General features: G+C 59.5%; 209 protein-coding genes, 7 tRNA genes and 3 pseudogenes (1 of these 219 cut by a window edge). 72 read left to right on the forward strand and 147 right to left on the reverse strand.

What is annotated here, in order from left to right; genetic code table 11:
* Positions 1 to 1194: the 3' portion of a PFL family protein gene (locus tag HMPREF1287_RS02845; RefSeq protein WP_023017471.1), read on the forward strand. It extends 171 nt beyond the left edge of the window; 1194 of the gene's 1365 nt are visible here — the last part of the coding sequence; the start codon falls outside the window, past its left edge; the stop codon is at positions 1192 to 1194.
* A gap of 61 nt (positions 1195 to 1255) precedes the next feature.
* On the opposite strand, the gene HMPREF1287_RS02850 is transcribed toward HMPREF1287_RS02845, so the two are convergent.
* From HMPREF1287_RS02850 to HMPREF1287_RS02890, 9 genes are all read right to left on the reverse strand, one after another.
* Complete coding sequence (locus tag HMPREF1287_RS02850) at positions 1256 to 2584, reverse strand: DUF2254 domain-containing protein (protein ID WP_005279149.1); 1329 nt, start codon at positions 2582 to 2584, stop codon at positions 1256 to 1258.
* Positions 2585 to 2589: 5 nt separating this feature from the next.
* Positions 2590 to 4221, reverse strand: a complete 1632-nt coding sequence (locus HMPREF1287_RS02855; protein WP_023017470.1) for an ABC-F family ATP-binding cassette domain-containing protein — start codon at positions 4219 to 4221, stop codon at positions 2590 to 2592.
* Positions 4222 to 4314: 93 nt separating this feature from the next.
* On the reverse strand, positions 4315 to 4722 hold the full coding sequence (locus HMPREF1287_RS02860) for a metal-sulfur cluster assembly factor (RefSeq protein ID WP_005279145.1): 408 nt from the start codon (positions 4720 to 4722) through the stop codon (positions 4315 to 4317).
* Positions 4723 to 5175: a Fe-S cluster assembly sulfur transfer protein SufU gene (gene sufU, locus HMPREF1287_RS02865; protein ID WP_005279143.1), complete on the reverse strand. Its 453-nt coding sequence runs from the start codon at positions 5173 to 5175 to the stop codon at positions 4723 to 4725.
* Complete coding sequence (locus tag HMPREF1287_RS02870; protein ID WP_023017469.1) at positions 5175 to 6419, reverse strand: cysteine desulfurase; 1245 nt, start codon at positions 6417 to 6419, stop codon at positions 5175 to 5177. The genes sufU and HMPREF1287_RS02870 overlap by 1 nt, the downstream gene beginning before the upstream one ends.
* Before the next feature lie 46 nt (positions 6420 to 6465).
* Positions 6466 to 7224 (reverse strand): Fe-S cluster assembly ATPase SufC, encoded by a 759-nt coding sequence (sufC, locus tag HMPREF1287_RS02875; RefSeq protein WP_005279139.1) that lies wholly within the window; start codon positions 7222 to 7224, stop codon positions 6466 to 6468.
* Between the two features lie 29 nt (positions 7225 to 7253).
* Positions 7254 to 8408, reverse strand: a complete 1155-nt coding sequence (gene sufD / locus HMPREF1287_RS02880) for a Fe-S cluster assembly protein SufD (protein ID WP_005279137.1) — start codon at positions 8406 to 8408, stop codon at positions 7254 to 7256.
* 4 nt (positions 8409 to 8412) lie between these two features.
* Complete coding sequence (gene sufB / locus HMPREF1287_RS02885) at positions 8413 to 9852, reverse strand: Fe-S cluster assembly protein SufB (RefSeq protein ID WP_005279136.1); 1440 nt, start codon at positions 9850 to 9852, stop codon at positions 8413 to 8415.
* Positions 9849 to 10586, reverse strand: a complete 738-nt coding sequence (locus HMPREF1287_RS02890; protein WP_005279134.1) for a metalloregulator ArsR/SmtB family transcription factor — start codon at positions 10584 to 10586, stop codon at positions 9849 to 9851. Before HMPREF1287_RS02890 ends, sufB begins: the two co-directional genes overlap by 4 nt.
* 215 nt (positions 10587 to 10801) lie before the next feature.
* On the opposite strand from HMPREF1287_RS02890, the gene mptB reads away from it, so the two are divergent.
* The 5 genes from mptB (at position 10802) to HMPREF1287_RS02915 (ending at position 16436) form a co-directional block, all read left to right on the forward strand.
* On the forward strand, positions 10802 to 12526 hold the full coding sequence (gene mptB / locus HMPREF1287_RS02895; protein ID WP_023017468.1) for a polyprenol phosphomannose-dependent alpha 1,6 mannosyltransferase MptB: 1725 nt from the start codon (positions 10802 to 10804) through the stop codon (positions 12524 to 12526).
* Positions 12527 to 12532: 6 nt separating this feature from the next.
* On the forward strand, positions 12533 to 13462 hold the full coding sequence (locus HMPREF1287_RS02900) for an ABC transporter ATP-binding protein (RefSeq protein WP_023017467.1): 930 nt from the start codon (positions 12533 to 12535) through the stop codon (positions 13460 to 13462).
* An 84-nt stretch (positions 13463 to 13546) separates the two neighbouring features.
* A complete protein-coding gene (locus HMPREF1287_RS02905) occupies positions 13547 to 14311 on the forward strand; it encodes an ABC transporter permease (protein ID WP_005279129.1) in 765 nt (254 codons plus the stop codon).
* 70 nt (positions 14312 to 14381) lie between these two features.
* On the forward strand, positions 14382 to 15410 hold the full coding sequence (locus HMPREF1287_RS02910; protein WP_023017466.1) for a heme A synthase: 1029 nt from the start codon (positions 14382 to 14384) through the stop codon (positions 15408 to 15410).
* Between the two features lie 57 nt (positions 15411 to 15467).
* Positions 15468 to 16436 (forward strand): quinone oxidoreductase, encoded by a 969-nt coding sequence (locus HMPREF1287_RS02915; protein WP_023017465.1) that lies wholly within the window; start codon positions 15468 to 15470, stop codon positions 16434 to 16436.
* Between the two features lie 53 nt (positions 16437 to 16489).
* Here the strand turns inward: HMPREF1287_RS02915 and HMPREF1287_RS02920 are convergent, their stop codons facing one another.
* Complete coding sequence (locus HMPREF1287_RS02920) at positions 16490 to 17434, reverse strand: heme o synthase (protein ID WP_005279123.1); 945 nt, start codon at positions 17432 to 17434, stop codon at positions 16490 to 16492.
* Between the two features lie 364 nt (positions 17435 to 17798).
* Here HMPREF1287_RS02920 and tkt point away from each other — a divergent pair, with 364 nt between their 5' ends.
* The 5 genes from tkt to pgl all read left to right on the forward strand — a co-directional run bounded on the left by tkt (position 17799) and on the right by pgl (position 24380).
* Positions 17799 to 19871, forward strand: coding sequence for a transketolase (tkt, locus tag HMPREF1287_RS02925; RefSeq protein WP_198010379.1), 2073 nt, complete (start codon positions 17799 to 17801; stop codon positions 19869 to 19871).
* A 32-nt stretch (positions 19872 to 19903) separates the two neighbouring features.
* The gene (gene tal / locus HMPREF1287_RS02930; RefSeq protein ID WP_023017463.1) at positions 19904 to 20989 is read left to right on the forward strand and encodes a transaldolase; all 1086 of its coding nucleotides are present in this window, start codon (positions 19904 to 19906) and stop codon (positions 20987 to 20989) included.
* Positions 20990 to 21088: 99 nt separating this feature from the next.
* Positions 21089 to 22621 carry a glucose-6-phosphate dehydrogenase gene (zwf, locus tag HMPREF1287_RS02935; protein WP_005279119.1) on the forward strand — a complete coding sequence of 511 codons (1533 nt, stop codon included), beginning with the start codon at positions 21089 to 21091 and terminating at the stop codon, positions 22619 to 22621.
* Positions 22622 to 22635: 14 nt separating this feature from the next.
* Positions 22636 to 23571 (forward strand): glucose-6-phosphate dehydrogenase assembly protein OpcA, encoded by a 936-nt coding sequence (locus HMPREF1287_RS02940; protein ID WP_023017462.1) that lies wholly within the window; start codon positions 22636 to 22638, stop codon positions 23569 to 23571.
* Between the two features lie 47 nt (positions 23572 to 23618).
* A complete protein-coding gene (gene pgl, locus HMPREF1287_RS02945) occupies positions 23619 to 24380 on the forward strand; it encodes a 6-phosphogluconolactonase (RefSeq protein ID WP_023017461.1) in 762 nt (253 codons plus the stop codon).
* Between the two features lie 123 nt (positions 24381 to 24503).
* On the opposite strand, the gene secG is transcribed toward pgl, so the two are convergent.
* The 4 genes from secG to gap form a co-directional block, all read right to left on the reverse strand.
* Complete coding sequence (secG, locus tag HMPREF1287_RS02950) at positions 24504 to 24740, reverse strand: preprotein translocase subunit SecG (protein WP_005279116.1); 237 nt, start codon at positions 24738 to 24740, stop codon at positions 24504 to 24506.
* Between the two features lie 198 nt (positions 24741 to 24938).
* The gene (tpiA, locus tag HMPREF1287_RS02955; RefSeq protein WP_005283078.1) at positions 24939 to 25721 is read right to left on the reverse strand and encodes a triose-phosphate isomerase; all 783 of its coding nucleotides are present in this window, start codon (positions 25719 to 25721) and stop codon (positions 24939 to 24941) included.
* 46 nt (positions 25722 to 25767) lie between these two features.
* A complete protein-coding gene (gene pgk, locus HMPREF1287_RS02960; RefSeq protein ID WP_023017460.1) occupies positions 25768 to 26985 on the reverse strand; it encodes a phosphoglycerate kinase in 1218 nt (405 codons plus the stop codon).
* Positions 26986 to 27114: 129 nt separating this feature from the next.
* Entirely contained in the window at positions 27115 to 28122 is a 1008-nt protein-coding gene (gap, locus tag HMPREF1287_RS02965; RefSeq protein WP_023017459.1) for a type I glyceraldehyde-3-phosphate dehydrogenase, read from the reverse strand.
* Between the two features lie 545 nt (positions 28123 to 28667).
* Between gap and HMPREF1287_RS02970 the strand changes: the two genes are divergently transcribed.
* On the forward strand, positions 28668 to 30314 hold the full coding sequence (locus HMPREF1287_RS02970) for an L-lactate permease (RefSeq protein WP_005279111.1): 1647 nt from the start codon (positions 28668 to 28670) through the stop codon (positions 30312 to 30314).
* 175 nt (positions 30315 to 30489) lie between these two features.
* On the opposite strand, the gene whiA is transcribed toward HMPREF1287_RS02970, so the two are convergent.
* The 25 genes from whiA to pyrR all read right to left on the reverse strand — a co-directional run bounded on the left by whiA (position 30490) and on the right by pyrR (position 58170).
* The gene (gene whiA / locus HMPREF1287_RS02975; RefSeq protein WP_005279109.1) at positions 30490 to 31467 is read right to left on the reverse strand and encodes a DNA-binding protein WhiA; all 978 of its coding nucleotides are present in this window, start codon (positions 31465 to 31467) and stop codon (positions 30490 to 30492) included.
* Between the two features lie 155 nt (positions 31468 to 31622).
* Positions 31623 to 32600: a uridine diphosphate-N-acetylglucosamine-binding protein YvcK gene (gene yvcK / locus HMPREF1287_RS02980; protein ID WP_023017457.1), complete on the reverse strand. Its 978-nt coding sequence runs from the start codon at positions 32598 to 32600 to the stop codon at positions 31623 to 31625.
* 23 nt (positions 32601 to 32623) lie between these two features.
* A complete protein-coding gene (rapZ, locus tag HMPREF1287_RS02985) occupies positions 32624 to 33505 on the reverse strand; it encodes an RNase adapter RapZ (RefSeq protein WP_198010380.1) in 882 nt (293 codons plus the stop codon).
* 44 nt (positions 33506 to 33549) lie between these two features.
* Positions 33550 to 35619: an excinuclease ABC subunit UvrC gene (gene uvrC, locus HMPREF1287_RS02990; RefSeq protein ID WP_005283100.1), complete on the reverse strand. Its 2070-nt coding sequence runs from the start codon at positions 35617 to 35619 to the stop codon at positions 33550 to 33552.
* A 3-nt stretch (positions 35620 to 35622) separates the two neighbouring features.
* Complete coding sequence (locus tag HMPREF1287_RS02995) at positions 35623 to 36171, reverse strand: PH domain-containing protein (protein ID WP_023017455.1); 549 nt, start codon at positions 36169 to 36171, stop codon at positions 35623 to 35625.
* A gap of 63 nt (positions 36172 to 36234) precedes the next feature.
* The gene (gene ribH, locus HMPREF1287_RS03000; RefSeq protein ID WP_023017454.1) at positions 36235 to 36711 is read right to left on the reverse strand and encodes a 6,7-dimethyl-8-ribityllumazine synthase; all 477 of its coding nucleotides are present in this window, start codon (positions 36709 to 36711) and stop codon (positions 36235 to 36237) included.
* Positions 36708 to 37985 carry a bifunctional 3,4-dihydroxy-2-butanone-4-phosphate synthase/GTP cyclohydrolase II gene (locus HMPREF1287_RS03005; protein WP_023017453.1) on the reverse strand — a complete coding sequence of 426 codons (1278 nt, stop codon included), beginning with the start codon at positions 37983 to 37985 and terminating at the stop codon, positions 36708 to 36710. Before HMPREF1287_RS03005 ends, ribH begins: the two co-directional genes overlap by 4 nt.
* Positions 37986 to 38008: 23 nt before the next feature.
* The gene (locus HMPREF1287_RS03010; RefSeq protein WP_023017452.1) at positions 38009 to 38611 is read right to left on the reverse strand and encodes a riboflavin synthase; all 603 of its coding nucleotides are present in this window, start codon (positions 38609 to 38611) and stop codon (positions 38009 to 38011) included.
* A gap of 38 nt (positions 38612 to 38649) precedes the next feature.
* Entirely contained in the window at positions 38650 to 39672 is a 1023-nt protein-coding gene (ribD, locus tag HMPREF1287_RS03015; RefSeq protein WP_369707512.1) for a bifunctional diaminohydroxyphosphoribosylaminopyrimidine deaminase/5-amino-6-(5-phosphoribosylamino)uracil reductase RibD, read from the reverse strand.
* Between the two features lie 11 nt (positions 39673 to 39683).
* Entirely contained in the window at positions 39684 to 40352 is a 669-nt protein-coding gene (rpe, locus tag HMPREF1287_RS03020) for a ribulose-phosphate 3-epimerase (protein ID WP_023017450.1), read from the reverse strand.
* A gap of 10 nt (positions 40353 to 40362) precedes the next feature.
* Complete coding sequence (locus HMPREF1287_RS03025; protein WP_084519562.1) at positions 40363 to 41817, reverse strand: transcription antitermination factor NusB; 1455 nt, start codon at positions 41815 to 41817, stop codon at positions 40363 to 40365.
* Positions 41818 to 41984: 167 nt separating this feature from the next.
* On the reverse strand, positions 41985 to 42926 hold the full coding sequence (gene fmt / locus HMPREF1287_RS03030; RefSeq protein ID WP_023017448.1) for a methionyl-tRNA formyltransferase: 942 nt from the start codon (positions 42924 to 42926) through the stop codon (positions 41985 to 41987).
* A 75-nt stretch (positions 42927 to 43001) separates the two neighbouring features.
* The gene (gene def / locus HMPREF1287_RS03035; RefSeq protein WP_023017447.1) at positions 43002 to 43517 is read right to left on the reverse strand and encodes a peptide deformylase; all 516 of its coding nucleotides are present in this window, start codon (positions 43515 to 43517) and stop codon (positions 43002 to 43004) included.
* 52 nt (positions 43518 to 43569) lie between these two features.
* On the reverse strand, positions 43570 to 45600 hold the full coding sequence (locus HMPREF1287_RS03040; RefSeq protein ID WP_023017446.1) for a primosomal protein N': 2031 nt from the start codon (positions 45598 to 45600) through the stop codon (positions 43570 to 43572).
* 11 nt (positions 45601 to 45611) lie between these two features.
* Positions 45612 to 46844 carry a methionine adenosyltransferase gene (gene metK / locus HMPREF1287_RS03045; protein WP_023017445.1) on the reverse strand — a complete coding sequence of 411 codons (1233 nt, stop codon included), beginning with the start codon at positions 46842 to 46844 and terminating at the stop codon, positions 45612 to 45614.
* Positions 46845 to 46942: 98 nt separating this feature from the next.
* Entirely contained in the window at positions 46943 to 48196 is a 1254-nt protein-coding gene (coaBC, locus tag HMPREF1287_RS03050) for a bifunctional phosphopantothenoylcysteine decarboxylase/phosphopantothenate--cysteine ligase CoaBC (RefSeq protein ID WP_034654056.1), read from the reverse strand.
* Between the two features lie 138 nt (positions 48197 to 48334).
* Positions 48335 to 48637: a DNA-directed RNA polymerase subunit omega gene (gene rpoZ / locus HMPREF1287_RS03055; RefSeq protein ID WP_005279075.1), complete on the reverse strand. Its 303-nt coding sequence runs from the start codon at positions 48635 to 48637 to the stop codon at positions 48335 to 48337.
* 40 nt (positions 48638 to 48677) lie between these two features.
* Positions 48678 to 49247: a guanylate kinase gene (gene gmk / locus HMPREF1287_RS03060; RefSeq protein ID WP_005283138.1), complete on the reverse strand. Its 570-nt coding sequence runs from the start codon at positions 49245 to 49247 to the stop codon at positions 48678 to 48680.
* An 8-nt stretch (positions 49248 to 49255) separates the two neighbouring features.
* Positions 49256 to 49579: an integration host factor, actinobacterial type gene (mihF, locus tag HMPREF1287_RS03065; RefSeq protein ID WP_023017443.1), complete on the reverse strand. Its 324-nt coding sequence runs from the start codon at positions 49577 to 49579 to the stop codon at positions 49256 to 49258.
* 259 nt (positions 49580 to 49838) lie between these two features.
* Positions 49839 to 50678, reverse strand: coding sequence for an orotidine-5'-phosphate decarboxylase (gene pyrF / locus HMPREF1287_RS03070; RefSeq protein ID WP_023017442.1), 840 nt, complete (start codon positions 50676 to 50678; stop codon positions 49839 to 49841).
* Complete coding sequence (gene carB, locus HMPREF1287_RS03075) at positions 50662 to 54003, reverse strand: carbamoyl-phosphate synthase large subunit (RefSeq protein ID WP_023017441.1); 3342 nt, start codon at positions 54001 to 54003, stop codon at positions 50662 to 50664. Before carB ends, pyrF begins: the two co-directional genes overlap by 17 nt.
* Before the next feature lie 25 nt (positions 54004 to 54028).
* A complete protein-coding gene (gene carA, locus HMPREF1287_RS03080; RefSeq protein ID WP_023017440.1) occupies positions 54029 to 55189 on the reverse strand; it encodes a glutamine-hydrolyzing carbamoyl-phosphate synthase small subunit in 1161 nt (386 codons plus the stop codon).
* Positions 55190 to 55231: 42 nt separating this feature from the next.
* Positions 55232 to 56572 (reverse strand): dihydroorotase, encoded by a 1341-nt coding sequence (locus HMPREF1287_RS03085; RefSeq protein WP_023017439.1) that lies wholly within the window; start codon positions 56570 to 56572, stop codon positions 55232 to 55234.
* A 36-nt stretch (positions 56573 to 56608) separates the two neighbouring features.
* Positions 56609 to 57565, reverse strand: coding sequence for an aspartate carbamoyltransferase catalytic subunit (locus HMPREF1287_RS03090; RefSeq protein ID WP_023017438.1), 957 nt, complete (start codon positions 57563 to 57565; stop codon positions 56609 to 56611).
* Positions 57562 to 58170, reverse strand: coding sequence for a bifunctional pyr operon transcriptional regulator/uracil phosphoribosyltransferase PyrR (pyrR, locus tag HMPREF1287_RS03095; RefSeq protein ID WP_023017437.1), 609 nt, complete (start codon positions 58168 to 58170; stop codon positions 57562 to 57564). The genes HMPREF1287_RS03090 and pyrR overlap by 4 nt, the downstream gene beginning before the upstream one ends.
* 144 nt (positions 58171 to 58314) lie before the next feature.
* Here pyrR and HMPREF1287_RS03100 point away from each other — a divergent pair, with 144 nt between their 5' ends.
* The 3 genes from HMPREF1287_RS03100 (at position 58315) to HMPREF1287_RS03110 (ending at position 60747) form a co-directional block, all read left to right on the forward strand.
* Positions 58315 to 59667 (forward strand): TIGR01777 family oxidoreductase, encoded by a 1353-nt coding sequence (locus tag HMPREF1287_RS03100; protein ID WP_023017436.1) that lies wholly within the window; start codon positions 58315 to 58317, stop codon positions 59665 to 59667.
* A 74-nt stretch (positions 59668 to 59741) separates the two neighbouring features.
* A complete protein-coding gene (locus HMPREF1287_RS03105; RefSeq protein ID WP_005283185.1) occupies positions 59742 to 60233 on the forward strand; it encodes a YbjN domain-containing protein in 492 nt (163 codons plus the stop codon).
* Complete coding sequence (locus HMPREF1287_RS03110) at positions 60226 to 60747, forward strand: YbjN domain-containing protein (protein WP_005283188.1); 522 nt, start codon at positions 60226 to 60228, stop codon at positions 60745 to 60747. The genes HMPREF1287_RS03105 and HMPREF1287_RS03110 overlap by 8 nt, the downstream gene beginning before the upstream one ends.
* 100 nt (positions 60748 to 60847) lie before the next feature.
* On the opposite strand, the gene HMPREF1287_RS03115 is transcribed toward HMPREF1287_RS03110, so the two are convergent.
* From HMPREF1287_RS03115 to aspS, 16 genes are all read right to left on the reverse strand, one after another.
* A complete protein-coding gene (locus HMPREF1287_RS03115; RefSeq protein WP_023017435.1) occupies positions 60848 to 61702 on the reverse strand; it encodes a PPK2 family polyphosphate--nucleotide phosphotransferase in 855 nt (284 codons plus the stop codon).
* 92 nt (positions 61703 to 61794) lie between these two features.
* Positions 61795 to 62433 (reverse strand): transcription antitermination factor NusB, encoded by a 639-nt coding sequence (gene nusB, locus HMPREF1287_RS03120; protein WP_023017434.1) that lies wholly within the window; start codon positions 62431 to 62433, stop codon positions 61795 to 61797.
* Positions 62434 to 62442: 9 nt separating this feature from the next.
* Complete coding sequence (efp, locus tag HMPREF1287_RS03125) at positions 62443 to 63006, reverse strand: elongation factor P (RefSeq protein ID WP_023017433.1); 564 nt, start codon at positions 63004 to 63006, stop codon at positions 62443 to 62445.
* A 140-nt stretch (positions 63007 to 63146) separates the two neighbouring features.
* The gene (locus HMPREF1287_RS03130; RefSeq protein WP_023017432.1) at positions 63147 to 64253 is read right to left on the reverse strand and encodes a Xaa-Pro peptidase family protein; all 1107 of its coding nucleotides are present in this window, start codon (positions 64251 to 64253) and stop codon (positions 63147 to 63149) included.
* Positions 64254 to 64388: 135 nt separating this feature from the next.
* Positions 64389 to 64817: a type II 3-dehydroquinate dehydratase gene (aroQ, locus tag HMPREF1287_RS03135; RefSeq protein ID WP_023017431.1), complete on the reverse strand. Its 429-nt coding sequence runs from the start codon at positions 64815 to 64817 to the stop codon at positions 64389 to 64391.
* Positions 64818 to 64819: 2 nt separating this feature from the next.
* Entirely contained in the window at positions 64820 to 65890 is a 1071-nt protein-coding gene (gene aroB / locus HMPREF1287_RS03140) for a 3-dehydroquinate synthase (RefSeq protein ID WP_023017430.1), read from the reverse strand.
* Positions 65891 to 65953: 63 nt separating this feature from the next.
* Positions 65954 to 66493, reverse strand: a complete 540-nt coding sequence (locus tag HMPREF1287_RS03145) for a shikimate kinase (RefSeq protein WP_084519549.1) — start codon at positions 66491 to 66493, stop codon at positions 65954 to 65956.
* A complete protein-coding gene (gene aroC, locus HMPREF1287_RS03150; RefSeq protein ID WP_034654237.1) occupies positions 66494 to 67705 on the reverse strand; it encodes a chorismate synthase in 1212 nt (403 codons plus the stop codon).
* Between the two features lie 61 nt (positions 67706 to 67766).
* Positions 67767 to 68168, reverse strand: a complete 402-nt coding sequence (locus HMPREF1287_RS03155; RefSeq protein ID WP_023017427.1) for an A24 family peptidase — start codon at positions 68166 to 68168, stop codon at positions 67767 to 67769.
* Positions 68169 to 68239: 71 nt separating this feature from the next.
* Entirely contained in the window at positions 68240 to 69058 is an 819-nt protein-coding gene (locus HMPREF1287_RS03160) for a shikimate dehydrogenase (protein WP_023017426.1), read from the reverse strand.
* Positions 69059 to 69094: 36 nt separating this feature from the next.
* Positions 69095 to 70288: an endolytic transglycosylase MltG gene (gene mltG / locus HMPREF1287_RS03165; protein WP_005283219.1), complete on the reverse strand. Its 1194-nt coding sequence runs from the start codon at positions 70286 to 70288 to the stop codon at positions 69095 to 69097.
* Between the two features lie 37 nt (positions 70289 to 70325).
* The gene (gene ruvX / locus HMPREF1287_RS03170; RefSeq protein ID WP_023017424.1) at positions 70326 to 70877 is read right to left on the reverse strand and encodes a Holliday junction resolvase RuvX; all 552 of its coding nucleotides are present in this window, start codon (positions 70875 to 70877) and stop codon (positions 70326 to 70328) included.
* 9 nt (positions 70878 to 70886) lie between these two features.
* Entirely contained in the window at positions 70887 to 73571 is a 2685-nt protein-coding gene (alaS, locus tag HMPREF1287_RS03175) for an alanine--tRNA ligase (protein ID WP_023017423.1), read from the reverse strand.
* A 127-nt stretch (positions 73572 to 73698) separates the two neighbouring features.
* Positions 73699 to 75084 carry a replication-associated recombination protein A gene (locus HMPREF1287_RS03180; protein ID WP_023017422.1) on the reverse strand — a complete coding sequence of 462 codons (1386 nt, stop codon included), beginning with the start codon at positions 75082 to 75084 and terminating at the stop codon, positions 73699 to 73701.
* Between the two features lie 31 nt (positions 75085 to 75115).
* Positions 75116 to 76330 carry a phosphotransferase family protein gene (locus HMPREF1287_RS03185; RefSeq protein ID WP_023017421.1) on the reverse strand — a complete coding sequence of 405 codons (1215 nt, stop codon included), beginning with the start codon at positions 76328 to 76330 and terminating at the stop codon, positions 75116 to 75118.
* Between the two features lie 125 nt (positions 76331 to 76455).
* The gene (gene aspS, locus HMPREF1287_RS03190) at positions 76456 to 78282 is read right to left on the reverse strand and encodes an aspartate--tRNA ligase (protein WP_023017420.1); all 1827 of its coding nucleotides are present in this window, start codon (positions 78280 to 78282) and stop codon (positions 76456 to 76458) included.
* Between the two features lie 241 nt (positions 78283 to 78523).
* Here aspS and HMPREF1287_RS03195 point away from each other — a divergent pair, with 241 nt between their 5' ends.
* The 4 genes from HMPREF1287_RS03195 to HMPREF1287_RS03210 all read left to right on the forward strand — a co-directional run bounded on the left by HMPREF1287_RS03195 (position 78524) and on the right by HMPREF1287_RS03210 (position 82873).
* Complete coding sequence (locus HMPREF1287_RS03195; RefSeq protein WP_023017419.1) at positions 78524 to 79405, forward strand: neutral zinc metallopeptidase; 882 nt, start codon at positions 78524 to 78526, stop codon at positions 79403 to 79405.
* 105 nt (positions 79406 to 79510) lie between these two features.
* Entirely contained in the window at positions 79511 to 80623 is a 1113-nt protein-coding gene (locus tag HMPREF1287_RS03200) for an LLM class flavin-dependent oxidoreductase (RefSeq protein ID WP_023017418.1), read from the forward strand.
* A 3-nt stretch (positions 80624 to 80626) separates the two neighbouring features.
* Positions 80627 to 81295: an FMN reductase gene (locus tag HMPREF1287_RS03205; protein WP_005279023.1), complete on the forward strand. Its 669-nt coding sequence runs from the start codon at positions 80627 to 80629 to the stop codon at positions 81293 to 81295.
* Between the two features lie 168 nt (positions 81296 to 81463).
* Entirely contained in the window at positions 81464 to 82873 is a 1410-nt protein-coding gene (locus HMPREF1287_RS03210) for an L-serine ammonia-lyase (protein ID WP_023017417.1), read from the forward strand.
* 64 nt (positions 82874 to 82937) lie between these two features.
* On the opposite strand, the gene hisS is transcribed toward HMPREF1287_RS03210, so the two are convergent.
* From hisS to tpx, 3 genes are all read right to left on the reverse strand, one after another.
* On the reverse strand, positions 82938 to 84221 hold the full coding sequence (gene hisS / locus HMPREF1287_RS03215; protein WP_023017416.1) for a histidine--tRNA ligase: 1284 nt from the start codon (positions 84219 to 84221) through the stop codon (positions 82938 to 82940).
* Between the two features lie 5 nt (positions 84222 to 84226).
* Positions 84227 to 84868, reverse strand: coding sequence for an MBL fold metallo-hydrolase (locus HMPREF1287_RS03220; protein ID WP_023017415.1), 642 nt, complete (start codon positions 84866 to 84868; stop codon positions 84227 to 84229).
* 166 nt (positions 84869 to 85034) lie between these two features.
* A complete protein-coding gene (tpx, locus tag HMPREF1287_RS03225) occupies positions 85035 to 85532 on the reverse strand; it encodes a thiol peroxidase (protein WP_005279015.1) in 498 nt (165 codons plus the stop codon).
* Between the two features lie 156 nt (positions 85533 to 85688).
* On the opposite strand from tpx, the gene HMPREF1287_RS03230 reads away from it, so the two are divergent.
* From HMPREF1287_RS03230 to HMPREF1287_RS03235, 3 genes and pseudogenes are all read left to right on the forward strand, one after another.
* Positions 85689 to 86570 carry a peptidylprolyl isomerase gene (locus HMPREF1287_RS03230; RefSeq protein ID WP_023017413.1) on the forward strand — a complete coding sequence of 294 codons (882 nt, stop codon included), beginning with the start codon at positions 85689 to 85691 and terminating at the stop codon, positions 86568 to 86570.
* 412 nt (positions 86571 to 86982) lie between these two features.
* Positions 86983 to 87234 (forward strand): annotated as a pseudogene (locus HMPREF1287_RS12050) (integrase core domain-containing protein); the annotation flags it as partial.
* Positions 87235 to 87254: 20 nt separating this feature from the next.
* A pseudogene (locus HMPREF1287_RS03235) lies at positions 87255 to 87638 on the forward strand (superoxide dismutase); the annotation flags it as partial.
* Between the two features lie 114 nt (positions 87639 to 87752).
* On the opposite strand, the gene HMPREF1287_RS03240 reads toward HMPREF1287_RS03235, so the two are convergent.
* Entirely contained in the window at positions 87753 to 88154 is a 402-nt protein-coding gene (locus tag HMPREF1287_RS03240) for a hypothetical protein (RefSeq protein ID WP_023018212.1), read from the reverse strand.
* Between the two features lie 65 nt (positions 88155 to 88219).
* Positions 88220 to 89385: pseudogene (locus tag HMPREF1287_RS12400) on the reverse strand (IS3 family transposase).
* A 455-nt stretch (positions 89386 to 89840) separates the two neighbouring features.
* On the opposite strand from HMPREF1287_RS12400, the gene HMPREF1287_RS03250 reads away from it, so the two are divergent.
* Positions 89841 to 90191, forward strand: coding sequence for a hypothetical protein (locus HMPREF1287_RS03250; protein ID WP_023017410.1), 351 nt, complete (start codon positions 89841 to 89843; stop codon positions 90189 to 90191).
* Between the two features lie 134 nt (positions 90192 to 90325).
* Here the strand turns inward: HMPREF1287_RS03250 and HMPREF1287_RS03255 are convergent, their stop codons facing one another.
* The 13 genes from HMPREF1287_RS03255 to HMPREF1287_RS03315 form a co-directional block, all read right to left on the reverse strand.
* A complete protein-coding gene (locus HMPREF1287_RS03255) occupies positions 90326 to 90823 on the reverse strand; it encodes a DUF421 domain-containing protein (RefSeq protein WP_023017409.1) in 498 nt (165 codons plus the stop codon).
* A 186-nt stretch (positions 90824 to 91009) separates the two neighbouring features.
* On the reverse strand, positions 91010 to 93094 hold the full coding sequence (locus HMPREF1287_RS03260) for a bifunctional UDP-sugar hydrolase/5'-nucleotidase (RefSeq protein WP_023017408.1): 2085 nt from the start codon (positions 93092 to 93094) through the stop codon (positions 91010 to 91012).
* 193 nt (positions 93095 to 93287) lie between these two features.
* Positions 93288 to 95582, reverse strand: a complete 2295-nt coding sequence (locus tag HMPREF1287_RS03265; RefSeq protein WP_034654063.1) for a bifunctional (p)ppGpp synthetase/guanosine-3',5'-bis(diphosphate) 3'-pyrophosphohydrolase — start codon at positions 95580 to 95582, stop codon at positions 93288 to 93290.
* 85 nt (positions 95583 to 95667) lie between these two features.
* Positions 95668 to 96213 carry an adenine phosphoribosyltransferase gene (locus HMPREF1287_RS03270; RefSeq protein WP_023017406.1) on the reverse strand — a complete coding sequence of 182 codons (546 nt, stop codon included), beginning with the start codon at positions 96211 to 96213 and terminating at the stop codon, positions 95668 to 95670.
* Between the two features lie 50 nt (positions 96214 to 96263).
* A complete protein-coding gene (locus HMPREF1287_RS03275; RefSeq protein WP_023017405.1) occupies positions 96264 to 98015 on the reverse strand; it encodes an ABC transporter substrate-binding protein in 1752 nt (583 codons plus the stop codon).
* Between the two features lie 65 nt (positions 98016 to 98080).
* Positions 98081 to 99253, reverse strand: coding sequence for a protein translocase subunit SecF (gene secF / locus HMPREF1287_RS03280; protein WP_023017404.1), 1173 nt, complete (start codon positions 99251 to 99253; stop codon positions 98081 to 98083).
* Between the two features lie 2 nt (positions 99254 to 99255).
* Entirely contained in the window at positions 99256 to 101139 is a 1884-nt protein-coding gene (gene secD / locus HMPREF1287_RS03285) for a protein translocase subunit SecD (RefSeq protein ID WP_023017403.1), read from the reverse strand.
* Positions 101140 to 101417: 278 nt separating this feature from the next.
* Complete coding sequence (gene yajC, locus HMPREF1287_RS03290) at positions 101418 to 101792, reverse strand: preprotein translocase subunit YajC (protein WP_005283298.1); 375 nt, start codon at positions 101790 to 101792, stop codon at positions 101418 to 101420.
* An 89-nt stretch (positions 101793 to 101881) separates the two neighbouring features.
* Positions 101882 to 102961, reverse strand: coding sequence for a Holliday junction branch migration DNA helicase RuvB (ruvB, locus tag HMPREF1287_RS03295; protein WP_005278995.1), 1080 nt, complete (start codon positions 102959 to 102961; stop codon positions 101882 to 101884).
* Positions 102962 to 102997: 36 nt separating this feature from the next.
* Entirely contained in the window at positions 102998 to 103606 is a 609-nt protein-coding gene (ruvA, locus tag HMPREF1287_RS03300) for a Holliday junction branch migration protein RuvA (RefSeq protein WP_023017402.1), read from the reverse strand.
* A gap of 81 nt (positions 103607 to 103687) precedes the next feature.
* The gene (gene ruvC / locus HMPREF1287_RS03305; protein ID WP_005283305.1) at positions 103688 to 104260 is read right to left on the reverse strand and encodes a crossover junction endodeoxyribonuclease RuvC; all 573 of its coding nucleotides are present in this window, start codon (positions 104258 to 104260) and stop codon (positions 103688 to 103690) included.
* 189 nt (positions 104261 to 104449) lie between these two features.
* On the reverse strand, positions 104450 to 105205 hold the full coding sequence (locus tag HMPREF1287_RS03310; RefSeq protein WP_023017401.1) for a YebC/PmpR family DNA-binding transcriptional regulator: 756 nt from the start codon (positions 105203 to 105205) through the stop codon (positions 104450 to 104452).
* A gap of 92 nt (positions 105206 to 105297) precedes the next feature.
* Positions 105298 to 106176 carry an acyl-CoA thioesterase II gene (locus HMPREF1287_RS03315; RefSeq protein ID WP_084519546.1) on the reverse strand — a complete coding sequence of 293 codons (879 nt, stop codon included), beginning with the start codon at positions 106174 to 106176 and terminating at the stop codon, positions 105298 to 105300.
* A gap of 142 nt (positions 106177 to 106318) precedes the next feature.
* On the opposite strand from HMPREF1287_RS03315, the gene HMPREF1287_RS03320 reads away from it, so the two are divergent.
* The gene (locus tag HMPREF1287_RS03320; RefSeq protein ID WP_034654064.1) at positions 106319 to 107719 is read left to right on the forward strand and encodes a DUF2029 domain-containing protein; all 1401 of its coding nucleotides are present in this window, start codon (positions 106319 to 106321) and stop codon (positions 107717 to 107719) included.
* A gap of 3 nt (positions 107720 to 107722) precedes the next feature.
* Here HMPREF1287_RS03320 and HMPREF1287_RS03325 read toward each other — a convergent pair whose 3' ends face one another.
* The 15 genes from HMPREF1287_RS03325 to HMPREF1287_RS03395 form a co-directional block, all read right to left on the reverse strand.
* Positions 107723 to 108184: a hypothetical protein gene (locus HMPREF1287_RS03325; RefSeq protein WP_023017398.1), complete on the reverse strand. Its 462-nt coding sequence runs from the start codon at positions 108182 to 108184 to the stop codon at positions 107723 to 107725.
* Positions 108184 to 109287, reverse strand: coding sequence for a glycosyltransferase family 4 protein (locus tag HMPREF1287_RS03330; protein WP_023017397.1), 1104 nt, complete (start codon positions 109285 to 109287; stop codon positions 108184 to 108186). Before HMPREF1287_RS03330 ends, HMPREF1287_RS03325 begins: the two co-directional genes overlap by 1 nt.
* Entirely contained in the window at positions 109287 to 110189 is a 903-nt protein-coding gene (locus HMPREF1287_RS03335) for a phosphatidylinositol mannoside acyltransferase (protein WP_023017396.1), read from the reverse strand. The genes HMPREF1287_RS03330 and HMPREF1287_RS03335 overlap by 1 nt, the downstream gene beginning before the upstream one ends.
* A gap of 86 nt (positions 110190 to 110275) precedes the next feature.
* Entirely contained in the window at positions 110276 to 110884 is a 609-nt protein-coding gene (pgsA, locus tag HMPREF1287_RS03340) for a phosphatidylinositol phosphate synthase (RefSeq protein ID WP_005278979.1), read from the reverse strand.
* On the reverse strand, positions 110877 to 111446 hold the full coding sequence (locus HMPREF1287_RS03345; protein WP_005283324.1) for an HIT domain-containing protein: 570 nt from the start codon (positions 111444 to 111446) through the stop codon (positions 110877 to 110879). Before HMPREF1287_RS03345 ends, pgsA (HMPREF1287_RS03340) begins: the two co-directional genes overlap by 8 nt.
* On the reverse strand, positions 111433 to 113496 hold the full coding sequence (gene thrS, locus HMPREF1287_RS03350; RefSeq protein ID WP_023017395.1) for a threonine--tRNA ligase: 2064 nt from the start codon (positions 113494 to 113496) through the stop codon (positions 111433 to 111435). Before thrS ends, HMPREF1287_RS03345 begins: the two co-directional genes overlap by 14 nt.
* 77 nt (positions 113497 to 113573) lie before the next feature.
* The gene (locus tag HMPREF1287_RS03355; protein WP_023017394.1) at positions 113574 to 114800 is read right to left on the reverse strand and encodes a Dyp-type peroxidase; all 1227 of its coding nucleotides are present in this window, start codon (positions 114798 to 114800) and stop codon (positions 113574 to 113576) included.
* A gap of 2 nt (positions 114801 to 114802) precedes the next feature.
* Complete coding sequence (locus tag HMPREF1287_RS03360) at positions 114803 to 115489, reverse strand: copper chaperone PCu(A)C (protein ID WP_023017393.1); 687 nt, start codon at positions 115487 to 115489, stop codon at positions 114803 to 114805.
* Positions 115489 to 116097: a copper resistance protein CopC gene (locus tag HMPREF1287_RS03365; protein ID WP_023017392.1), complete on the reverse strand. Its 609-nt coding sequence runs from the start codon at positions 116095 to 116097 to the stop codon at positions 115489 to 115491. Before HMPREF1287_RS03365 ends, HMPREF1287_RS03360 begins: the two co-directional genes overlap by 1 nt.
* A 187-nt stretch (positions 116098 to 116284) precedes the next feature.
* Positions 116285 to 116360 (reverse strand) — tRNA-Gly (locus HMPREF1287_RS03370).
* A 43-nt stretch (positions 116361 to 116403) separates the two neighbouring features.
* Positions 116404 to 116475, reverse strand: a tRNA-Val gene (locus HMPREF1287_RS03375).
* 27 nt (positions 116476 to 116502) lie between these two features.
* Positions 116503 to 116573 (reverse strand) — tRNA-Cys (locus HMPREF1287_RS03380).
* 30 nt (positions 116574 to 116603) lie between these two features.
* Positions 116604 to 116679: transfer RNA gene (locus HMPREF1287_RS03385), tRNA-Gly, on the reverse strand.
* Between the two features lie 38 nt (positions 116680 to 116717).
* Positions 116718 to 116789: transfer RNA gene (locus tag HMPREF1287_RS03390), tRNA-Val, on the reverse strand.
* A gap of 53 nt (positions 116790 to 116842) precedes the next feature.
* Positions 116843 to 116918, reverse strand: a tRNA-Gly gene (locus HMPREF1287_RS03395).
* Between the two features lie 256 nt (positions 116919 to 117174).
* Here HMPREF1287_RS03395 and HMPREF1287_RS03400 point away from each other — a divergent pair.
* From HMPREF1287_RS03400 to msrB, 5 genes are all read left to right on the forward strand, one after another.
* Positions 117175 to 117249 (forward strand) — tRNA-Val (locus HMPREF1287_RS03400).
* Positions 117250 to 117337: 88 nt separating this feature from the next.
* The gene (locus tag HMPREF1287_RS03405) at positions 117338 to 118240 is read left to right on the forward strand and encodes a DMT family transporter (RefSeq protein ID WP_023017391.1); all 903 of its coding nucleotides are present in this window, start codon (positions 117338 to 117340) and stop codon (positions 118238 to 118240) included.
* Positions 118241 to 118285: 45 nt separating this feature from the next.
* Entirely contained in the window at positions 118286 to 118984 is a 699-nt protein-coding gene (locus HMPREF1287_RS03410) for a pyrimidine reductase family protein (protein WP_023017390.1), read from the forward strand.
* A gap of 6 nt (positions 118985 to 118990) precedes the next feature.
* Positions 118991 to 120142 carry a glycosyltransferase family 87 protein gene (locus HMPREF1287_RS03415; RefSeq protein ID WP_023017389.1) on the forward strand — a complete coding sequence of 384 codons (1152 nt, stop codon included), beginning with the start codon at positions 118991 to 118993 and terminating at the stop codon, positions 120140 to 120142.
* A 10-nt stretch (positions 120143 to 120152) separates the two neighbouring features.
* Entirely contained in the window at positions 120153 to 120569 is a 417-nt protein-coding gene (gene msrB, locus HMPREF1287_RS03420; RefSeq protein ID WP_005283348.1) for a peptide-methionine (R)-S-oxide reductase MsrB, read from the forward strand.
* Between the two features lie 91 nt (positions 120570 to 120660).
* Here the strand turns inward: msrB and hemQ are convergent, their stop codons facing one another.
* The gene (hemQ, locus tag HMPREF1287_RS03425; RefSeq protein ID WP_023017388.1) at positions 120661 to 121362 is read right to left on the reverse strand and encodes a hydrogen peroxide-dependent heme synthase; all 702 of its coding nucleotides are present in this window, start codon (positions 121360 to 121362) and stop codon (positions 120661 to 120663) included.
* 150 nt (positions 121363 to 121512) lie between these two features.
* On the opposite strand from hemQ, the gene HMPREF1287_RS03430 reads away from it, so the two are divergent.
* Both HMPREF1287_RS03430 and HMPREF1287_RS03435 read left to right on the forward strand, forming a co-directional pair.
* Positions 121513 to 122187 (forward strand): DUF3000 domain-containing protein, encoded by a 675-nt coding sequence (locus HMPREF1287_RS03430; protein ID WP_023017387.1) that lies wholly within the window; start codon positions 121513 to 121515, stop codon positions 122185 to 122187.
* A gap of 1 nt (position 122188) precedes the next feature.
* Positions 122189 to 123409 (forward strand): HRDC domain-containing protein, encoded by a 1221-nt coding sequence (locus HMPREF1287_RS03435; protein ID WP_023017386.1) that lies wholly within the window; start codon positions 122189 to 122191, stop codon positions 123407 to 123409.
* Here HMPREF1287_RS03435 and dxs read toward each other — a convergent pair.
* The 5 genes from dxs to dut all read right to left on the reverse strand — a co-directional run bounded on the left by dxs (position 123406) and on the right by dut (position 128856).
* On the reverse strand, positions 123406 to 125304 hold the full coding sequence (dxs, locus tag HMPREF1287_RS03440) for a 1-deoxy-D-xylulose-5-phosphate synthase (protein WP_023017385.1): 1899 nt from the start codon (positions 125302 to 125304) through the stop codon (positions 123406 to 123408). The genes HMPREF1287_RS03435 and dxs overlap by 4 nt on opposite strands.
* Before the next feature lie 106 nt (positions 125305 to 125410).
* Complete coding sequence (locus HMPREF1287_RS03445) at positions 125411 to 126667, reverse strand: class I SAM-dependent RNA methyltransferase (RefSeq protein WP_023017384.1); 1257 nt, start codon at positions 126665 to 126667, stop codon at positions 125411 to 125413.
* Positions 126660 to 127367 (reverse strand): DUF3159 domain-containing protein, encoded by a 708-nt coding sequence (locus HMPREF1287_RS03450; protein ID WP_034654245.1) that lies wholly within the window; start codon positions 127365 to 127367, stop codon positions 126660 to 126662. Before HMPREF1287_RS03450 ends, HMPREF1287_RS03445 begins: the two co-directional genes overlap by 8 nt.
* Positions 127368 to 127396: 29 nt before the next feature.
* Positions 127397 to 128368, reverse strand: a complete 972-nt coding sequence (locus HMPREF1287_RS03455) for a DUF3710 domain-containing protein (RefSeq protein WP_023017382.1) — start codon at positions 128366 to 128368, stop codon at positions 127397 to 127399.
* 14 nt (positions 128369 to 128382) lie between these two features.
* Positions 128383 to 128856 (reverse strand): dUTP diphosphatase, encoded by a 474-nt coding sequence (dut, locus tag HMPREF1287_RS03460; protein ID WP_023017381.1) that lies wholly within the window; start codon positions 128854 to 128856, stop codon positions 128383 to 128385.
* Between the two features lie 103 nt (positions 128857 to 128959).
* Here dut and HMPREF1287_RS03465 point away from each other — a divergent pair, with 103 nt between their 5' ends.
* From HMPREF1287_RS03465 to HMPREF1287_RS03475, 3 genes are all read left to right on the forward strand, one after another.
* On the forward strand, positions 128960 to 129421 hold the full coding sequence (locus HMPREF1287_RS03465) for a DUF3093 domain-containing protein (protein WP_005278947.1): 462 nt from the start codon (positions 128960 to 128962) through the stop codon (positions 129419 to 129421).
* A gap of 276 nt (positions 129422 to 129697) precedes the next feature.
* Positions 129698 to 129940 (forward strand): hypothetical protein, encoded by a 243-nt coding sequence (locus HMPREF1287_RS03470; protein WP_034654247.1) that lies wholly within the window; start codon positions 129698 to 129700, stop codon positions 129938 to 129940.
* Positions 129941 to 130309: 369 nt separating this feature from the next.
* Positions 130310 to 131518, forward strand: a complete 1209-nt coding sequence (locus tag HMPREF1287_RS03475; protein ID WP_023018187.1) for an IS110 family transposase — start codon at positions 130310 to 130312, stop codon at positions 131516 to 131518.
* A 312-nt stretch (positions 131519 to 131830) separates the two neighbouring features.
* Here HMPREF1287_RS03475 and HMPREF1287_RS03480 read toward each other — a convergent pair whose 3' ends face one another.
* Together HMPREF1287_RS03480 and HMPREF1287_RS03485 are read right to left on the reverse strand one after the other, a co-directional pair.
* A complete protein-coding gene (locus HMPREF1287_RS03480; RefSeq protein ID WP_005278945.1) occupies positions 131831 to 132121 on the reverse strand; it encodes a DUF4193 domain-containing protein in 291 nt (96 codons plus the stop codon).
* A 91-nt stretch (positions 132122 to 132212) separates the two neighbouring features.
* Positions 132213 to 133121, reverse strand: a complete 909-nt coding sequence (locus tag HMPREF1287_RS03485; RefSeq protein WP_034654073.1) for an inositol monophosphatase family protein — start codon at positions 133119 to 133121, stop codon at positions 132213 to 132215.
* Here HMPREF1287_RS03485 and ppgK point away from each other — a divergent pair.
* Together ppgK and HMPREF1287_RS03495 are read left to right on the forward strand one after the other, a co-directional pair.
* Positions 133120 to 133878: a polyphosphate--glucose phosphotransferase gene (gene ppgK / locus HMPREF1287_RS03490; protein ID WP_023017377.1), complete on the forward strand. Its 759-nt coding sequence runs from the start codon at positions 133120 to 133122 to the stop codon at positions 133876 to 133878. The two genes, HMPREF1287_RS03485 and ppgK, sit on opposite strands and share 2 nt — an antisense overlap.
* Positions 133879 to 134075: 197 nt before the next feature.
* Complete coding sequence (locus tag HMPREF1287_RS03495) at positions 134076 to 135560, forward strand: RNA polymerase sigma factor (RefSeq protein ID WP_023017376.1); 1485 nt, start codon at positions 134076 to 134078, stop codon at positions 135558 to 135560.
* A gap of 145 nt (positions 135561 to 135705) precedes the next feature.
* On the opposite strand, the gene HMPREF1287_RS03500 is transcribed toward HMPREF1287_RS03495, so the two are convergent.
* Both HMPREF1287_RS03500 and HMPREF1287_RS03505 read right to left on the reverse strand, forming a co-directional pair.
* Positions 135706 to 137469: a DEAD/DEAH box helicase gene (locus tag HMPREF1287_RS03500; RefSeq protein WP_005278941.1), complete on the reverse strand. Its 1764-nt coding sequence runs from the start codon at positions 137467 to 137469 to the stop codon at positions 135706 to 135708.
* The gene (locus tag HMPREF1287_RS03505; RefSeq protein ID WP_005278940.1) at positions 137466 to 137717 is read right to left on the reverse strand and encodes a DUF3039 domain-containing protein; all 252 of its coding nucleotides are present in this window, start codon (positions 137715 to 137717) and stop codon (positions 137466 to 137468) included. The genes HMPREF1287_RS03500 and HMPREF1287_RS03505 overlap by 4 nt, the downstream gene beginning before the upstream one ends.
* A 138-nt stretch (positions 137718 to 137855) precedes the next feature.
* Between HMPREF1287_RS03505 and HMPREF1287_RS03510 the strand changes: the two genes are divergently transcribed.
* From HMPREF1287_RS03510 to galE, 9 genes are all read left to right on the forward strand, one after another.
* Positions 137856 to 138239 carry a DUF3099 domain-containing protein gene (locus HMPREF1287_RS03510; RefSeq protein ID WP_023017374.1) on the forward strand — a complete coding sequence of 128 codons (384 nt, stop codon included), beginning with the start codon at positions 137856 to 137858 and terminating at the stop codon, positions 138237 to 138239.
* 39 nt (positions 138240 to 138278) lie between these two features.
* Positions 138279 to 139856 carry a methyltransferase gene (locus HMPREF1287_RS03515; protein ID WP_023017373.1) on the forward strand — a complete coding sequence of 526 codons (1578 nt, stop codon included), beginning with the start codon at positions 138279 to 138281 and terminating at the stop codon, positions 139854 to 139856.
* Positions 139857 to 139917: 61 nt separating this feature from the next.
* Positions 139918 to 140361, forward strand: coding sequence for a D-aminoacyl-tRNA deacylase (gene dtd / locus HMPREF1287_RS03520; RefSeq protein ID WP_023017372.1), 444 nt, complete (start codon positions 139918 to 139920; stop codon positions 140359 to 140361).
* A gap of 360 nt (positions 140362 to 140721) precedes the next feature.
* Positions 140722 to 142116, forward strand: a complete 1395-nt coding sequence (locus HMPREF1287_RS03525) for an HAAAP family serine/threonine permease (RefSeq protein ID WP_005278931.1) — start codon at positions 140722 to 140724, stop codon at positions 142114 to 142116.
* Positions 142117 to 142154: 38 nt separating this feature from the next.
* On the forward strand, positions 142155 to 143528 hold the full coding sequence (locus HMPREF1287_RS03530; RefSeq protein WP_023017371.1) for an L-serine ammonia-lyase: 1374 nt from the start codon (positions 142155 to 142157) through the stop codon (positions 143526 to 143528).
* Positions 143529 to 143668: 140 nt separating this feature from the next.
* Entirely contained in the window at positions 143669 to 144421 is a 753-nt protein-coding gene (locus HMPREF1287_RS03535) for a transcriptional regulator (RefSeq protein WP_232018220.1), read from the forward strand.
* Between the two features lie 193 nt (positions 144422 to 144614).
* Positions 144615 to 145628 (forward strand): sigma-70 family RNA polymerase sigma factor, encoded by a 1014-nt coding sequence (locus HMPREF1287_RS03540; RefSeq protein ID WP_005278926.1) that lies wholly within the window; start codon positions 144615 to 144617, stop codon positions 145626 to 145628.
* 234 nt (positions 145629 to 145862) lie between these two features.
* Positions 145863 to 146540: a metal-dependent transcriptional regulator gene (locus HMPREF1287_RS03545; RefSeq protein WP_023017369.1), complete on the forward strand. Its 678-nt coding sequence runs from the start codon at positions 145863 to 145865 to the stop codon at positions 146538 to 146540.
* A 3-nt stretch (positions 146541 to 146543) separates the two neighbouring features.
* Positions 146544 to 147527, forward strand: coding sequence for a UDP-glucose 4-epimerase GalE (galE, locus tag HMPREF1287_RS03550; RefSeq protein WP_005278922.1), 984 nt, complete (start codon positions 146544 to 146546; stop codon positions 147525 to 147527).
* A 9-nt stretch (positions 147528 to 147536) separates the two neighbouring features.
* On the opposite strand, the gene HMPREF1287_RS03555 is transcribed toward galE, so the two are convergent.
* Entirely contained in the window at positions 147537 to 148622 is a 1086-nt protein-coding gene (locus HMPREF1287_RS03555; RefSeq protein WP_232215126.1) for a DUF4192 domain-containing protein, read from the reverse strand.
* A gap of 260 nt (positions 148623 to 148882) precedes the next feature.
* On the opposite strand from HMPREF1287_RS03555, the gene HMPREF1287_RS03560 reads away from it, so the two are divergent.
* Both HMPREF1287_RS03560 and HMPREF1287_RS03565 read left to right on the forward strand, forming a co-directional pair.
* Complete coding sequence (locus tag HMPREF1287_RS03560; RefSeq protein ID WP_005278919.1) at positions 148883 to 149899, forward strand: PAC2 family protein; 1017 nt, start codon at positions 148883 to 148885, stop codon at positions 149897 to 149899.
* A gap of 34 nt (positions 149900 to 149933) precedes the next feature.
* The gene (locus HMPREF1287_RS03565) at positions 149934 to 152477 is read left to right on the forward strand and encodes an RNA helicase (RefSeq protein WP_023017368.1); all 2544 of its coding nucleotides are present in this window, start codon (positions 149934 to 149936) and stop codon (positions 152475 to 152477) included.
* A 124-nt stretch (positions 152478 to 152601) separates the two neighbouring features.
* On the opposite strand, the gene HMPREF1287_RS03570 is transcribed toward HMPREF1287_RS03565, so the two are convergent.
* Positions 152602 to 153126, reverse strand: coding sequence for a carboxymuconolactone decarboxylase family protein (locus HMPREF1287_RS03570; RefSeq protein WP_023017367.1), 525 nt, complete (start codon positions 153124 to 153126; stop codon positions 152602 to 152604).
* Between the two features lie 105 nt (positions 153127 to 153231).
* Positions 153232 to 153825: a peroxiredoxin gene (locus tag HMPREF1287_RS03575; RefSeq protein ID WP_023017366.1), complete on the reverse strand. Its 594-nt coding sequence runs from the start codon at positions 153823 to 153825 to the stop codon at positions 153232 to 153234.
* A 162-nt stretch (positions 153826 to 153987) separates the two neighbouring features.
* Between HMPREF1287_RS03575 and HMPREF1287_RS03580 the strand changes: the two genes are divergently transcribed.
* Positions 153988 to 154935, forward strand: a complete 948-nt coding sequence (locus HMPREF1287_RS03580) for a LysR substrate-binding domain-containing protein (protein ID WP_023017365.1) — start codon at positions 153988 to 153990, stop codon at positions 154933 to 154935.
* A 109-nt stretch (positions 154936 to 155044) separates the two neighbouring features.
* Here HMPREF1287_RS03580 and HMPREF1287_RS03585 read toward each other — a convergent pair whose 3' ends face one another.
* Positions 155045 to 156031, reverse strand: coding sequence for a hypothetical protein (locus HMPREF1287_RS03585; protein WP_232215127.1), 987 nt, complete (start codon positions 156029 to 156031; stop codon positions 155045 to 155047).
* Between the two features lie 51 nt (positions 156032 to 156082).
* On the opposite strand from HMPREF1287_RS03585, the gene hrpA reads away from it, so the two are divergent.
* Positions 156083 to 159985 carry an ATP-dependent RNA helicase HrpA gene (gene hrpA, locus HMPREF1287_RS03590; protein WP_023017364.1) on the forward strand — a complete coding sequence of 1301 codons (3903 nt, stop codon included), beginning with the start codon at positions 156083 to 156085 and terminating at the stop codon, positions 159983 to 159985.
* A gap of 192 nt (positions 159986 to 160177) precedes the next feature.
* Here hrpA and nrdR read toward each other — a convergent pair whose 3' ends face one another.
* Together nrdR and HMPREF1287_RS03600 are read right to left on the reverse strand one after the other, a co-directional pair.
* Positions 160178 to 160636: a transcriptional regulator NrdR gene (gene nrdR / locus HMPREF1287_RS03595; protein WP_023017363.1), complete on the reverse strand. Its 459-nt coding sequence runs from the start codon at positions 160634 to 160636 to the stop codon at positions 160178 to 160180.
* A 207-nt stretch (positions 160637 to 160843) separates the two neighbouring features.
* Positions 160844 to 161248 (reverse strand): hypothetical protein, encoded by a 405-nt coding sequence (locus HMPREF1287_RS03600; RefSeq protein WP_023017362.1) that lies wholly within the window; start codon positions 161246 to 161248, stop codon positions 160844 to 160846.
* 253 nt (positions 161249 to 161501) lie between these two features.
* On the opposite strand from HMPREF1287_RS03600, the gene lexA reads away from it, so the two are divergent.
* Entirely contained in the window at positions 161502 to 162212 is a 711-nt protein-coding gene (lexA, locus tag HMPREF1287_RS03605; RefSeq protein WP_005278903.1) for a transcriptional repressor LexA, read from the forward strand.
* Positions 162213 to 162694: 482 nt separating this feature from the next.
* On the forward strand, positions 162695 to 163477 hold the full coding sequence (locus HMPREF1287_RS03610; protein WP_005278900.1) for a DeoR/GlpR family DNA-binding transcription regulator: 783 nt from the start codon (positions 162695 to 162697) through the stop codon (positions 163475 to 163477).
* Between the two features lie 79 nt (positions 163478 to 163556).
* On the opposite strand, the gene ptsP is transcribed toward HMPREF1287_RS03610, so the two are convergent.
* On the reverse strand, positions 163557 to 165245 hold the full coding sequence (gene ptsP, locus HMPREF1287_RS03615) for a phosphoenolpyruvate--protein phosphotransferase (RefSeq protein WP_023017361.1): 1689 nt from the start codon (positions 165243 to 165245) through the stop codon (positions 163557 to 163559).
* A 209-nt stretch (positions 165246 to 165454) separates the two neighbouring features.
* On the opposite strand from ptsP, the gene HMPREF1287_RS03620 reads away from it, so the two are divergent.
* The 3 genes from HMPREF1287_RS03620 to HMPREF1287_RS03630 are packed head-to-tail and all read left to right on the forward strand — an operon-like array spanning position 165455 to position 168860.
* On the forward strand, positions 165455 to 166417 hold the full coding sequence (locus tag HMPREF1287_RS03620) for a 1-phosphofructokinase family hexose kinase (RefSeq protein ID WP_023017360.1): 963 nt from the start codon (positions 165455 to 165457) through the stop codon (positions 166415 to 166417).
* An 18-nt stretch (positions 166418 to 166435) separates the two neighbouring features.
* Positions 166436 to 168532, forward strand: a complete 2097-nt coding sequence (locus tag HMPREF1287_RS03625; protein WP_023017359.1) for a fructose-specific PTS transporter subunit EIIC — start codon at positions 166436 to 166438, stop codon at positions 168530 to 168532.
* Positions 168533 to 168587: 55 nt separating this feature from the next.
* Positions 168588 to 168860, forward strand: a complete 273-nt coding sequence (locus tag HMPREF1287_RS03630; protein ID WP_005278890.1) for an HPr family phosphocarrier protein — start codon at positions 168588 to 168590, stop codon at positions 168858 to 168860.
* Between the two features lie 218 nt (positions 168861 to 169078).
* Here the strand turns inward: HMPREF1287_RS03630 and HMPREF1287_RS03635 are convergent, their stop codons facing one another.
* From HMPREF1287_RS03635 to hflX, 3 genes are all read right to left on the reverse strand, one after another.
* On the reverse strand, positions 169079 to 170110 hold the full coding sequence (locus HMPREF1287_RS03635) for an HNH endonuclease signature motif containing protein (RefSeq protein WP_005278888.1): 1032 nt from the start codon (positions 170108 to 170110) through the stop codon (positions 169079 to 169081).
* 126 nt (positions 170111 to 170236) lie between these two features.
* Positions 170237 to 171517: a uracil-xanthine permease family protein gene (locus tag HMPREF1287_RS03640; RefSeq protein WP_023017358.1), complete on the reverse strand. Its 1281-nt coding sequence runs from the start codon at positions 171515 to 171517 to the stop codon at positions 170237 to 170239.
* A gap of 32 nt (positions 171518 to 171549) precedes the next feature.
* Positions 171550 to 173058: a GTPase HflX gene (gene hflX, locus HMPREF1287_RS03645; RefSeq protein ID WP_023017357.1), complete on the reverse strand. Its 1509-nt coding sequence runs from the start codon at positions 173056 to 173058 to the stop codon at positions 171550 to 171552.
* Between the two features lie 75 nt (positions 173059 to 173133).
* Between hflX and HMPREF1287_RS03650 the strand changes: the two genes are divergently transcribed.
* Positions 173134 to 173943 carry a hypothetical protein gene (locus HMPREF1287_RS03650; protein ID WP_005278883.1) on the forward strand — a complete coding sequence of 270 codons (810 nt, stop codon included), beginning with the start codon at positions 173134 to 173136 and terminating at the stop codon, positions 173941 to 173943.
* A 12-nt stretch (positions 173944 to 173955) separates the two neighbouring features.
* A complete protein-coding gene (locus HMPREF1287_RS03655; protein ID WP_023017356.1) occupies positions 173956 to 174504 on the forward strand; it encodes a hypothetical protein in 549 nt (182 codons plus the stop codon).
* 5 nt (positions 174505 to 174509) lie between these two features.
* Here HMPREF1287_RS03655 and dapF read toward each other — a convergent pair whose 3' ends face one another.
* Genes dapF through HMPREF1287_RS03670 form a run of 3 tightly spaced genes read right to left on the reverse strand, consistent with a single transcriptional unit; the run spans position 174510 to position 176867 of the window.
* The gene (dapF, locus tag HMPREF1287_RS03660) at positions 174510 to 175355 is read right to left on the reverse strand and encodes a diaminopimelate epimerase (RefSeq protein ID WP_023017355.1); all 846 of its coding nucleotides are present in this window, start codon (positions 175353 to 175355) and stop codon (positions 174510 to 174512) included.
* Between the two features lie 10 nt (positions 175356 to 175365).
* Positions 175366 to 176265 carry a tRNA (adenosine(37)-N6)-dimethylallyltransferase MiaA gene (gene miaA, locus HMPREF1287_RS03665; protein WP_023017354.1) on the reverse strand — a complete coding sequence of 300 codons (900 nt, stop codon included), beginning with the start codon at positions 176263 to 176265 and terminating at the stop codon, positions 175366 to 175368.
* Positions 176247 to 176867 carry a hypothetical protein gene (locus HMPREF1287_RS03670; RefSeq protein ID WP_023017353.1) on the reverse strand — a complete coding sequence of 207 codons (621 nt, stop codon included), beginning with the start codon at positions 176865 to 176867 and terminating at the stop codon, positions 176247 to 176249. The genes miaA and HMPREF1287_RS03670 overlap by 19 nt, the downstream gene beginning before the upstream one ends.
* Positions 176868 to 177003: 136 nt before the next feature.
* Between HMPREF1287_RS03670 and HMPREF1287_RS03675 the strand changes: the two genes are divergently transcribed.
* Both HMPREF1287_RS03675 and HMPREF1287_RS03680 read left to right on the forward strand, forming a co-directional pair.
* Positions 177004 to 178308 (forward strand): DUF349 domain-containing protein, encoded by a 1305-nt coding sequence (locus tag HMPREF1287_RS03675; protein ID WP_023017352.1) that lies wholly within the window; start codon positions 177004 to 177006, stop codon positions 178306 to 178308.
* Positions 178308 to 179408: a GNAT family N-acetyltransferase gene (locus HMPREF1287_RS03680; RefSeq protein WP_023017351.1), complete on the forward strand. Its 1101-nt coding sequence runs from the start codon at positions 178308 to 178310 to the stop codon at positions 179406 to 179408. Before HMPREF1287_RS03675 ends, HMPREF1287_RS03680 begins: the two co-directional genes overlap by 1 nt.
* On the opposite strand, the gene HMPREF1287_RS03685 is transcribed toward HMPREF1287_RS03680, so the two are convergent.
* From HMPREF1287_RS03685 to HMPREF1287_RS12070, 5 genes are all read right to left on the reverse strand, one after another.
* Positions 179405 to 180031 (reverse strand): hypothetical protein, encoded by a 627-nt coding sequence (locus tag HMPREF1287_RS03685; RefSeq protein ID WP_023017350.1) that lies wholly within the window; start codon positions 180029 to 180031, stop codon positions 179405 to 179407. The two genes, HMPREF1287_RS03680 and HMPREF1287_RS03685, sit on opposite strands and share 4 nt — an antisense overlap.
* Before the next feature lie 22 nt (positions 180032 to 180053).
* Complete coding sequence (gene miaB, locus HMPREF1287_RS03690) at positions 180054 to 181580, reverse strand: tRNA (N6-isopentenyl adenosine(37)-C2)-methylthiotransferase MiaB (protein ID WP_023017349.1); 1527 nt, start codon at positions 181578 to 181580, stop codon at positions 180054 to 180056.
* 183 nt (positions 181581 to 181763) lie between these two features.
* Positions 181764 to 182363, reverse strand: coding sequence for a recombination regulator RecX (recX, locus tag HMPREF1287_RS03695; RefSeq protein ID WP_023017348.1), 600 nt, complete (start codon positions 182361 to 182363; stop codon positions 181764 to 181766).
* Positions 182364 to 182402: 39 nt separating this feature from the next.
* Complete coding sequence (gene recA / locus HMPREF1287_RS03700) at positions 182403 to 183539, reverse strand: recombinase RecA (RefSeq protein WP_005283473.1); 1137 nt, start codon at positions 183537 to 183539, stop codon at positions 182403 to 182405.
* A gap of 180 nt (positions 183540 to 183719) precedes the next feature.
* Positions 183720 to 183935 (reverse strand): DUF3046 domain-containing protein, encoded by a 216-nt coding sequence (locus HMPREF1287_RS12070; protein ID WP_023017347.1) that lies wholly within the window; start codon positions 183933 to 183935, stop codon positions 183720 to 183722.
* 130 nt (positions 183936 to 184065) lie between these two features.
* Between HMPREF1287_RS12070 and HMPREF1287_RS03705 the strand changes: the two genes are divergently transcribed.
* From HMPREF1287_RS03705 to HMPREF1287_RS03715, 3 genes are read left to right on the forward strand one after another with little or no spacing between them, the layout of a single operon-like run.
* Positions 184066 to 184629: a biotin transporter BioY gene (locus HMPREF1287_RS03705; RefSeq protein ID WP_023017346.1), complete on the forward strand. Its 564-nt coding sequence runs from the start codon at positions 184066 to 184068 to the stop codon at positions 184627 to 184629.
* Positions 184629 to 185321: an energy-coupling factor ABC transporter ATP-binding protein gene (locus tag HMPREF1287_RS03710; protein WP_023017345.1), complete on the forward strand. Its 693-nt coding sequence runs from the start codon at positions 184629 to 184631 to the stop codon at positions 185319 to 185321. The genes HMPREF1287_RS03705 and HMPREF1287_RS03710 overlap by 1 nt, the downstream gene beginning before the upstream one ends.
* A 13-nt stretch (positions 185322 to 185334) precedes the next feature.
* Entirely contained in the window at positions 185335 to 185958 is a 624-nt protein-coding gene (locus HMPREF1287_RS03715) for an energy-coupling factor transporter transmembrane protein EcfT (protein ID WP_023017344.1), read from the forward strand.
* A 125-nt stretch (positions 185959 to 186083) separates the two neighbouring features.
* On the opposite strand, the gene HMPREF1287_RS03720 is transcribed toward HMPREF1287_RS03715, so the two are convergent.
* The 4 genes from HMPREF1287_RS03720 to pgsA (HMPREF1287_RS03735) form a co-directional block, all read right to left on the reverse strand.
* Complete coding sequence (locus tag HMPREF1287_RS03720) at positions 186084 to 186941, reverse strand: PspA/IM30 family protein (RefSeq protein WP_023017343.1); 858 nt, start codon at positions 186939 to 186941, stop codon at positions 186084 to 186086.
* A 133-nt stretch (positions 186942 to 187074) separates the two neighbouring features.
* Complete coding sequence (locus HMPREF1287_RS03725; protein ID WP_023017342.1) at positions 187075 to 187452, reverse strand: helix-turn-helix domain-containing protein; 378 nt, start codon at positions 187450 to 187452, stop codon at positions 187075 to 187077.
* Between the two features lie 8 nt (positions 187453 to 187460).
* Positions 187461 to 187976, reverse strand: coding sequence for a nicotinamide-nucleotide amidohydrolase family protein (locus HMPREF1287_RS03730; protein ID WP_023017341.1), 516 nt, complete (start codon positions 187974 to 187976; stop codon positions 187461 to 187463).
* Positions 187977 to 187981: 5 nt separating this feature from the next.
* Positions 187982 to 188566 (reverse strand): CDP-diacylglycerol--glycerol-3-phosphate 3-phosphatidyltransferase, encoded by a 585-nt coding sequence (gene pgsA, locus HMPREF1287_RS03735; protein WP_023017340.1) that lies wholly within the window; start codon positions 188564 to 188566, stop codon positions 187982 to 187984.
* 59 nt (positions 188567 to 188625) lie between these two features.
* Between pgsA (HMPREF1287_RS03735) and HMPREF1287_RS03740 the strand changes: the two genes are divergently transcribed.
* Positions 188626 to 188916 carry a YciI family protein gene (locus HMPREF1287_RS03740; protein ID WP_023017339.1) on the forward strand — a complete coding sequence of 97 codons (291 nt, stop codon included), beginning with the start codon at positions 188626 to 188628 and terminating at the stop codon, positions 188914 to 188916.
* Between the two features lie 10 nt (positions 188917 to 188926).
* Here the strand turns inward: HMPREF1287_RS03740 and HMPREF1287_RS03745 are convergent, their stop codons facing one another.
* From HMPREF1287_RS03745 to dapB, 7 genes are all read right to left on the reverse strand, one after another.
* On the reverse strand, positions 188927 to 190048 hold the full coding sequence (locus tag HMPREF1287_RS03745; RefSeq protein ID WP_023017338.1) for a TerC family protein: 1122 nt from the start codon (positions 190046 to 190048) through the stop codon (positions 188927 to 188929).
* A gap of 169 nt (positions 190049 to 190217) precedes the next feature.
* Entirely contained in the window at positions 190218 to 193586 is a 3369-nt protein-coding gene (locus HMPREF1287_RS03750) for a DNA translocase FtsK (RefSeq protein ID WP_023017337.1), read from the reverse strand.
* A 131-nt stretch (positions 193587 to 193717) separates the two neighbouring features.
* Positions 193718 to 194356, reverse strand: a complete 639-nt coding sequence (locus HMPREF1287_RS03755) for a TIGR03085 family metal-binding protein (RefSeq protein WP_005278818.1) — start codon at positions 194354 to 194356, stop codon at positions 193718 to 193720.
* A 65-nt stretch (positions 194357 to 194421) separates the two neighbouring features.
* Positions 194422 to 196602 carry a ribonuclease J gene (locus tag HMPREF1287_RS03760; protein WP_023017335.1) on the reverse strand — a complete coding sequence of 727 codons (2181 nt, stop codon included), beginning with the start codon at positions 196600 to 196602 and terminating at the stop codon, positions 194422 to 194424.
* Between the two features lie 2 nt (positions 196603 to 196604).
* Positions 196605 to 197513 carry a 4-hydroxy-tetrahydrodipicolinate synthase gene (gene dapA / locus HMPREF1287_RS03765; RefSeq protein ID WP_034654087.1) on the reverse strand — a complete coding sequence of 303 codons (909 nt, stop codon included), beginning with the start codon at positions 197511 to 197513 and terminating at the stop codon, positions 196605 to 196607.
* Between the two features lie 54 nt (positions 197514 to 197567).
* Positions 197568 to 198314, reverse strand: a complete 747-nt coding sequence (gene thyX, locus HMPREF1287_RS03770) for an FAD-dependent thymidylate synthase (RefSeq protein WP_023017334.1) — start codon at positions 198312 to 198314, stop codon at positions 197568 to 197570.
* A 4-nt stretch (positions 198315 to 198318) separates the two neighbouring features.
* The gene (gene dapB, locus HMPREF1287_RS03775) at positions 198319 to 199065 is read right to left on the reverse strand and encodes a 4-hydroxy-tetrahydrodipicolinate reductase (RefSeq protein ID WP_023017333.1); all 747 of its coding nucleotides are present in this window, start codon (positions 199063 to 199065) and stop codon (positions 198319 to 198321) included.
* A gap of 124 nt (positions 199066 to 199189) precedes the next feature.
* On the opposite strand from dapB, the gene HMPREF1287_RS03780 reads away from it, so the two are divergent.
* On the forward strand, positions 199190 to 199579 hold the full coding sequence (locus HMPREF1287_RS03780) for a VOC family protein (RefSeq protein ID WP_005278808.1): 390 nt from the start codon (positions 199190 to 199192) through the stop codon (positions 199577 to 199579).
* A gap of 118 nt (positions 199580 to 199697) precedes the next feature.
* Positions 199698 to 200429: an AMIN domain-containing protein gene (locus HMPREF1287_RS03785; protein WP_023017332.1), complete on the forward strand. Its 732-nt coding sequence runs from the start codon at positions 199698 to 199700 to the stop codon at positions 200427 to 200429.
* Positions 200430 to 200515: 86 nt separating this feature from the next.
* Here HMPREF1287_RS03785 and HMPREF1287_RS03790 read toward each other — a convergent pair whose 3' ends face one another.
* The 4 genes from HMPREF1287_RS03790 to HMPREF1287_RS03805 form a co-directional block, all read right to left on the reverse strand.
* Positions 200516 to 202762: a polyribonucleotide nucleotidyltransferase gene (locus HMPREF1287_RS03790; protein ID WP_005278804.1), complete on the reverse strand. Its 2247-nt coding sequence runs from the start codon at positions 202760 to 202762 to the stop codon at positions 200516 to 200518.
* Positions 202763 to 202975: 213 nt separating this feature from the next.
* Positions 202976 to 203245, reverse strand: a complete 270-nt coding sequence (gene rpsO, locus HMPREF1287_RS03795; protein ID WP_005278802.1) for a 30S ribosomal protein S15 — start codon at positions 203243 to 203245, stop codon at positions 202976 to 202978.
* 149 nt (positions 203246 to 203394) lie between these two features.
* Positions 203395 to 204336 (reverse strand): nucleoside hydrolase, encoded by a 942-nt coding sequence (locus HMPREF1287_RS03800; RefSeq protein WP_023017331.1) that lies wholly within the window; start codon positions 204334 to 204336, stop codon positions 203395 to 203397.
* Positions 204337 to 205359 carry a bifunctional riboflavin kinase/FAD synthetase gene (locus HMPREF1287_RS03805; protein WP_023017330.1) on the reverse strand — a complete coding sequence of 341 codons (1023 nt, stop codon included), beginning with the start codon at positions 205357 to 205359 and terminating at the stop codon, positions 204337 to 204339.
* A 23-nt stretch (positions 205360 to 205382) separates the two neighbouring features.
* On the opposite strand from HMPREF1287_RS03805, the gene truB reads away from it, so the two are divergent.
* Positions 205383 to 206276, forward strand: coding sequence for a tRNA pseudouridine(55) synthase TruB (truB, locus tag HMPREF1287_RS03810; protein ID WP_023017329.1), 894 nt, complete (start codon positions 205383 to 205385; stop codon positions 206274 to 206276).
* Positions 206277 to 206322: 46 nt separating this feature from the next.
* Here the strand turns inward: truB and HMPREF1287_RS03815 are convergent, their stop codons facing one another.
* From HMPREF1287_RS03815 to rimP, 9 genes are all read right to left on the reverse strand, one after another.
* Positions 206323 to 206997 (reverse strand): 4'-phosphopantetheinyl transferase, encoded by a 675-nt coding sequence (locus tag HMPREF1287_RS03815; protein ID WP_023017328.1) that lies wholly within the window; start codon positions 206995 to 206997, stop codon positions 206323 to 206325.
* Positions 206997 to 207803 carry a metallophosphoesterase gene (locus tag HMPREF1287_RS03820; RefSeq protein WP_023017327.1) on the reverse strand — a complete coding sequence of 269 codons (807 nt, stop codon included), beginning with the start codon at positions 207801 to 207803 and terminating at the stop codon, positions 206997 to 206999. Before HMPREF1287_RS03820 ends, HMPREF1287_RS03815 begins: the two co-directional genes overlap by 1 nt.
* 76 nt (positions 207804 to 207879) lie before the next feature.
* Positions 207880 to 209190, reverse strand: a complete 1311-nt coding sequence (locus HMPREF1287_RS03825) for an MATE family efflux transporter (protein ID WP_023017326.1) — start codon at positions 209188 to 209190, stop codon at positions 207880 to 207882.
* Entirely contained in the window at positions 209180 to 210148 is a 969-nt protein-coding gene (locus tag HMPREF1287_RS03830; RefSeq protein WP_005283546.1) for a bifunctional oligoribonuclease/PAP phosphatase NrnA, read from the reverse strand. Before HMPREF1287_RS03830 ends, HMPREF1287_RS03825 begins: the two co-directional genes overlap by 11 nt.
* Complete coding sequence (gene rbfA, locus HMPREF1287_RS03835; RefSeq protein WP_005278773.1) at positions 210149 to 210592, reverse strand: 30S ribosome-binding factor RbfA; 444 nt, start codon at positions 210590 to 210592, stop codon at positions 210149 to 210151.
* A gap of 221 nt (positions 210593 to 210813) precedes the next feature.
* On the reverse strand, positions 210814 to 213687 hold the full coding sequence (gene infB, locus HMPREF1287_RS03840; RefSeq protein WP_023017325.1) for a translation initiation factor IF-2: 2874 nt from the start codon (positions 213685 to 213687) through the stop codon (positions 210814 to 210816).
* Positions 213688 to 213794: 107 nt separating this feature from the next.
* A complete protein-coding gene (locus HMPREF1287_RS03845) occupies positions 213795 to 214157 on the reverse strand; it encodes a YlxR family protein (RefSeq protein ID WP_005278765.1) in 363 nt (120 codons plus the stop codon).
* Between the two features lie 84 nt (positions 214158 to 214241).
* Positions 214242 to 215258, reverse strand: coding sequence for a transcription termination factor NusA (gene nusA, locus HMPREF1287_RS03850; RefSeq protein ID WP_005278763.1), 1017 nt, complete (start codon positions 215256 to 215258; stop codon positions 214242 to 214244).
* Between the two features lie 23 nt (positions 215259 to 215281).
* Entirely contained in the window at positions 215282 to 215821 is a 540-nt protein-coding gene (gene rimP, locus HMPREF1287_RS03855) for a ribosome maturation factor RimP (protein WP_005278760.1), read from the reverse strand.
* A gap of 38 nt (positions 215822 to 215859) precedes the next feature.
* Between rimP and HMPREF1287_RS03860 the strand changes: the two genes are divergently transcribed.
* Entirely contained in the window at positions 215860 to 216708 is an 849-nt protein-coding gene (locus HMPREF1287_RS03860) for a DUF4439 domain-containing protein (protein WP_023017323.1), read from the forward strand.
* Positions 216709 to 216885: 177 nt separating this feature from the next.
* On the forward strand, positions 216886 to 217215 hold the full coding sequence (locus HMPREF1287_RS03865) for a transglycosylase family protein (protein ID WP_005278755.1): 330 nt from the start codon (positions 216886 to 216888) through the stop codon (positions 217213 to 217215).
* A 127-nt stretch (positions 217216 to 217342) separates the two neighbouring features.
* On the opposite strand, the gene HMPREF1287_RS03870 is transcribed toward HMPREF1287_RS03865, so the two are convergent.
* Positions 217343 to 217705, reverse strand: coding sequence for a hypothetical protein (locus HMPREF1287_RS03870; protein WP_005283569.1), 363 nt, complete (start codon positions 217703 to 217705; stop codon positions 217343 to 217345).
* A 59-nt stretch (positions 217706 to 217764) separates the two neighbouring features.
* Positions 217765 to 219534 (reverse strand): proline--tRNA ligase, encoded by a 1770-nt coding sequence (locus tag HMPREF1287_RS03875; protein WP_034654255.1) that lies wholly within the window; start codon positions 219532 to 219534, stop codon positions 217765 to 217767.
* Positions 219535 to 219564: 30 nt separating this feature from the next.
* On the opposite strand from HMPREF1287_RS03875, the gene yaaA reads away from it, so the two are divergent.
* Positions 219565 to 220287 (forward strand): peroxide stress protein YaaA, encoded by a 723-nt coding sequence (yaaA, locus tag HMPREF1287_RS03880; RefSeq protein ID WP_023017321.1) that lies wholly within the window; start codon positions 219565 to 219567, stop codon positions 220285 to 220287.
* 22 nt (positions 220288 to 220309) lie between these two features.
* Here the strand turns inward: yaaA and HMPREF1287_RS03885 are convergent, their stop codons facing one another.
* The 4 genes from HMPREF1287_RS03885 to HMPREF1287_RS03900 are packed head-to-tail and all read right to left on the reverse strand — an operon-like array spanning position 220310 to position 223979.
* On the reverse strand, positions 220310 to 221047 hold the full coding sequence (locus HMPREF1287_RS03885; protein ID WP_023017320.1) for an ABC transporter permease: 738 nt from the start codon (positions 221045 to 221047) through the stop codon (positions 220310 to 220312).
* Positions 221048 to 221084: 37 nt separating this feature from the next.
* Entirely contained in the window at positions 221085 to 221984 is a 900-nt protein-coding gene (locus HMPREF1287_RS03890; protein WP_023017319.1) for an ABC transporter ATP-binding protein, read from the reverse strand.
* Between the two features lie 59 nt (positions 221985 to 222043).
* Entirely contained in the window at positions 222044 to 222805 is a 762-nt protein-coding gene (locus HMPREF1287_RS03895; protein WP_023017318.1) for a response regulator transcription factor, read from the reverse strand.
* On the reverse strand, positions 222798 to 223979 hold the full coding sequence (locus HMPREF1287_RS03900; RefSeq protein ID WP_023017317.1) for a sensor histidine kinase: 1182 nt from the start codon (positions 223977 to 223979) through the stop codon (positions 222798 to 222800). Before HMPREF1287_RS03900 ends, HMPREF1287_RS03895 begins: the two co-directional genes overlap by 8 nt.
* 66 nt (positions 223980 to 224045) lie before the next feature.
* Here HMPREF1287_RS03900 and HMPREF1287_RS03905 point away from each other — a divergent pair, with 66 nt between their 5' ends.
* Together HMPREF1287_RS03905 and HMPREF1287_RS03910 are read left to right on the forward strand one after the other, a co-directional pair.
* Entirely contained in the window at positions 224046 to 224870 is an 825-nt protein-coding gene (locus HMPREF1287_RS03905) for a PhzF family phenazine biosynthesis protein (protein ID WP_023017316.1), read from the forward strand.
* A 1-nt stretch (position 224871) separates the two neighbouring features.
* Positions 224872 to 226227, forward strand: coding sequence for a YdiU family protein (locus tag HMPREF1287_RS03910; protein WP_005278734.1), 1356 nt, complete (start codon positions 224872 to 224874; stop codon positions 226225 to 226227).
* A 90-nt stretch (positions 226228 to 226317) separates the two neighbouring features.
* Here HMPREF1287_RS03910 and mqo read toward each other — a convergent pair whose 3' ends face one another.
* On the reverse strand, positions 226318 to 227814 hold the full coding sequence (mqo, locus tag HMPREF1287_RS03915) for a malate dehydrogenase (quinone) (RefSeq protein WP_005278731.1): 1497 nt from the start codon (positions 227812 to 227814) through the stop codon (positions 226318 to 226320).
* A gap of 285 nt (positions 227815 to 228099) precedes the next feature.
* Between mqo and HMPREF1287_RS03920 the strand changes: the two genes are divergently transcribed.
* Together HMPREF1287_RS03920 and mtr are read left to right on the forward strand one after the other, a co-directional pair.
* Positions 228100 to 229146 (forward strand): alpha/beta hydrolase, encoded by a 1047-nt coding sequence (locus tag HMPREF1287_RS03920; RefSeq protein ID WP_023017315.1) that lies wholly within the window; start codon positions 228100 to 228102, stop codon positions 229144 to 229146.
* Between the two features lie 35 nt (positions 229147 to 229181).
* Entirely contained in the window at positions 229182 to 230582 is a 1401-nt protein-coding gene (mtr, locus tag HMPREF1287_RS03925) for a mycothione reductase (protein WP_005278725.1), read from the forward strand.
* The last annotated feature ends 104 nt before the right edge of the window (positions 230583 to 230686 follow it).

A 230686-nucleotide genomic window follows, 5' to 3' on the forward strand; every position in this document is an offset into this window, starting at 1 on the left:
CGCTTGGTTGAGGTATGCGAGGGCATCGAAGGTGAGCTCGGCATCCCGATCGTCAACAAGCGCATCTCCGTCACCCCCATTTCCCTCGTTGTCGCAGGCTTGGACGGCAACCCCGTCGATGCCGCGCGGGCGCTGGATAAGGCCGCGAAGGAAGTGGGCGTTAACTTCGTCGGCGGCTACTCCGCGCTGGTAGAAAAGGGTGCGACGAGCGCAGAGCAAAAGCTCATTTCCTCCATCCCCGAAGCCTTGGCCGAGACGGACGTAGTGTGCTCCTCGGTCAATATCGCCAGCTCTCGCGCCGGCATCAACATGGATGCGACGAAGCAGATGGGCGAGGTCATCAAGGAAGCCGCTGAGCTGACCAAGGATAATTCCGCGATTGCCTGCGCCAAGCTCGTCGTCTTTGCCAACTCCGTGGGCGATAATCCGTTTATGGCCGGCGCCTTCCACGGCATCGAGGAGCCTGACTGCGTCGTCTCCGTTGGCGTCTCCGGCCCCGGCGTGGTGGACCGCGCCCTCGGCTCCTTGGAAGGCGCAAGCCTGGATCAGGTGGCTGAGGAAGTAAAGAAGGCGGCCTTCAAGATCACCCGCGCCGGGCAGCTCGTGGGCAATATGGCCTCCGAGCGCCTCGGCGTTCCCTTCGGCATCATTGACCTTTCCTTGGCCCCCACGGCAGAACTCGGCGACTCCGTGGCACATATCCTCGAGCACATGGGCCTCGATCAGGTGGGCACGCACGGCACGACGGCGGCATTGGCGCTGCTTAACGATGCCGTCAAGAAGGGCGGCATGATGGCATGCTCGCGCGTGGGCGGATTGTCCGGTTCCTTCATTCCGGTCTCTGAGGACAGGGGCATGATCGATGCCGTAAAGTCCGGCTCCATTTCCATGGACAAGTTGGAGGCCATGACCTCCATCTGCTCGGTCGGGTTCGACATGATCGCACTGCCTGGCGATACCTCTGCGGCCACGATTTCCGGCATGATTGCGGATGAAGCCGCGATCGGCGTGATGAATCATAAGACCACCGCCGTGCGCGTCATTCCGGTACCTGGCGCCAAGGTGGGCGACGAGGTCAGCTTCGGTGGGCTTTTGGGCTACGCACCGATCATCCCGGTCAATCAGGTGGGCAATTCGCAGTTCATCAACCGCGGTGGCTTTATCCCCGCACCGGTGCACGGATTCCGCAACTAGGCGCGGAGTAATCCACACCTAGGGGGAGAAGCGCGCCTAGGACAAGCGCAACAAGCTCCCCTTAGGACTCGGAGTCTTCATTCTCCTCGCCCGGCTTTTCGGATTCTTCCCACCGGGCGAGGTTTGCTTTGAAGTGCTGAAAAGAATCTTCTAGCTGGCGCAATTCCACCTCGCCGCCGACCTGGCGGCCCGCATCGGAGTAGATGGCCTCCGCTGCTTCATCTAGGACATTGCGGCGTTCCACGGTGCGAAGCAGCGCGACCACCTTGGCTAGGTTGTTGAGCAGGCTGAGGTAGATTTCGGCGTTATCGGCCGCATCGCGGCGGATTTGGGTGAACATCGCCTCAATGATCTGTTCGTAGCTAAAGGTTTGATAGTCCAAGCGGAACTCGCCATCGATATGCATAATCCCCTGCGGCAAGCGCTTGTCCCCAATGACCACCAAGATTTGCGTGAAGCGGTCAATGATGTCGATGACCGTATAAGGATCATTGACGCCGGTACTGAGAGCGCGAGCAGCAATCTCTGCGAGGTGCCGGGCAGTAAACCGAGGGTCGTGCGCAGAGGCATCCTCGCGGTGCTGCGTGACCACGATGTGCTTTTCAATGTTTTCCGGCATGTGCGGCACGCCGTGAGCAATGACCTCGCCTTCTAGCACGAGATCGCCCGGGGCAACACCCAGGTGAACCGCGCACTCTTCTTCGGCGGCCGCTTGGGCAATAGACTCGTAGTCCACGAATTTCAGGTAGCCCGTTTGGGAGCTGCGGGTTGCATCGGCGGATTCATAGAAATCCGAACCTGGTGCCTTGGCAACCTTTTCTTCTTCGCCGCGCTCAATGAGGCGCCGCATGTGCTCTTCCACATCCTGGGCCACCACGTGCACTACATGAGACATGCTAATGGACTGCGCGATATGGACGATGAAATAAATCAAAAAGACCACGCATATCAGCGCCAAGGCGATGTCGACAGCGACATTCAGCGAGGGAACGTGTTCTTGCTTGCCCTCGCCGCCGGCGCGCACGGCACGCAGAGAGAGCAGCGAGTAGGTAAAAGTCGCCAGGTAGATCCCCAGCGTGGACTGGATGGAACGGTCCTTTAAAAACTCGTGCAATAGGCGCGGGCCCATCACCGTCACCACGCCGGAAAGCGCGGTCAGGGTGATAAAGAACAGGGTGCCGGCCAGAGACAGCGTGGCGGTTGCTACGGCGGTGAGCAGGCCCTGGGCACTTTCCGCACTACCGTCGTAGAGTCGAGAGAACGCCAGATCGAAGTTGCGGTCGAGCGCCAACATGCCTTCGGCCGCCACGACGGCCACCGCTACCGCTACCGCGGGAATGACCCAAAACTTATCCCGCCAGGCGGGCATCCTCTCGATCAGCGTCTTCATCAGGCTTAAGCCAGCTCGACGATTTCCATGTACTCATCGGACCACAGGTCTTCATCGCCATCCGGCATGATGATCACCCGCTCAGGGTCGAGCGCCTTCACCGCTCCCGGATCGTGGGTTACCAAGACCACCGCGCCCGTGTACGTATTGAGCGCGTCAAGCACCTGCTCGCGAGAGATGGGGTCGAGGTTATTGGTCGGCTCATCCAGAAGCAGCACGTTCGCGCGGCTGGAGACCAACGTAGCCAGCGACAGGCGGGTTTTCTCACCGCCGGACAGCGTTCCGGCGGGCTGTTGCAGTTTATCGCCGGAAAACATGAACGCTCCCAGCAGCCCGCGCAGCTCTTGCTGGTCCGCATCGGGGCAGGCCTCGATGGTGTTTTCCCATACGCTCTTATCCGGGTGGATATTGTCGTGCTCCTGCGCAAAGTAGCCAATGCGCAAACCATGGCCACTGACGATGCCACCTTCGCCATCGGTGCGCTCCTCCCCCGCCAAAAGCTTGAGCAAGGTGGTCTTACCGGCACCGTTATACCCCAGGACAACGACGCGGGAGCCCTTATCAATGGCCAGGTCCACGCCCGCGAACACCTCCAACGAACCGTACATCTTAGTCAAGCCTTTGGCGTTCATGGGCGTCTTGCCGCACGGGGCGGGCTCGGGGAATTTAATATTGGCTACCTTATCCGCAACGCGCACCTCATCGAGGTCATTCATCATGCGCTCGGCGCGGTTTAGCATCTGCTTCGCCGCTGCGGCCTTGGTGGCCTTGGCACCCAATTTCGCGGCCTGTTTTTGCAGCGCGGAGGCCTTCTTTTCCGCATTCGCGCGCTCGCGGCGCCGGCGCGCCTCATCAGTGGCGCGGGCATCGAGGTACTTCTTATAGCCCATGTTGTAGACATCCGCCTCGCCGCGCACCGCGTCGAGGAACCAGACCTTATTGCACACGGCCTCGAGCAACTCGACATCGTGGGAAATCATGACCAGTCCGCCCTCGTGCTTGGACAGGAACTGGCGGAGCCAAACGATGGAATCCGCATCTAGGTGGTTAGTGGGCTCATCCAGGAGCAACGTGGTCTGGGATTTACCCGAGCCTTCGCTGGCTGCAAAAAGGATCTGCGCCAGCTCCACGCGGCGGCGTTGGCCACCCGATAGTGTCTTGAGCTTTTGATCTAAAACGCGCTGAGGCAGGCCTAGGTTATCGCAGATTTGGGCGCATTCGGAGTCGGCCTCATAGCCGCCCAAGGAGTCAAATTGTTCTTCCAAGCGGGAGTATTTACGGATGGCCTTATCGCGGAACTTCTCATCCGTGGCCGTTTCCATCAGCTCTTGCTGCTTGGCCATGCGCCGCTTAATATCGTCCAACCCGCGGGCAGAAAGCACGCGCTCGCGCGCTGTTTGCTCGATATTGCCTTCGCGAGAATCCTGCGGAAGGTAACCAATCAGACCCGAACGAGAGACAGTACCGCCATAAGGCTCGGTCTCGCCTGCCAGGATGCGCATGGTCGTGGTCTTTCCCGCACCATTGCGGCCCACTAGCCCGATGCGGTCGCCGGGCTGGACGCGGAGGTGCTGTCCGGGGGCATCGAGAAGCGTGCGGGCGCCTACGCGTACCTCAAAATCATTGGTCACAATCACGACAAGCCAGTCTAGCAATCAAAGCCCAAGGCACTAATTCACGCAAAAAAGCGGCGGTAATACTACCGCCGCTTTCCCACTATTCCGTGGTGATTAAACCGCAAAGCCCAGAGCTTGGAGCTGCTCGCGGCCTTCTTCGGAAATCATGTGTGGGCCCCAAGGCGGCATCCACACCCAGTTGATACGCACGCCATCGGCAAGCTTCTTGCCGGTAACGATGTCTTCGACCTGCTCCGCAATGACGTCGGTCAAAGGGCAGGCCGGCGAGGTAAGCGTCATGTTGATCATGGCTAGCTCTTTGCCGTCCTCTTCTTCCAGCCACAGGTCATAGACCAAGCCCAAGTCAACGACGTTGATGCCGAGCTCCGGGTCGATGACATCGCGCATGAACTCGGTGATGTCAAAGGCCTTCGACAGCTGTTCTTCCGTCTGCTCTGGCCGCTCACCGCCTGCGCTGAAGGACGAATTCTCGTTCTGGTAAGGATCTACGGGATCGGTCATTTACTTCTCCACTTCATTGAGCGCATCTGCGGTGGCGGCCTGAAAAGCCTTCCACCCTAGCAGCGCGCATTTAACTCGTGCCGGGTATTGAGAAACACCTGCAAAGGCAACACCATCGCCGATGATGTCCTCATCGCCTTCATCCTGGCCACGCGAGGTGACCATCTTTTCAAACTCGGCAAGCTTCTTATTGGCTTCCTCCAAGGGCAAGCCGACGATCTCTTCCGCCATGACGGACGTCGATGCCTGCGAGATGGAACAACCTTCGGCGTCGTAGGACACATCTTCAACGGTCTTGCCGTCCGCGGAAAGGTTGACGCGCAAGGTGAGCTCATCGCCGCACGAGGGGTTCACGTGGTGAACCTCCGCTTGGAACGGCTCGCGCAGCCCCGCGTGTTGCGGATTTTTATAGTGATCCAAGATCACGTCTTGGTACATCGAATCTAGATTCATTAGGCAACTCCAAAGAAATCGCGGGCGGCCTTAATGGCTTCTACCAGCTTATCTACTTCGGCTTCCGTGTTGTACAGGTAAAAGCTAGCGCGCGCGGTCGATTGCGCACCGCAGGCGCGGTGCAGCGGCCACGCGCAGTGGTGGCCTACGCGAATGGATACGCCTTGGTCATCAAGAACCTGTCCCAAATCGTGCGGGTGCACGCCCTCCACGGTAAAGGAGATGGCCGCGCCGCGGTCTTCAGCGGTTTCTGGGCCGATGATGCGCAGGCCTGGAATCTGGCGGAGCTGTTCCAAGGCATAAGCAGTGAGCTTTTGCTCGTGGGCATGGATATTATCCATCCCCACCTCCTCGAGAAACTTCACCGCGGCACCGAGGCCGACGACCTGGCTGGTCATCTGGGTTCCCGCCTCAAATCGCGTGGGTGGTTCCGCGAAGGTGGTTCCTTCCATCTTCACTACCTCGATCATGGAGCCACCCGTGAGGAACGGGGGAAGCTTGCGCAGCAATTCGTCCTTGCCGTAGAGCACTCCCACGCCATTGGGGCCACACATCTTGTGACCCGAGAATGCGGCGAAATCCACATCCAAGGCATGGAAATCTACCGGCATATGCGGGACGGACTGGCAGGCATCGAGCACCACCATGGCGCCGACCTCGCGAGCACGGCGCACCATTTCCTCGACATCGGAAACCGCGCCAGTGACGTTGGACTGATGGGTAAACGCAACGACCTTGACGGATTCATCGAGCTCGAGCGAATCCAAGTCGATGCGGCCATCGTCGGTCAACGAGTACCACTTCAAGGTGGCACCGGTTCGCTCACAGAGCTCTTGCCACGGCACGAGGTTGGCGTGGTGCTCGAGCTCCGTGATGACGACGGTATCGCCCTCTCCTACGTACAGCTCGCCCGCGCGCTCATCGGAAAGCGTATAGGCAACCTCATTGAGCGCCTCGGTGGCGTTTTTCGCAAAGGCAATCTCATCGCGGTCGGCGCCAACAAAGGCGGCAATGGCCTGCCGGGCCGACTCATAGGCGTTATCCGCCTCCTCAGCCAGCTGGTACGAGCCGCGGTGGACGGGGGCGTTGGTATGGAGAACGAACTCCTCCTCTGCCTTCCACACCGGCAGCGGGCGCTGGGAGGTAGCCCCCGAGTCCAAGTACACCAACGGCTTATCGCCGCGCACGGTGCGCTGCAGGATCGGGAACTGCTCCCTAATTGCGTTTACATCAAATCCAGACATAAAACTTCTTCGATTCATCGAGGATGAACCAGCGCTGGGCTGGTCTTTACTGCAGGAACTGGTCGTAGCCGTCAGACTCAAGCTGGTCTGCCAGCTCGGCCCCGCCGGTCTTCACAACCTGGCCGTTAGCGAATACGTGCACGAAATCAGGCTGCACGTAGTTCAGGATGCGCTTGTAGTGGGTAATCATCAGGATGCCGCCATTGGTGTCATCCTGGTAGCGGTTGATGCCATCAGAGACAATGCGCAGCGCGTCAACGTCCAAGCCGGAGTCGGTCTCATCCATGACCGCGAACTTGGGCTTTAGGATGTCCAACTGCATGACCTCGTGGCGCTTCTTCTCGCCACCGGAAAAGCCCTCGTTGACGGAGCGGGAGATGAAGGACTTATCAATCTTCAGGTTCTCGCGAGCCTCAGTAAGTTCCTTATTCCACTCGCGCAGCTTGGGGGCCTCGCCGCGGATAGAGGTCACGGCGGAGCGCATGAACTGCGATACCTTTACGCCCGGCACCTCGGTGGGGTACTGCATGGCCAAAAACAGGCCGGCGCGAGCGCGCTCGTCAACGGGCATGTCGAGGAGGTTCTCGCCATCGAGAAGCACCTCGCCCTCGGTGACCTCGTACTTCGGGTGACCAGCAATGGTGTAGGACAAGGTGGACTTGCCGGAGCCGTTCGGGCCCATGATGGCGTGGATCTCGCCGGAGTTGATGGTGAGGTTGACGCCCTTGAGGATTTCCTTGGGCTCGCCGTTTTCTTCATTCGGCAGAACCTGGGCGTGGAGATTCTTAATTTCCAGAGTAGACATAGTTTTGTGGGTTTCCTTCTGTAAGTGCGTTAAGCGGAGATCTTTTCCAGTTCTTCAGAAATGCGGTTTTCCAGTTCCTCGGACAGGGATTGCACCGGAATGCGGTGGATGACCTCGTTGAAGAAGCCACGAATGATGAGGCGACGAGCCTCTGCCTCCGGAATACCGCGCGACATCAGGTAGAACAGTTCGATATCGTCAAAGCGGCCAACCGTTGCGGCGTGGCCGGCGCCGGTGATTTCACCGGTCTCAATCTCCAGGTTCGGAATGGCGTCTGCGCGCGCACCGTCCGTGAGGATGAGGTTATTATTCGTCTCATAGGTATCGGTGCCCTGTGCGTTGGAGCGGATAAGCACGTCTCCTACCCAGCAGGTACGAGCCTCGTTCTTCTTCTCACCCTGCAATGCGCCCTTGTACAGGACATTGGAGCGACAATTCGGAACCGAGTGATCCACGAGCATGCGGTTTTCGAAGTACTGACCAGAATCGGCGAAGTACACGCCCAGCAGCTCGGCGTCGCCGCCGGGAGCGGTGAAGTTCACGCGCGGGACAATGCGCACGACCTCGCCGCCGAAGATGGCGGAGTTGTGGCGCAGCACGGCATCGCGTCCCACCTGGGCCACCTGGTTAGACAGGTGCACCGCGTCGTTTTCCCAGTCGACGTCCACGATGACGGTCAGGTGTGCGCCATCGCCAAGGATGAATTCCACGTTATCCGCGTGGGTGCCAGAGCCGACGTACTTCAGCACAACGGTGGCCTCCGCATGGTGGCCAACCTCGATGGAGGTGGCGCCGAAAGAGGTCACGTCTTCGCCCTTGCCCGTAAAGGTAATGGTGATGGGATCTTCCACCTGCACCTCAGGGTCAACGGTTACCACTTGACCTTCCGGCATGGAGGTCCATGCCTGGGCGGCCACGCGGTCAGAAGGCTTGCCCACGCGGCCAAGGCGCTCATCGTCGCGGTCTACAGTCTCCGCAGAAACGCCTGGGTGCTTGCTTACCTTGACGTCCTGGGCAACCGCTTGAGCAAATTCCCCGTTGTGCAGGCCCCGCAGCTTGCGCAGGGAAACAAAGCGCCATACCTCGTCGCGGCCATGCGGTACCGGGAAATCCTCCACGTTGGTAGAGGTAAAGACGTCACCCTTGGTGATCTTATCCGGATTGAATTCGTTCGAAGCGACCATTTCTTTAGCCGACCGATCCTTCCATTTGCAGTTCGATGAGGCGGTTGAGCTCGAGGGCGTACTCCATCGGCAGCTCCTTAGCAATCGGCTCAACGAAGCCACGCACGATCATTGCCATTGCTTCTTCTTCCGCAATGCCGCGGGACATGAGGTAGAACAGCTGCTCTTCAGAAACCTGCGACACGGTTGCCTCGTGGCCCAACGTGACGTACTCGTTGCGGATGTCGTTATACGGGTATGTGTCCGAACGCGAGATATTGTCCACGAGCAGGGCGTCGCATTCCACGTTGGACGTGGAGTGGTGCGCATTCTGGTTGACCTGCACCAAGCCGCGGTAAGCAGCGCGGCCGCCGGCGCGGGCAACGGACTTGGAGACGATATTGGAGGAGGTGTAGGGCGCCATGTGCGTCATCTTCGCACCGGTGTCCTGGAACTGTCCCTCGCCAGCGAAGGCGACGGAGAGTACCTCACCCTTAGCGTGCGGACCGGTCATCCACACGGCCGGGTACTTCATGGTGACCTTGGAGCCGATGTTGCCATCGACCCATTCCATGGTGCCGCCCTCTTCCACCTTGGTGCGCTTGGTCACCAGGTTGTAGACGTTGCTGGACCAGTTCTGAATCGTCGTATAGCGGCAGCGGCCGCCCTTCTTCACGATGATCTCAACTACTGCGGAGTGCAGGGAGTCCGACTTGTAGATGGGCGCGGTGCAGCCTTCCACGTAGTGAACGTAGGCATCTTCATCCACGATGATAAGGGTGCGCTCGAACTGGCCCATGTTCTCGGTATTAATACGGAAGTAGGCCTGCAGCGGGATGTCAACGTGCACGCCCTTCGGGACGTAAATGAAGGAGCCGCCGGACCACACTGCAGAGTTAAGCGCGGAGAACTTATTGTCACCGGCAGGAATAACGGTGCCGAAGTGTTCCTTAAAAAGCTCTGGGTAATCGCGCAGCGCGGTATCGGTATCGACGAAGATAACGCCCTGGCTTTCCAGGTCTTCGCGAATCTGGTGGTAGACAACCTCAGACTCGTACTGTGCGGCCACGCCGGCAACCAAACGCTGCTTTTCTGCCTCAGGGATGCCCAGCTTATCGTAGGTGGCCTTAATATCATCCGGGAGATCGTCCCAGGTCTGCGCCTGCTCTTCGGTGGACTTGACGTAGTACTTGATCTGGTCAAAGTCGATGCCGGAGAGATCCGCGCCCCAGGTAGGGATGGGCTTCTTATCAAAGATATTCAGGGCCTTGAGACGCTGGTTCAGCATCCACTCGGGCTCGCCCTTCTTTGCGGAAATATCGCGGACAACGTCCTCGTTCAGGCCACGGGCGGCAGAAGCGCCGGCCGAGTCAGAGTCGTGCCAGCCGTACTCATACGCACCAATAGAATCGATGATCTCATCATCGGTCATCTTGTTATCAGGTGCCGATTGTGCCTGGGTCATGACTCGCTCCTTTCAGTATTAGTTTTGACAGGTGTCAAGGGGATATTCGTGGTACAAATTCCGTGGCCATCTGCGATAGAAGCCAAAGGTTGTACGTGTTTGCCTAAGAGGGCGGAAAAGACTTCCTGCTCTGCCTCGCACAGTTCAGGGTGCTCGGCCGCCACATGGGCAACCGGGCAGTGGTGTTGACAGATTTGCACGCCCTGGCCCGCACGGTCCACGGTTGCGGCGTACCCGTGCTTATCCAGGGTTTCAGCCAGTTTGCGCGCTACTTCCTCGACCGATTCTTCCGCGTCCACGAAGGGACGCACATCGGCGATGATGCGCTCAAAACGAGCCTTAGCGAAGTTCTTCACAGCCTCTGAACCGCCCGCAGAGCGCAGCGCGGTCAACGCTTCAGAAGCCAATTCATCATAGGCGTGGCCAAATTGCGCACGCCCACGATCCGTCAGGCGGAAGTGTTTTGCCGGTCGCCCACGACCCGCTCCGGAGTGCATCCGCGAACGAGAAGCTGGACGGCGCTCGACAACTTCCGTTAGTTCTTCTTCCACCAGAATGTCTAAATGCCGGCGGATCCCGGCGGTCGAAAGACCAAGGCGCTCACCCAGGTAAGAGGCGGTTACAGGGCCGTCCTTAAGCAATAGCAGCAGTACCTGGCGGCGGGTATCACCATCCGTGGACCGTGATTCTTTCACCGCCACATGCGCCGCTGCCGCGCGCTGTGAGTTAGCCATGCCCTAAAACCTCCCTTCCTTAGGTCAGTTGCCTGCAGTCACCGTGCTCCGTCGCGCCGGAAATGCCGTCGCTACGCAAGCGCCATAACTGCGCTTTCATCATTAGACAACACTAGTGTTCCTTAATTCATTCCGGAATGCCACCATTGCAGTCACCGGGCGTGGCGGCGGGGGTGAATTTCCCACCCCACGGTCCTCGCGTAAGGTCTTAAGCCATGAAAGGGAAACTACGGGGGGTGCTCGAGAGCGTAAAGGCGGAATTGCCACGCTTAGGCACCGCAGGTTCTCGTTCCGCGCAGCTGCACGCCGAAGGCACCGGCGCGCAAGCCGGGGATACTCGCTACGATTTCATCACCCAGGCGCCAGAGGAACTGCAGCACACCACGGTCTCCCAAAAGCGCACCTTTTTCATCTTGCGGTGGGCCGGAACCGTCGGTTCCCTCCTCATTGCCTTTGGCGCTTTGGGAGCAGGCGCACTGCCTGTAGTGGGCAACCCCTATGACAATGTGCCCTTTGGTTCGCTTATGTCGCGCATGCTGCAGACCTCGTCTGCGCTTGTCATGGTGGGCGTGGGGCTTTTAGTAACGGCCTGGATTTTCCTCGCCCCCTTCGTGGGCACCCCGCTGCGCCAGGCGCGACCCGGCGAGCCCGCCAGCGATCGCTCCCGCCGGCTGGTCTCCCCGCGCCAGCTGTGGATCACGTGGGCTGGGTGGATCATTCCCCTCATCTTTACCGCACCCTTATTTACCCAAGACATCTATTCTTATTTGGCCAATGGCTCCATCGTGGCCCAAGGGATGGATCCCTATTCCGCCGGCCCGGTGCAGCTCTTGGGCGCTGGCAACGAGCTCGCGCGCTCCGTTCCGTTTATCTGGGCAAATTCACCGTCACCATATGGGCCCGTTGCCTTGGGGCTGGCGGCCATCGTCAGCATCATCACCGGAAATTCCATTGTTTTAGGTGTGATCGCCCACCGCCTACTTTCCATCGTGGGCATCATCGTGGCCGGCTGGGCCATCACACAGCTTGCTCAGCGATGCCGCGTCTCCCCTGCCTCCGCACTATGGCTCGGCATCTTGAACCCGCTGACCATCCTTCACCTCGTCGGCGGTATCCATAATGAATCCATCATGCTTGGATTGTCGTTGCTGGGCATGGAGCTTGGATTAAGGGGCATCGATAAGCTGGGCCGCGATAATAAAGGAGCATATGTAGCGCTCATAGCCTCTGGATTTTTCCTATCCTGCGCCGGAATGGTCAAGGTCACCGGCTTTATTGGGCTCGGCTTTATCGGCATGGCGTATGCCCGCCACCTGCACGTGCAGGCACGCGTACCGCGCTGGCGGGCTTTATTTATAGCCATTGCCGTGCAGGGCGCGGTGCTCGTAGTCACCATTGCGGTCATCAGCCTCATCACGGGCATTAACCTCGGTTGGATTACCGGGCAAGGCGGCGCCGCCACGATTCGCTCCTGGCTTTCCCTATCCACGGCGGTGGGAGTGGGCGCCGGTTTCCTCGGCATGTTTTTAGGCCTTGGGGACCACACCGATGCCATATTGACCATCACGCGCAGTTTCGGCGTCTTGGTCGCCGTCGCCTTCATGTCCCGCATGCTCTTTGCCACGCTGCGCGGATATATCCACCCCGTGGGCGGGCTGGGAATCTCTACCCTCGTGCTCGTTATCTTCTTCCCAGTGGTCCACCCGTGGTACATCCTCTGGGCCGTTTTGCCGTTGGCGGCGTGGGCGAACCGGCACATCTTCCGGTTTAGCGTCGTTGCCTATACCGGCGCGATGAGCTTTTTCGTCCTTCCGCGCGGCTTGGGCCTGCCCGCTGGGACGGTGCTTTCCATCTATATCGCCGCTGCCTGCGCATTCGCCGTGGTAGTCGGAGTGTGGTGGGGTGCAATGCGCCGACACGGAATCCGTGTCTTAAACTAGGCACCCGTGAATGCAATTCCAGCTGAAAGCCCCGCCCTGTCCTTGGATGGTGTGGTAAAGAAATTTGGCCCCACGGCAGCCGTCAATGGGCTCAGCCTGAGCGTTGCACACGGCGAAATATTTTGCCTGCTCGGCCCCAATGGTGCTGGTAAATCCACCACCATCGAAATGTCTGAAGGCTTTATCCACCCCACCGCCGGATCCATTAAGGTCTTAGGCCTTGATCCCAGCACCGAGCCCGATAGGGTGCGCGAAAAGGTGGGAATCATGCTGCAAGGCGGCGGTTCTTATTCCGGCATCCGCGTGCTAGAGATGTTGGAATTGACCGCGCGCTATAACGCCAATCCTCTACCGCCGGAATGGCTGCTCGAAACGTTGGGCCTGCAAGGTGTTGCGCGCACGCCTTATCGGCGGCTTTCCGGCGGGCAGCAGCAGCGGCTATCGCTCGCGCTCGCGGTCATCGGCAGGCCAGAGCTAGTTTTCCTCGATGAACCCACCGCGGGCATGGACGCCCAATCCCGGCTCGCCGTGTGGGATTTGATCCGCGCCCTGAAGCGCGACGGGGTCACAGTGATATTGACCACCCACCTGATGGATGAGGCCGAATCGCTGGCAGATCACATCGCCATCATGGATCACGGCGCGCTCGTGGCACAGGGAACGCCGGCAGAACTTACCTCCCAGGGCGAGGGCGCCGGGTTTAGTTTTAGCGCCAACTCCGCAGTTGACCTGGACGCCTTGCAGCGAATTGGCATCCCCACGACCGCCTCGCGGCCGCTGCACTACAGGGTGAGCCAGCCCAGTTCGCCGGAACTGATTTCCGCCCTCGCCGCCGAGCTCGCCCGCCAAGGCGTGCTTTTGCGAAGCCTGGAATCCCACCACCGGAACCTCGAGGAAGTATTCCTCGACCTCACAGGCAGGCACTTGCGCAGTTGATAAAACCCTGTGTCCTGTCTTCATCTTAGAATCACCAGTACCTAAAATCGCCACTTCAAATTTTTCAAGGAATAGGCCCCGATTATGAGCGCAACGTTTTCCCCCGGCACCTTCAGCCCGGCACCCAAACGAGCGAGTGCGGGCGCCATCATCTTTGCCCAAGGCGGCATGGAGGCCAAGCTCATGCTGCGCCACGGGGAGCAACAATTGCTCAGCATCATTATCCCGCTCGCCATCCTGATTGGGACCGCCCGCCTGGAATCATCTACCGGGCATGGGCTGCACGAGGTCTTTCCCATGGTGCTCGCGGTGGCGGCAACCTCGGCTGGTTTTACCGGGCAAGCCATTTCCCTGGCCTTTGACCGCCGCTACGGGGCCTTAAAGCGCACCGGCGCCTCCGGCGTGCCGGCGTGGGCGATCATTGGCGGCAAGATTATTGGCGTGCTGACGATGGTGGTATTCCAGATTCTCGTGCTCGGTGCCACGGCCTTTGCCTTGGGCCTGCGCATCAGTGCGCCCGGCATCCTGCTCATGATCGTCTCGCTCATTTTCGGCGTCGCCGCCTTTACCGCCATGGGTTTGGTGCTTGGCGGCACCCTTAGCTCTGAGGCCGTACTCGCGCTGGCGAACCTCATTTGGTTTATCCTGCTGGCGATCGTCGGCTGGGCCCTGTACTCCCAGGGCTTGGGCGATAATGGCCTGCTCAACATCGTGCCCACCGTGGCACTAGCGGGCGCGCTTGCCGATGCCTCCAATTCCACCTTTCCTGGCATCGAACTCATTTCCTTGACCGCGTGGCTGGCAGTCGCGTCGTATGCGGCCGTTCGTTGGTTCCGTTTCGACGGCTAAATGTGAGTTATACCCAGTTCCCCGCGAAACAGAGCCAAAGGTTTCGGCTCGCTACACACCCCCTAGTAAGATGCACCTTGTGAATTACTGGACCAGAACTAAACGCTTTTTTAAAGAAGCCGTCCCTACCGTGGAACAACAGCGCCTCATCGCGCTGATCCTGATCTTCTGCCAAGGCGGCATCACCGTATCTGGTTCCATCGTCCGCGTCACCGGTTCCGGCCTGGGTTGCCCCACCTGGCCCCAATGCCAGCCTGGTTCCTTGGTGCCGGTAGAGGGCGCAGCACCGGCAATCCACCAGGTCATTGAGTTTGGCAACCGCCTGCTCACCTTTGTTGATTCCGCCGCCGCCGGCGCGGCAGTCATCGCCATGTATATGGCGTGCCGCCGCCCTGAGCTCAGGATCTATGCATGGCTGAACGTGGCCGGCATCGTCCTGCAGGCCGTCATCGGCGGCATCTCCGTGCACCTGGATCTGCGCTGGTGGTCCGTGGCGCTTCACTTCCTGCCCTCCATGGTGCTGGTGTGGCTTGCCTGCATGCTGTATGCCCGCATCAAAGAACCCGATGATGGCACCGCCCAGCCGCGGTTCCCGCAGGCAATTCGCATTATCGCCGTCATCGCGACCATCGCCCTATCGGTTGTCCTGATTACCGGCACCATGGTGACCGGTTCCGGCGTGCATTCCGGCGACTCCGGAGTGGGAATGGAAGGCCGCTTGGATGTGGATACCGAGTCCATGGCCATCGCCCACGCCATGTGCATGTACGTCTACCTCATCTTTACCGCCATCACCGTCTTCCTGCTGTACAAGCACCGCACCCCGCAGGAGACCAAGAAGGCCGGGTGGGTCCTTATCGTCTGCATCCTCATCCAGTGGGCCGTGGGCGTCTTGCAGTTCTACCTGGGCGTGCCGCGGTGGACGGTCCCCTTCCACATCGGTATGTCCGCCGTGGTCACCGGCTTTACCGCCCTGCTCTGGGCACACGGGCGCCACCGCGTCGGCGGCACGCCAGACCTCATCTCGGGCTCTCCCGCCGGCGACGATAAATACGCCGTTCGCCAGCAATCATTAAATGAGGAACGCGCCGCCGTCTAGGACCTAGGCAGCACCATTTTCCTGCAGCTACTGGGCTTTGTGGGATAGCATGGCCTTATGCATGCTATCCAGATCACAGAAACGGGCGGGCCGGAAGTCCTGCGCTACGCCGAGGTTCCTGCGCCCACGCCCACTGAGGACGAAGTCTTAGTCGATGTCACTGTGGCGGGTGTGAACTATATCGATACCTACTACCGTGAGGGTATCTATAACGCCCAGACGCCCTTTATCCCTGGCTTTGAGGGAACCGGGCGCGTCGTCCACGATCCCAAGGGAGAAATTGCGGAAGGCTCCCTGGTGGCATGGCACCACGCCTTTGGTTCCTATGCCGAGCAGGTCTGCGTCCCCCGGAACGGCCTTGTCGCCGTACCGGATGATTTCCCCACCGAGATCGCTGCCTCCATGCTGCTACAAGGCATGACCGCCCACTTCCTTTCCCACGGCGTGTATGAGCTTGGTAAAGGCGCCACGTGCCTCATCACCGCTGGTGCGGGCGGTGTGGGCCAACTGTTGACCCAAATGGCTTCCTCTTTGGGCGCAACTGTTTATACGGTCGTTTCCACCGATGAAAAGGAAGAGATCTCGTACAAGTGCGGCGCCGACCACGTCTTCCGTTACAGCGATGGTCTGGGCGAGCAGGTTCGCCGGTTTAATGGCGGACGGGGCGTCGATGTGGTCTATGACGGCGTGGGCCAATCCACCTTCTTCGAATCGCTCGAGGCCGTTCGCCCGCGCGGCACTGTTGCACTCTTTGGCGCCGCTTCTGGCCCTGTTGAGCCCATCGATCCCCAGCTGCTTAATAAGCATGGCTCCATCTTCTTGACCCGGCCTTCGCTCGGCGCGTGGACGGCGCAAGAGGGCGAATTCCAGATGCGCGCGCAAGCGGTCGTCCAGGCCGTGATGGACGGAGACCTCAAGTTCAACGTATCGGCCTCCTATCCCTTGGAAGAAGCAGAGCAGGCCCACCGCGACCTACAATCGCGCAGCACCACCGGTTCTATTGTTCTGCGGGTAAAGCAGGATTAAGACAAAAAGAAGCGCGAGCCACGAAGGCTCGCGCTTCAGCGTGCTACCGGGATTTAGAACAGGGTGGCGGACCAACCAAGCATCCGGCCGATTGGCTCCCAACCTATGACGGCATCGATGGACAGGCCAATAAAGAGTACCGACAGGTAGTTATTTGAATAGATAAACAGGCGCATGGGTTTTACCTTTGCGCCTTTCTTTACGCCTTGGTGCAGGCGGATAGCTAGCCATAAGAAGACCGCGCCAGAAGTTACGGCGGCAATGAGGTAAATCCACGATGCCGCAGGAACGATAAGCAGCGTGACGATGACCGTGCCAACGGAATACCACACGATTTGGCGGGTTACTTCTTGTTCCGTCGCCACGACCGGCAACATCGGCACCCCGGCCTTGCGGTAATCTTCCTTGTATTTCATGGCCAAGGCCCAGGTATGTGGCGGGGTCCAGAAAAAGATAATGAGGAATAGGACTATTGCCTGCCACCAGCGGTCGGGCTCTCCCGCCGGCGCGTTATCGCGGATGACTGCCCAACCCACCATGGCCGGCATGCACCCCGCTAAACCGCCCCACACGATGTTTTGGGCATTGCGCATCTTCAAAAACTTGGTGTAGACGAATACATAGAAAAAGTTCGTGAGGATGACGAAGAACGCCGCCAACCAAGAATTTGCCAGGATGCCCAGCCACAGCACCGACACCACGAGCATGATCCAAGCAAAGATCGCCGCGTTCCGCTTCGAAATCGTGGCGCGCACAAGTGGGCGCGCGCGGGTGCGTTGCATCTTCTGGTCAATTTCATAATCGACCACGTTATTAAAGGTATGGGCGGCCGCAGCGCCCATCCATCCGCCGAAAATGGTGGAAATGATGAGCCAGATATTCTCAGAAACCGCCTCAACGCCCCGTTGCGCTTGGAGCATCGCCGGAATTGCGGCCACGAGGAGGAGTTCAATAATCCTCGGCTTCGTTAGCGCAAAATAGGCCTTGATGGTCTCCAAGGAATTCCTCCACTATCTGAACAGACGTTGATCTACAGCACACACGCTACACAGTGCGCTATGCCCACGGTGTAGTGGTCGCACACTCCGGCGCAAAAGTTCCGGAGAATTAATTCACACTATGGCTTACATATAAAATGCGCTACACATGGATCGTAGCAATGCAGCGGAAACGCAGAGAGTAACTAATGCTGTGCCGTACACCGCTTAGCCATGCCAGCTTACCGGTTCCCCGCGGCTTTCAATAATTCCGCACCGCCGTCAAAAAAGTAACTAGACTGTGTGGAGTTCAGTAATTAACGCCTAGATTTAAGCGAGGCCTTATACCGTGTCGAAAGATAATTTGTCCCCAGACCTGCAAGCTATGGTCGAGCGCCGTTATCCGGACGACTGGACAGACACCGATACTCGCGCGGTCGACACTGTGCGCGTGCTTGCTGCCGATGCCGTCCAAAACTGCGGCTCCGGGCACCCCGGCACGGCGATGTCACTGGCTCCCCTCGCCTATACGCTCTACCAGCGCGTCCTCAATCACGACCCCAATGACGTGAATTGGGCCGGCCGCGACCGCTTCGTGTTGTCTGTCGGCCACTCTTCCCTGACCCTGTACATCCAGCTTTTCTTGGGTGGGTTCGGCTTGGAGATGAAAGATCTCCAGCAGCTGCGCACCTGGGGCTCTCTCACCCCGGGCCACCCTGAGGTGCACCACACCGATGGCGTGGAGATCACCACCGGCCCGCTCGGCCAGGGTCTGGCATCTTCGGTAGGTATGGCGATGGCTGCCCGCAAGGAGCGCGGCCTCTTCGATCCTGAGGCACCGGTCGGCCAATCCCCCTTTGATCACTACGTCTACACCATTGCCTCCGACGGCGACCTGCAGGAAGGCGTTACCGCTGAGGCATCGTCTTTGGCTGGCACCCAGAAGCTGGGTAACCTGATTGTCTTCTGGGATGACAACCGGATTTCCATTGAGGATGACACCAATATCGCCTTCAATGAGGACGTCGCTGCGCGCTATGAGGCATACGGCTGGCACGTCCAGACCGTTGAATCCGGCGAGGACGTCGTTGCCATTGAAGAGGCAGTGCGCAATGCCCAGCAGGAAACGGAGCGCCCCTCCTTCATCCGCGTGAAGACGGTCATTGGCTACCCTGCCCCGACCAAGATGAACACCGGGGGCGTGCACGGCGCGGCGCTTGGCGATGACGAAGTTGCCGCCACCAAGGAAGTGCTCGGCTTCGACCCGGAAAAGACCTTCCACATCGATGATGAGGTCTTGGCGCACACCCGCAAGCTGCGCGAGCGCGGCGCCAAAAAGCACGCGCAGTGGCAAGAAGAGTTCGACGCGTGGGCGGCGGACAACGCCGAGAATAAGGCGCTGTTTGACCGCATGAGCGCCCGCGAATTGCCGGAGAACTTCGATGCCGAGCTCCCCGTATGGGAGCCAGGTGATGCGATCGCCACCCGTAAGGCCTCTGAGGCGACCATCCAGGCGCTGGCCGCCGCCTTGCCGGAAATGTGGGGCGGATCGGCCGACCTGGCGGGGTCCAATAACACCGTGATTAAGGGCGCGGATTCCTTCGGCCCTGAAAACATCACCACCAATAAGTGGTCCGCGCAGCCTTATGGCCGCAACCTTCACTTTGGCATCCGCGAGCACGCGATGTCCGCCATCATGAACGGCATCGCCCTCCACGGAAATACCCGCGTGTATGGCGGTACCTTCCTGATCTTCTCCGAGTATCAGTACCCGGCGGTGCGCCTCGGCTCGCTGATGTCTACCGATACTTACTACGTGTGGACGCACGACTCTATTGGCTTGGGCGAAGACGGCCCTACCCACCAGCCGGTAGAAACCCTGTCGGCCTTGCGCGCCATTCCGAACCTGTCTGTAATCCGGCCTGCCGATGCCAATGAAACCGCGCAGGCTTGGGCCGCAGCGATGGAATACAAGGCAGCCCCGAAGGGACTTGCGCTTAGCCGCCAGAACCTCCCTATTTTGGAAGGCACCAAGGAAAAGGCACGCGATGGCGTTCGCCGCGGCGCCTACACCTTGGTCGAAGGCTCCAAGGACGAGCCCGATGTTATCTTGCTGGCCACCGGCTCGGAGGTACAGCTCGCCGTGGAGGCCGCCCAGCAGCTCGAAAGCGAGGGCACGGCCGCTCGCGTGGTATCCGCGCCGTGCCTGGAGTGGTTCGACGAGCAGGACGCAGAGTACCGCGAATCGGTCCTGCCCAGCAGCGTGAGGGCCCGCGTTTCCGTCGAAGCGGGCCTCGCTCAGTCCTGGCACAAGTACACCGGTACTTTCGGCCGAAACGTCTCCCTAGAGCACTACGGGGCCTCTGCGCCCGGCGATGAGCTCTTCGAAAAGTTTGGCTTTACCTCTGCTGCGGTTGCCGATGCCGCACGCGAGAGCATCGCCGAAGCCCAAAGCTAAGCCCCACCTCACCGACGCTAAAAGGAATGACTATGAACAACATTTCTGAACTTGCCCAATTGGGCACCTCCACGTGGCTCGATGATCTTTCGCGCCAGCGCTTGGAATCCGGAAACTTGAAGGAGATTATTTCCTCCAAGTCCATCGTGGGCGTAACCACCAACCCGGCTATCTTTGCCACCGCCATGACCAGCGGCACGGCCTATGACGAAGACCTGGCAGCCTTGAAGGAGAAGAACGCTTCGGCCGATGAAGCCGTCTACTCCCTGGCCATTACGGACGTGCAAAACGCCTGTGATCTTTTTGCCGATATTTATGCCGAGACCGACGGCCAGGATGGCCGCGTATCCATCGAGGTGGATCCGCGCATCTCCGACGATGCCGCGGCAACACTCAAGCAGGCCCGCGAACTGTGGGACCAAGTGGACCGCCCCAATGCGATGATCAAGATCCCGGCTACCAAGGGCTCCCTCCCCGCTATCGAGGATGCCTTGGCAGAGGGAATCAGCGTCAACGTCACCCTGATCTTCTCGGTCTCCCGCTACCGCGAGGTCATCGCCGCATTCCGGGCCGGGCTCAAGCGCGCGGCTGGTAACGGCAAGGACGTCACCAAGATTCACTCGGTCGCATCGTTCTTCGTCTCCCGCCTGGATACGGAAGTGGATAAGCGCTTGGAAGCTATCGGTTCCGATGAGGCCCTGTCCCTCCGCGGCAAGGCCGGCGTTGCCAACGCGCAGCGTGCCTACGCCCTCTTCCAAGAGGAATTGCTCGGTGATAACGGCCTCCCCGAAGGCGCACCTGTACAGCGTCCACTGTGGGCTTCCACCGGCGTGAAAAACCCCGACTACCCAGCAACGCTGTACGTGACCGAGCTGGCTGGCCCGCACACGGTCAATACCATGCCGGAAAAGACCATTGATGCGGTCCTGCAGGAGGGTGGATTCCACGGCGATACCCTCCCCACTGCCGGCGAAGAAGCCGAGAAGGTCTTCTCCCAGCTCGAATCGGTGGGCATCGACCTAGAAGATGTCTTTGCGGTCCTCGAGCGCGAGGGCGTCGATAAGTTCGTCGCCGCGTGGAATGACCTCCTTGATTCCCTCAAACAACAACTCGCGTAAACTACGACCGTGGTCCTAGCCCCGCCGGATAGCCGGCGGGGCATTATGCCGCCACTAGTTGAAAGACTACTTAGCTTTTCCCTCTAGGAAGGATAATCCGTGACGGACTCAGCCGCTTGGGTCAATCCCTTGCGTAATGCCGCCGATAAACGATTGCCACGCATCGCGGGCCCCGCGGGCATGGTCATCTTTGGTGTGACCGGCGATTTAGCTTTCAAAAAGCTCCTGCCGGCCATCTATGACCTTGCTAGCCGCGGTCTCTTGCCCGCTGGCTTCACGCTCGTCGGCTATGGCCGCAGGGACTGGGATAACGCGGACTTCTGCGATTATTTCCGCAGCGCGGTAGAAGCCGGTGCCCGCACTGACTTTAACCACGACGTGTGGGAGCACTTATCCCAAGGAATCGAGTTCGTGCAAGGCTCCTTCGATGATGAGGGCTTCGACAAGCTTTCTGCGCGGTTGGCCGAGCTGGATAAGGCCCGCGGCACGGGAAGCAACTGGGCATACTACCTTTCGGTGCCGCCAGAGTTTTTCTCCGATATCTGCCACCAATTGGAACGCGTGGGCATGGCCAATTCCATGGAGGACTCGTGGCGCCGAGTGATCATCGAAAAGCCGTTTGGCCACGACCAGGAATCTGCGCGCGAGCTCAATGAGATCGTCAACGCGGTCTTCCCAGAATCTGCTGTCTTCCGCATCGATCACTACCTGGGTAAAGAGACCGTGCAAAACATCATGGCGCTGCGGTTTGCTAACCAGATTTTTGAGCCGATGTGGAACGCGCACTATATCGATCACGTGCAAATCACCATGGCCGAAGATATCGGCCTTGGCGGGCGCGCTGGCTATTATGACGGAATCGGTGCCGCGCGGGACGTCATTCAAAACCACCTCCTGCAGCTGCTCGCCCTCGTGGCAATGGAGGAGCCTTCCTCCTTCGAGCCGGAGGCGCTGCGCGCTGAAAAGGTCAAGGTGCTGCGCGCTACGCAGCCGGTCCATCCGCTCAATAAAACCACCGCCCGTGGCCAGTACACCGCCGGTTGGCAGGGCTCGGAATACGTGAAGGGCTTGCGCGAGGAGGAGGGCTTCGATCCCGCCTCCACCACAGAGACCTATGCGGCGTGCACGTTGGAGGTCAATTCGCGGCGTTGGGGAGGCGTGCCTTTCTACCTGCGCACGGGCAAGCGGCTGGGGCGTCGCGTCACCGAGATCGCCTTAGTCTTCAAGGCCGCGCCGAACCAGCCTTTTGTCGATGGCGAAACCGATGCCCTTGGCCAAAACGCCGTGGTTATCCGCGTTCAGCCCGATGAGGGCGTGACCATGCGCTTTGGCTCAAAGGTGCCTGGTTCCACCATGGAAGTCCGCGATGTAAACATGGACTTCGCCTACGCCGAGGCATTCACCGAGGAATCTCCCGAGGCCTATGAGCGCCTCATCTTGGATGCCCTCCTCGATGAATCATCGCTGTTCCCCACCAATGAAGAAGTCGAACTTTCGTGGTCGATTTTGGATCCGATCATCGATTACTGGTCCAAGCATGGCGAGCCCGAAGATTATAAGGCGGGCACATGGGGGCCCACCACAGCCGATAAGATGCTGCGCCGCCGGGGTCATTCCTGGCGTCGCCCGTAGAAGGGACGTAGTCAATGATTATTCCATTGCCTAATACCACCACCGGTGAAATTGCCAAGAAGCTTGTCGATGCCCAGGAGCACTACACCCGCACCACCGGCCGGGTGCTCACCCTGATCGTGGAGGCACAAGAAGGCGACGATCTGGAACAGATCCTTGCCTCTGTGCGCGATGCCTCTCATGAGCATCCCTCCCGCGTGCTCGTCGTGGTTCCGGGCGACCCGAAGTCCGAGACCCAGCTCGATGCCCAGCTCCGCGTCGGTGGTGAGGCCGGTGCGTCCGAAACCGTAGTCATGCAATTGCACGGGGCACTCGCGGATCAAGCCGAGTCCGTGCTGACCCCGCTCCTGCTGCCGGATACCCCGCTGGTTGCGTGGTGGCCCAACGTGTGCCCGCAGGTGCCCTCGGAAAGCCCCGTGGGCAAGTTGGCGCAGCGTCGCATCACGAATGTGGCCCATAAAGGCACCGTGGGTGAGCAGGATCTGCGCGCGCTTTCTCATGGCTACTCCCCCGGCGATTCCGATATGTCCTGGGCCTCCATCACCTTGTGGCGCGGCGTCGTCGCATCGGCGCTCGACCATCATCCCCATGAAAAGGTGCAATCGGTAGAGGTCGCCGGCCCCGCCGGGCATCCGGCACCTAACTTCGCTGCGGGGTGGCTGCTTGACCGCCTGAGCGTCCCAGTACAGCGCATGGCCGAGGAAACCAATAGTGACTATTTCCCGGTTACCCACCTGCGCTTTAACCGGGAGACGACCCACGTGGATGTGGATGTCGTGGACGAGCGCACCGTGCGGGTGCGCGTGCCTGGCACGCCAGACTCACTGGTCAGCTTGAGCCCGCGCACGCAAACCGAAATCCTCTCGGAGGAATTGCGGCACCTCGACGCCGATAAAACTTATGCTCAGGCGCTGCGTGCTCTGGGAGAAGTAGACTACAGTAAGCTTTAATAGCGCACTTGCTCATACCGATTCTTTGCAAAGGATTCTGATACCGAATGGTAACGCTTCACCGCGTCAGCGATGTAGATGACCTTATATCCCAAGCCGCACTCAAATTCATTGAAACCATCGCCGGTATTCAGGCCGGCAATGGTGGCCTCCATGGTGACGGCGTGGCAAGAGTCGTACTAACTGGCGGGGGCGCAGGAATTGGGCTGCTGCACGAGCTCGCGCGCTTGGACTTCGCCGCACAGCAGCAAGGCGAGAACTACCCCGCCTTGCGCATCGATTGGTCCCGCGTGCACATCTTCTTTGGCGATGAGCGCAATGTTCCGGTCAGCGACCCAGATTCCAATGAAGGCCAAGCGCGTTCCGCGCTGCTCGATCACGTGGATATCCCAGATCAGAATATCCACGGTTTCGACCTCGGTGCGGTCTCCATGGAGGCGGCCGCCAATGCCTACGAGCCAGAGTTAAAGGACTTCGCGCCTTTAGGCTTCGACCTCCACCTTTTGGGTATGGGCGCAGAAGGCCACATTAACTCCATGTTCCCCCACTCTCCTGCCGTCCGTGAGCAGAAAGAACTAGCGGTACCGGTACACGATTCGCCGAAGCCACCCAGCGAGCGCATCACCCTGACGTTACCTGCGGTCAATAGGTCTGAGCGCGTCTGGCTCTTGGTCGCCGGGGAGGAAAAGGCCGCTGCCGCAAAAAGCATCGTGGGCGGCGTCGACGCTGAAGAGTGCCCGGCCGCTGGTGCACAAGGGACGAAGGAAACGATCCTCTTCCTTGCAGACGATGCCGCCCAGGAGCTGTAAAGCCAGCAGCGCCGGTACCTCGGTCCTTTCCCTTCTCTACGAAGGGTTATGGGACTGAAGTACCGGCGCTGTTTTGCGCGGTTGGCCGCCGCTAGTGGTTAGCGGGGGCCTGCTGCGTGCTTCCTAGGAAGCGTAGGCCTGGATAAGGTTAAGGCCAACGATGCAGGCCAACCAGATAATCACCATGACGACGGTATAGCGGTCCAGGTTCTTTTCCACCACGGTCGAACCGGACAGGTTCGATTGCACACCGCCGCCGAAAAGGCTAGACAGGCCGCCGCCTTTGCCCTTGTGTAAAAGCACAAAGATGGACATCAAAATAGCTGAAATTAGCAAAATGATTTCCAGTGCTAAGACCATGAGGTTCTTCCTTTTCTCAACGTGCGCCCAGTGGCACCTTCGATGAACTACCGAAAGTCACGCTAGCCACCGGCGCGAAGTACTTACCTGCTTTGCCTACGCAAAGCAATCACAAGGGCCTACTGTACACCATGCCGCGGGCGGGGCTCACCCCAACCCGCGGCACACAAGTCACCTTGTGATGGTTGTTAACGCATGTTAACTAACGGCATTAGCGGCATTGGCAGCCAACTTGGCAAAGTCCTCTCCTACCAAGGAAGCACCACCGATAAGGCCGCCGTCTACGTCGGGCTTGCTGACGATATCAGCAACGGAATCGACCTTCACGGAACCGCCGTACAGGATGCGGATGCCCTCGGCGACCTCGTCGCCCGCGAGTTCCTTGACCAGGCCGCGGATGGCGGCGCACACTTCCTGCGCGTCATCGGCGGAGGCAACCTTGCCGGTGCCGATGGCCCACACGGGCTCGTAGGCGATAACCGTCTTGGATAGCTGCTCGGCGCTAAGTCCCTGCAGGGAATCGCGGGTTTGGTTCACCACGTAGTCAACGTGGGTGCCGGCTTCGCGCACATCGAGTGGCTCGCCCACGCAGACGATGGGGCTGATGCCATTCTCCAGGGCCGCTGCGGCCTTCTCAGCGACCAGCTGGTCAGTTTCGCCGTGGTATTCGCGGCGCTCGGAGTGGCCGACGACTGCCCAGCTGCAGCCCAGTTTGCTCAGCATCTGACCGGATACCTCACCGGTGTAGGCGCCGGATTCGTGCTTGGAGATATCCTGCGCACCGTAGGTGATCTTCAGCTTATCGCCCTCAACGAGGGTCTGAATGGTGCGGATATCGGTAAATGGAACCATGTAGGCTACATCGACCTTGTCGTAGTAATCCTCCGGCAGGGAGAAGGCAAACTTTTGAACGGAACCGATGGCCTCGATGTGATCGAGGTTCATCTTCCAGTTGCCAGCAATAAGTGGTGTACGTGCCATAATTAATCCTTTCTGTGTACGCCTGTATTTAGCTGTTTTAGGCGGTTTATGCCTCGAGCACGGAAACGCCCGGCAGCTCCTTGCCCTCGAGGTATTCAAGGGATGCGCCGCCGCCGGTGGAGATGTGGCTGAAGCCATCCTCGTCGAGGCCCAAGGTGCGCACGGAGGCTGCGGAGTCGCCGCCGCCGACGACGGAGAAGGAACCGTTGGAGGAGGTGGCATCGATAATCGCCTGCGCCACCCCAGCGGTGCCCTTGGAGAAGGCTTCCATTTCGAATACGCCCATGGGGCCGTTCCAGAATACGGTCTTGGAATCTGCCAGTACGTCGGCGAATTCCTCGATGGACTTGGGTCCGATGTCCAGGGACATCCAGCCCTCAGGGATGCCATCGAGCTCAACAACCTTGGTCTCAGCGTCTGCGGCGAACTCGCTGGCGGCGGTGAGGTCTACCGGAAGGACGATCTTGTCGCCGAAGCGCTCCAGCAGGCTCTTGCAGTTTTCGATCTGGTCCTCTTGCAGCAAAGACTCCTGAACGTTGTAGCCCTTAGCGGCCAGAAGGGTGTAGCACATGCCACCGCCGATGATGATCTTGTCGGCCTTTCCGGCAAGGGCTTCGATAACGCCGAGCTTGTCGGAAACCTTTGCGCCGCCCAGAACGACGACGTAAGGGAGCGCTGGATCCTTGGCCACAGTGGACAATACGTCCAATTCCTTTTCCACCAGCTTGCCGGCGTAGGCGGGCAGGCGCTTGGCGACGTCATACACAGACGTCTGTGCGCGGTGAACAACGCCGAAGCCGTCGGAGACGAAGGCGCCGTTATCGGCAGCCAGGGCGACGAGCTCGTCGGCGAATTCGCCGCGCCCTGCCTCATCCTTAGAGGTCTCGCGTGGGTCAAAGCGGACATTTTCTACCAGCATGACATCGCCGCTGTTTAGTCCGTTGGCGCGCTCGTGGGCGTCTTCGCCGGTGACGTCGTTGGCCAAGGCAACGTACTGGCCTAGGGCCTCAGACAGCGCTTCTGCGACCGGAGCCAGGGAGTACTTGGAATTTACCTCACCCTTGGGGCGGCCGAGGTGTGCGGAAAGGATGACCTTCGCGCCGCCATCGACAAGAGCCTTGATGGTGGGAAGAGATGCGGTAATGCGGCCGGGATCGGTGATATTTCCATCATCATCCAGCGGCACGTTGAAGTCAGAACGAACCAGAATGTGGCGGTCCTCTACGCCTTCTTCTAGCAGGTTATCTAGGGTCTTAAAAGCCATGTGTTACTCCTTTTAAAGTGAACTCTGCAGTTGAGGTTCCTACATAAAAGGATACCGGCCACAACGTCGTGCCGTCAGGGGCGTTCGTTGTGGCCGGTATCGCATTAAGGGCTGCTCTGTATTAGAACTTTAGAGCTTTTCTGCAACCAGGTTGGTCATACGGACGAGCTGGGAGGTGTAGCCCCACTCGTTGTCGTACCAACCCAGCACCTTGACCAGGTTGCCGTTGGAGACCTTGGTCATGCCGGCATCGAAGATGCAGCCGTGCGGGGAGGTGACGATGTCGGTGGAAACCAGGGGATACTCGGTGTATGCGAGGGTGTCCTTCAGCTCGCCTTCAGCTGCTTCCTTGAGTGCGGCGTTGATCTCCTCAACGGTGACGTCGCGGGAAGCGGTGAAGGTCAGGTCCGTTGCGGAACCGGTGATGACCGGAACGCGCATTGCGTAGCCGTCCAGCTTGCCTTCCAGCTCAGGCAGGACCAAGGAGACGGCCTTAGCTGCACCGGTGGAGGTAGGAACCAGGTTGACCGCTGCGGCGCGGGCGCGGCGCAGGTCCTTGTGAGGAGCGTCCTGCAGGCGCTGGTCACCGGTATAAGCGTGAACGGTGGTCATCAGGCCCTTTTCCACACCGAACTTATCATTCAAAACCTTGGCCATAGGAGCCAGGCAGTTGGTGGTGCAGGAAGCTGCGGAAATAACGTCGTGGTTAGCTGGGTCGTAAGTGTCGGAGTTAACACCGTAGACGAAGGTTGCGTCGACTTCCTTACCAGGAGCAGAGATGATGACCTTCTTGGCGCCGGCCTCAATGTGAGCCTTTGCGTCGTTGCCGTTGGTGAACAGGCCGGTGGACTCGATAACGAGGTCCACGTCCAGCTCGCCCCACTTCAGGTTCTTCGGGTCCTTCTCGTTGAAGACCTGGATGCGGTTGCCGTTGACGGTGATAGAGTCATCGTCGTAGGTAATCTCGCCGTCGAAGCGACCCAGTACAGAGTCGTACTTCAACAGGTTAGAGAGAGTCTGGTTATCGGTCAGGTCGTTGACGGCAACGATCTCAAGGTCGTTGTCGGTCCGGTTAACTGCGTGGAAGAAGTTACGACCAATGCGGCCAAAGCCGTTAATGCCTACGCGGGTAGTCACTGTAAATCTCCTCAAAAAGTCGAGTAATAATTTCTATGGGCCTACCGCGGGTCCTTCGAGTACTTTACTGCTCTGGGTGAGTAAGGTGCCCGAGGCTTTGCCCAACAACCGCAATACTACAGAGCCTTTATAACGCGTGCAGTGGGCTGCAAGGCTGCCAGAAAAGTATCTGAAAGTTTTCCGATCTAGGCGTACAATCTTCCCGAGTAGTTTTGTTTCTCCCAAATTATCCGGCAGTTCAAGCCCGTTTAAGTTGGTTCTTGTGGACTTTACACCGTTAATGTGTGATATATCACTGTACGGAGTATTCCGCTGCCTGCTCGCACACTGACTCCCCACAGAGACGGTGACATAAATTAACTTGGGCCAAATCACACGACCGCGTTTATGACGCGATATGCTTACGCTAACTCACTGTGTTCCAGGTAGCACTCGGGCATTCGCTCGGCGCTAGCTCTCGCCTGAAACGCGTGGGCAACTAATTTAAGTCCCCCGCAGACCGAATGCGCCTGCGATAGTACCCCCGTTAGAATCGAGGATACTCAATGTTTGAGATAAATACCTCTGTTGTGGGAGACAGTCTTGGGCTCACCGCGCTCGTGGCAATTCTCCCCCTCGTGGCTTTCTTCATTATGTTGATGGGCTTTAAAGCCCGTGCACATACTTCAGGAGCCGTTGCCCTTGCGACCTCCATCATCCTGGCCATAGTTGCCTTTTCGATGCCCGTGGATATGGCACTGTCCTCCGCGGTCCGCGGTGGGCTCTTCGGCCTCCTGCCCATTGTTTGGGTCATTATTACGGCGATTTGGTTTTACGAAATCACGGTCGCCTCGGGCCGCTTCGAAGATTTGCGTAAGACCTTCGACCTCTTAGGCGATGGCGATATCCGCATCCAGTCGATGCTCATCGCCTTCTGTTTCGGTGGCCTCCTTGAAGCCCTTGCGGGTTTCGGCGCCCCGGTGGCCATCACCGCCACCATGATTATGGCGCTCGGCGTCAAGCCGCTGCGCGCTGCGACGGTCGTTCTTATTGCCAATACCGCTCCGGTGGCATTCGGCGCGGTTGGTATTCCGGTCACCACCGCCGGTGAGGTTGGCGGACGTACCGCCGAGCAAACCCAAGATATCGCCGGCCTTATCGCCCTGCAGGTCTTGGTCATTGCCGCGATTGTTCCGTTCCTCATCGCATTCATCCTGGACGGCATGCGCGGCGTGAAGGAAACGGCGCCCGCCGCCGCGGTCATCGGCATTTCCTTTGCCGCCGCACAGTGGCTGACCGCCACCTTCTTTGCTTACCAGCTCACCAACGTTATTGCCTGCATCGTCTCCCTGGGTGCCGCCTTCATCTTCCTCCGCGTATGGAAGCCACGCGGCGTCGCGCAGCTGCGCGAGCGCATGGAGCTGCCCGCCGCAGAAACGTCGACCGACCTCAATGGCCGCCGCATCTGGATGGCCCTGCTGCCCTACGCCGTCGTTACCGCCGTATTTGCCATCGCGACCGCAGCACCGGCGATCTTCGGCTTCTGGAAGCTGAAGTTCGCGTGGCCGCTGCTGGATGGCACCGTCATCGGCACCAACGGCGAGGCCATGGACACCAGCTTTAGCTTCAATGTCTTTGGCAACCCCGGTACCTTGCTCTTACTCTCCGGCATTATCGTGGCCATTGTTTATCACTTCTGCAACGAAAACGGCCGCTACAAGCTCAGCTTCGCCCAACCCGTGCAAGCTTTTGGTGAAGTTGCCAACCGCATGAAGTTCTCCGGACTGACCATTGTCTTGGTCCTCGCTTTGGCCTACACGATGAACTACTCGGGTCAGACCATCGCCATCGGTGAATTCGTATCTTCCGCCGGTTCCATCTTCGCTCTCTTCGCTCCCGTGCTGGGCTGGATCGGTACCGCGGTGACCGGCTCCGATACCTCCGCGAACGCGCTCTTTGGCAACCTCCAGGTCGCCGCCGCTGACCGCATTGGCGTCAACCCTGACCTCATGCTAGCCGCCAATACCGCCGGTGGTGTTGTGGGTAAGATGATTTCGCCACAGTCCCTGGCCATTGCGGCAACCGCCGTATCCATGGAGGGCAAGGAATCCGTCATCTTGAAGAACGTCGTGGGCTACTCCATCGCGTTCTTGGCCGTTGTCTGTGTCATCGTCTTCTTGATGACCAACGTCTTGGGCTTCTTGGTCCCATAAGGCGGTCCCATAAAGCTTAGGCCGCCACCGGCTTTAAGCCCCTGCCCCGCCTAGCACCAAATCATCCTCGGTGCTGGGCCGCGGCACAACACAAGGCGGGAAGGACAAGCACCTCAGTGCTGTCTCCTTCCCGCCTTTCGTAGTTCAAAGAGCCGGAGCCAATCGTGCCCAGCGCCTAAGAGTCACCAAAAAGATCGTCCGAGATGGACTCGTTAGTATCGGGGATATCCAGTTCTTCGGCCCGCTTATCCGCCATGGACAATAGGCGCCGAATGCGCCCGGCTACCGCATCCTTGGTCATGGGCGGATCCGCCAGCCGGCCGAGCTCCTCCAACGAGGCCTCGCGGTGCTGCACGCGCAGGCGGCCGGCATCGGCCAGGTGCTCAGGAACGTCATCGCCCAAGATTTCCATCGCCCGATCCACGCGCGCCGCAGCGGTCACGGCGGCCCGCGCCGAGCGGCGCAGGTTGGCATCATCAAAGTTATCCAACCGGCGCGATGTATCGTGCGCTTCGCGCTTTACCCGCTTCTTTTCCCAAGACAAGCGGGTCACCTGAGCGCCCATGCGGGTCAGCAGCGCGCCAATGGCATCGCCGTCGCGGACAACCACCCGATCCTCGCCGCGGGTCTCTTTAGTCTTCGCGGATATCCCCAGGCGCCGCGCGCAGCCCACGAGTGCCAACGCGGCCTCTTGGCAGGGGCAGGTTACTTCCAGCGCCGAAGAACGCCCTGGTTCCGTCAGGCTGCCGTGGGCAAGGAAGGCACCCCTCCACGCGGCCTCGCTATCTGCCACCGTGCCGGAAATGACCTGCGGGGGAAGCCCCACCACGGCGTGACCGGAACGGGTGATCAGGCCCAAGCGGCGGGTAAGCTCCTTCGCCCCTGTGGTGATGCGCACGATGACGCGGGATTTCTTCGCCGTCCCCGCAGGGCCAACAACATGGCTTTCCGCTTCGATCCCGTAGAGCTCGTCCAAAGCCACAAGGATGCGTTGCGCAATAGCCTGGTTATCGAGCTCGAGCTCATAGGCCATGCTGTCCCCAGAGACGTCTACCTCTCCGGCAAAGCGCAGAATCGATGCGAGCTCCGCTGCGCGCGCGGACTGACGGGTTACGCCTACCGCCGCTAGTTCTTCTTTGACCTGTTCGGTCAACGGTGTGGTCACCTAGTTCGCCCCATTTCTCTGTCACAGTCACGAATGACGCTTGTGCAATGCACGGCCCCACGCACACCAACTACTGCGTGGGAAACTGAATTTTCTTATTTTACCGTGCCCCGCGCATTGAGGACTGGCTGGCCTGATTTTAATTAGGCCCGCCGGTACTCGTTATAAAGATCCACGATGACAGAAGAAAGTTTGTCTGGATCGTGTTTCATCAATCGCTGTCCATTGTCATCCTGAATGCTGACATCCGCAAATACCGCGCGCGCCCCCAAGGCTTGCGCGGCGCGCTGCACATAAACCCGTTCGCTCTCATTCGGCAGCGCTGCCGCATCCACCACGATGCGATCGATGCGCAAATTCGGTGCGTGACGGGCAAGAACGTGCACGTGGCGCTCCGCAGAAAAGCCTTGGGTTTCTCCCGGTTCGGCCGACAGGTTGAGCATGACGACGCGCAAGGCATTGGATTCAGAAATGGCCTGGACGATCTCTGGCACCAACGTATGTGGCAGCACGGAGCTAAACCAGGATCCCGGACCGATGGTAATAAGATCAGCTTGTCTAATGGCCTCCAGCGCGGCGGGATTGGCTTGTGGGGCTTCAGGCAGGATTCGCACGCGCCGCACATGCCCCGGCGTCGATGCCACCGCGACCTGGCCGCGGACCTGGCGCATGACCCGGGGGTCATCGTCAAGCCCTGAGACATCGGCCTCAATTTCTAGGGGATGCGGGACCACGGGGATGACCCGCCCGTGCGAGTGGGTAAGCTCCGCCACCGCGTCCAAGGCGGCCTGGTAATCGCCCAAAACCCCGGTCAAACCGGCGATCATGAGGTTGCCCACGGCATGGCCTGCCATAGCGCCATTGCCGCCAAAGCGATGCTGGAGGGTCTTGCCCCACAGCTCGCCTATCCGGTTGTCATCGGCTAGCGCCGCCAAAGCCATGCGCAGGTCACCGGGTGGAATGATATCCAATTCCCGGCGCAGGCGCCCCGAAGATCCGCCATCATCGGCAACCGTCACGATGGCAGAAATATCCGCTGCATTGCTACGCCTGGCGGATAAAAGGGTTTGATAAAGACCATGGCCGCCGCCAAGGCAGACCATATGAGAAGGGTGTTCCATACAGTTTTTAATGCTCCTCAGCCCTAATTGCGGGCGATATCCCGGTGCAAAATGCTGACGTCAAGGGTGTCATTGGCGCGCAGGCGCTTGGCGATGTCCTCAGCTACCGCCACCGAGCGGTGATGCCCGCCGGTACAGCCGACGCCCACGGTGATGAAGTTCTTGCCCTCGTGCCGGTATCCCTCGAGCATGGTGGAAAACATGGCGACAAAATTATCCACAAATTTCTGGGCGGCCGGTTGCGACAGGACATAATCGGCCACAGGCGCATCGGTACCGCGACAGCCGCGCAGCTCCGGAATCCAGTAGGGATTGGGCAAAAAGCGTACGTCGACAACGATGTCGGCATCGCGCGGGGAACCGTTTTTAAATCCGAAGGATTCCACCGTGACGTGCTGGTTCGTATTCTGAAATTCGCCAAATGCAGCTTCGATAGCCCGGCGCAAGTCATGAATCGAGAGGTTCGTGGAATCAATGATGATATCGGAGCGATCCCGAATCTCGGCCACCGCTTGGCGTTCGCGTTGAATGCCCACCTTCAAGGTATCGTCGCCCTGCAAGGGGTGGGTGCGCCGCACAGAGTCGAAGCGGCGAATGAGCACATCATCGCGGGCATCGAGGAAGAGCACGGTGGGCTTCATGCCCAGCGCCGTTAACTCATCGATGGTTTCCATGAGGGAACCCGGAAACATGCGGGAACGCACGTCCGTTACCGCCGCAACCTTTTCAACGGGCGTTTCTTCCTGGTTGCACAATTTCCACAGGTCCACGATGGCGCGCGGCGGGATATTATGCGCCACGTAGTAGCCCTTATCCTCAAAAACCTTGGCGGCGGAACTCAACCCGCCGCCGGACATGCCGGTAATCAAGATGGGCGGAGTCTCGAAGTGCGTCATGCACACCAGTCTAGCGTTTTCGCGCTCTACACTTCTGCCGGAAGGCTGCTTATTTACTGTGCGTCGTGCAACTTATCGTAGACGGTCTGGGCCAGCTTCGGCCCGAAGCCGTTGACCTCGCAGATCTCATCCACCGAAGCAGCCTTGAGCTTTTTGACGGAGCCAAAGTGCTTGACCAAATCCGTCCGGCGCTGCGGACCGAGACCAGGAATTGCATCAAGCGCCGAAGAGCGCATGCGCTTAGACCGTTGTTGCCGGTGGTAGGTAATGGCAAAGCGGTGCGCCTCATCGCGAATCTGCTGCAGCAAGAACAGGGCCTGGGAATTGCGCGGCAAAATCACCGGTTCATTATCGCCTGGAACCCAAATTTCTTCCAAGCGCTTGGCCAGCCCCACGAGGGTGACATCGACAATGCCCAGTTCATCAAATACCTCTTGCGCCGCAGCCACCTGGGGCGCGCCGCCGTCCACGATGAACAACTGAGGAGGATAGGCAAAGCGGCGGCCTGCCTCGGCGGATTCTTCCGCCACCTTCTCTTCCGCGAAGGAGGATTCTTCCTTTTCCTCGTCCGGGTTCGCCAACTTATCTTGGTTGTGGCGCTTAAACCGGCGCCGCGTGATTTCTGCAATGGAGCCGACGTCATTGGAATGCCCGTCGCCGGCGGCTTCCTTGATGCGGTAGCGCCGGTAATCGGATTTCTTCGGGATGCCGTCTTCAAAAACCACCAGCGAGGCGACGACATCGGTGCCTTGGATATGCGAAATATCGGTGCACTCAATGCGCAGCGGTGCTTGGTCCATGCCCAAGGCATCCTGGATATCCTGCAGCGCCGCAGACCGCGCGGTGAGGTCGCCCACGCGCTTCAGCTTGTGCTGACGCAGCTGCTCCTTGGCGTTCTTCTCCACGGTATCCATAAGGGAGCGTTTATCGCCGCGTTGGGGAACGCGCAGATCGACGCGCGCACCACGCAGGTCTTCCAAGAGGGACACCACTTGTTCGGACTCCTCCGGCATGGCCTGGACCAGAATCTCGCGCGGGATGACGTGGACGTGGCGCTGTTCCATGTGCGATTCCTGGTCCACCCCGCGCCGCGGCACATCCGCAGCTAAAGCCGCGTCCTCACGGGCTTCTTGTTCTTCGCGCTCCACGGCATCCGAGTAAAACTGGATGAGGAAGTTTTGCACCAAGGCGGGCAAGGCGGGATCGGGTTGGCCCTCCTCAATGGGCTCAGAGGTTGCCTGGTCGCCGGCGCGTTCAACGACCCAGCCGCGCTGGCCGCGGATCCTGCCGCCGCGCACGTGAAAAATTTGGACGGCGGCTTCCAATTCATCGGAATTAAACGCAATCAGATCGGCATCGGTGCCATCGGCGAAGACAACCGCTTGTTGCTCCATAATCTTATCGATGGCCCCAAGGTCATCGCGCAGCCGCGCCGCGCGCTCAAATTCCAGGTTTTCGGCGGCAGCCTCCATGTCCTTGACCAGCTTGCGCCTAACTCCCGCCGTGTTGCCGTTCATGAACGAGACCAACTCATTGACGGTCTCGCGGTGTTCTTCCTTGCTTACCCGCCCGATGCAGGGCGCATCGCACTTGCCGATGTAGCCCAAAAGGCACGGCCGCCCCAGCCGCTCATGCCGGTTATATACACCCTTTGAACAGGTGCGCATGGGAAAGACGCGGGTGAGCAGATCCAGGCTTTCGCGCACCGCCCATGCATGGGAATAGGGCCCGAAGTAGCGCACCCCCTTACGCCGGGGGCCGCGGTAAAAAAAGGCGCGCGGGACAACCTCTCCCACCGAGACGGCAAGCATGGGATACGTCTTGTCATCGCGGTACATGACGTTGAAGTGCGGGTCGAACCGCTTAATCCAGGTATATTCCAGCTGCAGGGCTTCAACTTCGCTGGCAACAACCGTCCACTCCACGGAGCTGGCGGTCAACACCATTTGCCGCGTGCGCGGGTGCAGCTGCGTGATGTCTTGGAAATAATTGGACAGGCGCGCCCGCAGGTTTTTGGCCTTGCCTACGTAGATGACGCGCTTGTTTTCATCGCGGAACTTATAAACGCCCGGCTCCGTCGGAATGGTTCCTGGGGCGGGGCGATAGGTGGTTGGATCTGCCAATGCTTAATCCTGCGGCATGTATTTGGCTTCCAGATCGCGGAAGTCACGGACTTTTGTGATCACGGTATCTTTATCGCCGGACTGCAGCGCCCACACGGGCACGGCCTCAAATTCGGGCAGCTCGAGGCGGGCCATGCGCTGGCCGACGGGGAAGGATAGCCCGTAGACCACCTGCCACGGGTAAAAGCGCGTGCCGATGATATTGCGGACCTCTACCCCATCCTCATTGGCCTGCAGCCGCGGCCGGTTCAGCGCAATCCAGGACAAGATGGAAATGACTACGCCCACACCGGGGAAAGCAAATTTATCGATGGTGGTCACGTGCGCGCCGGTAAAAGAGATATCGAGAGTGACACCCATGAAAATATGGATGGCCATGACTAGGATGACCCAGCCGATGGCAATCTTGCGCAAAAACGGGGACTTGGCGGTATACTCCCACGGCTTCGACGTGGTCCGTGCGAAGGGATCCGCGCTGGTATAGGCCAATACTTCCGCATCGCTAAGGGTGCGGCGCGGTTGGGATTCATTCGAGGCTGCGGACTCATTCATGTGTTTACTCCTCTGGAAGTCCTGCCTGCCGGTCAATGGTCAGGATTTCGATTGGCCTTGTTATTAATATTCTGCGTTTAGTCTACGCAATTGCAACGCGGTGTCTAAAGCCGCAATCATGGATTCTGCGCCCTTATTTTCCGCAGAGTCTGGGAAACCTGCGCGATCGATGGCCTGCTGCTGGTCATTAACCGTCAAGACACCATTGCCAATCGGCGTCGATTCATCCAAGGAGATGCGCGTTAGGGCTTGGGTGACGGAATCGCAGACGTAATCGAAGTGCGGAGTGCCGCCGCGGATGACGCAGCCCAAGGCAACGACGGCATCGAATTTCCGCGCTGCTGCTTGGACAACCACACCCAATTCCAAGGAACCAACGACGCGGAATTCTGCGACCTCTGCCCCATTTGCCCGGGCAGTCTCCACCGCCTGCTGATGCAGCTGATCGCAGACCTCCTCATTCCAGGTCGCGGTCACCACCGCGACGCGGAGGCCGCGCGCATCTACCTGCGCGATAGCGGGTAATCCTTCTTTACTCATTTGCCTAATTCTCCTTCGTGCTGCGCGTCCCACTGTGCCACCTGCGGAAGATCGTGGCCCATGCGGTCGCGTTTGGTCCGCAGATACCGAATATTATCGGCGTTGGCGGCGATGGTAAGCGGGGTATGTTGGCTGACTTCAATGCCGAATCCGGCGAGCCCTTCTCCCTTGTGCGGGTTATTGGTCAACAGTTGTGCCGATTCCACCCCAAGGTCCTTCAGGATCTGGCCGGCCACGGAATACTCCCGGGCATCTTCTGGCAGCCCTTGTTCCAAGTTCGCGTCGACCGTATCCCAGCCCTCGTCCTGGAGCCGGTACGCCTGGAGCTTGTGCACCAATCCGATCCCGCGGCCTTCGTGGCCGCGCAGGTAAATTACTACCCCGCTGCCGGCTTCTTGCACCTTGCGCAGGGATTCCTGCAATTGGGGGCCACAATCGCACCGGCGCGAGCCAAAAACATCCCCAGTAAGGCACTCGGAGTGCACGCGCACCACGACATCGCGGGCACCGCGAAGCTGCGCCGGATCGCCGGCGATTAAAGCAATGTGTTCTTGACCGTCAAGGTCGTGGCGGTAACCAATCGCGGTGAATTCGCCATACTCGGTGGGCAGGCGGGTTTCCACCGCCCGCTGGGTTTGCACCTCGTGGTGGCGGCGCCACTCGATGAGCTGCGCGATAGAAATCAGGGCGAGGCCGTGCTTATCGGCAAAGCGGCGCAGCTCCGGCCCGCGGGCCATATCCGTCGGGTCTTCTTCTGATACGACTTCACACAGCACGCCCGCAGGACGAAGGCCAGCAAGGCGCGCCAAATCGACGGCGGCTTCCGTGTGCCCATCGCGCTCCAGCACCCCACCGGGCCGTGCGCGCAGGGGAACGACGTGTCCTGGCCGAGTAAAGTCGCTGGACCGGGTCGAAGGATCCGCCAAGCGGCGGATGGTTTCCGCGCGGGAGGCCGCAGAAATTCCGGTAGAGCCTGTCGCCGCATCCACGGTGACCGTATAGGCGGTCTGGCGCACATCCTGGTTCTGCGCCATCATCGGCGGCAAATCGAGCCGCTGGCAATCTTCCGGCAATAGCGAGGCGCACACGTATCCGGAGGAATACCGCACCATAAACGCGACCAGTTCCGGGGTTGCCAGCTCCGCGGCAAAGATCAGATCCCCTTCGTTTTCCCGTCCTTCATCATCCATGACGATGACCGGCTTGCCGGCGGCAATCTCCGCAATGGCGTGGTCGATGGCATCAAAATGGATGCTCTCTTCAGTCGCGAACATAACCTAGCAGTCTAGTCCTTTGCTTAAGCAATCCCGGATTCGGGGTGAAGCATCTTTTCTACATACTTCGCCAGCACATCCACCTCGAGGTTTACGATATCGCCAACCTTGGATTCACCGTGCGTCGTCTCCCGCAAGGTGGTTGGGATGAGGGAGACCTCGAACCAATCTTCGCCTACGGCGCTGACGGTCAAGGACGTGCCGTTGACCGCGATGGAGCCCTTTTCCACGACGTACCGAGCAAGATCGCGGGGCAAGCTAAAGCGCAGCACGTCCCAGTGCTCCGAGTGCTCGCGCGAGACCAAGCGCGCCGTGCCATCGACATGGCCCTGCATCATGTGTCCACCCAGCCGCGTGGTCGGCAGCAATGCCGGCTCAACGTTCACCCGCGCGCCCTCTTTCAGCTGACCGAGTCCCGTCCGGTCCAATGACTCTTGCATCACATCAGCGCAGAAAATATCCCCATCCAATTCCGCGATGGTAAGGCACACGCCATTGATGGCGATGGAATCCCCTAGGCGCGCGTCACTCACCGTCTGCGGCGCGCGAATGCTCAGCCGCAGCGCATCCGCCTGTTGCTCGAGCGCGGCTACCGTGCCGAGTTCTTGTACTAGCCCTGTAAACAATTAATCCCCTTGTGTTTATCTCTTAAGTATCTAATCTCTTAACGCTCGTTCCGCGCCTCGTATTCTACGAGGACATCGGGCCCGAGGCTGGTGGTGCGCACGGTGGTAAAACGTGGGGCATCGGCAAGCGTGTGCGCCACCGTATTCGCCAGAACCCCGCGCCCCTGGCCGAGCAGGATGGGGGCAATATACGCCGCCAGCGCATCCACGGCGCCAGCCTCGATAAAGCCCTGGGCCAGGCCAGCCCCGCCTTCCACCAAGACGTCGCGGGCGCCGCTAGCATATAGCTCCTTCAGCGCGCCCTCGATGCTGTCATATTGCTCAAACCCCAGCCGCTGCAGGTGAGAGGCCTTCTCACCCGCGACACGAAGATCGCGCTTGCCGATGACCACGCGGCGCGGCTGGTGCTCCCGCAGACTCCCATCGCTAAAGCGCGCGGTAAGCGAGGGGTTATCGGCAAGCGCGGTGCCGGTGCCGATAATGATGGCATCGCGCCGCGCTCTATCGGCGTGGACCCACTCGCGGGCCTTAGGCCCAGTGATCCACTGGCTCGTGCCATCGGCGGCAGCGGTAAACCCATCTAAGGTCTGCGCAAATTTCAGGGTGACGTGCGGGCGCTGCAGCTTTACCGCGCGCAACCAGGCACGCACCGCGTCTTCGACGCCATCCGGTGCGGTGAGCTGGCCCACCTCAACCCCGGCGGCGGCCAGGGCCTGCGCACCCCCGCCCGCTTGGGGCGTGGGATCGGGATGCAGGTAGAACACGCGGGCAATTCCGGCATCGATAAGCGCCGTGGCGCAGGGACCCGTCCTGCCCGTATGCGCGCAGGGCTCCAGGGTAACCACGGCCGTGCCGCCGCGGGCCTTCTCGCCGGCCGCGCGCAGCGCCATGACTTCCGCGTGGGCACCGCCCACCGGCTGGGTCGCACCAATGCCCACAACGGCGCCGGTAGCAGACAAAATCACCGCGCCTACAGGAGGATTGGGGCTTGTGGTACCGCGCACCGCCGCGCCGGCCTGCATGGCCTGAAGCAATGCTCCGGGAATATTGGTTTCATCCATCGCGCCGGCCATTATGACCGCGCCGCAAGCGCGCGCAGTTCTTCCACCGCCTGCGCTGGATCGTCGCTTTTGAATACGGCCGATCCTGCCACGAAGGAATCGCACCCGGCCTCCGCGGCCAAGGCAATCGTATCCGGGTCGATGCCGCCATCGATTTCGATGACGGTATCGAGGTTCTGCTGGTCAATGCTTTCGCGCAGGGCGCGGACTTTATCCAGCATGGCGGGCATGAATTTCTGCCCGCCAAAACCTGGTTCTACGGACATGACCAGCACCTCATCAAAATGGCGCAGCTTATCCAGCCACGGCTCAATGGGCGTATCCGGCTTGATGGAAAAGGCGGCACGCGCGCCCAAGTCCCGAATCTTTTCTGCCAATTCCACCGCGGCTGCTTCACCCTCAACCGCTTCCACGTGAAAAATGATCGTGGTAGCACCGGCTTTGATATAGGTCTCCACCCATTTCGCCGGTGACTCAATCATCAGGTGCACGTCAAGCGGCTTATCCGTGGACCTTTTCACCGTGGCCGTAATATCCGGACCGAAGGAAAGGTTGGGGACAAAGTGCCCGTCCATGATGTCTACATGGATCCAATCGGCATTCGAGATGGCCTCTAGTTGTTCACCTAGCCGCGCGAAGTCAGCAGCCAAAATTGACGGAGAAATAAGTGGTGCAGGCATACCGTTAATCCTAGCGCCCTTCCTCATCGCCGCGCCGCAATACCGCCATGAACATGGCATCGGTGCCGTGGCGGTGCGGCCACATTTGGACGGATTTTTCTTTTCCTACATTGCCCATATCCGGGATAAAATCCCGCGCATCCAGCTCCTGCGCGCCCAGCTTTTCTACCGCTTGGTCGACGATGTCACGGGTTTCGCGCAGGTCCGGCGAACAGGTGGAATACACCACGACCCCGCCCGGGCGCACGAGCTTTAAAGCAGAGGACAAGAGCTCGAATTGAAGTGTCGAAAGCTCGGCAATATCGTCCTCCGATTTCCGCCACCGCGCCTCTGGTCGGCGCCGCAATGCGCCCAGGCCCGAACACGGCGCGTCCACCAAGATGCGATCGAATCCCGAGCCGACCTGCGGGTTGCGGCCATCGGCCACATGAACGGTCACCGGCAGCCCTTGCACGGTCTTTTCAATCAGTTTCGCGCGGTGCGGTGATACTTCCACGGCATCGACCTGCGCGGACTCGATGCGCGCCAAGGCCCCCATCAAGGCCGCCTTGCCACCTGGGCCCGCACATAGGTCGAGCCAACGTCCCTGGTCGGTACCGCTGACAGGAACCTCGCACACCGCGCGGGCGATAAGCTGCGAGCCTTCATCTTGTACCGCGGCCATGCCCTGCTGGACCGGTTCCAATTGGCCTGGGTCCCCAGAATCCATATACACCGCGTAGGGCGAGTAGGTACCTTCTTCGTTTCCGGTAATCAGCGCCAGTTCCTCGGCGGAAATTTCGCCCGGCCGCGCCACCAGGTGCACGCTCGGTCGCTCGGAATCCGCCGCTAAGGCAGCCGGCAATTCCTCGGGGTCGACAACGCGGGCAAAAGACTCCGCGATCCACGTTGGGTGCGCATGCCTAAAGGCCAGGCCCGCAACCTCACCTTCTGGGGCAAGGCGCTTGAGCCACTCATTCGGCGGGGTCCGGGTAATGGTGCGCAAGATGCCATTGGCAAACCCTTTGGCTTTTTCTTCCCCGCCCGCCACGACGAGCCGGACGGAGGTATCTACCGCAGCGTGGGGTTCCACGCGCGTATAGAGCACCTGGTAGGTGCCCAGACGCAGGGCATCGATGACCACCGGCGAGATTGCCTCCAACTCGCGCGAGGAGCACTGCGCGATTACCGCATCGAGCACGCCCAAGGTGCGCAGGGTGCCATAGGTAATCTCCGTGGCAAACGCGGCATCGCGGCCAGAAAGTTTCTGCTTGCGCAGCGCCTTGGGCAGGACGAGGTTGGCAAACGCATCCTCTTCACTTACCCGGCGCACCACATCGAAGGCAACGGCGCGGGCCGGATCCACGCCCTGGTCGATGGCGGCCTGCACCAGTGTTTTCCCCGCGCCCGTGTTCTTTGTGCCCGCATTCCGATTACCTCGGTTTCCTCGGTTATCCCGGTGGTCGCGGTTGCGCTGATCCTGCATGCCGCGACCACGCTGTGCGGATCCACGCTGAGCTTGGCCGCGATTGTCTTGGCCACGCTGCGCATTGCCTCGCTGCCCACCGCCGCGCTGGGGCGCGCCGTTCTTGCCGTGTTGTGTAGCCTCCGGCGCCTTGTCGCCGGACTTACTGCGGGAGCGGAATCCACCAGTCACTGGAACCTCACCTCTGCGTTCTTTCCTAATCCACGCGCCCAATCGGCCGCATTCATCATCTTTTTGCCCGGCGGCTGAATCCTATCCAGCTGCACCGGTTGCGTCGCGGTCCCGATGTACACCGCGTCCTTGCTAATCAGCGCCTCGCCCGGATGCAGCTGCTTGCCGATGCCCTCGGTGAGACTCACCGGGCCGAGCTTGAGGCGGGCATCGTCAAGCAGCGTCCACGCGCCCGGGCCTGGGGTGTGGGCGCGGATATGCCGGTCGATGGCGAAGGCAGGCTGCGCCCAGTCAATGCGGGCTGCCGCGGTAGAGATCTTCGGCGCATAGGTGGCTTCGCCGCTTTGGGCCTGCGGCTCCAGCGTGCCGGCCTCCAGCCCATCCATGGTGGCGACCAGGAGATCCGCCCCGGAATACGCCAGCCGTGTGAGCAGATCGTCCGCGGTATCGGTTCCGGTGATGTCTTCTGTAACCGTGCCGAATACCGGGCCCGTATCCAGGCCTTCTTCAATCCGGAAGGTGGACGCACCGGTAATATCATCGCCCGCCGCGATAGCCGCCTGCACCGGCGCCGCGCCGCGCCAGGCGGGAAGAAGGGAAAAGTGCAGGTTGACCCAGCCATGGCGCGCGACATCCAAGAGATCCTTGCTAATGAGATTGCCATAGGCCACCACCGGAATGGCCTCGGGCTGCAGCTCCGCCAGGCGCTCACGCAGGTTATCGCCATCCTCCGTGCCAGGCCGCAGCGTGGTCGGGGTCAACACCTCGATGCCGTGTTCTTGCGCCAGCGCCTTTACCGGGCTCGGGTGAAGGCTGCGGCCCCTGCCCTTCTTCGCATCGGGCCGGGTAATGACCGCTACCACTTCGTGGCTGGAGGCAAGCAATTTCTCCAATGCCACCACCGCCGGCTCTGGGGTGCCGGCAAAAATAATCCGCATACTGGATGAGTCTCCTCGAGGTCTCGGGTGAAAATTCTAGGGTACAACGAGCCTGCCTGCGTTGCCGAAGCTCGCCTACCCCGCGCTATTAAACCAATCGGCTTCGCGGATGGTACGCATGGCGGCCTTGCGGTCGGCATCGCCAAGCCGGCGCAGGAATAACACTCCATCAAGGTGATCGGTTTCATGCTGAATGCACCGAGCCAAAAGCCCCGAGGCGACCATCCCCACCGGCCTGCCTTCTACATCGCGCCCAGAGACAAATACCCGGTTGTGCCGCGGTGTATCGGCGCTAATCCCCGGGATGGATAGGCATCCTTCCGGGCCAACCTGCATGTCTTCTCCCAGCGGCGTCCACACGGGGTTGATGAGAACCCCGCGCAATCCGGCCTGGATAGGCGAACAATCATAGACAAAGATGCGCTTGAGAATGCCCACTTGGTTCGCCGCGAGTCCCACCCCGCCGGCGGCATCCATGGTCTCCAACATGTTCTGCGCCAGCGTGCGCAGGCTGGAGTCAAAGGTCGTAATCTCTTCGGCCCGCGTGCTCAGTACGGGATCCCCGTAGAGCCTGATGTCTAATTCCGCCACTGATTTGTCCCTTTCTCATGTACTGCCTATTCGCCTAAGTTTATGCGCACTTCTAACCCACGTGAATGGGATCGACCATGATGCGTAGTGGCAATTCATCCTTGCGCGCGCTGCGCGCCGCATTTGCCTTGCGCAAGGCGCGCCCGAGCTGCGATCGCGGCCCCAGCGGGGCGCGCACCACTAGGCGTTGGGGTGGGCCAAAGCGGTCCGCATCGTATTCCCCGGGGAGGCTGTCCCCTGGCGGGAGCGGAACCGGGCCTAAGACCTCGGCGTGCTCTGGCAGGTCCACCAACTGTTCGAAGGAATCCAGAGCCGCGTCCGCCCCATCGATGGCGGCGAAGTGCACGGCCGGCGGAAAGCGCACCTCGCGCCGGGCCCGCAATTCCTCTACCGCGGCCGCGACCATGTCCCAGCTCATGAAGTGGCGGACGACGGGAAGTTCCGGATCCGCGGCGATGATGACGCGCCCGCCCTTAAAATGCGGCCTGACCATGGTGGCCGCCTGCGCCCATTTGGCCAGGCAGTCCTCGGTGGCGCGCAAGTCTTGCCGGTTTAATAAGGTGCCCGCGTCCAATAGCAGCGCCGCGCCATAGGCGCCGCCATTCACCCGCGGCTCGGCGCCAGGGGTAGCAATCACTAATGCCGGGGCATTTTCAATTGAGCCCACGACCTTATTGCCGCCAGAAACCACGACGGACGTATTGGGAAAGGCGCGCCCCAATTCCTCCGCGGTGCGTTCAGAGCCTAAAACGATGGCGCGCAGGCGCGGCGAACCGCACTCGGTACAGCGATGATTGGTGGCAATGCGCCCGCACCAACGGCAGGTAGGCATGACGGCTTCCTCGCTTGAGCGCTCCGAGCTCGGAGGCAACCCCAATGGCCCGTTACAGTGGCGGCACCGCGCGGGAGAATGGCACTTTCCACAGGCCAAAATAGGCGCATACCCCTTGCGCGGGGCCTGCACTAGCACTGGTTCGCCGCGGTCGAGGGCCTGCTGCGCCGCCTGAAAGGCCGGCGCCTGCACAGAGGTCGTACCGCCCTCCAAGTCCCTAGAAATGGATAGCCCGTAGGCACCAATGGCCAAAATATCGGGCCGGCGCGCCTCTATGGTTGAGGCGCTCGGGATGAGGTTGTGTGCCCACCCAGAGTCCACCAATAATTGGGTTTCCGCCGTGCGCGAGTGGTTCGCCGCAATGAAGCTGCAATTTTCAAAGGCAGAGCGGGTGGTAAGCACCTCCCGGGCGTGGACGTAGGGCTTAATATTATCCACCAAGTTATCGTTACCATCATCAAAAATGACGGCCAGCTGCAGGTTGTCCACGGGGGTAAAAGCCGCCGAGCGCGTTCCAATGACGATTCGCGCCTGCCCCACCAAGGCCGAAAGATAGCGGCGATAGCGCGCTTGCGGGCCCATGCTATTGGTGAGCACCGTGATTTGTTTCGGCCCCACAACACCGCGCAGGGCGTTTTCAAGGGCGTCCACTACCTTTTGGTCTGGGACCACGATAAGGACGCCTCCCCCACCCAGGGCAACCTTGACCGCTAAGGCCGCGAGTGCATCTTCCCATTCATCGCCGGGAGCGATTTGCCACGCGGCACGTGCTAATTTCCCGCCCAGGATGGAATCAACAAAGGTTTCCCCATGTTGATAGGCAGACCACCCGGATAAATCGGGCTCGCTGGCGGCGCCGAGTTCTTCCCACGGCGTATCCAAATCCGCTTCTTCTGCCTTTGCGTGCCGCGGCGGAATGGCGGAGCGAATGATATCGGAGCAAATTCCGCCATAGCGATCCGCAAGGGCTTCCACCAGCCGGGACAGCTGCGGTGGATAAACGTGGAATGGGGAGATGACCCGCTCGATAAAGCGCAGCTGCCCGCCAAAATCGGACTCATGCTTGCGCTCGACGATGATCGCATCCACCAAGCGCCCATTGAACCGAATGCGCACCTTCACCCCGGCTTGGGCGCTATCAGATTCGGCCTCATCTACCAGGTAATCAAAGCCCCGATCGAGGTGGGCAACCCCTAGAAGAGGCAACACCCGCGCGACCGGTTTCCGGGCGGCGGGTGTTTTCTTAGGCATAAGCCCACATTCTACAGACCAGCGGCAGCGCGCAATTCCTCCACTCGGTCCAACTGCTCCCACGGCAGGTCAACGTCGGTACGTCCAAAGTGGCCGTAGGCGGCGGTCTGGCCGTAGATAGGACGCAGCAGATCCAATTCGCGGATGATGGCGGCCGGGCGAAGGTCAAAGACCTTATTGACGGCAGCCTGGATCTGCTCATCGGTCAAGTTCTGCTTCGCGGTTCCGAAGGTCTCGACGTAGAGGCCAACCGGCTTGGCGCGACCGATGGCGTAGGCCACCTGCACCTCTGCGCGATCCGCCAGGCCCGCGGCGACGATATTCTTGGCCACCCAGCGCATGGCGTAGGCCGCAGAGCGGTCCACCTTGCTGGGGTCCTTGCCGGAGAAGGCACCGCCGCCGTGGCGGGCCATGCCACCGTAGGTATCCACGATGATCTTGCGGCCGGTAAGGCCTGCATCGCCCATTGGGCCGCCCAAGATGAAGGAGCCGGAAGGATTGACCAAGAGGTTGGTCTCATCGGTGTAGTACTTATCAAGGCCGGCATCCTTAATGACCCAGTCCAGCACCTCGCTGCGCAGGTGGGTTTCTAGCCACTGGCTATCAACCTCAGGATCGTGCTGGGTAGAAATAACGACCGTATCCAGGTGAGAAGGCTCATTATTCTCGTTATATGCAAAGGTCACCTGGGTCTTGCCGTCCGGGCGCAGGTGGTCCACAATGCCCTCTTTGCGCACCTGGGTCAGGCGGCGGGACAGGCGGTGCGCCAAGGCGATTGGCAACGGCATGTACTCCGCGGTTTCATTCGACGCGTAGCCAAACATCAGGCCCTGGTCGCCGGCGCCGGCGGTGTCATTTTCCTCGTCATAATCCGCGCCCTGGTCGCGCGCCTCGGTGGAGGTATCCACGCCGGCACCGATTTCCTGCGACTGCTCGCCGATGGCGATGTTGACGCCACAGGTATTGCCATCAAAGCCCACATCGGAAGAGGTAAAGCCGATGGACTTTAGGGTCTCGCGCACAAGGGCCGGGATTTCCACGTAGGCGTTGGTGCGGACCTCGCCCACGACGTGTACCTGGCCGGTGGTAACCAGCGTTTCCACGGCGACGCGAGACTCCGGATCCTTTTCTAAAAGTGCATCCAAGATGGCATCCGAGATGGCGTCACAGATTTTATCCGGGTGCCCCTCAGTAACGGACTCGCTTGTAAAAAGACGAGCTTCCACTGCAGCGTTATCAGTCACAAAAACTTCCTTAGATTATTTACGTATTCGATACCGAGGCATTCTGCCCCTACCCATCATATGGCAACCCTAGACCAAGCGGTCTATAAACGCAATATTTAATTTCCCGGTTCAATCATTTCATTCACGGCGTCCAGAATCTGCGCCGCGACGACCTGCTTAGATCCATGCTCTACGCGCTGTGGTTCCTCGTTTCGCCGCAGGATCCACCCCTCGCTGCTTTCCCGGCCAAAGGTCACGCCGCGGCCGACCTCATTGGCCATCAGTACGTCGCACCCCTTACGCGCAAACTTTTCTTTCGCGTAATCCAGCGCCGAAGAATCGGCATCTCCCGTCTCGGCCGCGAAACCGACGATGACGCACTTCTGCGGCACCTCGCCTTCCTCGCGGGCTGCCACGAGAGACTTCAAAATATCTGGGTTTTCCACCATCTCTAGCGTCGCGAGCGCATCATCGGCCTTGCCCTTTTTCATCTTGGACTCGGCCACGTTCGCGGGCCGGTAATCCGCGACCGCCGCGGCCATGATGACGATATCGGCATCGCGGGATTCCTCGCGCATCGCGGCCTCCAAGTCTTGGGCAGAAACGATATTCCGGATCGTAGCCCCGCTCGGCACCGGCAACTCCGCGGTATTGCCGGCCACAATCGTGACATCCGCGCCCTTGTGTGCGGCCACCTCTGCCAGCGCATACCCCTGCCTGCCGGAGGAACGGTTTCCTAAATAGCGAACCGGATCCAATTCCTCTTGGGTGCCGCCAGCAGAAATGACCACCTTCAGCCCCGCCCAGCTGTGATCGATATGAAAGCCAGCGAGCTCGGTGCGCGCGATGGCCGCAATCTGTTCTGGATCCGGCAGCCTGCCCGCGCCCGTATCCTTACCCGTAAGGCGCCCGTGCGCTGGTTCCATGACGGTAATTCCGCGCCGGCGCAGGGTCTTTACGTTGTCTTGTGTCGCTGGGTTATTCCACATCTCGGTGTGCATGGCGGGCGCCACGATGATGGGACACGTTGCCACCAGCACGGTCGCGGTCAAGAGATCATCGGCGCGTCCCGCAGCCAAACGGGCAATAAGGTCAGCCGTGGCAGGGGCGATGACCACCGCATCGGCCTCCTGGCCTACCGCTACATGTTGCACGTCCTCTACGGCCTCAAAAACACTGGTGGAAACGGGATTTCCGGATAATGCCTCAAAAGTGGCGGCACCTACGAAGTTCAATGCGCTTTCTGTAGGAACGACGCGGACATTATCGCCATGTTCTTTGAAATTGCGCACCAAGTGGCAGGCCTTATACGCGGCGATGCCACCGGCAACGCCAAGCACGATATTGCGAGGAGATTTTGAAACAGTCACATCGCACAATCGTACCGTGCAGGCATGACAAGAGCCCCGCCCGGCCACCACATTAGTTCCACAGAAGTGAAACCAAGTGGGCTTGGCCGGACGGGGCTGAAATGAGGCACAAGGTGCGCACGCGAAAGCGAGCGCTACTTACTTGCCTTCCTCGTGGTCCAACAGACCTGCGTCGATTTCGCGCAGCGCGATGGACAGTGGCTTCTCGCCGGGCTCTGGGTTAACCAGTGGGCCGACGAACTCAAAGACGCCTTCATCTTGCTCTTGGTAGTAGCTATTGATCTGGCGCGCACGCTTGGCAGCGAAAATTACCAAGGCGTACTTGGAAGAAACCTTGTCCAACAGCTCATCGATTGGCGGGTCCGTAATGCCAATCGGGTCATCAAATACCGGTTCCGACTTCGCGGATTCAGTGTTAGAAGGGGTGGTCACGTTAGTCACATGCACCTTTACATTGGTTGAAGATGGTCAAAAGAAGAGTCTATCCACGCAGGATATCACTAATGGCGGCCACTGCCTCATCTAGGTTTTCATTGACCACAACGTGATCAAACTCATCCTGTGCAGCTAGTTCCTCGTACGCAGTGTGCAACCTACGATCAATGACGTCTTGCGGTTCGGTACCGCGACCGGTCAGGCGCTCTACCAACACCTCCCACGAAGGCGGTGCCAAGAAGACCAAATCCGCTTCCGGCAAGGCCTTGCGAACGCTGCGCGCACCGGCCAAATCGACCTCGACGAGAACCGGGCGACCGGCGTCCAAGGCCTCTTCTACGGGCCGGGCGGGTGTTCCGGAACGCTGCAATCCGCCGTGAATATCTGCCCATTCGAGCATCTCACCGGCATCAATGCGTTCCTGAAAGGCCTCAGGGGTGACGAAGAAATAATCCACGCCATCTTGCTCCCCGGGGCGGGGCTGGCGCGTTGTCATAGACACGCTGAAATACAGCCCCTCGACGTCATGCCGTAGACGCGAGACTACGGTGGATTTCCCCACTGCGGAAGGACCCGCCAACACGACGAGGCGACCGCGAGCAGTTGCGTCAGCCATAGACGTGATTATTCGTCGTCGTAACCGAAGCGCTCAAGCAGAGCACGACGCTGGCGCTCACCCAGACCGCGCAGGCGACGGGTCTGCGCAATCTCCAGATCTTCCATGATTTCCTTGGCCTTGACCTTGCCAACCTTAGGCAGAGCCTCGAGGAGTGCGGAAACCTTGGTCTTGCCGATGATCTCATCGGTCTCAGCCTTTTCCAGCACGTCCTTCAGGTCGGTCTCGCCGCGCTTAAGCGCAGCCTTGAGCTCAGCGCGAGCCTTGCGGGCCTCAGCGGCCTTTGCGAGAGCTTCCTTACGCTGCTCATCAGTCAACTTTGGAAGGGCCACGAGTTTCCTCCGATTCATTAGATTGCTTCTATTACTTCTGATACTTGGTACCAGATTCCGGTTGCCAAACGCGATGGAAATACCGCGGAAAGTTACCCTGAACCTTCGAGCACACCGACTTCTGATTATCCTAGCACCGCTAGTGACACGATGACGATAGGCGACCCAGATGGGTCACTCATTTTAGCACGTCAACGCACATGCCTAGACCAAAATACCAGGTAAACGGCGCGGCCGTTAATTGGCCCCGCCGCGTGTCCTAATCCCGGAATTGGTCTGCGGTATCGATCACCGCTTTGCGCAGGTCATCGACCTGGGGGCCGCGTTGCAAGACGGCACGGGAGACGTTGGCGAACCCAAGCTGCGGGCACGCAGACACAATGGAGTGCACCTGCGCGGGACCTGCCCCTTGGGCGCCGACGCCGGGAAGCAGCACCGGCCCATTAAGCGCGTCCAAGCGGGGTGGGTCCTCGACGGTCGCACCCACCACAACGCCGACGCTTCCAGCAACACCAGCCTCACGCGCTGAGGCATTAAAGGCGGCGCACTCATCGATGACCGCCTGGGCAATCGAGTCCGCAGTCCCCGCGGGCACCGCCTGAATGGCGCGCGCTTCTGGATTAGAGGTTGCCGCCAAGACGAAGACGCCCCGGTTGTTTTCTTGCGCCGTGGCAATGGCCGCGCCCAGCGCCCCTACGCCGAGATACGGCGATAAGGTCACCGAGTCGGCCCGCAGGGGCGAGGTCTCCCCTAGCCAGGCATCGCCATAGCCTTCCATGGTGGAGCCGATATCGCCGCGCTTGGCATCGGCTACCGTGAGGCACCCTGCCTCGCGCAGGCCGGCCAGCGTTTCTTCCAAGACCGCAAAGCCTGCGGCACCGAAGCGTTCGAAGAAGGCCACCTGCGGCTTTACCAAAGCGGCGGAATCCGCAAAGGCCTCGACGCAGCGCAAGCTGAAAGTACGCAGGCCCTCCGGGGAATTATCCAGCCCCCACTTCTCTAAAAGGTACGGGTGCGGATCGATGCCTACGCAGAGCCGCCCGCGCTCGCGGCCGGCGTCTTCCAAGCGCTGGCCAAAGGGTTTAGTTACATGGTCCATGCTCAAGCTCCTGAAGTGCGCGGACCTGCAAATCACCCTGGCGCAGCGCCTCGATGCCCTGCACCGCCGCCGTAATGCCCTGGACCACCGTGACGAGCGGCAGGCCCATGTGCACCGCTGCGGCGCGGATATCGTAGCCATCGTGGCGCGCACCGGCAGAGCCGGCTGGCGTATTAAGAATCCAGTCAATCTCGCCGTTGAAAATCTTGTCCACGATGGACTCTTCGCCCTCCTTGGCCTCAGAGACCTTGACGGCAACCTCGCACTCGATGCCGTTGCGGCGCAGCATCTGCGCGGTACCGGCGGTGGCGACGATGTTGTATCCCATGCGCGCCAAGCGCTGGATGGGGAAAATCAGGGTGCGCTTATCCCGGTTGGCCACGGAGACGAAGATGGTTCCTTCCGTGGGCGGCACGGCGAAGGCGGCGATTTCGCCCTTGGCATAGGCCGCACCAAAGTTGGTGGCCAGCCCCATAACCTCGCCGGTGGACTTCATCTCTGGCGACAACAGGGTATCCAGCAAGCTACCGTCTGGCCGGCGGAAGCGCTCGAATGGCAAGACCGCTTCCTTGACCGCAATCGGGTGATCGAGCGGCAAGGAACCACCATCGTAGACCGATGGGATAAGTCCTTCTTCCCGCAGTTCCGCGATGGTGGATCCCATCATGATGCGGGCGGCAGCCTTAGCCAGCGGCACACCGGTCGCCTTGGACACGAACGGAACGGTGCGCGAGGCGCGCGGATTGGCCTCGATGACATAAAGGATATCGTCCTTCAAGGCGAACTGGACGTTCATCAGGCCCTTCACGCCAATGCCTTCGGCCAAGCGGCGCGTGGATTCGCGCACCTTATCGATGTCCTCTGGCCCCAGCGTCATCGGCGGCAGGGCGCACGAGGAGTCGCCGGAGTGAACGCCGGCTTCCTCGATGTGCTCCATCACGCCGCCCAAGTAGACCACGTTGCCGTCGCACAGGGCGTCGACATCGATCTCGATGGCCGAGTCCAAGAAGCGGTCCACCAAGACCGGGTGGTCTGGGGAGAGCTCGGTGGCGCGCTCGATATAGTTCTCCAGCGACTGCTCATCGTAGACGATTTCCATGCCGCTGCCGCCCAACACGTAGGAAGGGCGAACCAGAACCGGGTAGCCGATGGAGGCCGCGACCTTCCGAGCCTCCTCGAAGGAGGTTGCGGTGCCATACGATGGCGCTGCCAGCTCTGCCTCATCGAGGACCTTGCCGAATTCGCCGCGGTCCTCGGCGGAGTCAATGGCCGCAGGGCTGGTGCCCACCACCGGTACGCCGGCGGCGTCGAGGCGCTCTGCCAGGCCCAGCGGGGTTTGGCCGCCCAGCTGCACCAGCACGCCGGCAACCTCGCCGGAGGCTGCCTCTGCGTGGTAGACCTCCATGACGTCTTCGAAGGTCAGCGGCTCGAAGTACAGGCGGTCAGCGGTGTCATAGTCGGTCGATACCGTCTCTGGGTTGCAGTTGACCATCACGGTCTCATATCCCTTGCGGGAAAGCTCAAGGGCGGCGTGCACGCAGGAGTAGTCGAATTCGATGCCCTGGCCAATGCGGTTCGGGCCAGAGCCTAAGATGATGACCTTGCCCTTCGAGCCTTCCGGCGCTGGATGCACCTCGGTTTCGGCATCAGGATCCAGCTCATAGGAGCTGTAGTGGTACGGCGTTTGCGCCTCGAACTCGCCGGCGCACGTATCGACGGTCTTGAAGACGGGGCGAATGCCCATGCGCCAGCGCAGGCTGCGCACGCCGTCTTCGCCGTTGAACTCGGGGCGCAGGGCGGCAATTTGGGCATCGGAAAGCCCAAAGACTTTGGCCTCGCGCAGGAGCTGCTCGGTGAGCACGGGGGCATCGACAAGCTCCTGGCGGAATTCCACCAGGCCCTCGAGCTCCGCGATGAACCATGGGTCCACGCCGGAGGCTTCGTGGACCTCGTCGACCGTAGCGCCGAGGCGCAGCGCCAGCTCGATATCGTACATACGGCCCTCGGTGGGGCGCTCGAGATCCTTGAGCACCGCCTGCACGTCGGTGGCGCGCTCGCCCGCAAAGTACTCATCCGGCTTGGTCCAGAACCCGTTGGGCTTGTTTTCCAGCGAGCGCATGACCTTATTCAGGCCGGAGATGTAGTTGCGGCCGATGCCCATGGCCTCGCCCACCGATTTCATCGTGGTGGTCAAGGTGTCATCGGCGCCGGGGAACTTCTCGAAGGCAAAGCGGGGCGCCTTGACGATGACATAGTCCAAGGTCGGCTCGAACGCCGCCTGGGTTTCGCCGGTGATGTCATTTTGCACCTCATCCAAGGTGTAGCCGATGGCCAATTTCGCGGCCAGCTTGGCAATGGGGAAACCCGTGGCCTTGGAGGCCAGCGCCGAGGAGCGGGATACGCGCGGGTTCATCTCGATGACGATGATGCGGCCATCATCCGGGTTCAAGGCGAACTGGATATTGCAGCCGCCGGTATCAACACCCACCTCGCGGATGATGTCGATGCCCAGATCGCGCATCTTCTGGAACTCGCGGTCCGTCAGCGTCAGCGCCGGTGCCACCGTCACGGAGTCACCGGTGTGCACGCCCAGGGCATCGACGTTTTCGATGGAGGCGACGACGACCACGTTGTCATCGCCATCGCGCATGAGCTCGAGCTCGAATTCTTTCCAGCCGAGGATGGATTCCTCGATGAGCACATTAGCCTCAGGCGAGGCCGCAAGCCCGCCGCCGGCGATGCGATCTAGGTCCTCGTTATTAAAGGCCAGGCCGGAACCCAGGCCACCCATGGTAAAGGACGGGCGCACCACGACGGGCAGGCCGAGCTTGTCGACGGTCTCGTGGACCTCATCCATGTTGTGGCACACCGCCGAGCGGGCGGATTCCCCGCCTACCGAGGCCACGATGTCTTTAAACTTCTGGCGGTCCTCGCCGCGCTCGATGGCATCGATATCGGCACCGATGAGCTCGATATCGTACTTATCCAAAATGCCCTGGCGGTCCAGCTGCACCGCGGCGTTCAGCGCGGTCTGTCCACCCAAGGTAGCCAGCACGGCGTCGATGGGGTGGCCTTCCTCGCTCTCCTTGACCAGGATCTTTTCAATGTATTCCGGCTCGATGGGCTCGACGTAGGTGTGGTCGGCGAACTCGGGGTCGGTCATGATGGTGGCCGGGTTCGAGTTCACCAGGGTCACGCGTAGGCCCTCGTCCTTGAGGACGCGGCAGGCCTGGGTTCCGGAGTAGTCGAACTCGCAGGCCTGACCGATGACGATGGGCCCGGAGCCGATGACCAGGACGTGATTAATGTCAGTGCGCTTTGGCATAATATTTCTTCCTTTTCCTGGGTGACTACTTTTTCGGGGTGTGGTTGGCCATGAGCTCTAAGAATTGATCAAAAAGCGGGTTGGCATCGTGCGGGCCGGCGGCGGATTCCGGGTGGTACTGCACCGAAAAGGCCATGCCATTGCGCAGGGCGACGCCCTCGACCGTGTCATCGTTCAAGCAGATATGCGTGATGTGGGCCGGGCCGAAATCGGAGGCGAATTCGGCGTCCTTATCGGTCAGGTCGTAATTATCTGGGGCTTGCAGCGCGAAGCCGTGGTTTTGGGAGGTGATATCGATCTTGCCGGTCAGCAGGTTGCGTACCGGGACGTTGATGCCGCGGTGGCCAAACTTCATCTTGTAGGTGGATAGGCCAAGCGCCCGCCCGAGCAGCTGGTTGCCAAAGCAGATGCCAAAGAACGGGATTTTCGCCTCGAGTACCTTTTTGATGGTCGCAACGGTGTCATCGGCGGTAGCCGGGTCACCCGGACCGTTGGAGACGAAGACGCCGTCCGGGTTATAGGACTGGACTTCTGCAAAGGTGGTGGTAGACGGCACCACGATGGTCTCGATGCCGCGCTGGGAAAGGTAGCGCGGCGTTGCGGATTTCACGCCCATGTCAAAGGCGACGATGGTGTGCTTCTTTTCTCCTTGGGCCTCAACAACATAGGGCTTATCGGTGGATACCTCGGCGGCAAGATCCGCGCCCTCCATGGAGGATTGGCTCTTTACCTCCTCGAGGAGTTCCTCGACGGGCCGGGTGGCGGCCTCTCCGGAGAAGAGGCCCGCGGAGATGGAACCGTAGTTGCGCAGGTGGCGCACCAAGGTGCGGGTATCGATGCCGCGGATGCCGATGACGCCTTGGGCCTGCATTTCTTCGCTCAAGCTGCGCTCGGCGCGCCAGCTGGATACGCGGCGGGACAGATCGCGGATAACCAGGCCTGCGACCCAAATATTATTGCCGTGGGACTCGTTGTCCTCATCATTCCAGCCAGTATTGCCAATGTGCGGGGCGGCGGAGACGACGATCTGGCGGTGGTAGGACGGATCCGTCATCGTTTCCTGGTACCCGGTCATCGCGGTGGTAAATACGGCCTCACCGAGGGTGGTGCCGGTAGCGCCGAAGCCGTAGCCACGGAAGGTACGCCCATCCGCAAGGACGAGGATTGCTGGGGTTTTATCAGTCACGTCGTGGCCTTTCTGTGCCTTGATTGGGTGCTGTGTGCAAGGTTAGTCATGGGTAGCGGCGTTCAGATCGAACGTTACCGAGCCGCGCAAGATGGTGTGGGTAACTCGCGCACCAAATTCCTCGCCCGCATAGGGGTTGTTTTGGGACTTGGATGCGAGCTGCGCGGAATCGGATACCCAGTGGTGTTGTGGGTCAACGATGGTTAAGTTGGCAGGCTCCCCCACTTCCAAGGGGCGACCGTGGCCTGGCAGGCGCGTGATTTCGGCGGGGCGCTCGGACATGACGCGGGCGATAAAGCGCCAGTCCGCCAGGCCAGTTTCCACAAAGAGCTTGGTGATGACCGCCAGCGAGGACTCCAGCCCCAGCATGCCGGGGCGCGCGTTTTCGAATTCCACGCACTTGTCTTCGGAGCCATGCGGCGCGTGGTCGGTGGCGACGCAGTCAATGGTGCCATCAAGAAGCGCCTGGCGCAGCGCCTCCGTATCGCGCTGTTCGCGCAGCGGCGGGTTCACGCGGAAGAGGCCGTCATAGGTGCGCAGTTTGTCATCGGTCATCAGCAGGTGGTGCGGGGTGACCTCTGCGGTAAGCGGAATATCGTGTTCCTTCGCCCACTGCAGCAGTTCCACCGTGCCCTGCGTGGAGGCGTGGCAGATGTGAACGCGGTTGCCGTAATCGCGGGCCAGCAAGGCGTCGCGGGCAACGATGGATTCCTCCGCCACGCGCGGCCAGCCGCGCAGGCCCAACCGAGCAGCGTTTTCACCCTCGTGGGCAGACGATCCACCGGTCATGCGGTCATCCTCGGCGTGCTGGGCCAGTAGCACGTCCATGCCCTTGGCGTATTCCAGCGCGCGGCGCATCAGCTGTGGGTTCTGCACGCACTTGCCGTCATCAGAGAACATGCGCACCTTGGCATCGCTGCGCGCCATCATGCCGAACTCCGTTAAGGACTTGCCTTCTAGGCCCTTGGTGATGGAGCCGACCGGGTGGACATCGCAAAGCCCCAGTGCCTGGGACTTTGCCCATACGGATTCGGCGATAATGGGCTGATCCGTGACCGGAGTGGTATTGGCCATGGTAAACACCGCGGTAAACCCGCCCTTGGCCGCGGCCTTGGAACCGGACTCGATGGTCTCGGTATCCTCGCGGCCTGGCTCGCGCAGGTGCACGTGCATATCAACCAGGCCAGGCAGCAGCACGTTGCCGCCGCCGTCAATGGTCTCGGCAGCACCGTCTGCCTGCACCTCGGGCCCGATGGAGTCAATAACCCCACCGCGAATGAGAACGTTGGTGGGTTCGCCTTCCCCGTACAGGCGAATATTTTTAATCAGTAGTGGGTTCTCGGCCGGTGCGGACAGCCGGCCGGTAGCTGGGTACGTAGTCATTTTCTCTCCCTTTACGTGGCTTATGCTCTGCCCGGTTTAAATCCCGGCGTTATCGCCATTAGTCAGCAGCGTAAAAAGCACTGCCATGCGCATGTGGACACCGTTGTTGACCTGCTGCAATACCGTGGTTTTATCCATATCGGCCACGGCGTAGTTAATCTCCATGCCGCGCAACATGGGACCTGGGTGCATGACGATGGCGTCCTTGTGCAGCGCCGCGGCGCGCTGCTGCGATAGCCCGAATAGCTGCGCGTACTCGCGGTGGGACGGGAAGAAGCCGCCGTCCATGCGCTCTTGCTGCACGCGCAGCATCATCACGACATCGGCATCTGAAAGCTCTGCATCAAAGTCATAGGACACGCGCACCGGCCACTTGTCCACGCCCCACGGCATCAAGGTCGCAGGTCCCACGAGGGTGACCTCCGCGCCCAAGGTGTGCAGGAGATCCACGTTGGAGCGCACGACGCGCGAGTGCAGGCAATCGCCCACAATCTTTACCTTCAGGCCCTCGAAGCCATTATCGCCGCGCAGACCTAGGCGCTGGCGCATCGTGACGGCATCGAGCAAGGCCTGCGTCGGGTGCTGGTGCGCACCGTCACCGGCGTTGATAACGGCGGGGCCATGCCCATCTGGGTCCACCCACTGGGCCAGCTGTTGCGGCGCGCCGGAAGACGGGTGGCGCATGATGATGGCATCGGCGCCGATGGCCGCCAGCGTCAGGCCCGTATCCTTCAAGGATTCGCCCTTTTTCACGGACGAGGTCGACGCCGAGAGGTTGATCACGTCAGCGGACATCCACTTGCCGGCCGTTTCAAAGGACGAGCGCGTGCGCGTGGAGTTTTCATAGAAAAGTGTATAAATCGTGCGCCCGCGCAGCGTCGGCAGTTTCTTGACCTCGCGGCCATCGAGCGCCTCGCGGAAGCGATCGGCCTCATCCAGCAGGCCGATGATCTCTGCGCGGGATAGTTCCGCGCTATCGATGAGGTGTTTCATGAGTGCGTTCCCCTTATCTGCGCGGTATCGCCCGCGGACGTAGAGCGGGTGAGAACAACGGCATCGCGGCCATCAATGTCTTGGATATATACGGAGACATCTTCTTCCCGCGCCGTGGGCAGGTTCTTGCCCACATAATCGGCGCGGATGGGGACTTCGCGGTGCCCGCGGTCAACTAATACGGCCAACTGGATAATCGAAGGCCGGCCGACATCACCCAATGCATCGAGGGCGGCGCGGATGGTGCGGCCGGAATAAAGGACATCATCGACCAAGATGACCGTGGCATTATCGATGCCGCCGTCTGGGATGGAGGTCGGTTGCAGGGCACGGTGCGGGAAATTGCGCAAATCGTCCCTGTACAACGTGATGTCGAGCGAGCCCCACGGAACGGGAACCCCGGAAAACTCGTGTATTTTCTGCGCGAGGCGCTGCGCTAGGGGCACTCCGCCTGAGGGGATGCCCAGCAAAATGACCCGCGGGGCCTCCGCGGAATCGAGCGCCGTCTTTTCAATAATCTGGTGCGCGATGCGTGCAACGGTACGCGAGACATCATCGGCGCTTAAAAGCTCCAATTCGTTCGCGTTCACGTCAGTTCCACTCATCGTGACCTCCTTCCCCGCCTCACGGTGCGGTCATTAAAGGATGCCTGTCAATGAACTTGTAGACGTCTATGCTGATAGACACGTATTACTCTAGCACCTTACCCACCCGTGGGTGAGGCTTAGCCGAAAGAGGTGCATCACGCAGTGAGTTTCTCCGCGCAGCACGTAGTCCCAGCCTCCCGCGAACACGTCTGGCAGTGGCATTCCCGGCCAGGGTCGCTCGCACGCCTAAACCCACCTTTCGCATTCATGAAGCCCGTGCAACAGGCCACCGATCTGGGCGATGGCACCTCCCTACTTTCCCTGCCGGGCGGTTTGCAGTGGACGGCCCAGCACGATCTATCGCGCTACCAGGCCGGCTATAGCTTCAGCGATGTCTGCATCAACGCGCCGATCCGCAAATTTGCCAAGTGGCGTCATACGCACCGGTTTGCCGATCACCCAGGCGGCACGCTGATTACAGACGAGGTCGATACCCGCATTCCCGCTGCGGCCCTCAACTCGCTATTCGCCTACCGGCAGCACCAGCTCATCCAGGATATTGCCTTTGAAAACCGCCTGCGCGAAGGCCAGCTCGGCCACAAGCCGTTGACCATCGCCATCACCGGCTCGCGCGGCAGCGTGGGCAGCGCGCTGACCGCACAGCTACAAACTTTGGGCCACACCGTGATCCAGCTCGTACGCGGCAGCGCCGAACCCGGCCAGCGCGAGTGGCGCCCGCACCACCCGCGGCCCGATCTCCTCGAGGGCATCGACGTGCTGGTGCACCTAGCCGGCGAGCCCATCTTTGGGCGCTTTAATGACAGCCACAAGTCCGATATCCGCGACTCCCGCGTGGGCCCCACCGAAAACCTCGCCCGCCTAGTGGCCGCCACCGATTCCGTGCAGGCCATGGTGTGTGCCTCTGCCATCGGCTTCTACGGGTCTGAGCGCGGCGATGAGCTGCTAACCGAGGAAGCCGAGCGCGGCGAGGGCTTTCTTGCCGATGTCGCAGCGGACTGGGAGAAAGCCTGCGACCCCGCCCGCGAGGCCGGGAAGCGCGTGGTCAATATCCGCACCGGCATCGTGATGTCCGGCAATTCCGGCCTGCTACCGCTGTTGCGCGCGCTGTTTTCCACAGGGCTTGGCGGCGCCTTTGGTGACGGCAACTTTTGGTACAGCTGGGTCGCCTTAGACGATCTCACCGACTCCTATATACGCGCCATCGTGGATGAGAACCTTAAGGGTCCGGTCAATGGGGTATCACCAAACCCGGTGCTCAATAAGGACTTCGTATCCGCCTTGGGATCCGAATTGCACCGACCCACCATCCTGCCGATCCCCCAATTCGGACCCGCTTTGCTCCTGGGCAAGCAAGGCGCGCAAGAACTCGCCTTGGCCGACCAGCGGGTGAAGCCACAGGTGCTCGAGGACATAAGCCATACCTTCCGCTACCCCACCATCGACGCCGCCTTGGCGCACGAACTCGGCGGCGAAAGCCTGTGGGAGTCGCCGTAGGAGCGCTATGAGTTAGGTAAACTAGGCAGGGTTGACCATTATCCCCGATTAGTACATGGATTGAGACTACTTACGTGTCTGAAGAACCAACCCTGTATCCCGATACGCCCATTGAGGATGTCACCCTAGAGCGCATCGGTGAAATTTTTGACTCCGAAAAGCTCGAGTACCGCGTAGAAGAACAGACCGTCGGCGAAGGCGAGACGGTAAAGATCCTGCGCACCGGCTTTTCCAATATCGCCATTGCCTTGCAGGTGCGTGACGATGTCCTCGTCGCAGACTCCGTCTGGCGCGGCAACGCCCCAGCCTCGGAAGGCCCGCAACTGCTCATGGTCCTCAATAAGTGGAACCAGCAGCACTTCGCGCCCACCCTGCGCTTTTTTGAATCGTCCGAAAACAATCTGGCCGTCTCCGGCGTGCGCGAAATCAACATTTCCCATGGCCTGTCCCGCAACCAGATCGGTGCCTTCGTGATGTCCACCTTGGACTCCATGCTGCAGTCCATGGCTTTTGTTGAAGAGCACTACCCACAGCTTGTCACCTGGGAGGAGCATAACCATGACTAATGCATCCACCGCATCTACCGAAAACAATTTGCCCGAGGTCGATCTAGACCGCGTCGTAGCTGCCATGGGCACCTTCGACATTGAGCTGACCAAGGTGGAAGGCGAAATTGACGCCGCCACCGCCAACCTCAATGGCCTGCCCACCATGTTTGCGGTCCTGGATTCCGTTGTCATCGTGCGCTGCGATGTGCCAACCGATGCCTCGTTCTCCAAGGCCGATGCCGGACTCTTCCTCGCCGCCAACCAGATCAACTCTGTAGCATTCGGCGCGCGAGCAGTTATTTCTGAGCACGACGATATGCTCGTCGTCCGCACCGAGCGCGATATTCCCGCCGCCGCCGGAATGACCGATGAGCAACTCACCACCGCTTTGAAGAAGGCCGTCGATGCCGTCATCAACGGCCAGGACGCCATGGTTTCTGCCGCCGAAGAAATGGCCAAGCTCGGTTCTGAAACCGCGGCGAAGGCTGGCAATAACGGCGAGGACAACTCCACGCCGTCCGGAAACGCCTAGCCTGCCTTTTCTCTAAGCGCCTCCCCGCACTTGTTTCGCCCGCCTCGCGCACTCGCGTGCTATGGCGCGGCGACGGTGCGGGTTTTTGGGCGGCTAGTGCCTAGTCCGCATCTAGAATGCGCTGCTTTTCTGCCTCCGGATCGAATTCGGGCGCGGGCCACGACAGGTTCAGGTGCCGCAGTGCATCGACGATGAGATATTTCAAGGCCATGCGCGCGTACTTCTTATTATCCGTGGGGATAACAAACCACGGTGCCCAGAGCTCATCCGTCCGGCGGATGGCATCTTCATAAGCCGCCATGTATTTATCCCAATAGCCGCGCTCTTCAAGATCTGAAGGATCGTACTTCCAGAACTTATCCTCGCGCTCGGTGCGCTCGATGAGGTTTTCCTTTTGGAACTCCGGCGAGATATGCAAAAAGACCTTCAAGATCTTTACCCGCTTTCCGGCGAGCTCTTGCTCATACTCACGAATCGCCTCGAAGCGGCGGTCGATCTCTTCCTCATCCACCCACTCGTGTACGCGCTGAATCAAGACGTCCTCATAGTGGGAACGGTCAAAGGCCACGACTTGGCCAGGAACCGGATCGTGTTTGCGGATGCGCCACAGGAAATCGTGGTGCATTTCCTCTTCCGTGGGCTTGCCAAAACCGACGGTCTTCGTGCCCTGCGGATCGAAGACGGAAAAGACATGGCGAATCGCCCCGCCTTTGCCGGAGGTATCCATTCCTTGCAGGACCACTAAAAGCGAGGGTGCGTCATCGGCATGGGCCCTACCATTGGCAAAAAGGCGCTCCTGCAAGTCATAGAGCTCATCGTCATAGCGTTTGAAGCGGTCTTCTAAATCAGACTTTGAGCCATCGAAACCTGGAGTTCCCGTGGGATCGACATCGACAAGCCGAAAGGTTTTTCCGGCGCGCAGGTCGAGCGCATCTTTGATCTTAAATTTACCCATGGCAATTATTGTACAAACGCCACGGTATGGGCCCCGTGCGAACCGGCTGTCTCCCGCGGCACAGTGCAGCGGGAGACGGGGAACGGCTTGATTTAAGAGTTTTCCTCTTCCGCGTCTGCTTCCGGTTCAGTAGCCGGGGCTGACTCCTCGGGCTCCTCTGACTCTCTTGGCGCCTCTGCGGGCGTCGAGACTGCAGAGTCCTCTTGGGAGTCTTCGGATTCCGCGGCGTCGCTTTCTTCCTCATCGCCGTCGTTATTCATCGGGCTTAGCTCAGAACGAGATTGCGCAACGTCATCCAAGACCGCGTGGATATACGGTGCGGCTTGATCGTGGGAATACTGCGAGGCCAGCTCCACGCCTTCGACGACGGCCGTCGCGGTGGGAACGTCCGGATTAAACAACAGCTCCCAGACCGAAAGGCGCAAGATTGCGCGATCGACGGCGGGGATCCGGTGCAGCTCCCAGTTCTGGGAAAGGTACCGCGAGATCGTGTCATCGATAGCGTCTAGCTCTTCTGCGACACCTTGGACGATGACCTTGGTGTAATCCGCGATCGGCGCTACCGCGTGGCGATCCTCGCGCGCCAAGGCAACGCGGTCCTCAACGATGGCAACGGGATCAACGTCTCTGTTCTCCGCTTCATAGAGGATATCCGCTGCGCGCCGGCGCGCCCGGTAGCGCGCGGTATGCCGTTTATGATTGATATCCCGCTTAGCAGTATTATCAGACAAGATAAGGCCCTAGTTGTTGACGCGGGACAGGTACTCGCCGGTGCGGGTATCGATCTTTAGTACATTGCCGATTTCAATGAACAGCGGCACCTGGATCTCGGCGCCGGTCTCCAGCGTGGCGGGCTTGGTGCCGCCGGAGGAACGGTCACCCTGCAGGCCTGGCTCGGTGTGCTCTACCTTGAGGTCGACGGAGATAGGAAGTTCCGCGAACAATGCCTCATCCTCGTAGAAGGAGACCTGCACGCGCATGTTTTCCAGCAGGAAACGTGCGGCATCGCCAAACTTATCTGGCGAAAGCTCAAACTGCTCGAAGGTCTTTTCATCCATGACGACGTAGCTGGTGCCGTCGTTGTACAGGTAGGTCATATCGCGACGGTCCACCGTAGCGGTTTCTACCTTGACGCCCGAGTTCCAGGTCTTGTCCACGGTCTTTCCGGAGACAACGTCCTTGAGCTTGGTGCGCACGAATGCTGGGCCCTTGCCCGGCTTCACATGCTGAAACTCGGTAATCTGCATCAGCTTGTTGTCAATCTTGAGAACGAGTCCGTTCTTGAAATCAGTAGTATCAGCCATTGCGGTTAAACTCCCGAATATTGTGGTTGAAAGGTTGAAAGCAAAGTATAAGCCTACCGGATAGCCCGCACCCGCTGGGCCACCGGTACCCCCTAAAATCTCCTCCCCGGAAAGGGAGGAGTCGCAGGGGCCAAGCCTACCTATGCGGGCAGCTCAGTAAAGTCCTTGGAGGCGGCGGTAATGATCTTCGGGGCTCCATCGGTGATAATCAGCGTATCTTCGATGCGCACGCCGCCCTTGCCCGGCACATACACGCCCGGTTCGATGGTCAGCGTCATCCCTGGCGCCAGCTCGCCCTTACCGGTCGTGGCGGCAAAGGGTGCTTCGTGCACGTCCAAGCCCACGCCGTGCCCGGTGGAGTGGACGAAGTAGTCGCCGTATCCGGCGTCGGCGATAACGTTGCGGCAGGCGGCGTCGACATCGGAAAGCGACGTGCCCGCTACCGCAGCCTCCACGCCAGCCTGCTGGGCGCGCAGCACCAGATCGTAGATCTCCTTGGCAAAGTCATTTGCCGTGCCCACGACATAGGTGCGGGTGCAGTCGGAGTTAAATCCGCGCAGGTGAGCGCCGAAGTCGATGGTGACCAAGTCCCCGTCCTCGATCACGCGGTCATCCGCGCCGTGGTGCGGCATGGCGGAGTTCGGGCCAGAGGCCACGATGGTATCGAAGCTCACTCGCTCCGAGCCTAGGATGCGCATGCGGAATTCCAGGTCGGCGGCAACTTCGCGCTCCGTGCGGCCCGCACGCAACTCACCGGCGGCAAGAAGATCTTCCAATGCCTGGTTAGCAAGCGCCGCGATTTCCTCGAGCTTTTCCAGTTCTACAGCATCCTTCGTGATGCGGATGTCCTCGATGATTCCAGAAATCGGCACCAAGGTGACCCCATCCGGTGCGGAATCCTTCAGATCTTCCAGTTCCGATACGGACATGTAGTCGGCTTCGAAGCCGACGCGAACCGGGGTCTCATCCTTGTCGAATTGCTGCAGGAGCACCTTGCCCACAGAACGGCCTTCGACCGCCTCAAGATCCGGAACTTCCTGCGCAATCTGGGTGGTATAGCGGCCATCGGTAGCCATCAGCGCGGAGAGATCCTTGCGCAGCAAAAGCCCACCATTGGAGCCTGAGAATCCGGACAGGTACCGGACGTGGATCAAGTGGGTTACCAATACCGCATCAATGCGCTGACCGGCTAATTCCGCGGCTAGCTTCCGGCGGCGATCGCTGAAACGGGTATCTGCAAGTGCCATAAAATCATCCTTTGCGGGAACGTAGTGAAGCTTAAAAAAATTTATTCTTCCACTATAACTATTTCCGCGGCGCAGGTGGCTAGGTTCGAAGCCTTCTTTCCATCCGCGCCCGAGGGGCATGGATCTGGCCGGTGCTTATTGGCACAGATAGTCCACCGCGGCGCAGTATCCAAAGACCCCCAAGCCGGCGATGACACCGCGGGCAATGGGGCTTAGATAAGAATGATGGCGGAATTCTTCCCGGGCGTGCACGTTGGAGATATGCACCTCCACGAAACCGGCGCCATCGGCAATCTCTGCCAGGGCGTCGCTCAAGGCAACGGAGGTATGCGTCAGCCCACCTGGGTTTATGATGACCGCGCTGCCGGCATCGGCGGCCGCATGGACCTTCTCAATGAGCTCGCCTTCAAAATTAGACTGGAAAAACTCGACCTCTGCCCCGTGCTTCGCCGCACGCTCGGACACGAGCTTTTCAACATCGCTTAACGTCGTAGAACCGTATACGTCTGGTTGGCGCTTGCCCAACCTATTGAGGTTCGGGCCATTGAGAACAACGATTTTCATATCTACTCCGTGATAGCGGCATATGCCGCTTCTAGTTCTTCGCGCGTCGGACCCTCTATCCGCGTCGTCGCGCCGATTCCGGTTAGCGCCACGAAGCGGATCTTGCCGTCGCGGTTTTTCTTATCGTGGGTCATCGCCTCATATAGTTCCGCGAATTTCCCGAATTGATACGTCGTAGGCAGGCCGATATTGGTCAGGATGCTGCGGTGCAATTCCACGAGTTCCGCATCTATCAGGCCCCGCTGGTGGGAAAGGTTCGCAATGAACATCATGCCTACGGCTACCGCATTGCCGTGGCGCCACGCATAGTTTTCCTGCCTTTCTATGGCGTGGCCAAAGGTATGCCCATAATTGAGGGTCTCGCGCAGCCCGGCTTCCTTGAGGTCTTCTCCCACCACCGCTGCTTTCACCGCGATGGACCGCTCAATCAGTTCGGGCAGGACACCGCGTGGGTCAAGGCAAGCACCTGGATTTTCCACATAGCGTTCCACGATGACCGGATCATGAATGAACCCGGTCTTAATGATCTCAGCGGAACCAGCCACGATCTCCGCCTGTGGCAGGGTCTCTAGGCGCTCCAGATCGACGAATACAGAGTCCGGCTCGTGGAAGGCGCCGACGAGGTTCTTCCCGGCCTTCGTATTGATTCCGGTTTTCCCGCCCACCGCGGCATCAACCATGGCGAGAAGGGTCGTAGGAACCTGAATGACCTTAATGCCGCGCATCCATCCGGCGGCGACAAAGCCTGCCATGTCCGTGGTTGCCCCGCCGCCTACACCAATGACGACATCGCTGCGGCTAAAGCCGGCCTCACCAAGGCGGTCCCATACGCCTCCCACCACGCTCAGTTGCTTGGCCGCTTCTGCATCCGGCACCTCGCACAAGACGGGGGTAACGCCCTGTGCTTCAACGGATGCTGCGAGTTCTTCTGCGGCGGTGCGCAGGGCAGGCTGGAAGATCACCGCCGCCTTATCGGCACCTGTGTCCGCGCAGCGCCGCGCGATATCTTCGCTGAGACCCGCTCCAATGCGGACCTCATACGGGCTCGGTCCGTTAACGGCGATGGTAGGCATGATGGTGTCCTTTCTACGGAGCTTCAGCCTGCAGGATTGCGCGGATAGGTGTAACTGCCCCGCCTAGAGGGTTTCTAAAAAGCCCAGAATATCGCCCACGACCTGCTGCGGGGAGCGAGTATCCGTGCGCACGCGGAAATCGGCTACCTCCAGGTAAAAGGGCCTACGCGTTTCCACGATGGAACGATAATGTTCAACCGGATTATCCGCCGCTAATACCGGACGGTTGCGATCGTCGGCCGTGCGGCGCGCGCCTTCTTCTGCGGAAATATCGAGGAAGACGACGGTGTGGCGCTCCAGAAGCTCGCGCGTAGAGGCCGTCATCACCGCGCCCCCACCAAGGCTTACTACCCCACCCTTCTGCAGGGCTTCAGCGACATGTTCGGCCTCGAGCTCGCGAAACGCCGGTTCGCCTTTCTCACTAAAGACCTCGCCGCAGGGTTTTCCCTCGGCCATTTCGATCAGGTGATCCGAATCCACCAGATCGCAATTCAGCGCATGCGAAAGCCGGCGGCCAATCGTGGACTTTCCCGCCCCGGGCGGGCCAATCAATACGACGCAAGGATGCGGTTGTCCCGTTACATCGGTTGGCGTTGTCATCATTTACTCCTGGTTAAAGGCGAGTCGCTGCGAAACGTATTCTTCATATGCAGCAATGGCGCGGGAGGTTTCGCTCAAACTATCCCCGCCAAATTTATCTAAAACTGCGCGCGCTAGCACGAGGGAGACCATGGCCTCAGCCACAACTCCTGCTGCCGGCACGGCGCAAACATCTGAGCGCTGGTGAATTGCGGTGGCATCGGCACCCGATTCCATATCGATCGTCTGCAAAGCACGCGGCACCGTGGAAATCGGTTTCATGGCGGCGCGGACCCGCAATTGCTGCCCGTTAGTCATGCCGCCTTCCAAGCCGCCGGCACGGTTGCTCAGGCGAGTCACGCCGTCCTCGGTGCGGACTATTTCATCGTGGGCTTCGGAGCCGCGCCGACGCGCCTCTTCAAAGCCATCGCCGATTTCTACGCCCTTGATCGCCTGAATGCCCATCAATGCTCCGGCCAGCTGTGCGTCCAAGCGGTCATCGCCCGAGATATGTGAGCCGAGGCCAATGGGGAGGCCATCGACGATTACCTCGACGATGCCGCCTAAGGTATCGCCCTGCTTCTTGGCGGCTTCAATCTCTGAAATCATCGCGGATTCGGCGTCCTTGTCAAAGGCGCGCACCGGCGAGTTGTCGATGTCCTCGATATCCGCAAAGCTCGGGGAAGCACCCGCATAGGGCTGCGATGCGCCGATGGAAATCACGTGGGAGAAGACTTCAACGCCTAGCGTTTCCCGCAGGAAGTTCCGCGCTACCGTCGCGGCGGCGACACGTGCGGCGGTTTCCCGGGCAGAAGAGCGCTCTAAGATGGGGCGGGCCTCGCTGTGGTTATATTTCACCATGCCGGCGAAATCGGCGTGGCCTGGCCGCGGGCGCTGCAAGGGCGCACCCCGGCCCGAATTCATCGCCTTGGCTACGTCCTCATCGTCCATATCGATGGGATCTGCGGACATGACGGTAGTCCACTTCGGCCACTCGGTATTGCCAATCATGATGGCAATGGGGCTACCAATGGTCAGTCCGTGGCGTACGCCGCCCAGCAGCGTGACCTCATCGGCTTCAAACTTCATGCGCGCACCGCGGCCATATCCAAGGCGGCGCCGCGCAAGCTGATGGGAAATATCAGCACGGGTAATGGGCACTCCGGCCGGCATGTGCTCCAGCATGGAGATCAGTGCCTGGCCGTGGGATTCACCAGCGGTAGTCCAACGAAGCATGCGGGTATTATCGCACGGCACCTATACACACGGAGCAACTAGGCACCCCAATATATTCGCCTCACCCCTCAAAGAGGGGATACGCAACCATAACCAGCCCAGCGGATACCACCATCGAGGGCCCGTGGGGCACACCGCCCTTGGTCCGCGCGATGCCGCTTGCGATCAAGGTGAGTACAGCGGCACCGCCACAGGCGATGATAACCGCCAGCGGGCCTGCCGTGGCACCAACGAGCATGCCCAGCGGCAGGGCCAACTTTATATCTCCCCCGCCGATGCCAGCACCCCGCAGCGCCACTAGGAGGTACAGCACCGGCCAGAATAACCCGCCCCAATTAACAACAGTGACCGATAGAACCCCTGCTGGGATGGTCAGCGCATCGGGCAAGCGCCGCTCGCGAATATCCCACCAGCTCAAGGCGGCTGCCCACAGACCATAAACTATTCCCCCGAAAATACCCATGGCATAAGGCTAAGCGCCGCCTTGCCGCTCTTCATGGCAAGACGGCGCACATGGGCGTATTCCCAGCGTGGTTATAGGTTGCGCAGGCGAAGCTCTTCCTGCAGGGCCGCAACCATCTCTTCGCGCGGAGCGGTAAGGCCAGTGAATTGCTCGAATTGGCTAAATGCTTGATGCGCCAGCATGACGTGCCCGCCCACGGTGAAGTAGCCATTCGCGGCGGCGCAGGCGGCGAGCGTCGTAGGCCACGGATGATAAATCACATCGAGTACTGGGGCGTGGGCAAGCTGGAAGCGATAATCCTCTAACGCCGCCGAAGGCACGGTGGAAATAATCAAATCCGCGGAGCGGGAAAGGTCCTCGAGGTCATCGTCAAAGGTTGCATACTGCAAATTGAGCCCGAGCCGCTCGGCCAAGGGCTGGAGTTCTGCTTTGCGGTTCGAGCGGTTCAAGATGGTGACTTGGTCGATTCCGCGTTCTGCCAGAGCCCACAGCGCTGGACGGGAAGTTCCGCCCGCGCCGATGATAAGGGCCTGAGACACGGGGCGGAGCCCAATGAGTTCTTGCAGGGCGCCGCGCACGCCCTCGGTATCGGTATTATCCGCGCGCCACCCATGTTCGGTGCGCACCAAGGTATTGGCGGACCCGATAAGCTGCGCCCTATCGCTTCGTTCTTCCGCAACCTCGAGCGCGGCGAACTTACCGGGCATGGTGACGGAAAAGCCGCGGTACTCGGGGCCGCATTCTTCCAAGAATGGGACAAGGGTATCGGCCGTGACCTCAAAGCGGGTATAGGACCACTCCTTGAGCCCCACTGCGGCATACCCCGCGTTGTGCAGGATAGGCGATAACGAGTGTGCGATGGGGCTACCGAGTACTGCGGCGCGCGGCATGGGAGAGCAACTACCTTTCTGGCTGCGGCCTAGTGCCTACTCAGCCGGTTGATCTGAGGCGGCATCGCCGTTGCCGGCACCTGCCCCTTCGCCCTCGCGCTGCGAGTCGAGGACGCCGGAGCGGATGGCATCGTCCACGCGGTCCAGGTGCTCATCGTAGGTATCAGAGAACACGGTGGTGCCGTCCTTATCCACGGTGACGAAGAACTTCCAATTACCTTCGGCCGGTTCTTCCATGGCGCGGATTGCCTCATCAGAAGGCGAGGAAATCGGCGTATCCGGCAATCCTTCCTTGGCGTAGGTATTCCACGGCGTCTTCTCCGCACGCGCCTCATCGGTGGTGGCAAGTTCAACGTCTTCTAGGCCATAGTTCACGGTGGAGTCGAACTCCAGGCGCATCGGCTCATCCAAGCGGTTCAGGATGACGCGGGCAACCTTGTCGAATTCGCCGGCGGGTGCCTCACGCTCCACCAAGGAGGCAGAGGTCAAAAGCTCGTACGGCGAAAGACCAATGGCCTTGGCACGGTTTTCAATGTCGGTTTCTTCATAGCGCTTGGCAGAGCGGGTAATGAGGTCCTTCAAGATATCCTTGGCGCTCATATTCGGGTCGAGCACGTACTGACCAGGGGCAATCAGGCCCTCAATACGCTTCGGGTCATTGCCGCGCTTCTTAATGGCATCCAGTGCCCAATCGGGCGCGCCGAGCTCCTTAGGATCGGTTTCCGCTGCTGCCTTCTCCAGCTCTTCCTTCTCCAGGCAGTTGCCGTCATCGCAGCTGACCTGTGAGATCAAAGAGTAGATGCCAAAGCGCACGTCACCACCGACGACCTTGACATCCTCCAGGGTCGCACCACCTTGGACCTCGAGCATGTCCACGCGGTTGTTTTCATCCAGCAATGCCTCTACCGCATTCGCCGCACTCATTTCTTCTTGCAGGCGGTAGAAACCAGGTTGAATCTGGCTGGCGCTGTGGTTCATCGATGCCGCAGAGTCGAATGCCTCTTGGGTCTTGACCACATTCTTTTCCACGAGCGTGGGACCCAGCTCGGACATGGAGGACCCTTCTGGGACCTCCACCAATTGCGTGGTGCCGTTACCGGCCCCTTCGTAGTCGGCCGAAGAAGTGCCGATGCGTACTCCGATGTAGATCAGAGCTCCTAGAATAACGATGACGGATGCGACCACCACGGCGATGCCGCGCTGGCGCCGCTTGACGTACTTATCATCCATCGATCGCCCGAGGCGTTGTTGGTTACGGCTCACGTGTTTAGTCTCCTGAGTTTGAAGGCTGGGCTACTGCATCATCCGAGCGGAGCGCGTTAGCACGCCCATCCAGCCAGGACTGTAGTATTTCCACCGCTGCAGCTTGGTCAATGATTTTTCTGCCCTTCTTTTCGGACACGCCGGACGCGCGCAGCGCGGTGGTTGCCGCTACCGTCGTCAAACGTTCATCAGCCAAGCGTACTGGTGGTGGAACTTTATCTATATTTTCATCTTGATTCAAGCGGCGTCGAATCCGAAACGCAATTTCTTTCGCGTGTTTTACACTTTTTGACCCATTTCCGTGTAAATCACGCGGCAAACCAACAATGACTTCTACCGCGGTATATGCCGCAATAAGCTCGAGAATTCGATCAATGTCTTCTTGATCGCGGTCTTTGAAGCCGGTCTTCCTAGGAACGGTTTCCACAGGGGTAGCGAGGGTGGCCTCGCGGTTGGATGCCGCGACGCCAATTCGCACTGTGCCCACGTCGAGTGCTAAACGGCGACCCTCGCCTGGGTCATCCACTCCGGGGGAATCTGGTTCAACCTTTGCCACAATGAATCCTTATCGCGACTGCAACAGATCCTTGACGGCCTCAAAGCCGCGCTGCGCACCTTCCGGCGCGGTACCAGAGCCCTGCGCCATGTCTGGCTTGCCGCCGCCGCGGCCGTTGACGTATTCGCCGAGGCGCTTGACGATGTCCCCTGCTTTCACGCCCTCGTCCACCGCCTTGCCCGTAGCGGCAGCAATGAACGGGAACTTACCCTTATCCACTGCACCGAGCACGATGACCGCGGCCGTATCCTTCATCCGGTTACGGATATCGGTGGCCACGGTGCGCAGGTCGCCGCCAGAAGTGCCATCGGGAAGCTGGAGCGTAATGGTCTTGATGCCATTGACATCGGTAGCCGAGTCGATGAATTCAGAGGCCCGCGCGGTCAGTTGCGCCTTGCGCAGGACCTCGATTTCCTTCTCGGCGGCCTTGAGGCGCTCCGAAAGCTGAGAAATGCGCTCTGGCAGTTCCTCAGACTGCACCTTCAGCTCGCGGGAAACGCCCTCTACCAGCGCGGTTTCCTTGGAGTAGTACCGGAAGGCATCCATGCCGGAGTAGGCCTCGATGCGGCGGGCGCCGGAGCCCACTGAGGATTCGCCAAGCACGGACACGGGTCCAATCTCTGCCGAGGAACCCACGTGGGTGCCGCCGCAGAGCTCGATGGAAAATGGTCCGCCGATTTCCACCACGCGCACCTGGTTGCCGTAGTTTTCACCGAACAGGGCCATGGCACCCATCGCCTTGGCCTCTTCCAGCGAGGTCTCGATGGTGTTGACGGCCATATTGGAGTCGATCGCCTGATTAGTAATCAGGGCGATTTCTTCCATTTGCTCTTGGCTCAACTGCTCGGTGTAGTTGAAGTCGAAGCGCAGGTAGCCCGGGCGGTTAAGGGAGCCTGCCTGCACTGCGGTGGGTCCCAGCACCTGCCGCAGGGCTGCGTGAATGAGGTGGGTGGCCGAGTGGGCCTGGGTTGCACCGTGGCGCCACTTCTCATCTACGGAAGCCTCAACGGACATGCCAAGGTCAAGCCCGCCGGCGGTAACGGAAGCCTTGTGTACCCACAGCTTCTTGCCAATCTTCTGGACGTCATTGACCTCCAGGAGGGATTCGCCCGCAGAAATGCGGCCGCGGTCAGCCATCTGTCCGCCGGACTCAGCGTAGAGCGGCGAGTGGTCCAAAATGACCTCAACCTCATCGCCCTCGTGCACCTCGTTGACCTTCTGGCCGTCTTTGACCAGGCCGATGACGTTCGCGCCCGAGACCAGTTCCTCATAGCCGGTGAATACGGTGGGGTTATTATCCACCCAGTCGCGGTACAAGGAGAGGTCGGTGTGACCGTGCTTCTTGGCCTGGTTATCGGCCTTGGCGCGGCGGCGTTGCTCGCCCATGGCGGCATTAAAGCCGTCCATGTCCACGTCGAGGCCGGCCTCTTGCGCCATTTCCAGGGTGAGGTCGATGGGGAAACCGTAGGTATCGTGCAGTTCGAAGGCCTTATCACCGGAAAGCACCTTTTGGGTCTTGGCGCGGTGGGTGGAGCGCAGGTCCTCCACTGCTTCATCGAAAAGCTTGGTGCCAGACTCCAGCGTCTTCAAAAACGCCTTTTCCTCGTTGATGGCCACGCGCAGGATGCGCTCGCGGTTATCCGCAATCTCGGGATAGGACGGGGTCATGGTGTCCATGACGGTATTCATGAAGCGCTCCATGGTGGGGCCCTCGGCGCCGAGCAGCTTTGCTGAGCGAATGATACGGCGCAGCAAGCGGCGCAGGATATAGCCCCTGCCCTCATTTCCCGGGGTAACACCATCCAAGATGAGCATCATGCCGGTGCGGGAGTGGTCAGCCACCACGCGGAAGCGGATATTATCTTGCTCCGTTGCCTTCTCACCGTAGGTGGCACCGGTAAGCTCCTCGGCGACGTCAATGACCGGGCGCAGCAGGTCGGTCTCGTAAACGTTGTCTACCCCCTGCAAGAGGCAGGCGACGCGCTCGATGCCTAAGCCGGTGTCGATGTTTTTCTTCGGCAGCTCTCCGACGATCTCAAAATCGCCCTTTCCGGTCCCCTCACCGCGCTCATTTTGCATGAACACGAGGTTCCAGATCTCCATGTAGCGGTTATCATCCGCAATCGGGCCGCCGTCCTTGCCGTATTCGGACCCGCGATCGTAATAGATTTCCGAGCAGGGCCCACATGGTCCCGGCACGCCCATGGACCAGTAGTTATCTTCCATGCCCAGGCGCTGGATGCGCTGTTCTGGCACGCCGATCTTATCGCGCCAGATTTCCGCTGCCTCATCGTCATCGAGGTACACGGTGACCCATAGGCGCTCTGGGTCCAAGCCAAACCCGCCGTCTTCTACGTCTTTGGTCAGCAGGTTCCATGCATTGGAAATGGCGCCTTCCTTGAAGTACTGGCCAAAGGAGAAGTTACCCGCCATTTGGAAGAAGGTGTTGTGGCGGGTGGTAATGCCCACCTCCTCAATATCCAAGGTGCGCACGCACTTCTGGATAGAGGTGGCAAGGCCTTGCGAAAATGGTGGGGTCTGCTGGCCCAAGAAATAGGGCTTGAAGGGCACCATGCCCGCGTTAACGAAAAGCAGGTTAGGGTCATCCAGGATCAAAGAGGCGCTGGGGACAACCTCGTGACCAGAATTGACGAAGTGCTGGGTAAACCGTTCCCGGATCTCATGAGTCTTCACGAGCAATAATCCTAACTGTCTAAGCTTTTATCTTCCATCAAGAAGCTTTCTAACCCACCCAACTTTACCTACTGGTGGGCAGGCTGTGCCCATCGGTGGGGCCAAAACCGGCCATGCCGGTTCGCACTTAGCGGCGCTTGCCGCGAAGTATCCTGCGCAAACGGCCAATATAGTCAAAGATTCGCTTCTCAGCGCCGTGTTCGGTGGGCTCATAATATACGGTGCCCTCGAGCTCATCGGGCAGGTATTGTTGCTCCACTACCCCGCGCGGGTCATCGTGGGGGTAGGAATAGCCCGTCGCATTCCCCAACCGCTTAGCGCCCTCATAGTGCCCATCGCGCAGGTGCGGCGGCACGTGGCCCACCTTGCCGGCCGCGACATCGGCCTGCGCCTTAGTAATGGCAGCGATAACGGACGGCGATTTCGGCGCCGTCGCCAAGTGAATCGTTGCCTGCGCCAATGGGATGCGCGCTTCCGGCAAGCCGATCAGTTGCGCCGCCTCTGCGGCAGCGACGGCGACTTGCAAGGCCGTGGGATCTGCCATGCCAATATCTTCTGAGGCGTGAACCATCAGGCGGCGGGCGATAAACCGGGGATCCTCGCCGGCTTCCACCATGCGCGCTAGGTAGTGCAGCGCGGCATCGACATCGGAGCCGCGGATGGACTTGATGAAGGCGGAGGTCACATCGTAGTGCTGGTCGCCGTCGCGGTCATAGCGCACCACCGCCCGATTCACGTTATCCGTAATCGTGGTCGCGGTGATCTCGCCGCCATCGTCGACTGCTTCCGCGGCCGCTTCAAGGTAGGTCAGGCTGCGCCGGGCATCACCACCAGAAAGCACGACGAGCTGGTTTAATGCCTCATCAGTAATGGTTAAGTCGCGCTCGCCTAGCCCCCGATCGCTGTCTAACGCGCGGCGCGCTACGCCTTTGAGGTCCGCCTCGCTCAGCGAGTGCAGTTGCAGTAGGAGCGAGCGGGAAAGCAACGGCGAAACGACCGAGAATGACGGGTTTTCGGTCGTCGCTGCAACGAGCAGAACCGTCCGGTTTTCCACCGCCGCCAGCAAGGCGTCCTGCTGGGTTTTGGAGAAGCGGTGCACCTCATCGATGAAAAGGACCGTTCGGCGGCCATGGATAAGCTCTTGGCGGGCGTGGGTAATGACTTCGCGCACCTGCTTCACCCCTGAATCAAGGGCGGAGAGACCAACGAAGTTTTGGCCCATCTGGCTGGCTATCAGCGAGGCAATCGTCGTCTTGCCAGTACCGGGCGGCCCATACAAAATGACCGAAGCCTCGCCGGATCCTTCGACCAAGCGGCGCAGCGGCTTGCCGGGGCCAAGGAGGTGGTCCTGGCCCACGACCTCTTCCAAAGTCTGCGGGCGCATGCGCGCGGCCAAGGGCGAACCGGAGTGCGTGGCAAAGAGATTGGCCGTGGGAAAAGACGATGCCGAGCCATCGCCTCCCATGCTGCCGCCGGCATTGGGAGAGGCGCCGAAGAGAGAATCCTGGCTCATGTGGTTTTAGCTCCCCAAAAAGGTGTAGTGATTAGTCGTCGTGGACGCGGCGGGCAACCAAGTTGCCAAACTCCGCGATGGCCGTACACGGTGCGGTCCCGCATTGGGCGGCGTAGCGCGCGAGCGCGTCAAAGGTTTCATAGAGGTCTTGGCGCACCAATAGTTCGTCCTCATTAAAAGGTCCGCTCTCTGGTGGGCGCAGGATCGAACGCTTTGGGTCATGGACAACCTCCGCTTCCCCGCTAGCAAGTGCAACCAATCCCTCAATTCCCCCGGCGTGCATCGTGGTCACGCTCGACAAGGCCCAGCCGATGAGGGAAGCGACGATAAGCCCGTGCAATTCGTCTTCATCGGCAAAGCGCGGCCACACCTCAGATACCTCGCGCGACCATGCGGCAAGAAATATATCTGCTTCCTTATCCGTAATTGGCTTAGAAAACAAGAACTGCGGGAAGCCAGCGATAACGCACGCGACGTCAAAGCCCACGTTCCTAAAGCCCGCCCATTCATAGTCCAAGAAGTGCAGGCGCTTGGAAACGATGATGTTATCCGGCGAAAGATCGAAGGGAGTAAAGGCCCTATCCTTGCCAGAGGCGAGGGATTCCGCGGCTTGATCGGCCAAACTGCGGAAGCTTTCGGGGGCTTCAAGCCCCGCCTCATCCAGCAGATTGAGACCAATGCCGATGGAACGATACAGGGACTGATCGCGCACGGATTGGTGATCGGCGTATTCCGGGTTATGGCGCAAGGTGCGGTTGAGCAGGGTTTCGAAATCCTGCTCATGATCCGCGGTGCCCACGTGGATATGCCCCAATGCCGTACCCAAGGAACGCAGGATCCGAATGCGATCCTCATCGCCGGATTCTAAGAGCACATCCGCAAGGGTCTCGGCTTCACCCAAATCCGTCAGGACAATGATGCGCCGGTCTAAATCGTGGGCGAGCAGCACGGGTCCAGGGCGCACGTCTTCTGCTAAGGCGGTGGTGAATTGGTAGGCCACGACCTCGCGCAGCATCGCTGCGTCATCCACGCCGTAGCCGGTGACCGGATTGTATTTGATGACCACAGAGCGATGCGGCAAAAATGCGCTAGGGGCAACCTTCGCGCGCAGGACTAAGGCATTGCCAGATCCGCCTAAATCCTCAATGTCTGACATTTCCGGCGTGCCACCAAAGCGGCGCGACAACATTTCCGATGCGGCGCCAATGACCTCATCGGCCGAAAGCACTGTCTGTGTATCAACCATAGTTCTATCCAGTATGCCCGCCAACACAAAGCGGGGGCTACACCCTCGCCGCACAAGTGTCCGCTGCGGCGAGGGCGCGCGCCCCGCTTACCCTAAAAATGGTGTCGTGATAGCGAGCCTAAGAGCTAGTTCTCCTGCTCTGATTTCGCGGCCTTAGCCTCTTCGCCGTTCTTTTTCTTCTTCGGCTTGAAGTCCACGCCGGTCTCCTTGCGCTGTGCGGCGGGGATGGGCGCGGGGGCATCGGTAAGCGGATCCACGCCGCCACCGGACTTCGGGAAGGCAATCACGTCGCGGATGGAATCAAAGCCGCCCAAGAGGGACACGATGCGGTCCCAGCCAAAGGCGATGCCGCCGTGTGGCGGTGCGCCGTAGGAGAAGGCGTCGAGCAAGAAGCCGAACTTCTCTTGTGCTTCCTCATCGCCGATGCCCATGACCTCAAAGACGCGCTTTTGCACATCTTCTTGGTGGATACGGATGGAACCGCCGCCGATCTCGTTGCCGTTGCAGACGATGTCGTAGGCATAGGCCGTGGCCTCGCCCGGGTTCTCGTCGAAGGAATCGATCCACTCCGGCTTCGGCGAGGTAAAGGCGTGGTGCACCGCGGTCCACTTGGAGTGGCCCAAGGCAACGTCGCCGGACGCGGTGGCATCGGCAGAAGGCTCAAAGAGCGGGGCGTCAACGACCCAGGTAAAGGCCCAGTCGCCTTCCTTGATGAGGTCAAGCTTCTTGGCGATTTCGCCGCGGGCTGCACCCAGCAGCGCGCGGGAAGACTTGGTATCGCCGGCGGCGAAGAAGATGGCGTCACCGGGTTTTGCGCCAACGTGCTCGGCGATGCCCTCGCGCTCCGCGTCGGTGATGTTCTTGGCCACTGGCCCGCCCAGGGTGCCATCTTCTGCGACGGTTATGTAGGCAAGGCCCTTGGCGCCGCGCTGCTTGGCCCAGTCCTGCCATGCATCGAACTGGCGGCGCGGCTGCGAAGCACCGCCGTCCATGACCACGGCACCGACGTATTCGTTCTGGAAGACGCGGAAGGTGGTGTCCTTGAAGAACTCCGTGCACTCGACAATCTTGATGTCAAAGCGCAGGTCCGGCTTATCGGAGCCGTAGTACTTCATGGCATCGGCATAGGTCATGCGCGGGATTGGGGTCTGAATGTCGTAGCCGATGAGCTTCCACAGCTCTTTGACAATCTCTTCACCAAGCGCAATGACATCGTCTTGATCCACGAAGGACATCTCCACGTCCAATTGGGTAAATTCCGGCTGGCGGTCGGCGCGGAAGTCCTCATCGCGGTAGCACCGCGCGATCTGGTAGTAGCGTTCCATGCCGGCCACCATCAGCAGCTGCTTGAACAGCTGCGGCGACTGCGGCAGCGCGTACCAAGAGCCTGGCTTCAGGCGGGCAGGCACCAGAAAGTCGCGCGCGCCCTCTGGGGTGGAACGGGTCAAGGTAGGGGTTTCGATTTCGGCGAAATCGTGCTTATCCAGCACGTTACGGGCCGCGCGGTTGGCAGCGGAGCGCAGACGCAGTGCCTTTGCCTGGCGCTCGCGGCGCAAATCCAAGTAGCGGTACTTCAGGCGGGTCTCCTCGCCTACCTCGCCAGAGGAGGAAGGATCATCTACCTGGAAGGGCAGCGCTGCGGATTTGTTGAGCACCTCCAGGTCGGTGACGTTGACCTCGATGTCGCCGGAAGGCAGGTTCGGGTTTTCGGATCCTTCTGGGCGCGGTTCCACTACGCCGGTTACCTTGACGCAGTATTCCGAACGCAGGTCATGGGCGCGCTCTGCCACATCGGATTCGCGGAAGACTACCTGGGCAATGCCGGAACGATCGCGCAGGTCGATGAAGATCACGCCGCCGTGGTCACGGCGACGAGAAACCCAACCGGTTAGGGTTACTGTCTCTTCTGCCAGTTCTTTGCGGAGCTCACCGGCTAAATGGGTACGCAGCACTATAATTCAATCCCTTCTGAAATGGAGTAACTTGCGGGTCCAGCCACGCGTAAACAGCGCGCGCCCAACCAAGCACAAGACTAGGAACTTGGCCAATTCTACATCCCACCGCCGTTTCTTCTCCCATTAAGTCCAATTAAGGCACCAGGCATGGGTGCGAACCGGACGCCGCTGCCAGTACCGCGCATAAATGTGGCCGGTACGCACTGAAGACGCCGAAAAGGTGTGACACTATTTAGGCATGACGTTTAAATCTGGTGCCGATTTTGATGGCCAGCGCGCAACCTCCGGCGGTGGTGGCGGCCTCGCTATCGGCGGCGGCATCGGCTCCGTCGTGCTCGTCGGGCTCTACCTCTTATTAGGAGGAAACCCCTCCGATATTGGTGCCCTGTTGGGCAATGAACAGTCCCAATCCGGCACCCACACCGGTGCCGATGATTCCGCCTTCGATCACTGCCAAACGGCAGAAGACGGCAATAAATACGATGACTGCCGGGTCATGTTTACCGCCATGAGCGTGGATAATGTCTGGACCGCCGAGCTACCCGAGCAAGCCGGCATCGAATACACCAACCCTGGCCGGGTGATTTTTAATAGCTCCACCAATTCCGGCTGCGGCACTGCGTCTTCAGCCACGGGGCCGTTTTATTGCCCCGCCGACCAATCGGCGTATTTTGACACCACGTTTTTCAATTCGCTGAGCAACTACGGCGCGCACAATGCCCCGTTCGCGCAGATGTACATCGTTGCCCACGAGTTTGGTCACCACATTCAGCAGCTCGAGGGCACGCTGCAGCTATCTGACTATAACGACCCCGGCGCGGATTCCAATGCGGTAAAGATCGAGCTCCAGGCAGATTGCTACGCCGGTATTTGGGCTTCCCACGCGGATAAGGGCGAGGATGCTCTGCTGGAGCCGATTTCCCAACAGCAGGTGGCTGACGCAGTCACCGCGGCGCAGGCTGTGGGTGACGATAATATTCAGCGCCGTTCCACTGGGCAGGTCCAACCCGATGCGTGGACGCACGGTACTTCCGAGCAACGCCAGCGAGCTTTCCTTGCTGGTTATAATTCCGGCCGGATGGCTGAGTGCGACACCTTGGGGCGCGGGGTCTACAGCTAACTCCCGGCCCCCTCTTTACCCCGCTGGGAATAATCTCTCTGCCCGCATTGTTGACATGTCACGTACAATGATTACAGGTACGCAGCAAGGGTAGAAAGGGACACCATGCAATTTGGCATTTTCACGGTCGGAGATGTGACCACCGATCCAACGACGGGCGAAACCCCATCAGAGGCGGAGCGAATCCGCAATATTACGGAAATCGCGCTCAAGGCAGAAGAAGTGGGCCTCGATGTCTTCGCCACAGGCGAGCACCACAACCCGCCCTTCGTTCCGTCCTCCCCGACGACCCACCTAGCCTATATCGCAGCGCAGACCGAGCGCTTGCAGCTTTCTACCTCCACGACGCTGATTACCACCAATGACCCGGTAAAGATCGCCGAAGATTACGCCTTTTTGCAACACCTTTCCGGCGGCCGGGTGGATCTGATGATGGGGCGCGGCAATACCGGCCCCGTCTACCCGTGGTTTGGCAAAGATATCCGCCAAGGCATCCCGTTGGCCGTGGAAAATTACCACTTGCTGCGCCGCCTGTGGCGGGAAAACAGCGTCAACTGGGAGGGCAAATTCCGCACCCCGTTGCAGGCGTTTACCTCTACCCCGGCGCCCCTCGATGGCGTCCCGCCGTTTGTATGGCACGGCTCCATTCGTTCTACCCAGATTGCAGAACAAGCGGCCTATTACGGCGACGGGTTCTTTCACAATAATATCTTCTGGAATCAAGAACACACGGCCAAGATGGTCAACATGTACCGGCGTCGCTTTGCTTCCTATGGCCACGGCCAAGCAGACCAAGCCATCGTGGGGCTCGGCGGCCAGGTATTCATCGGCGATACTGAAGAGGAGGCCAAGAGGTTCTTCCGCCCGTACTTCGATAACGCCCCCGTGTACGGGCACGGGCCTAGCCTGGAGGAATTTACTGACTACACCCCGCTGACCGTGGGTACCGCAGAGCAGGTTATTGAGCGCACCCTGAAATTTGCGGACTACGTGGGCGATTACCAACGCCAGCTCTTCCTCATCGATCACGCCGGGCTGCCACAAGAAGTGGTGCTCAAGCAGATAGAAATTCTTGGCACACAAGTAGTACCGGAGCTTCGTCGGCGCTTTGAGCAGCGACGACCAGAGCATGTACCCTCGGACCCACCAACGCATGCCACGCTCAAGCAGCACCCAGATTCCCCGCACTTTCGCGTAAGCCCTGGAAAGGAGGACTAAGCAATGCGCTCTTTAGTTGTCCTCACGGCCGGGCTCTCGGAGCCATCATCTACCCGGCAATTGGCTGAGACCATTGCAGAAGCCACCGAGGCGAAGATTTCCGCGCGCGGTGAAGGCGTAAACACCCACATTATTGAGGTGCGCACCCTTGCTTCTGAATTGGCCACGGCCATGACCAATTGGGCGGCTCCAACGCCCCAATTGGATGAAGCAAAAGAGCTGCTTTCCACGGCCGATGGCTTTATTGCCGTCACCCCTGCCTTCCAAGGCAGCTACTCCGGGCTGTTCAAGATGTTTTTTGATGTTCTGGATGCCCACGCCTTGGAGGAGCTGCCCACCATCGTGGCAGCTACGGGCGGTTCCCCGCGCCACGCGCTCATCTTGGACTATGCGCTGCGCCCCCTGTTGAATTATCTGCACGCCCACGTCGTTCCGACCGGCATTTTCCAGGCAACCGAGGATCTGGGCACCGCCGAGGGCGCGCGCATTCGCAGCCGTATCGAGCGCGCCGCAACGCAGCTTGCGGATCAGATGATTCGCCCCACGGATCGGGTCGCCGGGCTTGCCGATGCCCCCAAACCCAGTCCCCATTCCCGCCCTACCGGAATCGGAGTGGACGAAGAGTTTCTGCCTTTCGAGGAAATTTTGTCCCAATACGACGGAAAGCGCTAGCGCCGCAATACCTATCGCATATTCTAAAATTGATACATGTCACATATTTCTCTACGCTTGAATTTTAGAATCTTCGACCCGAATCCCCGCGCCAGAGAAAATCTCTTTTTCATGCTCTTGGAACGATAACTCTCTTGCTACCAAGAAAGGTTTCTTAAGGCTTTCACCATGACTATTAGCGTTACTGACATTTTCGCCATCGGCATTGGTCCATCCTCCTCTCACACGGTTGGGCCGATGCGCGCCGCGAAGCAATTCCTCGATTCCCTTGATACCCATCCGGCCCGCGTGTCCGCTGAGCTGCGCGGTTCGCTGTCCGCCACCGGGCGCGGCCACGCCTCCGACCGCGCCGTCATCCTAGGACTCGCCGGCTGGGAGCCGCTGACCGTTCCCATCGATGCCGAGCCGCAAGCCGGCGGCACAATCCCCAGCGAAGGCACCATCTCTGGCCCGTCTGGCACCGTCGACTACGAAATCACCTTTGATAACGAGCCACTACCCCAGCACCCCAATGGCATGATCTTTAAGGCCTGGGACGCAGAGGGCAATATCCTGGCTGAAGACGAACAGTACTTCTCTGTCGGCGGTGGCTTCATCCTCTCCCGCAAAGAGCTCGACGCAGAGATGGCCGATAGCCACGAAGTACCCGCCGGCGTTGCCGCAGCAACCGTAGAAGATACCGTGCCCTATGAATTCACCACCGGCGAAGAACTGCTCAACCTGTGCGAGGCCAACGACAAGGACATTTGGGAAATCGTCCTTGCCAATGAGGAAGTGCTCCACAAGGACGACGGCGGCGCGGATTATGTCCTGCGCCATCTGGACCTCGTATGGGACATCATGCGCGAATGCGTGACCGATGGCATTTCCACCAAGGGCTTGCTGCCGGGTGGCCTCCGCGTGCCGCGGCGCGCCCCCAAGATGTATGCGCAGCTGCTCGAGCAGAAAAATGACCCACACTCTGGCTTTTCCGCCATGGAATGGGTCAATCTCTTCGCCTTAGCGGTCAACGAGCAAAACGCTGCGGGCGGCCGCGTTATTACCGCGCCCACCAACGGCGCCTGCGGCATCATTCCCGCAGTGCTGCACTATGCGCGCGACTTCCACGGTGGCTTCTGCCGCGAATCCGCACGCCGTTACCTGCTCACCGCCGGCGCCATCGGCATGATCATCAAACAGAACGCCTCCATTTCCGGCGCCGAGGTGGGCTGCCAGGGCGAGGTCGGCTCCGCCTCGTCCATGTCCGCTGCGGGAATGGCGGCACTCCTCGGTGCTACCCCAGCCCAGGTGGAAAATGCGGCCGAAATCGCCCTTGAGCACAACCTCGGCCTCACCTGCGATCCGGTCGGCGGCCTCGTGCAAATCCCGTGTATTGAGCGCAATGCCATTGGCGCGGTGAAATCCATTAACGCCGCCCGCATGGCGATGATGGGTGAAGGCACCCACCACGTCACCCTGGATAACGCCGTGCAAACCATGGCGGATACCGGCCGCGATATGCATTCCAAGTACAAGGAGACCTCCCTCGGCGGCTTGGCCAAGACGATGGGCTTTAGCGTTTCCCAGGTGGAGTGCTAATCAGCTGAACACATACAAAAAGGAGGCACCGAATTTACTCGGTGCCCCCTTTTTAATCCTGTGCCTAGCCTTCTAGATCGCGCCCCAGAAGGGCAACTAGCTGCGATAGCTCAATATCGCGCTGCTCGTGGGCGGCCAAGTCCTTCACGGCAACGGTGCCCGTTTCTAGTTCTTGATCTCCCAAGACCAAAGCAAAGCGCGCGCCCGCGCGGTCGGCACCCTTCATCGCGCCCTTAAGGCCGCGATCACCAAAGGACATGTCCGCTGCGATTCCCGCCTTCCGCAGGTCATTGATGATCCCGGTCATGCGGCGCTTGGCCGCAGTACCTAAGGCAATGCCGTAGACATCCACGCGAGAATCACTGCCTTCTAGGGTGATTCCCTCCGCCTCTAGGGCGAGGATGGCGCGGTCAACGCCTAAGCCATAGCCGATGCCCGAAAGATCCTGTCCGCCCAGCTGCGCCATCAGGCCGTCGTAGCGGCCACCGCCGCCAATGCCGGATTGCGCACCCAGGCCATCGTGGACGAATTCGAAGCAGGTCTTGGTGTAGTAGTCCAAGCCGCGCACCATGCGCGGGTTAATTTCGTAGGCAACGCCCATATCATCCAGCATGCCCGTCACGGTCTCAAAGTGCTCGCGGCACTCGGCGTTGAGGTAGTCGAGCATCAAGGGGGCATCGGCAAGCTGCTCCTGCATTTCCAGGCGCTTATCATCCAAGACGCGCAAAGGATTGATCTCCGCGCGGCGGCGGGTCTCCTCATCAAGGTCCAGCTTAAACAAGAATTCCTGCAGCTTTTCGCGGTAGGCGGGCCGGCAATTGCGGTCGCCCAAGCTGGTCAATTCCAGGCGGAACCCGGAAAGCCCCAGGGTCCTATAGGAGCGATCCGCCAAGGCGATGACCTCCGCATCCAGTGCTGGATCGTCGACGCCAATGGCCTCCACGCCAACCTGCTGAAGCTGGCGGTAGCGGCCTGCCTGCGGGCGCTCATAGCGGAAGAACGGGCCGCTGTAGTTCAGCTTTACCGGGAGCTGACCGCGGTCCAAATTGTGTTGAATGACCGAGCGCATCACACCCGCAGTTCCCTCCGGGCGCAAGGTCACAGAGCGATCGCCGCGATCTGCAAAGGTGTACATCTCCTTAGAGACCACGTCGGTAGATTCACCCACGCCGCGGGCAAAGAGCGCGGTATCTTCAAAAATGGGCAATTCAATGTGCTGAAAACCGGAAAGATGCGCCTGTTCCACCATGGTCTGGCGGACCTTATAAAAAGTCGCAGACTCTGGTGGGTAATAATCTGGCACACCCTTCGGTGCGGACAGTGCCTGGAACCGCTTCTCTTCACTCATGGTCACTAGAGTACCCCATGGGATTGGGATTTTCGCAGGAATGGGTTGGTCGCCCTCTCCTGACGCATGGTTGAGCTTGGGCCGTGGCCGGGAAGAATGTCCAGCTCATCGTCCAAATCCCACACCGGGCCCGCCAATGAATCCAGCATGGCCTGCGGATTAGAATCCGGCAGATCGACCCGCCCCATTCCCCCGGCAAAAAGGACATCACCGGTAAGGGCAAAAGTATCCGAAATGATCAGAACGCACCCCGGCGAATGCCCAGGGGCGTGCTGGAGGGTAAATGTATGCCCGATTAGCTCCAGTTCCTCCCCACCGTGGAGTTCGCGGAGATCGGCAATGGGCAGCATGCTCGAGGCATTGAATAGCTCCTGCGCCTGGGCGGAGACACCCTCCCCGGAATCCAACATGAACCTATCTGCCGGATGAATATAAACGGGGATATCGAGCTCCTGCGCCAAGTCCCCGGCCTCGCGGGTGTGGTCGATGTGGCCGTGCGTAAGCACGATGGCTTCATAGTCATAGTCGTGCGCTAGGACCTGCGACATGGAATCCATGCCTGGATCCACGATGAAGGCGCGCTTTCCCTCCGCCGCGATATAGGTATTGGTGCGAAATGGGCCCGCGGTAAATCCTTGAATATCCATAATTTAAGTCTAACGAGGCTCGTCCCCATCGCGCCCCTGAACGCAGTGGCCTCTGGATTCAAGCCACATAACCATGCAAAAAGCACCCAGCCTTGGCGCCCACAGCCACGGCGGGTTATGGGGAAAGGCTGGGTGCTGGTTTTATTTAACCTGCTAGCTTCAAGCTTTATTGCAGGGCGGCAAGAGCCTTCTCGTAGTCCGGCTCGGTGGTTACCTCTGGCACCAATTCGTTGTAGATGACCTTGTGGTCAGCGTCGGTGACCACAACGGAGCGCGCCAACAGGCCCTTGAGCGGGGAGCCTTGCAGGGTCACGCCGAACTTCTCACCAAAATCGGAGCGGAAATCGGAGGCGGTCTCCACGTTTTCAATGCCCTCTGCGGCGCAGAAACGATCCAGCGCGAAGGGCAGGTCGCGGGAAACGGACAAGACAACGGTGTTGTCCAGGCCCGCGGCCTTTTCATTAAAGGTGCGCAGCTGCTGCTGGCACACGCCCGTATCGATGGAAGGGAAAATCGAGATAACGAGGCGCTTGCCCTCGAAATCCTTATTGGTGACCTCAGAAAGGTCGGTGCCAACGAGGGTGAACTCTGGGATGGACTCCCCTACAGCAGGAAGCTCACCAGCGGTTTGGGTAGGTTCGTCAGAAAATTTAACTTCAGCCATGGCCCCGAGCATACTGATACTTTTGCTTCCCCGCTATAGCTCGCCGTTTATTGCTCAACCCAATCCCCGAGCCAAGTCAGCCCCGTGTCCGCAAAGCCGCTAAAATCGTCCAAGTTGAGACACGTCACCGATAATCGCTAGAAAGGTTGTCCCACGGTGCCAGATAATAAAAAGCGCGGAGAAGACGCGCTGCACAAGCTCGATCGTGAGCTAAAGTCCCGTGACCGCAAGCAAAAGACTCGTCCTTTTGGTGTCGCCGCAGCCTCGCTCGTCGTCATCCTTGGCATCGCCGGAGGAATCTACTTCCTGTCCACCCGCGATGGCTCTGAGGGCGACATCCAGGCAGAAGATACCTCTGAGGCACAGACCACGCAGGAAGCCCCCAAGGCTGAACCCTTGAGCGGCAAGCGCGCGGAAGCCCTGCCAGCCACCGTCCAGTGCAACTACGAGGACAATGGCCAGGATGGCCACGGCGCGAAGAAGCCCGACGGCAAGGATATTTCCACCGAGGGCACCGTCACCGTCTCCTTCGATACCACCCAGGGCCCGATTGAGATGGACCTGGACCGCGCCGCTGCGCCGTGCACCACCCACGCCATCTCGGAACTGGCTGAATCCGGCTTCTACGATGACACCGTGTGCCACCGCATGACCTCTGGCGTGTTGAACGTGCTCCAGTGCGGCGATCCCACCGGTTCCGGTTCCGGCGGCCCAGGCTTCAAGTTTGACGATGAATACCCCGCCGATGAAACCGATGCCAAGGACGCACAGAACCCCGTTGTCTACCCCCGCGGCTCCGTCGCCATGGCCAATAGCGGCCCAGATACCAACGGCTCCCAGTTCTTCCTTAACTACGATGACTCGGAGCTTGCCCCTAACTACACCTACTTCGGCACCATCTCCGAAGAAGGCCTGAAGACCCTGGACAAGATTGCCGAGGCCGGCGTAGACACCGGCGATCAGGGCGGTCACCCAGGCCAAGAAGACGGCAAGCCTGCTGAAGAGGTAAAGATTAAAAAGGCTACGGTAAAGGCTTAGTCTGTGGCATCGGCGCTTGCCGATGCCCCATTACGTTGTTAGCAGTTCCACTTAAGGGAGCCCAGAATTCGTAACTCTGCCTCTGTGCAGGGGCAGGTTATGTTTGTCTGCGTTCCTTTTGCTTTTCTTTTGAGGAGCAATGGAACTAGTCGCTGGCTTCGGTATGGCTTATTTTCGTCCCTGTCTGACAATGATCCGGGGGGTGATGCCGCCGAAGGCAGTGACATACTCCAAACTGCTAATAGGAACCTGACCCACATCAAGTGTGTGAGGTCTCAAAGTAATGTGGATGCCAGCGTGAAGTATGCCCGACCACCAGCGATGAAAGAAGTCTCATACTAATTCAACTCGCTAGGAGGTCTGACATGGCCTACGACTATGTCATCGGCATGGACATTGGAAAATACTTCCAGGGACTGTCAGTGACTCCTACGACAATGCTCTAGCTGAAAACGTTAACGGCTCTTACAAGAACGAACTCATCCATACTCGCAAGTGGAATGATGTTGTCGAGGTAGAAATTGCGACATTCGCGTGGGTGTCATGGTGGAACGAGGTAAGGCTCCACCAAAGCCTGGGATGCCGAACCCCGGCCGAGGTGGAGACCGAATTTTGGAAGAAGAACTCGCAACAGGGAATAATAGAAATCAAGGCAAATACCTAGGAACAAAACTCAGGGCACTTCACACCAACCACTCCATCTTCTGGAAGAACCTGAGCCCTAACGGTGGCGGCGAGCCAACCGTTGAGCTCGCGGAGGCTATCGACCGCGACTTCGGTTCCTTTGAGAAGTTCAAGGCGCACTTCTCCGCAGCAGCACTCGGCCTGCAGGGTTCCAGCTGGGCCGTGCTGGGTTACGACCACATTGCTGGCCGCCTGCTCGTTGAGCAGCTGACCGACCAGCAGGGCAACACCTCCGTGAACTTCACCCCACTGCTGATGCTGGATATGTGGGAGCACGCTTTCTACCTGCAATACAAGAACGTCAAGCCTGATTACGTCAAGGCCGTCTGGAACGTCCTCAACTGGGACGACGTTGCAGAGCGTTTCGCAGCAGCGAAGAAGTAAACCTTCCGCCGCACCATCATCGCTGCGGCTTACATGAACGCCGTGCCCACGCACTTTACGTGCCGGACACGGCCCTTTTCATGGCGTTTTTATCTCGCGGGGCACCGTTTTGGCTTAGCGAGTTCTCCCGGAAACCATAAGAAGAATAAATCCCAGCCAAAGTAATCCGGTGGCTGCAGTTATTACCCATAAAAGCTCACTAAACAACGGTTCCCAAAAACCACCGGCACGAAACAGCTGAGTGATAACGGCAGCAACTGCAATAACAATTCCGGCGGTAACTATCCACGCGCCGATTTTTCCTATCGTGGATGTAGAATACCGCGCTCGCCTATGGCTCCAGAGCGAAATATTTATCCCGATAAGCACAACCGCGATAGCGGTGGCCAGAAGAAATAATGCGCCAACAAGAAACGGAAAGCCGTCATTCGAAGCAGCAATAATGCTAATAAATACATAGAGCGTGAGGGCCATGAGGACCGAAAAAATTGTGATGCTTTCCAGGGGTTTCAGCATGTACATTCCACTCCCTAATTGTTGAGCCGGGCCTACCCCCGGAAAGTGGACACGTCGGGGGTTAGCTATGCTGCTTTAGTCAGTGTAGCTGAAGTCTCGGCTTCAAAGACATCCGGCGCTACAAGATTGCACCAGGAGTGCCGCCGGCGCGTGTTATAACGCATGCACCACCGGAAGACTTCCCGGCGGCAGGCGATCGGATTGTCAAAAACTTTCCGCTCTCGCAGCACTTCCCGCTTTAAAGTGGCGTTAAACGATTCTGCTAGGGCTTCTATCAGCACTCGTTCCTACCGCTCCCATAGACTGGCGCACACCCAACGACGAGCAATAGCTCCTAAAGGCCTGTGAGGTGTACACACTGCCGTGATCGGAATGGAAAATAGCCCCGTCCAGACTGCCACGCACACCATGCGCGTGGGATAGAGCATCAATGACCAACGAGACACGCATGTGGTCTGCGAGTGCATAACCTGCAAGTTTCCGTGAATGAAGTGTCAATGACTGTGGCCAAATACATGTTTTTCCCTCCCTTACACGGAAGGTAGATAATATCGCCGACGTAAACGCGATTCGGCTCGTTGGCTGTGAATAAGCGGGCCTAGTAAATCTGGCATGACACGGTGGCCAGGCTTACACCTGGTAGTGATGCATCGGCGACGCTTGGTAAAGCCTTTAAGTCCCATGGCTTTCATAATTCGTGCAACTTTCTTGTGATTGACCGGGACATACGCCGAGTCCTCCTTAAGGCTCGCAGCGATGCGTTTAGCACCATAAAGCCCGTGCTCATCATCAAAGATGGTTGTGATTCTCGCACCAATAACGGCATCAGAATACATCTCTTATCCTGCGCTTTTTACGAGTTTGGACCCATTTATAAAACGAGGAACGATTCAGCTTTAAAACGTGGCACATCCGCATAAGCCGAGTACTCGGTTCGGTGGTCATAGACACACTGGAAACAGAACTCCCGTGAGTCTGCTTTAAGCAAAATATTTAGCGGCCTTGCGCAGGATGTCACGTTCTTCGCGCAGCTTCGCGTTTTCTTTTTCTAACTGGCGGATCCGTCTCACGAATCATTCGCCGCTTGGGCTTTATCCTGCATGGCTTTTATGCCGGCACGTTTGCCGGTGCCGTACTTTTTGACCCAAGAATGAAGCGAGGCACGGTTAATACCGCGCTCTGCTGATGCTGAGTTCAGCGAGAGGTCCTCATTGTTCTCATAGAGAGCCACGGCATCGCGCTTGAACTGTTCTCAGTACCTGGACATGGTGGTAGATTACCTTTCTCCCCAACCCGACTGGGCCGGATATCAGGTGTCCACCAAACAGGGGTCAGGTCCAAACTATATAGGAAGACCCCCTACCGCCTCCCACCCCCTCACTTACTAACCCCATTTAGGGGTTAGTGGGAACTCCCCAGCGTGGAGCACGGATCATTTCGGTGCTCAACGTTGGGGATTTTTTCAGCTCCATTTCTCCGCTCAATATAACCCTCTACCTGCGCTTAAGGATCTAATATCTCCCCGAGCCATTCACACCATTAACATTAAGCGTCAACTACCACACTGCCCGATACGTTTTGACAATCTTTTTTAATAAAAGTTTGCACGATCTGTTGCAGACCGTAATACGGCTGTCTAATATCTAAGGAGTCTTTGAACACCACAAGCTCGTTAGGAAGCAAGATATGAAGCTTATCTCCCGCAAGGCTCTCGTTGCCGGCGCAACCGCCCTGTCCGTCACCTTCGCTGGCACCGCAGTGGCCACCGCTGCTGAGGTACCCACCACCCTGTCCTCCTCCATCGAGAAGGGCGCAGCAACGCAGCCGTACGCTAACGGCAAGGGCACCGGTGACGCCAACGAGGATCCTAAGAAGAAGCCTCAGCCCGAAAAGACTTCTCAGGAGAAGGCTAATGAAGTCCAGGCCTGGATCGGCGTCTTCACCGCTGCTATCGGCGCATTGGGTACTCTCTTCGCTTTCGCTAACAAGTACCTCAACATCGACGACTTCATGAAGAACTTCAAGCTTCCTTTCTAATCTTTCACGCTTCTTAAGCGCTTTTAACCGCTGTGCCCTAAATCTGGGCACAGCGGTTTCGCATATTCTGGGGCAGCCAGAGCACTACCCAGATGGACCTTCGCACCGGTTCTGCGCCCCCTGCTCAGAACCCTTTAAGATTCCTTTGCCCGCCTGATGTATCCAGAGCCGACGAGGTCATTGAATATCTCTGGGTCGATTTCTTGGCCATTCTTAATTACGGAGATGTGGCCGGTGGGCTCTAAGACCATGACCTGGACGTCTTCCATGCGGCCGAGGCCAGACTTGCGCACTGCGGAATATACGTCCGAGCGAGTGATGTGGGAAACGGTGAGATTATCGTCGATCATCTCGCCCTGAAAGACGATGAGAACGGGCCGGCGATCTAAAAACCGCGTCCACTTCACCACCTTGCGGATGGTACCGAATGCAGCCTCTAGGGCCATAAGGGTTGTCAGGCCAATAACGCCCGCGGCCAAGGTGGGTGGAACGCCGATAATCACACGCCCGGCAACGGCACCGAACATAATGATGATGATCGCGTCAGAGGCCGTCATGGAGGTCAATACGCGGGAGCCAAACAGCTTTACCAAGACCATAAAGGCAAGATAGATGCCTAAGGTAGACAACATGACCACAGGAACTCGATGTAGCTCGATTCCTAGTTGAAAAGTAGCCTCGCGTAAAAACCGTTCAAAGATATCCACGGCATTTGAGATTACTAGGCTATAAGAGAATGCACAGAAAAATAAGCGCTTTTCCTCGAGGTAAGGGGAGGAAAAGCGCTTAGTGTCAACGCGCAGGAATTAGATTCCTATTTAGATGTGAAAGGTCTTGCGCAGATCGTCAAAGATGGCCCGCAGCGGTGCCGGAAGCACCTGAGGATTCAGGCCAATAAAGGCTATCCCTGCCGCGAGCGCCGCGATGATGGCCAGGGCTGCGCCGCCAAAGGACGAGCCTTGCGGGAGCTTCGGGGAGTCTTCATCTTCTGAACCATCCTCTTGGGAGCCGGCCTCGTCACCGCCGGCTTCACCCACTTCCACGGGCAGGATCGCTTGCGTGCCGGCATCGGTGGTGATTTTCAGGTTCTGGGAGCCGGTCAGGCCCTCTGGAACGGTCAGCTTTACCTGCGCGCGGCCGCGCTCGCCATATTGGTCATCGCCTTCCTGCTTGGAATTATCGATATCGGCGGTTGCTTCCTCATCTCCTAGCTTCACCGTGACGGTCTTGGCCATGGGCTCGCCCTCGCTGGTGTAGTTCAAGCTGGACAGATCGACGGTGATTTCTTTGCCAGGGACAATTTCACCATCGATGTGGGCGCCAATTTGGCCCTGTCCCTTGCGGACTTCGGACTCGCCGGACGCGATGTAATCGATCATGGCTTGGGCGTCCATGTATCCCACATCGTTCTTGTCCTTGATGGAGCCTGCCTCAAAATAGCCATCGCCGCCTTTTTCGCTGTCGCTGGACGCGAGGAAGGAAGAAAGCGCGATGGAATAGTCTTTGTTCGGGTCAAGGGGCTCGCCGTTGATGGTGACGGACTTGACGCGCTCACCCTGGGCTGCCTTGTAGTCATAGACCACCTGCACGTTATTGGACAGGCCCATGGCTAGACGCGGCCGGCTGCTGCCCTCTTGCCACTGGTTTTCTAAAGCGGTGATGAAGTCCTTGCCGGAGACCTTCGCGGTAATAACGGAGTTACCAAATGGCTGGACCTCAAAGATGTCCTTGTAGGTGACGTCGCCGCCCTGCAAATCGGCGCGCACGCCGCCGGCATTCATGACGCCGAGGTCGATGTCCTCGCCCACCTGCTTGCTCATGGCATAACGCTGCCCTTCCGCGATGAAGTTATTCAGGGTGGACTCGACACCACGGTTGGAACCTGACTTTTGCCCCTCATCGGAGCCGCGGAACAAGTCGGTTTCGACTGTGCCAGCGGTCTTCGAGCCTTCTACCTCGGCCTCATCCTGTGCCTTCTTAACGATGCCCGCAATCTCAGCATCCGGCTCTACCTGCGCGGCAGCAGTCGCATCGTACTGCTTGAGCTCAATGCTTTTTACCTTGCGGGCGGCCTTGTCGTAGGTAATATCGGCATCATTAAGCAGCTTGCCGTATTCGTAGCCTTGTGCCCACTGCAGTGGCAGCGCGCCCTCACGCTCTACCGTGCCCTGGGTGGTCTGGTGGGTATCGCCACCGAAGAGGATATCGACATCCTTATTGAAGCCTTCCGCATATTCCTCCGCATCCTCGTGGAAGAGGGAAACCACGACATCCGCCTCGCCGCTTTCCTTCAAACGGGTGGCTTCCTTGTTCGTTGCCTCAACGGGATCGGTAAAGGTAACGCCCGGAATCTTTGCCGCAGATACCTTGAATTTGGTGTTTTGGGTGACGGTGCCGACGTAGCCGACCTTCACGCCGTCGATTTCTTCCACATGAGAGGCATCCAAGAGCGGCTTGCCGTCTTTTAATACATTGGCGCCGAGGATGGGATAGTCAGAAGCTGGCTCAATACGGTCCGTTAGGTCCTCGGTGCCCTTGTCGAATTCGTGGTTGCCCACTGCGGTGACCTTCATCCCCATGGCATTGAGCGCCTCCAGAGTGTACTTGTCATCCGAGATGGCCGAGACGAATGCAGAACCGCCCACGTTATCGCCCGAAGAGGTGAGGTTGAACTTTTGGCCTTCGTTGACCTGCTTGATAAGCGATTGCAGGCGGGCCACGCCAATCTCATCGCCCGCCTTAGCAGGGTCGCTCAGGCCATCTTCCAAGTGGCCGTGCAGGTCAGTGATATTGGTGACCGAGATGGTAATCGTATCCTCCTGCGCTAGGGCGTGTGTGCCAGAAAGCGCGACGGCGGTAACGGTGGTAGCGGCCACCAACTGGCCAATGCGACGGAACCGCATAATTACTCCTGTGTCGTAGAAAGCATTCAGACAATATATACCGCTTTCTTAACCAACCCGCAGGAAGCACAACCACCGTGAACTGGGCTTTTACCTTTCCTCCGCCAAGAGTTCACACAATCGTCACGTGCGCGTAGCCCGCGCGTTGCTCTATCAAGCAACCGCACAGGGAGGTAGCCGCGCGGGAAGGCGGTTAGGCAGTCACACGGTAGACGTCAAAGACGCCCTCGGTATTGCGCAACGTCGTCATCAAGGACCCCAGCTGTTTGGTATCCGATACGGAGAAGGTAAAACGCATCGTGGCAATTTGGTCCTCGCCGCGGTTCGAATTCATCGTCAACACATTGATGTTCTGATCGCTTAATACCCGCGTTAGCTCAGACAGCAGGCCCTGACGGTCCAATGCCTCAAGCTGCAGCGTGGCAGAAAACGCACCGGTAGAAGAGGTGCCAGAGGACCACTCCACCTTCAGCATGCGCTCCGGCTCAGATTTGAGCTTTTCCGCGTTGGCGCAGTCCGCACGGTGCACGGACACTCCCCCGCCGCGGGTGACGAAGCCAAAAATGGCGTCCCCAGGCACTGGCTGGCAACACTTCGCGAGCTTGGCCATGACATCGGGGCTTCCCTCCACCAAGATGCCCGTGCCGGAGGCGGAGTCCTTGGTATGCTGCGCGCGGGACTGCTCGAGCTCCGAGAGTGGGGTTCGGGAAGCCAGGGCATCCACGGCATCATCGCGGTCGCCGAACATGGCCACCAATTGGTTGGCCACGTGCTGTGCGGAGACGTGGCCTGCGCCGATAGCTGTGTACAGGGCATCGACATCGGAATAGTGCAGCTGTTCTGCGACCTGTTTCATGGAGCTGGCGGTAAACAGGCGGTGCATCGGCAAGCCGCCGCGCTGCACCTCAGAGGCCAAGGCATCGCGCCCGGCTTCGAGGTGCTCCTCGCGCCTTTCCTTGGCAAACCACTGGCGCACCTTCGCCTTGGCCCGCGGCGAGACCAAGAATTCCTGCCAATCGCGCGATGGGCCGGCGTTGGGATCCTTGGAAGTAAAGATTTCTACCTTGTCGCCGGATTTCAGCGGCGATTCTAGCGCCACCAATTTGCCGTTAACCTTGGCGCCAATGCAGCGGTGGCCAACCTCCGTGTGCACGGCGTAGGCAAAATCTACCGGGGTGGAACCCGCCGGCAAATCCACCACATCGCCCTTTGGGGTAAAGGCGAAGATCTGGCGCGCCGTCAGGTCATAGCGCAATGAATCGAGGAACTCATTGGGGTCTGCCGCTTCCTTCTGCCAATCCAGCAGCTGACGCATCCAAGCCATCTGGTCCACCTCTTCTTGGTGCCCAGAATTCTTGCCCTTCGTTTCCTTATAGCGCCAGTGCGCGGCGACGCCGAATTCGGCGTTGTAGTGCATCTCGTGCGTGCGGACCTGTACCTCCAGTGTTGCTCCGCCGTCCGCGAGCACCGTGGTGTGCAGAGACTGGTAGACGCCGAAGCGCGGGGAGGAAATATAATCCTTAAAACGCCCAGGCAAGGCCTGGTAAATGGAGTGCACGACGCCAATGGCGGCGTAACAGCTATTGATGTCATCCACCAGTACGCGGATGCCCACTAGGTCAAAGATCTCCGCGAACTCGCGGCCGCGCACGACCATCTTTTGATAGATGGACCAGTAGTGCTTCGGCCGGCCCATTACCTCGGCCTCGATGCCGTTTTCCTTTAAGGCGGCACTGACTTGGTTGATGATTTCCTTCAAGGCGCGATCGCGCGAGGGCGCGCGCTCTGCCACCATGCGCACGATTTCGTCGTACTTTTTGGGATAGAGGATGGCAAAAGACAGATCCTCTAACTCCCATTTCACGCTCGCCATGCCCAACCGGTGGGCCAAGGGGGCGATGACCTCTAGCGTCTGGCGCGCCTTCTTGGCCTGCTTTTCCGGCGGCAAAAAGCGCATAGTGCGCATATTGTGCAGACGGTCGCTGACCTTGATGACCAGCACGCGCGGATCGTTGGCCATGGCGACGATCATCTTCCGGATGGTCTCGGCTTCCGCCGCAGCACCCAGGGCCACCTTGTCCAGCTTGGTCACGCCATCAACAAGCCGGGCCACTTCGGGCCCGAAGTCGCGAGTCAGATCCTCCAGCGTGTACTCGGTATCCTCCACCGTATCGTGCAAGAGTGCTGCAACGATGGTGGTGGTATCCATGCCGATTTCCGCGGCGATCGTAGCCACGGCTAGCGGGTGGGTAATATACGGCTCGCCCGACTTACGGAATACTCCCTCATGCAGCCTTTCTGCGGTGTTATAGGCAGCGTTGAGCAATTCCGCATCCGCTTTGGGGTGGAATTTCCGGTGAATGGACATGAGGGGATCGAGCACCGGGTTAATCTTGACCCGCCCGCCGGTCAGTGACCGGGCAAGGCGGGCAGACATGCTCCGCATCCCGTTATTAGCCTGGCGTTTTGCTGACTTATCAGTGGCCATCTCTACCGCCCTTCACAATGCCACAGCCTATAGTGCTGGCTGCGGCGCCTTTCCAGATCGTGTGATCTAGCTTAGACACACCATCTTAGTCAGCGTCATCTAGCACAATAAGCGGCGGGCCCGATAAGCGCTCCCGGCCGTTCAGGCCCTTAACCTCTAGCACCACGACGTTACCCGCAACCTCGGCGCCGGCAGATTCAAGCAGCAGCTTGGCGCCGTGGAGGGTGCCACCGGTGGCCAGGACGTCATCGACAAGCACCACGCGCTTGCCCTTCACATCAACGCCGCTGGCGGGGATCTCCAACGCGGCCGAGCCGTACTCCAGCTCGTATTCTTCGGTATAAACCGGCGGCGGAAGCTTGCCCTTTTTACGAATGGCCAAAATGCCCAAGCCCAACTTGTATGCCACGGCTGAGCCCAGCAGGAATCCGCGGGCATCCAGGCCGCCGATAAGATCCGCGCCCAACTCCTCGCAGGCGGCCGCTAGGCCATCAACGACGGCCTGAAATGCCTCAGGATCGGCCAATACCGGGGTGAGATCTTCAAAGAGGATTCCTTCCTCTGGAAAATCCTGAACGAGGCGCACCTTGTCGTGCAAAGCTTGTGCTGCTGATTCGTACTGGGAACTCATCATCTTCCTTGAGAAATAAATAGCGAGAAATAATTTGAGAGGAAAAAGGGCTAAGCCTTTTCCACAGGTTCTTGTGCCGACACGTGCCAACGGTCCATGTTCCAGCCGATGCCCGAGATGCCAGTGTACGGCAGGACACCCTCCACGTCGCGGTGAACGATGAACACGCGCGGCTGCGCAGCAACAGGAATGGAGGGAACGCTGTCCCACAGCTGCTCTTCCTGTTCCTTGAGCTGCACGGAGTTTTTGATGCTGGAATCTGCCGCAGAGTACTCGGTCAGCGGGTCGACCGGGCCCAAGAAGGCATCAATGGTGGGCTCACCTGTTTCCGGATTGGGGTTGAGATAAAACTGCGATAGCTGTTCGTCCGCAGCGTCCTCAATGGTAATGCCCGCCGGTTCGCACGAGGCGCGCAGCGCCTCGACCATCGCCTGGTAGCGCTTATCCGGGCCAACGTAGCCCACCTTGATGGTGGTGCCGTTCAACTGGCCGGCCGCAGCCATGTCCGTTCCTTCGTGGTCCTTCGCCACCGATCCAAGCGTTTGGGCCACCGGATCCTGTACGGACACGGTGCGGACATACGCCGGCGGGACGTCGACGCCAGATATTTCGGAGCTCTTGTGTGCCAGCGCCGCTTGATCAACGCAGGCGGCAAATGCCTTCCTTGCAGAAGGCTCTGCGAAGATCCCGGCCTGTGACAGCGTCAGCGTATCGGTTTGCAGGCCCACCTTGGTGGTCGTCTCAAACTGGTCATTGCCTGCGCCCGCGGAGTCCTCCCCAGCGGAGTCGTGGTCTGGTTCTTTGCCTTCCGCGGATTCTGCGTCCTCACCCGCGTTCCCGGAAAGCCAGCCGGGCGCCGCGGTGGCGGAGTCTGCCACCTTGAGTACGCCCTTATCCTCAAGCTCCTGCGCGTCGGCGCTACTCGGCCACACGACGAGCCGGTCCAAGGCAGGCTTATCGCCGCGATACTGCTCATTGGCCTTTAAGAAAACCTCGCCAGAATCGCCGACCTTTTCTGCTGTGAAGGGGCCATAAGACACTTGCAACTCGGGATCAAAATCATCCTTGGCAGTGGAAAACCCATAGCGCCACAACTCAGCCACTGGCTGCAGCGCCGCCATGTCTTCTGCGTGCAGGGCCGCGTTGAGATCCTCCATGCTCATGTCCGTCTTCTGTGCAAGCGCGTGCGCAGGCATGACCGTGCCAGGGCCAAACATCTGGCGCCAGCGGTGGCCCTGGTCTTTATAGAAGGTCAGCGTAAAGGCCTTGCTGTGCGGTGCGCACTCGATGTCCGCGATGTCATTCATCAGCGGCATATGCGAGGCAAACTCCACCGGGTGCGTACCGGCCGTATAGGCAAGCAGGTAATCATCGCAGGTGACGGGGGCGCCGTCGGAGAATGTGGCGTCATCGGCAAGCGTCAAACGCACGCTTTCCTGGTCGCTATCTGCTGCGGGCGGAAGCTTTTCGGTCTCGACCAAATCCGCGTTGGGAATGAGCTGTCCGGAGGGACCTGGCACGAAAAGGCCGGGATAAAGGCGCGTCGAAAGCTGCGCCGCGGAGGTGGTGCTGCCGAAGGCGGTACCGGCATTCGTCGTTGCCAACTGGGAGTTGACCATATAACCGGTGTAGTTATAGGACTCCGGATCGCTGGGCGCTGCCTGGTCACCGCTATCGGATTCCTCGCTGCTGCACGAGGCCGCTACCAGCGCAAGGGCGGAAAGCCCCGCCGCAATAGCCGTGATTTTGGGACGGCTACCCCACCACCGTGTGGTGCCTAGTCTGCGTTCCACGGTACGCACAACCCCCTTTTTCTCCTTCAAAGACCGAGCTTTACTCTGCCTGATTATGCCGTGCTTCAGGGCGATTAGCGGCCTGGGCGCCAGGTAGCACCGGTATGACCGGAGACGCTACTGCCGTGATCGGATTGCTCTTCTGCCACTTCCTTGCGGGTCTTGGCCCCGGCATCGGAAGGCGTGACCACCTTGCGCTTCGCAGAACGCTCTTGCGCCGGTTCACCATCCTCAGACTTACCCGCGCGGTAATCCAGCACACGCTGCGTGTGCTGTTTGACGCGCTTGGTCCAATTAGCAAACGTCACCACCAACGGGGTGGCCAAGAAGATCGAAGAGAAAATGCCCTCGATAACGCCGATGAGCTGGATCAGCGCCAGATCGCGCAGCGTGCCGATGCCCATCAGCCACACGGCGATGACGAACAACGCGATAATCGGCAGCGCGGAAATGATGGACGTAGAAATAGAGCGCATGACCGTCTGGTTGATCGCCAAGTTGGCCAGCTCACCGTAGGTCTTAGAACGTTGGCCCTCCAGCCCCGCCGTATTTTCATTGACCTTGTCAAAGACGATGACGGAGTCATAGATGGAGAAGGTCAGCACGGTGAGCAAACCGATGATGACGGCGGGAGAAACTTCAAACCCAAAGAGGGCGTAGATACCGGCGATGACGATGCCATCGATAATAAGCGCCGAGATGGCAGCAAACGCCATGATCTTTTGCAAGCGCACCGCCACATAGATGGTCGCAGCGACGAGGAATACGACCATGGCCAGAATCATGCGCTGGGTAATGGAAGAACCCCAGGACTCGGACACGGTGGAGGAACCAATGGCGTCCGGGGTGGCCTCCCCGTTTTCATCCTTTGGCTGGAATTCCTCATAGATTGCGGACCGGGCGCTATCTACCTCTTCTTGGCTCAGGCGCTCAGAGGTGATTTCGAGCGTCTCAGAATCGCCGGCGCCGACGATGCGCACCTGCTCGGGTTCAACGCCGGTGGAGTCCTCAAAGACGGTAGCTACCTCGTCCTCTTTCAAGTCCCCAGCGGGCATGGACAAGGTGGTACCTCCCTCAAAATCGAGGGAGAGGGTGAACCCGCGAATCAAGATGGCGGCGATGGCGCCGACGAGGAGCGCGGCGGTAATCGCGTACCACCGTTTGGTGTGGCCAATGAAGTCATAGCCACGCTCGTCTTCATAGAGACGATCCAAACGCGAAATCTTGTGTTTAGTAGATACGGCCATGATTATTTCTCCTCATCTTCCGCAGCTGCTGAGGGCGCTGAGCTCTCAGACGAATCGGCGCTAGCGGATGCCGAATTGTCAGTGGCGCGCGCCTGCGATGCGGTAGCAACGCCGCGGGACTCCGCGTAGTAGCCGCGTTCGCGTCGCTCTTCAATCAGCGCGTAAATTCCGCCCAAACCGTTCATCGATGGCTTGGCTGCCGCTGGGCGGCGGCCGATGATCTGCATCAACGGCGCCATGACCAGGAAGGACACGACGAGGTCGAAGATCGTGGTCAAGCCCAAGGTGAACGCGAAGCCCTTTACCTCACCGATGGCGAGGAAGTAGACGATGACAGAACCAATCAGCGTCACCGCGTTACCGGTCACGATGGTGCTACGCGAACGCTCCCACGCCTTCTGCGTTGCTGACCTGAAGGTTCTACCCTCTAGGAGCTCATCCTTGATGCGTTCGTAGTAGACCACGAACGAGTCCGCGGTCGCACCGACACCGATGACTAGACCGGCGATACCGGACAGGTCGAGCGAGTACCCGATCCAACGCCCCAGCAGGACGATGGCGCCGTAGGTCAGCAGGCCGGAGCCAAGCAAGAAGATGACGGACACACCGCTGAGCGCGCGGAAGTAGTACAGCGAGTACAGGATGACCAAAATCAAACCTGCCAAGCCTGCCCACAGGCCGGCCTCGAGCGCTGCCTTACCCAGTGTCGGCGGAATGGACTCTACCGTGCCGCCGGGCTCGCCGTTTTCGCCGGCAAAGGACAGCGGCAGTGCACCATAACGCAGGTTATTGGCCAAGTTATTGGCTTCTTCCTGGCTAAAGTCACCGTTAATGGAGGTAGCAGAGCCGTACGGGGTAGCGCCCTGGATAACCGGCGCCGAAATGACGGCCGAGTCAAGGGTGATGGCAATCTGGTCGTTCAGATGCTCCCGCGTGAGGTCAGCCCAGGTCTGGGAACCGTTCGGGCCATTGCCGGTCTTGAAGGAGAAGCTAATCTCCATCTGGCCGGACTGCGGGTTCAGGCCGCCATTAATCGGGGAATTGGTATCAATCTCATTACCCGTCAGGCGGGTGCCGTCTTCATCCTCAACGCCGTTGAGCAACGGCGCTGGCTCCAAGACATAGGGGGTGCCGCTGTCGTAATCACAGGTCACAAAAGGCTTGGACGGATCGTCCGCACCAGCCAGTGGGTCGGCGGAGCCTTGGCAGGTTAAAAGCGACGAGGCCGCTGCCTGCGTTGTCGGATCGTCCGATTGGCGGTCCTTCAACAACATCTCAGTGACTTCGTCGCGGCGCTCGGTCTGCTCAATGGAGTTTGAAGGCTCGTCCAAGGGCTTGGCGGAGACCTTCGGCGCCTTGACGTCCTTCGGCTCCTTGCCTTCCGCCTGCGCTTCTTGCTGGGCCACGGCATTGGTGACGTCTTCCAGCTTCTTATTCGCCTCGTCCTTGTCTAGGACGCCGTATTTGACCCACCGGTTAGCCATATCCTCCAGCTCTTTGTCGAGCTTGTCCAGATCCGGCGCGGAGGGTTGTGCCACTGGGCGGAAGTACAGCTGGGAGGTCTGCCCCACCGCCTGGGCTTGGGACGCATCCTCGCCCGGCACGGTGATGACGAGGGTATTGCCGTTAATGACGACCTCGGAACCAGAAACGCCCATGCCGTTAACGCGCTGTTCCAAAATATTGCGCGCTTGCCGTAGCTGATCCTGGGTGGGGTCTTCACCTTGTGGCGCCAAGGTAACGCGGGTGCCGCCCTGCAGGTCGATGCCTAGCTTCGGGGCGGCTTGGCGGTTTCCGGTAAAAAAGACCAGCGCATAGATAACAACCACGATAAGCCCAAAGAGCGCGAGGGCGCGCTTGGGCCATTGGCGGTTGCTATTTTTCATAGCGCCTCTAGATGATGCGGACAACGATATTCTCCTGTGCACTGCAAACCAGGGTGATTAAACAATAAATACGGCCCGCCCGATTCGGCGCGGGCACGTTAACAACGCACAATCGTACGTCATGGAACAACATTTTCCTTAACGGGGTCCGCGATTCAGCGAAAATGTGTCAGGTTCTACGTTTCTCATAAGCCGAGTGCAGGTTCAGAGAACCCCCAGCTTATGCACAGAATACGCCCGCGGCCTACTCGGAAAAGGGCGCGGGCGGTAACGAGGACTTAACGGCTAGAGGGCTGCTCACCTTCCCCGCCGTTGAATCCATCATCATTATTGTTCTCACCGTTATCGCGCTGCGCCTCTACGGCATTGTTTGCACCACCGCGGTCAAGCTTCTGGGCCTCGCTTTCGGTGCGCACCACCGCCATCTTGTCAAAGGTGAGGGTAACGCCCGGGGAAACCTCGAGGTCCACGCTGGTATCGGTGGTTCCCCGCACCACGCCGTGGACACCGCCGGCGGTGACGATGCGATCCCCATTCTGCAGGGAGTTTTGCAGCGATTGCATATCGTTCTGGCGCTGGCGTTGCTTACGCATCGCCATAAAGGAAGGAATGATGAACAAAATGACAATGATGATGAGAAAGATGATTTCCATAACTTTCCAGTATGCCAGACCGTTTCGTTCACAAAAACCATGAGTCGGTTCCACCTCTGCGGCCGCGCTAGCGCGGTGCCCACGCTTGCCTAAAACAGCCCAATCGCGCCATCGGGAGGCGTCAGGCCGAGGTGTTGCCAGGCGGCGGCGGTGGCGACCCTGCCCCGCCCAGTGCGCGAAATCATGCCGGCGCGAACCAAGTACGGCTCACATACCTCCTCCACGGTGGAGGGTTCCTCGCCCACGGCGATGGCCAAGGTATTCACACCCACCGGCCCGCCGCCGTGGCCGTTAATCAGGGCATTGAGGACGGCGCGGTCTAGTCGGTCTAGGCCCATTTCATCGACGTCGAATACCTCCAGCGCCCCTTGTGCTGCGGACAGATCGATGCGTCCGGTGCCATTGACCTCTGCATAATCGCGCACGCGGCGCAGCAGGCGGTTGGCAATGCGCGGGGTGCCGCGCGAGCGGGAGCCGATTTCCACGGCGGCATCGTCATCGATGGCAACGTCCAAGATATGCGCCGCACGCTTGATCACGCGGGTGAGATCCTCGGTGCTGTAGTACTCCATTTGGGCGGTAAAACCGAAGCGATCCCGCAGCGGACCGGTAAGCATTCCCGCTCGCGTTGTCGCCCCGACCAACGTAAACGGCGGGATCTCCAAGGGAATCGAGGTAGCACCCGGCCCCTTGCCCACAATCACATCGATGCGGAAATCCTCCATGGCCATATAAAGCATTTCTTCGGCAGGCCGGGCGATGCGGTGGATCTCATCGATGAACAGCACGTCGCCTTCCATGAGGTTGGAGAGCATCGCCGCCAGGTCGCCCGCCCTCTCCAGCGCCGGCCCGGAGGTCATGCGCAGCGATGTGCCGAGTTCCTGCGAAATGATCATCGCCATGGTGGTCTTGCCCAGACCGGGCGGCCCCGATAACAGGACGTGATCCGGGGTGACCCCGCGGTTCTTCGCGCCGGTAAGCACGAGGGAGAGCTGCTCCCTTACCTTGGGTTGCCCAATGAATTCCGTCAGGGACTTGGGGCGCAGGGAGCGCTCGATATCGTGTTCTTCGGCGTGAGCGGTGGCTTCCACATCACTATTGTGCTGGGATTCGTGCGCCTTACTCATCCCCTCTGGGAGGTTGAACTCGGTGCGCTCAATATCGGACATGCTGTAGCCTTTGTGTCTTCTTGACGTCGTATTCTTTTAGCCCTGCTTACCCAACTGGGCCAGGGCCGCACGCAGCAAGGTTGAGGTATCCGCCGCAGGGGCTTCGGCGTATGCCGCCTCCACCACGGGGCGAGCCGCCTTCTCAGTAAACCCTAGGCCCAAGAGGGCTTCAGTGACACTATCGACAACTGGGCCACCGGCACCTGTTGCCTCCGACGCAGCATCGGGCACGGGAGTTCCAGCAAAGCGCTTTACCTTATCCTTGAGCTCCAGGGTAAGGCGTTGGGCCATGCGCTTGCCGACGCCCGGGATAGACTGCAGCGCCTTCACATCCTCCCCGCCAATCGCTGCGGCCAGTTCTTCTGCCCCCATGACGGATAACGCGGCCAAGGCGAGTTTGGGCCCCAAGCCAGACACAGATTGCAGCACTTGGAACATTTCGCGGTCATCGTCGCTGGTAAAACCGTATAAGGTCAATGCGTCTTCCTTGACCACCAAGGTAGTGAGCACAAAAGCGGTTTCTCCGCGGCGCAAGGTTCCCAACGTCTTTGCGGTGGCTAAGAACTTATAGCCCACCCCGCCGCATTCAATAACGCCGTGGTCTAAACCAATGTGGAGGACTTCTCCCCGCAATGCCGCAATCATTTTCTACCGTGCCTTCCTACCTGTGTGCGCTTTCAACATGACCTAATAATGAACAAACTTAACCTGTGGGGGTGTGGCGAGCTAAGGCTGAACACCCTTCCCCCGCCCGCGGACGCCGCTGGTCTTTGCGCCGAGCCCTAAACCGGTACTATCCATTCTCACGATCGCTGGCGCCCGCCAGCAGTGGCAGACGGCCAGCGCCAATGCATCCGCCGCATCCGCCGGCTTGGGCGGCTCCGTAAGCCCCAGGATACGGGTGATCATGGTCGTCATTTGCTTCTTATCCGCGCGCCCATTGCCAGAAATAGCCTTTTTCACTTCGGATGGGGTGTACATGTACACCGGAATATCCCGCTCGGCGGCCGCGAGTACCAGAACCCCTACGACGTGCGCGGTCTGCATGACGGTTGAGACCTGGCCGCGTTCGAAGACGCGCTCTATGGCCACCACATCCGGCGAATAATCGTCCATCCATTCCTTGGCCGCCACGGATAGCCGCAAAAGCCGTTCGGTCAGATCCTTATCGCTGGGAGTCCGCACCACTCCCACGGAGACGGGAAGGATCGCGCGCCCGCGCCCGGCTTGAACTACGGACAGGCCACAGCGGGTGAGCCCGGGATCGATACCCATCACGCGCATGCCTTCGATATTCACACCCGCCCACTCCCCGTTCCGCGGCCTCGTCGTTACCAATCTTGCTCCCCTATTATGTCTTACACACACATGTTCTACAACACGGCGAGAACCTAGGGCCCCAATAAAGCACAATAAAAAGCCCGGCGCCGACATCTCCGCATCCGCGAAGAGCCGCCACCGAGCTAGTGCCTAATAAGAGCAGTATCCCTACTCTGCGTTTAGCTCCGCTAGGACCTCATCGGATAGGTCCATATTGGTATATACGTTCTGGACGTCGTCGGAGTCTTCCAAAACATCGATGAGGCGGAAGATCTTCTTCGCGTCATTGGCGTCAAGAGGTACCTCGACGGAGGCGCGGAAATCGTTATCGGAGTCATCGACCTCGATATCGGCTTCCTTGAGTGCTTCCTTTACGGCCTGCACATCCGTGGGAGCGCAGATGATCTCGAATTTCTCGCCCTGGTCCTTGACCTCTTCGGCGCCGGCATCGAGGACCGCCATCAAGACGTCGTCCTCGCTCAGCTCGCCCTTTTCCACCAAGACGTAACCGGTGCGGGAGAACATATAAGCAACCGAGCCGGATTCACCCAGGTTGCCGCCATTCTTGGTCATTGCGGTGCGGACATCGGTAGCAGCGCGGTTGCGGTTATCGGTCAAGCATTCAATCAGCATTGCGACACCGTTGGGGCCATAACCCTCGTACATGATGGTCTCCCAGTCGGCACCACCGGCTTCTTCACCAGAACCGCGCTTGCGGGCGCGTTCGATGTTGTCATTGGGGACGGAGGCCTTTTTGGCCTTCTTAATCATGTCATCGAGCGTTGGGTTGGCCGCAGGATCACCACCGCCGGTTCGCGCCGCCACTTCAATGTTCTTAATGAGCTTGGCAAATTCCTTGCCGCGCTTGGCGTCATTGGCAGCCTTCTTGTGCTTGGTAGTTGCCCATTTTGAGTGGCCTGACATTAAGTCCCTTTCTAATTGGGTTCTAAATCTGTTGACAATTATACGTGCCCTGCACGAACTGGGAAAAGCGCCCCCAGGATACGGAGGCGTTTCTAGACGTTATGCCAATTGCCATGGGCGGAACCGCTACCCAAGTTCTCATCGAGGAACCGCGTCAAGCCCTCCTGATTGACCAGCGCAACGAGTTCGCCCTGTTCAGTGAATAATTTACCGCGCGCGATGGCCGTGCCTTGCGACGCTGTAGGCGATACCTGCTCATAAAGCAGCCACTCATCCACGCGGAAGGGGCGGAGAAACCACACCGCGTGGTCGAGGCTTGCTAATTGGATCTTCTCTCCCTGGTGCGGAATGAGCGCCGACCGAATGAGGGTCATATCGGACATATATGTCAAGGCAGCGCGGTGGAATGCGGGGTCGCTTCCAAGCTCGCCGGTATTGCGGAACCAAATATGGCGGTATCCGGCACCGGTTACCTCCGCGGCGGCATCATCGCGGCCTTCATCGGGGACCAAACGGATATCCCAATCAGTCCACTCCTTCAAGATGATTCGGGTGGAATAGGGTGCCCCGCCACCGCGGCGCGCGGCTTCATCGGGGCTTAGTACCTGCGGCGCCACATCCTGGTGTTCGGGCCCTGTATCACCATCGCGGTGGAAACTAGCCAGCAGAATAAAGACGAGGCGGCCATCTTGGATGACCCGAACCTGCCGGCTGGCAAAAGAACGTCCGTCGCGCAGCCTTTCCACCCGCAGCTCCAGCGGCTTTTTCGTATCACCGGGTCCAACGAAATAGCCGTGGAGGGAATGCACCTGCTTATTATCTACAGTCCTTTGCGCCGCGGCTAGCGCCTGCGCTGCCACCTGCCCACCAAAGGTGCGCTCAATCTGCGAGGGAATCGCCGGGCCAGAAAAGACATCCGCTTCTTGGGTGCCTTCTAACGCTAAAACCTCAGAAATGGTGCCCACAGTCATCCTTCCTTGTGCGCCTACTATGCGCTATATCACGTAAGTTCTTATCTGCCTTGCCACCCTACTCCCTAGCCGGTCGAACCCCAGTGGCTAGCAACCTGATTCGAACTACCCACTGCCCAAATTTTTTCCTAGAATCTTTTGGGTGAAAAGAATCGCGTCAGTTCCTGCAGTATGGGTGGGCTGGGTTCTCGCCCGCTTGGTATTGGTCTATTTCTTAAAACTCGACCACAGTGCACGCGGCGATGTTGCCTATTATTTCGCTGGGCTTTATGGCGACGATCCCACGCTGATGACCGAATACCCCCATGCGGGAACGTGGCCCACCATCATCTTAAGTTGGTTTACCGGTGGGGACCGCGGCGTGTTCTACATCGGCTTTACCATCATGACGCTGCTTGTCGATGCCACCTTCCTCGCCCTCCTGCTGCGCCACCACCAGCGCAATAAGCGCGTTTTCCTCGCCGGCTGGTTCTGGGTCTTCTTCGGTACGGCCGCAGGTCACGTCTTTGTGTGGCGCCTGGATATCTTCCCTGCGGTTGCCGTCGCCGGTGCCGCCGCGCTCCTAATTTCTCATCCCAAGACCGGCGCCGCTCTCTTGGGCTTCGCCACCACCATGAAGCTCTGGCCAGGAGTCCTCGCCGCCGGGCTGGTGGGGCGGTTTAATAGCGCTAATTCCTGGCTCCGCCTGGTGTCCTTCTTCGGCTCCGTTGCGGCACTATCTGCGCTGACGGTCACCACCTCCGGCATGGACCGGCTCCTTTCACCCCTGGACTATCAGGGGGTGCGCGGACTCCAGCTCGAATCCGTTCCAGCGACCTACCTGCTCCTGCAAGCCCACCTCAACCCGGGCAAGTGGCATCTAGGCTATGCGCCGTCCAAGAGTTTTGAGATTTCTGGCCCAGGAGTCGATACCGCCATCATGTGGAGCACCATCGCGACGGCCGGAATGCTCGTCTTCGCCCTGGGCTGGGCGCTGTACCGTTTTATTGCTGGCGGCTGGACCTCACGCACCACCGTTGCCTTCTTTACCCTCATGGTGCTGCTACTCATTGCCACCAATAAGGTATTTTCGCCCCAGTACATCATCTGGCTCGGCCCGCTATTCGCGGTGGTCGTACGCCAACAGCTCTTCGCCGGGTTCGTCCCCATCAAGATCTGCCAGGGCCTTCTCGCAGTCTGCGCGGTTGCCGCCGCCGCACTCGGCACCTACGCCTACCCGTTCCACTATGACTACCTGTGGAAGTACGTGGGCGCAGACCTTACTCCGGTCTACGTCCTCGTTGCCCGCAACGTGCTCATCCTCGTCATGGTCCTCATCGCGCTCATTTGGTTCATCCTTGAGATAAGCCTGTCGCGCCGCATAGAAAAGGCCATCGTGGCAGCAAGCGGCCTGGAACAAGCCCAGGAAGCCGCCGCAGAGGCCGCGCCCTCACCAGATACCGGGCGAATCAACGTGCCGGGCTCCGACACCGCCGACGCCGATGCCAACGCCGCCGACCCTGACGCGAGCACCGATGCCACCACACAGGTGCCGCGCGGCTAAATTTCAATCCGCCAGCATGTAGTCGAAGTACTCGGGCAATTTAGCGGTTCCGCCGAGGTGGAAAAAACGCACCGCTGGGCGCAGGCGCAGCGCACGCGTATCGCTGACCGCCTCGTTATAAAAGCGATGCGCCAACTGGATGCGGCCTTCCGCATCCGCCAAGGCGGCCGGGCGCTGGCCCACCGGAAAATCGCGCACGATGGCCGCCGAAAGCTCGCGTTCTACCATGGTGCGGGCTTGGAAATGCCCATGCGAAAGCTCCGTGGATTCGGCCTTTTGCGCCAAGGCAGCAAGATCCGGGGACACGGCCGCCGTGACCGCCGCCCGGCGGTCCAGCGCCGCCTGCAGCTGCGCCAGTGCGGCATCGGTGCGAATGTGCAGGAAGTTTAGCCGCTGCGCGGTAAAAATAGCCCATGATCCTAGAAGGATGAGGATCACGAGCGCGATGGTTATCTCAATCGCCATTATCGCTTCGCCCTCACCTTCGTGCCGTCTTGGACCGTTTCATAGACCTGCATGACCGCCGCGGCGACATGGTCCCAGTCATACATCTGGGCGCGTTGGACGCCATTGCGCACCAAACGCCGCCGGTAATCGGCATCATCCAAGACCTGGTTGAGCACACGCGCCAAGTCGGAGGCATCGCCGGTGCGGAAAAGCGCTCCCGCGGGTTCATCCGAATCCGCGTTGCACACCGCGCGAAAGGCCTCCAAATCGGAAGCCACGACGGCGGCACCGGCGGCCATGGCCTCTACTAGGACGATGCCAAAGCTCTCCCCGCCCGTATTCGGCGCCACGTAAACATCGGCCCGGCCTAAGATCTGTGCCTTTTCTGCATCGCTGACACGCCCGACAAAGTCCACACCCTCGACCTCTCGGGCGCGGCCACCGCCCATAATGGTCACGCGAATATTGTTGTTGACCTGGCGCAATGCTGCTAACAGAACATCCAGGCCCTTGCGTGGCTCGTCGAGGCGGCCGAGGAAGACGACCTCGAGTGGGGCATCGGCAAGCGCGGGCTGGCTTTTCTTGCGCGCAAGCGCATAGACGGAGGTATCGACGCCGTTGGGAATCAGGACGGGATCGCCGCCCAATTGCTCCACCTGCCAGCGCCGCGCCATGTCCGATACCGCAATGCCGCCGCGAATCTTTTCCAAAAAGGGCACGAGCAGCGGCTTAGCCAAGGTAAGGATGAGGGAATTGGCCGCCGAGGCGTGGTACGTCGCCACCATCGGGCCGTGTGCCACGGCCAAGGCGGTCATGGAAAAACTCGGGGAATTGGGCTCGTGGATATGCAAAACGTCAAAATCCCCGTCCTGGATGAAGCGCTTGACCTTGCGGGTTACCTTTGGCCCCACCGACAAGCGCGCGACCGAGCCGTTATACGCAATCGGGAAGGCTGGGCCGCCCTTGACCACGAAATCCGGCAGCGGCGTGGACTCCGCGGCGGGCCCAAGGACCTGGACAAAGTGGCCCTGTTCTATGAAAACGGTGGCTAGGTCAAGGATATGGGCCTGCACGCCACCGGGTTCGTCAAAAGAATACGGGCAAATGATACCGATGCGCATTAACGGGAACGTTCCTTTCGCGCTTGCCGGCGCCGTTCCACATCCTCATTCCATTGCGGCTGCAACATGTGCCAGTCTGCGGGGTGGCGCCGGATATTGGCCGCAAACCCATCCGCCATGCGCTGGGTGGTCTCCTGAATATCGGTGACCTCTACTTCTGGCGACACCGATAACCCCCAGCCATCGCCTTCAAACCAGGAATGCACCACGTGGAGTGCCGCACCGGTTTCGATGGCCAGCTGCGCAGGACCTGCCGCCATATTGGCTTCCTCGCCCATAAAATCTACTGTGATACCGCTGCGGGTGATATCGCGCTCTGCCAATAGGCAGACCACTCCACCCTCCTCAAGGGCCTCCTTCAGCCGCGCAAAGGGCGTAGCCGGCCCACCGGTAAGCGGCAGGACTTCAAAGCCTAATTCCTCGCGGTAATCTACGAAGGCATCAAAAAGCACCTCCGGCCTTAACCGCTCTGCCACGGTGGTAAATTGCCCGTAATGGCCCACCAGGAAAACCCCGGCCATATCCCAATTGCCGGAGTGTGGCAGCGCCAGGATCACGCCGCGGCCAGATTGCGCGGAGGCATCAAAGTGCTCAAGGCCCTCCAGGCCGCCCATGAGGCGCTCGTGCAGCTGGGGAACCGCATGAATCGCGGGAAGGCGAAACGCCTCCATCCAATAGCGCATATACGAGCGCATGGAATCGCGCACCAATTCGCGCGTGACGTTTTCTGCCCCTACCACGCGGGTGAGGTTTCGCCGCAGGCCATCCATGCCGCGCCCGCGATCGCTCGCATAATCCGCGACCCACCGGAAGATGGTGCGCGCTACCGGCTGGGGCAACCGGCGAACTACCTTCCAGCCCGCCAAATACCCAGCGGCTGCTACGTCTTCTTTATCCCACATGGTGGCCGGATCCTCCAGAAAAGTGTGTGCGCAATCCACGAACTAGCCGGAACGATAGTCCCCCGCTGCGCCCAAGGTCGCTTAAGTTATACTCCGGCATCTTGGCGCGCTGCAATGGCAATGCGCTGGTACACGGTAAAGATTGAGCCAACCGCCAAGATCCACAGCGATACCGCCGCGGCGTACTCTACGCCCAGGCCCTCAAGGCCGATTCCGCCCAGCGCCAAGATGAGGCGCTCCGGGCGCTCAATCAGGCCGCCCACCATGGTGAAACCGGAGGCCTCTCCCCTAGCCTTGATATAGGAAATGACCTGGGAGCATACCAAGGTAATGAGGCAGGCCGCCACGGTCCATTTGGACGCGTCTGCGGTATACACCAGCCACCAGGCGATGGCGCAGAATAACGCGCCATCGGTAATGCGGTCGCAACTGGCATCCAGCGTGGCACCGAAAGCGCTCGATTTACCGGTCAGGCGCGCCATGGTGCCATCGAGCATGTCAAAGGCGGCAAAGAGGCCGGATAATACGGCGGCGATAAACAGGTGGCCGGTAGGAATGAGGATCACCGAAATGGCGATGGTCACAATAGTGCCTACAACCGTGACCACGTTGGGAGTCAATCCCAACTTTAAAAAGGTCTTGGCTATAGGTTCCACCACCACGGCGGCGGGCTTTCGCCCATGCACGCTAAGCACGCGAGTCCTCCTCTTCCATGTCACGCCAACCCTCTGCCAGCACACGACGAGTGTCTTGCAGTAGTTGCGGTAATACCTTAGTCCCATCGAGGACAGTCATAAAGTTACTATCCCCGGGCCACCTTGGCACCACATGCAAATGCAGGTGGTCTCCCACCGAGCCGCCGGACGCGCGCCCCAGATTAAAGCCCACGTTAATGGCCTCTGGGCGTGACACACGCTTGAGTACCCGCACCGCCTTTTGGGCAAAGGCCATAAGCTCGTGGGATTCTTCCTCGGTGAGGTTTTCCAGCTCGGATTCCTTGCGGTACGGCACCACCATGAGGTGGCCGGCGTTATAGGGAAACAAGTTGAGCAGCGCATATACCGTTTCACCCCGCGCGATGATGAGCCCGTCCTCATCGCTGCCCTTCGGGGCTTCCACGAAGGGATCCTCGGACCGCTGCGCGATATAGGCCATCCGGTACGGTGCCCACAGTCGCTCCAACCGGTCCGGCTCACCGGCACCGGTATCGACGAATGTTTCCTCGCTTTGCCCCTTCTGCGGATTAGCGCCGGGCACGAATGAGCTCTTCTGTCGGCTGCTCGTTGGTGCGCTCTGCTACCCACGTGGAGATGAGCTCAACGGCTTCATCGACCGGCACGCCGTTGACCTGCGTGCCATCCAGGAAACGGAAGGAGACCGCACCGGCTTCCACGTCGCGGGCGCCGGCGACCAGCATGAAGGGCACTTTGCCCGTCGTGTGATTGCGGATCTTCTTCTGCATGCGGTCATCGGAGGTATCTACATCCGCGCGAATGCCCTTGCGGCGCAGCTTTGCGGCGACGCCCTCCAGATGCGGCACGAAGTCATCCGCGACTGGGATGCCCATGACCTGGTGCGGTGCCAACCACGCTGGGAATGCGCCCGCGTAGTGCTCAAGAAGCACACCGAAGAAGCGCTCGATGGAGCCGAAGAGGGCACGGTGGATCATGATCGGGCGCTTCTTCGTGCCATCGGATGCGGTGTATTCCAGCTCGAAGCGCTCCGGCAGGTTGAAGTCCAGCTGCACCGTGGACATCTGCCAGGTACGTCCAATGGCATCGCGGGCCTGGACGGAAATCTTTGGCCCGTAGAACGCGGCGCCCTCAGGATCAGGAACGAGCTCGAGCCCGGATTTTTCTGCCACGGACTGCAAGATGGCGGTCGAGCGCTCCCAAATCTCATCGGAGCCGACGAACTTATTGGGATCCTTGGTGGAAAGCTCCAAGTAGAAATCGGAGAGGCCGTAATCCTCAAGCAGCGAGATAATGAAGTCTAGAACCTGGGTGAGTTCTTCTTCCAGCTGCTCTTCGGTGCAGTAAATGTGGGCATCGTCCTGGGTAAAACCGCGCGCACGCGTCAAGCCATGCACCACGCCGGACTTTTCGTAGCGGTAGACCGTACCGAATTCGAAAAGGCGCAGCGGCAACTCACGGTAGGAACGGCCGCGGGATGCGAAGATCAGGTTGTGCATCGGGCAGTTCATCGGCTTGGCGTAGTAGTCCTGCGGCTCCTTGACCGCATTTCCCTCGGCGTCATACTCGCCATCGAGCTGCATCGGCGGGAACATGCCATCGGAGTAGAAATCAAGGTGGCCGGATTTACGGAAGAGGTCGCCCTTGGTGATGTGCGGGGTATTGACAAAGGAGTATCCCGCCTGCACGTGGCGGTTGCGGGAGTGGTTTTCCATCTCCATGCGCACGGTCGCGCCATTGGGGTGGAATACGGGGAAACCGGAACCAATCTCATCCGGGAAGGAGAAGAGATCTAGTTCCTGGCCCAAGCGGCGGTGGTCGCGCTTTTCTGCCTCTTCCACCATGGTCTGGTAGGCGGCCAATGCGTCCTTGGACTCAAAGGCGGTGCCGTAGATGCGCTGCAGGCCGGCGTTGGCCTGGTCACCGCGCCAGTAGGCGGCGGACGACCGAGTCAAGGCAAAGGCTGGGATATATTTCGTGGTGGGAACGTGCGGGCCGCGGCACAGGTCGAACCATTCCACCTCGTTGGTGCGCGGGTTCACGTTGTCATAGTGCGTCAGATCGCCGGCACCCACCTCAGCGGCCTCATCGGAATCCGGGTCCACGTTGCCCTTGTCCTGGATAAGCTCCAGCTTGAAGGGCTCATCCTGCAAGGCCTGTTCCGCCTCTGCCGTAGACGCATAGGTGTGGCGCTCGAAGCGCTGGCCTCCCTTGATGATCTTCTTCATCCGCTTTTCCAGGTTCTTGAGATCCTCCGGGGTGAAGGGCTCAGCGGTCTGGAAATCGAAGTAGAAGCCGTTTTCAATGGACGGGCCAATGCCCAGCTTGGTGCCGGGGAACTCGGCCTGTACGGCCTGGGCCATGACGTGGGCGCAGGAGTGGCGAATGACGGCGCGGCCATCTTCCTCACAGGCGGCTACCGGGACAAATGTCGATTCCTCATCCGGGGTGTGCGAAAGGTCATACAGGGTACCGTCCACGCCGCGGACTACCACGACTGCCTCTGGACCCTTATTGGGAAGGTTCAGCTCGCGGAGGGCCGCACCAACCGCTTGCCCGGCCGGCACGGTGAAGGATTCGTAATTTACCGGTGCTGCGGGAATAAGTTCCGCCATATTCGCGCTCCTTTTTGCGCTCGCGCAGATACGGCATACCTGGCCGCATCCACTAGTTAAATTTACGGATCGTCATTCTACAGGCCAGCATGTGTGCAAAGCGATTCCGCCCACCACGTTTCTTTGCCATCGCTGCCTTTGGTTCCCGGCGGGCAGAAATACATTGCCGAGCCAATATGGGTCAGCCACTCATTCAGCAGGTCCGCCTCATCAAGGCGCGCCTGAATGGGCTCGAATTGCTTGGTGGGATCCTGCTGGTAACAGATGAAAATCTGGCCAATATTGGATAGTTGGCCATCCTTGCCATCCGGCGGCAATTCGTAGTTATAGGGCCGGCGCAAGATCTTTTGCTCCGGGTGGTCCTTCGGCGCAGTCGCCCGCGCCATGTGGGAGTTCTTATCGATGACCGGCAGGCCATACTCATCCGTGGCCTTAAAGTCCGCCTCATCGAATTCCTTATCACCCGTAAGCGGTGCCCCGTTTTCCAGCTTGCGGCCCACCGCATTTTCACGGGAGGAGCGGTCCAGCTTTTCCCAGGTATCGAGGTTCATGCGGATGCGGCGCACCACCATGGCCGCACCACCCTGCTGCCACTTCGGGCCATCCTCGATCCAGACTTGGTCAGCGAATTGTTCATCGCCGCGCGGGTTCACGGTGCCATCTTTTTGGCCAAACATATTGCGCGCGGTCGCGCCCTTTTCGTGGCTGCCGTAGGCGTTGATAAAGCCCTGCTGCAGCCAGCTAACTTCGGCATAGTGCTCGCCAGAGCGCACCATGTGCCGCAGCGCATAGGTATTCATCAGCGGGTCATCGCTGCAAATCTGCAGGACGATGTCAGTTTGGCCCCACTTGTCATCTAATTGGTCGCGGGAATAGGCGCGGACATCGCCAAGCCACTTCGGCTTATCCACGCCCAGCAGGGAGAAAATGCGCTCGCCCAGCCCACACGTAATGGTGAGGTTCGCAGGCTGGCGCACCATTTCCGGTTCCAAGGTCCCCAACGGCGGCTGGCCCGTGCACAGCGCTCGCGCGTCCTCAGTCCACAGCTTCATGAGCCGGGCAAAGCCCTGCTTGCCGATGCCCCCTTTAAGATCAAAGCCCACCAAGTTCAGGTGCGCTTGCTCCGGCGTGTCAATCCCGGCCTGGTGTGGGCCGTCGAAAGCCACGGTGGCATCGGCAAGCGGGGGCTGCTCCTCCGCTTCAGCGTGTGGTGTTGATTTATCCGAGTTGCATCCCACCAGCGCAATGGCGCTGGTAGACACTGCAGCGCCGGTGAGAAATCCCCTTCTGCTGAATCCCGTCATGATTAGTGCTTGTGGTTTTCTTTCTCGTCGTCCTTGCTGGAGTGGTCGTGACCGGAGTGGTCGTGGCCAGAGTGATCGTGACCGGAGTGGTCATGGCCGGCGTGATCGGAGTGATCGTGGCCTGCGTGACCGTGGTCCATGCCCTCCATGTCGCCGTAGTCCTCATCGCCAGCACCCATGGTGCGGGCCTGGATGGTGCCCAGGTCAAGCTCCTCGCCGTCAGACAGGGTGACCGTCATCTCGAGCGAATCACCAGGCATGATGCCTTCCTTCATGCCCATCAGCATGAAGTGGTCACCGCCAGGAGCAAGCTCGTGGCTCTCGCCGGCCTTGACAACCAAGGGGCTGGACTTTTCGCGCATCTGGCCATCGACGGTCTCGTGAATCTGGTTCATCTCTGCGTCCAGGCTCGTGGAGAAACCGGTGATCTCGATGTCTTTATCCGAGTGGTTGACCAACGTACCGAAGATGGCGGTCATGTCCTTGTCTTCGTTGGCGCGGACGACGGCGTCCTCGAAGGTCAGGTCCTTATCCGCTGCAGCGGTAGATTTACTGGTTTCTGCGGTGGAAGAAGCGGCCGAAGTCGACTCCGAGTTGCTGGAATCGCTCTCGTTATCCGGGGAGCAACCAGCAAGAACCAGGGCGCTGAGGGATACGCCGGCAATCAGGTGGGAAATTTTCTTAGTCATTATTTGTGACCTTTCGAGTCGTTTCGACGGGTTTTAGCAATCAGCAAAGCCAGAACGGCCGCTATGGCCAGCACACCGCCCACTGCCAGGATGATTTTCACCGACGTGGGCATATCGCTTGAAGAATCTGCAGCTCCATCTGCATCTGCAGCGTCGGTGGAGGAAGCATCATCGCTATCCCCACCTGTGACCGTAAATGAGACCCCACCGCGCGTTGCGTGTCCATCCGAGGAGGTGATGTTGTAGCCCACCTGGTAGTTACCTGGGCCGGGATCCACATCATCTGGAGTTGTGATCGTCAGATCGCGTTCATCGAGCTCCGGCTCCTGGCTAAAGATCTGTTCCCCAGTGTCCTTATTGGTTACCGCAAAGGTGTTGAACTGGTCTTTAGGGATGCCGGAGAACTCCAGGGTAATTTCCTCAGGAAACTCCTCGAGCTGGTCGCCCTCCTTTACGGTTCCGCCCACGACGGAATCGTGCGCCAGTGCTACGGGTGCGGATCCGCCCGCGATAAGCGCGGTAGCTCCCACTGCCACTGCCGTGCGGCGCAACCAAGGTACGCGATGGCTCATTTTCAGCTCCTTCAGTTCTGAATTTTGCGTGTACATGCAAAGACATCCTAATCCCACCGAATGCCTTGGTGACAATCGTGGTCATCAGGGTGTCTCTATCAATAGTCGGGAACCATATCCCCATAGTTCCGCACCGAAGCGAAAAAGTCTGCGATCTCTATCACTACAGAAGCTTTGAGATTGCCGCATGCAAAAAGCCGCCTTGCTAACAAGGCGGCTTGAATGGAGCGGATGACGAGACTCGAACTCGCGACCCTCACCTTGGCAAGGTGATGCGCTACCAACTGCGCTACATCCGCAGGTAAATCAAAAGATTCACCAAGGGCCACAAGATGACCCTCGTGCGCGATACTGGGATTGAACCAGTGACCTCTTCCGTGTCAGGGAAGCGCTCTCCCACTGAGCTAATCGCGCCTAATGCCCGAAGGCATTAAGACGTTGAGGTGGAAACGGGAATCGAACCCGTGTGCACGGTTTTGCAGACCGTTGCCTCACCACTCGGCCATTCCACCGTGGCGATACCGCCTCACACAATACAGTGTTGGAGCGGATGACGAGACTCGAACTCGCGACCCTCACCTTGGCAAGGTGATGCGCTACCAACTGCGCTACATCCGCATGCGAAACCAGGCCCGGTTTCTAGGACAAAGTCCTTGTGCGCGATACTGGGATTGAACCAGTGACCTCTTCCGTGTCAGGGAAGCGCTCTCCCACTGAGCTAATCGCGCGCTATTCATTTAGTTCCACTTTCCTTGGTGGCATAATACCCTCTAGAAAAGCGTGGAGCGGATGACGAGACTCGAACTCGCGACCCTCACCTTGGCAAGGTGATGCGCTACCAACTGCGCTACATCCGCATCGCGCCGCACTGCTTAATGCTTTGCGGTGCGTGAACAAACATTATCGTGCTCCCTGCTAGTTTCCAAATCCCCAGCCCAGCACACCTATTGCGCGGCGTAAATCACTCACTTATCGACGGTGTGAATTGCAGGGTTGTCATTTAACCCGCGCGCTCACCTTCCCAGACATATCCGCTTTAACCCCACCTTCCGCGCCCTCCATCCAGCCAATTAGGAAAATGGAATGCACCGGGTGTAGATTTATCCCCCGCAAGGTCCTATAGCTCAGTGGGAGAGCGTTCCGTTCACACCGGAAAGGTCACTGGTTCAATCCCAGTTAGGACCACCACCGCCCACCTAAGCTTAATTTCGTTTGCTTAGATGGGCTTTTCCCATTCAAGTAGGCTTTTTGGCTTATCTGAGTAAAGTGTCCACCCGTGTTGTGGATACTTTTGGGAATTCTTGCTGGTCTGGTTTTACCGATACAAACGCTGGTTAATACTCGCCTTCGCGCCTCCACCGGTACCCCGTTTTCCTCCTCGATGATTTCCTTCGCCGTAGGAACGGTAACCCTGCTCATCGTGGCCATCGCCGTTACCGGCGGTAACTACGGCATTGCCCAGGCTTTTAACGAGCCACTCTGGATTTGGTTCGGCGGTTTGCTAGGTGTTGTCGCTTTGACCGGAAATATTCTTCTCTTTCCACACCTAGGCGCGGTGCAGACCGTAGTCTTACCCATCGCGGGGCAAGTCATCATGGGTCTTATAGTTGACCACTTCGGGCTCTTCGAGTCCCCTCAATCTTCTCTCACAGCAGTGCGCGCCATCGGTGCCATTATCGTGCTTATCGGCGTGATTGCGGTGGTAGCTACCCCGAGCGCTGCAACAAGTAGCGAGGATTCCGCGACCGCCCTGTGGCTCTGGCGGCTCGCCGGGTTTATCTTTGGCTGTTTCACCGCCAGCCAGTCCGCTATCAACGGACATCTGGGCCAGGTCACGGGCTCTCCGGTCAGTGCTGCGCTGGTTTCTTTCGCCGTCGGCGTTACCGCCCTGGTCATCGTCAATATCGTGTTGCGCTGGCGCCCGCGCATCGAGCGCCCGGAAGGAAAACCCAACCCGTGGTGGATGTGGATAGGCGGTGTATTGGGCGCGCTTTTCATCTTCGGCAACGCCGCCCTCGTTCCGCAGATTGGTACCGGTCTCACCGTGGTTGCCGGCCTGCTTGGCTCGATGCTGGGCTCGCTCATCATTGACCGCGTAAGCGGCGCCCCCATTAAATCCCGCCAGGTGCTTGGCATTGCCCTCCTTTTAACCGGTGTGGTGCTCATTCGGCTGGTGTAGCTGACAGGGCGATTCACCCCGGCAGAACCATTACACTGGCAGAGCATGGACATCGCTTCGCTTTTAGGGCCCGAGCCCTCTTACCTACCCGCCCTCCGGGCCAATATGGTTTCTACCCTCACCGGGTCTGCCACCATCAACGACCTTTCTGAGGCCATGGGCAATGACACCGACGGAAAGCTTTTCCAGGCCCTGCGTGGCTGGGCGGACGTTGTTTTTGTGGGTGGGCAAACGGTCAGGTCAGAAGATTATTCGGGAGTAGAGCAACACTCTCCCGATTCGCCTCCCGCTCCCATTGCCGTACCCACGCAAAGCTTGAAGTTTGAGCCGGACTCGAAATTCTTAACCCACTTCACCACCGCCCCGCTCTTCCTTGTCCCCCACGCGGCGCTGCAGAACCCGGAGGTGTCCGCGAGGAAAGGTCCTCTTGAGGCGGCAGGCGCAGAGGTAATCGATGCAGGTGAAGGCACCATGCAGGACTACCTCCGCGTATTGCGGGAGCGGGGATTTCAGCGCATCCTTTGCGAGGGTGGGCCAGGAATGCTCGGCCAGCTGGTGCATATCGATGCCATCGACCAGATGTATCTCACCTTGGATCCCCACCTGTCCACCGGCGTGGAAAAGCCCGTGGCTACCTTTCATGGCACGCACTCCCACCGCCGAATGCACCTAGAAAATATTGCCGCAGATACTGATAGCACGGTGTTTCTGCGATACTCGCGCGCGTCTGAACCCGTAGACTAAAAGGTCGTGTCTGCTCGAATAAACGCCGCCGCATGGCCTATTGCCGTTCTCCTCGTCATTCAGCGCGTTTTCATCGTCGCGCGCAATGGGACGCTGACTGATGATTTCACCACGGTCTATAGCGCGCTAAGGCGCATGGTCGACGGTATTCCGGTGTATGAGCAGGCCTATAACCATGTGGATCCGTTGTATCTCTACACCCCGGGTGCAACGCTATTCCTATCGCCTTTAGCGTGGCTCGATTTTGGCCCAGCGCGCGGGCTTTTCATCGTGGTCAATGCCCTTGCCATCATTGTCGCATTAGCACTGCTGACCCACGTGGTGGGAAGAAAGCTCACCTCGCCGGTGTTTCCGGTCTCTATCGCTTTAGCTTTCGCTACCGAATCTGTCACCAATACTTTGGCGTTTACCAATATCAACGGTGTGCTCTTATTCTGCATGGTGCTTTTCCTGTGGGCTTTCTTAGAGGCTGAGCGCACCCCGCAGCTCGCGTGGGTTTCCGGCATAGCCATTGGGCTAGCCATTTTGATTAAGCCCCAATTCGCGCCCCTCCTCTTCTTGCCCCTAGTCAAGCTGCAGTGGCGCAACCTCCTCGCGGGGCTGGGGATTCCAGTGGTGCTTAACCTCCTCGCGTGGCCCCTGGTGCCCGGTGCAAGCGGTTACCTGGACAAGCTTGTGCCCTATCTGTCCACGACCCGCGATTATGCCAATTCCTCCTGGGCGGGATTACGCGCCTATGTGGAATTTGGACCAGTCCTCTACTGGGTGGTGTGGGTAATCTTCGCTGCCTTGATCGGCTGCACGGTGCTTGGGCTATTGCGGTGGCGACAATCCGAACCGGTGTTTTGGGCGCTGACGACGAGTGGCGCGATTATGGTGGGGATCTTCTTCTTGTCCTCGCTAGGACAGCAATATTATTCAATGTGGCTATTCCCGCTGATATTCACCGTGGTCCTGCCGCGCTCCGTCTTTCACTCAGTGGGCGCATGGGTGGCCGCGTTCCTGTTCTTGGCGCCTGTGTCGTGGACATCGCACGCGCACCCGGATGCTGGGCGGTGGATGAACTTCTTCTCCGGCACCGTGGGATGGAGCCTGCTCATCGTCATCATCTTCGCCTGCGTTGCCGGATGGTGGCGTGCAACGCAAATAAAGGATTAAACTTAAAGTCATGACTGATTTTAAGCTCATTGCTGATGCCGACTGGCAAAAGCGCCTTAGCCCCGAAGAATATTACGTATTGCGCGAAGCTGGTACGGAGCCTCCGCACGTGGGCAAATACACCGATACCACCACAGAAGGTGTCTACTCCTGCAAGGCCTGCGGCGAGGAGCTATTCCGTTCCACCGAGAAGTTCGATTCCCACTGTGGTTGGCCTTCCTTCTTCTCCCCGCTAGCCGGTGACAAGATCATCGAGCGGGAAGATAACTCCTTGGGCATGCGCCGCATCGAGGTACTATGCGCCAACTGCGAGTCCCACTTGGGCCACGTTTTTGAAGGCGAAGGCTACGATACCCCGACTGACCTGCGCTACTGCATCAACTCTATTTCCTTGAACCTGGAAGAAAAGCCCATCGAGGAAAACTAGGATTTCACTACCACGCGCAGTGAGATCAAATGACAGCGCTGGGAGCTCGCTCCAGTAAAGGGTGCTCCCAGCGCTGTTTTTGTTTCACATCTTAAGGCAAAACCTTAATGAGTTCTGCGATGTCCTTCACGCGGCGTCCGGTGTGGAAAGGAATTTCCTCGCGGACGTGGTGGCGGGCTTCGGTATAGCGCATCTTATACATCAGGTCCACGATGCGGTGCAGCTCGTCGGCCTCAAAGGCTAGCACCCACTCATAATCCCCAAGCGCGAATGCCGGCACAGTATTGGCGCGCACGTCGGGGTAGTCGCGTGCCTGCATGCCGTGTTCCATCAAAATGCGGCGGCGCTTTTGTTCGTCCATCGTGTACCAGTCATACGAACGCACGAATGGATAGACGGCAATCCACTCCTTGGGCTCTTCCCCCATGATGAAGGAAGGCAAGTGGGATTTATTGAACTCGGCCGGCCGGTGCAAGGCGTTTCCAATCCAGGTCACCTCGCTTACCTGGCCCAAGGTGGTCTCCCGGCGGAAATCGCCGAAGGCTTTTTGGATATCGGAAAATTCCTCAGCGTGCCACCAGATCATGAAGTCTGCAGAATCGCGCATCGCGGTCAGATCGTAGACGCCGCGAACGGTGACCTTATTGTCCTTTTCTAGCTCCGCAAAGAATTCTTGGGCTTGGGAGATAATCTCCTCGCGCTCGGTGCCCAGGCCGCCTGGGATCACCTTAAAAACGGCGTGTTGGGAGTACTGCTGTACTTCGTTGAGTTCCTTGAAATCGAGCTTCGCCATTGCCTTCTCCTTTGCAGAAGCTTATTCGAATATTCGGACATATCCATCATAAGTTGGAGTTACACCGATTGTCATCCCTCTCCCCTGTGTGCCTCCCACTATCGGCGCGCCTCCGCCAGCTCAAGGTAGCGAAACTATAGCTTTATCAAGGTGAGTAATTCCGAATCGACCACGCCCAGCGCCGGTAAGAATGCCGGAGGCAACTCCGGAGATGGTGCAGCCTTTACCTCCCTACGCCGCAACGACGAGGCACAAGAGCCGACGACGCCACCGGCTTTTACTCAGGCGGTAGAGTCCATGCACGCGGCCACTCTTCGCCCTGAGATTAGCCTCGGGTCCATTCGCCCACCGCAGCGGCTAGCCCCCTTTAGCCACGCCATTGGCCTTGAGGTGGGCACGGAAGAGGAGCCCGATATTATCGCCACCGATTCAGATGGCGATGCCTTCGGGCGCCTCATCCTCCTCCATGACCCAGGCGCGGAAGAGGCCTGGGAGGGCGCGATGCGCCTAGTGGCGTATATCCAGGCCGATATGGATGATTCGGTAGCAGGAGATCCGTTGCTGCCGGACGTCGCCTGGCAGTGGCTCAATGAAGGCTTAGAAAAAGAGGGCGCGGAGCTTACCAACCTCGGCGGCACCGTCACCTCCACCGCTTCGGTCCGCTTCGGAGAGATCGGCGGTCCCCCGCGCGCTTATCAGATTGAAATGCGCGCATCGTGGACCGCGGAGGGACTAGATTTAGCACCGCACGTGCAGGCCTTTGCACAAGTATTAGCCAACGTCGCGGGCCTGCCGCCTGAAGGCGTTACTGAGCTCGGCCGCTAAGATGGTGGAATTTCGGAAGCGTCCGAAAGAGGGTATTCCGAAGGTCTTATCCACCCCGGCGGAATTTGCCGAGGCGGCCGCGCGGTTGCAAGCGGGTACTGGGCCCTTTGCCATCGATACCGAACGCGCCTCAGGTTACCGGTACGATGACCGCGCCTTTCTCATCCAGATCCGCCGGCGCGGCGCCGGGACGATGCTTTTTGCTCCAGAAGGCCACCGCGCGGAGTTAACCCAGGTGCTGGCCCCGGTGCTCAATGGTCAGCACTGGATCATTCACGCCGCCCCCTCGGATCTCCCCTCTCTTGGGTGGCTCGGGCTTTTCCCCGGCACCCTTTTCGATACGGAATTAGCCGCCCGGTTTGCTGGCTTTCACCGCACCAATTTGGGCGCCATTATCGCGGAGCTTTTCGATGTCCAGTTAGAAAAGGGCCACGGCGACGATGACTGGTCCATCCCGCGGTTGAGTGAAGAAATGCGCGCTTATGCCGCACTCGATGTCGAGCTCCTGCTGGAACTAGCTACGACGCTGCGCGATATCTTGGCCGAACAAGAAAAGCTGGAGTGGATGCTGGAGGAGTGCGCGGCAATCGTCGCCAAGCATGCACATGACACCTCCCCACAGCCGGGCTCCTGGCGCGATATCAAGGGAGTATCGAGCTTAAAGAATGGGAAGCAGCGCGCCGCGGCGCAATCACTGTGGAACCTGCGCGATGATATTAGCCGGCGAACCGATACCGCGCCTGGGCGGGTACTGCCCAATAAGGTGCTGGTAGAGATAGCCCGGGTTTTGCCCAGCACGCAGCCGCAGCTCACCCGCATCAAGGGGTTTCCGCGGCGGCGCAAGGGTGCCGCGCAGCGCTGGTTGCGGGCGGTGCAGCAGTCCCAGAAAATTCCACCGCGGGGGCGCCCGGGTTCGCTCCGTGAGGAAAGAACCGTTCCCTCCAAATCGGTGTGGTCCAGGGAGTATCCAGAACTGTGGGAGGAGTATCAGCAAATCCGCGCCGCCGTTGGGGACATCGCCGAAGAGCTCGGGCTACCATCGGAGCTGCTACTGCGACCCGCTACCCTCCGCGCTGCCGTGTGGGCGGCGATTGGTGGGAGCGGAACCATCAGCCAGCCTGAAGACGTGCCCGCCTTCCTAGAAAGCGAAGGCGCGCGGTCATGGCAGGTCAACCTCGTTGCCCCAGCATTGATCGCGAGCCTATTTTCCCAGCCGCACTAATCGGTGAGGTTGTCTACCCACTCGGTAATCGATGCAGCAATGAGCTCTGGGCTTAGGCCAAACTCTTCCAAAACCTCGCCGCGGGAACCGTGCTTGGGGAAGTAGCCAGGAACGCCAAGGCGCCGCACCGGGGTATCCACCTCTGCGGCTCCGAGAGCCTCAGCAATCATGGACCCGATGCCGCCGCGAATGAGGCCGTCTTCTACCGTCACCACCAGATCGTGATCTGCCGCCATAGCGATGACGGAGCTTGCCACTGGCGCGACCCATCGCGGGTCAATGACCGTGACGTTGAGCCCCTGCTTCTCCAGCTCTTGCGCGGCCTTAATGCTCCGTGCGGACATCGCACCGATAGAAACGATGAGGACCTCGGGGGTATCCTCACCGGCGTCAGCCTCGCCGTAGTAGAGGATATCGACGCCATCGGCAAGCGTATCCACGGCTTCCATATCGGGCAGCAAGTTTCCCTTGGGGAACCGGACGACTGAAGGCCCAGAATCAATGTCCAGAGATTCGTGAAAGAGCTCGCGCAGGCGCGCACCATCGCGCGGGGCAGCGATGTGCATGCCAGGGACAATGCTCATTAAGGACATATCCCAAATTCCGTTGTGGGAGGCGCCATCAGATCCCGTCACGCCCGCGCGGTCCAGCACGATGGTCACCGGCAGCTTGAGCAAGGCAATATCCATGATCACCTGATCCACAGCCCTATTCAGGAACGTGGAATACACAGCCACCACGGGGTGCATGCCGCCCAAAGCCAAACCAGAGGCAGAGGCCATCGCGTGCTGCTCGGCGATGCCCACATCAAAGAACCGCTCTGGGAAACGCTCCTGGAAGGGAGCCAGCCCCGTAGGACCCGCCATGGCTGCGGTGATTGCAACGATGTCATCGCGCTTTTCCGCCGCCGCGATCAATTCTTCAGAAAATGCGGCCGTCCACCCCGGCTGCTTGGTGCCCTTCGCTACGCCGGTTACCGGATCGATAGCGCCCGTCGAGTGCATCTGATCCTTCGGCTCATTGACCGCAGGCGCAAACCCGTGGCCCTTTTCCGTGACCACATGCACGATAATGGGGCCCTCATAATCGCGGGCATAGGAAAGCGCATGCACCAAACCATCGATGTCATGGCCGTAAATGGGGCCAATATATTTAATCCCCAGCTCAGGGAAAATCTCCGTGGGCAAGACCGTGGACTTGACGCCTTCTTTCATGGCATGGAGCGCATCAAAGGCGCGCTCGCCTACCCACCCCATGGATTTCAAGCGGCGCTTGCCCTGCTCCATGAGCTCGTCGTAGCCATGCTGGGAACGAATGCGCCCCAGGTTTTCAGAAATGCCGCCAATCGTGGGCGAATAGCTGCGACCGTTGTCATTGACCACGATGACCGCATTGCGCTTTTTATCTTCAGAGATATTATTGAGCGCTTCCCAGCACATGCCGCCGGTAAGCGCGCCATCGCCGACGATGCCGATGACATTGCGGTGGCCTTCCCCGCGAATCTTGAAGGCCTTAGAGAGTCCATCCACAGTCGATAGCGAGGCGGAAGCATGCGAGGATTCCGTCCAGTCGTGCTCGGACTCACCGCGGTCCGTATAACCGGACAGGCCACCCTTTTGGCGCAGGGTATCGAATTGGGCCGTGCGGCCAGTGAGCATTTTGTGCACATAAGACTGGTGGGAGGTATCGAAGATGATGGGCTCGCGCGGGGAATCAAAGACCCGGTGCAGCGCAATGGTCAATTCCACCACGCCCAAATTGGGCCCCAAGTGCCCACCAGTCACCGATACCTTATCGATGAGGCGCTGGCGAATATCCGCCGCAAGTTCCTCCAACTTATCTGCAGGCAGTGCCTTCAGGTCTTGCGGCGAGTTTATGGTATCCAAGATAGTCATGGAGCGGCCTTCAACTCCTTCTGTGCTTAGTTCTTCCTATCCACCGTACCCGTGGTCCGTATTTTCTTTTATATCGGCTCATTACTTCAGGCGAGGTATTTTCGCGTTAAACGGAACTCTGCGCCGGCTTATCTGCTTCGTTATCTGGGGTAATAAGAGAGATAACCTCAAAGTGATGGGTGCCAGGAAAGGCATTGATTAGCGCCATTTTCTCAGGCTTGTACCCAGCGCTGTGCCACAGGGATAGATCGCGGGCAAAGGTTGCGGGATCGCAGCCCACATGAACCACGGCCTGCGGCTTTGCCTCCGCCACGGCGCGGATAACCTGCTCGCCCGCCCCGGTTCGCGGCGGATCGAGCACCACGGCACCAGGTTGGGGCAATTGCGCAGCAACCTGTTCTACCTTCGCGGATTTGACTGCAATATCGATATCACGCAACCCCGGCTGCGTAGTCGCCGTTGCCGCGGGCGAATAGTCCACGGAAATGACTTTTCCGCCGGTGGCTTCTGATAGCGCGGGCGCGAATAAACCGACGCCGCCGTACAAATCCCAGGCAATCTTCTGCTGGTAATTCCGGCCGGCCAGCCACTGCCCCGCCGCAGCGCTATAAAGTTCCGGCGCCGCAACATGCGCTTGCCAAAAGGCCGTGGCAGGGAAGGAAAACTCGCGGCCATTGACGTATTCGACCACGGTGCCAGAGCCCTCGATGACCTCGCGAATGGTCTCCACGCGCCTGCCCCGCGGTGCCTTGCGCGTTTCCACCACATGCCGGTTACCCGCGCCATCGAGAACCGCGACGATTTCGGCCCCCGGGGTAAAAAGCCGCGCGCCGTCGCCTACCAAACCATCAATCAAGCCATCTGCTAGTTGGGTACAACCGACAGAAGTCACCAGCTCATTCGAGCGGTACTTCCGCAATCCGGCGCGGCCTTGCTTGTCGACGCCCAACCTGACCCTCGTCCGCCAGCCCCGTACCGGCGGCAGGTCGTGTTGTTCAATAGTGAGGGACTCGAGCCCTTCTATGCCGCTACGGCGCAGCTGTTCGCGGAGAACGTCCATCTTGATGTCTAGTTCCGCTGCGGGATCCAACTCTGCAAAATCGCAGCACCCAGCACCAAGCTCCGCGGCGGGGCAACTACTGGGTACGCGCAGAGCCCCTGCGGTGACGATGCTATCGAGTTCGCCCTTGATAAAGGACTTTTTCACCTTACCGGCGGTTGCGCGAACCGTGTCCCCCGGAAAAGCCCGGGGAACGAAGACGACGCGCCCGTCTGAGGCGTGGCCGATGCCAAGTCCACCATGGGCCATGCGGTCAATGGTGACCTCCAGGGTGTTTCCGCGAGATAGAGCGGACTCATTCATTTTCTGCCTCGAACTCTTGTGTACTGCGATCTGAACTTGTGGCAAGCCCGGCATTTTCTGCCGCTTCTACCGCGGCATCTGCGCGGCGCACCATCCACACGGTCAATGCGGTCACCAATAGCGTCAAGGGCCAGCCCATGACGATCCTGGTAATGCCCAAGGCGGTCGTCTCCCCGGCATCATAAATCGCGCGCTGGATAATAAACCGCGCTAAGAAGATAACGGCCCACCCGGCGGTGGCAATGGAATAGGCCCTGCGCGCAAGCTTTACCTTCTGCCAGGCCATATCATCGCCGTTCAAGCCCTTCCAGATAACGCCAACGGCCGGCCACCGGAAGAGAATTGATAGCGACGCGGCGATAAACAGGGCCAGTGACATCCAAATGCCGTATAGGAAGTAGCCTTTGGCATCGCCGGTAAACCAGGCGATGGCGGCGCAAATGGCCACCCCGATAAGGCCAGAGATGGCCGGCTGAATGGTCTGTTTGCGAACGATGCGCCATATGGCGATCACTACCGCCACACCCAGCGCGGAGATGAGCGCCGGGGTTAGGCCGTAAAGGCTATTAACTGGAATAAGGACGACGATGGGCAAGGTGGCCGCAACCAGTCCGGGAAGGCCTCCCATTTGTTCCAACAGAGTTGGCTCATTATCGCGGTCCTGATCGTCGCCTAGCTGTGGAGCCTGCGGCTCCGGCAAAGAGTTACTCACGTAGCGTTCTGCTTTACTTACTTATCGGTATCGGGGTTAGACCCCTTGTCTTTGTCATGTGCGGGAGATTCATTGTCCCCCTTGGGTGGCTGCGCGCCCAAATCGCGCAGTTGCTGTTCGGCTTCCGCCTCAGCTGCGGGATCGGGGCCGCCTACTCCGTTTTCTGGGTGACCTTGGGCCGCCTGCCCCTGGGAATTTGCGCCTGATTGGTCCTGCTGGCGCTTTTCCATGGCTTGTTTGACCTGCTCCACCAGCTGCTTGGGCATGATGACCGGCAGTGCATTGCCCGCCAAAATGGGATCTTCACCGCGGTAGACAAAGGTGCGCGATGCTACGTCGCGCGCGATCTGCGCTAAATCTTCTTCAAGGCCGGTAGGTGCTGCAAGAGTTAAGCGCAGCATCCACCGCGGGCCTTCGGCGCCAATGACGCGCAGTTGGCCGTTGTCATTTTTGCCAACGATTTCCAGCCCCCAAGGGCCTTGCTCCGTGGTGACGGATAGCCCATCGCGGCTCATGCCTTCCTTGATTTCTTCCACGGATTCAGCCCACTGGCCAGGCTTGCGTGGAGCTGCGAAGGCAACGGGAGTAATACGGCCCGCCTTGGTGACAATGTGCAGCATCTTCGGGCCTTGTTCGCCCATTTCTACCTGGACCTGGGAATCCTTGGGCAGCGGAATGCGCATCGAGCCAAGGTCAAGGATGCCGATGGAAGAATCAGCAAAGTCAAAGTCTTCGATATTGACGGAATCGCCATCGAAGGGGCCGGTTTCGCCATTTACGGCGTCGTGGGCAAACTCCGTTGGCACCTGTCCCGAAGCTGCGGCGGCATCGGCAGCCGTATCTTTTACGGATGCAAAGGAATTCGATTCAGCCGAAGCCGATCCTGCGGAATCAGCGGCAGGCTCTTGCGGCTGCGATTGCCGTGAGGCCTCCGGCTCTTCCTTCCGGTTGTCATCGTTTTTCTTTTTGCCAAATGGCCAAATACCCATGTGTTTAAACCTTTCTATACCCCGGTTGATCCGTAGCCGCCGGTACCGCGGTCGGTCTCATCCAAGTCTTCTACTTCGCTAAAATCCATTAGTTCTACACGCTGTACCACGAGTTGAGCGATGCGCATGCCGCGCTCGATCTCGATCGGGGTGTGGGAATCGTGGTTGATCAGGCACACCTTGATCTCCCCGCGGTAGTCAGCATCCACGGTACCCGGCGTATTGACAATGGACAGCCCGTGTTTAGCTGCTAGGCCAGACCTCGGATGAATTAATCCCACGGTGCCCAGCGGCAAGGCCATGGCTATACCGGTGCCAACGAGGGCGCGTTCGCCAGGTTGGAGGGTAAGCGCCTCGGCAGCATAAAGATCGGCGCCGGCGTCACCCCGATGGGCCCGAAATGGCATCGGCAGCCCTTTATCGAGGCGCTTAATTTTGACGTCTCCTACTGGCGTTAGTTCCTGCGGTAGCGAATTCGAATCAGTCACTTAGCCAATCCTACCTGCCCCAGCCGGTTCATTCTGCGCCTGGAGTGGACTAGACTGCCTAGACGTGTCTGATATTCCTGCTCCTCAACCCGCTGACCCGAAAGTGTTGTATCGCGAACGCCAATGGGTGCCGTGGTACTTCTGGATTTTTGCAGCAATCGTTGTGGCTTTAACCTCAGCTACGGCCGGACTCAACCGCTCTGTGTGGTGGACCATCATTCCCGCGGTCCTGCTCGGAGCCATCGCTATCTGGGTGCTCATCACGTGGTCTGGGACCGTTGTGCAAGTAGAACAAGATGAAGATGGCACGCGGTGGCTGCTCGTCAAAGACGCACAGCTACCCAATGAGGTTGTCTCTCGTTCGATTACCGTTCCAAAGTCTGCGCGCCATAACGCACTGGGCCCGCAATTCGATCCGGCCGCATTCTTGGTCTCTCATGCCTGGATTGACGAGCACGCCATGATGGTCCTCAATGATCCGGAAGATGACACCCCATATTGGCTCATTGCCTCGAAAGATCCAGACCAACTGCTCCGCGCCTTCCTGCCAGAGCAGCACGCGTAAAATTCGTAGATTCTAGGGGTCGCTGCTTTTTAGAAGGCATCACCTGTGAGAGTGCCGTTGGTGTTTTCCGTGCTACTGCATCCCCCCCCGAGCAAGCCCGCATGACAGCATTAAAGCAGACTTTCGGTCGCACCTTACGCGGGTTCTTGTACCGTCAGTGAAAAGTTGGACTAGGAAGAGATCACAATGGGTTTCGGAGGAGCTTTAGGCAGAACTCAAAAAGATGGGAAACCCTGGATACCTCCTTGGTGGTTTTCCTTTGTGCTACTGCCGCTAATGGTCATCGCTGAATTTTATGTCAGCCAAGTAACCGGTTGGCGGGGAGTGTCCTCATCCAACGTGGAAGGAGTCTCTTGGAGCGAAGTGAGCTCTGACGGCATCGTCCTTCACGTAGTGAGGTACATGGCTTTTTACTTCGTTCTAGTCCTGCCCATCTTCTTGGTTCGTCGATACCTATGGGAGAAACGGCAAAAGCAAGGAAGCGAACCGGATGAAAAGGGCAAAGACGAACAGCCTTAGATATAGCTGGATAACTGAGGGGGCCTGCCCATTACGTTGTTAGCAGTTCCGCTCGGAGGAGCCCAGGATTCGTAATCCTAGCCCCATGCTGGGGCAGGTTATGTTTATCTGCGTTCCTTCTGCCTTGTGGCAATGGAACTAGTCGCTGGCTTCGGTATGGCTTATTTCTGTCCCTGTCTGACAATGATCCGGGGGGTGATGCCGCCGAAGGCAGTGACATACTCCAAACTGCTAATAGGAACCTGACCCAGCCCAGGTGGTATGAGGTCTCACAGTAATGTGGATGCCAGCGTGAAGTATGTCCGACCAACCCCAGCGATGAAGCTTAAATAATCCAACTTCTCATTCATCGCCAGGAGGCATACACCCATGGCCTATGACTTCGTCATTGGCGTGGACGTCGGCAAATACTTCCACCACGCCTGCGTCCTCGATCCCCAAGGCAGACAAGTCCTGTCCAGGCGCATCAACCAGCATGAAGGCTCGCTACGCAAGCTCTTTGGCCAATTCCTCGCTGACGACGCCTCGGTCCTTGTCATTGTCGATCAACCCAACAACATCGGCCGGTTAACCGTCGCAGTCGCCCAAGACATGGGCGTCGACGTTCGCTATCTACCAGGACTTGCCATGCGGCAGCTCTCTCGCATCCACGTCGGCAACTGTAAGACCGATGTGCGCGACGCCTACGTTATCGCCCATGCCGGTCTTAACCTTCCAGATTCCTTGCGCAGTGTCGACCGCGTTGAGGACGTCTTTATCCAGCTGAAAGTTCTCAACGGTATCGACGAAGACCTCGCCCGGGCCTACACACGCCTGATTAACCAGATGCGATCCGCGCTCGTGGGAACCTATCCTGCATTCGAACATGTCCTGCGCGGACAGATGATTCACCGAAAGTGGATCCTCCACCTACTTGCAAAATACGGTGGCCCCACCAAGATTCGACGCATCGGTAGAACACGCCTGAAAGCCTTTGCACGCAAACACAGGGCACGCAATCCTGAGCCTGTCATCGATGCCATGCTTGCTGCCATCCACGAACAGACCGTGTCCATTGCCGGCGCAGAATACGCCGAACTTGGCGTCACAATGTCCGCCACAGATGCACTGGCCAAACTAGAGCACCGCAAGGAAATCGAAGCGCAGGTACTCAAGCTGATTCAGGACATTCCGCAGACCGAGATTCTTTTATCCATGCCTGGTATCGGCCCGCGTAGCGCCGCGCAGATCCTCATGACTGTTGGCGATATGTCCGACTTCCCCGATGCAGCCCACCTAGCGTCCTATGCAGGCCTATCACCGCGGACGAATCAGTCGGGAACGTCCATTATGTCGAATTCACCCAACAGGGCTGGCAACAAAAAATTAAAGAACGCCCTATGGCAATCATCTTTTGCATCGATCAGATTCCACGAGCGTTCCCGGCAATTCTATGAACGAAAACGCAAAGAAGGCAAAAGACACAACGCCGCAGTCGTCGCACTCGCACGCCGACGCCTCAACGTTCTCTTCGCCATGATGCGAAACGGCGAGCTCTACCGAGATATCTCCACAGCCCAGGAGGCCGCAGCAGCCTAGAACCAACAGACCCTCACCTCAAGCCGATTGCGCAAAAGCCCAATCGGCTCCTCACCGTGCCCGAAAACAACATCTACGAGGCAAAGCAGAAGCCCTTCACACCCCCAACAAACTCACCCACGGAGTTGACAACCTATATAGGAACACCCCCCCGAAAGTAGAGGCCCCGGGGAGTTAGCTCCCGCGCACATTAGGTGTCTGCTAAACAAGGAAAACTTCACACCCCGCCACGTTTGCCTGTGCAAACTGCGGCGGGGTGAATCTTTATTTGGGTTGTGCGCAGTAACGGCTAGCTAGGCCAATACTGGCTGTTTAGGCACAATCCTTACAGATGGGCATGCCATCTTCTTCGTGCGAGTAACGCTTATTGGACTGGACCAAAAAGCAGGATCCGCAGGTAAATTCGTCTTCTTGGCGGGGAACGACCTGTACGTTGAGTTCCTCGCCGGTGAGGTCAACTGATGGCGGCTGGAATGCTTCGACGATTTCGCCATCGTCATCCATGCCATTGCTTTCGGGTTCAGCTGCTTTCAGTCCCTCTAAAGAGTCAGTTTCAAGTTCGTCTTCTGCACCGCGGCGCGGTGCGTCATAATCGGTGGCCATACTGCACGCCCCTATAAGTCGAGTTGCTTTAGGAATAGTTGTTTATCGATCGCGCATAGTAAAGGACAAACACCGATATGTCATCCTGCTGCTAAGAAATTCTTAGATCCTTCACCCCCCGCATCGCTTCCTTAGCGCCATGTGCTGCCAAAAGTTCCTCAAATGCGGGTGCCAAATTCACCCCCGCAGCCCAGGTTAATTCACCATCGGCGGACCCCTTGTCCAGCCCTGGATGGTGGACTTTAGCTCCTGCCTCGCGGGCGATGAGAGCACCGGCGGCAAAATCCCAAGCGTTAATGCCGTGCTCGAAATAGGCATCTACGCTCCCCTCGGCCACGCGGCACAAATCAAGGGCGGCTGCGCCGATGCGGCGGATATCGCGGACCTGCGGCAGCAACTTGGTCAGCAGCTCCGCCTGGTGTTTGCGCCGCTGTGCGCCGTAACCAAATCCCGTCGCAACCAAGGAAAGCGCGGGATCATCTTGTTCACCGCATCGCAGCGAGGACCGCGTGCCATCCGCAGTGGTAACCGTGGCACCCTCGCCTGCCGCTGCGGAATACACCTGCCCCCGCGCCACGTTGACCACAGCGCCTGCTACCAGGCGGCCATCGTATTCCGCACCGATGGAGACCGCGTAGTCCGGAATGCCGTAAAGGAAATTGACGGTTCCGTCGATGGGGTCCACGATCCACCGCACGCCGGTCGTCCCGTCGAAGCTCGCGCCTTCCTCACCTAATAAGCCATCGCCAGGGCGGCTTTCCCTAATCGTGCGCGTAATAAACTCCTCAGTGGCGGTGTCGACCTCCGTTACCGGGTCGACGGCGCTCGATTTCGTCTGAGTATGTGCCGCAATACCGTCTCCAGCGACCAAGTCGGCGCGGCGCGTCCGGATAAGTTCCGCCGCGTGCATCGCGGTAGATTCCGCAAAATCTCGCAACTGCAGAAAATCTATGTCATGATCCATGCCAACCATTGTGCCTTCTTCTACACTTGCGAGCATGACTACTCATACTGGCCACTCATTTGGCATCGATATCGGCGGCTCCGGCATTAAGGGCGCAGAAGTCGACCTCAAAAACGGTGAATTCGTGGGTTCGCGGCTAAAGATCCCTACCCCACAGCCGTCCACACCAGATGAGGTAGCCACGGTAGTAGCCCAAATTGTGCGCGAAAAAGAGTGGGACAAGCCCGTCGGCATCACCTTGCCCTCGGTAGTGTCGAACCACACGGTGCACTCCGCTGCCAATATCTCACCTGAGTGGATAGGCGTGGATACCACCGAGTTGTTTTCGCGTTATTTAGACGTTGATTTTGTGGTCTTAAATGATGCCGATGCCGCAGGACTTGCGGAAGTCGCGTATGGAAACGAGTTGGCCAAAACCGGGCCAGTCATCTTTTTGACGCTGGGAACCGGCATCGGATCGGCCTTCTTCCTCAACGGGCAGCTCTTCCCCAATACCGAGCTTGGCCACCTCACGGTGGAAACTAACGAAGCCGAGGCGATCGCGTCCTCCGCCGCCAAGGAACGCGAAGGGCTGAAGTACAAGGAGTGGACGCCTCGGCTCAATCGAGTGCTGCAAGAATACGAGAAATTATTTAACCCGCAAGCATTCCTGATCGGGGGTGGCATATCTCGCAAATTCCACAAATGGGGACACCACTTAACCATTGATACCCCCGTTATGCCTGCACAGTTGCAAAATCGTGCGGGTATTGTAGGTGCAGCGATGGCGGTATTGGAAGGCCTAGAGCCATAAAATCGCCGTTGCATTAACCCTATCTACCGGCATTGTGCAAAAATCGCCTATACTGGGCGGTCGATCCAAAATTGCATGGCTCTCGGGCGTGTCTGACCTGCATAAGGCCTACACCCGCTAGCATTTCTTAATGCTATTGCCACCCTGTGCGGGTGCGGTGAGCTATTCCCATCAAGTAGTAAGTCGAAAGGGCGTACGTGGCAGCCACTGATTCTTCAGACCAGGCACTCGGCGAGGACGATAAGTCTGTCGAGGCATCTACTCCTGCAAAGAAGACCGCCAAAAAGACGGCAAAGAAAACGGCGAAGAAAACCGCCAAGAAGACAGCTAAAAAGACGGCGAAAAAGACTGCCAAGAAAACGGCGAAGAAAACCGCCAAGAAGTCGGCGAAGAAATCAGCCAAGAAAGCTGTCAAGAAGACCGTGCGAGCCTCTGCGGCGGAACCGCAAGACTCCCCTGCAAACTCCGCGGAGAAAGCGCCGTCGGAGGAGGCAGAGGACGCAGAGGATCAGCTCGATTCCGTTGAGCAAGATGCCCCTGCGGATGACGTCGACTTCGACCCAACTCATGAGGACATCGAAGAGGACGAATTCGATGCCCCCACTGACCTCGATGAAGACGATATTCAGGAAGAGTTGGGCGAAGAAGAAGAAGACGAGGACGAAGTAGAAGATACGTCCTCTGTCTGGGATGAGGAAGAATCCGTCGCCCTGCGCCAGGCGCGCAAGGATGCACAGCTGACCGCCTCCGCCGACTCCGTGCGCGCGTACCTCAAGCAGATCGGTAAGGTTGCCCTGCTGAATGCTGAGCAGGAGGTCTCTTTGGCCAAGCGCATTGAGGCCGGCCTGTACGCGCAGCACCGCATGGACGAGATGGAAAAGGCTCGCGCGGAGGGCGATAAGGCTGCCAAGCTCTCCCCCATGGAAAAGCGCGATCTGCGCAGCATCGCTAGGGACGGACGAAAGGCTAAGAACCACCTGTTGGAGGCCAACCTTCGCCTTGTGGTCTCCTTGGCCAAGCGCTACACCGGCCGCGGCATGGCTTTCTTGGACCTTATCCAGGAAGGCAACTTGGGCCTTATCCGTGCGGTAGAAAAGTTCGACTACACCAAGGGCTACAAGTTCTCTACCTATGCCACGTGGTGGATCCGCCAGGCCATTACCCGCGCCATGGCAGACCAGGCCCGCACCATCCGCATCCCGGTACACATGGTGGAGGTCATCAACAAGCTGGGCCGCATCCAGCGCGAGCTGCTCCAGGACTTGGGCCGCGAGCCCACCCCACAGGAGCTCGCGAAGGAAATGGACATCACCGAAGAAAAGGTGATGGAGATTCAGCAGTATGCGCGTGAGCCCATCTCGCTGGACCAGACCATCGGTGATGAGGGCGATTCTCAGTTGGGTGACTTCATCGAGGACTCTGAGGCCGTCATCGCCGTCGATGCCGTGTCCTTCACCTTGTTGCAGGACCAGCTCCAGGACGTGCTGACCACGTTGTCCGAGCGCGAAGCTGGCGTCGTGCGCCTGCGCTTCGGGCTTACCGATGGCATGCCGCGCACTTTAGACGAGATCGGCCAGGTCTACGGAGTTACCCGCGAGCGCATCCGTCAGATCGAGTCCAAGACGATGTCAAAGCTGCGTCACCCCTCTCGTTCGCAGGTATTGCGCGATTACCTCGACTAGATAACTCGCCCGCCTCGCACAGCATTAAGGCCGCACCACGGTGGTGCGGCCTTTTATGTGCCTTTCCCTCCTGCGGGGCTGGCGTCGCGAAAGAAGCGCAGCGCCAGCAAGCCGGCCGACAGCCAACCGGCGATAAGGAGGCTTGCTACCACTTGCGCAAGTAGTTGATGCGCTCGCGCAATTGGTCCGCGCTACACAACGCGGTGGGCGGTCCGCCGCAGGCCTTGCGGACCTCGGTGTGGATGGCACCGTGCGGCCGGCCGGAGCTCTGCGCGGCAATGGAGACCACCGTGTTGAGCTCCTTGCGCAGCGCGCCGAGCTCATCCACCACGCCGGTATCCGCTGCGGCATCGGACTCTTGCTGCTTCGCGGCAGGCGCATGACCCATGCCGTAGATCTTGCGGCGGTGAGCCTCTTCTGCCTCGGCAGCCCGGCGCGCCTTTTCTTCGGCCTCACGGCGGTCCATTTCCTCGGATTGCTTCTTGCGCAGCAGGTCTTTGACCTGGTCGGCGTCGAGGAGCCCGGGGATGCCGAGGAAATCGGCTTCCTCATCAGAGGTCATATCGCCGGTATTAAACTGCGAGCCGTTATAGAGCAGGCCAGAAAATTCGGCTTCGGCGCCTAAAGACTCGTAGGACTTTTCCAGCATGTCCGGTTCGGTCTTTTTCTGGTTTGCCTGCTCGAGTAGCTCGTCGTCCCAGCCTTCTTTCTCCGTCTTCTCTTTGCCCAAGACGTGGTCGCGGGATTTTTCCATGTGCTCGGCAAGGCCGAGCAGCACGGGGACGGAGGGAAGGAAGACCGAGGCGGTTTCGCCAGGCATGCGGGAGCGCACAAAGCGGCCGATTGCCTGGGCGAAGAACAAGGGGGTCGACGCGGACGTGGCGTAGACTCCGACCGCGAGGCGGGGCACGTCGACGCCCTCAGACACCATGCGTACGGCAACCATCCATTCATCGGTGGAGTCCGCAAATTCTTGAATGCGGTCCGAGGAACCTGGGTCATCGGACAAAATAACCGAGACTGGGGTATTGGAGAGTTGCTTGAGGATTTTCGCGTAGGCGCGGGCGGTGGTGGTATCGGAAGCGAGCACGAGCCCGCCGGCATCCGGCATATTGCGTCGCATCTGCATCAAGCGGGTATGCGCCGCCTGCAGCACGGCGGGGATCCATTCGCCCTTGGGGTCGAGCGCGGTGCGCCAGGCGCGCGCGGTTTGTTCCACGTTCATGATGTCACCCAGTCGCGCGGAGTGCTCTTCCCCGGCGGAGTCCCGCCAGCGCGCCTCGCCGGAGTAGGACAGGAAGACGACGGGGCGCACGACGCCATCGGCAAGCGCATCGCCGTAATCGTAGGTGTGGTCGGCGCGTGAGACCTTATGGCCTTCCCCATCGTCCTCATAGCGCACAAAGGGGATGGGCGATTCATCGGAGCGAAACGGCGTACCGGTCAGCGCGAGGCGGTGGTTGACGTCGTCGTAGGCTTCCTTGACGCCATCGCCCCAGCTTTTGGCATCGCCGGCGTGGTGGATCTCGTCCAAGATCACCAAGGTGCGCCGCGCGGAGGCAACGGCGCGGTGCTTGAAGGGGTGCATGCCCACTTGGGCATAGGTCACCACGATGCCGTCCATGCTGGGGTTGACCGCAGAGGAGTTCGTGAAGGCAGGATCCAAGGCCAAGCCCACCCGCGCGGCGGCGGCAGACCACTGCGTCTTCAGGTGCTCGGTAGGCACCACGACGATGACGCGTTCTACCGTGCGGTCTTCCATAAGCTCCGTCGCGATGCGCAGAGCAAAGGTGGTTTTACCCGCACCTGGGGTCGCCACGGCCATAAAATCTTGTGGCTTGGTGGCGAGGAATTTATCGAGGGCTGATTGCTGCCACGCGCGGAGGTTCGTCTTCTTAAACGTCCTCACTTGCGGCGAAGACCCTTAAAAACGCGTTCGCAATCGGGGCATACCGGCGAGCCCGGCTTTGCCTGTTTGGTTACCGGGAAGGTCTCACCGCACAGAGCAACGACGTATTTTCCGTTGACCGCGGAATCGAGAATCTGATCCTTTTTGACGTAGTGGAAGAACTTCGGCGTGTCATTATCCGTCGTCGAAGTGTCTTCACGAATATCTGGCCGTTCAATTGTCTTCGTAGTCGTAGTCACGCACCCCATTTTGCCGCATCAGCATCGAACTTTGCGAGTCATGCGTCTACCCTTGGAGAACATGCACACTCTACGCACTCCAATGCCGGCTCTCCTCTCCCCTGTTGTAGGGTTACGCGCCGCGCTCCAGGGAGGTGCGTAATTTAAGTGTTTGGCAAAAAGGAACGTTTTCTCATCACGGATGCCAAGCTCTCGCCCGCACAAGATCGCAGGCGCCGGGAGCTGTGGTACGGATTTTTCCAATTCCTGCGCGTGCCGTCCCTGCTCATTGCCGGGGTCTTTTTGTACATGCATTGGTGGTTGCTCGCGGCGATTATCGTGGGCGTGACCTTTCCTTTGCCGTGGATTGCCGTGGTCATTGGCAATAGCCGCGGTGAGAAGAAGGACAAGCGGGATAAGAATGTCTATAAACCCGCGATGAATCGTCAGCTATATTCGCAGTATCAGAACCAACAGATTTCCCGCGGTGGCTCCAAAGCAATCGAATCTCAGCATTCCGTTATTGACCATGACGATGCAGCCTCCGACTAGCCACATCATCAGCACGACTGGAAAGGATCTTCTCCCAGCATGACGTCCTTTGGCCCTCATTTCGATGCCGCCGCGCTGCGCGATCTTGCCCCGGAGCTAGCGGAGGCTTTTTCGCAGGCCAGTTTTACTACCGATGGTTTAGCTGGGCATTTGGGTCCGGAGCTTACGGAGGCCCTCTACCGCGGTGAGCCTGCCGCGGTGGCGCGCGGCACCGCCGGTAATTCCCAGCTGGATACGCTCATCCGCTTCTTCCTGCTGCATGAGCATCTGCCGGCCACGCTGCTTGCCGATGCCCTCGGGGCCCGCCTTGCCGCCAAGCTCCTGGATGCCGGCGTGGCACTTTCCGATGATCGCGGCAGCATCTACATTGCCCTCGATATCCGGCCCCATATCATCGTCGGCTCCAACCGCCTCGTCTTTTCCGATGTCGATGCCTCGCTGGTGGACCACGTCCCCGGCGCGGATCACGTCTTGGGCGTCGGGGCGGCAAGCCTCTCGCTTTTGCAATCGACGCCGGTAAGCCCGGTATCAACGGTGCTCGATCTGGGCACAGGTTCGGGAGTGCAGTTGCTTGGTCAGCTCAAGTGCGCACACAGCATTACCGCGACAGATGTCCACCGGCGCGCGCTTGATTTGGCCGGCGCCACCGTCGCTGCCGCGGGGGCTAACACAGAGGTAGAGCTTGTAGAGGGCTCGTGGTTCGAGCCCGTTGCGGGGCGCACCTTTGACCGCATCGTTGCCAATCCCCCGTTCGTCGTTGGCCTTCCCCAGGTGGGCCATGTCTACCGCGATTCTGGCCTGAACTTGGATGGGGCAAGCGAATTGGTGGTTTCTCAAGCCGTTGACCACCTCGCCCCGGGCGGAACCGCGCATTTGCTCGCCGCCTGGGTGCATACCAGTGGGCAGACCTGGCAACAGCGCGTGGCCTCGTGGCTACCGGATAAGGGAATAGCCGCCTGGATCATTCAGCGCGATATCGCCGATCCCTCCCTCTACGTATCCACGTGGCTTAAGGACGAATCGTTGGATGTGCGCAGCGACGAGGGCAAGGCGCGCTCTAAGGCCTGGCTGGATCATTTCCACCATCACGATGTCACGGGCATCGGGTTTGGGTTCGTCGCCATCCAAAAAATCGCAGATGATGAGCCCTCCGATATCTTGGCCGAGGAAATGCCGCAGCACTTTAGTGATCCTTTGGGCCCTGAGGTGGAAGAATACTTCGCCCGCGTGGCGTGGTTGCGCGACTTGGTTCCTGGTGAGCTGGAGGGCAAGCACTTCCAGGTGCGCCCTCAGGTGGCCAAGGAAGAAGTCAGCGTAGCCGATACGGATAATAAACAAGGATTTAACCGGGCGGTTATCCGCTTGACGCGTACCGATGGGCCCCGGTGGAGCCACGAAGTCGATGAACACTTGGCAGCAATCGTAGCTGGCTTATCTCCCCATGGGCTCAACCTTGGAGAGACCGTTGGCCTGTATGCGGTGGCGCACGGCTTCGATGAGGCAGAACTGACCGCGGCCGCGCTTCCCGCCATCATCGATATGGTTCGCCACGGCCTGCTCATCCCCGCCGATCTGCTGCTCGAGGAAGAGACAACCCCGGCTGCCTACACCGATTAGCGCCGATTAGCACCGAATAACACTGAAGAGTACTAAGTAGCCAGGAAAGGAAGATACAAGCATGCGCGCAGTACTAACTCGCGTCTCTGAAGCCGGGGTAACGGTTGCGGGCGAAACCGTCGGCGCCATCGACTGCCCAGAGACGGGCGGGCTTTTAGCCCTCGTCGGTGTCTCCCGGGAGGATTTAGCCGATTGGAAACCGCGTGCAGAAAAGATGGCCCGCAAGATAGCGGAGCTGCGCATCCTAGACGGTGAAGTATCGGTTGCAGATGCCGGAGCCCCAGTCTTGGTGGTCAGCCAGTTCACGCTGTATGGCCGCACCGCCAAGGGGCGGCGCCCATCGTGGGCCGATGCTGCCCCGGGAGAAGAGGCCGAGCCGGTCATCGAGTACATCATCGAGCGCCTCCGCGAGCGCGCTATCGCGGTCGAATCAGGCCAATTCGGGGCTATGATGCGCGTGTCTTCCGTCAACGAAGGCCCATTTACGGTTTTGGTCGAGACCTAATTTCCTCTCCTGCATTTTCTCTTCATCCGGCGTCTACCTGCGCGAGCGCCCACTCACACCCAGAATTATCTATGAGCTAGATCGCACAATGGGCAACTTTGTTCAACAATGCATATCTCTGGGTGCCGCGCAAGCTTTTTCAGAGTGATAATTAACCTACCCGGAATACAATAAATTATTATCACGTGGCATCATCGCGGGCTTATACTTAACGTGCAACGAAGCGAATGGGCTGGATACAAGCTGAAAAAATAATTTCAGTCCCTTTCCCGCGCACGCTGGTAAGAGAAAATCTTTTCTCACTCCAGGGTGACAGGAGCCCTCAAGCTTCGGTCAACCCCATGCAGAGGAGGAAAGAAAATGTCCCACAAACTCTTGCGCCACGGACAAGTCGAACACCCGGAACACGACGCGCAAATTCCGGAACAACTTCCCGCAGAAGAAAAGCCACCCGCTGACGGCATAGAAACGCCATTTGCGGGCCAAGAAGGTGCTCCAGCGTGGAATAAGGAAGACACCGTATGGATGCTCTCCCTGTTCGGCACCGCCATTGGCGCCGGCGTACTCTTCCTTCCCATTAACGCAGGCATCGGCGGCATCATCCCGCTTCTTATCATGACCGTCGTCGCCTTGCCGATGACCTACTGGGCCCACCGCGGCATGACCCGCCTGGTCCTTTCAAGCTCAAAGCCAGACGGCGATCTCACCGACGTCGTGGAAGAACACTTCGGCGTTAAAGCCGGCGTGTTGATGAATATCCTCTACTTCCTCTCCGTCTACCCCATCCTCTTGGTGTACTCGGTAACCATCACCAACACGGTGAACTCCTTCCTGGATCACCAGCTAGGTATCACCCCTCCAGATCGCTGGCTTACCTCGCTGGTTCTCGTCGGCGGCCTCATCCTCGTCGTGCGCATGGGTAAAAACGTGGTCGTCCACGTCATGTCCTACTTGGTCTACCCATTCATCGGCATCCTGGTACTACTCTCGCTGTACCTCATCCCCAAGTGGAATACTGCACTCTTTGACAGCTTCGACCTCAGCGTCGCGCGCGAAGCCTCCGGCCACAGCATGGGCATTACCTTGATGCTCTTGGTCCCGGTCATGGTCTTCTCCTTTAACCATTCGCCCATGATTTCTTCCTTCGCCGTCGACCGCCGCCAAACCTACGGCAAGTACGCGGAATACAAGTCCCGCAAGATCTTGCTCCGCGCGGAAATCCTCATGGTCGTCGTCGTGATGTTCTTCGTCTTCTCCTGCGCGCTCAGCCTTTCTCCTGCAGATATGGCCGAGGCTAAGGAACAAAACATCACCATCCTGTCTTACCTGGCCAACCACTTTGACAACCCCCTCATCCAGTGGATTGCCCCCATCATCGCCATGATTGCCGTAGCCAAGTCCTTCTTGGGCCACTACCTCGGCGCTGCAGAAGGCTTTGAAGGCCTCCTGGTCAAAGGCAGCAAAAATGCCAATAAAGATGATGCAGAATCCAGCCACAAGCTCGACACCATCACGCTTGTCTTCATGCTGGTAACCGCGTGGCTCGTTGCCTGGGCGGATCCTTCCATCCTCGGCATGATCGAGACCCTCTGCGGCCCGACCATCGCCATCATGCTGTTCCTTATCCCGATGATTGCCATCCACAAGGTTCCAGCACTCGCCCGCTTCAAGGGCAAAGCCTCCAACTACTTCGTCTTCATCATGGGCCTCGTTGCCCTGGCCACCATCATCTACTCCATCGTGCAGGCTTTCTAAGCAGCACCCACTTCTCAGGATTTTCCAGGAGAAAAACCATGTTCATCAGTATCTTCGATATGTTCAAGATCGGCATCGGCCCCTCAAGCTCACACACGCTTGGGCCAATGAAAGCCGGCAAGGCCTTCGTCGACGAACTCAAAGAAAAAGGCCTCATGGATAAGGTCACCCGCGTCCAGGCCAACGTCTACGGCTCCCTCTCCTTGACCGGTGTGGGCCACTCCACCGATAAGGCCATCCTGTTGGGCCTGGCCGGCGAAGAACCAGAAACCGTCGATATCGACGGCATCTCCGCCTTCATGAAAGAGGTCAACCAGAGCGAAACGCTCCTGCTCGGTGGCACGCACACGGTGGGCTTCCCCAAAGACGGCGGATTCTACTTCCACGATGAATACCTGCCCATGCACGAAAACGGCATGTGCCTTATCGCCTTTGCCGGCGAGGAAGACATCCTGCACAAGACCTACTACTCGGTAGGCGGCGGGTTCATCGTCAAGCAAGAAGACTTCGCCATGCGCACCCAAGATACCGTCGATGTACCATTCGCTTATTCCAGCGCGGAAGAACTACTGGCGCTGTGCGAAACAAATAATATGACGCTGCCGGAGCTCGGTCGGGCCAATGAAAGGGCGCTGCACAGCGATGAGGACATCGACGAGCACCTGCGCAAGGTCCGCGATGTCATGTACACCGGCATCAAGCGCGGCTCCACCACCGATGGCCCGCTCCCCGGCGCCCTGCTCGTACCGCGCCGCGCCGCCGCCCTGAAGCGCAGGCTGGAGCAATCCGACCCCCACGATGGCCTCAACATTTTGAGCTGGGTAAACATGTTTGCCCTAGCCATTTCGGAGGAAAATGCCGCCTGTGGCCGCGTCGTCACCGCACCCACCAACGGCGCATGCGGCGTCGTGCCTGCGGTGCTGGCCTATTTCGATGAATTCGTCGAGCCGGTTACCCCGAGCATGTTTGCGGACTATATCTTCGCCTGCAACCACATCGCCGCGCTCTACAAGATGAACGCCTCCATTTCCGGTGCGGAAGTTGGCTGCCAAGGAGAAATTGGCGTCGCCTGCTCCATGGCAGCAGCCGGGCTGGCCCAACTGATGGGGGCGACACCGGAACAGGTGTGCGTGGCTGCCGAAATCGGTATGGAACACAAATTGGGCCTGACGTGTGACCCAGTCCTAGGCCAGGTGCAAGTCCCCTGCATCGAGCGCAACGCCGTAGCTGCGGTAGACGCCATTACTAGCGCACGCATGGCTCTGGACCGCGAAAGCAAGCCGTGTGTCAGCCTCGATGAGGTCATCTGGACCATGTACAACACCGGTAAGGACATCAACGCCAAATACCGGGAGACCTCACAGGGCGGCCTAGCCCTAGCGGTGCACCCGCCCATTCCGGTATGTGGTTAATGCCGGCAACCTAGGCTCCGGAAAGAGCGCCTTTAAAGGAGGCGAGTACTTGGGCACGGCCGGGTACTCGCCTTCTTTGTCGTTACTTTGTGGTACCTTATCAATAATCTGACAGGAATTATAAGGACATGCTTCAGCTGATGAATCTTTCTAGCAGCCATGCCCCCGAAGAAAACTTCCTCGAGCAGTACATACCACTCGTCGATTTCCTCGGTCAGGCCATGGGCCCCAACACCGAAATCGTGCTCCATGATCTCGATGTACCCGATAAATCCATCATCGCCATTGCCAATGGACACATCTCCGGCCGCGAACTAGGCGGCCCGGTCACAGACTTTGCGCTCTGGTTCATGAAACAGGGCGACGCCGCGGCCGTTCCTATGATGACCGGGTACCGCGCGGTCAATAGCGAGGGAAAAGTCTGCCGCTCCTCGAGCTATTTCCTGCGCGATACCACCGGCCATATGCGCGGCATGCTTTGTATCAATGTGGAATTATCCGAGCTTATCCAGATCCGCGATGCCGCTAACGCGTTGATAGGCGGTACCGAGCCGGCCATCGATAAGGCAAAGGCCTTCGGCGGCTACCCCGGCACCACCGCACCGCAGCGCACTCCCGCCCCAGAAGCGCCCGCGCAGAAAGAGCCGGAGGCGCCCTACAGCGAATCGCTGCGCTCCAACGTCGAGCACCTCTTGGATTCCATGCTGGATTCCGCGATTTCTACGCACTCCACCCCGGTCGAGTCGATGCAGCGCCACGAACGGCTAGAGGTCATCGCTTCCCTCGAGGATGCTGGCTTCTTCCTCCTCAAAGGCGGCATCGCCGCGGCGGCCACCCGGCTCGGCGTATCTGAGCCCACGGTCTATCGCTACCTCGTACAGGTCCGCGGCTAAGACCACCCCGCCACGTGGATGTAGCGGTTTTACTGCATCCACGTGGCGCCTGTGCTTGCCGACGCCCCCAAAAAGGTGGACCAAAGCGGCCGGCACGTCGCTGTTTTAAACATTTCAGGATGGGCGGGAACTAAATGCGTCCTCACACCGTTGTACTTTTTGAAACAGGCGACAATTTCAGGAGGCTGAAAAGATGACGAATCCATCTGCCAACACCGCCAATGGCACTTCGACTGCCACTACTGATGAGGAACAGGAAGTAGACCGCGGGTCTCGCCGCAATCAAACCAATGACAATCCCTCCGCGGACTTGGTACGCGTCTACCTCAATGGCATCGGTAAGACCGACCTGCTCAGCGCCGAGGACGAGGTTGAACTCGCGCAAACCATCGAGGTAGGCCTGTATGCAGAATACAAGCTCAATAATGCAGAAAAGCTAACGCGCGCAGAAAAGCGCGACCTGAAGATCTTGGCTCGCGAAGGCAAGAAGGCCCGCTCCCACCTGCTGGAGGCGAACCTTCGTCTCGTAGTCTCCCTGGCCAAGCGCTACACCGGCCGCGGAATGCCGCTTTTGGACCTCATCCAAGAGGGAAACCTGGGCCTTATCCGCGCCATGGAAAAGTTCGATTACGCCAAGGGCTTTAAGTTCTCCACCTACGCGACGTGGTGGATCCGCCAGGCCATTACCCGCGGCATGGCCGACCAATCGCGCACCATCCGCCTGCCGGTCCACCTGGTGGAACAGGTCAATAAGCTTTCCCGCATCAAGCGTGAGATGTATCAGTCCTTGGGCCGCGAGGCGACCAATGAGGAACTGTCTGAGGAATCCGGCATTGATGAGAACAAGATCGAGATGCTGCTGCGCCAGTCCCGCGATCCCGTCTCGCTCGATATGCCCGTCGGCACCGATGAGGAAGCCCCATTGGGTGACTTCATCGAGGATGCTGAGGCCACCGACGCTGAGACCGCCGTCGTGGCGTCCATGCGCCACTCCGATATCCGCGGCGTCATTGACACGCTAGAAAAGCGCGAGCAGGACGTTATTCGCCTGCGCTACGGCTTGGACGACGGCGTGCCACGCACCCTTGACCAGATTGGTCGCCGGTTCGGGCTCTCCCGCGAACGCGTACGCCAAATCGAGCGTGAGGTCATGGCCAAGTTGCGCGATGGCAACCGCGCCGACCGCCTGCGCGAGTACGCGCTATAGAACTTTTCGCCTCCTGAACCTTATTTAATCGCGACCTCGACTGTGCCGCCGAGAATTTTTCCAGTGTACTTTCGAGGTCGCATTCTCTATGCAAGCGGCGAGTACGAACTCGTCTCCTTAAAATCTCTCCAGCAAACTTAGGGCAACTTAAGCTAGTCTGGATACAGAATGTAAAAAGCGCTGTCTGCTTTGTGCACGGCACGCATTACTGTTTTCAAAGAAAGGTATGCCCACGTGAGGGACCTCGTTGATACTACTGAGATGTACCTTCGGACCATTTATGAATTGGAAGAAGAAGGCATCACTCCCCTGCGCGCCCGGATTGCGGAACGCCTAGAGCAGTCCGGACCTACCGTATCCCAAACCGTTGCTCGCATGGAACGCGATGGCCTCCTCCACGTTCGTTCGGACAGGAGCTTGGATCTAACCGAAAAGGGACGCGAATTGGCTACGGCAGTGATGCGCAAGCACCGACTCGCGGAGCGTTTGCTTACTGATGTCCTCGGACTCGATATCAGCAAGGTCCACGATGAGGCCTGCCGCTGGGAGCACGTGATGAGCGAAGAGGTGGAAAAGCGCATGGTATCGGTCCTCGATGACCCTAGCCGCTCTCCTTTTGGCAACCCCATTCCGGCGCTGGCAGAACTGGGCTTCCAGGTCCCCGAGCCATCGATTGGGACGAGGGCTATCGATCTCCCCGATGGCGAAGAGAAGTCCGCAAAGATTATCCAGATTAACGAGATCCTGCAGGTGGATGAGGCCACATTCAGGGAACTCGCAGAGGCTGGCATCCGCATCGGTACCGAGGTCACCGTGGTCAATAATGGCGGCACGATTTCGCTTACCACTCCCTCGGGTAAGGTCATCACCTTGGCAGATGATCTCGCACACGCCGTGCGCGTGGAGGTCTAGGCCATGAAGCTTTTGGTTACTGGCGGTGCCGGCTATGTCGGCAGCGTGTGTTCCGCAGTCCTCGTAGAGCAGGGCCACGATGTCACCATCATCGATAACTTTTCCACGGGTAATAGGGATGCCGTGCCGCCCGCAGCCCGCGTGGTAGAAGGCGATGTGGCCGACAAGGCCGCAGAGGTACTGGGCGAAGGCGGCTTTGAGGGAGTCCTCCACTTCGCCGCCCGCTCGCTGGTCGGTGAATCCGTGGAAAAGCCGGACGAATACTGGCAGCACAACGTCGTGACCACGCTGCGCTTGCTCAACGCCATGCGCAATAACGATGTGAAAAGCCTCGTCTTTTCTTCCACCGCAGCCACCTATGGCGAGCCGGAGCAGGTCCCTATTACTGAGGACATGCCGACCCAGCCCACGAACCCCTATGGCGCTAGCAAATTAGCTATCGACTACATGATTACCTCTTTTGCACAGGCCTTTGGGCTCGCGGCAACGTCCCTGCGCTATTTCAACGTCGCCGGTGCCTACGGCTCCATCGGCGAAAACCGCGAGATTGAAACCCACCTCATCCCCATTGTCCTGCAGGTTGCTCTGGGGCACCGAGATAAGATTTTCATGTTTGGCACGGATTGGGATACCCCGGATGGAACGCCGGTGCGCGACTACATCCATATCCGCGATCTTGCCGATGCCCACGTGCTTGCCCTCCACAGCAATGCCCCCGGCACCCACCGGATCTATAACTTGGGTTCCGGCGAGGGATACTCCGTCAAGCAGGTCATCGAGATGTGCCGGAAGGTCACCGGCCACGAGATTCCGGCGGAGATCGCCCCGCGTCGTGCCGGAGACCCAGCCACGCTGATTGCATCCTCAGACAAGATCAAGCGGGAGCTGGACTGGAATCCCCAGCGCACTGACTTGGAAACCATCGTGACCGACGCGTGGAATTTCACGCGCCAGCTGGGCGACCGGGCGCATTCGGCGCGGCGCTAAAGCGCGGGGCTACACAAAGCCATCGGCATCAATCCCCGCTGCTTCCCGCGCCGCGTCGCAACCACGGCTTAGGCTGGTAATGAGGCGTTCCCCCATTCCGCTGCGATAGGCCTGAGCGATGAGCTGGCTTAAATTGTGGCCCGGTGCCTCATCGATGGCGACGGTCAGCGCCGGACCGGCGTAAAGCCCGAATTTCTGCGCCACCTGGGTCGCTGCAAACAGCGCCAAGGCGTTATAGCGGATGGTGCCGCCAAAGGTGCGCGCCGTGGCTAGGAGCAAGGTACCGGCCGCGTGCGGGGATTCGACGAGGTCTCGGATGACCAAGTCGCGCATCCACGTCGTCGACATCCACATCGCCCCCACGCAGAGTAATTCTTCGTTGTCTAGGGTCTCTTCCAGCGTCTCTACCTCGCTTAATACATACTGCACATCTGCAATGAGGTGCTGGACCACCCGGGTTGGATCCGTCGTGCCATACCCGTGGCCGGCACGCATTTGCCGGGACAATTCCTCGGCGCAGCGCTGCATGGACACGATTTCTTCTTGCCCAAAGTACGGGTTGTGCGGGGCAAATTGCTGGACCAGCTCATCGCGGGAAAGCTCCGGCAAGGTACCGTTTTCTACGCAGGCGCGCATGGAAGAGCTGGTGGAAATAGCGGGAATGGTTCCTTCGCTCCAAGCGTGCATAGGGCCCTTGCCATTGCCGGTGCTAAAGCCGAATACGAGGTCGTAGGCAGTGGACGTAGCGATTTCTTCCACAAGCCAGCAGGCATCGATTCCGGTGCCCTTGTCATCTTCGAAGTGGTAGAGCGCCTCGATCATCTCCCAGAGCTCTACTTCCTCGCGTTGGGAGATGATAAAGCCGAGAACGACTTCCGGATTACCGCAATGAAAGGCGCTCATGATCTCTGGGAGGGCGTCGGGGACATCGGACAGGTCTATGCGTGCAACTGGCCCCATGGTGCGGCCTGCTGGGGTTGGTTCGATGGAGATGAGGACGATTGATTCTGCTGGGAAGAATCCGAGGATTCCTGGAATATTGGCAAGGATATCGCCGGGTGTACGGATGGGCTGTTGTGGCGTTGTGATCTTCATGGCTCCTAGCTTCGGGGCCTGCGGCAAGTACCGAAAGCCCATCGCGGGCAGAGGGCCGAAATCTGTGGATAAGGTGGGTGGAAGGGGGCATCGGCAAGCAGTTATGCACAGGCCCACCGCACCGGCCCTAGCGCCGGTTGCCTCGTTAGGGCATAATGGGTTATTTAACTACTCCGCGAACACTGACCTGAGTGCGTGTGGGAATAGTGCGGTCCTGGCGGTCGTTGATCTAGATTAAAAGACCAAGGAGGTAACACATCATGCACGAAGAAGATCGCAGCATGTACGAATTGGAGTACCCCGCTCCGGTGGTCAAGGACAATTCCGGTGAAGGAAAAGGCCCCACCATGATTGTTGCCATGCACGGCTATGCCGATGCGGGCCAGGCCGTTGAGTCGAGCGCCGATCACCTCAAGGCCGCGCTGGAAAACCGCCAGCTAGCCTCCTTTAACTCTGATGAGCTCATCGATTATCGCTCCCGCCGCCCCGCCGTCACCATCGATAATGACCGGGCCCTCGAGGTAGAACCCATGGATTTGGGTTTGAAGGTGCTCCGGGATAATTCCGGCAAGTCCTTCCTTCTTCTGTCTGGCCCAGAGCCGGATATGCGCTGGGAAGCATTTACCACGGCGGTGGTCAAGCTGGTGGAGAAATTCGATATTGAAGACACCATCATGCTCTACGCCGCGCCGATGCCCGTGCCGCACACTCGCCCCACCGTGGTCACCGCGCACGGTACCGCCTCCCGCCTGACGGATAGCATGGTCAAGATGGATTCGACCATGATGGTTCCTGGCGCCGCGGCGCTGTATATCGAAAAGGCCTTGGCGGATAAGGGCCGCACGGTAGCGGGCTATACCGCTCACGTGCCGCACTACCTGGCTGCGTCTCCGTACCCACAGGCCACCCTGGAGCTCCTTGACTCCGTGGCTAAGGCTGCTCAACTGAATATTCCGCTGGGCAGCATTGAGGCGGATATTTCCCGCGTCGAGGGCCAGCTGGATGAGCAGGTCAATGGCTCGGAAGAGATTGAGGGCGTGGTCCAGCAATTGGAGCAGCAATACGATGCCTTCATGGACCGCTACCGCCAGGAGCACCCGCAGGCCATCATGCCGGGCGAGGAAGCCGTGCCCAGCGCTGAGGAAATCAGCGAGGAGTTCGAGGCCTTCCTCGCCTCGCTTGATGAAGCCGATAGCGAGGAGATTATCCACACGGATATCGATGACCGCGAAGACTCTGACGATGACGATGACAGAGACTTAGGCGACGATATCTAACGAACCCGCCCCCATCGCCGCTAAGGTGGTGGGGGTGAACTTATCTCAACAGCTGCCAGATTTAACGGAAGTCCCCGAGTCCCTCATTGATGAGGCCATTTGGGATACTTTTAACTCGTGGACCACCAGCAAGGGAATCGATTTATATCGCGCGCAGGAAGAGGCCTCGCTCGGCATCTTGGCCGGAGATAACGTCATCCTCGCGACCCCAACGGGGTCCGGAAAGTCCATGGTGGCCAACGCCGCGCATTTCATCGCCCTCGCCCGCGGGCAGCGGAGTTTTTATACCGCGCCCATTAAGGCGCTGGTTAGCGAGAAGTTCTTTGCGCTGTGTGAAATCTTCGGCGCAGAAAACGTGGGCATGATGACTGGCGATGCCACCGTAAACGGCAACGCCCCCATCATCGCCGCCACCGCTGAGATCGTTGCCAATATCGCGCTTCGCGATGGCGCCGAGGCCAATATCGACCAAGTGGTCATGGACGAATTTCACTACTACTCCGATCCAGATCGCGGCTGGGCCTGGCAGGTGCCGCTCTTGGAGCTACCCAAGGCGCAATTCCTCTTAATGTCCGCCACGCTCGGTGATACCGACTGGCTGCAGGAAGATCTCACCCGCCGCACGGGCCGCGAGACTAATTTAGTGGCCGGCTCCACCCGCCCGGTGCCGCTGGATTTTTCCTATGTTTTCAGCGCGGTGCACGAAACCATCGAAGAGCTGCTCGCCGATAATAAGGCACCCATTTATGTCGTGCACTTTTCCCAGCGCGAGGCCGCCGAGCGGGCCCAAGCCCTGACCTCGCTGTCTGGCATCATTAACAAAGAGGAAAAAGAGGACATCGCTGAAGAAATCGGCGGCTTCCGCTTTACCACTGCCTTTGGTAAGGACCTCTCAAAGTTGCTTCGCAAGGGCATTGGCATTCACCATGCGGGAATGCTGCCCAAGTACCGACGGCTCGTGGAGCGCCTCGCGCAGCGCGGCCTCCTCAAGGTTATTTGCGGCACCGATACCTTGGGCGTGGGCATCAACGTGCCCATCCGCACCGTATTGATGACCGGCCTGGCCAAGTTTGATGGGCAACGCCAGCGCATCTTGAAATCCCGCGAATTCCACCAGATTGCGGGGCGCGCTGGGCGCGCGGGCTATGACACGGAAGGCACCGTCGTCGTCGAGGCCCCAGAGCACGAGATTGAAAATGCCAAGGCCCGCAGGCGCATTGGCGATGACCCGAAGCGGCTCAAAAAGCTCAAGAAGAAATCCGCACGCGAGGGCGAAGTCTCCTGGTCCGAGAAGACCTTTGCGCGGCTCACGGAAGCAGAACCGGAGCAGTTGACCTCGCAATTCCGGGTCTCGAATTCGATGCTGCTCAATGTCTTAGCCCGCCACGGCGATGGTTATGCGCATATGCACCACCTCTTGCGCGATAATCACGATCCCCGCAGCAAGCAGAACAAGGACATCCTCACCGCCCTCGACCTCTTCCGCGGATTGCTAGATTCCGGTGTGGTCCAAAAATCCACGAAGGGGCTCGATATCTACGGCCGCCCCTACCACCTCGTGCGGGAATTGCCGCGAGACTTTGCCCTAAACCAGCCCCTCGGGCCCTTTGCCTTGGCCGCGCTCTCCCTGTTGGACCCAGAGGCAGGCAGCTATCACCTTGACGTAATCTCTATCTTTGAGGCGATCCTCGATGATCCCCGGCAGGTGCTGCAGGCCCAGCAGAAGAAGCGGCGCGGGGAAGAAATCGCCGCGCTCAAGGCGGACGGGGTGGACTACACCGACCGCATGAATATCGTGGAGGATATTACCTGGCCCAAACCCCTAGAGGAGCTGCTCGAGCAGGCCTACGATACCTTTGCGGAAACCAATGCGTGGGTAAAGGAATTCGAGCTGCGGCCGAAATCCGTGGTGCGCGACATGGTGGAAAATGCCATGACCTTCTCGGACTTGGTGGCCACTTACGGCTTAGCCCGCTCTGAGGGCGTTATCCTCCGCTATCTCACCGATGCCTGGCGCACCCTTAAACAGTCCATCCCCGATGAATACACGACGCCCCAAATTGAAGACATCATCGTCTGGTTAGGCGAGCTCATCCGCCAGGTGGATTCTTCGCTTGTCGATGAATGGGCGCAGATGGCCGGCGAAGACTCCCCCATCGATCAAGATACGCTCGACCGCGAGCTGGCCTTTGGCGTCGAAGACCCAACAGCCCTTACCGCTAACCGACGCGCCTTTGGCATCATGGTGCGCAATTACATGTTCCGCCTCGCGCAGCTCTTCGCGCTGGAGGAAGAAGACCGCCTGGCCGAGGTATTGGATTATCTGGACGAGGTCCCCGATTTTGGCGCCGTCTTGGATGACTACTTTGACGAATACGACGACATTGATACCGGCCCTGAGGCGCGCGGACCCGAGTACTTCCGGTTGGAAGAATCCAGCTCCCGCAGCTGGCCCGTGCGGCAAATTATCAAGGACCCAGCAGGAGATCGCGCCTATCAATTTGTCGCCACGGTTGATCTGGACGCCTCCGATGAAGCCGGCGAAGTCCGCCTGTCAGAGTTGCGCGTCGAGTATTAATCACACGCGGGTTAGCTAAAACGATAAAAGCCACCCCCTGCGCTGTACCCGGCGTCCTATGGGGGACACCGAGGGAAGCAGCGCGCGGGGGTGGCTTATTCCAAAGGCTAATTAAGCAGCGCTTTTAGCGTGCAGCCTCAATCTGGACGGCCTGTGCGACTGCCTGAATGACAGAAGCAACCTTGATGGCCTCCCAGACCTGTTCCTTGGTCGCGCCAGTATCGTTGAGCTTCTGGGTGTGTGCGCCCAAGCAGTGCTCGCAGCCGTTGATGGCGGACACGGCGATATTCCACAGCTCGAAGTTAGCGTCTTCCACGCCAGGCTTGGAGATGAAGTTCATCCGCAGGCCGAACTTGACCTGTGCGTAGTCATCGCCCAACCAGCTCTTGGCGCGGTAGGCAACGTTGTTCATTGCCATCACGGTGGCAGCGCCGTAAGCGGCGTTGGTAGCTTCCTCAGAGAGGTGCTCTTGCGCCTCTTCCGCGATTTCAGAAATCACGGTGTCATTGCGGGTAGCTGCCGCCGAAGCCAACAGGGTGCCCCACAGCTGCTCTTCATCCAGCTCGGTGGTGCGGGTCAACGCGCCGAGGTTGAGTTTCTGATCCTTGGCGTACTCAGGCAGTGCTGACTTCAAGTTCTCGATAGACACGGTCTTTCTCCTTCTAAATCTTTTCTCAGTAACTTAAATTGCAAGTTGGGTGCCGGCCCTCCCCCGCCTCATGGGGCGGGGACAGCGCTCACACGTAACTAATGCTTAAAGCTGGGACTGAACGACGTCCATCTTGTCGATGTTCTTCGTTGGGTCGTTCTTCTCCCAGTTGCAGGCGCAGACCTCTTCGGACTGCAGGGCGTCGAGGACACGCAGGACCTCGTCAACGTTGCGGCCCACAGCGTCCGGGGTAACGGAGACGAACTGAATGACACCATCTGGGTCGATGATGAAGGTTGCGCGGTCAGCAACGCCGTCAGCGTTTTCTACGCCCAGTGCGCGGATCAGGTCGTGGCGCACGTCGGAAAACATCGGGAACGGAACATCCTTCAGGTCCGGGTGGGTTGCGCGCCAGTTGAAGTGAGCGAACTCGTTATCGGTGGAGCCGCCCAATACCTGGGTATCGCGGTCTTGGAACTCTTCGTCCAGCTTGCCAAAGGCAGCGATCTCGGTCGGGCACACGAAGGTGAAGTCCTTGGGGTAGAAGAAGACGACCTTCCACTTGCCCTCGTATTTGTCCAAGGAAACCTGCTCGAAGTAGTCCTCTGGCTGGCTAGCGTTAACGTTGTGCAGGTCGCCGCCGGTCAGGGCGGTGAGGTCGAATTCTGGGAACTTTTCGCCAACGGTCATGATAGGCATGTTCTTCAACTCCTTCTTAAAAGGGTAATCTTTTTCAAGTTTCCGACAGTCCTGTGCCGAGGACCACGGGCCGGACCCTCTCCGGCCCAACACCAAAGACAATACCATTAATTCCGGTCACGTCAATAGATAATCCTATAGATAAATGTTAGAGTGATAGGCATGCATAATAAAGAATATCGACCAACACTTGCCCAGCTGCGCACGTTTGTCACCGTGGCAGAAAACAAGCACTTCGGCACCGCTGCCGCCAAGCTGGAGATCTCTCAGCCTTCCCTCTCCCAGGGGCTCGTGGCGCTCGAGCAGGGGCTCGGCGTGCAGCTCATCGAGCGCTCCACCCGCAAGGTCATTGTGACCTCGGCCGGCGAAACCCTTCTGCCCTATGCCAAATCCACGCTTGAGGCCGCCGATACCTTCCTCGCGCACGCCCGCGGCGCCCACGGCACGCTGTCCGGCCCGCTTACCATTGGCGTTATCCCGACCATCGCCCCGTATATCCTCCCGGACTTGCTGGCGAAGATTACGGAGACCTACCCGGAGCTTGAGCCGCGCTTTGTGGAGGAGCAAACCCAGCACCTCATCACGCGCCTGCGCAACGGCAACCTCGATTTAGCCATCCTCGCCCTGCCTTCGGAGGCCACGGGCATGGTCGACAGCTCGCTGTACACCGAGGACTTCGCCATCGTCAGCCCGCCCGATCACCCCATTGCCGGGCGTACAGACGTGCAAGTTGCAGAGCTGCGGGACTTGGACCTGCTGCTGCTTGACGATGGCCACTGTCTCCGCGACCAAGTCGTCGATCTCTGCCGGCACGCCCACGTCAACCCGGCAGAGGCAACCAATTCCGTCACGCGCGCCTCATCACTGACCACCATTATGCAGCTGGTGATGGGCGGGCTCGGCTGCACCCTTATCCCCAAGTCCGCATTGGCTACCGAATGCCACGGCAAGAACCTCGGCATCGCCTACTTCGATCCCGATGTCACCGCTGAGCGCGAAATCGGCCTCGTCTTCCGCTCCTCTGCCGCACGCAGTGAAGAGTTCCGCGAATTCGGCACCCTGATTACCGCCGCTTATGAAAATGCCCTCGCCCGCTCGCTGGAGGGCTAAAACTTAAGCGTCTTCGATTCCCCACGGCCCCTCGGCTCAATTACTCCCGCCACATAAGTTTAAGGCCACCGAAGCACCGCCTCGGTGGCCTTAAACAATGACAAAGCCATTACGCAGGTTGGCCGGCTGCGCGCCCTGCACACTGGCGGAACAAATAAGCCGTAGACAGTAAGGTAACCGGTACAGCAACAATCAACCCAACAAGGAATACGATGAAGCCGCCAATTATAATCAGCATGTTAAGCACCGTTAGCAGCAAAAGCTGGCCGTAGTTTCCTTTACCGGCCTTAAAACCGTTCTTGATGGCTTGGCCAACTCCGTCGCCATCGGCCGCAAACCACTGCATCAACATATAAAGCGGCTGAATAAACAGGCCGATGAGAGTCAATAAAGCCACAACTCCGAAAAGGCCTGCCATGGATTCCAACGCCTCTTCCTCTGTGGCACCGGTCCCCATATCAGGGCTAAGGAAGAATGAACCACCAACGAAGATGAACATTACTAACCAGGTAATAATGCCGATGATGATCATGATCGCTAGCGGCTGCCACCACCGCACATTCTTGCCCACATAGTTCCACCCAGTGCGCGGATCATCGATTTGGAATAGCGCCAGTCGCAGCGCCATCAGGCTAATGACGGCCACGAACACATAGGACACGATCTGCACAATGGCTCCTCCACCGAAGGCCTCCGCACCCTCTGAGGGAGCAACGGCCGCGCCCAAGATAGAGAAAGCGATGGCAATCACGCCAACGAGCAAGCTACCGAGGATCCACAATTTCCAATTCTTAAATACCGTACGAAAGGCCCACGAAATAGAATCGATGGCCGAGGGTTTTCCGGTAAACCCGCCGTTGTTTACGGTGTTGTCCTGTGCTTGGTAGCCCGCATATCCTTGATTGCCAGAGCTCTCGTGGCTACCGCCATAGGAGGGCAGGTTGCCGTAGCTTGGCTGGTCCTCTGGGTGGTTAGTCGGTTCATAGCGTGGAAAATCGTCGTTTCCACCGGATTTATTGTCATTCATCAGCGGTGCCTTCCTTCTGTATCCGGGTTGGGCGCAACGAGAAAAGTATCGTTTGACAAGTATTTTCATACTAGCAACTTTTTCCACTCCACGTAACCGGGGTAAGCTCATAAATTAGCCATGACACAGCATGAAACCACGACGTCGCAGGCCCCTAGCCGCGATGAACTTTTTGCAGCATTAGACAACGTCACCATCGCCGAGGCCCGCAGCTTCCGGCGCCGCCTATCGAAGGCACGCGCCCCCAAGGCCCTGCGCGAAATCGCCCAGGATATCCAGGCTGCCGCAGATCGCCTCGCGCTTGTCGATGCCGCCGTTCCCCCACTCACCTACCCCGATTCCCTGCCGGTCAGCGCCCGCAAGGACGATATCGCCGCCGCGATTGAAAAAAACCAGGTCGTCATCATCGCCGGCGAAACCGGTTCTGGTAAGACCACGCAGATCCCCAAGATCTGCCTCGACATCGGCCGGGGCCGCCGCGGCCTTATCGGCCATACGCAGCCGCGCCGCATCGCCGCGCGGACCGTCGCCGAGCGCATCGCCTCCGAGCTGGACCAAGATATCGGGGAATCGGTAGGCTACGCCATCCGCTTCGATGACCAGGTTTCTGATACCACCGCCGTAAAACTCATGACGGACGGCATCCTGCTAGCTGAAATGCAGCGCGATCGCTTCCTTAATAAATACGACACCATCATTATCGATGAAGCACACGAGCGCTCTTTGAATATCGACTTCCTCTTGGGATATCTCAAGCGGCTGCTGCCCAAGCGGCCCGATCTCAAGGTGATCATTACCTCCGCAACCATCGATCCGGAAAGCTTTGCCGAGCACTTCGCCCAACCCGATGGCACTCCCGCGCCCATCATTGAGGTCTCTGGACGCACGTACCCGGTAGAAATTCGCTACCGCCCCCTCGAATTCGAGGCCGGTGGAAAGCTGGTGGATCAGGACCCGCTCGATGGCTTAACCGAGGCCATCGAGGAGCTCATGGCAGAAGGCGACGGCGATATCCTTTGTTTTTTCCCAGGCGAGCGCGATATCCGCGATGCCATGGAAACAATCGAGGCCAAAAAATGGAAAAACGTCGAGGTCGCGCCCCTCTTCGGGCGCCTATCCAACCAGGAACAGCACCGCGTATTTAGCAATCACCGCGGAAGGCGCATCGTTTTGTCCACCAATATCGCCGAAACCTCGCTGACCGTACCCGGAATCCGCTACGTCGTGGATACCGGCACCGCGCGTATCTCGCGCTATTCCACGCGTACCAAGGTGCAGCGCCTGCCCATCGAGCCCATTTCGCAGGCCTCTGCCAACCAGCGCTCCGGTAGGTGCGGCCGCGTCGCCGATGGCATCGCCATCCGCCTCTATAGCGAGCAAGATTTTCAGAGCCGCCCAGAATTTACTGACCCAGAAATCCTGCGCACCAACCTGGCCAGCGTGATTTTGCAGATGGTCTCGCTCAAGCTCGGCGATATTGAAAAATTCCCCTTCCTCCAGCCACCCGAGTTCAAGGCCATTCGCGATGGCCTCAACCTCCTCCACGAGCTCGGTGCGCTCCAGGACAAGCACGAGAAACCGACACTGACCGAAACCGGCCGCCATTTAGCCCGCATCCCACTCGATCCTCGCATGGCGCGCATGCTTATCGAGGCCCATACCAATGGCTGCCTCCACGATGTCATCGTCATCGTCGCCGCCATGACCATCCAAGACGTGCGCGAACGCCCGCTGGAATACCAAGCGCAAGCCGATCAGGCGCACGCGCGCTTTAAGGACAAGACCTCTGACTTTTTGTCCATGCTGAAATTATGGGATTACATCAAACAAACCCGCAATGAGCAATCGGGCAATAAGTTCCGCAAGCGCATGAAGCAGGAGTTCCTCCACTACATGCGCATCCGCGAGTGGTTCGACCTGGTCCGCCAGCTCAAAGACGTCTCCAAGCAGCTGGGGTGGGATTACCAAGAAGGCACCGAACGCCGCTCCGACGATATTCACATCGCGCTGCTATCTGGCCTGCTGTCCAATATCGGCGCCCGCGACGGCAATTCCAAGGAGTTCCACGGCGCGCGCAATACCCGCTTCCTTGTCTTTCCAGGCTCCGCCTTGGCCAAAAAGCCACCCGAGTTCGTCATGGCGGCAGAGCTCGTCGAAACCTCTCGGCTTTGGGCACGCGACGTTGCCGCCATCGATCCGGCGTGGGTGGAAGAGCTCGGCGCGGACCTGCTCAAACACAACTATTCCGATCCCACGTGGTCCCGCAAGCGCGCGGCCGCCATCGCGCACCAGAAGTCCACGCTCTACGGCGTGCCCATCGTCGCGGACCGTACCGTGCCATATCACCGCGTGGACCCCGTCGCGGCGCGCGATATGTTCATCCGCAATGCGCTTATCGCCGGCGAGTGGAATGCGCATCATCACTTCCTCAAGGCAAACGCGCAGGCCCTTGATGAGGCGGCCGAATACGAGGAAAAGGCCCGCCGCCGCGGCCTCATCGTGGATGAGGATACCCTCTTTGATTTCTATGACCAGCGCATTCCCGCCAAGGTCACCACGGGCCGTCATTTCGATTCCTGGTGGAAGAAAAAGCGCCGCCAGGAACCCGATCTGCTGAATTTCGATCCAGCCACGCTTGTCGATGACTCCCACGACGTCACCGAAGTCTCCTTCCCCGATCACTGGCGCAAAGGCTCCATCGATTACGAGCTGACTTATAAATTCGAACCCGGCGATCCCCTTGATGGCGTCACCGTCATGGTGCCCGTTCCCATGCTTGCCGGCCTCGATATCGAAGGCTTCGATTGGCTCGTTCCCGGCCTGCGATTCGAGCTCGTCAACGAGCTTATTCGTTCCCTTCCCAAGGCCCTGCGGCGCACCGTCGTGCCCGCCCCGGAATTTGCCGAGCGCGCCATGGAACGCCTCATCCCCTTCGAAGGCCCCCTTACCCAGCAGCTTGCCGATGTCCTGCGCGAGCTCGGCGGGCACGGCATCAACGCCTCCGACTTCCAACCGGACAAGCTGCCGGACCATTTGCGGATGAACTACGCGGCCATCGACAAGAGTGGCACCATCATCGATTCCGATAGGGACCTTGCCGCCCTGCGCGAGCGCCAGGCCGGCCACATTAAATCGTCCGTCTCACGGGTAAGCCGCACCGCAGAATCCACCGCGGTCAGCGAGTGGACCGACGATACCCTCGGCACCGTTGACGAGACCATCACCACCACCGTCGATGGCCACGAGGTCACCGCTTACCCAGCGTTGGTGGCCACCAAGGAAGGCGTTGAGCTTAAGGTTCATCCCACCAAGGCAGCTGCCGATGCCGCCATGGTCACTACCACCCTCACGCTTTTGATGCGCGAAATTTCCGTCTCGACCGCGCAAATGGTCAAGGGGCTTCCCTTGCAGCAGCGCGTCGCCGTGGATTCTTATCCGCATGGCGGCGCCGACGGCCTGGTCAATGACGCCCGCGTCGCGGCGATCCGCGACCTCATGCTCGAAGCTGGCGGCCCCGTGCGCTCGCCAGAGGTGTTTACCGAGCTCAAGGACTCCGTGAAACCGCAGGTCCCCGGCCGCGTGCGGCAATCAATAGTCTCGATCGCACCTGGCTTAGCTGAGTATTCCAATCTCCGCGCCGAGCTTTCCCACTGGGACGGTCCCGCCATCGACGATATGGAAAAGCAATTCGCTTTCCTCCTTCCGCCGAATGCCATCACCGTGCACGGATCCGCACACCTGCGACACCTTCCCCGCTACATCCAGGCAATGCGGATCCGCTTGGAAGACCTCTCGCTCGATCCGGATCGCGATGCCGACCGCCAGGCCGAGGTCGATAATGCCAAGGCCTACCTGGCAAACCGGCTGCGCAACCTTCCCGCGGGTCGCGAAAAGACACGCGAGGTCAAGGACATCCACTGGATGATCGAGGAATTGCGGGTCTCGCTCTTTGCCCAACGCCTCGGCACAGCCCACGCAGTATCCCTGCGGAGGATTCAAAAAGCGGTGGACAAGCTGCGCTAGTCTCCCCAACCTCACGTTCCCGCCGCCCGGCCGGCCATACTTAAGCTAAAAATCTGCTTACTCGGCCGCCGGCGGCGTGAACATTGGGCTGGCCCTAGCGAAATCATGCGCACAAAATGCCAGTTAAGGCTGCTTCGATCCTGCGCAAGAACGGTTGTATAACTGCTGAGAAATCGTCCTACACTGCGCAGTTTAAAGGTCCCCGCGATCGCGGCGCCGCATCAAACGAATCTCCGATTCAAAGTCATCCGCGCTCTCGAATGATTTATACACCGAGGCGAAGCGCAGATATGCGACCTCGTCTAGGTCACGCAGTGGCTCGAGAATCGCTAGCCCGATTTCGTTGGCGTTTACCTGCGAGGACCCGTGCCCCCGCACCGTTTCCTCAACCTCTTGGGCCAACTTTTTTAAGGCATCATCGCTAACGTCGCGACCCTGGCATGCGCGCCTAACCCCCCGAATGAGTTTATCCCGGCTAAATGGCTCAGCGAGGCCATTTCTCTTAACAACCAGCAGTACGGCCTTTTCCACAGTGGTGAAGCGTCCCTTACAGGAAGCACACTCCCGCCGGCGCCGTATCGATGCGCCGGCATCAACCACGCGCGAGTCAATAACGCGGGATTGTTCGTTATGGCAAAACGGGCAGTACACACTAGTCCTTTCGCTAATTTAGCTTCTCGGTTTAGTTTACCTCCCACGGCCAAGCCAAAAACCTGACACCATTGCGCCAGACTCCTCCTACTCGAGTGCCTGTCTCCGTGAAGCAAGCGGGCCTTATCTGCGGCCGGGAAGACAAGCTGCTGCCTAAAAGGCTCTAAGCCTTAAACCCCCGAAGTGCCTGCTTTTGTACACGCAGCACTACTGTCCGATCGCTGCTTCTACTTGCTGTACCGAAGCGCCAGGATCAGTCGGCGTTTCAGCGCTCGTACCCATCAGCCCGCCGGCAACCGTGCCGAAAAATACGGCAGCACCAAATACTGCACCGAGGAGGTAATTCTTGCGCGAACTATGCGCATCGTCTTCTTCCATCGGCCTGTTCGCGAAATCAGGTAAGGAACGTTCATCAGTCCACGTATTCGAATAACCTTCACGGTTCGTTCGATATACGGAATTTAAAGTCCTGATTTCCCCCTTTTCGGAAGGAGAATGCTGCACGCCCCAGCTTTGATCATCAATATCCCAAATAGCGGCTGAAGGGACGATCTGTGGACGTGCCGCGCGCTGTTTGACCATGTTATTGCGAGAGTGAAGTAGTTGAGACATTGCTTTCCTTTCGACGACCGCCGTAAGTCTAAAGCGGCCCCTTGACACAACAAGAGCTCAATGTCGCTCCTGTGTTCGAGATTGTTTCTATGTTCGATTTATAGCACCACTTCGAAAACCTGTCCAGTTTTTCGCGTAAATCTCGAACGCTTGTACTTTTCGTGCTACAAATGAGTTATGGCACGCAGGTGTCACCCAGTCCCTTTTCAAGCTATGAACGCAGAACCTCAGACCCCTTAGCTAGGAGCCGCACATGGGCCGCAAGAAAGCAAGCACCGCAAAGAACGATTACGCCTCCCTTTCCGAAAGGCAACGCCGCATCCTTAACGTCATCAGCGATGCAGTGATGCTCCGCGGTTACCCGCCCAGCATCCGCGAAATTGGTGACGCCGCCGGCCTGCAATCCACCTCGTCCGTGGCCTATCAGCTCAAGCAACTGGAGGAAAAGGGCTTCTTGCGCCGCGATCCCAATAAACCCCGCGCGGTCGACGTACGCCACCTCAACACTGACGACGCCGAAAAGAAGCCGGGCCGCAAGGCTAAGGACGTCCCCGATACCTCTGCCCGCGGCCCTGAAGAGTCTGCCGCCGTAGCTTATATTCCCGTCGTTGGCCGCATCGCCGCCGGTGCACCAATCACTGCAGAGGAAAATATCGACACGTATTTCCCCATGCCAGACGAGGTCGTCGGCGGAGGAGAGCTTTATATGCTGCAGGTCGTGGGCGATTCCATGCAGGATGCCGGCATCCTCAACGGCGACTGGGTCATCATCCGGTCGCAATCGGTGGCTGAGGAAGGCGAGTTTGTCGCCGCGCTTCTCGATGGCTCCGAGGCCACCGTCAAGGAATTCCACCGCGATTCCTCTGGCGTATGGCTCCTTCCGCACAACGATGCCTATCCGCCCATCAACGGCGATGATGCGGAAATTATGGGCAAGGTAGTATCCGTCTTCCGCAAACTCTAGGCCCCGGCCAGCTACTTTAACCAAGCCGCACGCGGGTGTTCGCCTGCGGTTGTTGTCGCCGCCGACACTCTGCGCCCGCTTTCTTGAAACCCGCTCTTTGCACTTCGTACGCTGCCCTGTTCCCCGCATAGGGAGCAGGGCCATACGAGTTTTAACGCATTCCACGCCTTTCTGCCTCGCAATCGCGCCCCAAAAAGCCAACTTAAGCGCGCGGGGTTTATTGAGAAAGCACCCCCGAAATAACGGATCCGTAAGTTAAGCGCTACTAGGGTTGGCTTTCAACTAGGGCAAATAAAGCTGACTGACCTGCGCTTTTATCCCAAACCAGACAACAGCGCACACCTTAATTTTTGTTTTCGTCCGATTACCGCCGAATTTTGACACAATGGAGGGAGAAATCCCACATCAGTTAGCTTTCACCGAGCGCCTGCATTCGCAGATGGAGTAACCGCCCGGCCGAAGGCGAGGAGCAAGGAGGGTCCGTGTACGCAGAGGAGCGACGCCGCCAGATCGCGTCCCAAACTGCAGTTGAGGGTCGCGTTAACGTAACCGATTTATCAGAGCGTTTCGAGGTGACTGCTGAAACCATTCGGCGCGACCTAGCCGTACTGGATCGTGAGGGCGTTGTCCACCGCGTGCACGGCGGCGCCGTGGCTTCCCAAGCCTTCCAGACCGCGGAGCTCACCCTCGATACCCGCCAGCGTTCCGCATCTGGGGCCAAGGCCGCCATCGCGCACGCCGCGCTCGACTTCCTTCCCCCTGGCGGCGGCAGCATATTCCTGGACGCCGGCACCACGATTAATACCTTTGCCGAGCTCATTAGCCAGCAATACCCGCAGGCGCAGTTCAATATCGTCTCCAATAGCCTGCCCATCGCACTGTCGCTAGCCAATAGCGGCGTTCCCGATGTCCAGCTCCTCGGCGGGACCGTACGCGCTATCACCCAGGCCGTCGTCGGCGATACCGCCCTGCGCACCATGGCGCTCATGCGCGCCGATGTCGCCTTCATCGGTACCAATGCGTTGACCCTCGATCACGGCTTGTCGACAGCCGATTCCCAAGAAGCAGCCATCAAATCCGCCTTCGTCACGAATGCCCACAAGGTCGTGGTCATGTGTGATTCCAGCAAATTGGGCAACGACTACCTGGTGAGCTTCGCCTCCATTGCAGATATCGATGTCGTCATCACCGATTCCGGCGCGCCGGAATCCTTCGTCGATGCCCTGCGCGAGCGAGAGATCGATGTCGTGCTCGCCAGCGAATAGCTCCAGCATGCGCACGACTTCGCCCTCCCTACCCCGGTGCCATTTCTCACCGAGGCAGGGAGGGCGAGACCTTTTGCCGTTAGTTGAACTTTTCTATCTGCTCCATCGCTGCGGCGCGGGCGGCGGAGGGGCCTTCGGAGTTGAGGGCGGCATCGGCAAGCTGCTGGCACTGGTCAAAGGTCAGCTCGGCCAATTGGGCACCAACGCCGGCGACTGCGGTCGATGCAGCAGACAAGGAGTTGACGCCTAGGCCGGTCAATACGCAGGCCAATAGCGGATCGGCCGCGGCCTCGCCGCACACGCCAACCGGTACGTTGTATTCGTGCCCCGCAATGCAGGTGTGCTGGATAAGCCGCAGCACGGCCGGCTGCCAGGGGTCGGTGAGGTACGCAAGCTGCGGTGACAGGCGGTCAGCGGCCATCGTGTACTGGGTGAGGTCATTGGTGCCGATGGATACGAAGTCCAGATGCGGCATGATCTTATCTGCCATCAGCGCTGCTGCGGGCACCTCAATCATCGCGCCCGCGGTCAGGCCGCGCTCCCGGCACAGCTCCGCAAACCACTGGGCTTCCTTCGACGTCGCCACCATCGGTGCCATGACCCAGGTTTCGGCATCGTCGCCGCGGGACTCCGCGGCCTGGGCGATGGCGTCCAACTGGCGCGTCAACAGGGACTCGTTATCGCGGGCAATGCGCAGACCGCGCACACCCAACGCCGGGTTCTCTTCAGATGACAACGTGGCATAAGAAATCGGCTTATCGGAGCCAGCATCCAAGGTGCGCACCACGACCTTGGAATTGGGGTAGGCGTTAAAGACCTTCTTGTAGATTTTTGCCTGCTCGTCAACGGAAGGCTCCTCGCTCGCGGACAGGAACGACAACTCCGTGCGGTAGAGGCCAATGCCCTCTGCCTGCGAGTCGGAGGCAATGCGGGCGGCGTTGCCGTCGGCCACGTTGGCCAAAAGCTGCACGCGGTGGCCGTCCTTGGTTTGCGCTGGTCCAGTCCATTCGGCAACGCGGGCGGCGCGCTCGCGGTATTCCGCGACCGCCTTGGTGGATTCTTCCTCGTCCGCACCCAGCGTCACGGTTCCAAGCGCACCGTCGACGAAGACCAGCGTGCCGCTTTCAATCTCCCGCAGCTTATTTCCCACGGCGACGATGCACGGAATATCGAGCTGGCGGGCGATGATCGCGGTGTGGCTGGTGGGCCCGCCCAGCTCGGTAACGAGCGCGCGAATATGCGCGGTATCCAGGGTGGCGGTATCGGCGGGCGCGAGGTCATCGGCAAAAAGCACCGCTTGGCCCTCCACCATGGGCAAACCAGGCTCCTGCTCGCCGCGCAGCTGGGCGATGACGCGGTCGCGCACGTCCTTCAGATCGGTGGTGCGCTCGGCCATGACGCCGCCGGCCGCCTCAAACATGGTGACGAACTTATCCGTGGCTCCCACCGTGGCGAACTCGGCATTCTTGCCCGAGCGAATATTCTTGCGCACGGCCTTGTGCCACCCGCGGTCCTTGACCATGCCGGCGGTTGCGGTCAGCACTTCCGAGGCTTGGCCCTCGGCGGCTGCGGCGCGGTTTTCCAAGCGGCTGGCGACGACATCGACTGCCTCGAGGAAGCGATCGTATTCGGCTTCGCTGCTGGCCTCTTGGTCAATACTTCCTTCAGTGGGCAGGTCCGGGCGGGGGCGCACCCATACGGCTTCTGCATAGGCAACTCCAGCGACAACGCCGGTTCCTTTAACAGTGGACTGAAGCGTATTTTCCATGGCGATACTTCCTTCGAAGATAGCGGCTTATTTATTTCCAGATCATCACAAATCCAACAGAAATGCAATGTATGCCACACGGTTTCTATTGACTTTCCAACACAATCGGGCAAGAATAAACATTTACGGCGGGCTTAAGCGCGAGTTTCAACCGGACCGACTGCGTGTGGCCCCCAATATACGCACTCTGCGAAAGGGATAAGTTCTCGATGATCCTCACGCTCACCCCAAACCCAAGCATTGACGCCACCCTGGCGCTCAATCAGCAACTGACCTCAGGCGATGTCCACCGCGCCGCCAGTGTTACCCAGGTCGCCGGCGGCAAAGGCGTCAACGTCGCCCACGCCGTGCACCTCGCCGGGAAAGAAACCCTGGCCCTCTTCCCCTCCCGCGCGGCCGATCCGTTCATGAACCTCATCCAGGAGGTCCACCTCCCCTACGCCCACGTGGACATGGACGGTGGCGTCCGCGTCAATACCACCATCACCGAGCCAGATGGCACAACCACCAAGGTCAACGGCCCTGGCCCGCTGCTTTCCGATGCCACCCAAAACCACCTCATTTCCACCCTTACTCACCACGCCCAATCCGCCGATTGGGTAGCCCTTGCCGGATCGCTGCCCAAGGGTGTTGACGCCGGCTGGTATACCGACCTCATCAAGGAGATCCGCACTGCCGCCCCGCAGGCGCGCATCGCCGTGGATACCTCTGATGCTCCGATGAAGGCCATCGCCAAGCAGCTCGCTACCGCCGCCCCGGATCTCATCAAACCCAACGGTTTCGAACTGGGGCAGCTGACCGGCCAGGACGGCCTCGCCCTCGAGCGCGCCGCTGCGGCCGGGGATTATAGCCCGGTCGTGGAGGCTGCAAGGGATGTCGTGGGTCGCGGCATCAAGGAAGTCCTTGTCACCCTCGGCGGCGCCGGTGCCGTGCTAGTAAACGCAGACGGCGCATGGGCCGCCACCCCGCCTCCCGCCACGGTGAAATCCACGGTTGGCGCGGGTGATGCCGCATTGGCCGGATACCTCCTGGGGCGCACGCAGGGGCACGGACCAGCAGACTCCCTCGCGCTCTCGGTGGCTTATGGCACCGCTGCGGCCGCAAAGCCCGGCACCCAATTCCCCCGTCCCGAAGAACTCGATACCGCCCATACCTCCATCTCCGCTCTATAGCTAAAGGAGCCTTCCATCATGGCATCCGATCTCATCACCACAGAACTTGTCGCGCTTGACGCCGACTTTGGCGATAGCGTCGACTCCGTTATCACCAACCTCGCCACCTTGGTGCACGATACCGGGCGCGCGACCGAGGTCGCAGGCCTCGCCCAGCCCGCCATCGACCGCGAAGCCAAGGCCGGCACCGGCGTGCCAGGCGGCGTGGCCATCCCCCACTGCCGTTCCGAGGTCGTCACCGAACCGACCCTAGCTTTCGCCCGCCTTTCCCGCGGCGTGGATTTTTCCGGCCCAGACGGCGACGCCCAGTTGGTCTTCCTCATCGCCGCACCGGCCGGCGGTGGCAAGGCCCACCTGCAGATTCTTTCCAAGCTTGCCCGCGCCCTCGTGCGCAAGGACTTTTTAGAGGCCCTGCGCACCGCGTCGACGAAGGAAGAAATTGTCAAGGAAATCCTCGCTGTCGTCAACGCGGAAAAGCCGAAGAACAAAAAGCAGGACACCGCGGAGGCTGCAGCTGGGGCTGCGGAAGGGGCATCGGCAAGCGCAGGTGCTTCGGCACAAGCTACCCGCATCGTTGCCATCACCGCCTGCCCAACCGGCATCGCACACACCTACATGGCTGCCGATGCCCTCACCCAAACCGCCGGCGAGCGCGACGACGTCGATCTCACCGTCGAGACCCAGGGCTCGTCCAATAATGAATCGGTCTCGCAGTCCACCATCGACGCTGCCGATGCGGTCATCTTCGCCACGGACGTCGGAGTGCGCGACCGCGAGCGCTTCGCGGGCAAACCCGTCATCGAATCCGGCGTCAAGCGCGCCATCAACGAACCCGGCAAGATGCTCGATGAAGCCATCGCGGCGGCGAAGAACCCGAATGCCCGAAAGGTCTCTGGCACCGCCTCTTCCTCCTCCGCCGAAGAGGAAGGAAAATCGCTGGGTTGGGGCAAGCGCATCCAGCAGGCGATTATGACCGGCGTGTCCTACATGGTGCCGTTCGTTGCCGCCGGTGGCCTTCTCTTGGCCCTCGGATTCCTCTTCGGCGGCGCCGATATGGCCAATGGCTGGCAGGCGCTTTCCACGGATTACTCCCTGTCCAACCTGCCGGGCAATGAGATTACCGTCGACGGCGAGACCATGTCGTTCGAGAACTCCGGATTCGGGCTCTATATAGGCGCAGTGCTCTTTGCCATTGGCCAGGCCGCGATGGGCTTTATTGTTGCCGCGTTATCTGGCTACATCGCCTACGCCCTGGCCGGGCGCCCTGGTATTGCGCCGGGCTTTGTCGGCGGTGCTATCGCCGTGACCCTCGACGCGGGCTTTATCGGTGGCCTGGTGACCGGTTTGTTGGCCGGCTTTATCGCCCTGTGGATTGGCAATTGGAAGGTCCCGCGCTGGCTCGGCTCCCTCATGCCGGTGGTCATCATTCCGCTGCTGACCTCCCTCGTCGTTGGCCTGTCGATGTACCTGCTACTGGGCGCCCCACTGGCCGCGCTGATGGAGGGCCTGCAAGATTGGCTGTCTTCCATGTCTGGCTCTTCTGCCGTAGTGCTCGGCATCATCTTGGGCCTGATGATGTGCGTCGACTTGGGTGGCCCGGTCAACAAGGCCGCATACCTCTTTGCCACCGCCGGGTTGTCCACCGGCGACGCAGCCTCCATGCAAATCATGGCCGCTGTTATGGCCGCCGGCATGGTGCCGCCCATCGCGCTGTCCTTGGCAACCTTCATCCGCAAGTCGCTATTTACCCCTGCCGAGCAGGAAAACGGTAAGTCCGCTTGGTTGCTTGGCTTGTCCTTCGTCTCCGAAGGCGCCATCCCCTTCGCCGCAGCCGATCCGTTCCGCGTCATCCCTTCCATGATGGCCGGTGGCGCCGTGACGGGTGCTATCTCCATGGCGCTGTCGGTCGAGTCGCGCGCCCCACACGGTGGTATCTTCGTTGCCTTTGCTATCGACCCATTCTGGGCCTACCTGGTAGCCATCCTTGCCGGCGTGGCGGTATCTACCGTCGCGGTCTTGGCCATGAAGCAATTCTGGCCTAATAAGACCGTCCAGGAAGCTGCCCAAAAGGCCGCTCCAGGGTCCAAAACCGCTTCCCAGAACGTGGCGGCATAAACCAAACGCTCGTACACTGGATCACGATAAATTAACTACAGAAAGGATAATTTCCATGGCTTCCAAGACTGTAAAGGTTGGCTCCTCTGTAGGACTGCACGCACGTCCTGCCTCCATCATCGCTGACGCCGCTGGCGAATACGACGAGGACATCTTCCTGAGCCTCGTTGGTGAAGAAGATGACGATAACGAGACCGACGCCGCTTCTTCCCTGATGATCATGGCCCTCGGTGCCGAGCAGGGCGACGAGGTCACCGTTACCTCTGATAACGAAGAAGCCGTTGAGAAGATCGCCGGCCTCATCGAGCAGGATCTCGACGCTTCCTAAGCGCTGCTGCTCGCTAGTAGTGCCTAAGCACGCCTAGTATGCTCCTCGCCTTGTTGGCGGGGAGCTTTTGCGATCCATAGGCCGTTTCCCAGTGCCCATTGCGCCGGCTATTCAGGTCGCGCGGCGCATTTGCGCGGTCGCTTAGATTTTTGGTCCTGAGCCGGTGGATCGGTGCGGGCGCGCGGATCCTTTTGCGCTAATTCTCTTGGCCCGGATTCTTAGGATGGCGGCCGGTCGTTTTCGTTCGGGCTGCCGGGGTTCGTGGCCCACGGCGGAAGCCAGCGGACCTTTCCTTGTATTCGGGCCAATCGCCCGCGCCGCGGCGGGGCCTGCGGGTCATCATCGTTGACGCCGTTATGGTACGGGCAGCAGGTCGCGAGGTTAGCGGCATTGGTATTGCCACCGTGCTGCCAGCTGTCTAGGTGGTGGATCTGGCACTCATCGGCAGGATAATTGCACTTTTCCCAGGGGCATACAGGATTGACGGCGGCCGCCATCAAGCGCTGCTTCGCATTGGCAAACCGGGACGTGCGGTACAAATTGACCGGACCCTCAACGGGATGCACAAGCGTGATGTATCCGTGATCGCTTAAAACCCGGCTCGCGAGGTCGGCACCGCTGATGCGCGAGCCGTTGGTGAGCTGCAGGGTTATTTCCTCGCCATCGCCATCGACGATGCGGTCGAGCTCGTCCAAGGTGATGACCACCTGCGTGGTCGCAGTGGTGCGCGCCCCCGACTTCCCGCCGAAGAAGATGGACTTGACCGATTCCAATGGGCGCTCGTTATCGAGGGCAGAGTGCATATCTGCGACGTCGGCGGATTCCCCGGTGATGGTCAACGACCACGGTCCGCGCGGCCGGCGGGTGATCCGCACGCCTTTCTTGGGAGTGCGGGGCGGTTGCAGCTCACGCAAGAGGGCGCGCGCCCGCTTGCGCAAGGCAGTGGCGCTTCCGCGGAACTGGCATAACTCGGAGCGTACGGCCCAGGCATCGCGCTGGGTGCGAGCGCGCAGCGCGAACTTTTCGATGAGGCTGAGCACGTCGAGCGGGTGCGTCGTCGAGCGGGCCGTGCGTTGCTTGGCGCTAAAGGCACAGCGGCCAAAGTAGACATCGCAAAGATGCACCACCTCGCGCGCGGCGACGTCGCTGGCGCCGCGCTGCACCAAATCGCGCTCGCTTAAGCCCTGGGCGGCGGCGATGATGTCCATCCCTTGGCCCAGCGCGGTTAAATAACGGTCGAGTGCGTTCATGCCGCCTAGTACAGCGCACAACCCGGTGCAAAGGCGACCGCACGCACGAAGGCCTGTGGATTACGCGGTAAACCTTGCCGCCACGGCGCTATTTCGCGGCAGGGTCAACAAAGTTATCCACAGAATTTAGTATTTAGCATCGTGGCCTTCGCCCACGGTTTCGTACAGGCGCCGCATGATGGGATAGGCAACGATGATGCCGACAGAGCCCCAGGCGATGCCCTCCAGGCTCACCCCGCCCACGTTCAGGGTCAGGTTGCCGATGCCCGCGATCAAAGCCACCGCAGCCGCCGTCAGGTTCACCGGGTTATTGAAGTTCACCTCATTATCCATCCAGATGCGCACGCCCAGCATGCCGATAAGACCATAGAGCACGAGGGTGGCCCCGCCGAGCACGCCGGTGGGGATGGTGAAAATCAGCGCGCCGAACTTCGGGACGAAGGCCAATAGGATGGCGGTTAGGGCCGCAACCCAATACGCGGCGGTGGAATAGACGCGCGTGGCGGCCATGACACCGATATTCTCGGCATAGGTCGTGGTACCGGAGCCGCCGAAGCCACCGGCGAGGGAGGAGGCGAGGCCATCGGCAATCAGGGCATCGCCGGCGAGGTCGTCCAAGTCGCGGTTGGTCATCTCGGAGACGGCTTTGACGTGGCCGACGTTTTCCGCAATCAGCACCACGAGCACCGGCAAGGCCACGGCGATCGCGGAAAGATGGAACTCTGGGGCGTGGAATTCGGGCAGGCCTACCCACGGTGCGGCATCGATGGCAGCCTTGGCATCCTCGCCCAAATTACCGGTCAGGGCAGCGAAAACCCAGCCGACGACCACACCGATGAGGATGGACAGGCGCGAAACCATGCCGCGCCCGGCGACGGTGGCTAGGAGAATAACCAGCAGCGTGATGCCTGCGACCAAGGGCTGGCTGGCGAAGTTCTCGGCCGCATTCGGCGCCAAATTAAGCCCGATGAGCGCGACGATGGCGCCGGTAACCGCCGGCGGCATCACCGCATCGAGCACCCGCCTGCCGGCAGCCTTGACCACGAATCCGACCGCCACCAGCACCAAACCGGTCACCAGAATGGATCCGGCCTGCGCCGCAATCCCGTATTGCTGCGAGGCGGTCAGCGGGGCGATGAAGGCGAACGACGACCCCAGGTAGGACGGCAGGCGATTGCGCGTAATCAGCAGGAAGAGGATGGTGCCGATGCCGGAAAATAGCAGCGTGGTATTGACCGGAAAGCCGGTCAGGGTGGGCACCAGCAGCGTAGCACCGAACATCGCCACCACGTGCTGCATGCCGATGCCAATGGTTCGGCCCCAACTTAGTCGTTCCTCGGGCGCGACCACGGCGCCTGGTGCAATCTTCTTACCGTCGCCGTGGACGGTCCAACCTAGTATGCTCACGAACCACCATTATGGCCCATGGAGCACGAATTTTAGGAATCTTCCTCCACGATGAATTCGGCGAGCTCGCGGGCGGTGGTGGCGGGCAGGCGGACATCAACAAGCGTGCCGTCCTCGGTGTATTCCTCGCTGCGCACCGTGCCCTCGGCGTGCACGCGCGAGACGACATCGCCGCGGGTGAAGGGAACCTGCAGATTAACGTGGCTATCGCGGGAGTTGAGGAAGAGCTCCACGCGCGCGCTCAGCTCGTCGATGCCCTCCCCCGTGCGCGCCGAAACATAGACGACGTCCTCATGATCCAGGACGTGGCGCAGCTCCGCGAGCACAAGCGGATCGGCCTGGTCGATCTTATTGATCACGATGATTTCCGGCGGGGCCTGCTCACCAGTCTCGCTGACGATATCGTAGATGACCTTATTGACCGCCTCGATTTGCTTGAGCGGGAACGGGTCCGATCCGTCCACGACATGCAGCATGATATCGGCGGCGAGCACCTCTTCCAGGGTGGACTTGAAGGCCTCCACCAGCTGGGTAGGCAGGTGGCGAACGAAGCCGACGGTATCGGTGAAGACGACCAGGCGGCCATCGGCAAGCGAGGCGCGGCGCGTGGTGGGATCCAAGGTGGCAAAAAGTGCGTCTTCCACAAGCACGCCCGCGTTCGTCATGGCATTAATGAGCGAAGATTTGCCGGCGTTGGTGTAGCCGGCGATGGCGATCTGGGCGATCGTGGAGGACTGGCGCCTGGAGCGCTTGACCTCGCGGGCGGTTTTCATCCCGCGCAGTTCCTTGCGCAGGCGCGCCATTTCGGTGCGGATGCGCCGGCGGTCGGTCTCGATCTTGGTTTCACCGGGACCGCGCAGGCCGACGCCGCCATTGGAACCGGCGCGGCCGCCGGCCTGGCGCGAAAGGTTGCCGCCCCAACCGCGGGTGTGGGTATAGAGGTATTCCAGCTGCGCCAGCGAGACCTGCGCCTTGCCCTCCTTGGACTTTGCGTGTTGGGCAAAGATGTCCAAGATGAGCATGGTGCGGTCGATGACCTTGGTATTGAGCGCGCGCTCTAATGCTGTGAGCTGGCCGGGGTTCAGCTCACCATCGCACACGACGGTATCGGCCCCGGTGGCCTCGACGATATCGTGGAGCTCTTTTACCTTGCCCGAGCCGATGAAAGTACCAGGATCCGGTTTATCGCGCTTTTGGTAAATCATTTCGACTACGTCGGCACCGGCGGTCTCGGTCAGGGCGGCCAGCTCATCCATCGTGGCCTCAACCTCCGCTACGGTGCCTTCGGTCCACACGCCCACGAGGATGACGCGCTCGAGGCGCAGTTTTCGGTATTCCACCTCGTAGCCATCGGTGGTGTCCTCGGCGCGGATGGAGGTCTCGCGGGTAACGCGGCGGAAGGCGTTGCGCTCGGCCAAATCTAGATCGCCGCTGGTGGGCGTGGTTTCCTGCGGGGTGTCCGCGTGGTCGCGGAAGGCCTGGGCGAGAAGTTCGTCCTTGCTCGCCGAGCTATCAGAATTCTGCGGGGAAAATTTGTTCATATTGCTATCTATTTTGGCACGTTAGGCCGCAAAACGGGAATTGCGGTTTCCGGGCTTACTGGACAAAGCGATACAATGGTGGCTATGGAAACGACGCAGCCTAGGCCAACGACTACTACCCAGAAGAAGAATACCGAAATGCAGGCGATCGGCCTGGATTTCGAACGCTGGCAGGACGCGGTCGAGGCAGCCATCGCCACGGACCGCCTTGCCGTTACCGGCGAGGTCCGCGGTGGCCAGCTCATTCAATACGGCGACCCCTCGGGCGCCCAGCTTAATATCTTGGCGGTAGAGCCCTACGCCACCTTTATCGGCTTCGATGCGGTCACGCAGGGTTTTGCCCACGTGGAGATGTTCAATGACGTTCTAGCGATCATGGACATCATCGATCCGTTCGGCACGCCGCTGGCCCAGGTCACGGCGAACCTCGCGCAGGGGCCACTGTTGGCAGAAGAACCACGGCAGGAATGGCAGCAGGTATCGCTGACCGCCATGGGCCTTGATATCACTACCTACGAGTCCCCGGCTGCCTACGAGGCCGAACACGGCGAATACCCCGCCCTCTTTGAATCCGAGGGCGCCCGCGTCATCGCCTCTGGCTCCGGCGCACAGGCCCCCACGCCGGCGGCTACCTTTGCCGCCCGGGTGATGGAAGCCGAGTGGCGCACCAATGAACTCACCGGCGAGAAATTCGCGCACCTCGTCATGGACGGGCTTTTCCCCTTCGATCTCTGCCTGCCTGCGGACCGTGGCGAATTGCCGGCCAAGGATTCCGTGATCTCCGGTACGGCCCTGCTCACCGCCGCTATTGACATGCCGTCCGGCGGCTGCGGCGATGGCGGATGCGGTTGTGGATCCGGCGGTTGCGGCTGCGGCGGGCACTAGATTTTTTAGGCCATGCCTTTCCTTAGCGATCCACAAAACCGGAGGACACTTGTCTTTATCCTCCTGGTCCTTTGCGCGATCGCGATCGTTGTAACGCTAAAACTGCCCGGACTCATCATCGCCGCCATGCTGGTGGGCGCGGGCTGGTTCATGCTGCGCACGCGCCCCGATACCGCGGAAAGAAAGGCCCTGCGCAGCTCCATTTCGCTTTCGGCGGACGATATCCAGGACGTCATCGCCGAATTCGAAGAATTCGAAACCTCCACGGAGGCCGAGTCGCTGGCGGATCGCACGCTGTACCGGCCAGCACTGCTGGACCTCGACTGCTCCCACCCCGCCATCGATGCATTCCACTACGAATTGGCTGGGGCGCGCCGCTTCCTCCGCCGGCTCAATATCCGCATCCACGCCCACGGCATGCGCACACAGGACTTGGAAGCCCTCCTCCGCGTCACCGATGAGCGCGCCCGCGAGCTGAAAGAATCCTGGCTCGCCGCCCGCCGCGCGGCCTTCCGGCTCGGCCCGGATTACCGCACGCGGCAGATCGACGACGAAAACTAAGGCCCTTACAGGCTCGTTTCGCCCGTCGCGACGATGGCGGACGGGCCCGTCAAGCGCGTGCCGCCGTCATAGACCTCGACGGTGACCTCGCCGCCGGGAACGTGGATGTGGACGGTGCCGAGGGCTTGGGCGGCATCGGCAAGCGCGGCGGTAGCTGCCGCGACCGTGCCCGTACCGCACGACTGCGTCTCCCCAACCCCGCGCTCGAAGACGCGCATATGCACGTGCCCCTCCCGCAGCGGGGTCACCAGCTCAAAATTCACCCCGCCGGGAAAGAAGGACTCGTCGTAGACCGGCGCCGTGAGTTCCTTGGCGGCCAAAGCTTCCGGTTCCAGGCCTGGGATGACGGCCGCGAGGTGCGGGTTACCCATATCCACCCCGAGGCCGGCGTAGGACTCACCGCCCACGGACGCGGTAGATACTCCGGTCACGCGCGCGGGGCCCATCTCCACGGTGACGCTCGCGGCGGTAGCGTTACAGGAATGCACCGTCACCTGCTTGGCACCCGCCCGAGTGCCGATGGTGAATGCGTCCTCGCCCACCAAGTCGTGCGAGCGCAGCCAGTGGGCAAAGACGCGGGTGCCATTGCCGCACATTTCCGCCACGGACCCATCGGCGTTGCGGTAATCCATAAACCAGTCGGCGGAATCCACCCCGTCCGGAAGTGCCGCCAACTCGCCCGCGTCCACGAGGGCGCCGGCGCGCACAACGCGCAATAGGCCATCGCCGCCGATGCCCGCCCGGCGGTCACACAGCGCCGCCACGCGCTCTGGTGAGAGCGGCGCCTCGGCGTCGAAGTCTTCTACGATGACGAAGTCATTTTCGGTTCCATGGCCTTTGGCAAATTTCATAGCCTCTACCCTAGCGCCCAAGCGCGTACAAAGCTTGGGCGGTGGTATCGCCCGCGGCATCGAGCCAGGTAATGCGCTTATCGCGGTTAAACCAGGAGCGCTGGCGGCGCACGTACCGGCGGGTGCCAGTAATCGTGCGTTCTACCGCATCTTCCCACGTCAGCTCGCCGCGCTGGGCTTGTAGAACCTGCGCATAGCCAATCGCGCGGCCCGCGGTGGAATCGGCCACAAGCCCCTTATCCTGCAGGTGCTCGACTTCCTCGACGAGGCCTTGCTCAAACATGAGGCGCGTGCGCTTTTCGATGCGCGGGTTCAACCACTCGCTATCCGTGCGCAGCCCCAGCAACTTGGTCCCCCACCGGGGCGGGCCGTTCTTCGGCGGCTGGCTGGCCTTAAAGGGCTTGCCGGTCAGCTCGATGACCTCGAGCGCCCGGACGGTGCGGCGGGGGTCTTTATCCTCGATGATAGCGGCGGCTGCCGGATCGACGCGCGCGAGCTCCGCGTGGAGCGCGTCGGTTCCGATATCGGCGCGGCGGGCCTCGTATTTGGCCCGTACCTGCGGATCGGTCGGCGGGAATTGCCAATCATCCACCAACGCCTGGGCATAGAGCATGGATCCGCCGACGAGGATCGGAGTCTTGCCGCGGGACATGATGTCCTCGATATCGCGCAAGGCCGCCTGCTGATAGCGCGCCACGGAAGCAGTCTCCGTCACGTCCCAGACATCGAGCTGGTGATGCGGGATGCCCTCGCGCTCTGCGGGGGAAAGCTTCGCGGTCCCGATATCCATGCCGCGGTATAGCTGCATGGAATCGACATTGACCACTTCCCCACCCAGTTCATGGGCAAGGGCCAGCCCGAGCGCGGATTTGCCGGATGCGGTGGGGCCAACTACTGCGATGGGTCGCATGCTGCCTCCCAACCTGCCACGTAGCGGCCTACCCCGAGGGTGGCGTCCGTCGCCCGGACCTGCGCGCGCTTGGGCGTGCAGCCGGCAAGCTCGAGCCAGAGCGCCGGCTCTTCCACGCCGCGTTGCTTCAGCCACTCAGCCTCGCTGCTTGCCGCTGCCCCTATCAACACCTCCTCGCACCACCGGTGCGCCTCCTGCGCGCCGGGGATAAGGGCCAGCGGTGCCCTCTCAGTAAGCCCCGCGCTGCCGTCCGCAACCACGATGCTAAGTACCTTTGGGTCTGGCGTGCCTAGGCGGTCGCGGCTATCGCGCACCGTTATCTGTGGGACCGTAGACAGGACGTAGTGGGCCATGATTTCTGGCAGGTAGTCTCCCGCGCCCACGTGTACCTGGTGGGCTCCCCAGGCGCGCAGGCTTCCCGTGTGGCGGGTATGCCACCGCGAGGAGCGGGATCCGATAATTTCTGCCTCGTTAATGCCGGCGGCAGCGGCTTCGACCGCCAGCATGCGCGCCGCTGCCAGCAGCGCCCGCGAGGCGGCATCGTTGGGAGCTAGCTCGACTGCCAGCGCCGGCGAGGCGGGCATAACCATGAGATTGAACATTATTCCTCCATACTATCTACCCAAGAGGAGGTAATTAAATAGATTCTAGGCACACAGCGATTTTTCGCGGTAATGTAACCAGTGATTTCATCCGGCAGCCGTGACGCGCGGCGATATATGTCTAGGAGGGCTTTCCATGTCTCCCACCCCTACCCCAGGTTCCATGCCCAAGAAGGGCCCCCGCCCCACAGCCAAGCCCGTGCCCGTGCAATCACCGAGCAAAAACGACCCGGCCAAGTGGGGGCGCGTCGATGCCGATGGGTCCATCTTCGTGTCCGCCCCCGAGGGCGAGCGCAAGATTGGGGAATGGCAGGCAGGCTCTGCGCAGGAAGGCCTCGAGCACTTCGGCGCCCGCTATGACGATCTAGCCACCGAGATTGAGCTTTTGGAAGCTCGCCTGCGCGCCAACCCCAGCGAAACCGCAGGAATCAAGCAGACCGCCGCCGAACTCCGCGAGACCCTGCCTACCGCTGCGGTCATTGGCGATATCGCGGCGCTGGATCGCCGCCTCGCGGCGGTTATTGATCACTCCGTTGTGGCCGGGGAACAGGCGCAGGCGGAGCGGGAAAAGCGCCGGCAGGACGCGATTGCGGCGAAGGAAAAGCTTGCCGCCGAGGCCGAAGAGATTGCCGAGAATTCCACCGAGTGGAAGGCCGCCGGCGACCGCATCCGCGCCATTTTGGAAGAGTGGAAGCAGATTAAGGGCATCGATAAGAAGACCGATGACGGCCTGTGGAAGCGCTATTCGCGCGCCCGCGATTCCTTTAATCGGCGCCGCGGTTCGCACTTTGCGGATCTCGATCGCGCCCGCGCGGCCGCGCGAAAGAAGAAAGAAGAACTCGTCGAGCGCGCCGAGGCCATCCAGGACTCCACCGATTGGGGCCCTACCGCCCGCGCCTACCGCGATCTGATGGCGGAGTGGAAGGCGGCCGGCCGCGCCCCGCGCGAGGTCGATGACCAGCTGTGGGCGAAGTTCCGCGCGGCACAGGACCGCTTCTTTGATGCCCGCAATGCGGTCAACGACGAGCGGGACCGCGAGTTCGCCGAAAACGCCAAGGCAAAGGACGCGCTGCTTGCGGAATACGACAGCCTGATTGACCCATCGCAAAGCATGGACAAGGCCAAGGCTAAGCTGCGCGAACTGCAGGAAAAGTGGGAGGAAATCGGCTTCGTGCCCCGCAACCAGGTGCGCGAGTACGAATCCAAAATTGAGCAGCTAGAAAAGCGCGTCACCCAAGCGGAAGAATCCGAATGGCGGCGCACCGACCCTGAAGCGCAGGCTCGCGTGGCCCAATTCCAGGCCAAGGTGGAAGACTTCAAGGCCCAGTCCGCGGCTGCGGAGGCTAAGGGCAAGGAGAAGAAGGCCGCGGAGCTGCGCGCGCAGGCGGAGCAATGGCAGGAATTTGCCGATGCCGCTGCCAATGCCGTCAACGATAAATAGTGCACCTCGTTCAGATTGCGCGCCCGACCCAGGTAGCCGAGGCTGAACCGGCGGATTGTATCCGTTCCTTTGTTTTCTGGGCAAACCTGGCGGCGCAGGAAGCAAGCGGGGATGCGGCGGCCTCGACCTCGCCTAGCCGCGTGGTGCACCGCCTGCAGGGTTCGGGCGAATCGCAGACTTACCTTTTCGCGGTGGTCGATGGCCCGGCGACGCTCGGGCCCGTCTCCGAGCTCGGTCTGCCCCAAATTCCCGCTACCGCACCGAGCCCCGAGCTGGACTACGTGGGATTTATCCACATCAGCCTGCCACTTTTAGAAGAGCGCAATGCCGCGGAAATCGAGTGCGTCCTGTGCGATCTGCCGCTGCCCGGTGACCCCCTTGATGCCGAGGGGCACAAGGTGGCTACCTGGATGGGAGATACCGCCTTAAAAATCACCCAACAGCTCGGACGCAGCGTCGCGCACGTAGGCCTGCTGCACCCGCCGGAGACTTCGCCGGAGTACGACGCGATGGCGGCGGTCTACCAATCCCTGGGCTTTACGCGGCGCCATAGCGAGCGGCAATTGGCCATCGATATTCCAGAGCACCCGGCTGCCGCCCTCTTTCCGCCCGGGCTTTCGGCCGCGGTTTGGCAGGACTATGCCATTCCGGAGGCACATATCGACGATGTCATGCGCCTTTTAACGGTCGCCTCGGCGGATGCCGATACCGGCACCTTATCCACCGAGCCCATCGTGTGGTCCCGGCAGCGGTTGGAAGAAGCGCACCAACGCCTGCGCTCGCGGCGCGGGCATACGCTGCTCGTGGCGCTCATCGATAATGCTGGGGACATCGTGGCGCTTACCGAGCTGGCGCGGCACGAGGCCGCGGATCCGGAGGTCTGCGAATGGACCCTCACCGTCACCGACCGCGACCACCGCCGGCAAGGCTTAGCACAATTAGCAAAACTCACCGCCCTGCACGAGGTCAACCAAGCGTGGCCGCAGGTGCGCCGCTGCTATTGTTCCGTCGCAGCCGGCGACGCCGCCATGAACGCGCTGTATGCGCGGCTCGGGGCGCGGGTAATCTCCCAGTCTTCTGCCTGGGAGCTCCACCTTTAGCCCTCGTGCTGGTGGCGGTGGCGCTCGGCGGCCTTTTTCCGGCGGTCATCGACAAGCATCTCCTGCGGCTGCGGGGACGCAATATCGGACTGGAATTTGCCTACCTCATCCAGCTGGCCCGCCGAGGCGCGAACCTTCTCCTCAGCCGCGCGTTGCTCCGGGCTGCGGCGCAGGGCGACGAGGCTAAAACCCAAGAAGGCCAGGAAGGTCGCCAGCATGCCCACCCACATGCCAATGGCCGGGCCGTCCGCGGTGGAGCCGCGGTACCAAAAGCCCCACAGGTTAACGAAGAAAGAAACCGTCACCATCATCCACGCAATCAGCCCGAGGGTGGCGCGGCGGGTCAGCAGGGTTGCCGTCGTCAGCACGCCCACGCCGAGTAGCGCGAGCCACGCGGAGACGGTTTCCATCAGCGAGATCTTTACCCCGTCGTCGGTGGTGCCAAAGCTTAAGGCCTGCCACCCGTGGGCAGAGCCGGCATAAGGAACGATGAGGTAGACAATATAGGCCGCCACAGCGATCCACAGCGTCACTTTCTGCCCACGCAGATCCATGGTTTGTGCTGCTCGGCGCTCCGCCTGTGCCGCCTCCTGGGCGGCGGTGGTGGTATTTCGCTCTCTCATGGCACCCTAGCCTACTCCCCGGTTAGCAGCCGCAAGAATCCGCTGCGGCAGCGCCAGCAGGCTTGCCGATGCCCGGCAGCCCCAAGCCCACCCCAATCGGAGCGGTAGTGGGGGTTTGGCCCGAAGCCGACATGTCGCCGGCCTTGGTGCGGGTGTGGGTGGCTACTGCGGCATCGGCAAGCAAGAAGAACGAGCCTGCACCCGTGACCTTGGTGCGCACGACGTCGCCGGGGCGAATCTCGGCCGAGATATCCGCGCCGTTGGCATCAATGGGGCTAAAGTGCACGAGGCGCCCATCCCGAGCTCGACCCGACATGCGGTGGGTCTCATCGTTCTTGCGTCCGCCCTCAGCCTGGACCAAGAGCTCCACCTCAGTGCCCACGAGCTTCTGGTTCTCTTCTGCCTGGATGCTATCTTGCAGCGCAACGAGCCGCTCGAAGCGGTCCTGGACGACTTCCTTGGGGACCTGGTTTTCCATCTCCGCCGCAGGGGTGCCCGGGCGCGGGGAATACTGGAAGGTAAATGCCGAGGCAAAGCGGGCGCGGCGGACCAAGTCCATGGTGTCCTGGAAATCCTCTTCGGTCTCGCCCGGGAAACCGACGATAATATCGGTGGTAATCGCAGCATTCGGAATCTTCTCGCGGACCTCATCGAGGATGCGCAGGAACTTCTTCGTGCGGTAGGAACGGCGCATGTCCTTCAAGACCTTATCCGAGCCGGACTGCAGCGGCATGTGCAACTGCGGGCACACCGCCGGGGTTTCCGCCATGGCGTCGATGACATCCGAGGTAAATTCCGCCGGGTGCGGGGAGGTAAACCGCAGGCGCTCGAGGCCGTCGATCTTGCCCACTTCGCGCAGCAGCTTCGAGAAAGCAAAGCGATCGCGCGGCATTTCTGGATCGGCGAAATTCACGCCATAGGCGTTGACGTTTTGGCCCAAGAGAGTGACCTCAGAAACTCCCTGATCCACCAGCGCCTGTACCTCGGCCAGAATATCGCCCGGCCGGCGGTCCTCTTCCTTACCGCGCAGGGAGGGAACGATGCAGAAGGTGCAGGTGTTATTGCAGCCCACGGACACCGATACCCAACCCGCGTAGGCGGATTCGCGCTTAGCGGGCAATACCGAGGGGAATGCCTCTAGCGAATCGACGATTTCTACCTGAGCTTCCTCGTTATGGCGGGCGCGCTCGAGGAGGGTGGGCAACGCTGCCATATTGTGGGTTCCGAAGACGGCATCAACCCACGGCGCATTGTCGAGGACGGTGTCCTTATCCTTTTGTGCAAGGCAACCGCCCACAGCGATTTGCATGCCGGGATGGTTCTCCTTCGTCTTCTTCAATGCGCCCAGCGTGCCGTAGAGGCGCTTGTCGGCGTTTTCGCGGACTGCGCACGTGTTAAAGACGATGAGATCCGGCTCCGTGGCCTCGTCTGCGGCCGCGTAGCCAGCTTCCTCCAGCAGGCCGGAAATGCGCTCGGAATCGTGCACATTCATCTGGCAGCCGAAGGTTCGGACTTCATAGGTACGGGTTTCAGGAATTGTCTGCTCCACGTCGGCATAGTCTAGCCATCACCCAGAACAACTCATAACCGTCGCTGCTCGGCGCCCGTGACAGCAAGTGGGCCAGAATGGGCGCATAGTGCGGCGCGTCGGGGCGCGGGCCCGCGGTGGGTGGGGCGCGTGTGCGAGTCACAAGGTTGGAGCCAACAAGGCACTAAGCCCCATCCGCCGGATTTAAGGAGAAGACAGCTCCTCGCACCGTTCCTCGAGGGCGCTAATGGCAATGTTCAAAGACATCCCCTCGTTGAATCCACGGCGCGCCAATACTCCCACGATCCTGCGCAAGGCCTTTTCCCGTTCCTTCCTATCCGCAGGAACGGATTTCACGCTGCGCGCCTTCTTTTCCGCCAAGGCGCGGGCCATCGCCTCTTCATCGGCGGAGTCAATTTGGGCAAGGGCTTCGTCTATGTCTTCTTGGCTTACGCCCTTTTCCCGAAGCTCGCGGTCGAGGACGCTGCGCGATTTTCCTCGCCGCTTATGCCGCTGCCGCACCCATTCGGCGGCGAAGGCGGCGTCGTCAATGAGGCCCGCATGGGCCAAGTCATCGAGGACCTCATCAACCACCTCAGGGGCGAATTCGGCCTGAACCAAACGGTCATACAATTCCTGGCGGGACCGCGAACGCTGGTCAAGCAAGCCCAATGCGCGGGACCGAACCTTTGACTTTGCCTCTTCGGCCTCCCGATCAAAAAGCCCGCCCTCGGCTTCTCCTTTTTCATAGGCTTCAAGGGCCTGGCGGAGTTGCTCTAGCTTTTCAGGGGCGGGTTGATTCATAGCGCGGGTGTTAAGCGGTGGGAGTGTTGGTGGACAGGCTTAATCGTCATCGAAGTCGACGTTCGGGACCAAATCTACGGATTCATCCGTCAATGGGTCATCGGAACCGGGGACATCCATGGCGGTAGCTTCTTCACCATTTGCCGCCTCTTCCCCAATGCCGAGTTTTTGGAAGATCTTCTTTTCGATCTCATTGGCAAGGTCAGGGTTATCCTTCAAGAAGGAACGAGCCTTCTCCTTACCTTGACCCAGCTGGTCGCCCTCATAGGTAAACCAGGAGCCGGACTTGCGGATGAAACCGTTTTCTACGCCGAGATCGATGATGGAGGACTCGCGAGAAATGCCCTCGCCGTACATGATGTCGAACTCGGCGATCTTGAATGGTGGGGACACCTTATTCTTTACCACCTTGAGCTTCGTGCGGTTGCCAATGGCGTCCTGGCCATCCTTCAGCGTCTGGATACGGCGGATATCGCAGCGCACGGAGGAATAGAACTTCAGCGCCTTACCACCGGTGGTGGTCTCCGGGGAACCGAACATCACGCCGATCTTTTCGCGCAGCTGGTTGATGAAGATTGCGGTGGTGCCGGAGTTGTATAGCGCACCGGTCATCTTGCGCAAGGCCTGGGACATCAGGCGGGCTTGCAGGCCGACGTGGCTATCGCCCATCTCGCCTTCGATTTCCGCCTTAGGGGTCAGAGCTGCCACGGAGTCCACGACGATAATGTCGATGGCGCCGGAGCGCACCAGCATGTCCGCGATTTCTAGGGCCTGCTCACCGGTATCTGGCTGGGACACGAGGAGGTTATCGGTGTCGACGCCTAGCAGGCGTGCATATTGGGGGTCGAGGGCGTGCTCGGCATCGATAAACGCTGCAATGCCGCCATCTTTTTGTGCCGAGGCGATGGCATGCAACGCCACCGTCGTCTTACCGGAAGACTCTGGGCCATAGATTTCCACAATTCGCCCGCGCGGGAAGCCACCGATGCCCAGCGCCACGTCGATTGCCGTGTTGCCGGAAGAAATGGCCTTGATGGGAGGGCGGTCATCATCACCCAAGCGCATAACGGCGCCCTTGCCATAATCCTTTTCGATCATGGCCATCGCTGCATCTAGCGCCTTCTGGCGGTCATCTCCCTTGGTTGCGGCGGAGGATGATTTCTTTTTCGTTGCCATTGTTATAAATCCTTATCTCGTACGACGCTGCGTGAACACTTAATTAGACTGCTGCAGAACCCTAAATGGTTCCGCCCTCAACGCAATCCCACTGTAGTCGCCCACACCGACACCCCAACTAGAGTACATACATCTGTTCGAATATCGAAAATGGACACGCCTTTTCAGGCTCTCTTGGGCCTATAAGGATGGGTAATCTACGCCGAGACGGCGCTCTTGGGGAACATCGAAGTCATTGCACAGCCCTATCCAGACACGGCGGGGATCGACGCCACGTTCGATAAGCTCATCCGGCGTTCCATTAAGCTCTGATAAAACATGCGAATGGCTAATCCACGCCCCTTTTGATTCGCCAAATTCATCCACAACCAATTGGTGGTACTCCGTCAATCGCATGCGCGCAATCCTACCCACCACCACGGAAATATTTCCAAAACTTTTACCAGGACCCCAGAATTAGCCTCCTTGAACGACGTTCAAATTGGTGTGTCTACAGCGTTTTTCTCCAAGGTGCTAATCTTTGTCCATGCAAAAGAACTCCGTGGCAACCACCATTGCCTATGTAGCGGTATTTACCGCCCTCGTTATCGTTTTAGCCTTCGTTTCTATCCCCGTAGGCACCGCCGGCGTCCCCATCGTCTTGCAAAACGCCGCCCTCATTTTGTCCGGCCTCATCTTGGGCGGAAAACGCGGCGGCTACGTTGGCTTGCTATTCCTCTTTATCGGTTTGGCATTGCCCGTATTGGCAGGCGGTGGCACCACGCTCCGCGCGCTTGCCGGCCCCACCGTGGGATACATCATCGGTTACGTACTCTCCCCCATCGCAGCCGGCGCCATCGCTTATCGCGCCCCGCGCGGAAAGGGCGGCATGACCGTGGTTTTCGCTATCGCCGCCATCGTAGGCCTTCTGGTGCAATACACCTGTGGCGCGATCGGCTTGATGCTTCGCTCCGGGTTGGAGGTAGGCCCGGCCATCGCGGCGCAAGGCCCATTCGTCCTCGTTGACACCGCAAAGCTCATCGTGGCCGTTATCATCGCCGTTGGTGTTCACTCCGCATTCCCCGACCTGATGGGTAGGAAGGCCTCCTAGTGCCCACCATCGACTTTTCCTCGGTCACGGTAGCCTTCGATGAGACGGTGGTCCTCGATGACATCAACCTCACTTTAAGCGAGCAACGGATCGGCGTCATCGGTCAAAATGGCGGCGGAAAGTCCACGCTGACTCGGCTTATCAATGGCCTGGGTGAGCCCACCGCGGGTACCGTCACCGTCGACGGCATAAATCCCAGCGAGCAGGGCAAGAAGGTGCGCGAAAAGGTGGGGTTCGTCTTTTCCGATGCCGAAAATCAGATCGTTATGCCCAATGTGCGAGATGACATCGCTTTTTCCCTGCGCCGCTTCAAGCTGCCTAAGGCCGAGCGTACTGCGCGAGTCGATGCCGCCCTGGAACGGTTCGGGCTCTTAGAATTTGCCGAGCGCTCCCCGCACACGCTTTCTGGTGGACAAAAGCAATTGCTCGCCTTAGCCGCAGTGTTGGTCATCGACCCGGTTCTCATCATCGCCGATGAACCAACGACGCTGCTTGATCTCCGCAATCGCGACCGCATCAAGCGCGAGTTCGCGCAGCTTGACCAGCAGCTCATCGTCGTTACTCACGATCTGGAATTCCTCACGGATTTCGACCGTGTCATCTGCATCGATGACCACAAAGTTGCTGCCGATGGCGCTCCCCAGGAGGTCATCGTTTTTTACAGAGATCTCATGGCGCAGCGGCCACTCTAGAAAGCCACCTCCAATGACCCGACGCAGAACCAATATTCCGCTATCCGTATATGTTCCGGGCACGACCGTAATCCACCGGATGAAGCCCAGCTGGAAGATACTCATTTTGCTGGTATTTATCCTGGTTACCAGCATCTTTTTCAACTCTTTGCCGTGGGCCGGCGGCGCGGTGATCGCTGCAGCATTGACGTATTTCATCGCCCGCATTCCCCCACGGATTGCCTGGAGCCAGCTCTGGCCACCCCTAATAATCCTCATTCCCCTAGCTGGATTCCAGTGGTGGGCGAAGGATTTTGACTACGCCGCCGTGATGTTCCTTAACATCTTGGCCGCCATGATTTTGGCCTTCTTATTAACGCTTACCTCGACGGTCGACGCGATCATGGAATCCCTGGAAGAATCCCTCCAGCCGCTGAATCGTTTCGGCGTCCCAGTAGAAAACATCAGCTTGGCGATGTCCCTGACAATCCGCCTCATCCCCCTCATGTTCGAAACGGTCTACGAGGTTCTCGATGCCCGCAAGGCGCGCGGCGCTGGCTTTTCCCCCTCGGCCTTTGTCACGCCCGTCATCATCCGCTCCATTCGGCGCGCTCGCGCCATTGGCGAAGCCCTTCAGGCCCGCGGCGTCGGTGACTAAGGAAACTTAGGCACATGCCCAACTAGCACCAAAAAGCCTCCGCCTTCCCCCACCGCTCGAAACGGGAAAGGAAAGATCGGAGGCTAGTGTGCAGTTTGCGCTATGGCAAGCCCGGGATGACGAAGTTACTCTCCGCGCAGCTCGCGCAGGCGAGCCTGGACGGCGTCATCATTCGCGGTCGGCTGCGCTGCCTGATCCGCAGCGGAACCAGAGGCCTTATTGCCCTCGATGGCCTGAGTGCGGTTAGCTTCTACGGACTTCGTGGAGTTCATCTCGCTACGGATCTGCTCCAAGCGGGAGTGGCCGGCCATCTGGATACCCGCCTGCTGCACCTCGGCCATACGGTTTTCGACGGAATTTTCCGCCAGCTCCGCCTGCCCCAGAGCCTTAGAGTAACGGCGCTCAATCTTATCGCGCACGGCATCGAGCGAAGGCGTGTTGCCGCCGGCCGAGAGCTCGTTCATGGAGTTCAAAGACTCGGAAACCTTCTCCTGCATCTTTGCCTGCTCCAGCTGCGATAGCAGCTTCGAACGCTCATCAACCTTCTGGCGCAGGGCGGCATTATTGCGTTCTACGGCGCGCTTGGCCTGCTCAGCCTGTTGCAATGCCTGGTCATGGAGCTTCTTCGTGTCCTCGACAGACTCTTCTGCGGTCACCAGCTGAGCGGCAAAGGCCTCGGCGGCGTTCTCATACTCCACGGCCTTGCTCTCATCGCCGTTGGCGCGTGCCTTATCGGCAAGCTCGAGCGCTTGGCGGGTATTGCCCTGCAGCTTTTCGACCTCGGCTAGGCGACGGTTAAGTTGCATCTCCAGCTGGCGTTGATTGCCAATAACCGCCGCGGCTTGCTGCGATAGCTCTTGATGCTGACGTTGGGCATCTTCGATGGCCTGCTCAATCTGGATTTTCGGATCGGCATTCTCTTCGATTTTATTATCGAACAGTGCCATGAGGTACTTCCACCCCTTAACAAATGGATTCGCCATTATGCTCTAGACCTTTCTAGGGAATGTGGTAATGCGTCGCGTTGTCGTGTTCATAGTAACCCAACGCCTAGGGCTCTGCCGCTACTAATCGCAGGTATCCACCGCGGCTATTCTTTTCAGAATCCCGCACGCGTTAAAGCTCAGAAGCAGCCGGCGCGGTATGCGCGAGCTCTTCATCCATCGACGGCAGCGTCATATAACCGGCAGCCTCGATCAAGACGTCAGACACAGACGCGTCGAGCGCATGGCACACGGAGGCCAATAGCTCAGAAGAAACTTCCTTGCGGCCTCGCTCGAGCTCCGACAAGTAGCCCGGTGACACGCGGGCGACGCTAGCCAATTCGCGCAGGGTAACTGACTTATCCGCGCGGAATGCGCGCAGAGTCAAGCCCAATGCTTCACGCAATAGTGGCTCGGGGGCACGGGCAGGTTGTGGCGCCGATGGTGCCGCTGCCGCAGGTTCCGCGGCAGTCTGCGCCGAGTGGTCGAGGACTGCTGTAGAAATGTTCATCGTAAGTTTTAACGCTCCTTCGATGAAATTTGTTCCCCACTGGTAGGAAATTTTTTGATGATCGCACCAAGTTGGGCGATCGCAACTCCTACCGTGGCCTTTCTAATTTGGTTTCGTTCAGTGCCCAAGTCACGCAAGCAAAAAGACTGCGCTATGCGCCCGGCGGAATAGATTCCTAAAAATACCGTGCCGGGTTCTTTTCCTTCTTGTTTATCGGGCCCAGCGACGCCGGTAAGCCCTAAACCCCAATCCGCCCCGGTTTCCGCAGCAGCGGCGCGAGCCATATCAACTGCAGTTTCGCCAGAGACGACGCCTACGCGCTCGATCTCTGAGACTGGTTTGTCCAGAAAGTGAGATTTCACCTCGGTGGCATAGGTGATAAGGCCACCGCGCAAGACGGCAGACGCGCCTGGCACCGAAGCGATAGTAGCGCTGGCTAAGCCGGCAGTCAGCGATTCGCACAAGGCCACGGTCTCGCGGCGCTCTGTTAATAAGGCAACGAGGTCAGATTCTGTAAAGGTCATTGCGTTTAGCTATTTTGCTTCTGTCCATCGATGAGATACTGCACGCCGGTAATGACCGTTACCACGACGGCCATCCACATGATGAAGGAGGTAGGAATATCCATCCACGAGGGAAGCGGCCACAAATATAGACCCACGGCGAAGGACTGCAGGACGGTCTTTAGCTTGCCGCCTTTAGAGGCTGGGACGACCTTTCCGCGGCGCAACAGGGCCATGCGCCAGATGGTGATGCCGAATTCGCGAATCAAAATAATGACGGTGACCCAGACCGAAAGCTGATCGACGATATTGAGGCAGACAAGCGCTGTGGTCATGAGCGCTTTATCAGCAATGGGGTCGGCAATCTTGCCAAAATCGGTAATCAACCCGCGGGCGCGGGCAATATCGCCATCGAGCTTATCCGTGAGCATTAAGGCGGCGAAGACGCCAAAAGACCACCACTGATGGCCGCCGATGACCAGCCATGCAAAGACCGGAATGAAAACGATACGCAGGCAGGTGAGGAAATTTGGCAGATTCCAATTAGAGACCTGCGGATTCACTTCCGAGGACTGCGCTGACTGTGCTCCGGGTTGATTCACCCTATACATACTACCCGCTTGGGTTATGGTCTCGCGGCACACTCCCCCGAGAATTTATACTGTCCGGTATGAAATATTTTGCAGTCAATTATGAATACAACCCGGCCAACCCAGAGATAGCGAAGGTCCGCCCGGCCCACCGCGAGTTCACCGGGAAACTATTTGATAAGGGCACCATCGTGGCCTCGGGACCGTTCACGGATTCCCAAGGAGGCGCGCTCATCATTGTGCGCTTTAACGATGATGACACCGAGGTAGCCGATGTCATCCAGCTGATGAACGATGATCCCTTCTATCAAGAAGGCTGCCTCCAGGGCCGCAGCTTCCGCGAGTGGAATCCGGTTAAAGCCCGCTTCTAGGCTCTCTCCCCTAGTTGGGTAGGTCTTCCTTGGACAGATCCTCGGCCCTGCCCAGGTAATCGCCGCGCGTATTGCGCACGATCTTATTTCCTTCCTCGTCCCAGTCGTAGTGGTTGTGGGATACAGCCACTACGCCTTGGGTTTTATCGCGCATGTTCTTGATAACCGATGCAAGAACCGTGATGACCAAGACTCCAACGATAACCACCAGCGAGCCGATCGTGGAGATTTCTGGCACGGATTCAATGTTGTCGCCGCCATTGATAAACGGCAGGTTATTCTCGTGCAACGCGTGGAAGAGCAGCTTGACGCCGATGAAGCCCAAGATGATGCCCAAACCGTAAGGCAGGTAGACGAGGCGGTCCAAGAGGCCATCGATAAGAAAGTACATTTGACGCAGGCCCATCAGCGCGAATGCGTTGGTGGTAAAGACCAAAAACGCCTCTGAGGTAATGCCGTAGATTGCCGGGATGGAGTCGAAGGCAAACATGACATCGATAAGCCCAATGGATACCAGCGCGACGAATAGCGGCGTGAAGGCGAACTTGCCCTTCTTAGAGCCATCGTCCACGCGGTGGGTGAGCTTATCCCCGTGGTACTGCGGGGTAACATCTACCGCCTTGCGCACGAGCTTGATGATGGCCATATCGTTCGGGTTGGTCTCCGGCGCGTCCCGAATCTCATCAATGACCAACTTGATGGCGGTGTAGAGCAGGAAGATGGCGAAGAGGTAGAAGATATCGGACCACGCCGCGATAACCGCCGCGCCCAACAGGATGAATACGAGGCGGAAGACGAGGGCGATGATGATGCCGATGAGCAGCACCTTTTGCTGGTACTTGCGCGGGATTTTAAAGGATCCCATGATAAGCGCAAATACGAAGAGGTTATCCACGGAAAGCGCCTGCTCTGTGACATAACCGGTAAAGAACTGGATGCCGTGCTCGTGGCCCCACACGGCCCACACGACGCCGCCAAAAACTAGGGCGACGGCAATGTAGAACAAGGTCCACAGGCCCGACTCTTTCAGGGTAGGCTCATGTGGACTGCGCACGTGAGAATAAAAGTCGAATATAAAAAAGGCTAAAATCACCGCACCGGTGACCAGCCACACCCACAATGGGACGTTCATCGCGAGATCCCTCCGGTCGAATTTACTTTAAGAAAGTGACCGGAGGTCTCCCCCGCCCAGCGGATATTCCTCGCTGGGCCGACACGACCGGGAGCGCACAGCTACCGTGTTGACGATCTATGCCGAATGTGGGGTACTCCCCTCCAAGACCGTGACCATCTTACACTACTTAGAAGGCCCCGGACGATGGGTTATAGGTCGCTTGCACCGTCCGCGTATCGGAATCGGGCGCATCGGGGGCATCGGAAAGAGCGGAATCTGCGGAATCACCGGCATCATCGTCTTCTTCCTGGTTCAACTCGTCCTGGATTTCCTTGGGGGCATCGGCAGGGTCGGCGCCCTTAATCATCCACAGGATGGTGTCGAGTTCTTCGGGCTTGACCAGCACCTCGCGCGCCTTGGAGCCTTCCGATGGCCCGACAACGCCGCGCGATTCCATCAGGTCCATCAGGCGGCCGGCCTTGGCAAAGCCGATGCGTAGCTTGCGCTGCAGCATCGAGGTGGAACCCAGCTGGGCCGTCACCACAAGCTCGACGGCCTCGAGGAGGTCATCCATGTCCTTGCCGATATCATCGTCGATCTCCTTCTTCGCCTCAGACTGCTTTTCCTCGGTCACGCCCTCGGTGTAGTTCGGGGCGGCCTGGGATTTAGCGGCCTCGACGACATCCATGACCTCGTCATCGGAAACGAATGCACCCTGCATGCGCACTGGGCGCTTGCCCTGCGGGATAAATAGACCATCGCCCATGCCGATGAGCTTTTCCGCACCGCCTTGGTCCAAGATGACACGGGAGTCGGTCAAGGACGAGGTGGCAAAGGCCAAGCGGGAAGGCACGTTGGTCTTGATGAGGCCGGTGACCACATCGACGGACGGGCGCTGGGTGGCCAGCACCAAGTGAATGCCGGCAGCGCGGGCCTTCTGGGTGATGCGGACGATGGAGTCCTCGATCTCCTTCGGGGCGGTCATCATCAAGTCCGCCAGCTCGTCTACCACGCAGACGATATAAGGGTACGGCCGAACCTCGCGCTCGGAACCTGCCGGGGCCTGGTATTCGCCGGAGACTACCTTGCGGTTATAGTCCTCGATCTTGCGCACGCGCGCGGCCTTCATATCCATGTACCGCTGCTCCATCTCCTCCACCAGCCATTGGAGGGCCGCGGCGGCCTTCTTCGGCTGGGTAATAATGGGCGTAATCAGGTGCGGGATGCCCTCATACGGCGTGAGCTCGACCATCTTTGGATCGACGAGGATCAGGCGTACCTGCTCCGGGGTGGCGCGGGTAAGCAGCGAGACCAGCATGGAGTTCACGAACGCGGACTTACCGGAACCGGTAGCGCCGGCAACCAGCAGGTGCGGCATCTTCTGCACGGAAAAGGACGTGTATTCGCCCTCAATATCCTTGCCCAGGCCAATCAACATTGGGTCCGGGGAAGACGTCATGCTGGGCGCGTCCAAGACCTCGCGCAGGTGGACCATTTCGCGGTCTGGGTTAGGAACCTCAATACCCACTGCGGACTTGCCCGGAATCGGGGTGAGCAAGCGCAGGTTATCGGTAGCCACGGCATAGGCCAGGTTGGATTGCAGGTTCGTAATCTTCGAAACCTTAACGCCTGGTCCAAGCTCAATCTCATAGCGGGTCACCGTGGGGCCACGGCTAAAGCCAGTTACCTGAGCATTGACGTTGAACTCTTCGAAGACATCGGTAATGGCCTCGATGATGCGGTCATTGATCTCGGTGCGTTCCTTCGCAGGCGTACCTGGGGTTAGCAGATCGGTAGAGGGCACCGCATAGTTGTCGTTGCCAAATTGCGCAGGCGCGGGCGCTTGGGGCTGTGTGGCAGGCTGTTCCGCCACCGCGGTGGATTCCACCTTTGCGCCGGTGGCCGCATCGCGCCCAGAGCGCTCGCGGAATAGGCGCCGGGCTTCCTCGTGCGCCGAAGACACGGCATCGGAGCCGGCCTTGGCGGCACCAGCGGCAGCTGCACCAGCGGCAGCTCCAGCAGCAGCGCCCTTGGCCTTGGCGGCTGCACCTGCGGCACCAGCCACACCAGAAGCAGCGGCAGCACCGGCGCCAGCAGGCCCAGCGACTCCAGCGGCCCCAGCACCAGCCGCTCGGCCAGCCCGCGACTTGCGGCCGGTAGAAGACCCGCCAGTGGCAGAACCCAAGACGCGGGTGGGCTCGCTTTCTGGCAGCGCAGGTTGGGCGGATTCCGCGTCGTCAGCGTAGTCAGCATCGTCTACTGCCGGGAAGGCATCGGTATCCCCCATGCGGGAATCTGCACCATAGCCCAGTTCTTCGTCGCTGCGGTCTACGGGCTCATAACCCGCACGGACTGGGGTGTTGAAGGCGACGGTGTGGTCGTCTGCGGGGGCATCGTCAAGCGACTGCACCGGATAGGAGCTGCCGGTCTTGCGCAGGGCGGACGTGCCGCGACGCTTCGGCGCAGGACGCTCGGAGCGCTCGCGGCCGTGCGCAATATCGTCGATATCGCCAGACACGTGGCCGTAAAGATCATCATCGTCAGCCTCGTCGTAGTCCTCATCGCTGCCGCCAAAGCGGGAGAAGGCCGAGCGCAGCGAATCCGCCACGAGCTCGTAGGCCTCGCGGATGGTGATTCCCGTAACCAGCAGCGCGCCGTAAATGATGACGAGGAAAAGCAGCGGCACCGCAACATAGGAGGTAAACGCAGCATCGAGGATCCCGCCAATGGCAAAGCCAACAACACCGCCGGCCCCGCCCGCGGTATCGGTGGTAAAGCCGAGCGGCGGATTACCGGCAAAGATGTGGATGAGGCTCAGCATCGCCAGCACGATGATCGACGTGCCACCCGCAATGCGCGGATTGATGCGACCGGATGGACCGTCCATTTCCATCATGAGCGAGATGGCCAGGGCGACGAGCGCAATGGGAAGCACCCACGCGCCGGCGCCAATGACGTAGCGCACCAGGTTTCCCACCCAGGCGCCCACCTGGCCGGCGACGCCGAACCATACGGTGGCGGCGAGGACGATGGCTACGCCAATGAGCACTAAGGCAACCGCATCCGGATTATTGACTCGCAACCCGCCCTGAGAAGGAGTCGCCGCCTCCTCGGCAGCCTGTGCTTCCTCCTCTGCTGCGATATCGCGCGCGCGAGTTACCTTACTTTTCTTCTTTTTCCCGGCGCTATCAGAAATTTCCTGTGGCTCCCTTGTTCTCTCGAAATCCTCCGTGCCATCTGCAAGTGCATCTTGGCTCGGTTTTAAGCCCGCAAGGCCATTGCCTAGGCCGCGGGCAACATTGCCCATTCCGCGCGCGGTGGCACCAAATGCAGAGCCAAGCCCCTTGCCGACGGCCCTAAATGCACTCCCCGTACGCTCTTGCGTCGTTCCTGCCGCGCGCCCAGACGAGGTCATCTCCAGCGTCTCTGGCACACCGGCGCTGGACTGGCTGCGGCCAGACGGCCGCGACCGGTTCGCTTTCCGGCCAGGCGCGCTTTTCGATGCTCGCGTCTGGTTCCGGCGCGATCCGCGAGAGGAGGCATTTTTGACAGACATGTCATTTACCTTAACCGGAAAACCCCACAAATCACATACGCCACACGCGTGGCAGAGCTAGTTAACCGAGAAATGTCCCGAGTTCGGGCTAAAAAGGTGCAGCACGGGCCACAAAAGCGGCTTTTTCTAGCCTACAGGGTTGACATCTTGATGGCTGACTCGTCGCCATTGATGGTGACTTGTACGACATCGCGCCCGTATGCCCACAGGAGGAGTTCGCCAACCTCCCCGCTTACGCGGACCACGCGATCGCCGCGATCGGCTACCCCGTGCTTATCTGCCACGACGATGCGCTGCATCCCGTCCGGCTGCAGGATCACCGGCTGGGTGGATTTACGCAGGCTCAATTTGGCCCAGATCTTCAAAAAACGGTGCAGCTTCTTCTGCACGGCCACAGAAAAATCGCGGGGTTCGGTCTGGCCATTGGCGCGGCGAATATCCTCGTGGTGGATGAAATGTTCGCCCAAATTTTGCTGGGCATCGAGAAAACGTGCGGGGTTAAACTTTGCCGGCCCCCTCCCCCAGGCATCGACAAGCTCATCGAAATCGCGGCGGGCAACCTTGGCGGATTCCTTTTCCAAGTGGGGCTGCAGGACCGAAAGGAACATGCCCGCTGCGGCATCGGGACGGTTTTCCCGCACCCACAGGTGGGCAACTAAGTCACGCGTGGTCCAACCCTCACACAGCGTGGGGGCGTCTGGACCTAGCTGATGAAAAAGCGCGACCATCTTGGCGCGTTCGGAAGATGAAAACGACATGTGCCCCAGCATACCGAGGACATCGAAATGCTGGGGCACAGAAACTATGCCGGAATTAAATCCTTTTGTAGCAGAACCTACAGGGACTCGCGGCTGGCGTCGACATCGGCGTCATCGGCAAGCAGCGTGCCTGAATTCGTCGGCACGATGGTGGGCAAAATAACCGGCTCGCGCTTGTACTTGGAATCCATGAGCTTGGAGACCTTGCGGCGCAGCTTTTGCACCATCCGGTAGGTGTCATTCTCGCCCTCTGCGGCGAGATCATTCATGGTGTTTTCCACCATCTCCGCAACCTCGGGCACAACACCCCGGTCATCATCGGAGAAACCGGTGGTTGCCACGGTTGGGTGCTCGAGCAGGCGGGAGGTGCGGTTATCAATCACGCAGGTAATGGATACCACGCCGCCGGCGCCCAAGTTGGTGCGGTCTGCCAAGGTATCGGCATCGACATCGCCCATGGACACGCCATCGACGTAGAGGTGGCCAACCTGCAGCTGGCCGACGACCTCCGCGCGGCCCTTACGCAGATCCACCACAACGCCGTTTTGCGCCAAGACCGTCCGGTCGCGGGCCACGCCGGTGGAAATCGCCAATTCCTTATTGGCGCGCAGGTGGCGCCACTCGCCGTGGACCGGCATGGCATTGCGCGGGCGCGCCGCGTTGTACAGGAAGAGCAGCTCGCCGGAGTAGCCGTGGCCAGATGCGTGGACCTTGACGTCCTGGTTGGTGATGACGTTGGCACCAATCTGGGACAGCATATTGATAACGCCGAAGACGGCCTCTTCGTTGCCCGGGATGAGCGAGGAAGAGAAGATGATGGTATCGCCATCGCGCACCGTAATCTGGCGGTGCTCGCGGCGGGCCATGCGGGACAGCGCAGCCATTGGCTCACCTTGCGTACCGGTGGTAATGAGCATGGTCTTATGCGGGGCCATCTTCGCGGCCTCATCGATGGGGATGATGGTGCCGCGAGGGACCTTCAAAAAGCCCATCTTTTCCGCGATCTCCATATTGCGCATCATCGAGCGGCCATTGAAGGCCACCTTGCGGCCATTGGCCACGGCAGCATCGATGGCAGCCTGCACGCGGTAGACGTTCGAGGCGAAGGAAGCCAAGATGACGCGCTGCTTCGCATTAGCCACCAAGCGTTTGAAGTTGGCTGGGATATCGCCCTCGGAGGCGGATACGCCCGGCACGGTGGCGTTGGTGGAATCGCACAGCATGAGGTCGACGCCCTCGTCGCCGTAACGAGACAGCGCCGGAAGGTCGGTCGGGCGATTATCCAACGGGGTTTGGTCCAGCTTGATATCACCAGTGTGGATGATATTCCCGGCCGGGGTGCCCAGCATGATGCCGAGCGCATCCGGCACGGAGTGGTTAACCGCCCAGAAGCGAACGCGGAAGCAGCCGTAGGTCACATCGGACTTTTCGTTGACCTCAACGAACTTCGGCTTCTGGCGGTGTTCCTTACACTTGGCCGCAATGAGCGCGATAGTGAAACGGGAGGCCACGATGGGGATATCCGGGCGCAGCTTCAGCAGCCACGGGATGGCACCGATGTGGTCTTCGTGGGCGTGGGTGACCACGAGGGCCTTGACCTTGTCGATATTTTTTTCAATCGGCCCGAAGTCCGGCAGGATGAGGTCCACGCCAGGCTCGCCAGACGATGGGAACAGCACGCCGCAGTCAATGATGAGCAGCTCATCGCCGTACTCAAAGACGGTCATGTTGCGGCCGATTTCGGAGATACCGCCCAAGGCGTAGATGCGCAGGGTATCCTTCGCCTGCTTTGGCGGTTCCGGCAGGCGCTTGGTCAAATCAGCGCCCTGCATCGACTTCGGCACGTTGCGGCGGCCGCGGTTATTATTATTGCGGCCACGGCCCTTGCCGTTGCCGTTGCCGTTCTTTCCGTTGCCACCGTTGTTGTTCTTGTTATTGCCGCCGTGGTTATTGCCACCTTGGCCATTGCCACCGTGGTTATTGCCACCTTGGCCATTGCCATTATTGCCGTTTCCGCCACGACCACGGCTGCGGCCGCCACGGGAACGCGAGCGGCGGCCGTTGTTATCGCCGTCGTTCTTGCTATCGGCAGAGTTATTCTTGCCAGAGTTGCCCTGCTCCTCATTTCCGGCAGTGCCGGCGTTATTGGCAGGGGCCTGAAATACGGGCGAAGCCGCCTCATTGGAGGCGGTCTCAGTTTCCGAAGGTGGACCCGCCTTGCGGGTGACCTTGCGGGAACGGTTACGGGGTTCAGTCATTCTTAAAGGACTCCAGATTGTTCCAAATCACGGCGAAGTACCTCGCGTTCCTCCTCGCTCGCGGCGGTAACAGGAAGGCGGGGATCGCCAACTTCAAAGCCCTGCAGGCGCAGAGCTTCCTTTGCAAATGTCGCTCCGCCCAACCGCGCCTGAGCGCGGGTCAGTGGAAGAAGCGTTGAGTAATTTATTTCTTGCGCGCGGGCCAAATCGCCCGCATCGAAAGCTTCATAGAGTTCTACCAAGGCACGCGGTGCAGCGTGGCCGATGACGGAGATGAAACCCGAAGCGCCGAGGGATAGCCACGGCAGGTTAATCGGATCGTCACCGGAGTACCACGCCAAGTCGGTTTCTTGGATGAGTTCTGCGGCCGCGGAAAGATCGCCCTTGGCGTCTTTCACGGCTTGGATAGTCGGCAATTCCGCAAGGCGGCGGAGCGTATCCGACGCCACTGGGATGCCCGAGCGGCCAGGGATGTCATAGACGCAAATCGGCAGATCCGTAGAATCAGCAACTGCGGCAAAATGCTCATAGACGCCCTTTTGGGAGGGCTTGGAGTAATACGGAGTCACCACGAGCAGGCTATCGGCTCCTGCGGCGGCGGAAGCTTGGGCAACCTCGATCGAGGTTGCGGTGTTATTCGTTCCGGCGCCCGCACAGATCCGGACGCGGTCTCCTACTTCCTCTTTTACGGCCTTGAGCAGCTCCAACTTTTCGTCCAAGGACGTGGTAGGAGACTCGCCCGTCGTTCCACCCAAGATGAGTGAATCCACGCCGTTGTCTACGAGATGAGCTGCCAGGCGGCGACCCGCTTCTACGTCCAGCGCACCGTCACGATCAAACGGAGTGACCATGGCGACGCCAATGCGACCGAAGGTGTCAACGCCAGTCTTTGCTGTCATACCTGTGCTCATAGCCGTCAAGGTTACCCGCTAGGGCACCTTTTGGCCGCATCGGGGTGGCGCGTGTTAAGCGTAAGGGCTTGCGGCCATCTGCGTTCCATCGGCCAACGTGGTGATATGGAAGTCATCGAAAAGCGCCGGTGCTTGGTCTTGCAAATGCTTCAAGCACTCCACGGCCACTTCGCGCAATTCCGTATCAGCGTGCTCGGCCGCCCGCGCCCCAATGAAGTGGCGCCACGCGCGGTAATTACCGGTAACGACGAGCCTCGTTTCCGTCGCATTGGGCAATACCGCGCGCGCCGCCTGCCGCGCCTGCTTCTTTCGCAGCAGCGCATTCGGCTCATCCAGCTTTTCTTCCAAGGCCTCGAGCAGCTCATCGTAGACAAAACGGGTGTCATCCACGGCCTGCATGACCAACCGGCGCAATTGTTCATCTTCTTCCACCAGCTTGGGCAGCGCTACGTGCATCTCATTGGGATGCACAAAGCGCTGGGATAGCTGCGAAAAGGAAAAGTGCCGGTGGCGCACCAATTCATGGCTGGCTGAGCGCGAGAGCCCCGTAATGTACATCGTGGCCGTAGCGTGTTCCAGAAGCGCCGTATGGCCTACCTCCATGATGTGGTGCAGGTAGGCGGAGTTCGTCGCGGTGCGCGGGTTGGGTTTGTCAAAAGACTCATAACACGCCCGTCCCGCGAATTCGACGAGGGCCTCGCCATCGGTCGCCGTCTCATCGGCACGCCACTGCGTTCCCTGTGGCGGGTGAAACTCGGTGGCGGCAATGAGCTGGATATTTAGCTCACTCGCAGTGGCCATACCGTTACAGCCCCAGGTACTTGTCTAGCCCGACGACCAATCCCGGGTGCTGCGCAATCTCGCGCACACCGACCAAAACGCCAGGAGTAAAGGAGGAACGGTCGTAGGAATCCTGGCGGATGGTCAGGGATTGCCCCTGCGCACCGAAAATAACCTCTTCGTGGGCCACCATGCCGCGGGTACGCACGGCATGTACTGGGATTCCGTCTACATTCGCACCACGCGCGCCCTCGAGGGACTTTTCCGTCGCATCCGGCATCTCGCCCAATTCGGCATCGCGGCGCGCCTGAGCAATGGCCTCTGCGGTGTGGATGGCGGTACCGGAAGGCGCATCCAGCTTGGTGGGGTGGTGAAATTCCACGACCTCTGCGGTCTCGAAGAACTTCGCCGCCTGCTTGGCAAGCACCATGGTCATCACGGCAGAGATGGCGAAATTCGGTGCGATCAGCACGTTTCCAGCACTCTCTTGGCGGGTCCACTGCTCCACCTGGTCCAAGCGCTCTTTATCAAAGCCAGTGGTGCCCACCACGCAGTGAATGCCGTTTGCGATGCAAAACTCCAGGTTCCCCATCACTGAATCAGGCTGGGTGAAATCTACGATGACCTCTGCGTGATTATCAACCAATTGCTGCAGGTCATCCCCGCGGCTAATTTCCGCTACGAGCTCTAAGTCATCTTCGGCATTAACGCCTTCAACAATCGCCTTGCCGACGCGCCCTTGCGCTCCCAAGACTCCTACTTTGATCGCCATTGCGGGCCTCACTTTCTTAACAACTTTGAGTTAAACCTTTGTTTCTTTCCCATCCTATCGCGCTCGCCCATCCGCGGCGGGCGGGCGTCCGAACGGCAAAAATACCACTGCTAGACTGGGCGTCATGCAGATTTATATTGCGTCCGTTCCAGTAGATGACGTTGCTCGCGCCCACGATTTTTATGTCGATGTCCTAGGTTTCCGGGTAAAAGATGACGTCACACACGGCGATTTCCGGTGGCTTACGGTCACCAACGCGGACGGCGATGGCAGCGTTGAACTGCTCCTTGAGCCCAAGGGCCACCCTGCCGCTAAGACGTACACCGAGGCGCTGAAGGCGGATAATATCCCGGTCACCCAATTCTTATCGCAGGATGTGGAGAAAGAATACGCCGAACTCAAGGACAAGGGCGTGGACTTTACCATGGAGCCCACCGACGTTGGCCCCTCCATTATCGCAGTCTTTGACGATACCGTGGGTAATCTCATCCAGCTCGTCCAATTGAAGCGTTAGGCCCACGCCTTCGCTACTTTCCCTTGTACAACAATTGCATCACTTCCCCAGTTGGGCCACTTGTGTACCGGTAGAATTGAAAGAGACAACAAGGTAGACAACCTAGGAAGTGGTCACAATGTCTCGATCTACTCTCACCCGCGTTATCGCTGCTGGCGCCGGCATGAGCTGCATGCTCTCGCTGGCTGCTTGCGCTAGCCCCAGCGATGACGAGGCCGCCGATGCCTCATTTGCCACGCAGCAGGAATCAACCAGTTCCACGGCGGAATCGACCACGTCTGCGGCAGAGAAATCGGAGCCTTCTACCACAACCACTGCCGATGACCCAACCAAAACGGTAGAAGACACCGCCCCGTTAAGCCACCATCAGCAACACGCGCAGGGCAATGATCCAAAACCTGCTTTTGGCGGCATGGGCACGCCCTCCCTCGAGGATCAGCGCCACCTTCCTCCTGGCCTGGGTGGCCTCGTTCCCACTGGGATTCGGGTAGCCGCGCATGATTCTTTTACCCGCGTGGTGATTGACCTCGAAGGTGACGGCGAAGCCGGGTGGTTTACCACTTATACTGATCAGCCCGCCCACCAGGCCTCGGGACTTCCGGTCGAGGTCAAAGGCGCTACATTCCTCAATCTTGGTATCGAGGGCACCCCGTGGCCATCAACACCAGAGTTAGAGCAAAGGTTCATGGATTCTGGCATCACCCCAGGTGCCGGTGTTGTGCAAGAGATCAACTACACCACCACCTTCGAGGCGCAAACGCAGTTGGTCATCGGGCTAAAGAAGCAAACGCCTTATTCCGTGACCTTCTTGCAGAACCCCAAACGCCTCGTGCTTGATTTCCAAAACTAAGTGATCACGGCGCAGGCATAGAAAATGGCCCTGTTTCCCACCATATCCGGGAAACAGGGCCACTGCTCTAAAGAGCGTCTGAGGGATTAGTCCTCTACTGGCACCAAGGAGATCTTGCCGCGGTTATCAATATCCGCGATTTCTACCTGTACCTTATCGCCAACGTTTACGACATCTTCGACCTTCTCGATGCGCTCGTCCCCACCCAGGTTGGAGATGTGGATCAATCCATCGCGGCCTGGGGTCAAGGATACGAAAGCGCCGAATGGAACGGTCTTGACTACCGTGCCGAGGAAACGCTCGCCCACTTTGGGCAACTGCGGGTTGGCAATGGAGTTAACCTTTTCGATCGCAGCGTCTGCGGCCTCGCCGGTAACTGCAGAGATGTAGACCGTGCCGTCGTCCTCAATCGAGACATCAGCACCGGTATCTTCGGTGATCTGGTTGATGGTCTTGCCCTTAGGGCCGATGAGCTCACCGATCTTGTTGACCGGAATTTTCACCGAGGTGATCTTCGGGGCTAGGCCAGACATCTCATCTGGGGAATCGATGACCTCAGCCATGGTTTCCAGAATGGTTGCGCGGGCATCGCGGGCCTGTTCGAGCGCCTGGGCCAAGACCTTAGAAGGAATGCCGTCCAGCTTCGTGTCCAGCTGCAACGCAGTGATGAATTCGGAGGTACCTGCAACCTTGAAGTCCATGTCGCCGAAGGCATCTTCGGCGCCGAGGATATCGGTCAGTGCCACGAACTTTTCCTTGCCCTTGACCTCACCGGAGACCAAGCCCATGGCGATGCCGGCTACCGGCGCCTTGAGCGGAACACCCGCGTTGTAGAGGGACAGGGTGGATGCGCAGACTGAACCCATGGAGGTGGAACCATTGGAGCCGAGTGCCTCAGAGACCTGGCGGATGGCATACGGGAAATCCTCGCGCGACGGGATGACCGGAAGCAGGGCGCGCTCGGCGAGCGCACCGTGGCCGATTTCGCGGCGCTTGGGTGAGCCCACGCGGCCGGTCTCACCGGTAGAAAATGGCGGGAAGTTGTAGTGGTGCATGTAACGCTTGGACTCGATAGGAGTAAGCGAGTCGATCTGCTGCTCCATCTTCAACATATCCAGGGTGGTGACACCGAGGATCTGCGTCTCACCGCGCTCGAACAAGGAAGAACCGTGCGCGCGTGGTACCAAGTCAACTTCAACGGACAGGTCGCGGATATCGGTTAGCCCGCGGCCATCGATGCGGAAGCCATCGGTCAAGATCTTGCGGCGCACGATCTTCTTCATGACCTCGTTATAAGCAGCGCGAATCTGCTTGGAGGCCACTGCCTCTTCCAGGTCAGCAAACTGCGGCAGCAGGTCTTGTTCGACCTGCTCCATGTGTTCGTTCGTGGCCTCGTCGCGCTCCTGCTTGCCCGGGATCGTCAGCAAGCTCTCCAGCTTCTTGGAAGCGGCCTTTTCCACGGCGGCGAAGACATCGTCTTCATACGCTGGGAAGAGCGGGAACTCCTGGGTCTCCTTGGCGGTGCGCTCTGCCAGGCCGTTCTGGGCCTCACACAGGGTCTTGATGAACGGCTTGGCTGCCTCGAGGCCCTCGGCGACGGCGGCTTCTTGCGGTGCCGGGGCGCCATCGGCAATGCGCTCAGCAACGTTGGTGCCGGCGCCAGCTTCCACCATCATGATGGCGACGTCTTCTTTACGGCCCTTAGTAACGATGCGGCCTGCGACCACCATTTCAAACAGCGCGCGCTCGTGCTGCTCGTGGTTCGGGAACGCCACCCACTGGCCTTCTGGGTGCTTGTCATCAGCGATGAGCGCCATGCGCACGCCGCCGACGGCGCCGGAGACCGGCAGGCCGGAAAGCTGGGTTGCTGCGGACGCGCCGTTGATGGCTACGACGTCGTAGTACTCTTCTGGGTCCTGCGACAGGACGGTGATGACCACCTGCACTTCGTTGCGCAGGCCCTTGACAAAGGTGGGGCGCAGCGGGCGGTCGATGAGGCGGCAGGCCAAGATGGCCTCGGTGGAGGGACGCCCCTCGCGGCGGAAGAAGGAGCCGGGGATCTTGCCGGCTGCGTACATGCGCTCTTCCACGTCCACGGTAAGTGGGAAGAAGTCAAAGTTCTCGCGCGGCTGGTTCGAGGCAGTCGTGGTGGCCAGCAGCATCGTGTCATCATCGAGGTACGTAGTTACGGAACCATCTGCCTGGCGGGCCAACTGGCCGGTTTCGAAACGTACCGTGCGGGTGCCAAAGTCCCCGTTGTCGAGGACAGCGATAGCTTCGGTAATACCGAATTCTTCATCGATATTGAACTCTACGGAGTTCTGAACGCTCATCTAGTAATTCTCCTTGAATGTTTTAGGCGATCGTCGGTGCCGCCTTTTCCACATTGTTTTTGACAACGGTGAAAATTCTAACAGAGATTCCGCACTTTTGAGCTACGGCAATTACAAACGCCCCTGCTCCCTACAAGGATTAAGAGGGTATAAAACCACTAATTCCCCTTGCCGCAGGGCAAGGGGAAAAATTCGGCCGCAGCCGCGTCGCAATTAGCGGCGCAGGCCCAGGCGGGAAATCAGATCACGGTAACGATCCACGTTGTTTTCTGCCAAGTACTTCAGCAGGCCACGACGACGACCAACCATCAGCAGCAGACCACGACGGGAGTGGTGATCGTGCTTGTGGAACTTCAGGTGCTCCGTCAAAGTGTTGATGCGGGAGGTCAGCAGGGCAACCTGTGCCTCGGGGGAACCGGTGTCGGTCTCGTGCAGGCCGTACTCCTTGAGGATTTCGGCCTTCTTCTCAGTGGTCAATGCCATGAGTATTTCTCCTTTATTTCAGTCCACACTATTCTTCAACGCGCAGCGCCGCCGTGGCGAACTCCGCGTGCCGCAACTGTCGTGAACCACAGTCGCTAAGCCAACTGGTCATCTTACAGCCAATTAGCGTGGCAAATCAAAACGCTGCACTACTTGGCGCCCACCGTGCGGAAAAGTTCTTCGAGGCGGTCTACAAATTCACTGACAAACCGCTCGTTGTCCACGCCCACGGCGACCTTCGCGGTCGGTTCCTGGCTCAGCCTAGTTTCGTCCGCGATGGTGCGCCCGCGGGTGGGGCCTTCGGTATCGGTTTTCATATTGGTCTCGACGACCTCCACCAACGACGGATCGGCGGCTACCGCCACGGCCAGCGGATCGTGCAGGCCGCAGCCGCCCAAGTGAGGCGCCGTGGTGGCATAAGCGCGGATATAGTAATCCACCATATCGGCGAAAATCTCGCCCGCGGCCGTTCCTGTTGCCCGCCACCTCGCGGTTTCCTTTTCCGTCAAGAGGGTGCGCAGGGTGACATCAAGGCCCACCATGGTGACATCGCTGCTGTGGCGGAAGAGGTAATCCGTAGCATCCGGGTCCTGGGAAATATTGGCCTCAGCCCACGCGGATACGTTGCCGGGAACGGTCAGCGCCCCGCCCATCATGACGATGTGGGCGTTGGTGGCAAAGGTGGCATCGGCAAGCATGGCCTGGGCGATGGTCGTCGACGGACCGGTGGGGATAATGACCAGTTCATCGCCGTAATCGCGCACGGCCTGCAAGAGGAACTCCGTGGCCGACTGGGCGTCCTCGGTCTTATCGGACGAGGTAAGCGCGACCTCGCCCACGCCATTCTGGCCGTGAATGAACGAGGAAATCTCGCTGGGCTGGAAACCGTCCGGGCTGGGGCCGGCAAAGACCGGGATATCGGGCCTATCTAGCAATTCCAGCAGGGCCAGGGTATTGCGCACCGCCAGCGGAACGGTGACATTGCCATAGGTGCACGTCACTCCGATGAGCTCAAGATCGGGGTGGGCCAAGGCATAGGCCAGGGCCAGGGCATCATCAATGCCGGTATCAAGATCGAGGATCGCCTTCATTTACTTCTCCTTTAAGAAATAGTCTTCGCTATTGCAGCCTTGCGCGCGGGCATCGGCAGCCAGCACCGTGCGGGCGGCAGCGACGTCTTGGGCCATGGCTTCCAAAAGCTCATCGACGGAATGGAACTTCACCATATCGCGCAGGTGGCCCACGAATTTCACGGTTGCCTCATAGCCATAAAGATCGGCATCGCGGTCCAAGACGAAAGACTCCACGGAGCGCTCTTCATCACCAAAGGTGGGATTCGTGCCCACGGAAATCGCAGCGGCATAGGCCACTTCGGGCTGCATGTCCCCGTCGAGGGGCGATTCGGAATGGACAATGAACCATCCCGCATACACCCCATCCGCGGGAATGGCTACGGTATCTGGGAAATACTGGTTGGCCGTGGGAAAGCCCAGCTCCTTGCCGCCGCGCCCCGCGCCGCGCACCACGGGACCGGTCACCGTAAAGTGCCGGCCAAGCGCCCAATTCGCCGATTCTATTGCGCCCCGGGACAGGCTCTGGCGAATATAGGTGGAACAAATCTGAACGCCGTCTTCATCCAGCAGCGGGATGATATCGACGCTGAATCCAAACTCCTCGCCCAGCTGCCGCATGGCTTCCGCGGTGCCGCTGGCCCCAGCGCCGAAGGTGAAGTTCTCCCCCACCACCACGTGCTGCGCATGGAGTTTGCCCACCAAAAGGTCGCGCACATAGGGGCGCGGCTCCACCCCCTCAAGCTCCTTGGTGAAGTCAATGACAAGCACCATCTCGATGCCCATTTCTTCCGCGAGCTCCAGCCTGCGCTCGAAGCTCACCACGGACACCGGGGCGCGCTCCGGCAAGAAAACCGAGACCGGGTGCGGGTCAAAGGTCACCATGACGGGGACCTGATTATTCGCCCGCGCATGCTCCACGCAGGCAGAAACGAGCTGCTGATGGCCGCGGTGCAAGCCATCGAAGACGCCAATGGTTACCGAGGTCGGCCCCACATCCGCGGGGATGTCATCGATTCCGTAACAAATATCCACGGAATCCATCGTAGAGCATAGACTTGTACCCTATGACTGATGCGCTCGCACATTCCGGACTTGTCATTGTTGATAAGCCTGCCGGCATGACCTCTCACGATGTTGTTAACCGCCTACGCAGGTATTTTCACACTAAAAAGGTCGGCCATGCCGGCACCCTGGATCCCATGGCGACAGGGGTGCTGGTCCTCGGCATCGAACGCGGCACCAAATTCCTCGCGCACATGGTCGCCTCCACCAAGTCTTATTCAGCTACCATCCGCCTCGGCGCTTCTACCACCACCGATGATGCCGAGGGCGAATTTCGCTGGGGCAAGCCTGCGGCCGCACTGCACCGTTCCGCCATCGAGGCCGAAGTTGCCGCATTGACCGGCGAGATTATGCAAAAGCCCGCCGCGGTGTCCGCCATCAAGATCAAAGGCAAAAGGGCGCATGAATTGGTGCGGGAGGGCAAAGAGGTAGATATCCCGGCCCGCCCGGTCACCGTCCACAGCTTTGATATTCATGACCTGCGCGCCGAGGGCGATTTTATTGACCTCGATGTATCCGTGGAGTGTTCCTCCGGCACCTATATCCGCTCCTTGGCGCGCGATATGGGCGAGGCCCTGGGCGTCGGCGGGCATTTAACCGCCCTGCGCCGCACTACGGTGGGGCCCTTTGCGCTTGCCGATGCCCACCTCCTCAACGATCTTGCCGAAAACCCCAGCCTATCCTTGAGCCTCGATGAGGCGCTCAAGCGCAGTTTCCCCGTCCTGCCCGTCACCGAGGACGAGGCCGCCGCTTTAGCGATGGGCAAATGGTTAGAGCCGCGCGGGCTGTCCGGGGTTCATGCGGCGGTAGCCCCCAATGGCCAGGCCATCGCGCTCATTAAGGAGAAGGGCAAAAGGCTGGCCACGGTCTTTGTGGCGCGGCCGTCCACCCTCTAAGTCGGTGGCTGAGGGATTGCTCGAGGAGATCTGAGCGGGTTTCTGTTCAGGCTGAAAAATCAAGGGCCGGAACCAGCGTAGAAACCACGACATAACCGCCCTCTAGAATCCACTTCCCGGTGATAAACGGCACTGGCGTGGGGCGGGCTAGGATATAGGAAATGAAGGTGCCATCCTCGCGGATATCGATCTCTGCTTGATCGAAATCCAGCCACCGATGCGTCATGGGAAACCACGCCTTATAGGTGGCCTCCTTGGCGCAAAACAGCAGGCGGTCTGGGCAGTGCACCCCAGCCTTTTCTAGGCGGGGCAGCTGCGGCATTTCCCCGGCCCGAGCGATCATGGTCAAGACGTGATCGGGCAGGCGCTGCGCCGGCTCCGCATCAAGGCCAATGGAGCGAAAATCCGTGGTGGAGGCCACCACCGCTGCGCGCAGGCCCTCCGTATGCGTCATAGATCCAATGAATCCTTCGGGCCACAGCGGCATGCCCCGCTCCCCGCGCAGGATCGGGTTCGAGCCTGTAAAGCCCAGCTCGCGCAGGGCCTGGTGCGCACACCAGCGGGCATCGCCAAATTCGGATTTCCGGATACCAACCGCGTGCGAGACTATGGACTGTTCTTTAGGGTCAAGATGCTCATAGTTGAGCAGGTCGGACTCGCGGGCATCCGTACGCACATAGCAATAACGGGTAGTTTCTGGGAATAGGTCGGGATAAAGCATTAATTCACCTCCCCAAAGGTTGAGGTAACTGGGTATGGCCAGGCAATACGGTGCGGCTGGTTACGCCATTCGCGCGGGTAACCTAGGGAGACTTCGATATGGTCTACCCCATCCACATTCATCTTTGAGGGCGTGTGCAGGTGGCCGTAAATGACTGCCTCTGCCTTGTATCGTCGCGGCCACGAACGCGTATGGCGCGAGCCGCTCCACAGGGCGATTTCCGGGAAGCGCAGCACCATCGTGGGCTCCTGCACCAATGGCCAGTGGTTGACCAAGATGGTGGGGCCCTGCACTCGGGATAAACGCTTAATGGAATACGCCAAGCGGTCCCAACACCACGCGCGCACATCTACGAAGGGCGCGATAGCTACCTCATCGGTCATGACGAGCTTTTTGGCACGCGCCTGCTGCACCGCTTCTTCCACCGAGGTCCCCGGTGGGCGGAAACTGTAGTCATACAGGGTAAAAAGTGGCACGATCGTTATCCCATTAAAAACCGGGTAAGGGTCCTCCGGGGTGATAACGCCGATCGCCCGGCAGGCGGCAACCAGGTGATCGTATTTTTCGCGCCCCTTGTACTGGTCTTGGGAACGGGAAAATAACTCGTGATTGCCCGGTGCCCAAATGACGGTGTCATAGCGTGCGGCCAAGTCCCGCAAGATGCGCACGATAAGCTCGCTGCGCTCTGCAACATCGCCTGCCACAATGAGCCAATCTGCGGGATCTGGTGGGGCTAGCTCTGCAATGCGCGCAAAGTTATCACTGATTGCGCCGTGCAGGTCTGCTACTGCCCATAACGTTGGCATTGCCGCTCCCACCCGCCTTCCTCATTCATATTCTAAAGTGCTGTTATTACTCGCTACAGCCACTGTAGCGCAGGTACTACTCTGCTATTACAGCCCATTTCATGGAATAGAAGCGGTAGACCACGCCAATCAGGCGGAAGGAAATGAACGCGGCCAAGCCGCACCACACACCGGTAAGGCCCGTGCCCATGGCATGCGCGAGGAGCACCCCAGGCAAAAATCCCAAAAGCACCGAGGCAATGGTCAGGCTGCGCAGGAATGCCGCGTCCCCTGCTCCCAGCAAAACACCGTCGAGGGCAAAGACCACGCCGCCGGCGATGACCATGCCAACGAGGATCCACCACGGTTGGCTCATGGCATCAATGACCTCCTGCGAGGAGGTAAACACGCGCGGGATGACCCCGGCCCCGGCGGCGAAAACCAGTGCGAGGAAGGCGGAAAAGATGGTGGAATACATCACTACCTTGCTTCCCACGCTGCGCGCGTGGCGCGCCGAACCAGCGCCCAAAGCTGCGCCGGTCAAGGCCTGGGCGGCAATAGCCAGGGAGTCCAAAATCAGCGACATGAAATTCCACAGCTGCATCATGATTTGGTGGCCACCCAAGGCCGCAGTGCCCACGCGGGACACCACGGCCGTGGCGGTAAGAAAGGCCACCTGGAAGCTGGCGGAGCGCAAGATCAGATCGCGGCCCAAGATGAGCTGTTCGCGCACGATGTGCCAACGAAATGCCCACGAGCCTTCGTGCTGTTTATACAGCTCGCGCACGAAGAGGCTCGCGATAATGCTCATTCCCATTACGGTGGCGATGGCAGAACCGGCAAGGCCCCACCAGTACACGAATGCAGGCACGGCAATGGCACCGGGAATCATTCCGGCGAGGGTGAAATAGAGCGGCTTCTTGGTATTTTGTACGCCGCGCATCCAGCCATTTCCGGCCATTTCCACCAGTGTTACGGGAATGGCCAGCGCGGCGATCCGCAGCCACAGCGCGGTGCCGGCCGCCGTAGTGGGATCTCCGGTAAGCCACTGGGCAAATACGCCGCCGAAGATCCACATAATAATGGCCAAAAGCCCGCCGACGCCTAAAGCCACATAGGTAGCTTGCACGCCTTCCGCTACAGCCTCGGCGCGCTTTCCAGCGCCAAACAGGCGGGACGAGCGGGCCGTGGTGCCGTAGGACAAGAAGGTCAGCTGCGTGGTCACCACGGTATGGATCGTGGTTGCCGCGGCGAGCGAAGCCAGTTCCTGGGCACCCAAGCGCCCCACCACTGCGGTATCGAGCAGGAGGTAGAGCGGCATCGCGGCCAGGACGCCAAGCGCAGGAAACGCGAGGCCAAAGACCTCGCGTGCGCTTACTGTCGTGGGGGTTGACTGCCTAGTGCTCATCGATGGCACTCACCAGCTCCGCAACGATGGCTTCTTCGCTTCCCTGTGTCATGTACCCGGCAGCCGGAACATGCCCGCCGCCGCCAAATTGAGCTGCAAGTTCTGCGCAATTGATCGCCGTCGAACGCAGCGATACCGCCCAAATCCCGGCCGACTGCTCCTTAAAGACCACGCCCAACTGCGTGCCCTCAAGGGCGCGCACGAAATCCACCAGGGATTCCACTGCGGAGTCCGAATGACCTTCGATATCGGCTAGGCCCGCGATGAGGATACCTATGCCCAGCTCACCGGCATGTTCAATGCGCAGTCCCGCGAGCACGCGGCCGACCATCTGCAGATCATCAGGGGTCGTGGCATCGAGTAAATCCGTGGCGATCTGCTTGGTGTCCAGGCCATAGTGCATCAAACGGGTGGCCACATCGTGCATGGCGGGCCTGCCCCACCGGAAACTACCCGTATCGGTCAAAAGGCCGGCGTACAGGCAATGCGCGATGGTGTTTTCTATCTGCACCGACAGCATGTCCAGGATGGTCAAGATGGCCACCGTGGTGGACTCGCACTCTGAATCAACCAAGTTCACGGAGCCAAATCCAGGATTGGATGAGTGGTGATCGATGCACAACACGCGCCCTGCCGCCGCCAGCTCGGCGATGTCTGCGGAAAATAGGCCGGTGCGGTCGATCGACCCGCAATCCACGGTGACATAAACGTCATAGCCCTGCGGTAGCTCTCGGGTGACCTTGACCTGATCCGCTCCTGGAATGGAGTAAAGGTTAGGCGCAAAGTCCTTATCCTGGCCGATGACCGCGCAGGCATCCTTCCCGCTTTGCTGCATGGCTAAGAGCAGTGCCGTGGCCGAACCAATGGCATCGGCATCCGGGCGCAAGTGGGTGATAATACAGATGCTTTGCGCGCCGGAGATGGCATCGACTGCGTCCTGATATTCCTTGCGGGTCACTTAAGCCTCGTCTTCATCGGAGGTCTTATATGGGTTGGCCTCACCCGCGGGCTGGGCATTTTCCTTCAGCTTCGCTAGCTCTTCATCGCGGGCCCGAGCGCGCGCCAAAAGCTCTTCCATGTGCGCGGAGGCCTCTGGGACGGTATCGAGCTCAAACGTCAGGGTTGGGGTAAAGCGCACGGAGAGCTGATCGCCAACGATCTTGCGCAACTGCCCCTTCGCGCGCTTGAGTGCTTCCTCAGCCTGGTCATAATCGGGTTCTGCCTCGATATCGTGGCCGCGCACCGTGTAAAAGACGGTAGCGTCGTGCAAATCACCGGTGACGCGGGCATCGGTCACGGTGACCATCTCCAGGCGGCGATCCTTAATCTGCAGCTCAATCGCGCTAGCCACGATTTCCTGAATTCGTTTTGCTAGCCGCGCCGCACGTGCGTGATCGACCATAAGAACCTCCAAGCTAAAGGGGAAAAATTTATTCCTAAATTACCGTGTCGCGGTATCAGAAACTACCAGTTTAGTAACTCACCGCACCCAATGGAAACCGCTTGAAAATCCCGCACGCGAAAACGCGAAACGGCCCGTGATACCTGCCTCACCTAATGGCCAAACTCCGTGGAGAAAGGCCCTCAAGGCGGGCACGTACAGCGGGCCGTAACTAGCAGCGACTAGTCGCGCGGTACCTCGACTTCTTCATAAGCCTGGATGATATCGCCTACCTGGATATCCGGGTAGGACAGCACCATACCGCACTCATAGCCGGCCTTGATCTCGGTCGCGTCGTCCTTCTCGTGACGCAGGGACTCAATCTTGGCATCGGTAGTAATGACGTTGTTATCGCGGAGCAAGCGAACCTTGCCGTTGCGGACAACCTTGCCATCGGTGACCATACAGCCTGCGATGGTACCCACCGAGGAGGACTTGAACAGGGCGCGGATTTCGGCCGCACCGGTGTCGCGTTCCTCGTAAATCGGCTTGAGCATACCCTTGAGAGCGGCCTCGACTTCCTCGATGGCCTTGTAGATAACCGTGTAGTAGCGGATATCCACACCCTCTTGGGTGGCGATTTCCGTGGCCTTGCCCTCCGCGCGAACGTTGAAGGCAATGATGACGGCATCGGAAGCGGCGGCCAAGGAAATATTGGTCTCCGTTACGGCACCAACACCGCGGTCGATGATGTTGAGCTCGACTTCGTCCTCGGTCTTGATATCCAGCAGGGCATCTTCCAGCGCCTCGACGGAGCCGGCGTTGTCGCCCTTGAGGATGAGGTTGAGGGTCGAAGTCTCCTGCAATACCTTGTCCAGATCCTCCAGGGACACGCGCTTGCGCTGCTTTGCCTGCAAAGCAGAACGCTTACGAGCATCGCGCTGGTTGGCAATCTGGCGGGCCACGCGGTCATCATCGACCACGAGCAGGTTATCGCCAGCACCCGGCACGCCGGACAGGCCTTGTACCTGTACCGGGCGGGAAGGACCGGCTTCCTTAACGTCCTCGCCAAACTCATCGAGCATGCGGCGCACGCGACCATGCGCATCGCCTACCACGATGGAATCGCCGACGTGCAGCGTACCGCGCTGGACGATGACCGTAGCCACCGGGCCGCGACCGCGGTCCAAGTGGGCCTCGATGGCCACGCCCTGGGCATCCATCTCTGGGTTAGCCGTGAGCTCGAGGGCGGCATCGGCAGTCAGGATGACAGACTCCAGCAGCTGGTCGATGTTCTGGCCCTGCTTAGCAGAGATATCCACGAACATCGTGTCGCCGCCGTACTCTTCAGGCACCAAGCCATACTCCGTGAGCTGGCCACGGATCTTTTCCGGCTGGGCCTCCGGCTTATCCACCTTGTTCACGGCCACGACAACCGGGATATCGGCAGCCTTGGCGTGGTTGATGGCCTCAACCGTCTGTGGCATGACGCCGTCATCGGCGGCGACAACCAAGATGGCCAAGTCGGTGGACTTCGCACCGCGGGCACGCATGGCGGTAAAGGCCTCGTGACCAGGGGTATCCAGGAAGGTAATGGTGCGCTCGCCATCCACGTCAACCGTGGTCTGGTAAGCACCGATTCCCTGGGTAATACCGCCGGCCTCGCCGGCTGCCTCATTGGTCTTACGGATGGTATCCAACAGGCGGGTCTTACCGTGGTCAACGTGGCCCATGACGGAGACGACTGGAGGGCGATGTTCGAGGGCCTCTTCGCCGCCTTCGTCCTCGCCGAATTGCAGGTCGAAGGACTCGAGCAGCTCGCGGTCCTCGTCTTCTGGGGAGACGACCTCTACCTTGTAGTTGATCTCGTCACCGAGCAGCTGCAGCGTATCTTCCGATACGGATGCGGTTGCGGTGACCATCTCACCCAGGTTGAACAGTGCCTGCACCAATGCTGCTGGATCGGCACCGATCTTCTCCGCGAAGTCAGACAGCGAAGCGCCGCGGCGCAGGCGGACGGTCTGCCCCTTGCCATCTGGCAAGCGGACGCCGCCTACGACGTGCTTCTGCTGCTCTTCAAACTCATGGCGCTTTTGCCGCTTCGACTTCTTGCCCTTGCGTGGTGCGCCACCGGGACGGCCGAATGCACCGGCGGTACCGCCGCGACGCCCACCGCGTCCACCGCGGAAGCCGCCGGGACGACCGCCACCTGGGCCACCTGGACCACCAGGTCCGCCGTGGCCACCGCGACCGCGGCCACCGCGTCCGCCACCGCTCGGTGCCTTGGACGGCATCGAGGCTGGGTTCGGATGCGAAGGCATCATGGCAGGCGATGGACGACGTCCACCGCCGCCACCCTGGCCTTGGTTCTGATCCTGGCCCTGACGGTTATTACCGCCTTCGTTGCGGCCGCCGCGCTTTCCACCACGGTTATCGCCGGGGCGGTTGCCACCGCGCTGGCCCTTGGAGCCACCGGGGCGTGGGCCTGGGCGGTTGTCTCCGCCACCCGTGGAAAATGGGTTATTGGCCACGCGGCGGGATCCGCCGGGCTTAGGCATCGGTCGCGGCATGGCGTTGCCTGGGGTCGGGCGCTCGCCCGACTTCTTGGCATCGCCTTGACCTGCGTTCTGGCCTGGCTTCGGTGCACCTTGGCCGGGCTTCGGCGCCGGCTTGCCAGCGGCAGCGCCTGGCTTTGGTGCTGCCTGACCTGGCTTGGGGGCAGCCTTAGCGGACCCTGCGCCTGGCTTCGGTGCAGCGTCGGATGGCTTCGGTGCCTGTGCACCTGGCTTAGGGGCGCCGGGCTTCGGCGCAGCGGATTTCGCGCCGCCCTGTGCACCTTGACCTGGCTTCGGCGCAGGCGATGCCGACTTCTTGGCGTTGCCCTGGCCGGGCTTAGCGGGCTTGGCAGCCTTCTCAGTCTTGTCTGCCTTAGCTTCGGTGGCATCGCCACCGGACTGTGCTTCATAGTGAGCACGCATCTTCTTGACCACCGGTGGTTCGATGGTCGAGGATGCGGTTTTAACGAACTCGCCTTGTTCCTTCAGGGTGGCGAGCAGTTCCTTGCTGGTTACTCCGAGCTGTTTTGCCAACTCGTGAACACGTAGCTTTCCGGGCACTTGTCTCCTCTTGGTATCGCCTAGGAGCCAAGGCCGCGAAAAACTGGCCTGACTCCTAGTTAAACGTTCTGGACTTTCATCGCTGATGCTTCATCGTTGTGCGCTCATCAGTGTTCGGTCTTCCTTTTTAACTCTGGTGTGTACGAATCTTGTGCAGGTTGTTCCGCACACGGTACTTTTTCGCCCTGTACATTTTCGCACTGTGCTTCCAAGTACCTACGTACCTGACCTGTGTCCACGGATGCGGACGTGCGGAGCGCGCGCTTGAAAGCATGTTTGCGCTCAGCTAGCTCGAGTGCAGAAAGCGTGGGGCTAATCCATGCGCCGCGGCCGGGAAGCCGCCGGAATGGATCCGCCACCGCACGGCTGCCGTGGGGATCATTGGCATCAATGACCACCCGCAGCAACTCCGTATCGGGCATGCGTTGACGCGTAGCGATGCAAGTACGAAGCCGTTGAGTCTGCGACATCGAACTCCTTAACTTTCGCTGCGTCTTCATGTCCCTTTCTGCATCTGGGCCGTTTACTAGCCTACGCTATATATCCGCAATTCCTTAATTCGCGTCCGCATCTGAATGAATATCGATCTTCCATCCGGTCAAACGGGCGGCGAGCCGCGCGTTCTGGCCTTCCTTACCAATGGCAAGGGACAGCTGGTAGTCAGGGACGATGACGCGCGCCACCTGCTCCTCGCTATCGAGCACGGTCACCTTGATCACCTTCGAGGGGGCCAAAGCATTGCCCACATACACGGTGGGATCCTCGCTGTAATCGATGATGTCGATCTTTTCCCCACCCAGCTGGCGCATGATGTTATTCACGCGCTGGCCGCGCGGGCCGATGCACGCACCCTTGGCGTTCAGGCCCTTCGCGTGACCGATGACGGCGACCTTCGAGCGGTGCCCAGCTTCGCGGGCAATGGCGATCATTTCCACGCTGCCATCCGCAACTTCCGGAACTTCCAGTTCAAAAAGACCGCGCACCAGCTCCGGGTGGGTCCTGGACAAGTTGATCTGCACATTGGCGCCATTGCGGTTTACCCCCACCACATAAGCCTTGATGCGGTCACCGTGCTGCAGCTTTTCCCCGGGGATTTGTTCTGCGGGAAGCAGGATGCCGTCCTGCGATTCCAGTTCAGAGCCGAGCTGGACCACGACGATGCCGCGGGCATTGGCATGCGCATCGCGCTGGACGATGCCACTGACAACGCGCCCGCTAAGCTCCGAATAGGAATCAAAGGTGCGCTCGGCTTCGGCCTCGCGCAGCTTGCGCAAAATCGCTTCGCGTACGGCGCGTGCACCCACGCGGCCAAAGTTATCCGGGGTGTCATCGTATTCACTGGTTACTTCCCCGGTTTCGGGGTCGCGCTCAGTAACGATGACGCTGACGGCACCGGTGGTGGTATCGATGTCTACCCGGGACTTGGTGCCTTCGGCCTTACCCTCCGCGGTGGATTCGCGGTAATCCAGGTAGGAATACAACAAGGCACTCGCAATCGCCTCCAACAGATCATTGACGGGGACCTGTCGTTCGGATTCGATAGTGCGAAGTGCCTCAAGATCAATATTCACTTGTCTGTCCTCTCGATTGCCGGTTAGCTCTCGGCTTCTGCAAATGGCTGGTGCACGGCGTCTAGCTCACGCTGTGATGGCTGTGCAAATTCAATTTCTACCACTGCGTGGGCAATGTTTTCCAATCGCTCCACTTCTGTATGCACCTCGTTTTTCTCAGAGGTGATAAGGACAACGGCATCTTCGGCCGCGTTGAGCGCACCGATGCGCGCGGTATGGCTCTTGTCGTCGCCGCGATTAAAGGTCACCTTCCGCCCCTGATTGCGGCGCCAGTGACGCGGTGAGGTCAGCGGCAGATCCACGCCTGGGGTGGAGACCTCCAAGGTATATCCGGCGCCAAAATTCAGCTCACCCGTTTCCTCTTTCTCATCGAAGAAGGCCGAAATATCGTCGGAGACCTCTTCCAAGACATCGGAGCTAGGCCGCTTATCACCATCGATGCGGATGATGACCTGTGATTTCTTTCCCGCCTTGGTGGTTTTAATATCCTCCACGTCGAGCCCGCGGGCTGCAAGGCGAGGTTGGAGCAAATCAGTTAATTGTTGTGCATCTGGGAAAGCCATGCCCACTAGCCTACGTCCTTCGAGGTACAGTCTTTTGGGTGAACCGCCGACGTATTGCTTTAACCTGTGTAGCCTCGACTGCCACCCTGCCCGCGCTTGCGGGTTGTTCCGCAGTCGATTCCGTCGTCGACTATTTTGGCCCGCGCCCAGAAGACGCACTCGAGCGCCTCGCCGTGGCCGCCGCGAGCGATGGACTCGCCCTCCAAGGTGTCGACGATGAAGCCGCGGATATGCGCAGCTCCCAGGCCGATGCGCTGTTTGCGGAAATTGCGCGCCTCTGCGGCACCGATGACCAAGGCAATGTCCCGCACAGCTGTGAGGTGGACCGGCCCACGCAGGCACCTCCTGCCACAGATTCCTCCCAGGTGCTAGAGGAGGCCGCCTCGGCCACCACGGAAGCCGCCGATGAGGTCAGTTCTGAGTCGCGGCCGATAGTTACCCAACAGGCCATTACGCTCAATGCCTGGCTGCCTGGCGATGCCCCCGATATCCCCACGCTCTCCCAACCCCAGCGCGAAAGCGCCACCGATTTGCTGCAGTGGGAATACGAGCAGGTCTTTGGGCTGGATTTCGCGCGGGCCTATAGCGATCCTGCTGCCGAGGGGCGCATCGATAAGCTCTTAAGCCTCCATCACCACCGCATCGACCAGCTGCAGGAGGCGATTAGCCAAAACGGCGAGGTTCCACAGCCAGAGCCTGCCTATTCCTCCGGTGGAACAACGCTTCCCAGCGATGCGGATTCCGCTGCCGCATTCCTGGATACCATGATGGAGCAGGACGCGGATAAGTGGCACGCGGCCGCAGTGGCCGCAGCGCAACAGGAAAGTCCAAACCAGGAGTGGCTGAACTGGCTTATCGGCATCGCCGCCGAATCCCAGGCAGCATAGCGCCCAGCGTTGCCTTACATCCCCAGCCTGAAGATTCACTGGCCGGCGGGCAGTGAAAAATCAGCGAGTTATAGGCCGATATTCATTGCTAATGCCTCCAGGCCCTACGTAATTTGGTGGATTACGTGCTTGTTGGAGATTCCACGAGCCAAAACAATGAGAAGGAGTGCTTTCTCAATGCGTACTAAGAAGACCTTGCTCACTATGGCAGCAGCTACGTTGGGCATCGCGGGCATTGCCGCCCCTGCCGCCAACGCCGCCCCGGAAAGCGCGTGGGACCAGGTCGCCGCGTGCGAATCCGGCGGTGACTGGCACATCAACACCGGCAACGGCTACCACGGCGGACTGCAGTTCTCGCAGCAAACCTGGGCCGGTAGCGGCGGCACCCAGTACGCGCCCACCGCGGACCAAGCCACCAAGGAACAGCAGATTGAAATCGCTGAAAACGTCCTTGCCACCCAGGGAGCTGGCGCATGGCCTAATTGCGGCGGCCCCGTGGCCGGCTAATCGGCTTCCTTATACAGCGGTAGCGTGATGCCGCCTTGAGCGCGGCATCACGCAAGCAACCGACTCCCCCATTTTCCACTTGGGATCTATTTCCCGGGAAAATTGGGGAGTCGGTTCTTTTTAGGTTTTATGCCCTACCCTGCGCGATCTTCCATGCGTAGCGAATCAACGGAATCTGCAGCGGCAGGCGAATGATGTGATACAGCTTCTTCGGCCATCGCGCATCGCGCTCGATCCAGGCGTGGTACATATTCGCCGGCCACACGGCAAGAAATAGCGCCGCGGCGGACGCGCCGCCGGATTCGCGGGTGGCGCGATCGGTGAGCAAATAACCGGTAGCTATCTCCCAGGCGCCGGAGGCGAAGTTATACAACCGCGGCGAGCCCGGCAGCTGTGGCGGCACAATGGATTCGAAGGTTTTGGCGCGCAGGAAATGCAGCGTGCCCATCGTGATAAGGGCTGTGGGGAGCACGTTTTTATTAAGTCTCATGCTTCCCACGCTACCCTGCCGGTGCTTATAGGCGCCGGGCTTTAGCGCGGTGATTTAAGCTAGGCCCGCACCAACTCGAGGAGTTTGTCCACGATCTCATCCGCAGGTACCTCCAGCGTTTCTTGGCCGCGGATGCGCAGCTCGATGATGCCGTCTTTGAAGGCGCGGCCCACGATGGCCACAAACGGCATGCCGAGTAGCTCTGCGTCCTTGAACTTCACGCCCGGGGAGACCTTGGGGCGGTCATCGAAAAGCACCTCAAGGCCCGCCTGGGATAGCTCTTCTACCAGCTTATCGCCGGCCTCCATGGCCGCGGCATCCTTATTCGCCACCGCGACGTGCACCTGATACGGCGCCACCGCCACCGGCCAATTCAGGCCCTTATCATCGTGGCGTTGTTCTGCCAGCACGGCCAGCATGCGGGAGATGCCGATGCCATAAGAGCCCATCGTGGGGATGGCGCGCTTGCCGTTTTCATCGAGGATTTGCACGTCAAAGGCCTCGGTGTACTTGCGGCCCAACTGGAAGATATGACCCAGTTCGATGCCGCGCTGCAAGGCCAAGGTGCCCTGGTTATCCGGTGCGGGATCGCCCTCTTTCACCTCTGCTGCTTCCACGAACTCATCGACGTGGAAATCGCGGCCGGCCACGCAGCCCACGACGTAGCAGTTTTGCGCATCCGCGCCGGTGATCCAGGAAGAGCCCTTGACCACGCGGGGATCGGCAAAGACCTTCACGCCATTGGAGTTCAGCGCGCGCGGGCCCACAAAGCCCTGCTCCAAGAAATCGTATTGCGCAAAAATCTTATCGCTGGCCAGGGTGAACTCTGCCGGTTCCAAGGCCGCCTCGAGGCGCTTGGGATCCAATTCGCGGTCGCCCGGAATCAACACGGCCGCCAATTCCTTCTTCTCTGCAGATTCCTCTAGCGCTGGGTGGGTTACCTCCACCATGACGCATTTAAGGATATCGGCGGCTCGGACCTCATGGCCGTCGACGGCGATGTCCTCGGTCTTCGCCCAGTGCACAAGCGCTTCAATGGTGGCGGCATCCGGGGTACGGTATTCCTTCGCCGCGGGCTGGCCCGCAATATCTTTTTCTGGGGACGCTTGGGTCACGACCGCCTCTACATTGGCCGCATAATCGCCCTCGGTGGAGCGCACGAAGAGGTCTTCGCCCACCTCAGAAAGCGCCAAGAACTCCTCGGAGGCGGACCCGCCCATCGCGCCAGAGGTGGCCTTACAAATGGCATAATCGATTTCCAAGCGGTCAAAAACATTCTGATATGCCTTGCGGTGGCGGGCATAGGAGGAATCAAGCCCCTCATCGTTCATATCGAAGGAGTAGGAATCCTTCATCACGAACTCGCGCCCGCGCAGCACCCCGGCGCGGGGTCGTTCCTCATCGCGGTACTTCGTCTGAATCTGATACAAGGTGACTGGGAAATCCTTGTACGAGGAGTACATGTCCTTTACGGCGTTGGCGAACATTTCCTCGTGTGTTGGCCCGAGCAGCAAGTCGGCATTCTTGCGGTCCTGCAGGCGGAATAGGTTGGGGCCGTATTCCACCCACCGGTTGGTCTTTTCATAGGGCTCGCGCGGCAGCAGGGCCGGGAAAAGCATTTCTTGCCCGCCAATGGCATCCATTTCTTGGCGTACTACGTCTTCGATCTTGCGCAGGGTGCGCAGACCCAACGGCAGCCAGGTGTAGATGCCCGGCGCGACGCGGCGCACATAACCGGCACGCACCAGCAGCTTGTGGCTGGGGACCTCGGCATCGGCTGGGTCCTCACGAAGGGTGCGGAGAAATAGTTCAGAAAGGCGGGTAATCATGGTCAAAATATACATCGCTACCCTAGCTATATGCTCATTGTCCTCCCTCCTTCAGAAACCAAGGCCCATGGCGGCACCGGAAAGCCGCTTGATTTTGCCAACCTATCTTTTCCAGAACTTACCGATACGCGGCGCGAAATAGCCGCTGAGCTGCAGTCTCTTCCCGTTGATGAGGCGATGGTGGCGCTGAAGCTCTCGGAGAAGCTGCGCGGTGAGGCCGAATCCAATAGTCAGCTTTTTACCACCCCCACCATGCCAGCGGTGGAGCGCTATACTGGCGTGCTTTTTGATGCACTTTCGGCGTCCACCCTTCCCTCGTGGAGCCGCCTTGCTATTGGCGATGCCCTCTTCGGCCTCCTGCGCGCGGACGACCCCATCCCTCATTACCGCTTATCGGGCGGTTCCAAGCTGGGAGGTCGCACCATGAAGTCTTTTTGGGGCAAGCAGATAACGCAGGCGCTAGAAAACATCGACGAGCTGGTTGTGGATCTCCGCTCGGGCACCTACCAGCAATTGGGCCGGCTGCCTTCGGCGGTGACGGTGCGGGTAGAAAGCGTGCAACCAGATGGCTCGCGCAAGGTGGTCAGCCACTTTAACAAGCACTACAAGGGCCTGCTGGCCCGGGAGCTGGCGCTTTCGCCTGCCGATGCCTTCAGCGCCGCCGATGTCGCCGCTATCGCCCGCGCGGCCGGCATGACGGTAGAGGAACCACCGCACGGCTCACGGGAACTTACCCTCGTCGTATCCCCGTAACGCGCGAGCGCCTGCGGGGAGCCTAAACTACGGCACGGCGGCGCTGAACGGCTGCGGCCCCGCCGAGGACCGCCACCACCATGGCCAAGACGATGACGCCGGATGCCCATTGCGGGGCCATGAGGCCGAAGGTGTCTTGGCCTTGGAAGAACGTGCGCAGGTTGGCATCGGGCAGAATCTGCAAGATGTATTTGGCCCAGCCCATGTTCAGCGAGGTCAGTACGCTTTCGATGACGAAGTACTCGATTATCAGCAGCATGGCCGCAAAGGTGCCGCTGCGCAGGATATATGCCAGGCCGGTAGCAAGCAGGGTGTAGACGATGTATTCCACAAAGGTAAATAGGAACACGGCGTTATCTGGGTAATGGACGAAGCTGGAGAAGTCATAAGTTCCGCCGAGTGCGACGTTAATTAGCATGCCGAGTATGCCGGCAAGTGCCGCGGCCGCCACGTTGGCCACGGTGATGACGAGGATTTGGCTCGAGAACACCCGCATGCGCCGGTTGGTAGATAGGTAGCTCCAGGCGACGGTGCCTTTTTGGAGGTCGCCGCCGACGAGCGTGGCCGAGGAAAAGATCATGATGACCACGGCGAAGATGGCGCCGATGGCCACGTCGGAAGATTGAAAGTCGCTGGCGTCACTGCGGATAGCTCCCATCAGCACGTTCGCGGCGGTTAGGCCAACGGTGATGATAGCGAGGTAGACCCACGTTGAGCGCAGGGAAAATATCTTGCGGGATTCAGAAACGATGGTGTTCATGGCTCGTACTCTGCCTTTCGATAACGGATAACGAGGGTTATGCGGAGCGGTAATCCAGGTGGTCTGCGGTAGCGCCGAGGAAGGCATCTTCTAAGGAGGGATGCTTGACCTCAAGGCTGCTGATACGGATGCGGTGGTCAAAGCACAATTGGCCGACCTCGTCGCGGTCTAGGCCGGTAATGCGCAGAACCTCCCCATCAAAGGAGGTCTCTGCCTGCGAATCGTGCAGCAGACGGGCCAGCTCTTCAGGTTGGTCCACGACGACCTCCACGGTGGAGGCACCGGAGGCATTGACGAATTCTTCTACCGTTCCTTCACCAACGAGCTTGCCCTTGCCGATGACCACTAGGCGGTCCGCCGTCAGCTGCATTTCTGAGAGCAGGTGGGACGACACCAGCACGGCGCATCCCCCGGCGGCGAATTCCCGGATGCGGTCGCGCATCCAGTGCACGCCTTCAGGGTCCAGGCCGTTGACGGGTTCATCGAGAAGCAAGTGCTTGGGCTGTCCCATCATGGCGCAGGCGAGGCCCAGGCGCTGCTTCATGCCAAGCGAATAGCCCCCGATGCGCTTTTTCGCCACCTTTCCGAGCCCGACTCGTTCCAGGGTGTCATCGACGTGGTTCATCGATACTCCCTGGAGTGCTGCCATATAGCCCAGGTGCGCGCGAGCACTGCGGCCGGGGTGGAACCAGTTGGCATCAAGCAAGGTGCCTACTGTGGAGGCGGGATCGGGTAGTTCGCGAAATGGGGTGCCATCGAATGTGGCGGTGCCGGAGGTGGGATTTTCTAGACCGACGCACATGCGCATTGTGGTGGATTTGCCGGAACCATTGGGCCCTAAGAACCCGGTGACTTGGCCATCGGGAACCTCGAAGGAAAGGCTATCTACTGCTGTAAAGGAACCGTATTTCTTGGAAAGCTGTGTGACTGTGAGCATGGTTTTATCCTGGCGCTTTCCCGGCGCGAAGTAACCATCCTCGAGGCGGATTTAGCCGTTCATCCCTGGGGATGAGAAAGCAGTTCTTCCACGGTGACCACGCCATGGGTATAGGCATACAGCACGGCCTGGACGCGGTCGCGGGACCCAGTCTTGGTCAGCACGTGGCGCACGTGGGTCTTGACCGTGGCCATGGAGACAAACTCCTCTTCGGATATTTCGGTATTCGAATACCCCAGCGCCATGAGCCTTAAAATATCCATCTCGCGCGGGGTAAGTTCCGCGGACGGCGGGGCCGTAGCGGTGGTGGCGCCTGGCTGTGCAGCCGCGGCGGTGTGCGAAGCCGAGTGCGCCTTCCTACTGTCCCCACCCTCCTCGCTGCGGACTTGTTGGAGCACCTGGGCGGTAATGCGCGGCGAAAGCACGGCCTCACCCGAGTGCACGGTGCGAATGGCTGAGAGCAGCTCCTCGGGCTCGACGTCTTTGAGCAAAAATCCGGATGCCCCGGCAGAGATTGCACTGTGGACAAAGTTGTGATCATCAAAGGTGGTCAACATGATGACCTTGGTCTCCGGGAATTCAGGGAGAACTTCCTCCGTGGCCGCAATGCCGTTGACCCGCGCCATTTGCACGTCCATGAGGATGATATCGACGGGCTTTTGCCGCGCAAGGTCCAGTACCTCATCGCCATCGGAGGCCTGCCAGACCACGCTCATATCCTCCTGCGAGCCGATCAGCATGGCGAACCCGGCGCGCAGGAGCGGTTGGTCATCGACAAGCGCAATGCGAATGGGCTCAGATTCCTGTTCCGGATTAGACATGCGGTACCTCCACGATGATTGCAAACGTTCCATCCTCGGCCTTGGTGGACACACTGCCACCATAGGCCTTCACGCGCTCTTTCATCCCGATGAGCCCATAGCCTGGGCTGTGGTCCTCGTCCGGCTGCGCCATGGGGTTGTGCCCCTCGATAACAAGCGCCGACCTATCGCTGCGAAAGCGCAGGGTTCCCCTATTTTGGCTGGAGTATTTGAGCATATTGGTCAGCATCTCCTGCACGATGCGGTAGATGGTGAATTGATAGAGCTCATCGCTATCGGCGGGTAGCTTTTCCATGCCGTAGACGGTGATATCGAAGCCGGCGCGCCGGGCTTCCGAAAACAGACCTGCGATGTCTGAGGTGCCTGGGGCCTTGGTTTCCCCGCGCGCGTCTTCTTCGCGCAAGACGGAAAGCAGGCTGCGCATCTGTTTTAAGGATTCGCGGGAAGTAGAGGCGATGGTATCGAGTGCCTCCGTTGCTACCTTGGGGTCTTTGGCGGCGGCGAACCGGGCGCCATCGGCAAGCGCGATGACGCCGGCGAGATTGTGGGCGACGATGTCATGCATCTCGCGGGCGATGCGATTGCGCTCCACGGCGCCGGCCATCTCCGCGCGCTCGATGAGCAGCTGTTGGCCCTCCCGGCGCTTCCGGTTATTGGTGCCGAGCAGGTAGAAAAAGCCGAGGACCGGCCAGCCGAGCAGGACCGTGCCAGCATAGACAAGCAGCGGGCTCATGGTCGCATCGCCCAAGCCGATATCGCTGCCCGCGAAGACCTTTTCCCCAAATAGGCTTGCGGTGGTTCCCGCCAGCGAGCCCAGGGCAATCCAGGCAAGCCAGATATAGCGCAAGCGCTTGCGCGAGTGCGTGCCGATGAGAAAAGCCGTGTAGGCGAAAATCGGGGCGTGGAAGTTCTCCAGGGAGGCCAAGGGCGTGAAGATGCACAGCGTCATGGTGCCGGCGATGAAGAAAATGGACTTTTCTTGCAGCTTGGGATGCAGCCACAGCGCCAGCGGGATGCCTACGGTGTACAAGACCGCGACAATGGCCTGGAAGGGCGAATCGGTGTGCAAGAAGTTCGCGGCATTGGGCAGCAGCACGCCGAAGAACACGGGGATGATGATTCGCCACGGCGGGCCAATCCAGTCGCGCAGACGATCCGGCCAAAGCTTAGTCATAAGGGCAAGGCTAGCGCAGAAGCCAGTCGGCCGGCCTCATCCCCAGGGCTGACTACACTGGCGGGCATGCACCTCCAGTTCTTTGAAGTCGATGTCTTTGCCACCTCGGCGTTTTCCGGTAACCCGCTCGCCGTCGTGGCCCATGCCGATGGGCTCTCGAGACAGCAGATGCAGGCCATCGCGCACTGGACCAACTTTTCTGAAACCACGTTCTTGCTCCAGCCCACCGATCCCGCGGCGGACTATCGCGTGCGCATTTTTACCCCGCACGAGGAATTCGACTTCGCCGGCCACCCCACTTTGGGCAGCGCCGCCGTCTGGCGGGCGCTCGGCAATGAACCGCAGAAGGAGGGCACCATAGTGCAGGAATGCGGGGTGGGGTTGGTCTCCGTGCGCGAGAACGCAGGTATTTATTCTTTTGCCACCCCTCCGCTGCGCGCGGGCGGGCCATTAAGCAGTGCCGAACTGGCAGAGGCCTGCGCGGGATTGAATATCGCAGAAGAAGATGTCATCGATTCCGCTTGGGTGGACAATGGGCCTGGTTGGCGGCTTATACAGCTGCGCGATGCCGCGGCCGTGCGCGCGGTTCAGCCCGCCGCCACTCGCCCCAAGGTGGGCGTGGTGGGCATGCTGGATACCACCGCGGGTAGGGATTCCGCTGCCTATGAAGTGCGCGCATTTACCGCAGAATTCGAGGATCCTGTCACCGGTTCCTTCAACGGCGGTGCCGCGCAATTCATGCGCTCGCGAGGCCTCGTCCCCGCCCGCTACACCGCCTGCCAGGGCAGCCAACTGGGAAGAGACGGCGAGGTCTTTATTCACGATGACGGCACCGATATTTGGGTCGGCGGCCGCGTCCACATCCGCGTGCAAGGACAATTGGAGGTCTAAAATGCACCTACACCACGACTATGCAAAGCACCTGCCGGACTTAGTGTCGGCAACGCACGGCGAAGAGCAGCCGGATCCACAGCTCGTGGTCCTCAATGAGGAGCTAGCAGTGCAGCTGGGCCTGGATACTGACTGGCTGCGCTCCGCAGAGGGCCTGGATTTCCTCTTGGGCCGCGACGGCGGGCATGCCATGGCCTATTCCGGCTTCCAATTCGGTTCCTTCAACCCACAGATGGGCGATGGCCGGGCCATGCTCTTGGGCGAGGTGGAAAAAGACGGAAAACTGTGGGATCTCCACGCCAAGGGCACGGGGCTTACCCCCTATTCCCGCCTGGGTGCTGATGGCCGCGGCACCCTTTCATCCATGCTGCGCGAATACTTGGTTTCTGAGGCCATGCATGCCCTCGGCGTGCCCACCACGCGCTCCCTCGCCGTGATTTCCACCGGCCGGCCCATCCAGCGCGGCCACGTGCAGCCGGCGGGTGTCCTGGTCCGCGTGGCGGCCAGCCACATCCGGGTCGGTACTTTTCACTATGCCGCGCAGTCCGGGCACCTCCAGGCTCTCGCGGACTACGCCATCGCGCGCCACTATCCTGGGGCAGACTACCGGGAGTTCTTCCAGGGCGTTATGGACCGCCAGATAGCCACCGTGTCTTCATGGATGCGCTTGGGCTTTATCCACGGGGTGATGAATACGGATAACACCACCATCTCCGGCGAAACCATTGATTATGGCCCGTGCGCCTTTATGGAGTCATACTCTCCCGATACGGTATTTTCCAGCATTGACCAGCAGGGACGCTATGCCTTTGGCAATCAACCAGCCATCCTGGGCTGGAACCTCGCCCGGCTCACGGAATCGCTCGTGCCGCTTTTCGATGCCGATATCAATGCCGGGGTCGACTTCGCGCAAGAGACCATCAATGGGTTCCAGGAGAAATTCGCCACCCAGCGCCGCAGCGATATAGCCGCGGCCCTCGATACCACCACCGAGGTCGCCTCGGCCTACCTTACTGCGATGCAGCTATCCCGGCCGGATATCACGTTGGCGCACCGCGCGCTTGCCGATGCCGCCCGCGGCCACACCCTTCCTGCCCAAGAGCTCTTCCCAGATTCAGACTTCCTAGATAGCTACCTAGCCACTCACCCCGCCCCGGCTGCCGTGGATGCTGCCATGCCCCGGGTCATTCCCCGCAACATGGCCGTCGAAGCCGCGCTGCGCGCCGCCGAGGCCGGCGATATTAAGCCCTTTACTGAGCTGCTCCACGCCGTGACCCACCCGTGGCAGCCGCATCCGTCCTACGAACAACCCGACCCGAATGGGCTTGCAGGTTTTCTCACCTACTGCGGTACCTAATTTTCGGGGTTGGGCAGCACAAAGCCCTCCGCGCGGTGTGTTCTGCACGGAGGGGCTGTGGCCGAGGACTTAGCCCCAAGCCGAAGGCGTTTAGCGCTCCAGCTTCAGCGTCTTCTGGGTGTATTCCCACATCTCGTTGTAGAAGTCCTCATCATTGGCCAGCTTCATGCCGTAGGACGGGACCATCTCGCGAATCTTATCGCTCCAGTCAATCATGCGCTCGCCAAAGCAACGCTCCAGCAGCTCCAGCATGACGGCTGGGGCGATGGAAGCACCCGGGGAAGCGCCGAGCAGGCCGGCAATATTGCCTTCCTGGTTATTGACCAATGCGGTTCCGAACTCGAGGGAGCCAAAGCGCGGTGCACCAGCAGGCTTGATGACCTGTACGCGCTGGCCGGCAATCACGGTCTCCCAGTCGCTTTCCTTCGCATTCGGGACGTATTCGCGGAGGGAATCAACGCGGTCAGAGAAGTCCTTGCGCACCTCATCAATGAGGTACTTGGTCAGGCCGAATTCCTGTACCGCAACACCCAGGTAGGAGGTGATATTATCCGGGCGGATGGACTTGAAGAGATCCAGGTAGGAACCCTTCTTCAAGAACTTCGGGCTCCAGCCGCCGTACGGGCCAAACAGCAGGCCCTTCTCGCCGTCGATAACGCGGGTATCCAGGTGCGGCACGGACATCGGAGGAGCACCGACTGCTGCCTTACCGTAAACCTTGGCCTGGTGCTGCTCAATGAGCTCCGGGTTCTTGGCACGCAACCAGAGACCGGAAATGGGGAATCCGGCGTAGCCTGCCACTTCTTTCACCTTTGCCTTGCGGAGCAAGTCTAGGGCGTAGCCGCCGGCACCGACGAAGACGAACTTCGCCTTCACCACGGTGATATCGCCGGTGTGCTTATTTTTGGAATAGACCTTCCAGTCATTTCCGTCGCGGTCGATATCGAAGACCTCGTGGCCGTAACGGATCTCCGTACCAGATGCGCGCGCAGCGGTCAGGAATTGCTTGGCCAGGGCGCCGAAGTTCACGTCGGTGCCGACTTCGGTCCAAGAGATAGCGACCTTATTGGAAAAGTCGCGGCCGTCCGCCATGAGCGGCAGCTTCTCCGCAAAGGTGGATTCATCATCAGAGAACTGCATGCCGGGGAACATGTGCTTTTCACTCAACACCTCGTAGCGGCGCTTCAGGTAGTCCGCCTGGATTTCACCTTGAGCGAAGGACACGTGTGGGACTGGGTTGATGAACTCGCTAGGTTCAGTCAGGATGCCGTTGTTGAGCTGGTGGGACCAGAATTGGCGCGACTTCTGGAACTTCTCGTTGGTGGCAATCGCCTTAGAGATATCGATGCGGCCGTTCTTCTCTGGCGTGTAGTTGAGCTCACACAGAGCAGAGTGACCGGTACCGGCGTTATTCCACGGAGAGGAGGATTCCAGGGCGGGGCCATCAAGGCGCTCAAAGATCATCTGGGTCCAGCTCGGCTCCAACTCGCGGAGCATAGCGCCCAGGGTGGCGCTCATGATGCCGGCACCGACCAGTGCGACATCGACCTCATCTACAACTTGTGCTGTCTTCTTTGCTGAGGACACTGTGTTATAACCTCTTCGAATTGAAAATTTATATACATCGGCGCATTCTGCACCATATATTTTAAGCGCTTTGCGCCCCACACCGCGACTGTTGTGCACAGCCAACCTGCCGATGTGTCACGCATTAACGCCTTACCTTACGCTTTTCTTTTCTCGATTGGTTTTTCTCCCCCACCCTGGTCACCACAATATGGGGCGACCTGTTATACACTTCACATTTCACTGAAATAATGGCAGGTCACGCAGCTACCGTAGCGACGACCAACTGTTGACTAGACTCGTGTCATGGCTACAGCAACTCCGTCATGGGGGCCCGATATCCTCGGCCCCGATTTTCAATCAGCCACCCTCAACCTCGGCCCCGATCCTGATGGCGAGGGCGACGTTGTCACCACCCTCGTCCGCTATGCACCAGGCTCGGCTGCAGGCTCCACGGATTCGGGCCCCGCCGATTCTTCTTCACCTTCTGCCACTTCCCGCCCGGCCTTGGTATGGCTGCACGGGATGACTGACTACTTCTTCCACACGCACGTCGCACAGCACTTCGCGGCACAAGGCTATGACTTTTACGCGGTCGATCTCCGCAAATGCGGCCGCTCGCACCGCCCGGGCCAAGCCTGGCACTACGTTTCGGACTTGTCCTTATATAACGCGGATCTTTCCGCAGCCCTCGATGCCATTACAAACGACGAAGTAATCGTTATCGCCCACTCCACCGGTGGCCTGATTGCGCCGCTGTGGATGGACTTTCTACGCCGCCATGACGCGGAGCGCTTCTCCCGCCTGAAAGGCCTCATCCTCAATAGCCCCTGGCTGGACATGATGGGCGTTCCCGGCTGGGCCGTATCAGCGCTGAAGCCGGCGATATATTCCACCGCCAAGATCGCACCCAAGATCGCCTTGCCTGGCGGCAACCTCACCGCCTATGGCGAATCGGTGCACAGTGACTTCTACGGCGAGTGGGACTACAACCTCAGCCTGAAACCATTAGCCGGGCATAAGAAATATATAGGCTGGCTGGCCGCCGTCTTCCACGGTTTCGACGCCATTCACAGCGGCCGCATTAATGCCGGGGTCCCCGTATTGACGCTGCAATCTACCCGCTCGCTATTGGGAACGCCCTACTGCGATGCGGTCAATCATGCCGATTGCATCATCGATGTCGCACAGACCCGACGGTGGGCAAAAGAGCTCAATGCGCACTACACGCTGCGTTCCATCGAAGGTGCGCGCCACGATGTCTTTTTATCCCTCTCCGGCCCCCTAGCGGAGGCGTTCGCAGCGTGCGATGCCTGGCTTCCCACCATCGTGGAAGCGCCCACACCAGCATAAATACCCGAATTGGACACATGGATTAAGGTATTGATATGACCACAATTGATACAGCAAATACTCCGGCCGCTGAGGAACACTACGACCTCATCATCATCGGCACCGGTTCCGGCAACTCCATTGCCAACCGCGATTTTCACGATAAGAAAATTGCCATTATTGAAAAGGGCCGCTTCGGTGGCACCTGCCTGAATGTTGGCTGCATCCCCACCAAGATGTACGTCTACGCAGCCGATGTCGCCCTCGCCGCCCGCGAAGGCGAGCGCCTTGGCATTGATGCCCAGGTCAACGACGTGGAGTGGAACTCCATTGTGGAGCGCGTCTTCCACAACCGCATTGACCAGATCGCCCAAAGCGGCGAGGACTACCGTCGCGGCGACAAGACCCCGAATATCACCGTCTACGACGAGCACGCTCGCTTCGTCGGTCCTAAGAGCATCCAGACCGGCGACCACGTCATCAGCGCCGATCAGATCGTTGTTGCTACTGGCTCCCGCCCGGTAATCCCTGAGGTCTACGCCAATTCCGGTGTGAAGTACTACACCAACGAAGACATCATGCGGATGGATCGCCAACCAGAAAGCCTGATCATCGTCGGCGGCGGCTATATCGCTATGGAATTTGCCCACGTCTTCGATGGCCTCGGCACCAAGGTCACCGTGGTCAACCGCAGCGAGACCCTGCTGCGCCACCTCGATTCCGATATCTCCTCGCGCTTCAACGAAATTGCCCGCGAGCGTTTCGATGTGCGAATTGCTAACGGCACCAAGCTGGAAGAAACCGACAAGGGCGTAAAGCTGGAGCTCGATAATGGCGAGAGCCTCGAAGCAGACGCCATCCTGGTAGCCACCGGCCGCAAGCCAAATGGCGATCTCATGGATGTGGACAAGGCCGGCATCAAGCTGCTGGACAATGGCCGCATTTCCACCGATGCGCATGGCCTCACGGATGCAGAAGGCGTCTGGGCGCTTGGCGATGTCTCTTCGCCCTACATGCTCAAGCACGTCGCCAACGCCGAAGCCCGCACCATCCAGCACAACCTGCTCCACCCGGAGGATCTGCAGGAGCTTCCGCACGACAACGTTCCTGCCGCCATCTTCACCCACCCGCAGATCGCCTCTGTGGGCTTGAAGGAAGAAGAAGCGCGGGAGCAGGGCTTCGATATCACCGTGAAGATTCAAAACTTCGGCGACGTGGCCTACGGCTGGGCCATGGAAGATACCACCGGTATTTGCAAGCTGATTGCGGACCGCAAGACGGGCCAGCTCTTGGGCGCCCACCTAATGGGCCCGCAGGCCTCCACCCTGATCCAGCAGCTGATTACGGTGATGGCCTACGAGATCGACCTGCGCGACTTTGCCCGCAAGCAGTACTGGATCCACCCAGCCCTGCCAGAGGTCGTAGAAAACGCCCTCTTGGGCCTCGAATGGGACTAAGGCACATATCTAAGGCTCCATAACAAAAGCCGCCTCCCCGGGCCACGCGCTAAGATTCGTGCGCAGTGGTTAAGGAGGCGGCTTTCGCCGTTCCTAGGCCTTGA

It is taken from the genome of Corynebacterium sp. KPL1986 (assembly GCF_000477975.1).
GTDB classification, from domain to species: domain Bacteria; phylum Actinomycetota; class Actinomycetes; order Mycobacteriales; family Mycobacteriaceae; genus Corynebacterium; species Corynebacterium accolens.

Bases quoted from the DNA above. Each gene is read 5' to 3' on its own strand.
- HMPREF1287_RS02850 (WP_005279149.1), bottom strand. From the start codon at position 2,584: ATGAAGACGCTGATCGAGAGGATGCCCGCCTGGCGGGATAAGTTTTGG.
- HMPREF1287_RS02860 (WP_005279145.1), bottom strand. From the start codon at position 4,722: ATGACCGATCCCGTAGATCCTTACCAGAACGAGAATTCGTCCTTCAGC.
- sufU (WP_005279143.1), bottom strand. From the start codon at position 5,175: ATGAATCTAGATTCGATGTACCAAGACGTGATCTTGGATCACTATAAA.
- HMPREF1287_RS02870 (WP_023017469.1), bottom strand. From the start codon at position 6,419: ATGTCTGGATTTGATGTAAACGCAATTAGGGAGCAGTTCCCGATCCTG.
- sufC (WP_005279139.1), bottom strand. From the start codon at position 7,224: ATGTCTACTCTGGAAATTAAGAATCTCCACGCCCAGGTTCTGCCGAAT.
- sufD (WP_005279137.1), bottom strand. From the start codon at position 8,408: ATGGTCGCTTCGAACGAATTCAATCCGGATAAGATCACCAAGGGTGAC.
- sufB (WP_005279136.1), bottom strand. From the start codon at position 9,852: ATGACCCAGGCACAATCGGCACCTGATAACAAGATGACCGATGATGAG.
- HMPREF1287_RS02890 (WP_005279134.1), bottom strand. From the start codon at position 10,586: ATGGCTAACTCACAGCGCGCGGCAGCGGCGCATGTGGCGGTGAAAGAA.
- mptB (WP_023017468.1), top strand. From the start codon at position 10,802: ATGAAAGGGAAACTACGGGGGGTGCTCGAGAGCGTAAAGGCGGAATTG.
- HMPREF1287_RS02905 (WP_005279129.1), top strand. From the start codon at position 13,547: ATGAGCGCAACGTTTTCCCCCGGCACCTTCAGCCCGGCACCCAAACGA.
- HMPREF1287_RS02910 (WP_023017466.1), top strand. From the start codon at position 14,382: ATGCACCTTGTGAATTACTGGACCAGAACTAAACGCTTTTTTAAAGAA.
- HMPREF1287_RS02915 (WP_023017465.1), top strand. From the start codon at position 15,468: ATGCATGCTATCCAGATCACAGAAACGGGCGGGCCGGAAGTCCTGCGC.
- tkt (WP_198010379.1), top strand. From the start codon at position 17,799: ATGGTCGAGCGCCGTTATCCGGACGACTGGACAGACACCGATACTCGC.
- tal (WP_023017463.1), top strand. From the start codon at position 19,904: ATGAACAACATTTCTGAACTTGCCCAATTGGGCACCTCCACGTGGCTC.
- HMPREF1287_RS02940 (WP_023017462.1), top strand. From the start codon at position 22,636: ATGATTATTCCATTGCCTAATACCACCACCGGTGAAATTGCCAAGAAG.
- pgl (WP_023017461.1), top strand. From the start codon at position 23,619: ATGGTAACGCTTCACCGCGTCAGCGATGTAGATGACCTTATATCCCAA.
- secG (WP_005279116.1), bottom strand. From the start codon at position 24,740: ATGGTCTTAGCACTGGAAATCATTTTGCTAATTTCAGCTATTTTGATG.
- tpiA (WP_005283078.1), bottom strand. From the start codon at position 25,721: ATGGCACGTACACCACTTATTGCTGGCAACTGGAAGATGAACCTCGAT.
- pgk (WP_023017460.1), bottom strand. From the start codon at position 26,985: ATGGCTTTTAAGACCCTAGATAACCTGCTAGAAGAAGGCGTAGAGGAC.
- HMPREF1287_RS02970 (WP_005279111.1), top strand. From the start codon at position 28,668: ATGTTTGAGATAAATACCTCTGTTGTGGGAGACAGTCTTGGGCTCACC.
- yvcK (WP_023017457.1), bottom strand. From the start codon at position 32,600: ATGGAACACCCTTCTCATATGGTCTGCCTTGGCGGCGGCCATGGTCTT.
- HMPREF1287_RS02995 (WP_023017455.1), bottom strand. From the start codon at position 36,171: ATGAATGAGTCCGCAGCCTCGAATGAATCCCAACCGCGCCGCACCCTT.
- ribH (WP_023017454.1), bottom strand. From the start codon at position 36,711: ATGAGTAAAGAAGGATTACCCGCTATCGCGCAGGTAGATGCGCGCGGC.
- HMPREF1287_RS03005 (WP_023017453.1), bottom strand. From the start codon at position 37,985: ATGTTCGCGACTGAAGAGAGCATCCATTTTGATGCCATCGACCACGCC.
- ribD (WP_369707512.1), bottom strand. From the start codon at position 39,672: ATGGATGAAACCAATATTCCCGGAGCATTGCTTCAGGCCATGCAGGCC.
- rpe (WP_023017450.1), bottom strand. From the start codon at position 40,352: ATGCCTGCACCACTTATTTCTCCGTCAATTTTGGCTGCTGACTTCGCG.
- HMPREF1287_RS03025 (WP_084519562.1), bottom strand. From the start codon at position 41,817: ATGCAGGATCAGCGCAACCGCGACCACCGGGATAACCGAGGAAACCGA.
- fmt (WP_023017448.1), bottom strand. From the start codon at position 42,926: ATGCGGATTATTTTTGCCGGCACCCCAGAGCCGGCGGTGGTGGCATTG.
- HMPREF1287_RS03040 (WP_023017446.1), bottom strand. From the start codon at position 45,600: ATGCCTAAGAAAACACCCGCCGCCCGGAAACCGGTCGCGCGGGTGTTG.
- gmk (WP_005283138.1), bottom strand. From the start codon at position 49,247: ATGGCTGACGCAACTGCTCGCGGTCGCCTCGTCGTGTTGGCGGGTCCT.
- pyrF (WP_023017442.1), bottom strand. From the start codon at position 50,678: ATGGACCATGTAACTAAACCCTTTGGCCAGCGCTTGGAAGACGCCGGC.
- carB (WP_023017441.1), bottom strand. From the start codon at position 54,003: ATGCCAAAGCGCACTGACATTAATCACGTCCTGGTCATCGGCTCCGGG.
- HMPREF1287_RS03085 (WP_023017439.1), bottom strand. From the start codon at position 56,572: ATGACTACGTACCCAGCTACCGGCCGGCTGTCCGCACCGGCCGAGAAC.
- HMPREF1287_RS03090 (WP_023017438.1), bottom strand. From the start codon at position 57,565: ATGAAACACCTCATCGATAGCGCGGAACTATCCCGCGCAGAGATCATC.
- pyrR (WP_023017437.1), bottom strand. From the start codon at position 58,170: ATGAGTGGAACTGACGTGAACGCGAACGAATTGGAGCTTTTAAGCGCC.
- HMPREF1287_RS03110 (WP_005283188.1), top strand. From the start codon at position 60,226: ATGACTAATGCATCCACCGCATCTACCGAAAACAATTTGCCCGAGGTC.
- HMPREF1287_RS03115 (WP_023017435.1), bottom strand. From the start codon at position 61,702: ATGGGTAAATTTAAGATCAAAGATGCGCTCGACCTGCGCGCCGGAAAA.
- efp (WP_023017433.1), bottom strand. From the start codon at position 63,006: ATGGCTGATACTACTGATTTCAAGAACGGACTCGTTCTCAAGATTGAC.
- HMPREF1287_RS03130 (WP_023017432.1), bottom strand. From the start codon at position 64,253: ATGGCACTTGCAGATACCCGTTTCAGCGATCGCCGCCGGAAGCTAGCC.
- aroQ (WP_023017431.1), bottom strand. From the start codon at position 64,817: ATGAAAATCGTTGTTCTCAATGGCCCGAACCTCAATAGGTTGGGCAAG.
- aroB (WP_023017430.1), bottom strand. From the start codon at position 65,890: ATGCCTACCATCGCCGTTAACGGACCGAGCCCGTATGAGGTCCGCATT.
- HMPREF1287_RS03145 (WP_084519549.1), bottom strand. From the start codon at position 66,493: ATGATGACAACGCCAACCGATGTAACGGGACAACCGCATCCTTGCGTC.
- aroC (WP_034654237.1), bottom strand. From the start codon at position 67,705: ATGCTTCGTTGGACTACCGCTGGTGAATCCCACGGCCAGGCACTGATC.
- HMPREF1287_RS03155 (WP_023017427.1), bottom strand. From the start codon at position 68,168: ATGGGTATTTTCGGGGGAATAGTTTATGGTCTGTGGGCAGCCGCCTTG.
- HMPREF1287_RS03160 (WP_023017426.1), bottom strand. From the start codon at position 69,058: ATGCCGCGCGCCGCAGTACTCGGTAGCCCCATCGCACACTCGTTATCG.
- mltG (WP_005283219.1), bottom strand. From the start codon at position 70,288: ATGGATGATAAGTACGTCAAGCGGCGCCAGCGCGGCATCGCCGTGGTG.
- HMPREF1287_RS03180 (WP_023017422.1), bottom strand. From the start codon at position 75,084: ATGAGCCAGGATTCTCTCTTCGGCGCCTCTCCCAATGCCGGCGGCAGC.
- HMPREF1287_RS03185 (WP_023017421.1), bottom strand. From the start codon at position 76,330: ATGGTTGATACACAGACAGTGCTTTCGGCCGATGAGGTCATTGGCGCC.
- HMPREF1287_RS03195 (WP_023017419.1), top strand. From the start codon at position 78,524: ATGACGTTTAAATCTGGTGCCGATTTTGATGGCCAGCGCGCAACCTCC.
- HMPREF1287_RS03200 (WP_023017418.1), top strand. From the start codon at position 79,511: ATGCAATTTGGCATTTTCACGGTCGGAGATGTGACCACCGATCCAACG.
- HMPREF1287_RS03205 (WP_005279023.1), top strand. From the start codon at position 80,627: ATGCGCTCTTTAGTTGTCCTCACGGCCGGGCTCTCGGAGCCATCATCT.
- HMPREF1287_RS03210 (WP_023017417.1), top strand. From the start codon at position 81,464: ATGACTATTAGCGTTACTGACATTTTCGCCATCGGCATTGGTCCATCC.
- hisS (WP_023017416.1), bottom strand. From the start codon at position 84,221: ATGAGTGAAGAGAAGCGGTTCCAGGCACTGTCCGCACCGAAGGGTGTG.
- HMPREF1287_RS03220 (WP_023017415.1), bottom strand. From the start codon at position 84,868: ATGGATATTCAAGGATTTACCGCGGGCCCATTTCGCACCAATACCTAT.
- tpx (WP_005279015.1), bottom strand. From the start codon at position 85,532: ATGGCTGAAGTTAAATTTTCTGACGAACCTACCCAAACCGCTGGTGAG.
- HMPREF1287_RS03240 (WP_023018212.1), bottom strand. From the start codon at position 88,154: ATGCTGAAACCCCTGGAAAGCATCACAATTTTTTCGGTCCTCATGGCC.
- HMPREF1287_RS03250 (WP_023017410.1), top strand. From the start codon at position 89,841: ATGAAGCTTATCTCCCGCAAGGCTCTCGTTGCCGGCGCAACCGCCCTG.
- HMPREF1287_RS03255 (WP_023017409.1), bottom strand. From the start codon at position 90,823: ATGTTGTCTACCTTAGGCATCTATCTTGCCTTTATGGTCTTGGTAAAG.
- HMPREF1287_RS03260 (WP_023017408.1), bottom strand. From the start codon at position 93,094: ATGCGGTTCCGTCGCATTGGCCAGTTGGTGGCCGCTACCACCGTTACC.
- HMPREF1287_RS03265 (WP_034654063.1), bottom strand. From the start codon at position 95,582: ATGGCCACTGATAAGTCAGCAAAACGCCAGGCTAATAACGGGATGCGG.
- HMPREF1287_RS03270 (WP_023017406.1), bottom strand. From the start codon at position 96,213: ATGAGTTCCCAGTACGAATCAGCAGCACAAGCTTTGCACGACAAGGTG.
- secF (WP_023017404.1), bottom strand. From the start codon at position 99,253: ATGGCCGTATCTACTAAACACAAGATTTCGCGTTTGGATCGTCTCTAT.
- secD (WP_023017403.1), bottom strand. From the start codon at position 101,139: ATGAAAAATAGCAACCGCCAATGGCCCAAGCGCGCCCTCGCGCTCTTT.
- yajC (WP_005283298.1), bottom strand. From the start codon at position 101,792: ATGGAAATCATCTTTCTCATCATCATTGTCATTTTGTTCATCATTCCT.
- ruvB (WP_005278995.1), bottom strand. From the start codon at position 102,961: ATGTCCGATATTGAGCGCACCGAGTTCAACCTCCCAGAGGGGATGAGT.
- ruvA (WP_023017402.1), bottom strand. From the start codon at position 103,606: ATGATTGCGGCATTGCGGGGAGAAGTCCTCCACATTGGTTTAGACCAC.
- HMPREF1287_RS03310 (WP_023017401.1), bottom strand. From the start codon at position 105,205: ATGTCAGGCCACTCAAAATGGGCAACTACCAAGCACAAGAAGGCTGCC.
- HMPREF1287_RS03315 (WP_084519546.1), bottom strand. From the start codon at position 106,176: ATGACTGTGGGCACCATTTCTGAGGTTTTAGCGTTAGAAGGCACCCAA.
- HMPREF1287_RS03325 (WP_023017398.1), bottom strand. From the start codon at position 108,184: ATGGCGATTGAGATAACCATCGCGCTCGTGATCCTCATCCTTCTAGGA.
- HMPREF1287_RS03330 (WP_023017397.1), bottom strand. From the start codon at position 109,287: ATGCGCATCGGTATCATTTGCCCGTATTCTTTTGACGAACCCGGTGGC.
- HMPREF1287_RS03335 (WP_023017396.1), bottom strand. From the start codon at position 110,189: ATGTGGGATAAAGAAGACGTAGCAGCCGCTGGGTATTTGGCGGGCTGG.
- thrS (WP_023017395.1), bottom strand. From the start codon at position 113,496: ATGGCGGAACTTATTCCCGCAGCACCGGTAAATTACGAATCCTTCACC.
- HMPREF1287_RS03355 (WP_023017394.1), bottom strand. From the start codon at position 114,800: ATGACGGGATTCAGCAGAAGGGGATTTCTCACCGGCGCTGCAGTGTCT.
- HMPREF1287_RS03360 (WP_023017393.1), bottom strand. From the start codon at position 115,489: ATGACTAAGAAAATTTCCCACCTGATTGCCGGCGTATCCCTCAGCGCC.
- HMPREF1287_RS03365 (WP_023017392.1), bottom strand. From the start codon at position 116,097: ATGTACACGCAAAATTCAGAACTGAAGGAGCTGAAAATGAGCCATCGC.
- HMPREF1287_RS03410 (WP_023017390.1), top strand. From the start codon at position 118,286: ATGGACATCGCTTCGCTTTTAGGGCCCGAGCCCTCTTACCTACCCGCC.
- msrB (WP_005283348.1), top strand. From the start codon at position 120,153: ATGACTGATTTTAAGCTCATTGCTGATGCCGACTGGCAAAAGCGCCTT.
- hemQ (WP_023017388.1), bottom strand. From the start codon at position 121,362: ATGGCGAAGCTCGATTTCAAGGAACTCAACGAAGTACAGCAGTACTCC.
- HMPREF1287_RS03435 (WP_023017386.1), top strand. From the start codon at position 122,189: ATGGTGGAATTTCGGAAGCGTCCGAAAGAGGGTATTCCGAAGGTCTTA.
- dxs (WP_023017385.1), bottom strand. From the start codon at position 125,304: ATGACTATCTTGGATACCATAAACTCGCCGCAAGACCTGAAGGCACTG.
- HMPREF1287_RS03445 (WP_023017384.1), bottom strand. From the start codon at position 126,667: ATGAATGAGTCCGCTCTATCTCGCGGAAACACCCTGGAGGTCACCATT.
- HMPREF1287_RS03455 (WP_023017382.1), bottom strand. From the start codon at position 128,368: ATGGGTATTTGGCCATTTGGCAAAAAGAAAAACGATGACAACCGGAAG.
- HMPREF1287_RS03470 (WP_034654247.1), top strand. From the start codon at position 129,698: ATGGTCATCGCTGAATTTTATGTCAGCCAAGTAACCGGTTGGCGGGGA.
- HMPREF1287_RS03475 (WP_023018187.1), top strand. From the start codon at position 130,310: ATGGCCTATGACTTCGTCATTGGCGTGGACGTCGGCAAATACTTCCAC.
- HMPREF1287_RS03480 (WP_005278945.1), bottom strand. From the start codon at position 132,121: ATGGCCACCGATTATGACGCACCGCGCCGCGGTGCAGAAGACGAACTT.
- ppgK (WP_023017377.1), top strand. From the start codon at position 133,120: ATGACTACTCATACTGGCCACTCATTTGGCATCGATATCGGCGGCTCC.
- HMPREF1287_RS03485 (WP_034654073.1), bottom strand. From the start codon at position 133,121: ATGCTCGCAAGTGTAGAAGAAGGCACAATGGTTGGCATGGATCATGAC.
- HMPREF1287_RS03505 (WP_005278940.1), bottom strand. From the start codon at position 137,717: ATGGGGTGCGTGACTACGACTACGAAGACAATTGAACGGCCAGATATT.
- HMPREF1287_RS03515 (WP_023017373.1), top strand. From the start codon at position 138,279: ATGACGTCCTTTGGCCCTCATTTCGATGCCGCCGCGCTGCGCGATCTT.
- dtd (WP_023017372.1), top strand. From the start codon at position 139,918: ATGCGCGCAGTACTAACTCGCGTCTCTGAAGCCGGGGTAACGGTTGCG.
- HMPREF1287_RS03525 (WP_005278931.1), top strand. From the start codon at position 140,722: ATGTCCCACAAACTCTTGCGCCACGGACAAGTCGAACACCCGGAACAC.
- HMPREF1287_RS03530 (WP_023017371.1), top strand. From the start codon at position 142,155: ATGTTCATCAGTATCTTCGATATGTTCAAGATCGGCATCGGCCCCTCA.
- HMPREF1287_RS03535 (WP_232018220.1), top strand. From the start codon at position 143,669: ATGAATCTTTCTAGCAGCCATGCCCCCGAAGAAAACTTCCTCGAGCAG.
- HMPREF1287_RS03540 (WP_005278926.1), top strand. From the start codon at position 144,615: ATGACGAATCCATCTGCCAACACCGCCAATGGCACTTCGACTGCCACT.
- galE (WP_005278922.1), top strand. From the start codon at position 146,544: ATGAAGCTTTTGGTTACTGGCGGTGCCGGCTATGTCGGCAGCGTGTGT.
- HMPREF1287_RS03555 (WP_232215126.1), bottom strand. From the start codon at position 148,622: ATGAAGATCACAACGCCACAACAGCCCATCCGTACACCCGGCGATATC.
- HMPREF1287_RS03560 (WP_005278919.1), top strand. From the start codon at position 148,883: ATGCACGAAGAAGATCGCAGCATGTACGAATTGGAGTACCCCGCTCCG.
- HMPREF1287_RS03575 (WP_023017366.1), bottom strand. From the start codon at position 153,825: ATGCCTATCATGACCGTTGGCGAAAAGTTCCCAGAATTCGACCTCACC.
- HMPREF1287_RS03580 (WP_023017365.1), top strand. From the start codon at position 153,988: ATGCATAATAAAGAATATCGACCAACACTTGCCCAGCTGCGCACGTTT.
- HMPREF1287_RS03585 (WP_232215127.1), bottom strand. From the start codon at position 156,031: ATGAAAATACTTGTCAAACGATACTTTTCTCGTTGCGCCCAACCCGGA.
- hrpA (WP_023017364.1), top strand. From the start codon at position 156,083: ATGACACAGCATGAAACCACGACGTCGCAGGCCCCTAGCCGCGATGAA.
- HMPREF1287_RS03600 (WP_023017362.1), bottom strand. From the start codon at position 161,248: ATGTCTCAACTACTTCACTCTCGCAATAACATGGTCAAACAGCGCGCG.
- lexA (WP_005278903.1), top strand. From the start codon at position 161,502: ATGGGCCGCAAGAAAGCAAGCACCGCAAAGAACGATTACGCCTCCCTT.
- ptsP (WP_023017361.1), bottom strand. From the start codon at position 165,245: ATGGAAAATACGCTTCAGTCCACTGTTAAAGGAACCGGCGTTGTCGCT.
- HMPREF1287_RS03620 (WP_023017360.1), top strand. From the start codon at position 165,455: ATGATCCTCACGCTCACCCCAAACCCAAGCATTGACGCCACCCTGGCG.
- HMPREF1287_RS03625 (WP_023017359.1), top strand. From the start codon at position 166,436: ATGGCATCCGATCTCATCACCACAGAACTTGTCGCGCTTGACGCCGAC.
- HMPREF1287_RS03630 (WP_005278890.1), top strand. From the start codon at position 168,588: ATGGCTTCCAAGACTGTAAAGGTTGGCTCCTCTGTAGGACTGCACGCA.
- HMPREF1287_RS03635 (WP_005278888.1), bottom strand. From the start codon at position 170,110: ATGAACGCACTCGACCGTTATTTAACCGCGCTGGGCCAAGGGATGGAC.
- hflX (WP_023017357.1), bottom strand. From the start codon at position 173,058: ATGAACAAATTTTCCCCGCAGAATTCTGATAGCTCGGCGAGCAAGGAC.
- HMPREF1287_RS03650 (WP_005278883.1), top strand. From the start codon at position 173,134: ATGGTGGCTATGGAAACGACGCAGCCTAGGCCAACGACTACTACCCAG.
- HMPREF1287_RS03655 (WP_023017356.1), top strand. From the start codon at position 173,956: ATGCCTTTCCTTAGCGATCCACAAAACCGGAGGACACTTGTCTTTATC.
- dapF (WP_023017355.1), bottom strand. From the start codon at position 175,355: ATGAAATTTGCCAAAGGCCATGGAACCGAAAATGACTTCGTCATCGTA.
- miaA (WP_023017354.1), bottom strand. From the start codon at position 176,265: ATGCGACCCATCGCAGTAGTTGGCCCCACCGCATCCGGCAAATCCGCG.
- HMPREF1287_RS03670 (WP_023017353.1), bottom strand. From the start codon at position 176,867: ATGTTCAATCTCATGGTTATGCCCGCCTCGCCGGCGCTGGCAGTCGAG.
- HMPREF1287_RS03675 (WP_023017352.1), top strand. From the start codon at position 177,004: ATGTCTCCCACCCCTACCCCAGGTTCCATGCCCAAGAAGGGCCCCCGC.
- HMPREF1287_RS03685 (WP_023017350.1), bottom strand. From the start codon at position 180,031: ATGAGAGAGCGAAATACCACCACCGCCGCCCAGGAGGCGGCACAGGCG.
- recX (WP_023017348.1), bottom strand. From the start codon at position 182,363: ATGAATCAACCCGCCCCTGAAAAGCTAGAGCAACTCCGCCAGGCCCTT.
- recA (WP_005283473.1), bottom strand. From the start codon at position 183,539: ATGGCAACGAAAAAGAAATCATCCTCCGCCGCAACCAAGGGAGATGAC.
- HMPREF1287_RS12070 (WP_023017347.1), bottom strand. From the start codon at position 183,935: ATGCGATTGACGGAGTACCACCAATTGGTTGTGGATGAATTTGGCGAA.
- HMPREF1287_RS03705 (WP_023017346.1), top strand. From the start codon at position 184,066: ATGCAAAAGAACTCCGTGGCAACCACCATTGCCTATGTAGCGGTATTT.
- HMPREF1287_RS03715 (WP_023017344.1), top strand. From the start codon at position 185,335: ATGACCCGACGCAGAACCAATATTCCGCTATCCGTATATGTTCCGGGC.
- HMPREF1287_RS03720 (WP_023017343.1), bottom strand. From the start codon at position 186,941: ATGGCGAATCCATTTGTTAAGGGGTGGAAGTACCTCATGGCACTGTTC.
- HMPREF1287_RS03725 (WP_023017342.1), bottom strand. From the start codon at position 187,452: ATGAACATTTCTACAGCAGTCCTCGACCACTCGGCGCAGACTGCCGCG.
- HMPREF1287_RS03730 (WP_023017341.1), bottom strand. From the start codon at position 187,976: ATGACCTTTACAGAATCTGACCTCGTTGCCTTATTAACAGAGCGCCGC.
- pgsA (WP_023017340.1), bottom strand. From the start codon at position 188,566: ATGTATAGGGTGAATCAACCCGGAGCACAGTCAGCGCAGTCCTCGGAA.
- HMPREF1287_RS03740 (WP_023017339.1), top strand. From the start codon at position 188,626: ATGAAATATTTTGCAGTCAATTATGAATACAACCCGGCCAACCCAGAG.
- HMPREF1287_RS03745 (WP_023017338.1), bottom strand. From the start codon at position 190,048: ATGAACGTCCCATTGTGGGTGTGGCTGGTCACCGGTGCGGTGATTTTA.
- HMPREF1287_RS03750 (WP_023017337.1), bottom strand. From the start codon at position 193,586: ATGTCTGTCAAAAATGCCTCCTCTCGCGGATCGCGCCGGAACCAGACG.
- HMPREF1287_RS03755 (WP_005278818.1), bottom strand. From the start codon at position 194,356: ATGCTGGGGCACATGTCGTTTTCATCTTCCGAACGCGCCAAGATGGTC.
- HMPREF1287_RS03760 (WP_023017335.1), bottom strand. From the start codon at position 196,602: ATGACTGAACCCCGTAACCGTTCCCGCAAGGTCACCCGCAAGGCGGGT.
- dapA (WP_034654087.1), bottom strand. From the start codon at position 197,513: ATGAGCACAGGTATGACAGCAAAGACTGGCGTTGACACCTTCGGTCGC.
- thyX (WP_023017334.1), bottom strand. From the start codon at position 198,314: ATGGCCACTGCGAGTGAGCTAAATATCCAGCTCATTGCCGCCACCGAG.
- dapB (WP_023017333.1), bottom strand. From the start codon at position 199,065: ATGGCGATCAAAGTAGGAGTCTTGGGAGCGCAAGGGCGCGTCGGCAAG.
- HMPREF1287_RS03780 (WP_005278808.1), top strand. From the start codon at position 199,190: ATGCAGATTTATATTGCGTCCGTTCCAGTAGATGACGTTGCTCGCGCC.
- HMPREF1287_RS03785 (WP_023017332.1), top strand. From the start codon at position 199,698: ATGTCTCGATCTACTCTCACCCGCGTTATCGCTGCTGGCGCCGGCATG.
- HMPREF1287_RS03790 (WP_005278804.1), bottom strand. From the start codon at position 202,762: ATGAGCGTTCAGAACTCCGTAGAGTTCAATATCGATGAAGAATTCGGT.
- rpsO (WP_005278802.1), bottom strand. From the start codon at position 203,245: ATGGCATTGACCACTGAGAAGAAGGCCGAAATCCTCAAGGAGTACGGC.
- HMPREF1287_RS03800 (WP_023017331.1), bottom strand. From the start codon at position 204,336: ATGAAGGCGATCCTCGATCTTGATACCGGCATTGATGATGCCCTGGCC.
- HMPREF1287_RS03805 (WP_023017330.1), bottom strand. From the start codon at position 205,359: ATGGATTCCGTGGATATTTGTTACGGAATCGATGACATCCCCGCGGAT.
- truB (WP_023017329.1), top strand. From the start codon at position 205,383: ATGACTGATGCGCTCGCACATTCCGGACTTGTCATTGTTGATAAGCCT.
- HMPREF1287_RS03815 (WP_023017328.1), bottom strand. From the start codon at position 206,997: ATGCTTTATCCCGACCTATTCCCAGAAACTACCCGTTATTGCTATGTG.
- HMPREF1287_RS03820 (WP_023017327.1), bottom strand. From the start codon at position 207,803: ATGCCAACGTTATGGGCAGTAGCAGACCTGCACGGCGCAATCAGTGAT.
- HMPREF1287_RS03825 (WP_023017326.1), bottom strand. From the start codon at position 209,190: ATGAGCACTAGGCAGTCAACCCCCACGACAGTAAGCGCACGCGAGGTC.
- rbfA (WP_005278773.1), bottom strand. From the start codon at position 210,592: ATGGTCGATCACGCACGTGCGGCGCGGCTAGCAAAACGAATTCAGGAA.
- HMPREF1287_RS03845 (WP_005278765.1), bottom strand. From the start codon at position 214,157: ATGTCGCAGACTCAACGGCTTCGTACTTGCATCGCTACGCGTCAACGC.
- rimP (WP_005278760.1), bottom strand. From the start codon at position 215,821: ATGGCTTTCCCAGATGCACAACAATTAACTGATTTGCTCCAACCTCGC.
- HMPREF1287_RS03865 (WP_005278755.1), top strand. From the start codon at position 216,886: ATGCGTACTAAGAAGACCTTGCTCACTATGGCAGCAGCTACGTTGGGC.
- HMPREF1287_RS03870 (WP_005283569.1), bottom strand. From the start codon at position 217,705: ATGAGACTTAATAAAAACGTGCTCCCCACAGCCCTTATCACGATGGGC.
- HMPREF1287_RS03875 (WP_034654255.1), bottom strand. From the start codon at position 219,534: ATGATTACCCGCCTTTCTGAACTATTTCTCCGCACCCTTCGTGAGGAC.
- yaaA (WP_023017321.1), top strand. From the start codon at position 219,565: ATGCTCATTGTCCTCCCTCCTTCAGAAACCAAGGCCCATGGCGGCACC.
- HMPREF1287_RS03885 (WP_023017320.1), bottom strand. From the start codon at position 221,047: ATGAACACCATCGTTTCTGAATCCCGCAAGATATTTTCCCTGCGCTCA.
- HMPREF1287_RS03890 (WP_023017319.1), bottom strand. From the start codon at position 221,984: ATGCTCACAGTCACACAGCTTTCCAAGAAATACGGTTCCTTTACAGCA.
- HMPREF1287_RS03895 (WP_023017318.1), bottom strand. From the start codon at position 222,805: ATGTCTAATCCGGAACAGGAATCTGAGCCCATTCGCATTGCGCTTGTC.
- HMPREF1287_RS03900 (WP_023017317.1), bottom strand. From the start codon at position 223,979: ATGACTAAGCTTTGGCCGGATCGTCTGCGCGACTGGATTGGCCCGCCG.
- HMPREF1287_RS03905 (WP_023017316.1), top strand. From the start codon at position 224,046: ATGCACCTCCAGTTCTTTGAAGTCGATGTCTTTGCCACCTCGGCGTTT.
- HMPREF1287_RS03910 (WP_005278734.1), top strand. From the start codon at position 224,872: ATGCACCTACACCACGACTATGCAAAGCACCTGCCGGACTTAGTGTCG.
- HMPREF1287_RS03920 (WP_023017315.1), top strand. From the start codon at position 228,100: ATGGCTACAGCAACTCCGTCATGGGGGCCCGATATCCTCGGCCCCGAT.
- mtr (WP_005278725.1), top strand. From the start codon at position 229,182: ATGACCACAATTGATACAGCAAATACTCCGGCCGCTGAGGAACACTAC.